The organism is Hansschlegelia sp., assembly GCF_035538955.1.
Lineage (GTDB): Bacteria > Pseudomonadota > Alphaproteobacteria > Rhizobiales > Methylopilaceae > Methylopila.
Genome location: NZ_DATLJK010000015.1, coordinates 1 through 224520, shown reverse-complemented (window position 1 = coordinate 224520; position 224520 = coordinate 1). Strand labels below are relative to the sequence as shown.

Annotated in this window: 200 protein-coding genes, 3 tRNA genes and 1 riboswitch (1 of these 204 only partly in view); of the genes, 90 read left to right on the top strand and 113 right to left on the bottom strand. The window is 69.4% G+C overall.

Annotation, left to right across the window (positions count from 1 at the left end):
- From VM780_RS12995 to fsa, 3 genes are all read right to left on the bottom strand, one after another.
- A protein-coding gene (locus tag VM780_RS12995) for a tyrosine recombinase XerC (protein WP_325447976.1) crosses the window boundary here: on the bottom strand, nucleotides 1-679 show its 5' portion. It extends 287 nt beyond the left edge of the window; only the first 679 of its 966 coding nucleotides appear in the window; it begins with the start codon at nucleotides 677-679; the stop codon falls past the left edge of the window.
- A 105-nt stretch (nucleotides 680-784) separates the two neighbouring features.
- A complete protein-coding gene (locus tag VM780_RS12990) occupies nucleotides 785-1168 on the bottom strand; it encodes a DUF1236 domain-containing protein (RefSeq protein WP_325447974.1) in 384 nt (127 codons plus the stop codon).
- A 151-nt stretch (nucleotides 1169-1319) separates the two neighbouring features.
- Nucleotides 1320-1976: a fructose-6-phosphate aldolase gene (gene fsa, locus VM780_RS12985; RefSeq protein WP_325447972.1), complete on the bottom strand. Its 657-nt coding sequence runs from the start codon at nucleotides 1974-1976 to the stop codon at nucleotides 1320-1322.
- 197 nt (nucleotides 1977-2173) lie between these two features.
- Between fsa and VM780_RS12980 the strand changes: the two genes are divergently transcribed.
- The 6 genes from VM780_RS12980 to VM780_RS12955 all read left to right on the top strand — a co-directional run bounded on the left by VM780_RS12980 (nucleotide 2174) and on the right by VM780_RS12955 (nucleotide 9538).
- The gene (locus tag VM780_RS12980; protein ID WP_325447970.1) at nucleotides 2174-4348 is read left to right on the top strand and encodes a primosomal protein N'; all 2175 of its coding nucleotides are present in this window, start codon (nucleotides 2174-2176) and stop codon (nucleotides 4346-4348) included.
- 248 nt (nucleotides 4349-4596) lie between these two features.
- Nucleotides 4597-5157, top strand: coding sequence for a F0F1 ATP synthase subunit delta (locus VM780_RS12975; protein WP_414652821.1), 561 nt, complete (start codon nucleotides 4597-4599; stop codon nucleotides 5155-5157).
- The gene (gene atpA, locus VM780_RS12970; protein WP_325447968.1) at nucleotides 5157-6689 is read left to right on the top strand and encodes a F0F1 ATP synthase subunit alpha; all 1533 of its coding nucleotides are present in this window, start codon (nucleotides 5157-5159) and stop codon (nucleotides 6687-6689) included. The genes VM780_RS12975 and atpA overlap by 1 nt, the downstream gene beginning before the upstream one ends.
- Nucleotides 6690-6723: 34 nt before the next feature.
- Nucleotides 6724-7605: a F0F1 ATP synthase subunit gamma gene (locus VM780_RS12965; protein ID WP_325447966.1), complete on the top strand. Its 882-nt coding sequence runs from the start codon at nucleotides 6724-6726 to the stop codon at nucleotides 7603-7605.
- A gap of 26 nt (nucleotides 7606-7631) precedes the next feature.
- A complete protein-coding gene (gene atpD / locus VM780_RS12960) occupies nucleotides 7632-9047 on the top strand; it encodes a F0F1 ATP synthase subunit beta (RefSeq protein WP_325447964.1) in 1416 nt (471 codons plus the stop codon).
- An 89-nt stretch (nucleotides 9048-9136) separates the two neighbouring features.
- The gene (locus VM780_RS12955) at nucleotides 9137-9538 is read left to right on the top strand and encodes a F0F1 ATP synthase subunit epsilon (protein WP_325447962.1); all 402 of its coding nucleotides are present in this window, start codon (nucleotides 9137-9139) and stop codon (nucleotides 9536-9538) included.
- A gap of 23 nt (nucleotides 9539-9561) precedes the next feature.
- Here VM780_RS12955 and VM780_RS12950 read toward each other — a convergent pair whose 3' ends face one another.
- Complete coding sequence (locus VM780_RS12950) at nucleotides 9562-11037, bottom strand: pyridoxal phosphate-dependent decarboxylase family protein (RefSeq protein ID WP_325447960.1); 1476 nt, start codon at nucleotides 11035-11037, stop codon at nucleotides 9562-9564.
- Between the two features lie 21 nt (nucleotides 11038-11058).
- On the bottom strand, nucleotides 11059-12396 hold the full coding sequence (locus VM780_RS12945) for a hemolysin family protein (RefSeq protein ID WP_325447958.1): 1338 nt from the start codon (nucleotides 12394-12396) through the stop codon (nucleotides 11059-11061).
- 242 nt (nucleotides 12397-12638) lie between these two features.
- On the opposite strand from VM780_RS12945, the gene hisE reads away from it, so the two are divergent.
- Nucleotides 12639-13040 carry a phosphoribosyl-ATP diphosphatase gene (hisE, locus tag VM780_RS12940; RefSeq protein ID WP_325448786.1) on the top strand — a complete coding sequence of 134 codons (402 nt, stop codon included), beginning with the start codon at nucleotides 12639-12641 and terminating at the stop codon, nucleotides 13038-13040.
- Here hisE and VM780_RS12935 read toward each other — a convergent pair.
- The 4 genes from VM780_RS12935 to VM780_RS12920 are packed head-to-tail and all read right to left on the bottom strand — an operon-like array spanning nucleotide 13021 to nucleotide 15779.
- Entirely contained in the window at nucleotides 13021-13947 is a 927-nt protein-coding gene (locus tag VM780_RS12935; RefSeq protein ID WP_325447956.1) for a hypothetical protein, read from the bottom strand. The two genes, hisE and VM780_RS12935, sit on opposite strands and share 20 nt — an antisense overlap.
- Nucleotides 13934-14371 (bottom strand): TonB system transport protein ExbD, encoded by a 438-nt coding sequence (gene exbD / locus VM780_RS12930; protein ID WP_325447954.1) that lies wholly within the window; start codon nucleotides 14369-14371, stop codon nucleotides 13934-13936. The genes VM780_RS12935 and exbD overlap by 14 nt, the downstream gene beginning before the upstream one ends.
- 5 nt (nucleotides 14372-14376) lie before the next feature.
- A complete protein-coding gene (exbB, locus tag VM780_RS12925) occupies nucleotides 14377-15354 on the bottom strand; it encodes a tonB-system energizer ExbB (protein WP_325447952.1) in 978 nt (325 codons plus the stop codon).
- A complete protein-coding gene (locus tag VM780_RS12920) occupies nucleotides 15351-15779 on the bottom strand; it encodes a hypothetical protein (protein WP_325447950.1) in 429 nt (142 codons plus the stop codon). The genes exbB and VM780_RS12920 overlap by 4 nt, the downstream gene beginning before the upstream one ends.
- A 451-nt stretch (nucleotides 15780-16230) precedes the next feature.
- Between VM780_RS12920 and VM780_RS12915 the strand changes: the two genes are divergently transcribed.
- Both VM780_RS12915 and VM780_RS12910 read left to right on the top strand, forming a co-directional pair.
- Nucleotides 16231-17430, top strand: a complete 1200-nt coding sequence (locus tag VM780_RS12915) for an HlyD family secretion protein (protein WP_325447948.1) — start codon at nucleotides 16231-16233, stop codon at nucleotides 17428-17430.
- Nucleotides 17431-17457: 27 nt separating this feature from the next.
- Complete coding sequence (locus VM780_RS12910) at nucleotides 17458-19113, top strand: DHA2 family efflux MFS transporter permease subunit (RefSeq protein WP_325447946.1); 1656 nt, start codon at nucleotides 17458-17460, stop codon at nucleotides 19111-19113.
- 9 nt (nucleotides 19114-19122) lie between these two features.
- Here the strand turns inward: VM780_RS12910 and VM780_RS12905 are convergent, their stop codons facing one another.
- Both VM780_RS12905 and VM780_RS12900 read right to left on the bottom strand, forming a co-directional pair.
- On the bottom strand, nucleotides 19123-20400 hold the full coding sequence (locus VM780_RS12905; protein ID WP_325447944.1) for an FAD-binding oxidoreductase: 1278 nt from the start codon (nucleotides 20398-20400) through the stop codon (nucleotides 19123-19125).
- A 14-nt stretch (nucleotides 20401-20414) separates the two neighbouring features.
- On the bottom strand, nucleotides 20415-21818 hold the full coding sequence (locus VM780_RS12900; RefSeq protein WP_325447942.1) for a glutamine synthetase family protein: 1404 nt from the start codon (nucleotides 21816-21818) through the stop codon (nucleotides 20415-20417).
- Nucleotides 21819-22174: 356 nt separating this feature from the next.
- Here VM780_RS12900 and VM780_RS12895 point away from each other — a divergent pair, with 356 nt between their 5' ends.
- From VM780_RS12895 to VM780_RS12880, 4 genes are all read left to right on the top strand, one after another.
- Nucleotides 22175-23281 carry a polyamine ABC transporter substrate-binding protein gene (locus VM780_RS12895; RefSeq protein ID WP_325447940.1) on the top strand — a complete coding sequence of 369 codons (1107 nt, stop codon included), beginning with the start codon at nucleotides 22175-22177 and terminating at the stop codon, nucleotides 23279-23281.
- 179 nt (nucleotides 23282-23460) lie between these two features.
- Nucleotides 23461-24627, top strand: a complete 1167-nt coding sequence (locus VM780_RS12890) for an ABC transporter ATP-binding protein (protein WP_325447938.1) — start codon at nucleotides 23461-23463, stop codon at nucleotides 24625-24627.
- Nucleotides 24628-24670: 43 nt separating this feature from the next.
- Nucleotides 24671-25654 carry an ABC transporter permease gene (locus tag VM780_RS12885; RefSeq protein ID WP_325447936.1) on the top strand — a complete coding sequence of 328 codons (984 nt, stop codon included), beginning with the start codon at nucleotides 24671-24673 and terminating at the stop codon, nucleotides 25652-25654.
- The gene (locus tag VM780_RS12880) at nucleotides 25651-26472 is read left to right on the top strand and encodes an ABC transporter permease subunit (protein ID WP_325447934.1); all 822 of its coding nucleotides are present in this window, start codon (nucleotides 25651-25653) and stop codon (nucleotides 26470-26472) included. The genes VM780_RS12885 and VM780_RS12880 overlap by 4 nt, the downstream gene beginning before the upstream one ends.
- Before the next feature lie 3 nt (nucleotides 26473-26475).
- On the opposite strand, the gene VM780_RS12875 is transcribed toward VM780_RS12880, so the two are convergent.
- Nucleotides 26476-28179 (bottom strand): AsmA family protein, encoded by a 1704-nt coding sequence (locus tag VM780_RS12875; protein ID WP_325447932.1) that lies wholly within the window; start codon nucleotides 28177-28179, stop codon nucleotides 26476-26478.
- A 141-nt stretch (nucleotides 28180-28320) separates the two neighbouring features.
- Here VM780_RS12875 and VM780_RS12870 point away from each other — a divergent pair, with 141 nt between their 5' ends.
- Nucleotides 28321-30285: an acetoacetate--CoA ligase gene (locus VM780_RS12870; RefSeq protein ID WP_325447930.1), complete on the top strand. Its 1965-nt coding sequence runs from the start codon at nucleotides 28321-28323 to the stop codon at nucleotides 30283-30285.
- 164 nt (nucleotides 30286-30449) lie between these two features.
- Here VM780_RS12870 and VM780_RS12865 read toward each other — a convergent pair whose 3' ends face one another.
- The 4 genes from VM780_RS12865 to fabA form a co-directional block, all read right to left on the bottom strand.
- Nucleotides 30450-31715, bottom strand: a complete 1266-nt coding sequence (locus VM780_RS12865) for a hypothetical protein (RefSeq protein WP_325447928.1) — start codon at nucleotides 31713-31715, stop codon at nucleotides 30450-30452.
- A gap of 53 nt (nucleotides 31716-31768) precedes the next feature.
- Nucleotides 31769-32596, bottom strand: a complete 828-nt coding sequence (fabI, locus tag VM780_RS12860; RefSeq protein ID WP_325447926.1) for an enoyl-ACP reductase FabI — start codon at nucleotides 32594-32596, stop codon at nucleotides 31769-31771.
- Nucleotides 32597-32749: 153 nt separating this feature from the next.
- On the bottom strand, nucleotides 32750-33961 hold the full coding sequence (fabB, locus tag VM780_RS12855) for a beta-ketoacyl-ACP synthase I (protein WP_325447925.1): 1212 nt from the start codon (nucleotides 33959-33961) through the stop codon (nucleotides 32750-32752).
- 61 nt (nucleotides 33962-34022) lie between these two features.
- The gene (fabA, locus tag VM780_RS12850) at nucleotides 34023-34544 is read right to left on the bottom strand and encodes a 3-hydroxyacyl-[acyl-carrier-protein] dehydratase FabA (RefSeq protein WP_325447923.1); all 522 of its coding nucleotides are present in this window, start codon (nucleotides 34542-34544) and stop codon (nucleotides 34023-34025) included.
- 244 nt (nucleotides 34545-34788) lie between these two features.
- Between fabA and irrA the strand changes: the two genes are divergently transcribed.
- The gene (gene irrA, locus VM780_RS12845; protein WP_325447921.1) at nucleotides 34789-35283 is read left to right on the top strand and encodes an iron response transcriptional regulator IrrA; all 495 of its coding nucleotides are present in this window, start codon (nucleotides 34789-34791) and stop codon (nucleotides 35281-35283) included.
- A 68-nt stretch (nucleotides 35284-35351) separates the two neighbouring features.
- On the opposite strand, the gene VM780_RS12840 is transcribed toward irrA, so the two are convergent.
- Nucleotides 35352-35915, bottom strand: a complete 564-nt coding sequence (locus VM780_RS12840) for an SH3 domain-containing protein (RefSeq protein ID WP_414652830.1) — start codon at nucleotides 35913-35915, stop codon at nucleotides 35352-35354.
- A 166-nt stretch (nucleotides 35916-36081) separates the two neighbouring features.
- On the opposite strand from VM780_RS12840, the gene VM780_RS12835 reads away from it, so the two are divergent.
- Both VM780_RS12835 and VM780_RS12830 read left to right on the top strand, forming a co-directional pair.
- Nucleotides 36082-37077, top strand: a complete 996-nt coding sequence (locus VM780_RS12835; RefSeq protein WP_325447917.1) for a D-glycerate dehydrogenase — start codon at nucleotides 36082-36084, stop codon at nucleotides 37075-37077.
- Between the two features lie 71 nt (nucleotides 37078-37148).
- Nucleotides 37149-37502 (top strand): hypothetical protein, encoded by a 354-nt coding sequence (locus tag VM780_RS12830; RefSeq protein WP_325447916.1) that lies wholly within the window; start codon nucleotides 37149-37151, stop codon nucleotides 37500-37502.
- Here VM780_RS12830 and VM780_RS12825 read toward each other — a convergent pair.
- A complete protein-coding gene (locus VM780_RS12825) occupies nucleotides 37486-38319 on the bottom strand; it encodes a molybdopterin-synthase adenylyltransferase MoeB (protein ID WP_325447914.1) in 834 nt (277 codons plus the stop codon). The two genes, VM780_RS12830 and VM780_RS12825, sit on opposite strands and share 17 nt — an antisense overlap.
- A gap of 122 nt (nucleotides 38320-38441) precedes the next feature.
- On the opposite strand from VM780_RS12825, the gene VM780_RS12820 reads away from it, so the two are divergent.
- Nucleotides 38442-39434, top strand: coding sequence for a TraB/GumN family protein (locus VM780_RS12820; protein ID WP_325447912.1), 993 nt, complete (start codon nucleotides 38442-38444; stop codon nucleotides 39432-39434).
- A gap of 9 nt (nucleotides 39435-39443) precedes the next feature.
- Here the strand turns inward: VM780_RS12820 and VM780_RS12815 are convergent, their stop codons facing one another.
- Complete coding sequence (locus VM780_RS12815; protein WP_325447910.1) at nucleotides 39444-40169, bottom strand: type 1 glutamine amidotransferase; 726 nt, start codon at nucleotides 40167-40169, stop codon at nucleotides 39444-39446.
- Between the two features lie 101 nt (nucleotides 40170-40270).
- On the opposite strand from VM780_RS12815, the gene VM780_RS12810 reads away from it, so the two are divergent.
- Entirely contained in the window at nucleotides 40271-40606 is a 336-nt protein-coding gene (locus VM780_RS12810; protein WP_325447908.1) for a DUF167 domain-containing protein, read from the top strand.
- Here VM780_RS12810 and VM780_RS12805 read toward each other — a convergent pair.
- From VM780_RS12805 to VM780_RS12775, 7 genes are all read right to left on the bottom strand, one after another.
- Entirely contained in the window at nucleotides 40597-41370 is a 774-nt protein-coding gene (locus tag VM780_RS12805; protein WP_325447906.1) for a SprT family zinc-dependent metalloprotease, read from the bottom strand. The two genes, VM780_RS12810 and VM780_RS12805, sit on opposite strands and share 10 nt — an antisense overlap.
- Before the next feature lie 78 nt (nucleotides 41371-41448).
- Nucleotides 41449-42216 carry an alpha/beta hydrolase gene (locus VM780_RS12800; RefSeq protein ID WP_325447904.1) on the bottom strand — a complete coding sequence of 256 codons (768 nt, stop codon included), beginning with the start codon at nucleotides 42214-42216 and terminating at the stop codon, nucleotides 41449-41451.
- A gap of 136 nt (nucleotides 42217-42352) precedes the next feature.
- Nucleotides 42353-44560, bottom strand: coding sequence for a xanthine dehydrogenase family protein molybdopterin-binding subunit (locus VM780_RS12795; RefSeq protein ID WP_325447902.1), 2208 nt, complete (start codon nucleotides 44558-44560; stop codon nucleotides 42353-42355).
- A 3-nt stretch (nucleotides 44561-44563) separates the two neighbouring features.
- Entirely contained in the window at nucleotides 44564-45034 is a 471-nt protein-coding gene (locus VM780_RS12790; RefSeq protein WP_325447900.1) for a (2Fe-2S)-binding protein, read from the bottom strand.
- A 179-nt stretch (nucleotides 45035-45213) separates the two neighbouring features.
- Nucleotides 45214-48345: an efflux RND transporter permease subunit gene (locus tag VM780_RS12785; protein ID WP_325447899.1), complete on the bottom strand. Its 3132-nt coding sequence runs from the start codon at nucleotides 48343-48345 to the stop codon at nucleotides 45214-45216.
- Between the two features lie 3 nt (nucleotides 48346-48348).
- Nucleotides 48349-49620: an efflux RND transporter periplasmic adaptor subunit gene (locus VM780_RS12780; RefSeq protein WP_325447897.1), complete on the bottom strand. Its 1272-nt coding sequence runs from the start codon at nucleotides 49618-49620 to the stop codon at nucleotides 48349-48351.
- Nucleotides 49617-50243 carry a TetR/AcrR family transcriptional regulator gene (locus VM780_RS12775; RefSeq protein ID WP_325447895.1) on the bottom strand — a complete coding sequence of 209 codons (627 nt, stop codon included), beginning with the start codon at nucleotides 50241-50243 and terminating at the stop codon, nucleotides 49617-49619. Before VM780_RS12775 ends, VM780_RS12780 begins: the two co-directional genes overlap by 4 nt.
- Nucleotides 50244-50467: 224 nt before the next feature.
- On the opposite strand from VM780_RS12775, the gene VM780_RS12770 reads away from it, so the two are divergent.
- Nucleotides 50468-50542: transfer RNA gene (locus VM780_RS12770), tRNA-Thr, on the top strand.
- 109 nt (nucleotides 50543-50651) lie between these two features.
- Here the strand turns inward: VM780_RS12770 and gcvA are convergent.
- A complete protein-coding gene (gene gcvA, locus VM780_RS12765; RefSeq protein WP_325447894.1) occupies nucleotides 50652-51536 on the bottom strand; it encodes a transcriptional regulator GcvA in 885 nt (294 codons plus the stop codon).
- A gap of 97 nt (nucleotides 51537-51633) precedes the next feature.
- On the opposite strand from gcvA, the gene VM780_RS12760 reads away from it, so the two are divergent.
- Together VM780_RS12760 and VM780_RS12755 are read left to right on the top strand one after the other, a co-directional pair.
- Nucleotides 51634-52806, top strand: coding sequence for an MFS transporter (locus tag VM780_RS12760; RefSeq protein ID WP_325447892.1), 1173 nt, complete (start codon nucleotides 51634-51636; stop codon nucleotides 52804-52806).
- A gap of 75 nt (nucleotides 52807-52881) precedes the next feature.
- Nucleotides 52882-53643, top strand: coding sequence for a glucose 1-dehydrogenase (locus VM780_RS12755; RefSeq protein ID WP_325447891.1), 762 nt, complete (start codon nucleotides 52882-52884; stop codon nucleotides 53641-53643).
- Between the two features lie 56 nt (nucleotides 53644-53699).
- Here VM780_RS12755 and VM780_RS12750 read toward each other — a convergent pair whose 3' ends face one another.
- Nucleotides 53700-54182 carry a cupin domain-containing protein gene (locus VM780_RS12750; RefSeq protein WP_325447889.1) on the bottom strand — a complete coding sequence of 161 codons (483 nt, stop codon included), beginning with the start codon at nucleotides 54180-54182 and terminating at the stop codon, nucleotides 53700-53702.
- Nucleotides 54183-54361: 179 nt separating this feature from the next.
- Between VM780_RS12750 and VM780_RS12745 the strand changes: the two genes are divergently transcribed.
- Nucleotides 54362-55570, top strand: coding sequence for a multidrug effflux MFS transporter (locus VM780_RS12745; RefSeq protein WP_325447887.1), 1209 nt, complete (start codon nucleotides 54362-54364; stop codon nucleotides 55568-55570).
- Nucleotides 55571-55580: 10 nt separating this feature from the next.
- Here VM780_RS12745 and trmB read toward each other — a convergent pair whose 3' ends face one another.
- From trmB to miaB, 8 genes are all read right to left on the bottom strand, one after another.
- The gene (gene trmB / locus VM780_RS12740; RefSeq protein WP_414652820.1) at nucleotides 55581-56285 is read right to left on the bottom strand and encodes a tRNA (guanine(46)-N(7))-methyltransferase TrmB; all 705 of its coding nucleotides are present in this window, start codon (nucleotides 56283-56285) and stop codon (nucleotides 55581-55583) included.
- Nucleotides 56286-56319: 34 nt separating this feature from the next.
- Nucleotides 56320-57492, bottom strand: coding sequence for a methionine adenosyltransferase (gene metK / locus VM780_RS12735; RefSeq protein ID WP_325447885.1), 1173 nt, complete (start codon nucleotides 57490-57492; stop codon nucleotides 56320-56322).
- A 130-nt stretch (nucleotides 57493-57622) separates the two neighbouring features.
- Nucleotides 57623-58036, bottom strand: coding sequence for a helix-turn-helix transcriptional regulator (locus VM780_RS12730; protein ID WP_325447883.1), 414 nt, complete (start codon nucleotides 58034-58036; stop codon nucleotides 57623-57625).
- A gap of 139 nt (nucleotides 58037-58175) precedes the next feature.
- Entirely contained in the window at nucleotides 58176-59774 is a 1599-nt protein-coding gene (gene lnt / locus VM780_RS12725; protein WP_325447881.1) for an apolipoprotein N-acyltransferase, read from the bottom strand.
- Between the two features lie 24 nt (nucleotides 59775-59798).
- The gene (locus VM780_RS12720; RefSeq protein WP_325447879.1) at nucleotides 59799-60785 is read right to left on the bottom strand and encodes a hemolysin family protein; all 987 of its coding nucleotides are present in this window, start codon (nucleotides 60783-60785) and stop codon (nucleotides 59799-59801) included.
- A gap of 14 nt (nucleotides 60786-60799) precedes the next feature.
- On the bottom strand, nucleotides 60800-61318 hold the full coding sequence (ybeY, locus tag VM780_RS12715) for an rRNA maturation RNase YbeY (protein ID WP_325447877.1): 519 nt from the start codon (nucleotides 61316-61318) through the stop codon (nucleotides 60800-60802).
- A gap of 10 nt (nucleotides 61319-61328) precedes the next feature.
- Entirely contained in the window at nucleotides 61329-62387 is a 1059-nt protein-coding gene (locus VM780_RS12710; protein ID WP_414652819.1) for a PhoH family protein, read from the bottom strand.
- A complete protein-coding gene (miaB, locus tag VM780_RS12705) occupies nucleotides 62384-63769 on the bottom strand; it encodes a tRNA (N6-isopentenyl adenosine(37)-C2)-methylthiotransferase MiaB (RefSeq protein ID WP_325447875.1) in 1386 nt (461 codons plus the stop codon). The genes VM780_RS12710 and miaB overlap by 4 nt, the downstream gene beginning before the upstream one ends.
- Nucleotides 63770-63957: 188 nt before the next feature.
- On the opposite strand from miaB, the gene VM780_RS12700 reads away from it, so the two are divergent.
- Nucleotides 63958-65010 carry an FUSC family protein gene (locus VM780_RS12700; RefSeq protein ID WP_325447873.1) on the top strand — a complete coding sequence of 351 codons (1053 nt, stop codon included), beginning with the start codon at nucleotides 63958-63960 and terminating at the stop codon, nucleotides 65008-65010.
- Here the strand turns inward: VM780_RS12700 and VM780_RS12695 are convergent.
- Both VM780_RS12695 and VM780_RS12690 read right to left on the bottom strand, forming a co-directional pair.
- Nucleotides 65007-65417 carry a diacylglycerol kinase gene (locus VM780_RS12695; RefSeq protein ID WP_325447871.1) on the bottom strand — a complete coding sequence of 137 codons (411 nt, stop codon included), beginning with the start codon at nucleotides 65415-65417 and terminating at the stop codon, nucleotides 65007-65009. The genes VM780_RS12700 and VM780_RS12695 overlap by 4 nt on opposite strands.
- A gap of 72 nt (nucleotides 65418-65489) precedes the next feature.
- Nucleotides 65490-67031: a putative bifunctional diguanylate cyclase/phosphodiesterase gene (locus tag VM780_RS12690; RefSeq protein ID WP_325447869.1), complete on the bottom strand. Its 1542-nt coding sequence runs from the start codon at nucleotides 67029-67031 to the stop codon at nucleotides 65490-65492.
- 238 nt (nucleotides 67032-67269) lie between these two features.
- Between VM780_RS12690 and rimP the strand changes: the two genes are divergently transcribed.
- The 5 genes from rimP (at nucleotide 67270) to rbfA (ending at nucleotide 73572) form a co-directional block, all read left to right on the top strand.
- Entirely contained in the window at nucleotides 67270-67935 is a 666-nt protein-coding gene (rimP, locus tag VM780_RS12685) for a ribosome maturation factor RimP (RefSeq protein ID WP_325447867.1), read from the top strand.
- Nucleotides 67936-67941: 6 nt separating this feature from the next.
- A complete protein-coding gene (gene nusA, locus VM780_RS12680; RefSeq protein ID WP_325447865.1) occupies nucleotides 67942-69555 on the top strand; it encodes a transcription termination factor NusA in 1614 nt (537 codons plus the stop codon).
- Complete coding sequence (locus tag VM780_RS12675; protein WP_325447863.1) at nucleotides 69524-70255, top strand: RNA-binding protein; 732 nt, start codon at nucleotides 69524-69526, stop codon at nucleotides 70253-70255. Before nusA ends, VM780_RS12675 begins: the two co-directional genes overlap by 32 nt.
- Entirely contained in the window at nucleotides 70252-72951 is a 2700-nt protein-coding gene (infB, locus tag VM780_RS12670; RefSeq protein ID WP_325447861.1) for a translation initiation factor IF-2, read from the top strand. Before VM780_RS12675 ends, infB begins: the two co-directional genes overlap by 4 nt.
- A 210-nt stretch (nucleotides 72952-73161) precedes the next feature.
- A complete protein-coding gene (gene rbfA, locus VM780_RS12665; RefSeq protein ID WP_325447860.1) occupies nucleotides 73162-73572 on the top strand; it encodes a 30S ribosome-binding factor RbfA in 411 nt (136 codons plus the stop codon).
- 80 nt (nucleotides 73573-73652) lie between these two features.
- Here rbfA and VM780_RS12660 read toward each other — a convergent pair whose 3' ends face one another.
- On the bottom strand, nucleotides 73653-73997 hold the full coding sequence (locus VM780_RS12660) for an endonuclease domain-containing protein (protein WP_325447858.1): 345 nt from the start codon (nucleotides 73995-73997) through the stop codon (nucleotides 73653-73655).
- A gap of 97 nt (nucleotides 73998-74094) precedes the next feature.
- Between VM780_RS12660 and truB the strand changes: the two genes are divergently transcribed.
- The 4 genes from truB to VM780_RS12640 all read left to right on the top strand — a co-directional run bounded on the left by truB (nucleotide 74095) and on the right by VM780_RS12640 (nucleotide 78518).
- Nucleotides 74095-75024: a tRNA pseudouridine(55) synthase TruB gene (gene truB, locus VM780_RS12655; RefSeq protein ID WP_325447856.1), complete on the top strand. Its 930-nt coding sequence runs from the start codon at nucleotides 74095-74097 to the stop codon at nucleotides 75022-75024.
- Nucleotides 75025-75063: 39 nt separating this feature from the next.
- Nucleotides 75064-75333: a 30S ribosomal protein S15 gene (gene rpsO, locus VM780_RS12650; protein ID WP_325447854.1), complete on the top strand. Its 270-nt coding sequence runs from the start codon at nucleotides 75064-75066 to the stop codon at nucleotides 75331-75333.
- Between the two features lie 343 nt (nucleotides 75334-75676).
- Nucleotides 75677-77908, top strand: coding sequence for a polyribonucleotide nucleotidyltransferase (gene pnp / locus VM780_RS12645; RefSeq protein WP_325447851.1), 2232 nt, complete (start codon nucleotides 75677-75679; stop codon nucleotides 77906-77908).
- A 175-nt stretch (nucleotides 77909-78083) separates the two neighbouring features.
- The gene (locus tag VM780_RS12640) at nucleotides 78084-78518 is read left to right on the top strand and encodes a YciI family protein (protein WP_325447849.1); all 435 of its coding nucleotides are present in this window, start codon (nucleotides 78084-78086) and stop codon (nucleotides 78516-78518) included.
- 10 nt (nucleotides 78519-78528) lie between these two features.
- On the opposite strand, the gene VM780_RS12635 is transcribed toward VM780_RS12640, so the two are convergent.
- Entirely contained in the window at nucleotides 78529-79950 is a 1422-nt protein-coding gene (locus tag VM780_RS12635; protein ID WP_325447847.1) for a sensor histidine kinase, read from the bottom strand.
- Nucleotides 79947-80621: a response regulator transcription factor gene (locus VM780_RS12630; RefSeq protein WP_325447845.1), complete on the bottom strand. Its 675-nt coding sequence runs from the start codon at nucleotides 80619-80621 to the stop codon at nucleotides 79947-79949. Before VM780_RS12630 ends, VM780_RS12635 begins: the two co-directional genes overlap by 4 nt.
- Nucleotides 80622-80938: 317 nt before the next feature.
- On the opposite strand from VM780_RS12630, the gene VM780_RS12625 reads away from it, so the two are divergent.
- The 3 genes from VM780_RS12625 to VM780_RS12615 all read left to right on the top strand — a co-directional run bounded on the left by VM780_RS12625 (nucleotide 80939) and on the right by VM780_RS12615 (nucleotide 83821).
- Nucleotides 80939-81121 (top strand): hypothetical protein, encoded by a 183-nt coding sequence (locus VM780_RS12625; protein ID WP_325447843.1) that lies wholly within the window; start codon nucleotides 80939-80941, stop codon nucleotides 81119-81121.
- Nucleotides 81039-82022, top strand: a complete 984-nt coding sequence (locus VM780_RS12620; RefSeq protein ID WP_325447841.1) for a 2OG-Fe(II) oxygenase family protein — start codon at nucleotides 81039-81041, stop codon at nucleotides 82020-82022. Before VM780_RS12625 ends, VM780_RS12620 begins: the two co-directional genes overlap by 83 nt.
- Before the next feature lie 80 nt (nucleotides 82023-82102).
- Nucleotides 82103-83821: a sugar-transfer associated ATP-grasp domain-containing protein gene (locus VM780_RS12615; protein ID WP_325447839.1), complete on the top strand. Its 1719-nt coding sequence runs from the start codon at nucleotides 82103-82105 to the stop codon at nucleotides 83819-83821.
- Nucleotides 83822-83948: 127 nt separating this feature from the next.
- On the opposite strand, the gene VM780_RS12610 is transcribed toward VM780_RS12615, so the two are convergent.
- Nucleotides 83949-84024, bottom strand: a tRNA-Ala gene (locus VM780_RS12610).
- A 133-nt stretch (nucleotides 84025-84157) separates the two neighbouring features.
- Here VM780_RS12610 and VM780_RS12605 point away from each other — a divergent pair.
- The gene (locus VM780_RS12605) at nucleotides 84158-84448 is read left to right on the top strand and encodes a YggT family protein (protein ID WP_325447837.1); all 291 of its coding nucleotides are present in this window, start codon (nucleotides 84158-84160) and stop codon (nucleotides 84446-84448) included.
- A 13-nt stretch (nucleotides 84449-84461) separates the two neighbouring features.
- On the opposite strand, the gene VM780_RS12600 is transcribed toward VM780_RS12605, so the two are convergent.
- From VM780_RS12600 to dnaK, 6 genes are all read right to left on the bottom strand, one after another.
- A complete protein-coding gene (locus VM780_RS12600; protein ID WP_325447835.1) occupies nucleotides 84462-85091 on the bottom strand; it encodes a response regulator transcription factor in 630 nt (209 codons plus the stop codon).
- Nucleotides 85092-85230: 139 nt separating this feature from the next.
- Nucleotides 85231-85971, bottom strand: coding sequence for an orotidine-5'-phosphate decarboxylase (gene pyrF / locus VM780_RS12595; protein WP_325447833.1), 741 nt, complete (start codon nucleotides 85969-85971; stop codon nucleotides 85231-85233).
- Nucleotides 85968-86549, bottom strand: a complete 582-nt coding sequence (locus VM780_RS12590; RefSeq protein ID WP_325447831.1) for an NAD(P)H-dependent oxidoreductase — start codon at nucleotides 86547-86549, stop codon at nucleotides 85968-85970. The genes pyrF and VM780_RS12590 overlap by 4 nt, the downstream gene beginning before the upstream one ends.
- Before the next feature lie 91 nt (nucleotides 86550-86640).
- Entirely contained in the window at nucleotides 86641-87264 is a 624-nt protein-coding gene (locus VM780_RS12585) for a class I SAM-dependent methyltransferase (protein WP_325447829.1), read from the bottom strand.
- Between the two features lie 98 nt (nucleotides 87265-87362).
- On the bottom strand, nucleotides 87363-88487 hold the full coding sequence (gene dnaJ, locus VM780_RS12580; RefSeq protein WP_325447827.1) for a molecular chaperone DnaJ: 1125 nt from the start codon (nucleotides 88485-88487) through the stop codon (nucleotides 87363-87365).
- Nucleotides 88488-88601: 114 nt separating this feature from the next.
- Entirely contained in the window at nucleotides 88602-90509 is a 1908-nt protein-coding gene (dnaK, locus tag VM780_RS12575; protein WP_325447825.1) for a molecular chaperone DnaK, read from the bottom strand.
- Nucleotides 90510-90644: 135 nt separating this feature from the next.
- Between dnaK and VM780_RS12570 the strand changes: the two genes are divergently transcribed.
- Complete coding sequence (locus tag VM780_RS12570) at nucleotides 90645-91301, top strand: alpha-ketoglutarate-dependent dioxygenase AlkB (protein ID WP_325447823.1); 657 nt, start codon at nucleotides 90645-90647, stop codon at nucleotides 91299-91301.
- Here the strand turns inward: VM780_RS12570 and VM780_RS12565 are convergent, their stop codons facing one another.
- Complete coding sequence (locus VM780_RS12565; RefSeq protein WP_325447821.1) at nucleotides 91302-92336, bottom strand: YihY/virulence factor BrkB family protein; 1035 nt, start codon at nucleotides 92334-92336, stop codon at nucleotides 91302-91304.
- 117 nt (nucleotides 92337-92453) lie between these two features.
- Complete coding sequence (locus VM780_RS12560) at nucleotides 92454-93818, bottom strand: cytochrome P450 (protein WP_325447819.1); 1365 nt, start codon at nucleotides 93816-93818, stop codon at nucleotides 92454-92456.
- 242 nt (nucleotides 93819-94060) lie between these two features.
- On the opposite strand from VM780_RS12560, the gene VM780_RS12555 reads away from it, so the two are divergent.
- From VM780_RS12555 to VM780_RS12545, 3 genes are all read left to right on the top strand, one after another.
- A complete protein-coding gene (locus VM780_RS12555; RefSeq protein WP_325447817.1) occupies nucleotides 94061-94405 on the top strand; it encodes a hypothetical protein in 345 nt (114 codons plus the stop codon).
- 110 nt (nucleotides 94406-94515) lie between these two features.
- Nucleotides 94516-95634, top strand: coding sequence for a carboxylate-amine ligase (locus VM780_RS12550; protein ID WP_325447815.1), 1119 nt, complete (start codon nucleotides 94516-94518; stop codon nucleotides 95632-95634).
- 206 nt (nucleotides 95635-95840) lie between these two features.
- A complete protein-coding gene (locus tag VM780_RS12545) occupies nucleotides 95841-96797 on the top strand; it encodes a manganese catalase family protein (RefSeq protein ID WP_325447813.1) in 957 nt (318 codons plus the stop codon).
- 115 nt (nucleotides 96798-96912) lie between these two features.
- On the opposite strand, the gene VM780_RS12540 is transcribed toward VM780_RS12545, so the two are convergent.
- The 8 genes from VM780_RS12540 to VM780_RS12505 all read right to left on the bottom strand — a co-directional run bounded on the left by VM780_RS12540 (nucleotide 96913) and on the right by VM780_RS12505 (nucleotide 101088).
- A tRNA-Phe gene (locus tag VM780_RS12540) sits at nucleotides 96913-96988 on the bottom strand.
- Between the two features lie 132 nt (nucleotides 96989-97120).
- Nucleotides 97121-97315 carry a DNA gyrase inhibitor YacG gene (gene yacG / locus VM780_RS12535; protein ID WP_325447811.1) on the bottom strand — a complete coding sequence of 65 codons (195 nt, stop codon included), beginning with the start codon at nucleotides 97313-97315 and terminating at the stop codon, nucleotides 97121-97123.
- A gap of 6 nt (nucleotides 97316-97321) precedes the next feature.
- Nucleotides 97322-97945, bottom strand: a complete 624-nt coding sequence (locus tag VM780_RS12530) for a Maf family nucleotide pyrophosphatase (protein WP_325447809.1) — start codon at nucleotides 97943-97945, stop codon at nucleotides 97322-97324.
- 49 nt (nucleotides 97946-97994) lie between these two features.
- Nucleotides 97995-98213, bottom strand: coding sequence for a translation initiation factor IF-1 (gene infA / locus VM780_RS12525; protein ID WP_131003039.1), 219 nt, complete (start codon nucleotides 98211-98213; stop codon nucleotides 97995-97997).
- Between the two features lie 147 nt (nucleotides 98214-98360).
- The gene (locus VM780_RS12520; RefSeq protein ID WP_325447804.1) at nucleotides 98361-98825 is read right to left on the bottom strand and encodes a low molecular weight phosphatase family protein; all 465 of its coding nucleotides are present in this window, start codon (nucleotides 98823-98825) and stop codon (nucleotides 98361-98363) included.
- Between the two features lie 6 nt (nucleotides 98826-98831).
- The gene (locus VM780_RS12515) at nucleotides 98832-99323 is read right to left on the bottom strand and encodes a UPF0262 family protein (protein WP_325447802.1); all 492 of its coding nucleotides are present in this window, start codon (nucleotides 99321-99323) and stop codon (nucleotides 98832-98834) included.
- Nucleotides 99324-99339: 16 nt separating this feature from the next.
- Nucleotides 99340-100638, bottom strand: a complete 1299-nt coding sequence (hisD, locus tag VM780_RS12510; RefSeq protein WP_325447800.1) for a histidinol dehydrogenase — start codon at nucleotides 100636-100638, stop codon at nucleotides 99340-99342.
- Nucleotides 100639-100644: 6 nt separating this feature from the next.
- Nucleotides 100645-101088 (bottom strand): DUF2948 family protein, encoded by a 444-nt coding sequence (locus VM780_RS12505; protein ID WP_325447798.1) that lies wholly within the window; start codon nucleotides 101086-101088, stop codon nucleotides 100645-100647.
- A 197-nt stretch (nucleotides 101089-101285) separates the two neighbouring features.
- Between VM780_RS12505 and VM780_RS12500 the strand changes: the two genes are divergently transcribed.
- Complete coding sequence (locus VM780_RS12500) at nucleotides 101286-102587, top strand: MFS transporter (RefSeq protein WP_325447796.1); 1302 nt, start codon at nucleotides 101286-101288, stop codon at nucleotides 102585-102587.
- 21 nt (nucleotides 102588-102608) lie between these two features.
- On the opposite strand, the gene nth is transcribed toward VM780_RS12500, so the two are convergent.
- A complete protein-coding gene (gene nth, locus VM780_RS12495) occupies nucleotides 102609-103352 on the bottom strand; it encodes an endonuclease III (protein ID WP_325447794.1) in 744 nt (247 codons plus the stop codon).
- A 20-nt stretch (nucleotides 103353-103372) separates the two neighbouring features.
- On the opposite strand from nth, the gene VM780_RS12490 reads away from it, so the two are divergent.
- Both VM780_RS12490 and VM780_RS12485 read left to right on the top strand, forming a co-directional pair.
- Entirely contained in the window at nucleotides 103373-103882 is a 510-nt protein-coding gene (locus tag VM780_RS12490; protein ID WP_325447792.1) for a DUF2244 domain-containing protein, read from the top strand.
- Nucleotides 103883-104010: 128 nt separating this feature from the next.
- Nucleotides 104011-104175, top strand: coding sequence for a Thivi_2564 family membrane protein (locus tag VM780_RS12485; RefSeq protein ID WP_183395084.1), 165 nt, complete (start codon nucleotides 104011-104013; stop codon nucleotides 104173-104175).
- 23 nt (nucleotides 104176-104198) lie between these two features.
- Here VM780_RS12485 and galE read toward each other — a convergent pair whose 3' ends face one another.
- Entirely contained in the window at nucleotides 104199-105215 is a 1017-nt protein-coding gene (galE, locus tag VM780_RS12480; protein ID WP_325447789.1) for a UDP-glucose 4-epimerase GalE, read from the bottom strand.
- A gap of 195 nt (nucleotides 105216-105410) precedes the next feature.
- Here galE and VM780_RS12475 point away from each other — a divergent pair, with 195 nt between their 5' ends.
- The 4 genes from VM780_RS12475 (at nucleotide 105411) to VM780_RS12460 (ending at nucleotide 109724) form a co-directional block, all read left to right on the top strand.
- Nucleotides 105411-107546 (top strand): GGDEF domain-containing phosphodiesterase, encoded by a 2136-nt coding sequence (locus VM780_RS12475; protein ID WP_325447788.1) that lies wholly within the window; start codon nucleotides 105411-105413, stop codon nucleotides 107544-107546.
- A gap of 76 nt (nucleotides 107547-107622) precedes the next feature.
- Nucleotides 107623-108519 (top strand): acetylglutamate kinase, encoded by an 897-nt coding sequence (gene argB, locus VM780_RS12470; protein WP_325447787.1) that lies wholly within the window; start codon nucleotides 107623-107625, stop codon nucleotides 108517-108519.
- 8 nt (nucleotides 108520-108527) lie between these two features.
- The gene (locus VM780_RS12465; RefSeq protein ID WP_325447785.1) at nucleotides 108528-108848 is read left to right on the top strand and encodes a hypothetical protein; all 321 of its coding nucleotides are present in this window, start codon (nucleotides 108528-108530) and stop codon (nucleotides 108846-108848) included.
- Between the two features lie 114 nt (nucleotides 108849-108962).
- Complete coding sequence (locus VM780_RS12460) at nucleotides 108963-109724, top strand: pyrimidine 5'-nucleotidase (protein ID WP_325447784.1); 762 nt, start codon at nucleotides 108963-108965, stop codon at nucleotides 109722-109724.
- 3 nt (nucleotides 109725-109727) lie between these two features.
- On the opposite strand, the gene VM780_RS12455 is transcribed toward VM780_RS12460, so the two are convergent.
- From VM780_RS12455 to VM780_RS12445, 3 genes are read right to left on the bottom strand one after another with little or no spacing between them, the layout of a single operon-like run.
- Nucleotides 109728-111398, bottom strand: coding sequence for a thiamine pyrophosphate-binding protein (locus VM780_RS12455; protein ID WP_325447782.1), 1671 nt, complete (start codon nucleotides 111396-111398; stop codon nucleotides 109728-109730).
- Nucleotides 111399-111402: 4 nt separating this feature from the next.
- Nucleotides 111403-112194, bottom strand: a complete 792-nt coding sequence (locus VM780_RS12450; protein WP_325447781.1) for an SDR family NAD(P)-dependent oxidoreductase — start codon at nucleotides 112192-112194, stop codon at nucleotides 111403-111405.
- Nucleotides 112191-113501, bottom strand: a complete 1311-nt coding sequence (locus tag VM780_RS12445) for a capsular biosynthesis protein (protein ID WP_325447780.1) — start codon at nucleotides 113499-113501, stop codon at nucleotides 112191-112193. The genes VM780_RS12450 and VM780_RS12445 overlap by 4 nt, the downstream gene beginning before the upstream one ends.
- A gap of 306 nt (nucleotides 113502-113807) precedes the next feature.
- Between VM780_RS12445 and VM780_RS12440 the strand changes: the two genes are divergently transcribed.
- The 4 genes from VM780_RS12440 (at nucleotide 113808) to VM780_RS12425 (ending at nucleotide 119213) form a co-directional block, all read left to right on the top strand.
- Complete coding sequence (locus VM780_RS12440; protein ID WP_325447778.1) at nucleotides 113808-115274, top strand: beta-3-deoxy-D-manno-oct-2-ulosonic acid transferase; 1467 nt, start codon at nucleotides 113808-113810, stop codon at nucleotides 115272-115274.
- Nucleotides 115271-116734 (top strand): LTA synthase family protein, encoded by a 1464-nt coding sequence (locus VM780_RS12435; protein ID WP_325447776.1) that lies wholly within the window; start codon nucleotides 115271-115273, stop codon nucleotides 116732-116734. The genes VM780_RS12440 and VM780_RS12435 overlap by 4 nt, the downstream gene beginning before the upstream one ends.
- Before the next feature lie 161 nt (nucleotides 116735-116895).
- Nucleotides 116896-118041, top strand: coding sequence for a polysaccharide biosynthesis/export family protein (locus tag VM780_RS12430; protein WP_325447774.1), 1146 nt, complete (start codon nucleotides 116896-116898; stop codon nucleotides 118039-118041).
- Nucleotides 118038-119213 (top strand): M20 aminoacylase family protein, encoded by a 1176-nt coding sequence (locus VM780_RS12425; protein ID WP_325448780.1) that lies wholly within the window; start codon nucleotides 118038-118040, stop codon nucleotides 119211-119213. The genes VM780_RS12430 and VM780_RS12425 overlap by 4 nt, the downstream gene beginning before the upstream one ends.
- Here the strand turns inward: VM780_RS12425 and VM780_RS12420 are convergent.
- From VM780_RS12420 to VM780_RS12390, 7 genes are all read right to left on the bottom strand, one after another.
- Nucleotides 119210-120193: a beta-ketoacyl-ACP synthase III gene (locus tag VM780_RS12420; protein ID WP_325447772.1), complete on the bottom strand. Its 984-nt coding sequence runs from the start codon at nucleotides 120191-120193 to the stop codon at nucleotides 119210-119212. The two genes, VM780_RS12425 and VM780_RS12420, sit on opposite strands and share 4 nt — an antisense overlap.
- Nucleotides 120190-121455: an adenosylmethionine--8-amino-7-oxononanoate transaminase gene (locus VM780_RS12415; RefSeq protein WP_325447770.1), complete on the bottom strand. Its 1266-nt coding sequence runs from the start codon at nucleotides 121453-121455 to the stop codon at nucleotides 120190-120192. The genes VM780_RS12420 and VM780_RS12415 overlap by 4 nt, the downstream gene beginning before the upstream one ends.
- Before the next feature lie 100 nt (nucleotides 121456-121555).
- Nucleotides 121556-122185 (bottom strand): dethiobiotin synthase, encoded by a 630-nt coding sequence (gene bioD, locus VM780_RS12410; RefSeq protein WP_325447768.1) that lies wholly within the window; start codon nucleotides 122183-122185, stop codon nucleotides 121556-121558.
- A complete protein-coding gene (locus VM780_RS12405) occupies nucleotides 122182-123318 on the bottom strand; it encodes an 8-amino-7-oxononanoate synthase (RefSeq protein WP_325447765.1) in 1137 nt (378 codons plus the stop codon). The genes bioD and VM780_RS12405 overlap by 4 nt, the downstream gene beginning before the upstream one ends.
- Entirely contained in the window at nucleotides 123315-124313 is a 999-nt protein-coding gene (gene bioB, locus VM780_RS12400) for a biotin synthase BioB (RefSeq protein ID WP_325447763.1), read from the bottom strand. The genes VM780_RS12405 and bioB overlap by 4 nt, the downstream gene beginning before the upstream one ends.
- Before the next feature lie 107 nt (nucleotides 124314-124420).
- On the bottom strand, nucleotides 124421-125353 hold the full coding sequence (locus tag VM780_RS12395) for a pirin family protein (protein WP_325447761.1): 933 nt from the start codon (nucleotides 125351-125353) through the stop codon (nucleotides 124421-124423).
- Between the two features lie 46 nt (nucleotides 125354-125399).
- The gene (locus VM780_RS12390; RefSeq protein WP_325447759.1) at nucleotides 125400-125948 is read right to left on the bottom strand and encodes a DUF3016 domain-containing protein; all 549 of its coding nucleotides are present in this window, start codon (nucleotides 125946-125948) and stop codon (nucleotides 125400-125402) included.
- Nucleotides 125949-126366: 418 nt separating this feature from the next.
- Here VM780_RS12390 and VM780_RS12385 point away from each other — a divergent pair, with 418 nt between their 5' ends.
- Both VM780_RS12385 and VM780_RS12380 read left to right on the top strand, forming a co-directional pair.
- Nucleotides 126367-128532: a TonB-dependent siderophore receptor gene (locus VM780_RS12385; RefSeq protein WP_325447757.1), complete on the top strand. Its 2166-nt coding sequence runs from the start codon at nucleotides 126367-126369 to the stop codon at nucleotides 128530-128532.
- Entirely contained in the window at nucleotides 128526-129800 is a 1275-nt protein-coding gene (locus tag VM780_RS12380; protein ID WP_325447755.1) for an MFS transporter, read from the top strand. The genes VM780_RS12385 and VM780_RS12380 overlap by 7 nt, the downstream gene beginning before the upstream one ends.
- Here VM780_RS12380 and ftsY read toward each other — a convergent pair.
- Both ftsY and mtaB read right to left on the bottom strand, forming a co-directional pair.
- Entirely contained in the window at nucleotides 129765-130709 is a 945-nt protein-coding gene (gene ftsY / locus VM780_RS12375; RefSeq protein WP_325447753.1) for a signal recognition particle-docking protein FtsY, read from the bottom strand. The genes VM780_RS12380 and ftsY overlap by 36 nt on opposite strands.
- A gap of 37 nt (nucleotides 130710-130746) precedes the next feature.
- Nucleotides 130747-131985 (bottom strand): tRNA (N(6)-L-threonylcarbamoyladenosine(37)-C(2))-methylthiotransferase MtaB, encoded by a 1239-nt coding sequence (mtaB, locus tag VM780_RS12370; protein ID WP_325447750.1) that lies wholly within the window; start codon nucleotides 131983-131985, stop codon nucleotides 130747-130749.
- Between the two features lie 101 nt (nucleotides 131986-132086).
- On the opposite strand from mtaB, the gene VM780_RS12365 reads away from it, so the two are divergent.
- On the top strand, nucleotides 132087-133346 hold the full coding sequence (locus VM780_RS12365) for an MFS transporter (RefSeq protein WP_325447748.1): 1260 nt from the start codon (nucleotides 132087-132089) through the stop codon (nucleotides 133344-133346).
- Between the two features lies 1 nt (nucleotide 133347).
- Here the strand turns inward: VM780_RS12365 and dapF are convergent, their stop codons facing one another.
- Together dapF and VM780_RS12355 are read right to left on the bottom strand one after the other, a co-directional pair.
- Nucleotides 133348-134241: a diaminopimelate epimerase gene (gene dapF, locus VM780_RS12360; RefSeq protein WP_325447746.1), complete on the bottom strand. Its 894-nt coding sequence runs from the start codon at nucleotides 134239-134241 to the stop codon at nucleotides 133348-133350.
- 40 nt (nucleotides 134242-134281) lie between these two features.
- Nucleotides 134282-134455, bottom strand: coding sequence for a hypothetical protein (locus tag VM780_RS12355; protein WP_325447744.1), 174 nt, complete (start codon nucleotides 134453-134455; stop codon nucleotides 134282-134284).
- A 386-nt stretch (nucleotides 134456-134841) separates the two neighbouring features.
- Here VM780_RS12355 and ffh point away from each other — a divergent pair, with 386 nt between their 5' ends.
- The 3 genes from ffh to rimM all read left to right on the top strand — a co-directional run bounded on the left by ffh (nucleotide 134842) and on the right by rimM (nucleotide 137610).
- On the top strand, nucleotides 134842-136386 hold the full coding sequence (ffh, locus tag VM780_RS12350) for a signal recognition particle protein (RefSeq protein ID WP_325447742.1): 1545 nt from the start codon (nucleotides 134842-134844) through the stop codon (nucleotides 136384-136386).
- 142 nt (nucleotides 136387-136528) lie between these two features.
- Nucleotides 136529-136888 (top strand): 30S ribosomal protein S16, encoded by a 360-nt coding sequence (gene rpsP, locus VM780_RS12345; protein ID WP_325447740.1) that lies wholly within the window; start codon nucleotides 136529-136531, stop codon nucleotides 136886-136888.
- A gap of 185 nt (nucleotides 136889-137073) precedes the next feature.
- Complete coding sequence (gene rimM / locus VM780_RS12340; protein WP_325447738.1) at nucleotides 137074-137610, top strand: ribosome maturation factor RimM; 537 nt, start codon at nucleotides 137074-137076, stop codon at nucleotides 137608-137610.
- Between the two features lie 4 nt (nucleotides 137611-137614).
- Here rimM and VM780_RS12335 read toward each other — a convergent pair whose 3' ends face one another.
- From VM780_RS12335 to VM780_RS12320, 4 genes are all read right to left on the bottom strand, one after another.
- A complete protein-coding gene (locus tag VM780_RS12335; RefSeq protein ID WP_325447736.1) occupies nucleotides 137615-138760 on the bottom strand; it encodes a hypothetical protein in 1146 nt (381 codons plus the stop codon).
- 14 nt (nucleotides 138761-138774) lie between these two features.
- Nucleotides 138775-140163, bottom strand: a complete 1389-nt coding sequence (locus VM780_RS12330; protein WP_325447734.1) for an aminotransferase class I/II-fold pyridoxal phosphate-dependent enzyme — start codon at nucleotides 140161-140163, stop codon at nucleotides 138775-138777.
- Entirely contained in the window at nucleotides 140160-147773 is a 7614-nt protein-coding gene (locus tag VM780_RS12325) for an SDR family NAD(P)-dependent oxidoreductase (protein WP_325447732.1), read from the bottom strand. Before VM780_RS12325 ends, VM780_RS12330 begins: the two co-directional genes overlap by 4 nt.
- Before the next feature lie 336 nt (nucleotides 147774-148109).
- The gene (locus VM780_RS12320) at nucleotides 148110-148463 is read right to left on the bottom strand and encodes a hypothetical protein (RefSeq protein ID WP_325447730.1); all 354 of its coding nucleotides are present in this window, start codon (nucleotides 148461-148463) and stop codon (nucleotides 148110-148112) included.
- A 202-nt stretch (nucleotides 148464-148665) separates the two neighbouring features.
- On the opposite strand from VM780_RS12320, the gene VM780_RS12315 reads away from it, so the two are divergent.
- Nucleotides 148666-149598, top strand: a complete 933-nt coding sequence (locus VM780_RS12315) for a DMT family transporter (protein WP_325447728.1) — start codon at nucleotides 148666-148668, stop codon at nucleotides 149596-149598.
- Nucleotides 149599-149628: 30 nt separating this feature from the next.
- On the opposite strand, the gene VM780_RS12310 is transcribed toward VM780_RS12315, so the two are convergent.
- Nucleotides 149629-151302, bottom strand: coding sequence for a formate--tetrahydrofolate ligase (locus VM780_RS12310; protein WP_325447726.1), 1674 nt, complete (start codon nucleotides 151300-151302; stop codon nucleotides 149629-149631).
- Nucleotides 151303-151479: 177 nt separating this feature from the next.
- Complete coding sequence (locus VM780_RS12305; protein ID WP_325447724.1) at nucleotides 151480-151644, bottom strand: hypothetical protein; 165 nt, start codon at nucleotides 151642-151644, stop codon at nucleotides 151480-151482.
- 360 nt (nucleotides 151645-152004) lie between these two features.
- Between VM780_RS12305 and VM780_RS12300 the strand changes: the two genes are divergently transcribed.
- The gene (locus VM780_RS12300) at nucleotides 152005-152166 is read left to right on the top strand and encodes a Flp family type IVb pilin (protein WP_325447723.1); all 162 of its coding nucleotides are present in this window, start codon (nucleotides 152005-152007) and stop codon (nucleotides 152164-152166) included.
- Nucleotides 152167-152243: 77 nt separating this feature from the next.
- Here the strand turns inward: VM780_RS12300 and VM780_RS12295 are convergent, their stop codons facing one another.
- Entirely contained in the window at nucleotides 152244-152720 is a 477-nt protein-coding gene (locus tag VM780_RS12295; RefSeq protein ID WP_325447722.1) for a pilus assembly protein N-terminal domain-containing protein, read from the bottom strand.
- 387 nt (nucleotides 152721-153107) lie between these two features.
- Here VM780_RS12295 and VM780_RS12290 point away from each other — a divergent pair, with 387 nt between their 5' ends.
- From VM780_RS12290 to VM780_RS12250, 9 genes are all read left to right on the top strand, one after another.
- Entirely contained in the window at nucleotides 153108-153269 is a 162-nt protein-coding gene (locus VM780_RS12290) for a Flp family type IVb pilin (protein ID WP_183395122.1), read from the top strand.
- Between the two features lie 185 nt (nucleotides 153270-153454).
- Nucleotides 153455-153955 (top strand): A24 family peptidase, encoded by a 501-nt coding sequence (locus tag VM780_RS12285; protein WP_325447718.1) that lies wholly within the window; start codon nucleotides 153455-153457, stop codon nucleotides 153953-153955.
- Between the two features lie 166 nt (nucleotides 153956-154121).
- Nucleotides 154122-154904: a Flp pilus assembly protein CpaB gene (gene cpaB, locus VM780_RS12280; RefSeq protein ID WP_325447716.1), complete on the top strand. Its 783-nt coding sequence runs from the start codon at nucleotides 154122-154124 to the stop codon at nucleotides 154902-154904.
- Between the two features lie 68 nt (nucleotides 154905-154972).
- Nucleotides 154973-156448 carry a type II and III secretion system protein family protein gene (locus VM780_RS12275; protein ID WP_325447714.1) on the top strand — a complete coding sequence of 492 codons (1476 nt, stop codon included), beginning with the start codon at nucleotides 154973-154975 and terminating at the stop codon, nucleotides 156446-156448.
- A gap of 26 nt (nucleotides 156449-156474) precedes the next feature.
- The gene (locus VM780_RS12270; RefSeq protein WP_325447712.1) at nucleotides 156475-157212 is read left to right on the top strand and encodes a CpaD family pilus assembly protein; all 738 of its coding nucleotides are present in this window, start codon (nucleotides 156475-156477) and stop codon (nucleotides 157210-157212) included.
- 12 nt (nucleotides 157213-157224) lie between these two features.
- Nucleotides 157225-158514 carry a CpaE family protein gene (locus VM780_RS12265; protein ID WP_325448778.1) on the top strand — a complete coding sequence of 430 codons (1290 nt, stop codon included), beginning with the start codon at nucleotides 157225-157227 and terminating at the stop codon, nucleotides 158512-158514.
- A gap of 23 nt (nucleotides 158515-158537) precedes the next feature.
- The gene (locus VM780_RS12260; protein ID WP_325447710.1) at nucleotides 158538-160016 is read left to right on the top strand and encodes a CpaF family protein; all 1479 of its coding nucleotides are present in this window, start codon (nucleotides 158538-158540) and stop codon (nucleotides 160014-160016) included.
- Between the two features lie 25 nt (nucleotides 160017-160041).
- Complete coding sequence (locus VM780_RS12255; protein WP_325448776.1) at nucleotides 160042-161019, top strand: type II secretion system F family protein; 978 nt, start codon at nucleotides 160042-160044, stop codon at nucleotides 161017-161019.
- 46 nt (nucleotides 161020-161065) lie between these two features.
- Complete coding sequence (locus VM780_RS12250) at nucleotides 161066-162040, top strand: type II secretion system F family protein (RefSeq protein WP_325447708.1); 975 nt, start codon at nucleotides 161066-161068, stop codon at nucleotides 162038-162040.
- A gap of 9 nt (nucleotides 162041-162049) precedes the next feature.
- Here the strand turns inward: VM780_RS12250 and VM780_RS12245 are convergent, their stop codons facing one another.
- From VM780_RS12245 to VM780_RS12225, 5 genes are all read right to left on the bottom strand, one after another.
- The gene (locus VM780_RS12245; protein WP_325447706.1) at nucleotides 162050-163210 is read right to left on the bottom strand and encodes an osmoprotectant NAGGN system M42 family peptidase; all 1161 of its coding nucleotides are present in this window, start codon (nucleotides 163208-163210) and stop codon (nucleotides 162050-162052) included.
- A 154-nt stretch (nucleotides 163211-163364) separates the two neighbouring features.
- Nucleotides 163365-165101 (bottom strand): N-acetylglutaminylglutamine synthetase, encoded by a 1737-nt coding sequence (ngg, locus tag VM780_RS12240; RefSeq protein WP_325447705.1) that lies wholly within the window; start codon nucleotides 165099-165101, stop codon nucleotides 163365-163367.
- Nucleotides 165102-165136: 35 nt separating this feature from the next.
- Entirely contained in the window at nucleotides 165137-166909 is a 1773-nt protein-coding gene (locus VM780_RS12235; RefSeq protein ID WP_325447704.1) for an N-acetylglutaminylglutamine amidotransferase, read from the bottom strand.
- A 104-nt stretch (nucleotides 166910-167013) separates the two neighbouring features.
- Nucleotides 167014-167352 (bottom strand): hypothetical protein, encoded by a 339-nt coding sequence (locus VM780_RS12230; protein ID WP_325447703.1) that lies wholly within the window; start codon nucleotides 167350-167352, stop codon nucleotides 167014-167016.
- A gap of 54 nt (nucleotides 167353-167406) precedes the next feature.
- Nucleotides 167407-168414: an NAD(P)H-quinone oxidoreductase gene (locus VM780_RS12225; protein WP_325447701.1), complete on the bottom strand. Its 1008-nt coding sequence runs from the start codon at nucleotides 168412-168414 to the stop codon at nucleotides 167407-167409.
- Between the two features lie 153 nt (nucleotides 168415-168567).
- On the opposite strand from VM780_RS12225, the gene VM780_RS12220 reads away from it, so the two are divergent.
- Both VM780_RS12220 and VM780_RS12215 read left to right on the top strand, forming a co-directional pair.
- On the top strand, nucleotides 168568-169932 hold the full coding sequence (locus tag VM780_RS12220) for a leucyl aminopeptidase family protein (RefSeq protein ID WP_325447699.1): 1365 nt from the start codon (nucleotides 168568-168570) through the stop codon (nucleotides 169930-169932).
- 34 nt (nucleotides 169933-169966) lie between these two features.
- A complete protein-coding gene (locus tag VM780_RS12215; RefSeq protein ID WP_325447697.1) occupies nucleotides 169967-170809 on the top strand; it encodes a C40 family peptidase in 843 nt (280 codons plus the stop codon).
- Between the two features lie 9 nt (nucleotides 170810-170818).
- On the opposite strand, the gene grpE is transcribed toward VM780_RS12215, so the two are convergent.
- From grpE to VM780_RS12200, 3 genes are all read right to left on the bottom strand, one after another.
- The gene (gene grpE / locus VM780_RS12210; RefSeq protein WP_414652829.1) at nucleotides 170819-171499 is read right to left on the bottom strand and encodes a nucleotide exchange factor GrpE; all 681 of its coding nucleotides are present in this window, start codon (nucleotides 171497-171499) and stop codon (nucleotides 170819-170821) included.
- 100 nt (nucleotides 171500-171599) lie between these two features.
- Nucleotides 171600-173654, bottom strand: coding sequence for a penicillin-binding protein 1C (pbpC, locus tag VM780_RS12205; RefSeq protein WP_414652818.1), 2055 nt, complete (start codon nucleotides 173652-173654; stop codon nucleotides 171600-171602).
- Nucleotides 173651-178849: an alpha-2-macroglobulin gene (locus tag VM780_RS12200; RefSeq protein WP_325447693.1), complete on the bottom strand. Its 5199-nt coding sequence runs from the start codon at nucleotides 178847-178849 to the stop codon at nucleotides 173651-173653. Before VM780_RS12200 ends, pbpC begins: the two co-directional genes overlap by 4 nt.
- Before the next feature lie 132 nt (nucleotides 178850-178981).
- Here VM780_RS12200 and VM780_RS12195 point away from each other — a divergent pair, with 132 nt between their 5' ends.
- The 3 genes from VM780_RS12195 (at nucleotide 178982) to murA (ending at nucleotide 182415) form a co-directional block, all read left to right on the top strand.
- Nucleotides 178982-180796, top strand: a complete 1815-nt coding sequence (locus VM780_RS12195) for a hypothetical protein (RefSeq protein WP_325447691.1) — start codon at nucleotides 178982-178984, stop codon at nucleotides 180794-180796.
- Nucleotides 180797-180819: 23 nt separating this feature from the next.
- Entirely contained in the window at nucleotides 180820-181002 is a 183-nt protein-coding gene (locus VM780_RS12190) for a hypothetical protein (RefSeq protein WP_325447689.1), read from the top strand.
- A 123-nt stretch (nucleotides 181003-181125) separates the two neighbouring features.
- On the top strand, nucleotides 181126-182415 hold the full coding sequence (murA, locus tag VM780_RS12185) for a UDP-N-acetylglucosamine 1-carboxyvinyltransferase (RefSeq protein WP_325447687.1): 1290 nt from the start codon (nucleotides 181126-181128) through the stop codon (nucleotides 182413-182415).
- Between the two features lie 13 nt (nucleotides 182416-182428).
- Here the strand turns inward: murA and VM780_RS12180 are convergent, their stop codons facing one another.
- Entirely contained in the window at nucleotides 182429-183118 is a 690-nt protein-coding gene (locus VM780_RS12180; protein ID WP_325447685.1) for a fumarylacetoacetate hydrolase family protein, read from the bottom strand.
- A gap of 138 nt (nucleotides 183119-183256) precedes the next feature.
- On the opposite strand from VM780_RS12180, the gene VM780_RS12175 reads away from it, so the two are divergent.
- Nucleotides 183257-184033 carry a carbon monoxide dehydrogenase subunit G gene (locus tag VM780_RS12175; protein WP_325447683.1) on the top strand — a complete coding sequence of 259 codons (777 nt, stop codon included), beginning with the start codon at nucleotides 183257-183259 and terminating at the stop codon, nucleotides 184031-184033.
- Nucleotides 184034-184039: 6 nt separating this feature from the next.
- Here the strand turns inward: VM780_RS12175 and VM780_RS12170 are convergent, their stop codons facing one another.
- Nucleotides 184040-184921, bottom strand: coding sequence for a MurR/RpiR family transcriptional regulator (locus VM780_RS12170; protein WP_325447681.1), 882 nt, complete (start codon nucleotides 184919-184921; stop codon nucleotides 184040-184042).
- 181 nt (nucleotides 184922-185102) lie between these two features.
- Here VM780_RS12170 and VM780_RS12165 point away from each other — a divergent pair, with 181 nt between their 5' ends.
- The 5 genes from VM780_RS12165 to VM780_RS12145 all read left to right on the top strand — a co-directional run bounded on the left by VM780_RS12165 (nucleotide 185103) and on the right by VM780_RS12145 (nucleotide 191709).
- A complete protein-coding gene (locus tag VM780_RS12165) occupies nucleotides 185103-186605 on the top strand; it encodes an amino acid permease (RefSeq protein ID WP_325447679.1) in 1503 nt (500 codons plus the stop codon).
- A gap of 68 nt (nucleotides 186606-186673) precedes the next feature.
- Complete coding sequence (locus tag VM780_RS12160; protein WP_325447678.1) at nucleotides 186674-188038, top strand: glutamine synthetase; 1365 nt, start codon at nucleotides 186674-186676, stop codon at nucleotides 188036-188038.
- A gap of 68 nt (nucleotides 188039-188106) precedes the next feature.
- Complete coding sequence (locus tag VM780_RS12155) at nucleotides 188107-189492, top strand: aldehyde dehydrogenase family protein (protein WP_325447676.1); 1386 nt, start codon at nucleotides 188107-188109, stop codon at nucleotides 189490-189492.
- 162 nt (nucleotides 189493-189654) lie between these two features.
- Nucleotides 189655-190830, top strand: coding sequence for an iron-containing alcohol dehydrogenase (locus VM780_RS12150; RefSeq protein WP_325447674.1), 1176 nt, complete (start codon nucleotides 189655-189657; stop codon nucleotides 190828-190830).
- 3 nt (nucleotides 190831-190833) lie between these two features.
- On the top strand, nucleotides 190834-191709 hold the full coding sequence (locus VM780_RS12145) for a type 1 glutamine amidotransferase (RefSeq protein WP_325447672.1): 876 nt from the start codon (nucleotides 190834-190836) through the stop codon (nucleotides 191707-191709).
- Between the two features lie 6 nt (nucleotides 191710-191715).
- On the opposite strand, the gene VM780_RS12140 is transcribed toward VM780_RS12145, so the two are convergent.
- On the bottom strand, nucleotides 191716-191907 hold the full coding sequence (locus VM780_RS12140; protein WP_325447670.1) for a hypothetical protein: 192 nt from the start codon (nucleotides 191905-191907) through the stop codon (nucleotides 191716-191718).
- Nucleotides 191908-192014: 107 nt separating this feature from the next.
- Nucleotides 192015-193214 (bottom strand): O-succinylhomoserine sulfhydrylase, encoded by a 1200-nt coding sequence (locus VM780_RS12135; RefSeq protein WP_325447668.1) that lies wholly within the window; start codon nucleotides 193212-193214, stop codon nucleotides 192015-192017.
- 45 nt (nucleotides 193215-193259) lie between these two features.
- Nucleotides 193260-193339: riboswitch (SAM riboswitch) on the bottom strand.
- A gap of 75 nt (nucleotides 193340-193414) precedes the next feature.
- Between VM780_RS12135 and VM780_RS12130 the strand changes: the two genes are divergently transcribed.
- Both VM780_RS12130 and VM780_RS12125 read left to right on the top strand, forming a co-directional pair.
- The gene (locus VM780_RS12130; RefSeq protein WP_325447666.1) at nucleotides 193415-194518 is read left to right on the top strand and encodes a 2'-deoxycytidine 5'-triphosphate deaminase; all 1104 of its coding nucleotides are present in this window, start codon (nucleotides 193415-193417) and stop codon (nucleotides 194516-194518) included.
- Nucleotides 194519-194548: 30 nt separating this feature from the next.
- Nucleotides 194549-195028 carry an NUDIX domain-containing protein gene (locus tag VM780_RS12125; protein ID WP_325447664.1) on the top strand — a complete coding sequence of 160 codons (480 nt, stop codon included), beginning with the start codon at nucleotides 194549-194551 and terminating at the stop codon, nucleotides 195026-195028.
- Nucleotides 195029-195041: 13 nt separating this feature from the next.
- Here the strand turns inward: VM780_RS12125 and VM780_RS12120 are convergent, their stop codons facing one another.
- Together VM780_RS12120 and VM780_RS12115 are read right to left on the bottom strand one after the other, a co-directional pair.
- Nucleotides 195042-195488: an MEKHLA domain-containing protein gene (locus VM780_RS12120; protein ID WP_325447662.1), complete on the bottom strand. Its 447-nt coding sequence runs from the start codon at nucleotides 195486-195488 to the stop codon at nucleotides 195042-195044.
- Complete coding sequence (locus tag VM780_RS12115) at nucleotides 195485-196171, bottom strand: hypothetical protein (RefSeq protein WP_325447660.1); 687 nt, start codon at nucleotides 196169-196171, stop codon at nucleotides 195485-195487. Before VM780_RS12115 ends, VM780_RS12120 begins: the two co-directional genes overlap by 4 nt.
- 165 nt (nucleotides 196172-196336) lie before the next feature.
- On the opposite strand from VM780_RS12115, the gene VM780_RS12110 reads away from it, so the two are divergent.
- Nucleotides 196337-197812, top strand: a complete 1476-nt coding sequence (locus tag VM780_RS12110; protein WP_325447658.1) for a protein adenylyltransferase SelO — start codon at nucleotides 196337-196339, stop codon at nucleotides 197810-197812.
- Between the two features lie 49 nt (nucleotides 197813-197861).
- On the opposite strand, the gene VM780_RS12105 is transcribed toward VM780_RS12110, so the two are convergent.
- Nucleotides 197862-198083: a dodecin gene (locus tag VM780_RS12105; RefSeq protein ID WP_325447656.1), complete on the bottom strand. Its 222-nt coding sequence runs from the start codon at nucleotides 198081-198083 to the stop codon at nucleotides 197862-197864.
- A gap of 235 nt (nucleotides 198084-198318) precedes the next feature.
- Here VM780_RS12105 and VM780_RS12100 point away from each other — a divergent pair, with 235 nt between their 5' ends.
- Complete coding sequence (locus VM780_RS12100; protein ID WP_325447654.1) at nucleotides 198319-199425, top strand: NADH:flavin oxidoreductase/NADH oxidase; 1107 nt, start codon at nucleotides 198319-198321, stop codon at nucleotides 199423-199425.
- A gap of 40 nt (nucleotides 199426-199465) precedes the next feature.
- Here the strand turns inward: VM780_RS12100 and cydX are convergent, their stop codons facing one another.
- Genes cydX through VM780_RS12080 form a run of 4 tightly spaced genes read right to left on the bottom strand, consistent with a single transcriptional unit; the run spans nucleotide 199466 to nucleotide 202545 of the window.
- Nucleotides 199466-199606: a cytochrome bd-I oxidase subunit CydX gene (gene cydX, locus VM780_RS12095; RefSeq protein WP_325447652.1), complete on the bottom strand. Its 141-nt coding sequence runs from the start codon at nucleotides 199604-199606 to the stop codon at nucleotides 199466-199468.
- A gap of 11 nt (nucleotides 199607-199617) precedes the next feature.
- On the bottom strand, nucleotides 199618-200757 hold the full coding sequence (cydB, locus tag VM780_RS12090; protein WP_325447650.1) for a cytochrome d ubiquinol oxidase subunit II: 1140 nt from the start codon (nucleotides 200755-200757) through the stop codon (nucleotides 199618-199620).
- 22 nt (nucleotides 200758-200779) lie between these two features.
- The gene (locus tag VM780_RS12085; RefSeq protein ID WP_325447648.1) at nucleotides 200780-202369 is read right to left on the bottom strand and encodes a cytochrome ubiquinol oxidase subunit I; all 1590 of its coding nucleotides are present in this window, start codon (nucleotides 202367-202369) and stop codon (nucleotides 200780-200782) included.
- Nucleotides 202366-202545, bottom strand: a complete 180-nt coding sequence (locus VM780_RS12080) for a hypothetical protein (RefSeq protein ID WP_325447646.1) — start codon at nucleotides 202543-202545, stop codon at nucleotides 202366-202368. The genes VM780_RS12085 and VM780_RS12080 overlap by 4 nt, the downstream gene beginning before the upstream one ends.
- A gap of 155 nt (nucleotides 202546-202700) precedes the next feature.
- Here VM780_RS12080 and VM780_RS12075 point away from each other — a divergent pair, with 155 nt between their 5' ends.
- From VM780_RS12075 to VM780_RS12060, 4 genes are all read left to right on the top strand, one after another.
- Nucleotides 202701-204245 (top strand): PAS domain S-box protein, encoded by a 1545-nt coding sequence (locus tag VM780_RS12075; protein ID WP_325447644.1) that lies wholly within the window; start codon nucleotides 202701-202703, stop codon nucleotides 204243-204245.
- Nucleotides 204238-204852: a response regulator FixJ gene (fixJ, locus tag VM780_RS12070; protein WP_325447642.1), complete on the top strand. Its 615-nt coding sequence runs from the start codon at nucleotides 204238-204240 to the stop codon at nucleotides 204850-204852. Before VM780_RS12075 ends, fixJ begins: the two co-directional genes overlap by 8 nt.
- Before the next feature lie 95 nt (nucleotides 204853-204947).
- Nucleotides 204948-205334: a response regulator transcription factor gene (locus VM780_RS12065; RefSeq protein WP_325447640.1), complete on the top strand. Its 387-nt coding sequence runs from the start codon at nucleotides 204948-204950 to the stop codon at nucleotides 205332-205334.
- Nucleotides 205335-205484: 150 nt separating this feature from the next.
- On the top strand, nucleotides 205485-206696 hold the full coding sequence (locus VM780_RS12060) for an acetate/propionate family kinase (protein ID WP_325447638.1): 1212 nt from the start codon (nucleotides 205485-205487) through the stop codon (nucleotides 206694-206696).
- Here the strand turns inward: VM780_RS12060 and VM780_RS12055 are convergent.
- Entirely contained in the window at nucleotides 206684-209101 is a 2418-nt protein-coding gene (locus VM780_RS12055) for a phosphoketolase family protein (protein ID WP_325447636.1), read from the bottom strand. The genes VM780_RS12060 and VM780_RS12055 overlap by 13 nt on opposite strands.
- A gap of 147 nt (nucleotides 209102-209248) precedes the next feature.
- Nucleotides 209249-210091 carry a universal stress protein gene (locus VM780_RS12050; protein WP_325447634.1) on the bottom strand — a complete coding sequence of 281 codons (843 nt, stop codon included), beginning with the start codon at nucleotides 210089-210091 and terminating at the stop codon, nucleotides 209249-209251.
- 166 nt (nucleotides 210092-210257) lie between these two features.
- Between VM780_RS12050 and VM780_RS12045 the strand changes: the two genes are divergently transcribed.
- The gene (locus tag VM780_RS12045; RefSeq protein ID WP_325447632.1) at nucleotides 210258-210506 is read left to right on the top strand and encodes a hypothetical protein; all 249 of its coding nucleotides are present in this window, start codon (nucleotides 210258-210260) and stop codon (nucleotides 210504-210506) included.
- A gap of 21 nt (nucleotides 210507-210527) precedes the next feature.
- Here the strand turns inward: VM780_RS12045 and gyrB are convergent, their stop codons facing one another.
- The 3 genes from gyrB to dnaN form a co-directional block, all read right to left on the bottom strand.
- A complete protein-coding gene (gyrB, locus tag VM780_RS12040) occupies nucleotides 210528-212957 on the bottom strand; it encodes a DNA topoisomerase (ATP-hydrolyzing) subunit B (protein WP_325447630.1) in 2430 nt (809 codons plus the stop codon).
- A gap of 245 nt (nucleotides 212958-213202) precedes the next feature.
- On the bottom strand, nucleotides 213203-214381 hold the full coding sequence (recF, locus tag VM780_RS12035; RefSeq protein WP_325447628.1) for a DNA replication/repair protein RecF: 1179 nt from the start codon (nucleotides 214379-214381) through the stop codon (nucleotides 213203-213205).
- Nucleotides 214378-215496 carry a DNA polymerase III subunit beta gene (gene dnaN / locus VM780_RS12030; RefSeq protein ID WP_325447626.1) on the bottom strand — a complete coding sequence of 373 codons (1119 nt, stop codon included), beginning with the start codon at nucleotides 215494-215496 and terminating at the stop codon, nucleotides 214378-214380. The genes recF and dnaN overlap by 4 nt, the downstream gene beginning before the upstream one ends.
- Before the next feature lie 259 nt (nucleotides 215497-215755).
- On the opposite strand from dnaN, the gene VM780_RS12025 reads away from it, so the two are divergent.
- Nucleotides 215756-216544, top strand: coding sequence for a mechanosensitive ion channel family protein (locus tag VM780_RS12025; RefSeq protein WP_325447624.1), 789 nt, complete (start codon nucleotides 215756-215758; stop codon nucleotides 216542-216544).
- 12 nt (nucleotides 216545-216556) lie between these two features.
- On the opposite strand, the gene dnaA is transcribed toward VM780_RS12025, so the two are convergent.
- The 8 genes from dnaA to VM780_RS11985 form a co-directional block, all read right to left on the bottom strand.
- Entirely contained in the window at nucleotides 216557-218026 is a 1470-nt protein-coding gene (gene dnaA, locus VM780_RS12020) for a chromosomal replication initiator protein DnaA (RefSeq protein WP_325447622.1), read from the bottom strand.
- Nucleotides 218027-218086: 60 nt separating this feature from the next.
- Nucleotides 218087-218530: a rhodanese-like domain-containing protein gene (locus VM780_RS12015; protein ID WP_325447620.1), complete on the bottom strand. Its 444-nt coding sequence runs from the start codon at nucleotides 218528-218530 to the stop codon at nucleotides 218087-218089.
- 685 nt (nucleotides 218531-219215) lie between these two features.
- Nucleotides 219216-219479, bottom strand: coding sequence for a 30S ribosomal protein S20 (gene rpsT / locus VM780_RS12010; protein WP_325447618.1), 264 nt, complete (start codon nucleotides 219477-219479; stop codon nucleotides 219216-219218).
- 119 nt (nucleotides 219480-219598) lie between these two features.
- On the bottom strand, nucleotides 219599-220951 hold the full coding sequence (locus tag VM780_RS12005; protein ID WP_325447616.1) for an ActS/PrrB/RegB family redox-sensitive histidine kinase: 1353 nt from the start codon (nucleotides 220949-220951) through the stop codon (nucleotides 219599-219601).
- Nucleotides 220952-221014: 63 nt separating this feature from the next.
- On the bottom strand, nucleotides 221015-221761 hold the full coding sequence (locus tag VM780_RS12000; protein ID WP_325447614.1) for a metallophosphoesterase: 747 nt from the start codon (nucleotides 221759-221761) through the stop codon (nucleotides 221015-221017).
- 52 nt (nucleotides 221762-221813) lie between these two features.
- Entirely contained in the window at nucleotides 221814-222215 is a 402-nt protein-coding gene (locus tag VM780_RS11995) for a hypothetical protein (protein WP_325447612.1), read from the bottom strand.
- A gap of 186 nt (nucleotides 222216-222401) precedes the next feature.
- On the bottom strand, nucleotides 222402-223961 hold the full coding sequence (gene phaZ, locus VM780_RS11990) for a polyhydroxyalkanoate depolymerase (protein WP_325448772.1): 1560 nt from the start codon (nucleotides 223959-223961) through the stop codon (nucleotides 222402-222404).
- A gap of 252 nt (nucleotides 223962-224213) precedes the next feature.
- The coding region (locus VM780_RS11985) for a glycine cleavage T C-terminal barrel domain-containing protein (RefSeq protein ID WP_325443845.1) at nucleotides 224214-224520 on the bottom strand (307 nt) is incomplete at its 5' end.

Genomic DNA, 224520 nt, shown 5'->3' with positions numbered 1-224520 from the left:
GCGGCGGCAGCGGCCAGGGGCAGCGCGCGACATAGTCCGCCACGGCGGCCTGCACCGCTGCAATCACCGGGAGCTGGCGCCGCTTGCCGCCCTTGCCCAGCACCTCAATGCGGTCGACGCCTGGCAGCGGGGCCTCGCGTCGGCTGAGCGAGAGCGCCTCCGAAATGCGCAGGCCGCAGCCATAGAGCAGCGACAGAACTGCGGCGTCGCGCGCGAGCACCCAGTCGTCGCGCTCCTCGCCCGCCCGGGTATCGACGTCGATCAGCTTGCGCGCGGCCGGCGCCGCGATCGGTTTGGGCAGGCTGCGGGCGATTTTGGGCGAGCGCACCGCGGCGAGCGCCGAAATCTGCGCCTTGCCGGTGCGGGTCAGCCGACGCGCAAAGGAACGCGCGGCCGCGAGCCCGCGCATCAGCGAGCGGCTGCTGAGCCCGTCTGCGCGGCGCGCCGAAAGGAAAGCGCGCACGTCGCGCGGGGCGAGCGCTTCGAGATCGGCGAGCGTGGGCGGCCCGCCGAGATGGCGCTGCAGGAATGAAAGGAAGATCCGCACGTCGCGGCCATAGGCCTCGACCGTGTGCGGCGAGAGCCGCCGCTCGGCCGCCAATCCCACGAGCCAGTCCGCATAGGCGGCGCGAACGTCTTCGGACGCGGGAAACAGCGTGGATTCGTGCTCTGCCGACATGCGGTCGAGACTAGCCCGCCGGGCTTAACCGGCGGTGACGAAGGCCCCCGCCAAAAACAAAGAGCCCCGCCTGAGGCGGGGCTCCTGATCACATAAGAAGCGGGATCACTCGACGACTTCAACGACCTTACGCTTCGGACCGACGATGTAGCGGCGGTCGTTGACGACGGTGTAGCTGTAGTCGCTGTCCGGAACCTGATAGACCTCGACGTCTTCAGGAAGGGTGCTGCCGACCTTCACCGTGCCGGTGTAACGCACAGAAGGCCGGGACTCGCGGACGACATATTCACGGACTTCCCGCGGGGGAGCGACCGCGGTGCCGATGGCCGCGCCGGCGACGCCGCCGACAACAGCGCCCACGGGACCACCCACGACCGCGCCGGTCACTGCGCCGCCTGCAGCGCCTGATACGGTGCCTTCCTGGGCGACAGCGGCGACGGGGGCGGCGGCCCCAAGGGCGACGGCAAGTGCAAGGGCGCTGATGCGCATCGTTTTTCTCTCTCGCTGTTGAAGCTGCGAGAAGAACGCCGAGCTGCTCGACTGGTTCCTTATTATAATGCGCACGCTTTGTTTCAGATGGTTAGCAAACCACCCTAGCGGTATCCAAGTATAGGCGACCTGCTCCAGGGCGGCCTCCCGGTCAATCGATCCGCTGGCCGGTCTTGGCCCAGTCGGCGAGGAATTGGTCGAGCCCCTTGTCGGTCAGCGGGTGCTTGACCAGCGACTTCAGCGTCGCGGGCGGGATGGTGGCGACGTCGGCTCCGGCCTTGGCGGCGTCCTTGACGTGGTTCACCGAACGGATCGAAGCCGCAAGGATCTCGGTCGAGAAGTCCGGATAGTTGTCGAAGATCGTGCGGATGTCCTGGATCAGCTCCATGCCGTCGACCCCGGCGTCGTCGAGCCGGCCGACGAAGGGCGAGATGAAGGTCGCGCCCGCCTTGGCGGCCAGCAGCGCCTGCGGAGCGCTGAAGCACAGCGTCACGTTCACCATCGTGCCCTCGTCGACGAAGGTGCGGCAGGCCTTCAGCCCGTCGAGCGTGAGCGGCACCTTGACGGCGACGTTCTCTGCGATCTTGGCGAGAATCCGCCCCTCGCGGAGGATTTCGTCATACTCGATCGCGCCGACCTCCGCCGAGACGGGGCCGTCGACGATGTCGCAGATCTCGGCGATGAGCTCCTTCATCGGGCGGTTCGCCTTGAGGATCAGCGACGGATTGGTGGTCACGCCGTCGATCAGTCCGGCTGCGGCGAGTTCGCGGATCTCGTTGACGTCGGCTGTGTCGACGAAGAATTTCATCGCAAGAGCTTCCTTGAAGAAAAGGGGGGTGCGGCCGCGTGGCCTCTCTGGTTTCAAGTGGCCCGCCGCATCGGCGTGCGCAAGCCAAAACCGATTGAAGCGCCACTGATGGCGCCGCAAGACGACGGCTTCTTGACGGCCGCCGGCCTGAGCGCCGAAGAGGCGTGATGCGGCCGCCGCCCGAGCGACTCCCCTCCATGCCCCAGCCCGCCATCGTCGAAGTCCTGCTGCCGGTCGCGCTCGACCGGACGCTGAGCTATGCGGTTCCGGACGGGCTCGAGGTGGCGCCGGGAGACGTGGTGGTCGCGCCGCTCGGCGCCCGCGCGACCGCGGGCGTGGTGTGGGACGGCGACGGCGCGGCGGTCGAAAGCGCCCGGCTGAAGCCGCTCGCCGGCAAGATGACGACGGCCGCGCTCCCGGAAAACATGCGGCGGCTTGTCGACTGGGTCGCGAACTACACCCTCGCTCCAAAAGGACAGGTGCTGCGGATGGCGCTGCGCGGCCTCTCGGAGGAGGCCGCCGCCCCCGCGCCCAGGATGGGGCTGCGGGCGACCGGCGCGCAGCCGTCGCGCAGGACGCCGGCGCGGGACCGCGCGCTGGCCGCCGCGGCGGACGGCGCGCCGAGGTCCAAGAAAAGCCTCGCGGAGGCGGCGGGGGTCTCGGCTTCGGTGCTCGACGGCCTCGTCGCCGAGGGCGCGCTCGCGCTGGTCGAGCTGCCGCCGCCGCCGCCTCCGCCGCGCCCCGACCCGGCTCTTCCGGGGCCTGAGCTCAGCCGCGAGCAGGCCGCAGCCGCCGCGCGGCTGCGCGAGATGGTGGCGGCGCGGCGTTTTGCGGTCGCGCTGCTCGACGGCGTCACCGGCTCGGGCAAGACAGAGGTGTATTGTGAAGCGGTCGCCGAAGCGCTGCGCGAGGGCCGGCAGGCGCTCGTCATGGCCCCCGAGATCGCCCTCACGGTGCCGTTTCTCGACCGCTTCGCGCGGCGCTTCGGCGCGCGGCCGGCGGTGTGGCACGCAAGCGTCGGCGAAAAAGGCCGCGCGGCGGTCCGGCGCGGCGTCGCGGACGGCTCCATCCAGGCGGTGGTTGCGGCGCGCTCCGGTCTGTTCCTGCCGTTCCGCGATCTCGGCCTGATCGTGGTCGATGAGGAGCACGACGCCGCCTACAAGCAGGAGGACGGCGTCGCCTACAACGCCCGCGACATGGCGGTGGTGCGCGGCCGGCTCGAGAGCGCGGCCGTGGTGCTGGCCTCCGCCACGCCCTCGCTGGAAAGCCGGGTCAACGCCGAACGCGGCCGCTACGAACGGCTCGAGCTTCCGGCGCGCTACGGCGCGAGCGTCCTGCCCGAGATCAAGGCGATCGACATGCGCCGCGCGGGGCCGGTCCGCGGCGAGTGGCTGGCGCCTGCGCTGGTGGGGGCGATCGCCAAGACGATCGCCTCGGGCGAGCAGGCGCTGCTGTTCCTCAACCGGCGGGGCTATGCGCCGCTGACGCTCTGCCGCCGCTGCGGACACAGGATGAAGTGCCCGAACTGCTCGGCCTGGCTGGTCGAACACAGGTTCCGCGCGAGCCTCGTCTGCCACCAGTGCGGCCACTCGGCGTCCTCGCCGACCGCCTGCCCGGCCTGCGCGGCGGAGAATTCGCTGGTGGCCTGCGGTCCCGGCGTGGAGCGGATTCGCGACGAGGCGGTCGCCCGCTTCCCGGAAGCGCGCGTGACCGTGCTGTCGAGCGATCTGATCGGCGCCGGCGAGCGCCTGAGCGCGGAGCTCGACGCGATCGAGCGCGGCGCGGTCGACATCGTGGTCGGCACCCAGATGGTCACCAAGGGCCATCATTTCCCGAAGCTCACGCTGGTGGGCGCGATCGACGCCGACTTCGCGCTCGGCGCCGCCGATCCGCGCGCCGCGGAGCGCACCTTCCAGATGCTCCAGCAGGTCACCGGCCGGGCCGGCCGCGCCGAGCTCCCCGGCCGCGCGCTGATCCAGACGCATGATCCCGATCATCCGGTGATCCGCGCGCTGGTCGCCGGCGACCGCGAAGGGTTCTACCGGCACCAGGCCGAGGCCCGCGCCGCTGCCGGCATGCCCCCCTTCGGCCGGCTCGCGGCGATCGTGGTCTCCGCGCCGGCCCGCGAGGCCGCCGAGGCGCACGGCCGGGCGCTCGCCCGCGTGGCGCCCAAGGCCGACCATGTGCGGGTGCTGGGGCCGGCCGAGGCGCCGCTCGCGATGCTGCGTGGCCGGCACAGGATGCGGCTCCTGGTCCACGCCGGCCGGGAGGTCGACGTTCCGGGCTATCTGCGCGCCTGGCTCGCCGCGGCGCCGCCCGCGCGGGGCGGCGTGCGGGTCGCGGTGGACGTCGACCCACAAAGCTTCTTGTGATGATCGCCGGCAGGTTGCACGACCCCTCGGAAGCTGGCTAAACGGTTGAGCCGAGTGAGCTTTCGAGGGCGCCGCCACAAGTGCGCCACGATGTTGCGCGGCGTCGCGCGGCGTGTTAGTCACCGCCCGTCTTCGGGACCCCGCCCGAAGTTTGGGTCCTTTCAGGTCCCAGGATCCACCAGTTCCGGGAGGTTCGGAGCGCCCGCTCCGGTTTCAGCCCTTGGCTCCAACCAGCGAGAGACGCTCGGGTGGCAGGTAAAGACACCATCGTGTCCGGAATGGCGGGACGCTACGCGTCCGCCTTGTTTGATCTCGCGAAAGAGCAGGGCGCGGTCGACGCCGTCTCGGCCGATCTCGAGACTCTCGCGCGGCTTCTTGACGAGAGCGAAGACCTGCGGCGCCTGACGCGCAGCCCGGTGTTTTCGGCCGAGGACCAGGAGCGCGCGGTCGCCGCCGTGCTGGCCAAGGCCGGCCTCGGCGCGACGACCACCAATTTCGTCCGCCTCGTGGCCCGCAATCGTCGCCTGTTCGCGATCGAGCCGATGATCCGGGGCTTCCGCGCGCTTGCCGCCGCCGACAGGGGCGCGATGACCGCGGAGGTCACCGTCGCCGAGCCTCTGACCGACGCCCGCCGCTCGGCGCTGACGGCGGCGCTCCGGGACGTCACGGGCAAGACGGTCGAGTTCGACGTCAAGGTCGATCCCAAGATTCTCGGCGGCCTCGTCGTGCGGCTCGGCAGCCGCATGATCGACGCCTCGCTGAAGACCAAGCTCAACTCAATCAAGCTAGCGATGAAAGAGGTCGGCTGATGGACATCCGCGCCGCCGAAATCACCTCGATCCTCAAGGATCAGATCCAGAATTTCGGCCAGGAAGCCGAGGTCTCCGAAGTCGGCCAGGTGCTGTCGATCGGCGACGGCATCGCCCGCGTCTACGGCCTGGACAATGTCCAGTACGGCGAGATGGTCGAGTTCCAGGACGGCATCCGCGGCATGGCGCTGAACCTCGAGACCGACAATGTCGGCGTCGTGGTGTTCGGCGCTGACCGCGGCATCAATGAGGGCGACACGGTCAAGCGCACCGGGTCGATCGTCGACGTGCCGGTCGGCAAGGGCCTGCTCGGCCGCGTCGTCGACGCGCTCGGCAACCCGATCGACGGCAAAGGCCCGATCGAGGCGACCGAGCGCCGCCGCGTCGACGTCAAGGCGCCCGGCATCATCCCGCGCAAGTCGGTCCATGAGCCGATGCAGACCGGCATCAAGTCGATCGACGCGCTGATCCCGATCGGCCGCGGACAGCGCGAACTGATCATCGGCGACCGTCAGACCGGCAAGACCGCCGTCGCGCTCGACACGATCCTGAACCAGAAGTCGATCAACGAGTCCGGCGACGAGAGCCAGAAGCTCTACTGCGTCTACGTCGCGATCGGCCAGAAGCGCTCCACCGTCGCGCAGTTCGTGAAGGTGCTCGAGGAGCAGGGCGCGCTCGAATATTCGATCATCATCGCCGCCACCGCCTCCGACCCGGCGCCGATGCAGTTCCTGGCGCCGTTCGCCGGCTGCGCGATGGGCGAGTACTTCCGCGACAACGGCATGCACGCGCTGATCGTGTATGACGACCTGTCCAAGCAGGCCGTCGCCTACCGCCAGATGTCGCTGCTGCTGCGCCGCCCGCCCGGCCGCGAAGCCTATCCGGGCGACGTGTTCTACCTGCACTCGCGCCTGCTCGAGCGTGCCGCCAAGCTGAATGACGAGCGCGGCGCCGGCTCGCTGACGGCCCTGCCGGTCATCGAGACCCAGGCGAACGACGTCTCGGCCTACATCCCGACCAACGTGATCTCGATCACCGACGGCCAGATCTTCCTCGAGTCCGACCTGTTCTACCAGGGCGTACGTCCGGCGGTGAACGTCGGCATCTCGGTGTCGCGCGTCGGCTCGGCCGCGCAGATCAAGGCGATGAAGCAGGTCGCCGGCAAGATCAAAGGCGAGCTCGCGCAGTACCGCGAGATGGCGGCCTTCGCGCAGTTCGGCTCCGACCTCGACGCCTCGACCCAGCGCCTGCTGAACCGCGGCGCGCGTCTGACCGAGCTCCTCAAGCAGCCGCAGTTCTCGCCGCTGCGCGTCGAGGAGCAGGTGGTGGTGATCTACGCCGGCACCAACGGCTACCTCGACAAGCTTCCGATCGACAAGGTGCGGCCGTTCGAGGCCCAGCTGCTCGAGCGGATGAACACGAGCGAGAGGGGCCTGCTCGACACGATCCGCGTGGACAAGCAGCTCAAGGACGAGACGATCGAGAGGCTGAAGCGCGTTCTCGACGATTTCTCCAAGGCGTTCTCGGCCTGAGCGGCGGCTTGAAAAGCGGAGTTTCGGGCGCCCCATGGCGAGCCTAAAGGACCTCAGGAACCGCATCGCCTCGGTTAAGGCGACGCAGAAGATCACCAAGGCCATGCAGATGGTCGCGGCGGCGAAGCTGCGTCGCGCCGAGATGGCGGCTGCGGCCGCGCGGCCCTATGCGGAGCGCATGGAGCGGGTTCTGGCGAACCTCGCCTCCAGCATGCGCGACGCCCCCGGCGCGCCCCGGCTTCTCGCCGGGACCGGCGAGGACAGGCGGCATCTGCTGGTCGTGATGACCGCGGACCGCGGCCTCGCGGGCGGCTTCAACGCCTCGATCGCGCGGCTCGCCCGCGAAGAGGCGCGGCGGCTGATCGCCGAGGGCAAGGAAGTGCGCTTCCTGTGCGTCGGGCGCAAAGGCGCGGACATCCTGCGCCGGCAGTTCCCGGGCAAGATCGACGACGTGATCTCGCTGCGCGAGGTGAAGACGCTCGGCTACGCCAACGCGGCGGAGATCGGCGAGCGCATTATCAAGGAGTTCCATGACGGCGGGTTCGACGTCGCCACCCTGTTCTTCTCGAAGTTCAGGTCGGTGGTGAGCCAGATCCCGACCGCGCAGCAGATCATCCCGGCGGAGATTCCCGAGGCCGCGGGCGAGGATCAGCTCAACGGCGCCGTCTACGAGTATGAGCCTTCCGAGGAGGAAATCCTCGAGGTCCTGCTGCCGAAGAACGTGTCGATCCAGATCTTCAAGGGCCTGCTTGAAAACGCTGCGTCGGAGCAGGGCGCGCGGATGTCCGCCATGGACAACGCGACCCGCAACGCCGGCGAGATGATCAAGAAGCTGTCTCTCCAGTACAACCGCACGCGCCAGGCGCAGATCACCAAGGAGCTGATCGAGATCATCTCCGGCGCCGAAGCGCTCTGACGATTATCCGACGAGGACCATTTCCAATGACCGCACATGTCGGCCGCATCACCCAGGTCATCGGCCCCGTCGTCGACGTGCAGTTCGACGGGCACCTGCCCGAGATCCTGAACGCGCTCGAGACCAGGAACAACGACGTCCGTCTCGTCCTCGAGGTCGCCCAGCAGATCGGCGAGTCGACCGTTCGCGCCATCGCGATGGACTCAACCGAGGGCCTGACCCGCGGCCAGGACGTCACCGACACCGGCGAGCCGATCGCGGTTCCGGTCGGGGCCGGCACGCTCGGCCGCATCATGAACGTGGTCGGCGAGCCGATCGACGAAGGCGGCCCGATCCCGAACGAGGGTCTGCGCCCGATCCATGCGCCGGCGCCCTCCTACGCCGAGCAGGCGACGGAGACCGAAATCCTCGTCACCGGCATCAAGGTCGTCGATCTGCTCGCGCCTTACGCCAAGGGCGGCAAGGTCGGCCTGTTCGGCGGCGCGGGCGTCGGCAAGACGGTGCTGATCCAGGAGCTGATCAACAACGTCGCGAAGGCGCACGGCGGCTATTCGGTGTTCGCCGGCGTCGGCGAGCGCACCCGCGAGGGCAACGACCTCTACCACGAGTTCATCGAGTCCGGCGTGAACAAGCAGGGCGGCGGCGAGGGCTCCAAGTGCGCCCTGGTCTACGGCCAGATGAACGAGCCGCCCGGCGCCCGCGCCCGCGTCGCGCTCTCCGGCCTCACCGTCGCGGAGCATTTCCGCGACCAGGGCCAGGACGTGCTGTTCTTCGTCGACAACATCTTCCGCTTCACGCAGGCCGGCTCGGAAGTGTCGGCGCTGCTTGGCCGCATCCCCTCGGCGGTCGGCTACCAGCCGACGCTCGCGACCGACATGGGCGCGCTGCAGGAGCGCATCACCACGACCACCAAGGGCTCGATCACCTCGGTGCAGGCGATCTACGTGCCCGCCGACGACCTGACCGACCCGGCGCCGGCCGCGTCCTTCGCGCATCTTGACGCGACGACGGTTCTGAACCGCTCGATCGCCGAAAAGGGCATCTATCCGGCGGTCGATCCGCTCGACTCGACGTCGCGCATCCTGTCGGCCGCGATCATTGGCGAGGAGCACTACGCCACCGCCCGTCGCGTTCAGGAGACGCTGCAGCGCTACAAGTCGCTGCAGGACATCATCGCGATCCTGGGCATGGACGAGCTCTCGGAAGAGGACAAGCTGACCGTCTCGCGCGCCCGCAAGATCGAGCGCTTCCTGAGCCAGCCCTTCCACGTCGCCGAGGTGTTCACCGGCTCGCCCGGCGTGTTCGTCGATCTCGCCGACACCATCAAGGGCTTCAAGGAGCTGGTCGACGGCAAGCACGACAACCTCCCGGAGGCGGCCTTCTACATGGTCGGCACCATCGAGCAGGCGATCGAGAAGGCCAAGAAGCTCGCCGAGGGCTGAGGCCCGCGGACAGACGCGCCGAACGCTCCCTTTCCGGCGACCCGGAAAGGGAGAGCGCCCGCGGCCCGGCGGCCACTGAAGGACTGACGATGGACACCTTCCCTTTCGAGCTGGTCTCCCCTGAGAAGCTGCTCATCTCCGACGACGTCGAACATGTCGTGGTCCCCGGCATGGAGGGCGAATTCGGCGTTCTGGCGCACCACGCGCCGCTGATGTCGACGCTGAAGCCGGGCGTGGTGAAGGTCTACAAGACCGACGGCGGGGAGCCGCGCCGGCTGTTCGTGCGCGGCGGCTTCGCCGACGTGAACCCCAGGGGCCTGACGATCCTGGCCGACGAAGCCGTGCCGATGGAGGAGTTCGACGTCGCCAAGCTCGACGTCGCCATCCGGGACGCCGAAGAGGATCTGGCAGACGCCACGAGCGAGGCCGGCAGGGTCAAGGCGCAGGCGCAGCTCGACCAGCTCCGCGAACTCCGCAGCGCGCTGTTCTGAGCGAAGCTGAACGCCGCTAGCCCCTAGAGGGGCGTCTCTTCCAGCGCGGCTCGCGCCCCGGCGTCGAGCCGGCGGATGGTCTCCCGCATGTCGCGCTCGGTCGCGTCGGGGTGAAGCGCGCAGATCCGCAGCGCCACCCGGCCCTCGACGCGGGTGCCGCCGACGAGCGCGAAGCCCTCGCGCTCGACACGCCGGGCCGCCTCAAGGTTCAGTGCATCCGTCTGTTCCGGAGAGAGCCGCGAGGGTTCGAAGCGGAAGGTGACGATCGCCATCGAGGCGGCGGTGACGACCCGCCAGCCGGGCGTGCGCCTGAGCTCGTCCTCGGCCCAGGCAGCGAGGCGGAAGCCATGCGCGACGGCCGCGCCGACCGCTGCGGTCCCCATCGTCTGCAGCGTCAGCCACAGTTTTAGGGCGCGCGCCGGTCGGCTGGTCTCGAGCCCCAGATCCCAGAAATTCGGAGCGCTTCCCGGCAGGTCGCCGTCGCGGAGGTAATCCGCGCCCAGGCTGAAGGCCTGTTCGAGTCGCGCCTGGTCGCGGACGATCAGCGCGCCGCAGCCATAGGTCTGGAACAGCCATTTGTGGGCGTCCCAGGCGAGGCTGTCCGCGCGCCCGATTCCCGCGAGTAGCGGCCGGTGCGCGGGCGAAAGCAGCGCCGAAGCCCCGAAGGCGCCGTCGACGTGGAGCCACAGGTCGTTGCGCTCGCAGACCGCAGCGCTCTGGTCCAGCGGGTCCACCGCGCCGGTATTGGTCGTGCCGGCCGTCGCCACGACCAGGAAGGGCCGCAGCCCGGCCGCGACGTCCGCCTGGACGAGCCGCGCAAGGTCTGACGCGTCCATCCGGAAGGCCGCGTCAAGCGCGACGCGCCGGATCTGTCCGGGCAGGAAGCCCGCCACCGCCAGCGCCCGGAGCACGGAGCCGTGGGTCTCGGCTGAGAGATATGCGACGCCCTCGGCCCGCTTCTCCGGCTGCAGCTTCGCGTCCCGCGCGGCCGCCACGGCGGTGAGGTTCGCGGCGGAGCCGCCGCCCATGAGCAGCCCGCCGGCGGTCTCGGGAAAACCCGCCGCATCCGCCATCCAGCGGATCACCGCAGCCTCGACGGCCGCCGGCCCTTCCGCCTGGCGCCACGCGCCCGCCTGCGGATTGACGGCGGCCGTCAGCGCCTCGCCGAGCCGCGAGGCGGCGCCCGCCGGCGACGGGATGAAGGCGAAGAAGCGCGGATGGTCGGAACGTGCGGCGCGCGGGAGAACTTCGCGCACGAGCTCAGCGGCCGCGTCGGCGAGCGGGCGGCCTCGCTCCGGAATATCAAGCGAGCGCGGCGCGCCGAGCGCGGCCGGGGCCGGAGAGGCGGGCAGGCTCGCCAGCGCCTCCAGGGCCTGCGTCAGAGCCGCGATGGGCGCGACGGCGCGCGCCGGCTCCGGGGCGCGATCGGCTGGCGAGTCGATCGCCTGCGGGATGGCCGGCTCGTCGACGGCGCCGGTCGCGGCGCGGGGCTGGTCCATGGCGGCGGCCGTTCGCGCGGGTCAGATGCCGGCGCCGGCCGGCGTGGCTCCGGCCTCGGCCGGCGCGCCGCGCGCGCGGAACAGCAGCTTGTCCACGCGCGGACCGTCCATGTCGATGACCTCGACGGTCCAGTTCGACACGTCGATCGTGTCGCCCTCGCTCGGGATGCGGCCGAGCTCCGCGATCACGAGCCCTGCGGCAGTGTGGAAGTCGCCCTGCGAATGAGCCGGCACCGTCACCCCGAAGGTCTCGGTCACGGCGTCCAGCGAGGCGCGGCCGTCGACCAGATAGGTGCCGTCCTCGCGGCGGCGGATCTCCTGCGCCTCGCCGATCTCGTGCTCCTCCGGCAACGCGCCGGCGATCGCGCCGAGCACGTCGTGCGAGGTCACGATGCCTTCGAAGCCGCCGAACTCGTCGACCACGAAGGCGGTCGAGGACGGCTGCGACTTGAACAGCTCGAGCAGGCTCAGCGCGGAAGCGCCCTCCGGCACGAACAGCGGGTCGCGCACATAGGAGGCCACGTCGAACTTCTTGCCCTGGATGAGCGCTGCCAGCACGTCCTTCTTGTGCAGGATCCCGACAGGGTCGTCGACCGAGCCTTCCTTGCCGACCACGATGCGGGAGAACGGGCTTTCGGCGAGCTCGGTCTGGATGGTGCCGAGGTCGTCGCTGATGTCGACCCAGAACACTTCGCGGCGCGGCGTCATGATCGAGCGCACGGGCCTGTCGGCGAGCCCCAGCACGCCTTCGATCATGCGTCTCTCGACCGGCTCGATCGAGCCCGCCGCGACGCCCTCCGCGATCACGCTGCGAACCTCCTCCTCGGTGACGTTGCTGCCGTCCTGCTCGCGGACCCGCAGGATCTTGAGGATGAGGCTCGAGGTCGCGCTGAGCAGGACCACCACCGGCCGGCCGAGGGCGGCGAGCAGCGTGAGCGGACCGGCGACGTAGGCCGCGATCGGTTCCGGATTTGCGAGCGCGATCCGCTTCGGGACCAGTTCGCCGAGGATCAACGAGAGGCTTCCGATCGCGATGACGACGACGGCGCTTGCGACCGGCCGCGCATAGGCGTCGAGCGCGGTGTGGTCCGCCAGCAGGGTCGCCAGGGGATCCGAAAACGCCGCCTCGCCGACCACGCCGCTCAGGATCGCGATCAGCGTGATGCCGATCTGGACGGAGGACAGGAAGCTGCTCGGGTCTTCAGCGAGCCGCAGCGCGCGGGCCGCGCCGCGATCGCCGGCCTCGGCGAGCATCTTGAGCCGCGGCTTCCGGGCCGACACGATCGCGAGCTCCGACAACGCGAAGAAGCCGTTCAAGAGCACGAGGCCCAAGAGAACGGCGGTGTTGAGGAGCGGCATGAAGGGTCCGGAGGTGAAGCAGGCGCGAGGCCTGCAGACGGCGCCGACTATAGGGCCTTTGAAGCGCTCCGTCATGCGCGGCGGCCGCAGCCTGGAACGTTCGGAACCTCTGCGCCCTTTGGCGGCTAGCGGCGTTGGAACAGAAGCTTATCTGATGTCGGACAGGAGCCGACGCCGCTATGTTAACGATTCGTGAACTGCTGGGTCGTCTCCTCGAGAGGTTCGCCGGAAAGCCCCGCCTGATGCCCGATTCGATCGACCGTCTGTTCACAGCTGTCTGCGAGGCCAGCGAAGCCGATCCGGCGTCCTCCCGCACGGCCAAGCTGCGGCAGGAGGGCGTGCCCAAGATGGCCAAGAAGGTGGCCGAGGAGGCCGCCGAGGTCGCGATCGAGGCCGTCAGCGGGCAGCGCGAGGCTCTGATACGCGAAAGCGCCGACCTGATCTACAATCTGGTCGTGCTGTGGTCGGCCGCTGGGCTCACGCCGCAGGACGTCTATGACGAGATGGACCGGCGCGAGCGGCTTTACGGCATCGCGCAGAAGCTGCCGAAGTCGGACGCCCTCAAGTTCAAGCCGGCGCCGAACGCGGCGGCCGCCAAGGCCAGCCAGGGCTTCTGGTCCCCGCTCAGCGGGCGGAGAAGTTGATCGGCAGCGAATAGGTCTTCGAGGCGTCAGGCATCTCTGAGGGCATCGGCGGGAACGAGCCTGCCGCGCGCCGCAGCATCGCCTGGGCCTCCGCCGCCGCCGGACCCGGGCCGGAGGCCGACACGCCGGAGATCCGCCCCGCCCGGTTGACGGTGAACGTCAGCATCGCCCGCCCGGTGAAGGTCGTGCCCGCGCGCTTCTGCGCCGCGACGGCCGCCCTGATCTTCGATCCATAGGCGGCCGCCGCCGCACGGCTCGCCCCGGCGTCCGCGGAGGCGCCGCGCTGGCCCCCGGCCTGCGTGGGAATAGAGGCCGGCTTCGGCTTCTCGGCCGTGCGCTCCGCCGGTTTTTCGCGCGGCTTTCGCTCGACCGGCTTCGGCGTCTCGCGCTTGGTGACCGGCTTGGCCACGGGCTTCGGAGGTTCGGGCGTCTCCTCCTGCGCCACCACGGTGCGCTCCGGCGGCAGCGCGACCGCGGCTTCGACATCGTCCGGCGTCTTCACGTCGTCGGCCGCGACGATTTCGGTTTCGACCGGCTGCGCCTCCTGGATGTCCTCGACCGGCGCGGCCTCGGCGGTGACCGGCTGCTCCTCCGGCGGAGGCGTGTCCTCCACTTCGTCGAGCTGCTCGACCTCCTGCGGCTTCGCCTCGTCGGCTTCTTGGGGCGTGAGCGGCTGGGTCTGCTCCGCGCCGCTTTCCGGCATCTGCGCGGCGCCGGCCGAGGGCGGCGGCGCGAGGTCCATCTCTATGGCGGTTTCGGCCGCGCCGTTCGTCGGCGGCGGCGCCTCGCTCAGCAGGGCGATGGCGCCGAGATGGGCCGCCAGCACGGCGGCGCCGGCGATCGTCCAGCGCTTCCAGTCCGGCCCGCCCGTTCCGGCGTCCAGGCTCAGCGCGTCAACGGCCGCCATCGGAACCGGCGCTCTCCAGCGCGACCAGGGCGACCTTGAGGTAGCCGGCGCGGCGCAGCTCGTTCATGACGTTGGTGAGCTCGCCATAAGGCACCGTCTTGTCCGCGCGCAGAAAGATGCGCTGCTCGCGGTCGCCGCCGGTCATGTTCTGCAGCATGGGCGCGAGCTGCGCCTGATCGATCATCTGCGAGCCGAGCGCGAGCTTCATGTCCGACCGGATGGTCAGATAGACCGGCTTGTCCGGCCGCGGCTGGCGCGGCGCGTTCGAGGAGGGCAGGTCGACGCCGACGTCGACCGTCGCCAGCGGCGCCGCCACCATGAAGATGATGAGCAGCACGAGGATGACGTCGATGAACGGCGTGACGTTGATTTCATGCGTCTCGGCGAGGTCGTCGCCGCCGGCGTGGTCGAGCCGCACAGCCATGGCGTCTACTCCGCCGCGGCCGAGAGCCGGGGGGCGCTGATCCGGTCGAGGTCACGGCTCACGAGCCGCAGCACGGCCGCGGAGGCGTCGGCCAGGATGGCGCGGTGGCCGCCGATCGCGCGGGCGAACACGTTGTAGATCACGACCGCGGGGATCGCGGCCACGAGGCCGATCGCGGTGGCGAGCAGCGCCTCGGCGATGCCGGGCGCGACCACGGCGAGGTTCGTCGTCTGCGCGTTCGAGATGCCGATGAAGGAGTTCATGATGCCCCACACCGTGCCGAACAGGCCGACGAAGGGGGCGGTGGAGCCGATCGTCGCCAGAAGGCCGGTGCCGATCGTGAGCCGTCGGCCCGCCTGGGCCTCCAGCCGCGACAGATGCGAGGCCACGCGCTCCTTCACGCCCTCGGGCGAAAGGCTGTCCTGCGAATAGACGATCTCGGCGTCCGCCGCCTCGACAAAGGCCGGCACCGGGCCCCTGACGCCCTCAAGCGCCTCGCGGGCCTCTTCAAGGGTGCGCGACGCGCCGAGCGCCGCCAGCGCCGCCTTGGCGCGGCGGTTGGCCGCCATCAGCTCCAACGACTTCGCCAGCCAGACGGTCCAGGTGACCAGCGACGCAAAGGCGAGGCCGAGCATCACCGCCTTCACGATCCAGTCCGCGGCCAGGAACATGCCGAGCGGCGACAGGTTGCGCGGAAGGTGGGAGGCCTCGACCGACGGCAGGTTCGGCGCGCCGGCCGCAGCGCCCGGAGCCGGCGCGGCGAGCGTCTGGCCGTCCTGCGGCGCAGCCGGCGCGGGCGCCGGCGCGGCCTTGGCCGGCGGCTGACCAGGCTCGGTCGCCTGCACTTCCTCGGCCGGCGGCAGGGTCTGAGCCGCGGCGGGGCGCGCGCTCTCGGGCGCGCCTTGCGCCCAGACGGCTGGGCTCACAGCCGACAGCGCCGCCGCCGCGGCCAGCGCCGCCGCGAGCTTGCGTCCGCCGGTCATTTGCCGAACTCCACGCCCTTCACCCGGGAGGTCGTGGTCACTAGGCCGAGACAGTCCTGCTCTCCGCCACAGCTCGTGACGTCGTTCAGCAGCACGCGGCTGACGCTGCCGCAATCGGTGTCGCTGGCGTCGAACAGCTTGACGCTCGTCTTGGAGGCGCGCAGCGGCCCCGCTTCGACCGCAAGGCGGCGCGAGATCACCCCCTCCTTGTCGAAGAAGACGAGGTCGAGCTTCAGGCTGTCGATCGACTTGTCGCCCGGATTGGCGACCACCAGGGAGACCCGGCAGGCGCCATCACGCGGCTCGAGCCGGTTCAGCTCGATCGAGACGGTCGAAGCCGCCGCTGCGGGCGCGGCGGCGAGAAGGGCGAGCAGAAGGCCGCCGGAAACGCCTGCCGCTAGGCGCGTGGCATCGGATCGCGACAACGGGCTACTCCCTAACCGCCAGAAAACCGCTCCGCAGCCGAATAAGCGTACAAGAGGCCTACTTCAAGGCGACTCTGACAAATCAGAACCCTTCAAATTCCAAGGTCCAACGCGCTCGTCTTACGATCTTCTTAGTATTGGCGGACCGGCCGAGGTCTCGCGCGCGATCGGTCAGGCGCCCGCTGCGCTGCGCAAGCCGGCAAAGAAACTTGCCGAAAGGGCGCGGTTTTCGGGTTTGCGGTGACGACTGCGCAACCTATCGCCCGGCACAGTCCCCGGCCACAGGGCGCCGAGGGCGCGCAGTGAGAAATAATGACCGAACCGTTCGGTCAATCTTGCCGCGGCCGCATCGGTGCGCTAGATTCTCGTTGACCGAACGGTTCGGTCAGAACGTCCGCGCGCTCCATGTCTTCGGGCAGTCGCCCGCCGCGAGCCAACTGGGACAGCTTTCATGCAGAGGCCTCGCCTTGTGACGGCTGCGCCTGCCGAGCGAGCCGACCCCATCGACCGCCGCGAGCTTCAGCCGGAGGCGCCCGCGGCGCCGGCCGACGCGGCTCCAGCGCCCCAGAAGGCGCGGCGGGCTCCGGGCGCGCGCAAGATGCTGCTCGGCGCGGCTGTCGTCGCCGCGCTCGCAGGCGGCGGCTGGTATGGCTACGAGTGGTGGACCGAGGGCCGCTTCCTGGTCGAGACCGACGACGCCTATGTGGGCGCCGACATGGCGGTGGTCGCGCCCAAGATCTCAGGCTATGTGGAATCGGTCGCCGTCGCGGACAACGCGCCGGTCAAGGCCGGCGAGCCGCTCTTGAACGTCGATCCGGCGGACTTCAGGCTCGCGCTGCAGGCCGCCGAGGGCAAGATCGCGACCCAGCAGGCGTCGATCGACCGGTTCGACAGCCAGATCGCGGCGGCGGAGGCGCAGACCGCGCAGGCCAAGGCGCAGGTCGACTCCGCAAGCGCCGACCGAGACCGCGCCGCGGCCGACTACGAGCGCGCCCAGCAGCTCGTGAAATCGACCTATGGCAGCAAACAGGCGCTCGACCAGGCGAAGGCGGACCGCGACCGGACCGTCGCCGCGGTCGAGGCGGCGCGCGCCGGCGTCGCGGCCGCGGAGGCGAACCGCGCCGTGCTCGCCGCGCAGAAGGGCGAGGCGCAGCGCACGCTGCAGGAGTTCGAGACCGCGCGCGCGCAGCGCCAGCGGGACCTCGACGCGACCCTCATCCGAGCGCCGTTCGACGGCGTCATCGGCAACAAGGCCGTGCAGGTCGGCGACTACGTGACGCCCGGCAAGCGGCTGATGGCGGTCGTGCCGCTCGACCGCGTCTATGTCGATGCGAACTTCAAGGAGACCCAACTGGCCGAAGTTAAGCCGGGCGCAAAGGTGCGGCTCTCGGTCGACGCCTATCCGGAACATGACGTGACGGGCGTCGTCGACAGTCTCGCGCCGGCCTCGGGGGCGCAGTTCAGCCTGTTGCCGCCCGAGAACGCCACCGGCAACTTCACCAAGATCGTGCAGCGCGTGCCGGTCCGGATCCGGGTCGATCCGCAGGACGTCGCGAAAGGCAGGCTGCGGCCGGGCCTGTCGGTGATCGCGTCCGTCGACACGCGCACTGCGCCAAAGCTTACGTCCGACGCCGCAGACCTGCGGCGTTGACGTAGTCCCCGCGTCCGAGGCCTCGTCATGAGCGACGACGCTGCTCCTCCAAGCAGTCGTAAGGCTGTCGAACCGACCCGCGTCCCCACGGGGTTGGCGGCTGGCTCGACGAGCGCCTCGGGCGCGGGGAATCCTCCTTTCGAACCGAAGGTGACGCCGCGCCGGCTCGTCGCGTTCCTCGCGCTCGTCTTCGGCATGTTCATGGCGATTCTGGACATCCAGATCGTCTCGTCGTCTCTCGCCGAGATCCAGGCCGGCCTGTCGGCGAGCCCGGACGAGATCTCCTGGGTTCAGACCAGCTATCTGATCGCCGAAGTGATCATGATCCCGCTGTCGGGCTATCTGGGCCGGGCGCTGTCCACGCGGGTGCTGTTCACCATCTCGGCCGCGGGCTTCACGCTCGCGAGCGCGCTCTGCGCCACCGCCACGACGCTGCCGGAGATGATCGTCTACCGGGCGATTCAGGGCTTCATCGGCGGCGGCATGATCCCGACCGCCTTCGCGGCCGCCTACACGATCTTCCCCAAGCGCCACCAGGCGGCCATCATGGCGCTGGTCGGGCTGACGGTGACGCTGGCGCCGACCATCGGGCCGACCATCGGCGGCTATCTGACCGAGCTGCTCTCCTGGCACTGGCTGTTCCTGATCAATGTCGTGCCCGGCGCCGCCGCCACGCTGCTCGCTTGGACGCTGGTCGACTTCGACGAGCCCGAGTTCGATCTGCTGCGGCGGCTCGACTACTTCGCGCTGGCGGCGCTGGGCGTGTTCCTCGGCAGCCTCGAATATGTGCTGGAGGAGGGCGCGCGCGACGACTGGTTCCAGGACGCGACCATCCGCAACCTCAGCGTCGCGGGCGTCGTGGGCGGCGTGCTGTTCTTCTGGCGCTGCTTCGCGGCCAAGACGCCGCTGGTCGACCTCACCGCCTATCGGGACCGCAACTTCGCCGTCGGTTCGCTGCTCACCTTCATCATGGGCATCGGCCTCTACGGCATGACCTATCTCTATCCGGTCTTCCTCGGCCGGGTGCGCGGCTATGACTCGCTGCAGATCGGCGAGACCGTGTTCGTCTCGGGCCTGTTCATGTTCCTGACCGCGCCTGTGGTGGGCGTGCTCTCCCGCAAGGTCGATCCGCGCTACCTGATCGCGGCCGGCTTCTTGGGCTTCGGTCTGTCCTGCATCGACCTCACCTACATCACCAGCGACTGGGCGTTCGGCGAGCTGTTCATGCCGCAGATGCTGCGCGGCGTGTCGCTGATGATGTGCATGGTGCCGATCAATGTCGTGTCGCTCGCCACCCTGCCGCCGCCGAAGCTTAAGAACGCCAGCGCGCTGTTCAACCTGATGCGGAATCTCGGAGGCGCCTTCGGGCTCGCCTTCATCAACACCTTCCTGAACGACCGTCAGGACCTGCACATGCTGCGGCTGCGCGAGCACGTGGTGTGGGGCCGCCAGGTCGCCGAGGAGCAGCTCGCCGGCATGGCGGCGAGCCTCGCGCCGCGGCTCGGCTCCGACGCGGACCTCGCGGCGGTCCGCCAGCTCTCCAACATGGTCGGCCAGCAGGGCCTGGTGCTCGCCTTCGGCGATCTGTTCTGGGCGATGACGATCCTGTTCGGCGGCATCGTGCTGCTGGTGCCGCTCGTCAGGCGCCCGAACCCCGGCGCGGCCGCCGCGCCGGCGCACTGAGGCCGCGCGTCACAGCCTGTCGCGCAGCGCGTAATAGCTCATCGCCGCGACCAGCAGCGGCTTGCGCAGCCATCGTCCGCCCGGGAAGGCGGGCGCCGGCAGCCGCGACAGCAGGTCGAAGCGCTCAAGCCGTCCGCCGACCGCTTCGGCCAGGATCTTGCCGAACATCGGCCCGAGCAGCACTCCCTGACCGGAGTAGCCGGCGGCGACCAGAACGTTCGGCCGAATGGCGCGCACGAAGGGCTGGCGGGTCGGCGTGATGCCGAGCACGCCGCCCCAGGCGTGCTCGATCGGGACGTCGCGGAGCTGCGGGAAAACCTTGAGCATGTGATGGCGCACGATCGGCGCGATCTCGGCGGGCAGCGTCGTCGAATAGGTTTCGCCGCCGCCGAACAGCAGCCGGCCATCCGGGGTCGGACGGTAGTAGTAGACCACGAACCGGCTGTCCGAGACGGCCGCGCGGCTGGTCAGCGCCTCCCGAAGCCGCTCACCGAGCGGCGCGGTGACGGCGATGTGGTTGGCGATCGGCGCGACATGCGCCTGGACCGTGGCGTCGACGCCCTCGAGCAGCCCGTCGGTGCAGATCAGCACGGTGTCGGCGGTGACGGTCCCGCCGTCGGTCTCAAGAACCGGCCGCGCGCCGTGGCGAATACGGCGCACGCGCGCGCTCTCGTGGATGCGGGCCCCGGCGGCTTCGGCCGCGCGCGCGAGCCCGAAGACCAGCGCCAGCGGATCGAGATGGCCGCCGCCATGGTCGATCGAGCCGCCGTGATAGTTATCGCTCTTCACCAGCGCTCGGAGCTGGTCGCGGTCCAGCGGCTCGATCCGGTCGTAGCCGTAGTCTTGCGCCAGCTTGCGGGCGTAGGCGTGCGTCTCGGCGACGTAAGACGGCTTGTGGTCGGCGTGGATCAGCCCGGCTTCGTAGCGGCAGTCGATCCCGCGCCGGTCGATGAAGTCGCGGAGCAAGCCCTTGGCCTCTTCGGCCATGTCCCAGAGCTTGCGGGCGTCGTCGCGGCCGGCGATCCGTTCGAGCTCGTCCTGCTCGCGGCGCTGGCCGGTGTGGACCTGACCGCCATTGCGGCCCGACGCGCCCCAGCCGACCCGCGCCTGCTCCAGCACGACGACCGATACGCCGCGCTCCGCGAGATGAAGCGCGGCCGACAAGCCGGTGAAGCCTGCGCCGACGATCGCCACGTCCGCCCGCACGTCGCCCGCAAGCGCCGGGCGCGCAAAGGGCGGCGGATTGGCGGCGGCGTAATACGAGGCGGCGGGCGGAAAGGCTGTCACAGCGCGTCCCGCCGCTAGACGTTCAGCAGCAGGTATTCCCGCTCCCAAGGGCTGATCACGCGCATGAAGGTCTCGAACTCGGCGCGCTTGATGGCCGCGAAGGTCTGCACGAAAGTCCTGCCGAAGACCGACTGCAGCGGCCCGCAATCCTCGAAGGCCGAGACCGCCTCCAGCAGGCCGCGCGGCAGGTCGTAGTCGAGGCCGTAGGCGGAGCCGTCGATCGGCTCGGACGGCGTCAGCCCCTCGACCATGCCTAGGTAGCCGCAGGCGAGGGTGGCGGCGATCGCCAGATAGGGATTCGCGTCCGAGGACGGCACGCGGTTCTCGACGCGGCGGGCCTCCGGTCCCGAGGGCGGCACCCGGATGCCGGTGGTGCGGTTGTCGTAGCCCCACTGGACGTTGATCGGCGCCGAGGAATGGCGGGTCAGCCGCCGGTAGGAGTTCACGTAAGGCGCGAGCAGCGTCATCACGGTCGGCATGTATTTCTGCGTGCCGGCCAGGAACGAGAAGAACTCCGACGACGGCTTGCCCTGTTCGTCCGAGAAGATGTTGCGCCCGGTCTTCATGTCGCGCACCGACTGGTGGATGTGCATGGCCGAGCCCGGCTGGTTGGCGATCGGCTTCGCCATGAAGGTCGCGTACATCGAGTGCTTGAGCGCGGCCTCGCGGATGGTGCGCTTGAACAGGAACACCTGGTCGGCAAGTGCGAGCGGCGCGCCGTGACGCAGATTGATCTCCATCTGCGCCGCGCCCTCCTCGTGGATCAGCGTGTCGATCTCGAGCCCCTGGGCTTCCGAGAAATCGTAGATGTCCTCGAACAGCTCGTCGAACTCGTTGACCGCCGATATCGAGTAGGACTGCCGCCCGGTCTCAGGTCGGCCCGAGCGGCCGATCGGCGGCTCCAGCGGATAGTCCGGGTCGGTGTTCGGCTTGACGAGGTAGAACTCGATCTCCGGCGCCACCACGGGCGCCCAGCCCTTGTTCTCGAACAGATCGACGACCCGCCGCAGCAGCGCGCGCGGGGAGACCTCGACCGGGCGGCCGTCGCGGTGAAACGCGTCGTGGATAATCTGCGCCGTCGGATCGGACGCCCAGGGCACCACCGAGAGCGTCGAGAAGTCCGGCTCGAGCACCAGGTCGCTGTCCGCCGGGTCGCCGCCGCCGGGCGCGTCCTCGTCGGCGTAGCCGCCCGCGATGGTCTGGTGGAAGATCGACGACGGCATGTTCATCGTCGGCGACTGGAAGAACTTCTGCGCGGGCATGATCTTGCCGCGCGCCACTCCGGCCTGGTCCGGCACCAGGCATTCGAGCTCCTCGATGCCGCGCTCGGCGACCCATTCGCGCGCCGCCTCGGTGTCGGCGGCTCCGCGGCGATCGGCGATGGCCTCTCGCAGCTCGGCGCGCTTTTTCTTGCTCATCTCATGACTCTCGAATGTCAACCGGCCCGGCCCGCCCGGAGGGCGAGGCCGGCGGCGACCCGAGCCGGGCAGCGGCGAGGCCGGCGGCGGAAGCCGCGGCCGTGCTGCGTCGAGGGCGGCTCCCGGATCGGGTCGGGAAGGAAGGCTGAGCCGCCCCTGCGGCGGTCGAGCCGCCGGACGCCGGCGAACCGGCGCAGCCCGGAGCCTGCCCGACCGCTCGCGCCAAATCAATCCGCCGGCCCTCAGCCGCTGGCGCGGAATTAGGCTCGCAAATCGGTTGTGCGCCCTGACGCGCGAGGCTAGCCTTTCGGCGTCGTTCCCTCGCGAGGGGTCGAGGGCGCCAGGGGATCTCGCGTATGACGATCAGAGGATTGGTGGCCGCCTGTCTGGCCGCTTTCGGGCTCGCGGCCGGCGCCGCCGGGGGCGCGCTGGCGGCGGACAAGGAAGTCAGGATCTACAACTGGTCGGACTATATCGACCCGCAGATCCTGAAGGATTTCGAGGCCGAGACCGGCATCAAGGTCGTCTACGACGTCTTCGACTCCAACGAGATCCTCGAGACCAAGCTGCTGACCGGCAAGACCGGCTACGATCTCGTGGTTCCGAGCGCCACCTTTCTGTCGCGGCAGATCAAGGCGGGCGTCTTCCAGAAGCTCGACAAGTCGAAGCTTCCGAACCTCGTCAACGCGTGGCCGGAAATCTACCAGCGGGTCGCCCAGTACGACCCCGACAACGCCTATTCGATCAACTATATGTGGGGCACCACCGGCATCGGCTATAACGTCGACAAGGTGAAGAAGATCTTTCCAAACGCGCCACTCGACAGCTGGAGCCTGATCTACGATCCGGAAAACCTGAAAAAGCTCTCGAAGTGCGGCGTCATGCTGCTCGACAGCCCGGAAGATCTGCTGCCGTCGGTGCTGACCTATCTCGGGCTGCCGCCGGACTGGTCTGACGTGAAGAACGTGCAGAAGGCGGCGGAGCATCTGGCGAAGCTCAAGCCCTACATCACCAAGTTCCACTCGTCCGAATACATCAACGCCCTCGCGAACGGGAACATCTGCGTCGCCGTCGGCTATTCGGGCGACATCTTCCAGGCCAAGAGCCGCGCCGCCGAGGCCGGCAAGGGCGTGAACGTGGAATACTCGCTGCCCAAGGAAGGCGCGCAGCTCTGGTTCGACCAGATGGCCATGCCGGCCGACGCGCCGCATCCGGACGAGGCGCACGCCTTCATGAACTACATGCTGAAGCCGGAGGTCGCCGCCAAGGCGTCCAATTTCGTGCAATACGCCAACGGCAATCTGAAGTCGCAGGAGTTCCTGGACGCCGAGGTCAAGGACAACCCCTCGATCTATCCCACCAAGGAGGTGTTCGCGCGGCTCTACACCGTGCCGACCATCGAGGATCCCAAGATCCAGCGCGCGCTGACCCGGGCCTGGACCAAGGCCAAGAGCGGAAGGTGAGGCGGAAAGGCGTCATCCCGGACGCGGCGTAGGCCGACGATCCGGGATCGTGATCCGGACGAGGCGCAGTTTCGAGCCGCCACGTTCTGAGGACGATCCCGGCTCTCCGCTTCGCTCCGGCCGGGATGACGAGTTTTGTCAATCGCGCCCTTGCTTCCACCTCCTCTCCGGATCACCCAATGGCGCTGAAGCCCGCCCAGAAAGCCCTCGGCCCGATCCGGCGCTCCTTCGCGCCATGGCTCGACCCCAGCGCCGTTCCGCTGATCCGGTTCGAGAACGTCGTGAAGCGCTTCGGCGACTTCACCGCGGTCGACGACGTCTCGCTCGACATCCACCAGCGTGAGTTCTTCGCGCTGCTGGGGCCGTCGGGCTGCGGCAAGACCACCCTGATGCGGATGCTGGCGGGCTTCGAGGCGCCGACGTCCGGCCGCATCACGCTCGCCGGCAAGGACCTCGCGGGCGTGCCGCCCTACCGGCGGCCCGTGAACATGATGTTCCAGTCCTATGCGCTGTTCCCGCACATGACGGTGGCGCAGAACATCGCCTTCGGCCTGAAGCAGGACGGCATGCCGAAGCCCGAGATGGAGGCGCGCGTCGCCGAGATGCTTCGGCTCGTGAAGCTCGAGCCGTTCGCCGGCCGCAAGCCGCACCAGCTGTCCGGCGGCCAGCGCCAGCGCGTCGCGCTCGCCCGGTCGCTCGCCAAGAAGCCGAAGGTGCTGCTGCTCGACGAGCCGCTCGGCGCGCTCGACAAGAAGCTGCGCGAGGAGACCCAGTTCGAGCTGATGGACCTGCAGCAGGAGCTCGGGCTGACCTTCCTGATCGTCACGCATGACCAGGAGGAGGCGATGACGGTCGCCGACCGGATCGCCGTGATGAACCATGGCAAACTCGTGCAGGTCGCCACGCCGGGTGAGATCTACGAGCAGCCGAACTGCCGCTACGTCGCGGACTTCATCGGCGACATCAATCTGTTCGAAGGCTCGGTGGAGAGCGCGCAAGGCGGCGTCGTCCGGCTGAAGTCGGCCGAAGCCGGCGCGGAGTTCACCGCCGCCAGCGACGCCGAGCTTCAGGCCGGCGCGGAAGTGGCGCTCGCCATCCGGCCGGAAAAGATGCGGGTTTCGCTGGAGCCGCCGCCGCCCGAGGCGACGAACCGGCTGGCTGGGGAGGTGTGGGACATCGCCTATCTGGGCGACTGGACCATCCTGCTGATCAAGCTCGACGGCACGGACAAGATCGTGCGGGTCAGCCGCGCCAACGTCACGCGCAGCGAGGCGAGGCCGATCGGCTGGGACGACAGGGTGTTCCTGTGGTTCGCGCCGGACGCCGGCGTGCTGCTGAGATCCTGAGGCGCCGCCGTGCGAGCCGAACGGGCGGGAGGCTGATCGCCCCATGACCGACGTTCTCACGCCCGACCCCGAGGCGCCGCGGGCGATCGCCGCGGCCTCGCCCGAGACCGCCGCCGGGCCGGCCGACGCGGGGCGCTGGAAGCGCTGGCTGCTGATCGCCGTGCCGTATCTCTGGCTGCTGGCGCTGTTCCTCGCGCCGTTCGCGATCGTCCTGAAGATCTCGCTGTCGCAGACCACCATCGCGCAGCCGCCTTACGAGCCGCTGCTTGATCTCTCGGCCGGCTGGCAGGGGCTGGTCGACTTCGTGTCGCAGCTCGATCTGGAGAACTACTCGATCCTGTTCGAGGACGAGCTCTACGTCGCCTCCTATCTGTCGAGCCTGAAGATCGCTACAATCTCGACGCTGCTGACGCTCGCGATCGCCTACCCGATGGCCTACGGCATGGCGCGGGCGCCGAAGAACATCCGGCCGACGCTGCTGATGGCCGTGATCCTGCCGTTCTGGACGTCGCTGCTGATCCGCGTCTACGCCTGGATCGGCATCCTCAATCCGGACGGGCTGCTCAACGCCTTCCTGATGTGGGCCGGCGTGATCCGCGAGCCGCTCTACATCATGAACACCGAGACGGCGGTCTATATCGGCATCGTCTATTCCTACCTGCCGTTCATGGTGCTGCCGCTCTATTCGAGCCTCGAGAAGCTCGACGACACGCTGCTCGAAGCCGCCGCGGATCTCGGCTCGCCGCCCTGGAAGGCGTTCTGGCAGATCACCTTTCCGCTCTCGCTGCCGGGCGTCGTCGCCGGCTGCTTCCTGGTGTTCATCCCCGCGGTCGGCGAATTCGTGATCCCCGATCTGCTCGGCGGCTCCGAGACGCTGATGATCGGCAAGACGCTCTACAACGAGTTCTTCCTGAACCGCGACTGGCCGGTGTCGTCCGCGATCGCCGTGCTTCTGCTGCTCGTGCTCGTCGTCCCGATCGCGATCTACAACAACCTTCAGGCCAAGGAACTCGAGGGCAAGGCATGAGAAAGGGCCTCTCCTCGGTCAACCTGGTCGCCCTGACCTTCGGCTTCGCGTTCCTCTACCTGCCGATTGTCCTGTTGGTGGTCTATTCGTTCAACGCCTCGCAGCTCGTCACGGTGTGGGGCGGGTTCTCGACCCGATGGTACGTCTCGCTGTTCCACAACGAGCAGCTTCTGGAGGCCGCCTGGGTCACGGTCCGGGTCGGGCTGATCTCGGCGACGCTCGCGACCGTGCTCGGCACGCTTGCGGCGATCACGCTCGTCCGCATGGGCCGCTTCGCCGGCCGTACGCTATTTTCCGGCATGGTCTATGCGCCGCTCGTGATGCCGGAGGTGATCACCGGGCTCTCGATGCTGCTGCTGTTCGTCGCCGTCGGCCTCGACCGCGGCTTCTTCACCCTCATGCTCGCGCACGTCACGTTCTCGATGTGCTTCGTCGCAGTGGTGGTGCAGTCGCGCCTGGTGTCGTTCGACCGCAGCCTCGAGGAGGCTGCGCTCGATCTCGGCTGCCCGCCGGCGAAGACGTTTTTCGTCATCACCCTGCCGATCATCCTGCCGGCGATCGTTTCGGGCTGGATGCTCGCCTTCACGCTCTCGATCGACGATCTGGTGATCTCGCAATTCACCACTGGGCCGGGCGCGACCACGCTGCCGATGCGGATCTATTCGTCGGTGCGGCTCGGGGTGAAGCCCGAGATCAACGCGGTCTGCACCATCCTGATCGCGATTGTGACCACCGGCGTGATCATCGCCTCGATCGCCACCAAACGCGCGGAGAACGAGCGCGTGAAGGCGGAGCGCGCCGCCGCCGCCGGCCGCTGAAGTCTATTTGCCGGAGGCGCGCGCCTCGCCGGCCGACAGCGCCGGCCTGAGCTTCGGCGAGGCGAAGGCGCCTTCCAGCCGCACCGGCAGGACCCACCGGCCGTTCGGCGGCCGGACCGTGCCCTCGAGCTTCAGGTCGCGTTCGACGAGCCGGGCGTCGCCTGCAAGCGCGAGCGTGGCGTCCTCTCCGACGATCGACAGATCCCTCGTGGAGGCGACGCCGCGTTCGACCGAGATCGTCGCCTGGGCGGCGCTCACGGCCATGGCGCCGCGCAGGCCGGCGAGCGTAAGGGCGCGGCCCTTCCCGCCGGCGTTGAACTTGCCGCCCGTAAGATGGGCCTCGGCGCGGCCTTGCAGGCTTGCGACGATGGCGGCCATCGAGGCGCCTGCGCCTTCGACGGCGAGCTCGCCGGAGAGCGTTCCGGTCAGCACGGGCGGGTCGACGAACCGCCGCAGCGCCTCGTGAAGGTCGATCCCCGACAGCGCGCCCTCGACGCGGACTCGTGCGCCCTGTCGATCGCGGCCAAGCGAGATTCGCCCGCCGACGCTTCCCTCGTAAGCCGCGGCCTCGCCGATCGCGACGTCGAGACTGTCGCCGGCGACCGAGATCGTCGCGGCCGTCTCGCCGAGCCGAAGGTCGCCGAGGCGGACCTGATCGGCCGAAAGCCGCAGGTCGAGATCGTAGCCCGTCACCGGCTTCAGATCGATCGGCTTGGGGTTCCAACCGCCGCCGTCATCGCGCAGCGCGGGCGCGATGCCGTTGACGTAAGGATCGAGATTGAGCCGGTCGGTGTCGAGCGTCGCCTCGATGCTCGGCCTGCCGTTTTCGAGCGTCAGCCGGCCGACGCCGAAGAAGGCGCCGCCCTCCAGGTTCAGTTCGGCGTTCGAGATCGCGAAGCCTTCGTGATCGGCGGTCGCGCGGCCGGTGAGCGAGAAGCCGGTGAGCGGCGAACTGCGTCGCGGCGCCGGCGCGCCGAGCCAGCGCAGCGTTTCGCGCAGCGACGTCGCGCGCGCGCTGAGATCGCCGGAGAGCCGCGGCCCCTGCGCGAGACTGGCGTCGCCGTCGAACACCAGCAGGGCGCCGCCGCCTTCAATCCGCGCGCGGAACGGCGAGGCTTCTCCGCGCGACAGCGCAGATGGGTCGGTGAGCGCCAGAGCCGCCTGCATCCGGCGATCGCCCAGAAGGCCAAAGCCCGAGGCGGACAGGGCGCGTCCCGCGCTCGGCCACACCAGTCCGGCGTCGACCTTCTCGAGGCTGCGGCCGCCCCAGTCGAGGCGGGCGTCCACCAGTCGGATCGACGGATAGGCGCCGGGGCGCGCGCCGGCGGCGAGCGCCGCCGAGGTGAAGTCGCCAAGCGGCACGCGGTCGAGCGCGATCTCGGCCCCGATCAGCGTGATCTCGCGGGCCTCGATCCTTCCGGCGAGCAGCGCGAAGATGCGCGGCGAGGCGGTCAGCCGTCGTGCGGAGGCGAACGCCGGCTCGCCGCCTCTTGAGATGCGGACGCCGTCAAGCGTCACGCGGGGCGTCGGGAACAGGGTGACGGTGGGCCGGCCTTCGGCCTCGATCGTGAGGCCGGACGCATCGCGCAGCGCGGCCAGCATGGCTGCGTCCGCGCCCGCGAAAGGCGCTCTCGCAATCCCAAGACAGACGGCCGCGACAAGGGCGGCCGCAGCCGCCGCGAGGCCGATGGCGGCGACGCGACGCATCGAATTGCAGTCCTTCCGATAATTGAGCCGGTTTAACGCCTCGCGCTTATACCGCTGCACGAATTAGGCTCAAACTGGCTTGGCGGCCCGCCGCCTCTCGCAAGCATGCACGCGGCCGGCCGGGCCGCCTGGGAGCTCCGCATGACGACTGACGCCGAAGCGCCGCTCTGGATCCCGCCTCTCTCCCGCGTCGCGGCGAGCGCGATGACGGATTTCGCAGACCGCGCCGCGGCGCGGGCGCGCCGGCCGCTCAGGACGTTTCGCGACCTGCACGCCTGGTCGATCGAGGATCGCGAGGGCTTCTGGGACCTGGTCTGGGATTTCTGCCGCATCGTCGGCCACAAGGGCGACCGCGTTCTGGAGAACGGCGACGCCATGCCGGGCGCGCGGTTCTTTCCCGACGCGCGGCTGAACTTCGCCGAAAACCTGCTGCGCAAGTCAGGCGCCGGCGACGCGATCGTGTTCCGCGGCGAGGACAAGGCCGAGGCGCGGCTGAGCTGGGACGAGCTCCGAGCGCAGGTCTCCCGCATCCAGCAGGCTCTCGCGGCCGCGGGCGTCGGCGAGGGCGACCGGGTCGCGGCCATGATGCCGAACCGGCCGGAGACCATCGCCTTCATGCTCGCGGCGGCCTCCCTCGGCGCGATCTGGTCGTCCTGCTCGCCTGATTTCGGGGAACGCGGCGTGCTCGACCGCTTCGGCCAGATCGAGCCGAAGGTGTTCGTGACGGTCGACGGCTACTGGTACGCCGGCAAGCGGATCGAGATCGCCGCCAAGCTGAAGCCGATCGTAGACGCGCTGACGACTGTCGAGCGCACCGTCGTCGTCCCCTATCTGGGCGAGGCCGAGGAGGTCGCCGCCGGCCTGCGCGGCGCCGTTTCCCTCGAGCGCTTCCTCGACGGCTTCGAGCCGGGCGCTCCGACGTTCAGGCGACTGCCCTTCGATCATCCGCTGTTCATCCTGTTCTCCTCCGGCACGACCGGCGTGCCGAAATGCATCGTGCACTGCGCGGGCGGCGCGCTGCTGCAGCTCGTCAAGGAGCACAAGCTGCATTGCGACAACCGGCCGGGCGACCGCGTGTTCTACTTCACGACCTGCGGCTGGATGATGTGGAACTGGCTCGTCGCCGGGCTCGCGGCGGAGGCGACGCTGCTGCTCTATGACGGCTCGCCCTTCCATCCGACGCCTGCGGTTCTGTTCGATTTCGCGCAAGCGGAGCGGATGACGTTCTTCGGCACGTCGGCGAAGTGGATCGACGGCGTGAAGAAGCACGGCCTGAGGCCGCGCGACACGCACGACCTGTCGAGCGTGCGCGCGATGGCGTCGACCGGCTCGCCGCTCGCCGCCGCGAGCTTCGACTGGGTCTATGACGCCGTGAAACGCGACGTCCAGCTCGCCTCGATCTCCGGCGGCACCGACATCGTTTCCTGCTTCGTGCTCGGCAATCCGCTCGAGCCGGTGTGGCGCGGCGAAATCCAGGGACCGGGGCTCGGGCTCGCGATGGCGACGCTCGACGATGACGGGCGGCCGCTGGCCTCCGGAAAGGGCGAGCTCGCCTGCCTGAAGCCGTTCCCCACCATGCCGATCGGCTTCTGGAACGATCCTGATGGGGCCAAGTACCACGCCGCCTACTTTGACCGCTTCCCCAACGTCTGGGTGCATGGCGACTTCGCCGAGTGGACGCCGCATGGCGGGATGATCATCCACGGCCGTTCCGACGCCACGCTGAACCCCGGCGGCGTGCGGATCGGCACGGCGGAGATCTACGCCCAGGTCGAGAAGATGGAGGAGGTCGTCGAGGCGATCTGCATCGGCCAGGATTACGACGGCGACGTCCGGATCGTGCTGTTCGTCAGGCTGAAGGAAGGGTTCGCGCTCGACGAAGACCTCGCCAAGCGCATCCGGACGCGGATCCGCGAAGGCGCGTCGCCGCGCCATGTGCCGGCGAAGATCGTGGCGGTCACGGACATCCCGCGCACCAAGTCCGGCAAGATCGTCGAGCTCGCGGTCCGCGAGGTCGTGCACGGACGGCCGGTGAAGAACAAGGAGGCGCTGGCGAACCCCGAGGCGCTCGCGCTGTTCGAGAAGCTCGAGGCGCTGCAGGACTGACGAAAACGCGCCGCCTGGCGGCGGGTCGGGGCGTCCTCAGGTCAGGCCGTCATGGTCCGGCTTGACCGGACCATCCATCTCGAAGCCCGCGCTCGACGTCGAACATGGGTCCTCCGGTCGGGGCGGAGGACCATGGCGGCGGTTCGGGCGCCTGCCGACGCGCCTCACGCCAGCTTCAAGAACTCGCGCCCGGCCTTCACCAGATCGAACGCCTTCCAGCCGCCGCTTCCGTCCGGCAGCTCGTAACGGACGATGTCGGCGGTGGCGTAGGTGCGGCTGAGGCGCGACGGCAGGAAGGAGCCGGTGCCGACCACGTCGATCGGGACCGACAGATTGCCGAAGACGCGACACTTCAGCGTGTCGAAGCCGGACGAGACCACGATCTGCGCTTCGTCGAATCCCGCCGCGTCCAGCGCCTTGCGAAAGTGGACAGCCGCGGCGGCGGTGACGCCGGTGCCGAACAGGAGCTTGTCGCGCACCTCGTCGGCCGACATGCCGCCGACTTCTTCGAGTTCGGAGCCGGCGAGCGCGCGTCGGGCGATCTCCCCCGGCGTCTTGCAGTCTGTCCATGAGAGAAGCGTCCGGACGCTCTCCTCCCAGTCGAGCCCTTCGAGATACCGGCCGCCATGGGTGTCGAGCCGGAAGGCGAGCCGCTTTCCCGCGCGAGCGGGGCCGTCCGGGCCATAAAACCAGCGGCACACGGCGAGCGCGTCCGAGACTTCGCGGCCGTCATAGTCGTTGAGAACCGTGTAGCTCTCCTCGTCCGGGAACTGCGCGGCGTAGAGCTTCGCCGCCTCCAGCGTCGCGCTCTCCGCCTCGGGATCGCGGCCTTGTGCAAGCATCCGGGCCTTGGCGTAGCCGATCAGCGAATGCGGCATGGTGCCGAGCCCGCGCGGGGTTCCGAACAGAGACGCGGCGATGTCGGTCGAGGTCCCGACGAAGCCCTTGGCGCCCGCCAGCTGCGCTGCGCGCGACCCGACCGCAGCGCCATAGGAGCAGGCGAGATGCATGTCGTCGCCGGTCGTGTGGCGCGCCTCCATGGCGATGAACGCGGCGTTCGGCAGCGCGACGCACATCGAGAACGCGTTGTGCGCGGCCACGCAGGGAAAGCCGATGCGCTGCAGCAGCAGCGTCTCGATCGGCGACAGCGCGGCGAGCGATCCCGTGACGTAGAGCATCGGCAGCCCGGCCGTCAGCGTCGCGCCCTCAGGCGCGACCCGCGTGACCTCGAGCGGAATCCGGGCGTCCGCCGGATAGACTTTTCGCAGGAACTCGACCGCCCGGTCGGCCGCCACGACCACGTCGGCGCGCAGGAAGACCGCATAGGTCGCCCGCGCGTCGCCATGGGCCGCGACGATCTCGGCGGTCTTGGCGAAGTACTTGTCGGTCCGCGCGGCGACGAAGTCTGGACCCGGAACGCCGTCCGTCATTGTCGGGGAACCTCCGCGCAGGCCCGGCGCCGGGACATGATCGCGGTGCGACGTCAGTCCTCGGCTTTCGTCTCCGCAGCGTCGATGGTCTTCAGCGCCGCAGGGTTGGGCATCGAGATGATGTTGTAGCCGGCGTCGACGAAATGAATCTCGCCGGTGACGCCGGCCGAGAGCGGGGAGAGCAGATAAAGCGCCGCGCCGCCGACGTCCTCGATCGTGATCGGACGGCGCAGCGGCGAATGGCGGCGCTGGAAGTCGTACATCAGCCGCGCGTCGGCGATGCCCGCGCCCGCGAGCGTCCGGACCGGCCCGGCGGAGATCGCGTTCACCCGGATGCCCTGCGGCCCGTAATCCGCAGCCAGGTAGCGCACGCTCGCCTCGAGCGCGGCCTTGGCGACGCCCATCACGTTGTAGTTCGGCATCACGCGCGTCGCGCCGCCATAGGTCAGCGTCAGCATCGAGCCGCCGGCCGGCATGATCTCGGCGGCGCGCTTGGCGAGTTCTGTGAAGGAGAAGGCGGAGATCACCATGGTGCGCGAGAAGTTCTCGCGCGTCGTGTCGGCGTAGCGGCCCTTGAGCTCGTTCTTGTTCGAAAAGCCGATCGCGTGGACCAGGATGTCGATCCCGCCCCAGCGTTCCTTGAGAGCGGCGAACACGGCGTCGACAGAGTCCAGATCCTCGACGTCGCAGGGCAGCACGAGGTCGGAGCCGAGGCTCGCGGCGAGCGGCCGGACGCGCTTGCCCAGCGCCTCGCCCTGATAGGTGAAGGCGATCTCGGCGCCCGCCTGGCTCAGCGCCTTGGCGACGCCCCAGGCGATCGAGTGGTCGTTCGCGACGCCCATGACGAGCGCGCGCTTGTCTGAAAGAAGTCCGGCGACCATGGGGTCCCCCGTGGTTTCGCCGGAGACAACCCGCGTCATCCCGGCCGAAGCGAAGCGGAGAGCCGGGATCGTTCTCCGGATCCGGCGGCTCATCTGAAGACGATCCCGGGTCGGCCTAGAGCCGCCCGGGATGACGTTCTGCGAACGGGCCCGTCACACCCGCTCGAACACCAGCGTCGCGTTGGTGCCGCCGAAGCCGAAGGAGTTCGACATCACGGCGTCGAGCCGCACGTCGTCGCGGCGCTCGCGCAGGATCGGCATGTCGGCGAAGGCCGGGTCGAGCTCCTCGATGTTCGCGCTCTCGGCCATGAAGCCGTTCTGCATCATCAGCAGCGAATAGATCGCCTCCTGCACGCCCGCGGCGCCGAGCGAGTGGCCGGTGAGCGACTTCGTCGCCGAGATCGGCGGGCACTTGTCCCCGAACACGGCGCGCAGCGCCTCGATCTCCTTGAGGTCCCCGACCGGGGTCGAGGTCGCGTGCGGGTTGACGTAGTCGATCGGGTTCCTGGCGGTCGACAGCGCCATCTTCATGCAACGCACCGCGCCTTCGCCGGACGGCGCGACCATGTCGTAGCCGTCCGAGGTCGCGCCATAGCCCGTGAGCTCGGCGTAGATCTTGGCGCCGCGCGCCTTGGCGTGCTCCAGCTCCTCGAGCACCAGCACGCCGGCCCCGCCCGCGATGACGAAGCCGTCGCGGTCCTTGTCATAGGCGCGGCTTGCGACCGCCGGGCGATCGTTGAAGCGGCTCGACATCGCGCCCATCGCGTCGAACAGCACGGACAGCGTCCAGTGCAGCTCTTCGCAGCCGCCGGCGAACATCACGTCCTGCTTGCCGAGCTGGATGATCTCCGCGGCGTTGCCGATGCAGTGCGCCGAGGTCGAGCAGGCCGACGAGATCGAGTAGTTCACGCCCTTGATCTTGAACCAGGTGGCGAGCGTCGCGGAGGCGGTCGACGACATCGCCTTCGGCACCGCGAACGGTCCGATGCGCTTCGGGCCCTTTTCGCGCGCGATGTCGGCGGCTTCCACCACGGTCTTGGTCGACGGACCGCCGGAGCCCATGACGATGCCGGTGCGCTCGTTGGAGATGTCGCTCTCCTCGAGCCCCGAATCGCGGATCGCCTGATCCATCGCGACGTGGTTCCAGGCCGTGCCGCCCGCGTGGAAGCGCATGGCGCGCCGGTCGACCACCTGGCTGGCGTCGAGCGTCGGCGCGCCCTCGACCTGGCAGCGGAAGCCGAGCCGGGCGTATTCCTCGGCGAAGGAGACGCCGGACTTCGCCTCCCGCAGCGACGCCAGAACCTCCTGGGTCGAGTTTCCGATCGAGGACACGATCCCCATGCCGGTGACGACGACGCGCTTCACGTGAAGCCTCCTTTGGGCCGGCCTTCGCGCATGGCGAGCCGGTTAGTACATGTTGTCGGCCTCAGCCGGGCGCGGCGCCGGCCTTGAACAGGCCGACCTTCAGGTCCTTGGCCTGATAGATGGTCTCGCCGTCGGCCTGCAGCCAGCCGTCGGCGATGCCGAGCACCAGCCGGCCGCGCACGACGCGTTTGAAGTCCACGCCGTAGACGACCTTCTTCACGCTCGGCAACACCTGGCCGGTGAACTTGATCTCGCCGGTCCCGAGCGCGCGGCCGCGACCCTCGCCGCCGATCCAGCCGAGGAAGAACCCGGTCATCTGCCACAGCGCGTCGAGCCCGAGGCAGCCCGGCATGACCGGATCGCCCTTGAAGTGGCATTCGAAGAACCAGAGGTCCGGCTTCACGTCGAGCTCGGCGCGGACGAAACCCTTGTCGGCGGGGCCGCCGGTCTCGGAAATCTCGGAGATGCGATCGAACATCAGCATCGGCGGCAGGGGCAGCTGCGCATTGCCCTGCCCGAACAACTCGCCGCGCCCGCAGGCGAGCAAGTCCTCGTAATCGTAGCTTGTCCGCCGCTCTTTCATGTAGCCTTTCAATCTCCTTGCGGCGACCGTCGCCATCCTCCCGGCGCGGGTCTCCGCCCGTCGCGCGCCCTCCTAGCACACATGCCGGAGAGGCGTGAAGCGTTCCGGCGAGACAGGCGGTTGCCCCGGCCGTCGTGAAATTGTATCTTTCTCCACAGGTTCAGGCGGTTCCTGGCCCACTTCTTCGCGTCCGGCGCTCAAGGCGTTCGGGCTTCAGTTTGCAAGGTACGACGTGAGACCGACGATGGCCGAGCTGCCGACCACCGCCGCCGCATCCTCCGCGCCCGCCGCCGACCGACCGGTCGATTGCGGCCTGCGGCCCGCTTTGTGCGTCGCCCGCGATGTCGGCGGGCTGCTGCGCGATTCCGGGCTGCGGCCGACGCGCCAGCGCATCGCGCTCGGACGGCTGCTCTACGCCAAGGGCGACCGGCACGTGACGGCTGAAATCCTGCACGAGGAGGCGATGCGCGCCCGCGTCCCGGTCTCGCTCGCCACCGTTTACAACACGCTGCACCAGTTCACCGAAGTCGGCCTGCTGCGCGAGCTCGCGGTCGACGGTTCAAAGACCTGGTTCGACACCAATGTCAGCGACCATCACCACTTCCTGGTCGAGGACGACAACCGCCTGATGGACATTCCGGGCTCGAGCGTTTCGGTCGACCGGATGCCGGAGATCCCCGAGGGCATGGAGATCGCGCGCGTCGACGTGGTCGTGCGGCTGCGTCGCAAATCCGCCTGACCCAGGCTCTTCTGAGCCGAACAGTTTTCGAACGGCCGCCGCGGTCTCGCGGCGGCCGTTCGCGTTTGTCAGTCGAATCGCTCGCCCGGATACACGCCCCAGAGCCGCTCCTGCTCGATCCAGCCGTCGAAACCGTCGCCCTCGACGCGACACCAGGAGCCGTCGCAGCGGCGCACCTCGACCAGAACCTTCGGCTCCAGCCGGGCGCTGGTGCGCGAATCTCCGCCGGCGCTGACATGGATCGGAAGCGCGGCGTCCTTCGACCAGGGCGCGACCAGCGCCGTCCGCCGTCCCGACAGCAGGCTGTGCCAGACCCAGCCCTCGGCGCCCTCCGAATCCCGGATGCGCCGCCAGTTGTCATATTCGGCGGTGATTTCGACCGGTTCGCCCGCGCGGCGGTAGATATAGGCCACCGGGTGATCCTTGGTCGGCCCGCGGCGGACGTAGGCCTTGCTGGCCTTCAGGCTGACGAAGCGCGGCACCGGCAGGCCCGACACCGGTCCGATCATGACGCCGGCCGCGCCCTCATGCGCCGCTTGAGCCATGGCCGGAACGCGGGCGGCGGACAGCATTGCGAGGGTCGAGATCGCGGCTGCGAGCAGTCCGGCGGCGGGCCGGAAAACAGATTTCATCATCAACCGCAGCGCTCCGCCTTTCGTCGCCATATTGCGTTCCGGGCCTCGTCTGCTAGAGACGGCCCTTCCGGCCGCATGCGGCCATCGCTCTGAGCGAGCATCCTTCGTCAGCATTGATGAGGGATTAACCGTAAGCCCGAGCCGCCAGAAAGGTCCGCCGGCTATGAAGAAGCGCCCGCTCGTCGTCGTGACGCGCCGTCTGCCGGACGTGATCGAGACGCGGATGCGCGAACTGTTCGACGCCCGGCTCAATCACGACGACCGCCCCTTCACGTCTGAAGATCTCGTTCAGGCGGTCCGCGAGGCCGACGTGCTGGTGCCGACCGTGACCGACCGGATCGATGCCGCGCTGCTCGCCCACGCGGGCGAGAACCTCCGGCTGATCGCGAACTTCGGCAACGGCGTCGACAACATCGACGTCCAGACCGCGAACAATCGCGGCATCACAGTCACCAACACGCCCGGCGTCCTCACCGAGGACACCGCCGACATGACGATGGGCCTCATCCTCGCCGGTCCGCGTCGGATCGCGGAGGGCGCCCGCGTGGTGCCGGACGAACATGAATGGACCGGCTGGTCGCCGATGTGGATGCTCGGCCGCCGCATCTGGGGCAAGCGCCTCGGCATCGTCGGCATGGGCCGGATCGGTCAGGCGGTCGCCCGCAGGGCCCGCGCTTTCGGCCTCTCGATCCACTACCACAACCGGCGCAGGCTGCCCGCCACCGTCGAGGACCAGCTTGAGGCGACCTACTGGGAAAGCCTCGATCAGATGCTGGCCCGCATGGACATCATCTCGATCAACTGTCCGCACACCCCGGCGACCTACCATCTGCTGTCCGCGCGCCGGTTGAAGCTGCTGAAGCGCGACGCCTATGTGGTCAACACCGCGCGCGGCGAGGTGGTGGACGAGACGGCGCTCGCCCGGATGCTCGAGTCTGGCGAGATCGCCGGCGCGGCGCTCGACGTGTTCGAGAACGAGCCCGCCGTGAACCCGAAGCTCGTCAAGCTCGCGCGGCAGAACAAGGTGGTGCTGCTCCCGCATCTCGGCTCCGCCACGATCGAGGGCCGTATCGACATGGGCGAGAAGGTCATCGTGAACATCAAGACCTTCATGGACGGTCACCGCCCGCCGGACCGGGTGCTGCCCTCGATGCTCTGAGCGGCGGCCGATTGACTCGGCCCCGGAGTCCTGTTCTGTTCTGAGGAACAATGCAGGAACAGGTGGCTTCGATGCGCAGTCAGCTTGTCGGTCTCGTGCTTCTTCTCGCCGCTGGCCCCGTCACGGCCGCGGAGCTTGTTTCGCCCAAGGACCTGCAAGCCTCCTGGTTCGACGGCAAGACGATCTCGACGACCGGGCCGCGCGGCGGCAAGGCCGAGATGACGTTCTCGCCCGACGGCAAGATCACCCGCACCGGAGGCCGCGCGGGCGCCGCGCGGCAGGGAACGTGGCGGCTCGACGACGACGGCTTCTGCATGCGGCTCGGCGAGGCGAAGCGGGACTCCTGCTACCTCGCGCTGAAGAACGCCGATGGATCGCTGCGCGTGGTGCGGCGCTCAGGCGGCGCCTTCACCTGGACGCGCTGAGCGGCTCGGCCGCGACGGCGTGGATCGACAGATCGGTGATCGTCGGGCTCCGGCCGGTCACCGGGTTCTCGGGATCCCACTCGTAGCTCAGCGTCTCGAGCCGCATCGACAGCGCGTCGACGACCAGCAGGCGGCCCACCAGGCCTTCGCCGAAGCCGACGATCTCCCGGACGACCTCGATCGCCATCATGGAGCCCATCAGGCCCGCGAGAGCGCCGAGCACGCCGGCCTCGGCGCAGGCCGGTACGGTCCCGGGCGGCGGCGCCTCGGGGAACAGGCAGCGCCAGGTCGGGTTCGGCGCTCCGTCCGGCCGCGTCTCATGGGCTCGGATGGTGGTGAGCGCGCCATCGAAGGTCCCGAGCGACGCGGTCACGAGGGGCCGCTTCGCCAGCGCGCAGGCGTCGGCCACGAGATAGCGCGTCGCGAAGGAGTCGGAGCCGTCTGCGACAAGGTCGTAGGATGAGATCAGCTCGAGCGCGTTTGCGGCGTCGAGCCGGAAGGAATGCGCCTCGACCGCCACATGCGGGTTGATCCGCTCCACGGCCTGCGCGGCGGACTGCGTCTTCGGCCGCCCGACGTCCGACGTCGCATGCATCACCTGCCGCTGAAGGTTGGAGAGCGACACCTCATCGTCATCGACCACGCCGATCGTCCCGACGCCCGCGGCTGCGAGGTAAAGGATCAGAGGAGATCCGAGGCCCCCGGCGCCGACCACGAGCACGCGCGCGGCCTTCAGCTTCTGCTGGCCCGGCCCGCCGACCTCCCGCAGCACGATGTGGCGGGCGTAGCGTTCGACTTCTTCAGGGGAAAGCGGCATGGCCGCACCATAGGAGGCCGGGCGCCGCGCGCAAGCCGTTCCGACCTCGCTTTCCGCGGTCCGATTAACCGGACCGGCGCCTCTTTGTGCTTTGCTCGGCCGCCTTCCTCGGACACCGAACAATGATCGCGCGCCGTCTCCTGCCAGCCCTCGCGCTGTTTCTGGTTCCCTTCGCGGCCGTCGCCCAGACGAATTGCGGCGGCGTCGATCTCGTGGCCAAGGCGAAGGCCGAACATCCCGAGAAATACGCCGCGTTCGAGCAGGTCGCGCGCGCCGTGCCGAACGGCGAAGGGTTGCTGTGGCGCATCGAGGCCAAGGGCGTTCCGCCCTCCTACCTGTTCGGCACGATGCACACGACCGAGGCGGACCTGGTTGCGCTCAGCGAGCCGGTCAAGGCGGCGCTCGCGGAGGCCAGCACGGTGGCGGTCGAACTCGCCGACGCCAATGGCGGGGCGGCGCAGGCCCAGATGGTGGCCTATGTCACGCAGAACGGCGTGGACCTCTCGGGCGGCGGGCTGGCGGGCCTCACGCCCGATCAAGCCGAGCTCGTTAAGAAACGGCTCGGCGAAGCCGGCATGCCGGCCTCCGTCGCGACGATGCTGAAGCCCTGGTTCCTCGCGATCACGCTCGACATTTCGAGCTGCGAGCTGAAGAAGATGGGCGACGGGATGCCGACCATCGACGCCACGGTGGAGAAGACGGCGCGCGACGCCGGCAAACAGGTGGTGGGCCTCGAGACCGTCACCGAACAGCTCGACGCGGTATCAAAGATCTCCGATGACACCGCGCGGCGGATGATCCGCGATTCCGTCGCGAAGCCGACCTCGAGCGACGACATTCAGGCCACGACGCTCGCGCTCTACCGCGCCCGCCGCGTCGGCTGGTACTACGCGATGAAGGAGGACCTGTTCGGCGAGGGCGTCGAGCTGTCGTCCTATGCGGATTTCGTCGACGAGGTCGTCGACCGCCGCAACCGGTTGATGGCGGAGCGCTCCAGGCCGCTGATCGACAAGGGCGGCGTGCTGATCGCCGTGGGCGCCCTGCATCTGCCCGGCCCCAAGGGGCTGGTGGAGCTGCTCCGCCAGCAGGGCTATGAGGTCACTCTTGTCTGGTGACGGCGGCCGTCACGCGGCAGCTTCGACCAGCGCGGCGGAGAGATTGTCGTCGAGGCGCTGCGCCGTCTCCCGAAAGGCCGGCAGCCTGGGCATGACGGCGCCCGCGAGCCTCTCGGCGCCGTCGGGACCGAGCGTCTTCACCAGGCTCGCCCAGTATTCCGGAATGCGCTTCCAGTCGGCGATCGTTTCCTCGACGATTTCCGGATGGAACTGGAAGCCGTAGGCGCAGCGGCCCCAGCGCATCGCCTGAACGGCCGAGGCGTCGCTGCGCGCGAGCGAGACTGCGCCCTCGGGAAGCTCGGCCACCTCGCAGCCATGCCACTGGAACACGTCCAGCTCAGGTCCGAAGCCCGCAAACAGCGGGTCGGCGCGCCCGGCGGCGGTCAATGCGACGCGGGACAGCCCGACCTCCGGCGCGGCCATCCGGGCGACGCGGCCGCCGAGCGCCTCGGCGAGCAACTGATGGCCGAGGCAAATGCCGAGATAGGGCCTGCCGAGCTCGCGCACCCAGCGCCGGATCGCCGCCTTCTCGGCCTTGAGCCAAGGATGGTCGTCCTCCTCCCAGACATCCATCGGGCCGCCCATCACGGCCAGCATGTCGAACGCTTCGAGCTCCGGAATCGGCTCGCCCGCATCAAGCTCGACCGCCACGCGCTCATGGCCCTTTTCGTCCCAGATCTCCCGGAAGGAGCCAGGATGCTCGACGTCGAGATGCTGCAGGACAAGAATGCGCATGGTCTTCTCCGGGATGCCGCCGGCCGAGTTAGCCCGGCTCCGCTGCGAAAAAGAAGGCGCCGCTCCGCGATGAGCCGCTTCGCCGCATCCATGATCGCCCCGTGAGCGACGCCGGGCTCCGTCCCTTCGTCGAGCGCGACGCCCGCATCCGACTGCGCGTCAGGGTCACGCCGCGAGCGAGTCGGGAAGCGGCCGGCGCCGTCGCGATCGACGCCGACGGCCGCGCCTTCGTTCCTGTGCGACTGACGGCGCCGCCGGTCGAATGCGCTGCGAACGCCGCTCTCACGGCGTTCCTTGCGCGCGCGCTCGGGTTGCGGAAATCGGATGTGGCGATCGCCTCGGGCGAGAGCTCCCGGCTGAAAACCGTGGAGTTCGCCGCCCATGCCGAGACGGTCGAGCGGCTGCGCCGCTGGCTCAACGAACTTGCTCAACCATAGCGATGCAGCGCGGCGCCATGCGCCTTGAGCCAGCTCTCCGAGCGGTCGTAGTCGGGCGCGAGCCGGGCGACATGCGCCCAATAGCGCGGGCTGTGGTTCATCTCGCGGCGATGGGCGACTTCATGCGCGGCCAGATAGTCGAGCACATGCGTGGGCGCGAGGATGAGCCGCCACGAGAAGGCGAGGTCGCCGGCGACCGAGCATGAGCCCCAGCGGCTGGTCGTATCGCGGATCGCGATGCGGCCGACCGTGACGCCGAGGGTCGCGGCATGGCGCGCGACGGCGGCGGCGAGGTCGTCGCGCGCCTCGCGCTTCAGAAAATCGGCGATGCGGCGCGGCGCATGCTCGGGCGCGCCGTGCACGACCAGGATCGGGCCTTCGCCCCGCAGCCCCGGCTCGACCCGCACGACGCCGCGAAACCCTTCGCGCAGCACGATGCGGTGGCCGACGCCGCGCAACGGGATGGTCTCGCCGGGTTCGAACGGAATTCGCTCCGGCAGGCGCGCCAGCCGGTGCTCGATCCAGGTTACGTGCCGTTCGATGAAGTCGCGCGCGCCCGCGAAGGATGCGCCGGGCGGCAGCGTCAGCGTCACGTCACGCGTCGCGGCGCGCACCCGCAGCGTCATGCGGCGCGCCTGGCTGCTGCGGCGCACCGTGATCGGCACATGGCCGAGCCCCGTGCTGACGAACAGCGCGTCTTCTCGAAGCCGCGCGTCGGGGCGTGTCTTGAATGGCAGGCCCCTGAGGGCGCGGAACAGCGACATCCAGCGGCGGCTCGCAGACGAAGGGCCGAATCGGCACGCGCCGACTTTACCCGCGCCGATTCTTCGCTGGCGAGCCCCTCAGGCCCGCGGCGCGACGCCGTCCACGGCTTCCAGCAGGCGAATGATATCTTCGTCTCGTGACAGTCTGTGATCGCCGCCCTTCACCAGGGTTACGACGACGTCGTCCTCCGCAAGCCGCTCCACCAGCCGCATGGCGTGCGCCCAGGGCACGTCCTTGTCCTCCATGCCCTGCAGGATGTGGACCGGAGCGCCGGTTCGGATGGGGCCGCCCAGCATCAAGTGGCGGCGGCCCTCCTCGACCAGTTCGCGTGTGATCGGATAGGGCTCGGGCGCATAGTCGGTCTCGCGCATCCACCGGCCTTCGCGCAGGATCTGCCCCCGCACCTCTTCGGGGAACGTGGCCCACATCAGGTCTTCGGTGAAGTCGACGGCCGGCGCGATCAGCACGAGCCCCGAGGGCGGCGCGGCCATGCGGCGGGCGGCCAGCAGCGCGATCCAGCCGCCCATCGAGGAGCCGACCAGCACCGGCGCCGGGCCCGCATAACGCTCGATGACGGCGAGCGCCTCCTCAAGCCATCGGCCGATCGTGCCGTCCTCGAACCGGCCGCCGGAGGCGCCGTGGCCGGAATAGTCGAAGCGCAGCACCGCCCGGCCTTCGCGCTCGCCCCATTGGTCGAGCGCGACCGCCTTGGAGCCGCTCACGTCCGAGCGGAAGCCGCCGAGCCAGACGACGCAGGGGCCGTCGCCCGCGCGACGCAGGACGGCGATCTCGCGCGCCTCGTCGTCCGCGCCGACCGTGAGGCGTTCGGCGATCGGGTCGGTCATGGGCTCTCCTTCGTGTCGATGGCCGAGACCCATAGCCAGCGCGACCGTCCGGATAAAGGCGCCAGGGCCCGCGCCTTGTCTCTGAACGAAAAGGGCCGGCGCTTTCGCGCCGGCCCTTTTGTGGAAGCCCGAAGCGTCAGGCGGTGGTGAACTTCTGATCGCCGAGCGGCAGATCGCGGACGCGCTTGCCGGTGGCGGAGAAGATCGCGTTGGCGAGCGCCGGCGCGAGCGGCGGCACGCCGGGCTCGCCGATGCCGGTGGGCTTGGCGTCGCTCGGCACCGCGTAGACCTCGACCTTCGGCATGTCGGACATCCGCAGCGGCTCGTAGGTGTCGAAGTTCGCCTGCTGCACCACGCCGTCCTCGAGCGTGATCGCGTCGCGCAGCGCAGCCCCGAGGCCGAAGCCGACGCCGCCCTCGACCTGCGCGCGGACCACGTCGGGGTTGATCACCGTCCCGCAGTCCACGCCCGCCACCACGCGGTCGACCTTCACGCCGCCGTTCTTGGTGATGGTGACGTCCACCACCTGCGCGACCACGGTGTTGAAGCTCTCATGCACCGCGACGCCGCGGCCCTTGCCCTTTTCGGGCTTGGCGCCAGGGGTCCAGCCGGCCTTCTCGGCCGCGAGCTTCAGCGCAGCCGTGTGGCGCGGCTTGTCCTTCAGCAATGCGAGCCGGTACTCGACCGGGTCCTTGCCGGCGGCGTGAGCGAGCTCGTCGATGACGCTCTCGACCACATGCGCGGTGTGCGTATGGCCGACCGAGCGCCACCAGAGGACCGGCACGCCGACTTTGAGAGTGGTGAGTTCCACCTTCAGGTTCGGCACCGCATAGGCGAGGTTGGAGGCGCCCTCGACCGAGGTCTCGTCGACGCCGTCCTTCACCGCCATCGCTTCAAGCGCCGTGCCGGCGAAGATCGACTGCCCCGCGATGTGGTGCTCCCAGGCGACGGGCATCCCGTCGGCGCCGATCGCCGCGCGCACCTTGTGGGCGTAGAACGGGCGGTAGTAGCCGCCCTTCGTGTCGTCCTCGCGGGTCCAGACCAGCTTGACCGGATTGGCGCCGTTGATCGCCTTGGCGATCGAGGCCGCCTCGGCCACGTAGTCGGCCGTCGGCACCGCGCGGCGGCCGAAGCTGCCGCCCGCCCAGACCGTCTCGATCTTCACCTGCTCGGGCTTGAGGCCCGTGATGGCGGCGACCGTCGGCTGGTCGATCGACTGGAACTGCGACCCGTAGATCAGCCGCGCGCCGTCCGGCTTGAGGTCGATCACGCAGTTCAGCGGCTCCATCGGCGCGTGCGCCAGATAGGGGAAGGTGAAGTCCGCCTCGATCACCTTGGCCGCGCCCTTCAGCGCGCCGTCGACGTCGCCGCGCGTCGCCGCGACCGCGCCGCCGGGCTTGGAGACCGCCTCCTTCGCGAGCCTCAGAAGCTCCTCCGATCCGCGGCCCTCCGCGCCCGACAGGTCCCACTCGACCTTGAGCGCGTCGCGGCCCTTGAAGGCGGCCCAGGTGTTCTTCGCCAGCACCGCGACGCCCTGCGGGATCTGGACGATCTTCTCGACGCCCTTGACTTTCTTGGCCTCGGAATCGTCGAAGCTCTTCACCTTGCCGCCGAACCGCGGGGGATGGGCGACCGCGGCCACCAGCATGCCGGGCAGCTTCACGTCCTGCGTGTAGATTGCAGTGCCGTCGGTCTTCGGATCGTTGTCGATCCGGTGCAGGCCTTCCTTGCCGATCAGCTTGAACTTGGCGGCGTCCTTGAAGGGGGTCTCCTGCGGCGCGCCGACCGGCGCGGGCAGCTTCGCCGCGGCCTCGGCGAACTCGCCATAGGTCCCGCGCTTGCCCGACGGGTGCGACAGCACGCCCTTGTCGACGACGATTTCGCCCTGCGCGACCTGCCACTTGTCGGCGGCGGCCTTCACCAGCGCGGCCCGCGCGGCGGCGCCCGCCGTGCGGTACTGCTCCCAGGAATTGGCCATGGCGGTCGAGCCGCCGGTGCCCTGCGCCTTGAAGGCGAGATTGGCGTAGAGGGTCGCGTCGGCGGGCGCGAACTCCGTCCGCATCTGGCTCCAGTCTGCGTCCATCTCCTCGGCGATGAGGGTCGCAAGGCCGGTCGTCGGGCCCTGGCCCATGTCGAGATGCTTGACCACGACCGTGATCGCGCCGTCGGGCGCGACCTTCACGAAGGGGTTGAACTGGACGAGCCCGCCGGCCGCTTCCGCCTCGGCGGGGAGCGGCTTGAGGCCCACCATCAGACCGACGCCGGCGCCGCCCGCGATCGCAAGGAAGCCGCGGCGGCTCATGTCGAGCGGCGCGCCGCCCCCGATCCTGTCCTGGATGCTCATGGCTCAGGCCTCCAGCCTGCGGGCGGCGTCATGCACCGCGGCGCGGATCCGCTGATAGGTCGCGCAGCGGCAGACATTGCCGTTCAGCGCGGCGTTGATGTCTTCGTCGGTCGGCTTCTTGTTCTCGGTCAGCAGGGCGGCCGCCGACATCATCTGGCCGGACTGGCAGTAGCCGCACTGCACGACGTCGAGCGCCCGCCAGGCGGCCTGCACGGCCTTGCCCTCGGGCGTGGCGTTCGCGCCGACCAGGCCCTCGATGGTGACGATCTGGGCGTCGCCGACATCGCCAGCCATGGTCTGGCAGGAGCGCACCGGCTGGCCGTCCATATGGACCGTGCAGGCGCCGCACAGCGCCTGGCCGCAGCCGAATTTGGTGCCGGTCAGCCCGATCTCATCGCGGATGACCCAGAGCAGGGGGGTGTCGGCGTCGACGTCGACGGACCGCTCCTCGCCGTTGATGTTAAGCTTGATCATGATGTCTCCCGAACGGCCCCAACGGGCCGCGCATGCGCCGCCGCGCTCCGGCGACGGCTTTGGATGCTGCGCATGCTAACGGCGAGATTTGACAGGTTCCAGACAAGGAACCGTGCGCGAGCGCAATACCCGGGCTGCGGAAGCTCTCATGGCGTTGCGCCCAAGGGTCGCAGGCGCGGCTATTCCGCCGCTCGGAGCGCGTGACCAGCGGGCCGTTCTGCGGGCGCCGCGACCTCCTCGTCGCGCGGGCCGACGAAGCGGCCGAAGATCCGGGCGAACAGCCGCCGCAGGTCGTCCATGATCGTGAACACCGCCGGCACGAACAGCAGGCTCAGCACCGTCGATGCGATCAGTCCGCCGATCACCGCGATCGCCATCGGCGCCCTGAACGAGCCGCCTTCGCCGAGCGCCAGCGCCGACGGGACCATGCCGGCCACCATGGCGACGGTGGTCATCACGATCGGGCGCGCGCGCTTGCGGCCGGCGTCGATCAGCGCCTCGGTGCGCGGCACGCCGCGGGCTACCTCCTCGATCGCGAAGTCGACCAGCAGAATCGCGTTCTTGGTGACGATGCCCATCAGCATCAGGAAGCTGATCACCACCGGCAGGCTGATCGAATTGTTGGTCACGAGCAGCGCCACCAGCGCGCCGCCGATCGACAGCGGCAGCGACACCAGGATGGTGACGGGCTGCGCCACGTCGGCGAACAGCAGCACCAGCACGGCGAACACCAGCAGCACGCCCGCGCCCATCGCGGTCGCAAAGCCCGTGAACACCTCCTGCATGATCTCGACGTCGCCGAACTCCTTCAGGGTGACGCCGTCCGGCAGGCTCTTGGCCGCCGGCAGCGCCTTGACGGCGGCGAGCGCTTCGCCGAGCGCCACGCCGGGCGCGAGGTCGCCCTCGATCGCGACGCGGCGGTCGCGGTCATAGCGGTCGAGGCTGGTCGGGCCCTGCCCGAAACCGACATCCGCCACCGCGGTCAGCGGCACGCTGCCGCCGGCGTCGCGGCGCACGCGGAGCGCTTCGAAGGTCGAGAGCTCCGCCCGCGCGGCCTCGTCGAGCTGCACCCGGATCGGCACCTGGCGGTCGCCGGCCGAGAACTTGGCGAGGTTCTGGCTGATGTCGCCGATCGTGGCGATCCGCACCGTCTCGGCGATCTGGGCGACCGAGACCCCGAGCTCCGCCGCCTCGTCGAGCTTCGGCGTGATGCGGATCTCCGGCCGGTCGATGGCCGCAGTCGAGATCACGTTGAGAAGCTGCGGGACCCGGTCGCGCACCTCCTTTTCGAGCTCCACCGCGGCGCGTTCGACCGCGGCGCCGTCCGCGCCGGAGACGATCAGCGTGAACTCCCGCTGACCGTTGTCATTGCCGAAATTGCTGCGCAGGTCGGGGATCGCCGCCAGCTCCTGGCGGAACTCCCCTTCGAACTGCTTCTGCGTCAGCGCGCGCCGGGACCGCGGCTTCAGATTGATGATCAGAACGCCCTTGCGCACCTCGCCGGCCGCGACCGCCGCGCCTCCCTGGGCCGCCGAGCCGACGGTGGCGTAGACGGAAGCCACCTCCGGCCGCCGCTTGAGCATCGTCGTGATGCGGCGCGCCACCGCGTCCGACTGCGCCAGCGTCGAGCCCGGCGGCAGCTCGATCTTCAGGATCGCGCGCGAGGTGTCGTTCTCCGGCAGGAAGCCGGAGGGCAGCAGACCGGCGAGCATGATCGAGCCGACGAACAGCGCGATCCCGGCGGCGACCGTCAGGAACCGCCAGCGCACGGAGACCGCCAGCGCGCGCGCATAGGCGCGCATGATCCAGCCGTCCTCCTGCTCGCGCGCCCCATGATCGCGCAGGAAGAAGGCGGCGAGCAGCGGCGTGATCAGGCGCGCGACGAGCAGCGAGAACGCCACCGCGATCGCGACCGTGATGCCGAACTGCTTGAAGTACTGCCCCGCGATGCCGCCCATGAAGCTGACCGGCATGAAGACCGCGATGATGGTCGCGGTCGTCGCCACGACCGCGAGCCCGATCTCGTCCGCCGCCTCGATCGCCGCGCGATAGGGCGACTTTCCCATGCGCATGTGCCGGACGATGTTCTCGATCTCGACGATCGCGTCGTCGACCAGAATGCCGGTGACGAGCGTGATCGCGAGCAGGCTCACCGCGTTGAGCGAGAAGCCGAGCATCTCCATCGCCCAGAAGGTCGGCAGCACCGAGAGCGGGATCGCGAGCGTCGAGATCACCGTGGCGCGGAAATCGCGCAGGAACAGGAACACCACGATGACCGCCAGCACCGCGCCTTCGATCAGCGTGTGCATCGCTGAGCGGTAATCAGCCTCGGTGTAGCGCACGGTGGTGTCGATCGGGGTGATGCTCACCGCGGGATTGCTGGCGGCGAGCTGCTCGAGCTTCTTGCGTGCGGCCTCCGCCACCGTCACGTCCGAAAAGCCCTTCGAGCGGTAGATCCCGAAGGCGACGATCGGCTTGCCGTCGAGCCTGGCCGAGACGCGCGGCTCCGCCGAGCCGTCGGTCACGCTGCCGAGTTCGGACAGCCGCGTCTCGCGACCGCCCGGCAGGATGATGCGGGTTGCGCCGAGCCGCTCGACGGTCAGCGCGCCGCCGAGCGTGCGGATCGACTGCTCCTGCGTTCCGACCTCCCCGCGCCCGCCCGCGAGATCGACATTGGTCGCCCTGAGCTGCGCGTTGACGTCGGCCGCGGTGACGCCGAGCGCCTCGAGCCGCGCCGGATCGAGCGAGACGCGGATCTCGCGGTCGACGCCGCCTTCGCGCTTGACCTGGGCGACGCCGCGCACCGCCTGCAGCGCGCGCACGATGCGGTCGTCGACATACCAGGAGAGTTCTTCAGGCGTCATCGAGGGCGCCGAGGCCGCATAGGTCGCGATCGCCATGCCCTCGATGTCGATGCGCTGGATCAGCGGCTCCTCGATCGACTGCGGCAGCTCGGTGCGAATCTTGGTGACCGCGTCGCGCACGTCGTTCACGGCGCGGTCCACCTGGGTCTCGAGCTGGAACTCGATCGTGGTGAGCGAGACGCCATCGCTGATCGAGGAGGTGATGTGCTTCACCCCCGCGATGCCGGCGACCGCCGTCTCCACCCGCTTCGTCACCTGCAGCTCGAGCTCGCTCGGCGCCGCGCCGGACTGGTTGATCGTGACCGACACCAGCGGCAGGTCGATGTTCGGCATTCGCGTCACGGGCAGGGACGCGAAGGAGAACAGCCCGACCGCGAGCAGCACCGCGAACAGCACGAGCGGCGGAATCGGCTTGCGGATCGCGCCCGCCGAGATGTTGAGGGCCATCGTTCAGCGCTCCGCCACGGCCGGCGCGGCGTCGGCGCTGACCTCCGGCGCGGCGACGGCCGTGACCCGGTCGCCCTCGCGCAGGAAACCGCCGGCGCGCGCCACCACGCTCTCACCCTCGGACACGCCGCGCACGATCTCGACGCCGGCGGCGTCCTGCAGCCCGGTCTCGACGCTGCGTTCCGCGACCACGCCGTCCGTGACGATCTGCACGCGGGGTCCCGACGCGCCGAACAGCACCGCAGACTGCGGCACGACGACGCCGTCGCGGCGCGCGACCTCCACCGCCCCGCGGGCGAATAGGCCGGGACGCAGATCGGGGTCCGCCGGCAGCGCGATCTTGATCTTGCCGAGCCGGGTGGCGGCGTCGACGGTGGGAGCGACCAGCCGAACCTTGGCCTCGACCGGATCGGGGAATCCCGCGACCTGGATGCGCGCGGTCTGCCCGGCCGCCACGGCGTGAAGCCGCGTTTCGGTGACCTCCGCCTCGAGCTCGACCTCGCCGTCCCGCACCAGCCGGAACAGCGGCTCTCCCGCCATGCCGACCGTCTGACCGACCCGCGCGGCGCGGTCCGACACGACGCCTGCCGCCGGCGCGCGCACCTCGGTGCGGGCGAGGCGGAGCTCGATCTCGCGACCCTGCGCCTCGGCGAGCGCCTTTTCCGACTCCGCGACCCTGAGATTCTCGTTCTGCGCCCGCAGCCTTGCCTCCGCGACGCGCATCGCGGTCTGGCGGGTCTGCAGCAGTTCCTCGGTCACGTTTCCGGTGCGCTTCAGCGTTTCGGCCCGCGTCAGCGCGGCTTCGGCGTCGACGCGGGAGGCCTCGGCCTCGGCGATGGCGGCGCGCACCTGGGCGATCGCGGCCTCGGCGCGCGCGCGCTGCGAGGCGTTCTGCGCCAGCTGCGTCGTCAGCATGTCGCGGTCGAGCCGCGCCAGCACCTGGCCGCGCTCGACGCGGTCGCCGATGTCGACAAGGTAGGAGACGAGCCTGAGGCCGTCGATCTGTGCGCCAACCATGATCTCGTCGCGCGCCACCAATGTTCCGGTGACGGTGATGGTCTGCGCGATCTCGCGCCGCACGGCGGTCGCGACCGTGATCGCGGGCGGCGCCGGCGCGGCGCTCTCCGCGGTCGCGGCGCTGTGCGCAGTCGCGGCTCGGTTCGCATGAATCCGCTGCGCGATCTCGTCGCGATACGCGTAGGCGGCCGCTCCGGCGCCGAGGAGCGCCAGCGCGAGCAGCCAGGGCCATCGCCGCTTTCTGGACGGCGCGCTCATCGGACCGGCTCCCCAGCCGCCAGGAAGCGGCGGATCGAGCGCTCGAACATCGGCATCAGCCCGTCGATCTCCGCGCCCGGCTCGTAGAGAATCCGCAGCAGCACGCCGTCGGCGAGCGCCATCAGCAGCCGCGCCCCGTGGCCGGCGTCGAGCGCCGGGTCGATCTGGCCGAGCGTCTTGCCGCGCTCCAGCACGCGAACGAGGATGCCGTGGACCTCCGCGTCGCAGCGCGACGCGATCGCCTTCACGGCCGGGTTTCGGATCGCCTCGGCGTAGAGCTCGGGGAAGATCGGCATGCCGTCCGCCTTGAGATTGCCGGCCACGAACTGGCGCGCCGCCTCGACGATCGCCTCCACCACGTCCTCCGCCTCCAGAAGCGGACCCAGCATCGCCGGGATCGCGGCGCGATCGCGCTCGACGATCGCCTCGATGATGGCTTCCTTGGAGCGGAAGTAGCGGTACAGCCCGCCGGGGCTCATGCCGGCTTCGGCGCAAACCGCCTGCATGCCGGTCGCGTGGAATCCGCCCCGCGCGAAACAGGCGATCGCGGCGTCAAGAATCCGCCGGCGCTGTTCGGCCTGCCGGCTGGCGCGCGCGTCCTGAGTGGGGGAAAGCTGGTTCAAGGCGGAGCCACATACACGAGAGCGAACGTTCGTTCGCAAAATAGCGACGGCTTGCGAACTCCACAAGCGTCCGGTTCGACTGCAGGCTCTCCGGCTTTCGCGCGCGTCTGCCGGCCGCCGCTATCTTCGGCGCCGCAGCGCTTGCGCGGCCGGGGGGCTTGTGGCAGTTTCCGCGCGCCTTCAGGCCCCGCATCGCACCGGCGGCCAAACGAACGGCCCCCGGCGCTGCGGTAGCTCAGTGGTAGAGCACTCCCTTGGTAAGGGAGAGGTCGAGAGTTCAATCCTCTCTCGCAGCACCAGTTTTTCGCCCGTGACTTTTCAGACTCCCGAAGCTCCGCTGACGGGGATGGCCGCGTTCAACCAGCGCGGGCTGGGCGGATGTCTGAGCCGTCGGGCCTCTTCGCCGTCCTAGGTCCGCGCGATGCGGCGGAGCCAGCGGCAGAAGGCGCGGACGGCGGGCTCGTCGACGCAACGCTCGGGCACATAGGCGAAATAGCTTCGCGCCGGCAGCGTCGGCGCTGCGAAGGGCATGGCGAGACGCCCGGCGCTGACGTCGTCGGCGATCAGCGCGGTGGGCCCCATGGCGACCCCGACGCCGTCCAGCGCCGCCTGCAGCGTCAGATAGAAGTGCTCGAGCGTGATCGAGCCCGCCGGCTTCAGATCCGGGACCCGCGCCGCCACAAGCCATTGCGGCCAGACATCCGGCAGGGTCGCGGCGTGCAGCAGCGTGTGACGGGCGAGATCGCCCGGATGCGACAGCGGCCGCTGTTCCAGCAATTTGGGGCTGCAGACGGGGATGCGGGCTTCCGAGAGGAACGCCTCGGCGACATGGCCGGGAATCCGGTCCGGACCGCCGCGGATCGCGACGTCGTAAGGCTCCCTCAGGTCCTGCAGCGGAGCGTTGGACGTGGTCAGCCGCACCTCGATCCCCGGATGGGCGAGCTGGAATGAGGAGAGGCGCGGAATCAGCCACCGCAGGGTGAAGGTCGCCACGGCGTTCACCTGCAGCAGGCGGCCGGCGTCGCGCTCGAACTGACGCGCGGTCGCGGCCGCGACGCGGTCGAACGCGGCGCCGATCTCCGCGAGATAGGCCGCGCCGCTCTCCGTCAGGGCGATGCGGCGATTGCCGCGCTCGAAGAGCGGCTGGCCCAGCCAGTCCTCCAGCAGGCGGACCTGCCGGCTGACCGCGCCATGCGTGACGTGCAGCTCCTTCGCGGCGAGCGTGAAGCTCAGCCGGCGGCCGACGGCTTCAAATGCCCTGAGGGCGTTCATCGGTGGCAGCCGCCGACTCATACGCGTCAGTTTTCCTCACGCGAGAGGTCAGCAAAAATCGATTGTCGCCCGGCGAAGTCAAGCGCAACGTGCCGCTGCCTCACCGATGCAAAGTCACATGTCTTCAAGCAGATCCGCGGAGGCGCCGGCGGCTCCGAACCGCACGCTGGCGGTCGCCGGCGTCGTGCACGCGCTCCACGACGGGTACACCGACCTCATCTACGTGCTCCTGCCGATCTGGCAGGCCGAGTTCGGGCTGAGCTACAGCCTGCTCGCTCTGTTGCGCGGCGTTTACGCCGGCGCCATGGCGGCGCTGCAGGTTCCGTCCGGCCGGCTCGCGGAACGGATCGACGGGCGCGTGATTCTCGCGGCGGGGACGATCCTCGCCGCGATCGGCTACGTCGTGGCCGGCTCGTCCGGCGGGGTCGCAGGGCTGTGCCTCGGTCTTGCTATGTCGGGCGCGGGATCCAGCACCCAGCACCCGATCGCATCGGCCGCCGTGTCGCGCGCCTTCGGCGCCGCCGCGCGCGGGCCGATCGGCACGTATAATTTCACCGGCGATCTCGGCAAGGCGGCGCTCCCGGCGCTGACGTCGCTGCTGGTGACGCTGATGCCCTGGCGACATGCGCTGTGGCTCGTGGCGCTGCTCGGCCTGCTGGCGGCGGCCGCCTTGGCGTGCATGCCGCCGATCCGCGTGTCGCACGCCGGCGCCTCCGTTCGCGACGGGCGGTCGTCGGGCGACCGGCGCGGCTTCGCCCTGCTGTGCGGGATCGGAGGCCTCGACACCGCGGCGCGCATGGGTTTCCTCACCTTTCTGCCCTTCGTGCTGCTGGCGAAGGGCGCCGCGCTCCCCACGATCGGAACGGCGTTCGCAGCCGTGTTCATCGGGGGAGCGCTCGGAAAGTTCGCCTGCGGCTGGCTGGGCGCGAAGCTCGGCGTTCTGCGGACGGTGCTGTTGACCGAAGGCGCGACCGCCCTGCTGATCGTCGCCACGACCGTGCTGCCTTTGACGCCCGCGCTGCTGCTCCTTCCCTTCGTCGGGCTGGCGTTGAACGGCACGTCTTCGGTCCTCTATGGGACCGTTCCCGAGCTCGCGCCATCCGGACGCGTCGAGCATGGTTTCGCGGTCTTCTACACCGGGGTCACCGGCTCAGGAGCGCTTGCGCCGGTGCTTTTTGGAGCCGTCGGCGACGCTGTCGGCGGAAGCTGGGGCATATCCTGCGCCGCCGCGACCGCGCTGCTGACGCTGCCGCTCGCCGTGCTGCTCGCGCCGCGCCTGACGTTGCGCTGACATGCCGCTTCTCAAGCTGAGCAAGTCGCCGTCGCTCTGGCTGATCATCTGCGACCACACCGCAAAGGACCCACAATGACAGAGGTCTCGCAGGCCCCGCTGATCCTGATTACCGGCGGAGGCCGCGGCGTCGGCGCGGCGACGGCCCGGCTCGCCGCCGCACAAGGCTACGACGTGGCGATCAGCTTTGTGTCCGACGAGGCCTCCGCCGCTGCGGTGGCGGCGGATGTGGAAGCCGCCGGGCGCCGGGCTTTGGCCGTGCGGGCGGACAGCGCGGATCCCGAGCAGGTGGAGCGGCTGTTCGGCGCGATCGACCAAAAGTTCGGCCGGATCGACGTGCTGGTGAACAACGCCGCGGTGCTGGCGCGGCAGTCGCGGCTCGAGGAGCTCGGCTTCGATCGCATGCGGCGCATCTTCGCGGTCAACGCGATCGGGCCGATCCTGTGCGCGCAGCAGGCGGCCAGGCGCATGTCCTATCGGCACGACGGGCGGGGCGGCGTGGTGATCAACATCTCATCGGCGGCCGCCCGACTGGGAAGTCCCGGCGAGTATATCGACTACGCCGCGTCGAAGGGCGCGCTTGAGACCTTCACGACCGGTTTCGCCAAGGAGGTCGCGCGCGACGGAATACGCGTCAACTGCGTTCGCCCGGGGCACATCTACACCGACATGCATGCAAGCGGCGGAGAGCCCGGACGGGTGGATCGCGTCAAGGACACGATCCCATTGGGGAGAGGCGGCCAGCCGGAGGAGGTCGCGCGCGCGATCCTCTGGCTGGCGAGCCCCGAAGCCTCCTTCGTCACGGGGGCGTTCCTCGACGTCACTGGCGGCAAGTGAGCCGGAGGGCTCAGCGCATCTCGAAGCGCCGCCCCGCATGAGCTGACGAACGCCGTCTAGGGCTGCTTGTGGATGGGATCGACCCAGTAAACCTCTTCGGGCGCCTCCACCGGGTCGACGTCGGTGATGTTCACGACGACCGCCTCGTTGTCGGAGCGCACCAGCACGCATTCCAGCGGATGGTCCGGATCGGCGTTGATCTCCTGGTGCGGCACGTAAGGCGGCACGAAGATGAAGTCGCCCGGGCCGGCCTCCGCCACGAACTGGAGCCGTTCCCCCCAGCGCATCCGCGCCTTGCCGCGGACCACGAAGATCACGCTTTCGAGCGCCCCGTGATGATGCACCCCGGTCTTGGCGTTGGGCTCGATCGAGACCGTTCCGGCCCAGATCTTCTGCGCGCCGACCCGGGCGTGGTTGATCGCCGCCTGCCGGAACATGCCGGGCGTCTGCGCGGTGTTGGGGTCGAGACGGTCGCCCTTGATGACGCGCACGCCGTCATGCTTCCAGCGCTCATGATCGTGGCCGGTGTTTTCGGTCATCCGTCGCAATCCTCCTGCCTGTCCGGGCTTGGGCGCCATTCTCGGGGGGAAGCGGCCGCGATCCAAGCTTGTTGCGCCGGCGCCTTGCGGCTTTGCGCTTCAAGCCTGCGCCCGGCGCCCTAAAACGGCTCGGTCGGCCGGTCCGGCGCGACCCACCCTGTGCATGTCTGCGAAATCCAATGCGCCTGCGGCCCGACACGCTCGCCCTCACCGCCGTGCTGGCCCTGCTGACGGCGGTCGGTCCGCTTGCGATCGACATGTATCTGCCGTCGCTCCCGACGCTCACCGCCGCGCTCGAGGCGACGCCGGCGGAGGGGCAGCTCACGCTCTCGGCTTTTCTGGTCGGCTTCGCGGCCGGGCAGGTGATTTACGGGCCGCTGTCGGATTCCCGCGGCCGCAAGCCGGTGCTGCTCGCGAGCCTTGCTCTGTTCACCTTCGGCAGCGCGCTCTGCGCGCTCGCGCCGACGATCGAGACCCTGATCGTCGCGCGCTTTCTGCAGGCGCTCGGCGGCGCCGGGCCGGTGGTGCTGGCGCGCTCGATCGTGCGCGATCTCTATTCGGGCGCCCGCGCCGCCCGGGAGCTGTCCAACATGGCGACGATCCTCGGGCTGATCCCGGCGATCGCGCCGCTGATCGGCGGCGTGCTGGAGAACGCCTTCAACTGGCGCGCGACCTTCGTGCTGCTCACGCTGGTGCTGGGAGGCGAGATGATCATCGTCGCGCTCGCGCTTCCGGAGACGATCCGCCAGCGGGCGCCGGGCGGGTTCAGCCCCGGGACCGTGCTGAGGAGCTATGGGGTGCTGCTCAGGCATCGCGGCTTCGTCAGTTATCTCGGGCTCACCGCGATCGCGTTCGGCGGGCTGTTCGCCTACATCTCGACCTCGTCCTTCATCCTCCAGTCGATCTATGGCCTGAGCGAGATCGCCTATGGAGCGGCGTTCGCGATCGGCGTCATCGGCTATATCGGCGGCACGCTTGCGGCCGGGCCGCTGGTGCGCAAGCGCGGGCTCGACGGCGCGATCGGGGTGGGCGCCGTGGCGGTCGCCTGCGGCGGGCTGCTGATGCTCGGTCTCGTGCTGTTCGGCCCGCGCACGCCCGCCTCCGTCGTCGTGCCGATGATGTTCTATATGTTCGGCGTCGGGCTGGTGATGCCGCAGAGCATGGCGTCCGCGCTGCAGCCCTTCCCGGAGCGCGCCGGCGCGGCCTCCTCGCTGGTCGGCTTCGCGCAGATGACCTTCGGGGCGATCGTCGGCGTCGCGCTCGGCAAGACGCTGGCGCTCGGGCAGGCGGGGCTGCTGGCGCTCCCGGTCGCGGTCTCGTTCTTCGGAGTCGCGACGCTGGCGCTGTTCGTGGGCAGCGCGAGGGCCCGCGCCGGAGGCGGCCGCTAGAAGCGCGGTCTCAGCGGCGGCGGAACGTCAGATAGGTTCCGCGCCGGCCCTCGCGGATGGCCTTCGCCTCATACCGCGTGCCCGGCCAGCCCGCCCAAGGCGTGCGCCAGTCGTTCGCCGTCTCCGCCGTCCACTCGAAGTCCGGCGAGCGACGCACATGGGCGAGCGTCCACCCGACATAGGTGTCGATGTCGGAGGCGAAGCGGAACAGGGCGCCGGACTTCATCACGCGGCCTAAGCGGCGCAGGTTCTCGTCCGAGACGAAGCGGCGCTTCCAGTGGCGCGTTTTGGGCCAAGGGTCCGGGTAGAGGAGGTCGATCCCGGCGAGGCAGGCGTCCGGCAGTCTGTCGAGCAGCTTGGTGGCGTCGTCCTCATAGAGGCGAACGTTGCTCAGCCCGAGGCGCTCGAGGCCGGCGACGCCTTTGGCCAGGCCGTCCACGAAAGGCTCGACCCCGATGAAGCCGACGTCCGGGCTTTCCTGCGCGCGGTGCAGCAGATGCTCGGCGCCGCCGAACCCGATCTCGAGCCGGATCTCCCGGACCGGATCCGGGAACAGGAGCGCCAGATCGTCGGGCAGCGCGTCCGGGTCGACGCGCAGCCGTGGCAAGGCCTCCGCGACGGTCGCGGCGCGACCGGCCCGCAGGGCTTTGCCACGGCGTCTTCCGTAGAAGGAGCCGCCGCGGCGCGCGTCGTCGGACATGAGCTCAAGCGTCATTGGGAGGAAGCGGCGGCCGCGCGGCCGCCGCCGATCAGGACAGCGCCGACTTCAGCGCGTCGACGAGATCGGTCTTCTCCCACGAGAAGCCGCCATCGGCGTCGGGCTCGCGCCCGAAATGCCCGTAGGCGGCGGTGCGGGCGTAGATCGGACGGTTGAGGTTCAGCTTGGTGCGGATGCCGCGCGGGCTGAGGCTCATGACCTCGCCGAGCACCTTCTCGAGCTGCGCCTCGTCGACCTGGCCGGTGCCGTGCAGGTCGACATAGATCGACAGCGGCTCGGAGACGCCGATCGCATAGGAGAGCTGGATCGTCGCGCGGTCGGCAAGCCCGGCCGCCACCACGTTCTTGGCGAGATAGCGCGCCGCATAGGCGGCCGAACGGTCGACCTTGGTGGGATCCTTGCCCGAGAAGGCGCCGCCGCCATGCGGGGCCGCGCCGCCATAAGTGTCGACGATGATCTTGCGGCCGGTGAGGCCGCAGTCGCCGTCAGGACCGCCGATCACGAAGGAGCCGGTCGGGTTCACGTGCCAGATCGTCTCGTCGGAGATCCAGCCCTCGGGCAGCGTCTCGCGGATGTAGGGCTCCACGATCGCGCGGATGTCCTGCGAGGTCTGGTTCTCGTCGGTGTGTTGGGTGGAGAGTACGATCGACGTGACGCCCACCGGCTTGCCGCCGGCGTAGCGCACGGTCACCTGGCTCTTGGCGTCCGGCGCCAGCGTCGGCTCCTGGCCGGAATGCCGCACCTGCGCGAGGCGCTCGAGAATCTTGTGCGCGTAGTAGAGCGGCGCCGGCATCAGCGACGGGGTCTCGCGGCAGGCGTAACCGAACATGATGCCCTGGTCGCCAGCGCCCTCGTCCTTGTTGCCCCCGGCGTCGACGCCCTGGGCGATATGGGCGGACTGCGCGTGCAGGTGGACGGCGACGTCGGCGTTCTTCCAGTGGAAGCCTTCCTGCTCGTAGCCGATGTCCTTGATCGCCGCGCGCGCCGCTTCGACGATCTGATCCGTGGTGATGCTCTCTGGCCCGCGGACCTCGCCGGCGATCACCACGCGGTTGGTGGTGCACAGCGTCTCGCAGGCGACGCGCGCTTCCGGCTCCGCTCCGAGATAGATGTCCACCACCTCGTCGGAGATGCGGTCGCTCACCTTGTCAGGGTGGCCCTCGGATACCGATTCGCTCGTAAACAGGTAATCAGCGCGTGCCAAAGGCGTCTCCCCCGGACCGGTTGAACGACGAGAGCGTTCGGTTTGACGAACGCTCCCGTGATTTCGCAGATGCGGCGAAAACGGTCAAGCCGATGAACAGGGCGCGGACCTATGGCGCGCGGCCCTGCTCTCAGGCGGACTTCAGATCCTGGTCCGCCAGGGCGGCCACGAGGTCCACGATCTTCCGGCGGACCTTGGCGTCCTGAATGCGCACGAAGGACTTGTTCAGTTGAAGCCCCTCGGTCGTGGTCAGGAAGTCTACGACGTAATCGGAGCCCTGGCTTTCGCCGAAGCCTTCAGGTCGGGCTTCGGAGCCGGGAGCGTCGTCGAAGAAGTACGAGACTGGCACGGACATGACAGTGGCGATCTGCTGCATCCGGCTTGCGCCAATGCGGTTGGTGCCCTTCTCGTATTTCTGGATCTGCTGGAAGGTGATGCCAAGCGCTTCCCCGAGCTTTTCTTGGCTCATGCCGATCAAGACGCGCCGCATTCTCACCCGGCTGCCGACGTGCTTGTCGACCGGGTTGGGCGTCTTCTTAATCATTTCAGTTCTCCTAGCAACCGATCGTGCGGCGTCGCCCCCGCCGTACAACTCCTGTTTCGCGCGCACGAATGCCACGAGCGCCCTGCAGAGCGCCGCCGAAGCGGCTGAGGCCGTAGATGGTCATCTCGCCTAGGGCTTGTCAAACCCGCTTACGAGACGTGAATACGAGAACGGCAAAAATGATGGGAAAGCAGAGGTAAAGAAGACCGGAGGTTGTGACGAACATCGTCGGGGCGATCGGAAGAGGCAACGGCGCGTCCAAAACGTCGCGGACGCCGAGCGGAAGAGCCGCCACCGTGCGCCCATACGCATCCACGACGGAGGAGATTCCGCCATTGGCGGAGCGGACCATCGGCAGCCCCTGCTCCACCGTCCGCACCCGCGCCTGAGCCGCATGCTGATAGGGGCCCGGCGTGCGTCCGAACCAGGCGTCGTTGGTGATGTTGAGCAGGAAGTCCGGGCGGTCGTCGGACGAGGCGATCTCTTCCGGGAAAATCGCTTCGTAGCAGATCAGCGGCCGGAAGCGCGGCCCCTGCGGCAGCGCGATGATCGACCGCCGGTCGCCGGTCGCGAAGCCGCCGCGCTGCCGGGTGAGCTGTTCGAGACCGATGGACTCGAGCAGCGACTGGAACGGCAGGAACTCCCCGAACGGCACGAGGTGGATCTTGTCGTAGGTGGCGAGAATCGATCCGTCGTCGCCCACCATGTGAAGCGAGTTCCAGAAATCGGCTCCGGAGCCGTCAGGCCGCCGCTCGCCCCGCACCGAGCCGGTGACCAGCACGGAGCCGGGCGCCAGGCTGCGGCCGATCCGCGCGAGAGCGTCGGGCGTCCGCGACAGCAGGAACGGGAAGGCTGACTCCGGCCAGACCAGCAGGCCCACATCCGCAAAGCCGCTATGGCCCGGGCCGCGCGGCTCGTCCGAGAGCGCCACATAGGCGTCCATGATGGTGTCGCGCTCGGACTCCTGCGACTTCATGTCCTGCGGGATTTCCGGCTGGAGCACGCGCACCTGCAACCGCGGGTCGACGCCCGCTTCGGCCGTCGCGAGCCGCAGCGCTCCGAAGCCCGCGAGCGCGAGGAGCCCGAGGATGGCGGCGCCGACCAGTCTCGGGCCGCCGCGTCCGGCGTCGGCCAGCGCCGCGGGCGCGGCGAAGATCGCGAGCGCCGCGAAGGTCAGGCCCTCGACGCCGACCACAGAGGCGAACTGTCCGAGCCAGAGCTGGTCGGCCAGCGCGTAGCCGAAGGAATTCCAGGGGAAGCCTGTGAAGAGATGGCCGCGGGCGAGTTCAGCGAGGCCGAGCGCCGTCGCAAACGTCAGCACGCGCGTCCAGCCCGGCGTCCAGAACAAGCGCGCGAGTCCGAAGCCTGCGGCCGTGAAACCGCCCAGCAGGGCAGGGAGGCCGGCGACGGCGAACGGCATCAGCCAGCCGAACACGTCGGCGTCGACCAAGAAGGCGGAGCCGATCCACCACAGGCCGGCGAGGAAATAGCCGAGGCCGAAGCACCAGCCGATCCAGGCGGCGATCAGCGCCGCGCGAAGCCGCGAAGGGGCGGCGGCGCCGTCGATCAGCCACACCATGAAGGGCAGCGTCAGCGCCAGCGCGGGCCAGAGGTTGAACGGCGGCATCGCCAGCGCGGACGCTGCTCCCGCCACGAGAGCGACGGCCGCGCGCCGCCAGCCATGCGCGAGGGTGGCCCAGCTTGCGAGGGCGAAAAGACCCGGTGGACGGCGCGTCATGCGGCGAGCTTCGCGGCTGAGAGGTCAGGCCGCGTCGGCGGCGTCTCCGGGCCTACCCGATTCGCTGAGGCCGCGCTCGGGCGCCGGTCCGCCGATGCGCACCTCGATGACCCTCCGTGGGTCTGCGTCGCGGACCTCGAGACGATGCCCGCCGGGCCCCTCCACCACGTCGCCCTGCGCGGGCACGCGGCCGGCCAGCGTGACGATAAGGCCGCCGATGGTGTCGACCTCGTCGCGGAACGGCGCGACGTCGAAGCTCGGCCCGACCGCTTCGGCGACCTCCTCGAGCGGCGCGCGGGCGTCGGCGATGAAGCCGCCTTCGCCGTCCGGCCGGACGCTCGCGACGACGGACTCGTCATGCTCGTCCTCGATCTCCCCGACGATCGTCTCGACCAGGTCTTCGATCGTGACCAGGCCGTCGACGCCGCCATATTCGTCGATCACCAGCGCCAGATGGATGTGCAGGGACTGCATCCGCGCCAGCAGGTCCGAAGCCGGCATCGAGGGCGGCGCAAAGATCACGGGGCGGACGAGGTCGAGATCGGCGATGCGGGCGCCGAGATCGACCCCGCCGGGATCGAGCACCGACCCGCCGCCCTGCACCTTGTGGGCGAACAGCGCGAGCGCGTCCTTCACGTGAACCATGCCCTTCGGCTCGTCGAGCGAACCCTGGTGGATCGGCAGGCGCGAGTGGCCTCCTTCGGCGAAGGTCAGCAGCAACTGCCCGAAGGTGACGTCTTCCGGGACTGCGACGATGTCGGCGCGGTGCACCATGACGTCGTCGACCCGCGTCTCCCGCAGGGCGAGCACGTTGCGCAGCAGCGTGCGCTCCTGGGCGTTGACCGAAAGGTCGTCCGGCGCCTCCTCGAGCGCCTCCGCGATGTCCTCGCGGATGGTCGGATGCGCGCCGAAGCCGACGAAGGCGCGCAGCCTCTCCAGCCAATTGTCGCGCGCCTCGCCGCTTGCGAGCACGGCGGCGCCAGGGCGGGCATGGCGTTCTGAAGGGGGCATCGGAGGACGGGGGCTCAGCTGTTCGTCAGTGGGGGGTCGGCGAGCGCCGCATAGGGGTTGGCGACGCCGATGCGCGCGAGCGCCCGGATCTCCACCGCCTCCATGGCGTCGGCCTCGGCGTCGTCGAGATGGTCGTAGCCGAAGAGATGCAGAACGCCGTGGACCACGAGGTGCGCGACATGGTCGGCGAGGGTCTTGCCCTCGTCACGCGCCTCGCGGGCGACCGTCTCGAACGCGAGGATCACGTCGCCGAGCATCGGCGCGTCGGCGGTCTCGTCCGGCTCCACGGCCGGGAAGGTCAGGACGTTGGTCGGCTGGTCCTTGGCGCGCCACTCGGCGTTCAGCGAGCGCACCCGTGCGTCGTCGGCGAGCGTCACGGCGAGCTCGGCGTCCGGACGGGCGATCAGCCGGGCTTCCGCGAACGCCGCCGACACGGCCTTCGCAACGATGGCCTCGGCCTCCGGCAGCGCGCTCCAGAGGTCGCTGTCGCGCTCGATCTCGAGCGCGACGGGGGTAGGTCGATCCGGGCTCATGGCTTGAGGATCATGGGTTCTGGCTCGGATGAGCGCCCTCATAGGCGCGCACGATGCGCGCCACGAGCTCGTGGCGGACGACGTCGGCGGCGGTGAAGCGCGTGACGCCGACGCCCTCGACGTCCTCCAGCAGGCCGATCGCCTCGGCGAGCCCCGACACCTGACCGGGCGGGAGATCGATCTGGGTGGGATCGCCGGTGACGATCATGCGGCTGTTCTCGCCGAGCCGGGTCAAAAACATCTTCATCTGCATCGACGAGGTGTTCTGCGCCTCGTCGAGCAGCACGATCGCGTTGGCCAGCGTCCGGCCGCGCATGAAGGCGAGCGGCGCGATCTCGATCATGCCGGAGGCCATGCCGCGCTCAACCTTCTCGGGCGGCATCACGTCATACAGCGCGTCATAGAGCGGGCGGAGATAGGGATCGACCTTCTCCTTCATGTCGCCGGGCAGGAAGCCCAGCCGCTCGCCCGCCTCGACGGCCGGCCGTGACAGCACGATGCGGTCGGCTTCGCCTCGTTCGATCAGCGCCGCCGCCCAGGCGACGGCGATGTAGGTCTTGCCGGTGCCGGCGGGGCCGGTGGCGAACACCAGCTCGTGCCGGGCGAGCGCGCGCATATAGGCGTCCTGCGCGCCGGTGCGGGCGACGATCGTCTTCTTGCGGGTTGAGACCTGGGTGAAGCCCGGCCGCGGGCCGTCTCCGTCCGCCGGGAAAAGCTGGCCCTGGGCGGTCGTCATCCGGATCGCGCCGTCGACGTCGCCGAGCGCCACCGTCTCGCCGCGGCGGACGCGGTCGTAGAGATTCTCGAGCACTTTGCGGGCCTGCTGGCAGGCCTCGACCGGCCCGCGCAGCGCGACGTGATTGCCCCGCACCGTGGCCTCGATGCCAAGCCGGCGCTCCAGGAACGCGAGGTTCTGGTCATGCGACCCGAACAGGCTCGAGGCGTGACGGTTGTCCTCGAAGGCGAGAATCACTTCTCCGGGCGCCGCGCCGCCGGGCACGCCCGGCGCTTGCCGGGAGGCGGGGCTGCGCAGCGGGTCGAAGCCGCGCACGATGGTCTCAGCGCTCAAATAGCGGTCTCCGCGAGCAGGGCGGTCGATCCGCGCGCGTCGCCCGCAGGCGCGGCGAACAGGCTGTTCGGGCCGACGTCGGTGATGACGGCCTCTATCACGTCCCCCACCTCCGCGCCCGGCGCGACGAGCTGGACGGGCTGAAGATAAGGCGAGCGCCCGGCGATCTGCCCGGCGTGGCGGCCAGGCCGGTCGAGCAGCACCTCCATGCGGCGCCCGACGAGTGAACGCGCGAAGGACGCCTGTTGTTCGCTGATGAGCGCCTGCAGGCGGAGAAGGCGTTCGGTCTTCACGCCCTCGTCCACTTGCGCGGCGCGATCCGCCGCCGGGGTGCCGGGCCGCGGGCTGTATTTGAACGTGAACGCGCTGGCGTAGCCGGCCTCCCGCGCGATCGCGAGCGTCGCATCGAAATCCGCGTCGGTCTCGCCCGGAAAACCGACGATGAAATCGCCGGACAGCGCCAGGTCGGGGCGGGCCGCGCGGATGCGGTCGACGAGCCGGAGATAGTCCGCCGCCGTATGCCGGCGGTTCATCGCCGCCAGGATTCGATCCGAACCGGACTGCACCGGCAGGTGCAAATACGGCATCAGCTTGCCAAGGTCGCGATGCGCGGCGATCAGGTCGTTCGCCATGTCGCGGGGGTGGCTGGTCGTATACCGCAGCCGGGCGAGCCCCGGTATCTCTGCGAGCTCGTAGAGCAGCCGCGCCAGCGACCAGTCGCGGCCGTCCGGGCCTTCGCCGTGATAGGCGTCGACGTTCTGCCCGAGCAGCGTGACCTCGCGGACGCCGGCGGCGACCAGGCGCTCGGTCTCCGCCACGATCTGCGCGACCGGCCGGGAGGCCTCTGCACCGCGCGTATAGGGAACGACGCAGAAGGTGCAGAACTTGTCGCAGCCTTCCTGCACGGTGACGAAGGCCGTCACGCCCCGGCCGCGGATCGCCTTCGGGGTCGGGGCCGCGAGCCGCTCGAACTTGTCCTCGACGGCGAATTCGGTGTCGACCGGCCGCGCGCCGGCTTTCGCCTGGCGCAGCAGCTCGGGCAGGCGCTGGTAGCTCTGCGGCCCGACCACCAGGTCGACCACGGGGGCCCGGCGCAGGATCTCGGCGCCTTCCGCCTGCGCGACGCAGCCGGCGACCGCCACCACGGGCGCGCGGCCGGTTTCGGCCTTCATCTTCCGGATCCGGCCGAGCTCGGAATAGACCTTCTCGGAGGCCTTCTCGCGGATGTGGCAGGTGTTGAGGACGATGACGTCGGCGTCTTCGGCGCTGTCCGCCGCAACATAGCCGTCCGGCGCGAGCGCGTCCGCCATGCGGTCCGCGTCGTAGACGTTCATCTGACAGCCGTAGGACTTGACGAACAGTTTTGGGCGGCTGGCTGTCATTACGGCCGGTTCTGGCGACTCCCATCGTCGGCGCGCAGCCGACCCTGATGGTCAAGCCTTAACGCGAAACCGGGCACAAGAGAATACTGCGGGCGCATCTTCCCACCGGCCCGGCAGGCCGCACGGCGCAGGGCTGGCCAAATCGCGCGCGACGCGACAGGTATCGCGCTCCTCGAGACACAGCCGCCATGCAGATCCGCCTCCCAGACAGGCACGCCGCCGATCTGCGCATCGCCATCAAGGTCGCGACGGCCTCGGTGGCGGCGTTTGTGATCGCGACGCTCCTGCAACTGCCGCAGGGCTATTGGAGCGTGATCTCGGCGCTGATCGTGGTGCAGGCGAGCCTCGGCGGCACGGTCGCGGCCGCGCAGGAACGGGCGGTCGGCACGGTGGTCGGATCGCTGGTCGGCGGCGCCGCGGCGTTCCTGCACCCGCATTCGCTGCTCGGCACATCGGTCACGCTCACCGTCACGGTCGCGGCGCTGGCCTTCGCGGCGGCGGGCCGGCCGATGCTGCGGATCGCGCCGATCACGGCGGCGATCCTGCTGGTCGCGACCGCCAACCAGGCGAACACGTTCGAGACGGCGCTGGAACGGATAATCGAGGTGCTGATCGGCTGCGCGATCGGCGTGGTGACGACCCTTCTGGTGTTCCCGGCCCGCGTCGACCGGGACCTCGCGCGCGAGGCCCGCGCGATCGCCGGCGATCTCGCCGCCCTGCTGAGGGGCGCGCCGGCGCGACGCCGCGATCCGGACGCCGCTCACGTCCTGCTCGGCGCGCAGGACGCCATCCGGCGCAAGCTCGCGGCGCTCGAGAAGACGGTCGCGGACGCAAGGCGGGCGCCCGGCGCCCGGGCTGCGGCGGAGGCGCGGGCCGCGCTCGCGCGCACGCTCTGGCGCGTTCGCAACGACGCGGTCGCAGTCGAGCGGGCGCTTGCGGCCTCGGACGCGGCGCGCGGCCTGCTGGGGCCCGCCGCGGACGCCATGATCCTCGCCGCGGCCGACATGCTGGCGGAGATCGCCGTCGGACGCTCCGTCGAGGAGACCCGCTCGCAGATGCAGGCCCGGCGCGCCGATCTCGACGACGCCGTCGCGCATCTGAGGGACGGCGCCGAAGAGGTGGATGTCGGGGCCGCGGTGCCGACCATGGGCCTCGTCTTCGCGCTCCGAAACCTCGCGGGCAATCTCGGCGACCTCGCGGACCGCCTGGGCGAAGCGCGGGCTGCGGCGGTCGATGGCTAGTCGACGGTGGCGCCGCCCGCGACGAGCCATTCCGGCTTGAACCAGCGGTCCGCCTCGCCGTCATAGGGCAGGCGGTTGATGTCCCAGTGCCGGATGAACGGGGCGTAGACGTCCCAGGCCCTCGGACCGCCGCCCATGTAGACGACGCGGCCGCGGAACTGCCTCAGGACGTCGCGCGGGTCCATGTGCGAGCGGATGACGAAGGTCGTCATCTGCTTCTTGGCCCAGTCTGGCACTGCGCCGATGGTGGTCGGCCCCGCGATCAGCACGTGGCCGCGCGTGATGTCGAAGAAGCGCGCGACATCGGCGGTGAACTCCGGCCGCTGATCGCCTTCCCAAGGCAGGTGGCCGTTGAGGCCAAGCTGGCCGCGAAGGCCGATCGCGCAGATTGCGCGGACGTCAGGCATGGGGCTTCCTCCGAGAACCGGATCTAGGGCGCAGCCGCAGAACCGCCGCGTCGCTTATAGAAATAAACAAGGTCAGCCGGCGTAGCTTTCGCTGCGCAGGGCCATCTTCCGGGCCTCTTCGGCCGACACCGGCGCGCCGATCAGCGCGCCCTGCGCCTGGTCGCAGCCATGGCGGGCGAGCGCCTCCGTCTGCGCCTCGGTCGCCACGCCGTCCGCCGTCACTGCGAGGTCGAGGCCCTGGCCGATGCCGATAAGGGCGCGAACCATCACGGCGGCCTGCCGGTCGTGCTCCATGGCGGCGACGAAGCTGCGGTCGATCTTCACGCCGTCGAGCTTCAACCGGTGCAGGTTCTTGAGGTCCGAATAGCCGGTGCCGAAATTGTCGGCCACGATGGCGACGCCGGCCGCCCGCAGCGGCGTGATCAGCGTCTCCGCGGCTTCGGCCTCGCGGATGAGCGCGCCCTCGTCGATCTCCAGCCTCAGCCGCCGGGGCGGCAGCCCGGCCTCGCGCAGCGCCGACAGGATCCGGCCGGCGAAGCTCGTGTCCCGCAGCAGCGCGCCGGGCAGGTCGAATGACAGCCGCACGTCTTCCGGCCACGCCGCGGCGGCGGCGCAACTGCGGCGGAGCAGCCGCTCCGTGAGGCGCGGCAGGAGTCCCGCGCCCTCCGCGATCGGGGCCAGCCGGTCCGCCGCGATCTCGCCGAGCGTCGGATGCGCCCACAGGGGCGACGCCTCGAAGGCCGCGATCCCGCCGCCGATCCGCGCCACCGGCTGGTACCGGAGCGCGATGTCGTCGGCGTCGACGGCGACGCGGATGGCGCTCTCGAGTTCGTCGCGCTGCCGCAGCCGAATGTCCATCGCCGGCTCGAAAAAGCGGATCGAGGAGGCCGGCTCGGCCTTGGCCCGATAGAGCGCCACGTCGGCTTTGCGGACGAGCTCATCTTCGGCGACGGCGTCTTGCGGCGCCAGCGCGATCCCGAGACCCGCGCCCACCGCATGAACGCCGCTCGCCGTCACGACGGGATCATCGAGGCTTTCCAGAACCCGGCGGGCGATGTTGGCCGCCCCTTCGGCGCCCTCGACGTTGCGCGCCAGGATCACGAATTCGTCGCCTCCAAGCCGCGCCACCAGGTCCTGGTCACGCACCGCCCGGAGCAAGCGCGCACCGATATGGACTAGCACCTGGTCGCCCGCCGGGTGGCCATAGATGTCGTTGATCTTCTTGAAGCCGTTCATGTCGATCATCAGCAGCGCGTGGGCCTCGGGCGCGGCCGGCGTCGCCTGCATGGCGGCCCTCAGGGCGTCTTCGAAGCGGCGCCGGTTCGGCAGGCCGGTCAGCGGGTCCTGCAGCGCGAGCTTCATCACCTCCTGTTCGGCCGCGACCCTCAGCTCGTTCTCGCGCTTGTGCTCGCGGGCGCGCCGCCAGAGGAAGCCCAGGACGCCCAGCATCGTCAGGGTGGTCAACGCCATGAGCTCGTCGAGCTCGACCGTCTGCTGCGCCAGCGTCTCCTGTCCTTCGTGCCGGAAGACATTGACCTCGAAGGCGAACAGCGCGGCCGCGGCAAGCAGCGCGAGCAGCAGCCCGCCGTCGAGAATCTTGACCTTGTGTCTCACGAACAGGGCTTTTCCTTTGGTCAAGGCTCGGCGGACGGAGAGCATGAGCTGAATCCGGTGAAGCGGGCGAGCTTCTGACCGCGGGATTAACGCTGCGTTGCGTCCGCGGTCCAGGCGCGGGCCTTGCGATCCCCGGGCGCCGGGCGTATATCAGGCGCATTCAAGACATCGTCGACTGGCTCGTAAGGGTCCTTCGAGGGTGGGTCCACCGGGGCCCGCTCCAAAACCACTTAGGCTTATGGCAGACGGTTTTCCGCTCGATATCGAAAGCCCCCTCGACGAGCCCCGGCTCGTGACCGAGTCAGGCGTGGACGCGCGCGTCGCCGCGATCGTCGCCCCGACGCTGCTCGATCTCGGCTACCGGCTGGTCCGGGTGAAGAGCTCGGGGCGCGAGGGCTACACGCTGCAGATCATGGCCGAGCGCGCCGACGGCACGTTCACGGTCGATGACTGCGAGGTGGCGTCCAAGGCGATCTCGCCGGTGCTCGACATCGAGGACCCGATCGATCGGGCCTACAATCTCGAGCTTTCCTCTCCGGGAATCGACCGGCCGCTGGTCAGGGTCTCCGACTTCGCCCGCTGGGCCGGCCACCTCGCAAAGGTGGAGATGGAGGTTCCGGTCGACGGCCGGAAGCGCTTCAAGGGCGTCCTCGAGGGCGCGGAGGGCGCGAACGCCATCCTGCGCCGCGACGACGCCAAGAAGGACGAGCCTGCGCGCGTGGCGCTGCCCATCGCCGACATCGCGGAGGCGCGGCTCGTGCTGACGGACGATCTCATCCGCGAGGCGCTGCGCCGCGCGAAAGCGGCCGGCCGCGCGCCGGACGACGCTGCCGACGTTCCGGAAGCGGACGACGGACACAACGACGGGGACGGCCAGAAGTCCGCCTCGAAAGGACGGAGGTGACGTGACATGGCGGTGAGCGCCAACAGGCTTGAGCTTCTGCAGATCGCCGAAGCCGTCGCCCGCGAGAAGGTCATCGACAAGGCCATCGTGCTTGAGGCGATGGAGGACGCGATCCAGAAGGCGGCGCGGTCCCGCTACGGTCAGGAGACCGAGATTCGCGCCGAGATCAACCCGAAGACCGGCGACATCCGCCTGTCGCGGCTGATGCTCGTCGTCGACCAGGTCGAGAACGACAACATCGAGATCTCGGCCGAGGACGCTCGGCGGAAAAACCCCGCCGCGCAGCCCGGCGACTACATCGCCGAGACGCTGCCGCCCTTCGACTTCGGCCGCATCGCCGCGCAGTCCGCCAAGCAGGTCATCGTCCAGAAGGTCCGCGACGCCGAGCGCGACCGGCAGTACCAGGAATACAAGGACCGCATCGGCGACATCGTGAATGGCCTCGTGAAACGGGTCGAGTACGGCAACGTCGTCGTCGATCTCGGCCGTGGCGAAGCGATCGTGCGCCGCGACGAACTGTTGCCGCGCGAGCTGTTCCGGGTCGGCGACCGCGTCCGCGCCTATGTCTACGACGTGCGGCGCGAGCCGCGGGGTCCGCAGATCTTCCTGTCGCGCACCCATCCGCAGTTCATGGCGAAGCTGTTCGCCCAGGAAGTGCCGGAGATCTATGACGGCGTCATCGAGGTGAAGGCGGTCGCGCGCGACCCCGGCTCGCGCGCCAAGATCGCGGTGATCTCGCGCGACTCCTCCATCGATCCGGTCGGCGCCTGCGTCGGCATGCGCGGCTCGCGCGTCCAGGCGGTCGTGCAGGAGCTGCAGGGCGAGAAGATCGACATCATTCCGTGGTCGCCCGACGCCGCGACCTTCATCGTCAATGCGCTGCAGCCGGCGCAGGTCGTGAAGGTCGTGCTCGACGAGGACAGCGAGAAGATCGAGGTCGTCGTTCCCGATGATCAGCTTTCGCTTGCGATCGGCCGTCGCGGACAGAATGTGCGCCTCGCCTCGCAGCTCACCGGCTGGGACATCGACATCCTGACCGAGGCCGAGGAGAGCGAGCGCCGGCAGAAGGAGTTTCTTGCCCGCACGCAGACCTTCATGGAGGCGCTCGACGTCGACGAGACGCTCGGTCAGCTGCTCGCCGCGGAGGGCTTCACCTCGGTGGAGGAGGTCGCCTATGTGGAGCTTGGCGAGCTGGCCTCGATCGAGGGCTTCGACGAGGACATGGCCGCCGAAATCCAGAACCGGGCGACCGATTATCTCGCCCGCATCGAGGCCGAACACGACGACCGTCGTCGGGAGCTCGGCGTTGCGGATGACCTCAAGGACGTTCCTGGCGTCACGACCGCGATGCTGGTCGCTTTCGGCGAGCACGACATCAAGACCGTCGAGGATCTCGCCGGCTGCGCGACCGACGATCTGGTCGGCTGGATCGACCGCTCCGGGCCGGAGCCGCGCCGCGAGGCCGGCGCGCTCGACGGCTTCGAGATTTCGCGCGACGAGGCCGAGAACATCATCATGCAGGCGCGCGTGAAGGCGGGCTGGATCGACGAGGCCGATTTGGCGCAGCCCGAGGAGGAGGCGCCGGCCGATGAAGGAGCGGCAGAGCCTGCCGGCGCCTGAGGAAAGCGCCCCGGACGCGGCGCGCGAGGACGATCGTTCGGCGTCCGAGCGGACCTGCGTCGCGACCCGGACCGCGCGCCCGACGGAGGAGCTGATCCGGTTCGTGCGCGCGCCCGACGGCAGCGTCGTCGCCGACCTGAAGCGCGCCCTTCCGGGGCGCGGGGTCTGGGTGACGGCGAGCGCCGAGGCGGTGCGTCTCGCCGTGAAGCGCAAAGCTTTCGCGCGCGGCTTCCGGGAGCCTGTGCGGGTCGATCCGGAGCTGCCGGAGCAGGTCGATGAGTTGATCGAGCGCCAGGCGCTCGCCATGTTGGGCTTCGCCAACAAAGCGGGCCGCGTGACGTGCGGCTTCGCAAAGGTCGAGGCGGCCCTCGCAAAGGAGCCCGTCGTGGCGCTGATCGAGGCCGCCGATGCGGGCGCCGACGGCGTGCGCAAGCTGGGGCAGGCGCTGACCCGGCTTGGCATGGCGTCGCGGGTTCGCCCGGTGCGGTTGTTCCGCTCCGGGCAATTGGACTTGGCGTTAGGGCGGTCGAATGTGGTACATGCAGCGCTACTCGCAGGCCCGGTCAGCGCCGCTTTTCTCGCGCGATGCGATGCGCTCGCGCGGTACAGGGACGTGAGCGAAGGGTCAGACCCGGCGGATGCCGCCCGGTCGACGGATGCAGGGTCGGGCGACGAGCCCGCAGGAACGGACAGGGCATGACGGATACGAAGAATACGGGCGACAAGACTTTGACGGCCTCGCCGAAGACGCTGACGCTGAAGCGTCCGGCGGAATCCGGCGTGGTGCGGCAGAGCTTCAGCCACGGCCGCACCAACGCGGTGGTGGTTGAGAAGGTGAAGCGGCGCGTCCTCACGCCCGGCGAGGCGAAGGCCCAGAGCGCGCCGTCCGCGCCTGCCGCCCCTGCAGCGCCGCGTCCAGCCGCGCCGACGCCGCCGCCCGCGCGACAGGAAGCTACGCCGGCGCAGAGCCAGCAGCGTCCGGCTCCGTCGCGACCGGCCGGCGGCAGCCGCCCGGGCGCCGGCATGGTGCTGCGCACGCTGACGAATGACGAAATGGGCGCCCGCGCCCAGGCGCTTGCGGGCGCACGCGTTCGTGAGGCTGAGGACCGCAAGCGCGCCGAAGAGGAGGCGCGCGCCCGGATCATCCGCGAGGCGAATGAAGAGCGCGAGCGGCTCGCCGCCGAAGCGCGCAAGCGCGAGGAAGACGCGCGCCGTCAGCAGGAAGAAGAGGTGAGGCGCCGCGCCGAGGTCGAGGCCGCCAAGCGGCTCGGCGAGGAGGCGCCGCCGCCTGCGCCCGCCCCGGTTTCGACGTCCGCTCCCGCCCCGCGCGCGCCGTCGCCGGCCGCGCCGCGTCCCCGCAGTTTCGAAGGGCCGAGCCCGGCCGCCGGCCGCCGGCCGATGCCGGAGTCGGAAGAGCCCGCCCGCGCCGCGCCGCGCCGCATGGGGCCCGGGCCCGTTCGCCCGGTCACGCCGCCGAAGCCTGAGCGCACCCGCGCCGCCCCGACCAAGGAGCGCGGCCGCCTGACGATCGCGACCGCGACCGGCGGCGAGGAGCGCTCGCGCTCGGTCGCGTCCTACCGTCGCCGCGTGCAGCGGCTGACCGGCAAGGGCGCGCAGGAGCCGAAGGAGAAGCTCGCCCGCGAGGTGACGGTTCCGGAGACGATCACCGTCCAGGAACTCGCCAACCGCATGTCGGAGCGCGCGATCGACGTGGTGCGTCTGCTGATGAAGCAGGGCGTCATGAAGAAAAGCACCGACCTGATCGACGCCGACACCGCGCAGCTGATCGCGGAGGAGCTCGGCCACACGGTTCGCCGCGTGGCGGAATCCGACGTCGAGGAAGGCCTGTTCGACGCCCCGGACGCGCCCGACGCGCTGCAGCCGCGGCCGCCGGTCGTCACGATCATGGGCCATGTCGACCACGGCAAGACGTCGCTGCTCGACGCCATCCGCCACACCAGCGTCCAGCGCGGCGAAGCGGGCGGCATCACGCAGCATATCGGCGCTTATCAGGTGACGTCGCCGCTCGGCGGCAAGATCACCTTCATCGACACGCCCGGCCACGCCGCCTTCACGGCGATGCGCGCCCGCGGCGCGAAATCGACCGACATCGTGGTGCTGGTGGTCGCGGCCGATGACGGCGTGATGCCGCAGACCGCGGAGGCGATCAACCACGCCCGCGCGGCCGGCGTGCCGATCATCGTGGCGATCAACAAGATCGACAAGCCGGACGCCAACCCCGGCAAGGTGCGCGGCGAACTGCTGCAGTACGAGATCCAGGTCGAGAGCCTCGGCGGCGAGACCCTCGAGGTCGAAGTCTCGGCCAAGGAGGGCACCAACCTCGACCGTCTGCTCGAGCTGATCGACCTGCAGGCCGAGCTTCTCGACCTCAAGGCCAATCCGGATCGTCCGGCGGAAGGCACCGTGATCGAGGCCAAGCTCGACCGCGGCCGTGGTCCGGTCGCGACCGTCCTTGTTCAGCGCGGCACGCTGCGTCAGGGCGACATCGTCGTCGCCGGCTCCGAATGGGGCCGGGTGCGCGCGCTCGTCAACGACAAGGGCGACTCCGTGCAGGAGGCCGGGCCCTCGGCTCCGGTCGAGATCCTCGGCTTCAACGGCGCGCCTGAGGCGGGCGACCGCCTCGCGGTCGTCGAGAACGAGGCCCGCGCCCGCGAGATCGCGGATTACCGCCAGCGCCAGAAGCGCGAGAAGGCGGCTGCCCGGGCGACGGTTCGCGTCAGCGGCCTCGAAGAGATGATGTCGCAGATCAAGACGGCGGGTAAGAAGGAGTTCCCGCTCGTCATCAAGGGCGACGTCCAGGGCTCCGTCGAGGCGATCGTGCAGGCGCTCGAGAAGGTCGGCAACGACGAGGTCGGCGTGCGCATCCTGCTGTCCGGCGTCGGCGGCGTGACCGAGAGCGACGTGATCCTGGCCTCGGCCTCGAACGCGGTCGTGCTCGGCTTCAACGTCCGGGCGCTCAAGGAAGCGCGCGACGCGGCGGAGCGCACCGGCACCGAGATCCGGTACTACAACATCATCTATGACCTCGTGGACGACATTAAGTCCGCGATGTCCGGGATGCTGTCGCCGGAGCGGCGCGAGGACTTCCTCGGCAACGCCAACATTCTCGAGATCTTCGCGGTCTCGAAGGTCGGCAAGATCGCGGGCTGCCTCGTCACCGAGGGCGTCGTGCAGAAGGGCGCGAGCGTGCGCCTCATCCGCGACAACGTCGTCATCCACGAGGGCAAGCTCGCGACGCTCAAGCGCTTCAAGGACGACGTGCAGGAGGTTCGCGCCGGCACCGAATGCGGCATGTCCTTCGAGAACTACCAGGACATGCGCGCCGGCGACGTCATCGAGTGCTACCGCGTCACCGAGGTGAAGCGGTCGCTCTGATCGCGAACGCATGAACGTGTCGTTCCGGCCGAAGCGGCGAAGCCGTTTCGAGCCGGACCGCCCGTCCGAAGAGCGTCAGTCCTGAGGACGGCCGGCTCGCGCGGTCGCTTGGCCGCGACGCTTACAGATCGAACATCCCGCTCATGGCCGGTCCGATCCCGGTCCTGACGGCTCGCCGCCAGGCGGCCGCTCGGCGCAGAGGAAGAAATCATGTCACGCCAATCCGGGCCGAAGGGTCCCTCCCAGCGCATGCTTCGCGTGGGCGAACTCGTGCGCCACGCGCTCGCCGACGTGCTTCAGCGCGGCGAGGTGATGGACCCGGTGCTCGAGAAGCACGTCATTACGGTGCCAGAGGTCCGGATGACGCCCGACCTCAAGCTCGCGACCGCCTTCGTGATGCCGCTCGGCGGCAAGGACGAGGAAAAGGTGCTGAAGGCGCTCGACGCCAACCGCAAGCAGCTTCGCATGATAGTCGTGAAGCGGCTGGCGCTGAAATCCGCGCCTGATCTGCGCTTCCGCATCGACGACAGCTTCGACCGCGGCTCGCAGATCGACGCGCTGCTGCGCTCTCCGGAAGTCGCCCGCGACCTGCGGGTCGACGAGCCGGAGGACGAGCGGTGAGCATCCTTTCAGGATCAGGCGTGGGCCTTCACCTCTCCCCAGCGGGGAGAGGTCGGCCCAGAGGGCCGGGTGAGGGGGCTCTACCGGCCCGAAAGCTGAGCGTCGATGGCTTGGAGAACGCCGTCGAGGTTCTCGTACACGTCGACATTTGTGACACGCATGACGAGGAAGCCGAGACGTTCCAGCCGGGCGGTCCGCGCCTGATCGCGCTCGACTTCCCCCGGTTCGCTATGCGTCGCACCGTCGATCTCGACGATCACCTTGCCAGCGACCGTCACGAAGTCGACGATGAAGCCACCGATCGCGTGCTGGCGGCGGAACTTCCAGTCCTCAAGTCTGCGGCCTCTCAGAGCCTGCCAAAGGCGCGCCTCCGCGCCGGTCTGGTTCGCCCTCAGCGCTTTCGCGCGCGTTCTGAAGCGTTCCATCCCCCTCACCCGCTCGCTGCGCTCGCGACCTCTCCCCCGTGGGGAGAGGTGAAGGCCCGCGCCTTCCTCGCAAACCTTAGACCGAAGGAGCCTTCCGATGTCGCGGCGTAAGAAGGGCCTCGACATCTCCGGCTGGCTGGTGCTCGACAAGCCGGTCGGCGTCACCTCGACCCACGCGGTCTCGAAGGCGCGCTGGCTCTACCAGGCCAAGAAGGCGGGCCACGCCGGAACGCTCGATCCGCTCGCCTCCGGAATCCTGCCGATCGCCTTCGGCGAGGCGACCAAGACCGTGCCGTTCGTGATGGACGGCCGCAAGGTCTACCGCTTCGAGGTTCTGTGGGGCGTCGAGACCAACACCGACGACGCCGAGGGCGAGCCGGTCGCGACCTCCGAGCGCCGCCCGACGCGTGAGGCGATCCTCGACGTGCTGCCCGCGTTCCGCGGCCAGGTCTCGCAGATCCCGCCGAAATTCTCGGCGCTCAAGATCGACGGCGAGCGCGCCTATGACCTCGCGCGGGAGGGCGAGGACGTGATCCTCGAGCCCCGCATCGTCGAGGTGCACCGGCTCGAGCTCGTCGACATGCCGGCGCCGGACCGCGCCGTCTTCGAGACGGAATGCGGCAAGGGCACCTATGTGCGGGCGATCGCGCGCGACATGGGGCGGGCGCTCGGCACGCGCGCTCACATCGTTTCGCTGAGGCGCACCGTCGTGGGCGGCTTCAGCGAAGAGGACGCGATTTCGCTGGACGAACTGGAGCGATTGCGACAGGGTGCCGGCGGCGAGCAAGGTCTCGCTGACGCTCTCCTTCCTGTCGAGACGGCGCTGGACGACATCCCGGCGCTCGCCGTCAACAGGGCGGAGGCGGCCCGACTGCTCAATGGGCAGCCGGTGCTGCTGCGTGGACGGGATGCCCCGACCTTCCAGGGTACGGTGTCCGTGACGGCCGACGGCGCGTTGATCGCGCTCGCCGAGATCGAGCGCGGCGAACTTCATCCCCGGCGCATCTTCAACCTCGACCGGCCGTAAGCCGGCCGGGACCTACAACCGATCGAACGAGAGATCCCGATGTCGATCACCGCTGAACGCAAGAATGAAGTGGTCGCCCAGTACGCGACCAAGGAAGGCGACACCGGTTCGCCGGAAGTGCAGGTCGCCGTGCTGACCGAGCGCATCGCCAATCTGACCCAGCACTTTAAGACCCACGCGAAGGACAACCATTCCCGCCGCGGTCTGCTGAAGATGGTCAGCCAGCGCCGCTCGCTGCTCGACTACGTGAAGCGCAAGGATCCCGCGCGCTATCAGACCCTGATCGAGCGTCTCGGCATCCGCCGCTGACGTTTGTTCGTTGCGCCCCGCCATAGGCCGGGCATCCACGGTCTGACCGTGGGACGCGACGCCGACAAGGTCGCCGACGCCGGCATGGCGGGCGCGGCGGCCTGAAATCCAATGCGGCCGGAGCCGATCTTCGGCCGTTGCTTCCAGTACGACGCCGGCGCATGGGGCGCTGGCGACGAATGACAGACGAAAGGGACCCGGGACGCCATCGGGCCCGAACGTCATGGGGCAGGATCGCCGGGCGCTTCTCCGCTGAGGAGGAAGCGCCGCGCCGTCTTGCCCGTGGCGTAAAGACAGAGCCCGACGGCTTCCTTGGGGTCCCAGACCGCAAGGACAAAGACGCATGTTCGAAATTCATCGCGAAAAGATCGAGTGGGCCGGCCGGACCCTCACCCTCGAGACGGGCCATGTCGCCCGCCAGGCCGACGGCGCCGTGCTCGTCACCTATGGCGAGACCACGGTGCTCGCGACCGCCGTGTCCGCCAAGTCGCCGAAGCCCGGCATCGACTTCTTCCCGCTCACCGTGAACTACACCGAGAAGTATTACGCCGCCGGGCGCATTCCGGGCGGCTACTTCAAGCGTGAGCGCGGCCCGACCGAGAAGGACACGCTGACGTCGCGCCTGATCGACCGGCCGATCCGTCCGCTGTTCGCCGACGGCTACAAGAACGAGACCCAGGTCGTCATCACGGTCCTGTCCTATGACCTTGAGAACGACCCGGACATCGTCGGCATGATCGGCGCCTCGGCCGCGCTGACGCTGTCGGGCGTGCCCTTCATGGGTCCGATCGGCGGCGCGCGCGTCGGCTATATCGACGGCGAATACGTGCTGAACCCGGTGGCCGACCGTATGGCCACCTCCGACCTCGACCTCGTCGTGGCCGGCACGCAGGACGCGGTGCTGATGGTGGAGTCGGAGGCCAAGGAGCTCTCCGAGGACGTCATGCTGGGCGCCGTCATGTTCGGCCACAAGGGCTTCCAGCCCGTGATCGACGCGATCATCCGGCTGGCCGAGAAGGCCGCCAAGGAGCCGCGCGAGCACACTGTCGAGGACATCTCCGAGCTCGAGAACAAGCTTCGCGAGCTGGTCGAGGCGGACCTGCGCGACGCCTACAAGATCAAGCGCAAGCAAGACCGTCAGGAAGCCGTCTCCGCCGCCAAGAAGAAGGCGCTCGCCGCCCTCTCCGGCGAAGGCGTCGAGAACCCGGTCGATCCGCTGAAGCTCGGCGCGGTGTTCAAGGAGCTCGAGGCCAAGATCGTCCGCTGGGGCATTCTGGACGAAAAGATCCGCATCGACGGCCGCGACCTGACGACGGTTCGGCCGATCCTGTCGGAAGTCGGCGTCCTGCCGCGCACCCACGGCTCGGCGATCTTCACCCGCGGCGAGACGCAGGCGCTGGTCGTCGCGACTCTCGGAACGGGCGAAGACGAGCAGTTCATCGACGCGCTCGGCGGCACCTACAAGGAGCGCTTCCTGCTCCATTACAACTTCCCGCCCTATTCGGTGGGCGAGACGGGCCGCATGGGCGCGCCCGGCCGCCGCGAGGTCGGCCACGGCAAGCTCGCCTGGCGCGCCGTTCACCCGATGCTGCCGAAGGCCGATGAGTTCCCGTACACGCTGCGCATCGTCTCGGAGATCACCGAGTCGAACGGCTCGTCCTCAATGGCGTCGGTCTGCGGCGCCTCGCTCGCCGCGATGGATGCGGGCGTGCCGCTGAAGCGGCCGGTCGCCGGCATCGCGATGGGCCTGATCCTCGAAGGCGAGAAGTTCGCGGTGCTGTCCGACATCCTCGGCGACGAGGATCACCTCGGCGACATGGACTTCAAGGTGGCCGGCACCGAGCAGGGCGTCACCGCGCTGCAGATGGACATCAAGATCGCCGGCATCACCGAGGAGATCATGAAGGTCGCCCTCGGCCAGGCGAAGGATGGCCGCATGAGCATTCTCGGCGAGATGGCGAAGGCCATCGCGACGGGGCGCTCGGAGCTCGGCGAATACGCGCCGCGCATCGAGGTCATCAAGATCCCGACCGACAAGATCCGCGAAGTGATCGGCACCGGCGGCAAGGTGATCCGCGAGATCGTGGAGAAGACCGGCGCTAAGGTGAACATCGAGGACGACGGCACGGTCAAGATCGCCTCCAGCGACGGCAAGGCCATCAAGGCCGCGATCAACTGGATCAAGTCGATCGCCTCGGATCCGGAAGTCGGTCAGATCTATGACGGCACGGTCGTGAAGGTGGTCGAGTTCGGGGCCTTCGTGAACTTCTTCGGCGCCAAGGACGGTCTCGTCCATGTCAGCCAGATCAGCCAGGAACGCGTCGCCAAGGTCTCGGACGTCCTCAAGGAGGGCGACAAGGTCAAGGTGAAGCTGATGGGCTTCGACGATCGCGGCAAGACCCGCCTGTCGATGAAGGTCGTCGACCAGCAGACCGGCGAGGACCTCGAGGCCAAGGGCGGCTCCGCCCCGGCGGGCGAGGCTCCGGCGGACGCGGCGTCCGAGGGCGGCGACGAGCAGCGCGCCGGCGGCGGCCGCCGCCGCCGCGGCCCGCGCCGCGAAGAAGCCGCCGAGTGAGCTGACGCTAAAGCGAAGAGTTGAAAAGGCGGCCCCCGGGCCGCCTTTTTATTTTCCGGGGCAGGCGGGATCTGACCGCCGGAAAAAGCCCCGCCGCCGATGTCGGCGCGCGCCGCCGTCGGGCGTCCTAGGTCCCGAAGGCGGCTGTCTCGCCGCCAGAGCCTGGAGGAATGCGATGCGCTTCATGATCATCCGCAAGGCCGACGCCGACACCGAAGCGGGCAAGATGCCCTCCGAGGCGCTCCTGCAGGCGATGGGCGATTACAACAAGCAGATGCTGGAGGCCGGCGTGATGATCACCGGCGAAGGGCTGAAGCCGACATCCGCCGGCGCGCGCGTCAGGATCTCCCGCGACGGGACCGCTCCGGTCGTGACCGACGGGCCCTTCGCGGAGTCCAAGGAGCTGATCGCCGGCTTCACCATCATCGAAGTCGCCTCGCGGGAGCAAGCGCTTGACTGGGTCAGACGCTGGCCGCGCGAGGACGCGCCCGTCGAACTCGAGCTCCGGCAGGTCTATGAGCTCTCGGACTTCGCCGTGGACCCGGCCGAGAAGCCGGATGGCTGGCGCGCCATGGAGCAGGCGTTCAGGGATCGCGAAGGCGGCCGCTGAGGCGGTGGGCTTATCCGAACGGGCTGCCAGCCGGCTCCAAAGGCGCGACGCTCCGGTGCGGCCGCCGCCCGGGCTCCGCGGCGTCCTCGGCCGGAACGAAGACCGCGGGAAACCGCATCGTCGCGATCGCGCCGCCGTCCGGCAGGTTGGCGAGCTCCAGCGATCCGCCATGCGCCGCCATCGTGCGCTCGACGATGGAGAGTCCAATGCCTAGGCCCTCACGCCGGTCGCTCCGGCCGCGCGCGGCCAGCCGCGCGACCGGATCGAGCTTGTCGGGCGGAAATCCTGCGCCTTCATCCAGCACCGCGACGCTGCCGTCGCTCGCCGTGCGGATCACGACTGTCGACCCCGGCGGCGCGTGGTTGAGCGCATTGTCCACCAGGTTTCGCAGCGCGCGGAAAATGTAGTCTCCGGCGCCGTCGACGAGGATCGGGCCGGGCGGTCCATCGACCGCGATCAGCCGACCGCGCGCCACGGCGAGCGGCGCGCAGAACCGCCCCACATCCGTCGCGACCGCGGTCAGATCCACCTTGTCGTGCGGCTCGAACTGGATGCGTCCGAGCCGGACGTGGTCGAGCAGCTGCTCGACGAGGCGTTCCATGGGCGCCAGATCCTGGGCGATCTCGCGCGCGAGCGGCTCGTCCGCCATGGCGACCCGCGCCTTGACGATCGCGAGCGGCGTGCGCAGCTCGTGGGCGACGTCGCTCACGAAGGTCTCGAGATTCTCGTAGCCGTACTGCATCCGGTCCAGCGCGCTGTTCACGGCGCGCACCAGCACGAGCACGTCGTCGGGAAGGCCGTCCTCGCGCAGTCGACGCCCGACGCTTTTCGGGCCGATCTCCCCGGCGTCCTCCGCAGCGCGGCTGAGCGGCTTCAGCGCGATCCGAGCGACGACCACGAAGGTCGCCAGCACCGCGCCCACGAAGGGCAGCCACAGCCAGCCGATGTCGAGCACGAACTCTTCCAGGATCGAGTCGTAGATCACGTCGCTGATCGGGAAGGCGACCTGGACAAAGAACGGCGTGGGCCGCTCATATCGTGCGCTGAGCCCATATTGCGGCGCGCCGGCCGTCCCGCCTGCGAGCTCGAAATAGGACTCTTGGGCGTTCCCGAGCGGAATGAGGGGCTCCGTCTGCCCCTCCGAGGCCGCGAGGATCCTGCCGTCTTCAGCCACCACCGCGAAACGTCCGCCCGCGCCGCGGAGCGCCCTAAGGGTGGAGTGGCGGAGATCGACGCCGAACGCCGCCCCTTCGCCGTGCGCCCCTTTGACGAGCGTCGACGCGAAGTTCCGGAGCGTGCCCTCGCGGAACCGGTCATTGATCGCGCCATAACGGAGATACAGGAAGGTCGCCGCCGCCGCGACGGCGACGACGCTGACCAGAGCGATGCCCATCACCAGCCGCCGGAACAGCGTGGAGCCGAGATGCGTCACCGCGACGTCTCCGTGAGCAGATAGCCGATGCCCCGGAGATTGTGGATGTCGACGCCGGCCCCCGCGCCTTCGAGCTTTTTGCGGAGCCGGTGAATGAGCACTTCTATGGCGTTGTCGCTGACCTCGTCGTCGAAGCCGTAGAGCGCCTCCTCGATCGTCGACTTCGCGATCACCTGTCCGTTCCGGCGCACCAACAGTTCCAGCGCGCCGACCTCCTTGCGCGTGAGCCGCAGCTCGGCGCCGGAGACCTTCACGGCGCGCGTCGCCGAATTCACCTCGACATTCGCCTGCCGAAGCACGACGTCGAGCGCGGTCCCGGGGCGCCGCAGCAGGGCGCGCAGCCGGGCCACGAGTTCTTCCACTCTGAAGGGCTTGAGGAGGTAATCGTCGGCGCCGGCGTTCAGCCCGTCGACGATCGCGTTGCAGCCGTCACGCGCCGTGAGGATCAGGACCGGGCAGGCGTACCGGCGGCGGATGTCCCTCAAGAGCTCCATGCCGTCCCGGTCGGGGAGTCCGAGGTCGAGCACGACCGCCTCGAAGCGGGACGCCGCGAGCGCGTCCTCGGCCTGGCCGGCGTCGGCGACGCGATCGACCGTAAAGCCGCCGGCCCGCAGCGCGTCGGCCGTCACCGCGGCGAGCCGGTCATTGTCCTCGACGAGCAGAATACGCATCGGCCGTGACTCGAGCGGCTCAGGTCGGAAGCGGAAGACTAGCCTCTGATTATGGTTGCGGTGCGACCAGAACAGGGAGCCCGCAGTCACCAGCAGGCGAATACACGCCTCCCCCAGTAACGCAAAACCTCGGTTTGGTCACGGGAATGTAAGCCAGGCGTAAGCCTCGCGGCCAAATCTCCGGCCCGTCCCGAGCAGCGCCTCCCGCGTCAGCTCGCTTTCCAAGACGGCGCGGCGGAATGCGGAATCACGGCCGGAGCAGCGGATTGAACGCGCCGGGAAGCCGTCGCGCCGCGAAGCCGAGCGGACGACTCTCCATGCTGAAGGTCTGCGGCTTCGCGCTCGCCGCGTTCGGCGCGGCGGCCGCTTTCGGCGCCGGGATCGGCGGCCTTCTGGCGGGAACGCGCGGCCTCGGCCATGGCGCTCACGTCCAGAACCCATGGAACGGCGACGGCCTCATCGCGCCGGGTCAGTCCGACATTGACCGAACCATCCACTGACGGCGCGCCGCAAGCGGGCCTCGGGCTATCCCACCTCCTGCGCAAAGGCGCTGAAGACATGAAGACCTGCTCGAACAAAACCAGCAGCGCGGCCAGTACGCTGCTTCATTCAGGCTACGCGATCGTTCGAATGGAGCCTGCCTTCGCCAGAAAACTGGACGACGTGTTTCGGTCCGCGGAGATCTTCTTTGGGCTGCCGGCGGCCGAGAAGGCCGAATTCGCCCGACCGGACATCCTTGAAGGCTACCGCACGCTGGGAGCGGAGTTCTCCCGGACGGCCGAGCGGCCCGACCTCAACGAGACCTTCGCGATGGTGCTGCGCAACCAGACGCGGCCGGATCTCGCGGGCTGGTCGGCCGCCAACCCGCTGCATCGGGCGCTGCGGGCGGCGGCGCATGACTATGTCGAGCTCGTCGACGGCGTTCTGGAGAATCTGAGGCGAGCGATCAATCCCGAGGGCGACGCGGTCGCATCGGCCGAGTTCTCCTATTTCCAGCTGAACCATTACCGGCCGCAGCGGGAGCGTCGCGACCTGCTTCAGGACGCGCACGAGGACGGACATCTGCTGACTGTGGTGACTGCCCGCCAGCCGGGCCTCGAGATCGAGGTCGACGGCGAGTTCGAGGCGGTCTCGCTCGCTCCCGACGAACTGCTGCTCATGCCCGGCGGAATTCTGACGCTGATGACCGGGGGCGCGGTCCAGCCGCTGCTGCACCGGGTCCGCAACGTTCCCGGCGTGGCGGAGCGCTCGTCTTTGATGTTCTTCGTGAACCCGAGTCTGAGGAATCCGCCCCGGGCCTGGGCGCCGGCCAGCGACGGATCCTATCCCGACATCGCGCAGGCGACGATCGAGAGCTCGCAGATGTTCGGGCTCGCCTCGATCGCGGTCGTCGCGGAATGATCGGCTCTCGCGCCCTCCGCCGCCAAAGCAGGCCGGCGCTCGTTCCACAGTTGCTGCTGAGCTTTGCGCTGGCGCTTCCCTTGGCGGCGCTTTCGATCCGCGTCGCGCCCACGTCCGGCTTCACCTCCGTCGCGGCCGCGGTGGAGTTCATTGCGATGGGCGGCGGCCTCTGGGCGGCCTTCCAGGCCTGGCGCCGGCGCGCCGCGCCGGAGCTGAGGCGCGCCTGGATCCAGGCGGCGGTGGGCGCTCTGCTGATCGCCGCGGCGCGCCAGATCGAGGCCCGGCCGTTCGGCCTCGAAGCCCTGGCGCCCGTTGCGGCTCTGGCGCCCGCGGCGCTGTGGATCTGTGCGGGCTACCTGATCTTCGCCTGCGGCCGGCGTTATGCGATGCGCCGGCACGTCGTCGCCATCATGCAGGCGGCAGTCGCGGTCGAAATCCTGGCGCTGGCGCTGAGCGGTGTTTTGGCCGGCGCCGATCCCGGCGTCGCGCGGCTGCAGGAGGCCTGCGAACTGCTGAGCGTCTTGCTGTTCGTCTCAGGCCTCGTGGTCGCCCAGTTCGCATCGATCAAATCCTATCGCTTCCCGCCCGAGGAGGTCGGTAAGCGCGCGCGCCGGCTGCTTTACGATTTCGGGATCGAGGCGCCCCCGCGCTATCCTGCGCCATACCCAATCCTCTTCGAGCCTGGGGCTCGCCACCTCTTCATAATCGCGATGATCGCCTTGTTCGCGCCGCAGGCGGCGCGCGCCGCCAGTCGGGCGAGCGGGCGCGGGGTCGGCAAACAGCTGTTCGACATGCTGCGGCTCGGCTTCGTCGAGCGCATCGACGCCAAGAGCTATTATGTCCACGATCTCTACCGCGCGCCGGCGCGCGCCAGCGAGACCCTGACGCGCGTCGAGACGAAGAACGGGATCAACAGGGCGCTCCAGCAGCTGAGGGCGAACTGGCCCGGCCCGCGTGACATGAACGACAAGCTCGCCTTCTGGCGCGCCTGCGAAGAAAACGGCGTCGCTTCCGCGCCGATCCTCGCCTGCGTCGAAGGCGGCCGCGTCGAACGGCTGGCGGATCTCTCGCGTTTCGACGGCGACCTCTTCGTGAAGGAGCGCAGCGGTCGCGGCGGACGTTTCACGCTGAACTTCGAGCGCGTCGGGCCTTTGCGCTACCGGGACGACGGCGGCTCGGAGATCGACTTCGAGGATCTGATCGCGCGCCTTCAGAAAATGTCGGAGGCGCGTCGCCTGATGGTCCAGCCGAAGCTGCGGAATCATCCGGCGATCAGCGCTCTGGCCGACCAGTCCTTGATCGTGTTTCGGGTGATGACCTGCATGGACTCTTATGGCGCGCCGCGCGTCACCCACGGCGTTATGCGGCTGCTGCGGCGCTTCGAGCCGCACTGGCCGAAGACGCAGGATTCCGACTGGGGCTGCGCGGTCGATGTCGACACCGGCGCGTTCGGCCCGATGACCGGCGACGCGCCGGCCACCGCAACGATCTGGTTCGAGCGCCATCCGGTGACGGGCGAGCAGGTGGCGGGCCGCGTGCTGCAGGAGTGGGGAGCGATCGCGGAGCTCGCGTTGCGCGCGCATCGCGTGTTCGCGTCGCGCGTGCTCGTCGGTTGGGACATTGCGCTCACGCCGGACGGCGCGGTCATCCTCGAGGGCAACAGCAATCCGGACTTCTCCTACATCCAGCGCGTCACCAGGACCCCGGTCGGCCGCTCGCAGCTTGGCGCGCTGCTGAACGTCCATTTCGACGCGCTGACGGCGCAGCTCCTCGAAAGGACCGCCGCGCGCGATCGCTGACAGCCGCGTCGAGGCGCAGCCGGAAGACGAATCGGCCAGGGTGGGTGACGACGCGTCCCGCCGCGCGGCAGCGTGTGGCGGAAGTCCTGTCGCTCGGATCAGGCGAGGAGAAAGCGTCCGGGGAGGCTGGTGGAGCCGAGGGGATTCGAACCCCTGACCTCTGCAGTGCGATTGCAGCGCTCTCCCAACTGAGCTACGGCCCCGCATCCCCGAAGGCGCGCCATTTAGGTTGCCGCCCTGCGGACTGTCAAGCGCCGGCCTCCGCGGCTTGCCGGGCGACCCCGCGGCCGTTAATGGTCGCGCCACAGTTTCGTCGCCAAGAGGCCTCCCCGACGCATGCGCGCGATTCTCGACGTCGTCCTGCTCGCCCTGCAGCTTTATGTCTGGCTGCTGATCGCCTCCGCGATTCTCTCCTGGCTGGTCGCCTTCAACGTGGTCAATCCGCGCAACGGCGTCGTCGCAGGCATCTACGACTTCCTGTACCGCATCACGGAGCCTCTGCTGCGGCCGATCCGGAACATGCTGCCCTTCCTCGGCGGCATCGACATATCGCCGGTCATCCTGCTGCTCATCATCTTCCTGATCCAGCGGGTGATCGTTCTCTATCTCTACCCGGCCGTTTTCTGATCCGACGCCGCCCTCACCGCCCTTCCGTGGCGGACATCACGATCCGCACGAGGTCGGCGGCGTTCTTCGCGCCGAGCTTCTCCATGATGCGGGCGCGATGGACCTCGATGGTGCGCGGGCTGATGCCGAGCCGGCGGCCGGCCTCCTTGTTGGATTGGCCCCCCGCGACCAGGATCAGCACCTCCCGCTCGCGCGGAGTCAGCGCGTCCGCGCCGGGAATCTCGCCCGCGCGGCCGCTTCGCAACGTTGCGTCGGCCCGCGCCTCGCTCGCGGCGAGGGCGTTGCGCACGCGCTGAAGCACGTCGAGCGGATCGAACGGCTTCTCGATGAAGTCGAGGGCCCCGTGGCGGATGGCGTCCACCGCCGTCGGGATATCGGCCGAGCCGGAGATCATGATCACGGGGACGACGGAGCCGCGGGCGTTGAGCTCCCGCAGGACGTCGAGCCCGGATCTGCCGGGCATCAAGACGTCCAGCAGCACGCAGGCCGGCGGTTCATGGGAGTCGCGCGCAAGGAAGAGCTCGCCGTCGCCGAAGCTCTCAACTCTGAAGCCGTCGGCGTCGAACGCTGCGGACAACACGTCTCGGATGGTCTCGTCGTCATCGACGACGCAGACCGTTCCACTCCACGCCACTGAGGGCATCCGCGTCCCCACGCGTTCGACGCCTATACGTGAATTTGCGCATGCAACGTTCAACTAGAGCGCGATCATGATCGCCTGCGCAAGATCATCGTTATTCGATCGTTAATTTCCGCATGAGGCAGAGGCGCGGACGAAGCGATCAGCGCTCGGAAAGCGCCTGTCCGATCTCGGCCAGGATGTTCTCGGCGGCCGCCCGCGGATCGGCGGCCGCGATCACCGGCCGCGCCACGACCAGAAAATCGGCGCCGGCGCGGATCGCCTCCGCCGGAGCGGCGACGCGCTTCTGGTCGCCGAGCGCCGCGCCGGCCGGCCGCACCCCCGGCGTGACCGCCAGGAACGGACGCGGCGCGATCCGCCTCACTGCGGCAAGATCCGTGGGCGCGCAGATCACGCCATTCGCGCCGGCCGCCAGGGTCTGTCCGACGCGGCGGGCGACGAGCTCATCGGGCGTGTCGGAGAACCCGGCCTCGCGCACGTCGGCCGCGTCCCAGGACGTCAGCACGGTCACGCCGAGAATCTTCAGGCTGCTGTCGCCCCGCCCTTCGACCGCGGCGCGAAGCGTCTGCGGATAGGCGTGGACCGTAAGAAAGGCGGCGCCGAGCCGCGCCACCTGGCGCGTGGCCTTCTCCACGGTGGCGCCGATGTCGTGGAGCTTCATGTCCACGAACACCTTCTTGTCCGACCGGGCGAGCCGTTCCGCGAGCACGAGCCCGCCCGCCATCATCAGCTCGAAGCCGATCTTGTAGATGGCGACGGCGTCGCCGAGGCGGGCGACGATCGACTCGGCCTCCGGCACGGTGGCCACATCGAGGCCGACGATCAGCCGGTCCTTCGGATCAGCGGCCGCGGGCGGCTCCGCGGCGGGGCGCGACGCGCTCACGCGAGGCGCGCCGCATGGTCGACGAGCTTCCGGACGACCTCGTCCAGGAAGGCCGCGGTGCGCGGCGCCTTCAGCCCGCCGTCGTCGGAGAACGCTTCCGAGGCATTGCCGACGGCCACCATGTCGGGCAGCACCAGCGCCCCGAGCCCAAGCTCCATCATGGCGCGCAGCTGTGTCAGCCCACGGTAGCCGCCGAGCGCGCCGTTCGAGACGGCGCCAAGGGCGAAGACGCGCTGCTTGAAGGCGGGCAGCGGCGGCCGCCCCTCGATATTGATCCGCGACATCCAGTCGAACGTGTTCTTCAGCAGCGGCGTGAAGCTCGCATTGTATTCCGGGCTTGCGACGAACGCGCCCTGATGATCGAGAAACAGGTCCACGAGGCGCCGGGCGGGCGCGGGAACGCCGTCGCGGGCCTGAAGGTCGGCGTCGTAGAGCGGAAGCGGGTAGTCCCGCAGCGAGATGCGCGTGACCTCGGCGCCGGCGGCCGCAAGCGACTGCGCCGCGGCGACCGCAAGCTTCTCGTTGATGGAGCCGGTCCGGACCGAACCGGCGAACACGACGATCTTGGGTGCTGCCATTTGTAGGCTCCGTGGCGAGCGGAAGGCGCCCCGTCCTGCGTCGCGGCCTTCGGATCAGGCTGTCAGGGCGCGGCGGGCGCGAAGAAACCGATCAGGCCGGTCGACTGTAGATCCACACGCGGGCCGGCGGGAGATTGAGCCAGACGCGGGGTGAGCCGACCGCGCTGGTCAGGCCGATGGCCTCGCGCGGGATGGGGGGCGTTAGCCCGTAGGTGAACTGCACGAAGGGCGCGCCGGGGCGCGACATCTCGAAACATTGTTCGAGAAGCGCAGCCCTCTGGCGCACGGGCTTGGTCAGAAGAGGCAGGCTCGAGACGGTCGCGGTGAGCGGCTGATCGATCCGCCCGGCCAGGGTCTCCCGAACCGTGTAGGCGTCGCCCTGGACGATCGTGACGCCCGGGAAGCGGCGCTCGAGCAGCGGCACGAATTCGCGGTTGTACTCGATCAGGACGAGGCGCTCGGGGGCCACGCCCCGTTCGATCAGCGCCTCCGTCACCGGTCCTGTTCCGGGGCCGATCTCCAGAACGAGGCCAGGCTGCGATGGATCGACGTAGCGAGCCATCATCCGGGCCAGCGCCTTACCGGAGGGGCTGACGGCGCCGGTGACGAGCGGCTTGTCCAGCCAGGATTTCAGGAAGCGCGCCTCGTCGGCGAAATCGATGCCTTTGCCGCGGTTGCCCGACCGGCGTGGAGTCCGTCTCGCGATCTCGAGCATGGACGCAGGGAACTCCGATGAAGGAGGCGGCGGGCGCCGGAGCGATTCCGGCATGTGAGGATGATAGTCGGCACGGCGGCTCGGCAAGCGCCAGAAGGTCACGCGCCGCCAAAAAACTCCTTAACCCGACTGAAGAAGCCGGTCGACTCAGGATGGTTCGAATCCGACGCTTCCGCCGCGAACTCTTCGAGCAGATCCCGCTGCCGCCGCGTCAGCCGCTGCGGAATCTCGACATTCGCCTGAATGTACATGTCGCCGAAATCCTTGGTGCGCAGCACCGGCATGCCCTTGCCCTTCAGGCGGAACTGCATGCCGGACTGGGTGCCCTCCGGGATCTTCACCCGCGTGCGCCCGCCGTCGATCGTCGGCACCTCGAAGGAGCCGCCGAGCGCGGCCGTGGTCATCGCGATGGGCACCCGGCAGTAGAGATCCGCCCCGTCGCGCTGGAACAGCGGATGGCTCTCAAGCGACAGGAAGATATAGAGGTCGCCGGCCGGGCCGCCACGAAGGCCCGCCTCGCCTTCGCCGGAGAGGCGGATGCGGGTCCCGTCCTCGACTCCGGCCGGGATCGCGACCTCGAGCATGCGCTCCTTGGTGATCCGGCCGGCTCCGGCGCATTCCTCGCAGGGATCGTCGATCGTCTCGCCCCGGCCATGGCAGGTCGGGCAGGTGCGCTCCATCAGGAAGAAGCCCTGGCTCGAGCGGATCTTGCCGGCGCCGCCGCAGGTCGGGCACTGCTTCGGACGGGAGCCGGGCTTCGCGCCGGTGCCGGAGCAGGCCTCGCAGGCGACGCTCGTCGGGATCCGGATCTGCGCGGTCTTGCCCGAATAGGCGTCCTCGAGCGTGATCTCCATGTTGTAGCGGAGGTCGGCGCCACGCTCGCGGCCGCCAGACGAGCGGCCGCCTCGGGACCGGCCCTCTCCGAAGAAGGACTCGAAGATGTCCGACATGAAGTCGGACATGTCGGCCCCGCGCCCGGGACCGCCCATCCCGCCCTGCTCGAAGGCCGCGTGACCGAAGCGGTCGTAGGCGGCGCGCTTCTGCGGATCCTTCAGGCAGTCATAAGCGGCGTTCAGCTCCTTGAAGCGCGCCTCCGCCTGGGCGTCTCCCGGATTGCGGTCGGGGTGCCAGCGCATCGCAGCCTTGCGGTAAGCGGCCTTCAGCTCGCCGTCGCTCGCCGTGCGCTCGACTTCGAGAACCTCATAAAAATCGCGTCTGGACATGGGCGTCTTCGTCAGGCGCTCGCTGGCGTTCCGGTGCAGGGATCGAGTGGAACGAGAGCGACCCCCGACGCTTCCCTGAAGAAAGCGGCGAGGGTCGCGATCGTGTCGTCAGCCTCAGGCCGACTTCTTCTTGTCGTCGACTTCCTCGAAGTCCGCGTCGACGACGTCGTCCTTGGCATCTCCCGCCGAAGCCGAAGCGTCAGCGCCAGACTCGCCGGCCTGACCCTGGGCGTACATGGCCTCGCCAAGCTTCATCGAGGCCTGGGCCAGCGCGTTAGTCTTGGCCTGGATGGCCTCGACGTCGTCGCCAGCGACCGCCGTCCGCAGCTCCGCCACGGCGGCCTCGATCGCGGGCTTCTCGCCCGCAGCCTTGTCGCCGAGCTCGCCGAGCGTCTTCTCGGTCGAGTGGATCAGCGCCTCGGCCTGGTTGCGAGCCTCGACAAGCGCGCGACGCTTCTTGTCCTCGGCCGCGTTGGCTTCAGCCTCCTTCACCATCTTCTCGATGTCGGCGTCCGAAAGGCCGCCGCTCGCCTGGATCCGGATCTGCTGCTCCTTGTTCGTCGCCTTGTCCTTGGCCGAGACGTTGACGATGCCGTTAGCATCGATGTCGAACGTCACCTCGATCTGCGGCACGCCGCGCGGCGCCGGCGGGATGCCGACGAGGTCGAACTGGCCGAGGATCTTGTTGTCCGCAGCCATCTCGCGCTCGCCCTGGAAGACGCGGATCGTCACGGCGTTCTGGCCGTCTTCGGCGGTCGAGAAGGTCTGGCTCTTCTTCGTCGGGATCGTCGTGTTGCGGTCGATCAGGCGCGTGAACACGCCGCCGAGCGTCTCGATGCCGAGCGACAGCGGGGTGACGTCGAGCAGCAGCACGTCCTTCACGTCGCCCTGCAGCACGCCCGCCTGGATCGCGGCGCCGATGGCGACGACCTCGTCCGGGTTGACGCCCTTGTGGGGCTCCTTGCCGAAGAACTGCTTCACGACCTCATGCACCTTCGGCATGCGGGTCATGCCGCCGACCAGAACCACCTCGTCGATCTGACCGGCGGAGACGCCGGCGTCCTTGAGCGCCGCCTTGCAGGGCTCGATCGTGCGCTGGATCAGGTCGTCCACGAGGCTCTCGAACTTCGCGCGGGTGAGCTTGAGCGCGAGGTGCTTCGGACCGGACGCGTCGGCCGTGATGTAAGGCAGGTTGATATCGGTCTGGCTCGCGGAGGAGAGCTCGATCTTGGCCTTCTCGGCGGCTTCCTTCAGGCGCTGGAGAGCGAGCTTGTCGTTCCTGAGATCGATGCCCTGCTCGCGCTTGAACTCGTCGGCCAGATAGCCGACCAGCCGCATGTCGAAGTCCTCGCCGCCGAGGAAGGTGTCGCCGTTGGTCGACTTCACCTCGAACACGCCGTCGCCGATCTCGAGCACCGACACGTCGAACGTGCCGCCGCCGAGGTCATAGACCGCGATCGTGCCGGAGGACTTCTTGTCGAGGCCATAGGCCAGCGCGGCCGCGGTCGGCTCATTGATGATGCGCAGCACCTCGAGGCCGGCGATCCGGCCGGCGTCCTTGGTCGCCTGACGCTGGCTGTCGTTGAAGTAGGCCGGGACGGTGATCACCGCCTGGTCGACCTTCTGGCCGAGATGCGCCTCGGCGGTCTCCTTCATCTTCTGCAGCGTGAAGGCGGAAATCTGTGACGGCGAATAGGGCTTGCCGTCCGCCTCGACCCAGGCGTCGCCATTGTCGCCCTTGATGATCTTGTACGGGACGAGCTTCTTGTCCTTCTCGACCGTCGGGTCGTCGAAGCGGCGGCCGATCAGCCGCTTGACCGCGAAGAAGGTCCGATCCGGGTTCGTCACCGCCTGGCGCTTCGCCGGCTGACCTACGAGGCGCTCGCCGCTGTCGGTGAATGCGACGATCGACGGCGTCGTGCGCGCGCCTTCCGAATTCTCGATGACCTTCGGCTGGGCCCCGTCCATGACGGCGACGCAGGAGTTCGTCGTTCCGAGATCGATCCCGATGACCTTGCCCATGACTCTCACTTCCTCATCTTCTTAAGCGGACCGGAACGGCCCCGAAGCGGCCTTGCGGAGGCGGCGGGATCGGCCTCCACAACCCTTCGGTCCCTTGGAAATCCGCGGGTTTCGCGGGTCGGCGGGTATATAAGGATGGCGGTTTCTGGTCGCAAGGCGGGCGATGACGCGGCTGTGAGCGGCGCGCTCGCGGGGCTGCGTCTGCGGCCCGGCTACCTCTCATCGGAGGCGCAGCGCGATCTGCTCGCGAGGCTGCGGGCGGCGCTCGCCGAGGCGCCGCTGTTCACCCCCGTCATGCCGCGCACCGGCAAGCCGTTCTCGGTGCGGATGAGCAATCTCGGCCCGCTCGGATGGGTCTCGGATGCGGAAGGCGGCTATCGCTATCAGGCGACCCATCCGGTCACCGGAAGGCCTTGGCCGGCGATCCCGGACATATTGCTGCAGGCGTGGCGCGAGATCGGCGGCTATCCGGCGCCGCCGGAGGCCTGCCTGGTGAACTGGTACGCGTCGGGCGCCCGGATGGGTCTGCATCAGGACCGCGACGAACAGGATTTTGACGCGCCAGTGGTTTCTCTCTCGCTCGGCGACACGGCGCTGTTCCGGATCGGCGGCTTGAGGCGATCCGACCCGACGCGTTCGTTCCGGCTCGCCTCGGGGGACGCGATGGCGCTTGCCGGAGATAGCCGGCTTGCTTTCCACGGCGTTGACCGGATTTATCCCGGCAGTTCGGCGCTGCTCCCGCAGGGCGGCCGCATCAACCTGACGCTGCGTCGCGTCTCGCCGCCCGGTTGATCAGGGCGCGACCGTGTCGGCCATCTGGGCGCCCCTCAGTCCCATCGGACGCGGGGCGCCGGTCGTGGTGTCCTCCGCCGTCTGGTGCTCCATCTCGGCGTTCAGTTCGCCGCCGAGCAGCACCACGATGACCGAGATCCAGATCCAGGTCATGAAGCCGATCACCGCGCCGAGCGAACCGTAGGTCTCGTTGTAGGTCGCCATGTTGGCCGCATACCAGGAGAAGCCCGCGGACGCGGCGATCCATATGATCGCCGCGACGAGCGAGCCTGGGGCGGCCCAACGCCACTGCGGCCGGGCGCGGCTCGGGCCGAAGCGGTAGAGCAGGGTCAGCCCGAGCAGCACCGCGCAGAGCAGCAGCGGCCAGCGCCCGAGCGACAGCAGCGTCTCCGCGCGGTCGCCGAGACCGACAAAATCGAGCGCGATCGGCAGCACGACGACGGCGTTGAAGGCGAACAGCAGGAACAGGATCGCGCCGGCGGTGAAGGTCAGCGAGATGAGGTTCAGGCGGACGAAGCTGCGCTTCTCCTGCTCGTCGTAGACGACATTGAGCGCGTCGAAGAGCGCCTTCACCCCCGCATTCGCGCTCCACAGCGCGGCCCCGAGGCCGAACACGAAGGCGAAGCCGAGCGACCCGTCGCCCTTGGTGACGATGCGCGTGACCTGATCCCGGATGATGTCCAGCGCTCCTCCGGGGACGACGCCTGCGAAAGAGGAGAGGTGGTCGTTGAGCGTCGAGAGATCCGCCGTGAGGCCGTAGAGCGAAACCAGCGCGACGATCGCCGGGAAGATCGCCAGCAGAGCATAGAAGGTGACGCCGGCCGCGACCGCCAGGATGCGGTCGTCCGAGATCTCGGCGTAAACCCGCATCAGGACTTCCTTCCAGCCGCGGGCGGGGATCTCCGTCGGCGTGCGAGCGTCCTTGCCGCGGGCGTGGAGGCGGCGCGCCTGCGCCTCCGCCGCGTCTGGCTCCGGCGGGCCAGAAGAAAAGGCCGCCGCCGCGACCACTCCCGCGGCCGCGATCCCGCTCGCCATCAGGAGGACATTGTCGATGATCGCCTCAAGGCGCCGATCCGGTTGAACTGGTTCTGATTTTCGCACGCGCCGCACCCTGTTAGCGGGGTTCAACGCAGAACTTGCCTTGTCGTTGCCTCAATCTCGCCGCGGCGCGATCCGCATCGGCATCCCGCGGCCCGGCCGCAGCGTGACGCGCAGCCGCAGCTCCGGCTCGAAACCGGCCCGGAGCGAAGGCCGCGTTGCGCGCAGCAGCGTCGCCAGGATGAGGAGGCCTTCGATCATCGCGAAGCTCATGCCGATGCAGATGCGCGGCCCGGCGCCGAACGGCAGATAGGCGTAGCGGTGACGCGCCTTGACGGCCTCCGGAGCGAACCTCTCCGGATCGAAGACATCGGGCGCCTCCCACAGCAGTTCGTGCCGATGCACTGCATAGATGGGGATGTAGACCTGAGCGCCGGCGGGAAGCTCCTCGGCGCCGATCCGCACCGGGCGGACCGCCTCGCGCACCACCACGGCGGCGGGCGGATAGAGCCGCATCGCCTCCTGCAGCACCTGCCGCGTATAGGCGAGCCCCGCCACATGCTCGGCCGAGAGCGCGCCGCCGCCCGTCACCTGTTCGATCTCCGCCCTGATCCGCTCCGCCGCCTCGGGGCGCCGGTCCAGGAGGTAGAACGTCCAGGTGAGCGCGAGCGCGGTCGTCTCGTGGCCGGCCGTGATGAAGGTCAGGATGTTGTCCGCAAGATCGCGGTCGCTCATGGCGTGGCCCGTCTCAGGGTCGCGCGCGGCGAGCAGCAGCGCCAGAAGGTCGTCCCGCGCCTCGGGCGCGCCGCGCCGCTTTGCGATCATCCCGACGATCTCGCGGCGCAGGAACCGCCTGGCGCGGTCGCTCCGCAGGCGGCCCGGGTGGGGCAGCCAGCGCGGCAATCGGGCGATCGACATGGCGATCACCCAGCCGAGCGGATCCAGATAGTCGTTGACCGCATGTTCGACCCGCTCGGCGTCAATCCCGTCGTGGCCAAGCATCGTTCGCACGATCACGTCGTAGGTGGTCAGCATCATCTCGCGTGCGACGTCGAGCTCCGCGCCGCCGGCCGCCAGCCAGCGCTCGCGGGTCGTCTCCGCGGCGGCGACCATCTGAGGCGCGAAGGCCAGGATGCGCTCATGCCGGAAGATCGGGGAGGCGGCGCGACGCTGCCAGCGCCAGTCGGCGCCCTCGGCGGTGAGCAGCGCGTCGCCGAGGGCGGGACGCAGCGCGCGGCGCATCGTATCCGCCTTCTGGAACGCGTCGGCGCGGTCGACGAGGGTCTCGCGGATCAGATCCGGATCGCAGAAGAACGCGACGTCCCGGCCGGCGAAGCGCCGCCGATACACCCTCTCTCGGTAGACCGCGCGCGGCCAGATCTCGATCGGGTTGCGGACCGCCGTCCGCAGCAGGCGGAAGGCGTCGAGCGGCTCGGAAGGCGGATCTACGCGGGCGAGGGCAGGGCTCAGCGTCGTCATGCGGTCAGCCACTCCCGGCGGCGCGTCGGCGCGCCGCCGCTGTTTCCGAGTTCGGACATATGGTCCGCCCCGCGCCCCGGCCATCGGCGACGGAGCCGCGCCGAATCGAGGGCCGCTGGTCAACGATTAACGCTTTGCGGCCTCGTTCTATCGGACGCCCGCCGCGGAGCTGGCCGCCAAGGATCGCCGCGGTAGCTAATCGGCGTCGATCTTCTTCAACGAAGCATCATGGGAGGCTTGTTTTGAAAACGTCTTCTGTCCTGAGCGTCGCGGCCGCGCTGCTGGTCGCTGGTCTGGCGTACGGACCCGCCGGCGCGGCCGAGCCGACGCGGGCCGCCGCCGCGAGCGCCGGCAGTTCCGGCCAGCCCGTCTCCAGCGCCTCTTCTGAGCGCCTGTCGGGGCCTCTGCAGCTCGTCGACTATCGCCGCGATCGGCGCGTCGAGAGGCACCGGCGCGTCCATAGGCATCAGCGCGCCTCGCGCTACAGCCTCCGCTACATGCACCGCAAGGGCCGCTGGTGCGGCAAGTGGTACGGCCGCCGCTGCTATTACACGCCGGGTCCGCTCCGGCCGCTGCGCCAGCGCTGACGCCGTCGCTGAAGTTCCGGCCGCCTGCGCGCTGAACGCGGCCGCGGCGGCCGGACCGGCGCACCTTCGATATTCCCGGCGCCGCGATCGGCGCGTTGGAGCCCCACTGCATGGCTGACGAGTTCCAGTTCGGAATCGAGGAGGAGTATTTCCTCGCGGACGCCGTCACCGGCAGAAGTCCGGACGGGGCCACCGCCGACAGATTCCATGAGGCCGCGAGCCGGTTCGTCAAACCGGCTTCGCATGAACTGCTCAAGGGTCAGGTCGAGGTGCAGACGGAGCCCGGCGTAAGCTTCGACGAGGCCTGCGCGGCGCTCCGAGGCATGCGGCGCGAGCTGGCCGCCATCGCGCAGGACTGCGGCCTTCTGCTGCTCGCCTCCGGAACGCACCCGCTGGCTCAGGCGCGGGAGCAGGAGACCACGGAGAAGGAGCGCTACAAGCGGCTCGAATCCGAGTTCGGCATCATCGCGCAGCGGGCGATGATCTGCGCCATGCACATCCATGTGGAAGCGCCCGACCCGGGCCGCCGCATCGATCTGATGAACCGGCTCGTTCCGTTCATTCCGCTCCTGCTCGCGCTGTCGGTGTCGTCGCCCTTCTGGCAGGGGCGGGAAACCGGCATCAAAGCGTTCCGACTGACCGCGTTCGCGCAATGGCCGCGGATGGGCGTGCCGGAGATCTTCCGGAGCCAGGAGGAATACCAGCGTTACATCGACATCCTGGTCGGCGCCGGGATCGTCGAGGACGCCAGCTTCGTCTGGTGGCACATCAGGCCCTCGACGCATTACCCGACGATTGAGCTGCGGGTCTGCGACAGCTGCCCGCGCGTCGAGGATGCGGTCGCGATCGCGGCGCTCTACCAGGCGCTGATGCGCTGCGTCGCCCGTCGGCCGGAAATCAACGCCGACGTGGGCCCTGTCGAACGGGGAATCTGCGGGCAGAACATCTGGCTCGCCCAGCAGCACGGCGTGGAGGCCCGCCTGATCGACGCCGAGGGTCGCGCTAGGCCCGTCGCCGAGCAACTCGACGCGATCATCGACATGACCAGCGAGGACGCGGCAGCGCTCGGCTCCGCCGGTTGGATCGCCCGTTTGCCGGAGATCGCGCGGCGCGGCGCGGCGGCCGACCGACAGCTCGCGATCCATGAGGACGCGCGCGCCAGGGGCGAAGGACGGGAGGAGGCCCTCAAGCGCGTCGTGCGGGCGATTGCGGAAGAGACGGGAAGCTAGCCCGCAGCCGGGCCGAGGCGGCCCTCAAGAATTCCGGTCGCGTCGAGGACGCCGCGTCGCTCCGAGCGGGGCGCGCTTGCATCGTGCGAGCTGTCCAGTCGGGCCAGGCTCGCGTCCGCCGGCGGTTTCCGCGAGCTGATCCGGCGAAGGCCCGGAACAAGTTACCCCGCAGCCTGTTTAGGGAGCCCGACTCTGGAGCTCTCTCAATGTTCATGCACAACAAGCGACTGCAATACACCGTCCGGGTCTCGGAGCCGAATCCGCAGCTCGCCTGCATGATCATGGAGCAGTTCGGCGGCGCGGATGGCGAGCTCGCCGCCGCGATGCGCTATTTCACCCAGGGGCTGGGCGAGGATGATCCCGGCCGCCGCGACATGCTGCTGGACATCGCGACCGAGGAGCTGAGCCACCTCGAGGTGGTGGGTTCGATCATCACCATGCTCAACAAGGGCCTCAAGGCGCAGCTCGCCGAAGGGCAGATGAAAGAGGCCGAGCTCTATCGGATGATCGGCGCGAGCGGCACGTCGGTGAAGGAGTCGATCCTGTTCGGCGGCGCGCCGGCGCTGTGCGATTCGGCCGGGGTGCCGTGGACGGCCGCCTATGTCGATTCGCGCGGCGAGCCGACCGTGGATCTGCGGTCCAACATCGCCGCCGAGGCGCGCGCCAAGATCGTCTACGAGCGGCTCATCAACATCACTGACGACCCTGGCATCAAGGACGCGCTCGGCTTCCTGATGACCCGCGAGGTCGCGCACCAGAAGTCGTTCGAGAAGGCGCTCTACGCGATCGAGAACAACTTCCCGTCCGGCAAGCTTCCCGGCATCGAGAAGTACGCCAGCATGTACGTGAACACGTCCCAGGGCGAAGGCGACGTGAACGGTCCGTGGAATTCGGGAGAGGAATGGGACCGGGTCGACGATCTGGAGCAGGTCATGCCGGCCGACGACGGCGACGGTCTGGCGACCGTCAAGCTCGACGCCAAGGACAAGAAGGTCGCGGCCAAGATGGTCGAGCGCACGATGTCCGATCCCGCCTCGGACCCGACCACGGGCGCCGATCTTGGCGCGGGACCGGGAGCCGGGCGCACCAAGAATGGCGACATGGGCGGCGCCGCCAACATCCAGGAAGCCCCGGCTCTCGCGGAAGCCGCCTCGCGCAAGTAGGGCGCGGCGGTCCGGCCGAAACAGCATGATGCAGAGGCCCGCTGGTCACCCGGCGGGCCTTTTTTATTCCGTCATTCAGCGGCGTCGAGGCCCGCCTCAGGGGCGGGGCGTAGGATGGTGCCCGGGGGCGGATTCGAACCACCGACACGCGGATTTTCAGTCCGCTGCTCTACCAACTGAGCTACCCGGGCCAAGGCGGAATGCGCCAGCTGCGCGACCGTCTCGAAGCGGCGTCGCCGCCGGACGGCGAGGCCGCCGCGGCTTATAGGGGGTCGGCCGGAGGGTGTCCAGCGGCTAGCGTGGATCCACGGCCGGCCGCGGCGTCAGTGCGCGGTGTCGTCGCCCGGCTCAGGCTCATCGGGCTCCTGCTCTTCGGCCGGCACGGCGTAGACGCCGCCAAGCCAGCGCGACAGATCGACGTCGGCGCAGCGCTTGGAGCAGAAGGGATGAAACGCCGCGACCGACATCTTCCGGCATATCGGGCAAGGCCGAGGCGCGTAAGCGCGTTGTTCGCTCATTTCGATTCAGGTCTTCGACGACCAGCCGTCGTGAAGGGGAAAGCCCTCGCCCGCGAGCAGGGCCGCGGTCTCGTAGAGCGGTAGTCCGACCACGGCGCCGTAGGAGCCGGCGAGCTTCGAGACGAAGCAGCCGGCCAGCCCCTGTATGGCGTAGCCGCCGGCCTTGCCGGTCCATTCGCCGGAGCCCAGATAGCTCTCGATCTCCCGCTCCGAGAGCCGCTTGAATCTCAAACGCGTCTCGACCAGGCGGCTCTTGAGCGCGCCCCTGCGGGTGGCGAGGCAGATCGCGGTGGACACGCGGTGCGCCCGGCCGGACAGCAGCCGCAGACAGTCCGCAGCCTCCTCGGGCGTCTCGGCCTTGGGCAGGATGCGGCGCCCGACGGCGACGACGGTGTCGGCCGCCAGGATCAGCGCGCCCGCGAGCGCGGCGTCCTGCGCGGCCAAGCGCGCGCCTTCGCGCGCCTTCTCCTCCGCCAGGCGAAGGGCCAGGCTGCGCGGACGTTCGTTGCGGCGCGGAGTCTCGTCGAGCGAGGCGGGCAGCAGCGCGTCCGGACGGACGCCGATCTGCTCCAGCAGAGCGAGCCTGCGGGGGCTTGCCGAGGCGAGGACGAGTTTGGGACGGTCCTTCATGAGGCGGGCGGTCGGACCGGCGTCTGGACGAAGGCCGAAGCTCTGGCCGTCACTTGAAACGGTAAGTGATGCGGCCCTTGGTCAGATCATAGGGCGTCATCTCGACCAGGATCTTGTCGCCCGCCAGCACGCGGATCCGGTTCTTGCGCATCCGGCCGGCCGTATGGGCGATGATCTCGTGGTCGTTCTCGAGCTTCACCCGGAAGGTTGCGTTCGGCAGAAGCTCGACGACGGTGCCCGGGAACTCGAGCAGCTCTTCTTTCGACATTTGGTCTCGATGGTGAGCGACGCCGAGGGCCCGGCGCCCGGGCGGCCGACGTCAGACATGCATTAGGATACGGCGTGATACCGGAAACGATGTGGTTTCACAACCGAGCCGCCGCAAGGCGGCGACCGGACGACCGAAAGTCAGCCGTCACACCCGAGCCTTCTGGGGCGCCCGGAACCGGTCGCGGATCCGGTTGGAGAGCGAGTCCCGCATGGCGCGGTAGGCGTCGAGCACCTGCTCCCGGCTGCCGCCCGCCGCAAGCGTCGGATCGAGCGTCGGCCAGTACTCGACCTCGACCGGCAGCCTGCGGGTGAGCTCGAGCGCCGCGTGATGGGCCTCGGGCGCGAGCGTGACGATCAGATCGAAGTTGAGGTCTTCCAGGTCCTCAAGCGTGTGCGGCTTGTGCTTGCCGAGCGTGAGCCCGACCTCCTCGAGCGCGGCGTTCACGAACGGGTCTGGCTCGCCGGGCCGGACGCCGGCCGACGCCACATAAAGCGAACGGCCGAAATAGTGCCGCGCCAGCGCCTCCGCGACGGGCGAGCGGATGACGTTCTGCCCGCACATGAAGAGCACCGACTGAGGGCGCCTGCCCTGATCGCCGCCCTCGTCCATGCGAGGTCAGCCCTTCCAGCTCAGGGCGCAGATCAGCGTGAACAGACGGCGCGCAGTGTCGTGGTCGCAGGCGATCTTGCCCTTGAGCCGCTCGCCCAGAACCTGCGCGCCCTCGTCGTGCAGGCCGCGGCGGCCCATGTCGATCGCCTCGATCTGCGACGGGCTCGCGGTCTTGATGGCTGTGCGATAGCTCTCGCAGATCAGGAAGTAGTCCTTGAGGATCTTGAGGAACGGCGTGAGCGAGAGCAGGTGCGTGACGATCTCCTCGCCGGTCTGGCGCCGGATCTGCAGCGCGAGCTTGCGGTCGAGCAGCCCGATATGGAGCGCGAACGGTCCCTCGGCCTCGATCCCCTTGGGCGCGAACTGGTTGTCCTCGACAAGATCGTAGATCGCGACCGCCCGCTCGTGCTCGACGTCCGGCGAGGCGCGGCCGATCGATTTTTCGTCGAGCGTGACCGCGACCAGCCTGTGCCTCGGATCGGGTCCCGTCTCCGACATCGCGCGATTCCCCTGCTCAGCCGCCGGGATTCATGCGGATCGCCACCGATCGCGCATGCGCCTCGAGGCCCTCGGCGCGGCCCAGCGCCACCGCCGCCGGCCCGATCGCGCGCAGCTGCTCCGGGCCGCAGCGCAGGATCGAAGTGCGCTTCAGAAAATCCAGCACGCCGAGGCCGGAGGCGAAGCGCGCGGTGCGCGCCGTCGGCAGCACGTGATTCGAGCCGCCGACATAGTCGCCGATCGCCTCGGGCGTGTGGCCCCCGAGGAAGATCGCGCCGGCGTGCCGGATCGAAGCCGCAAGCGCATCGCCGTTCTCGGCGATGATCTCGAGGTGCTCGGCGGCGATGCGGTTCGCGAGCGGCGCCGCGGCGGCGATGTCCTCGACCACGATGATCGCGCCGAACTCCCGCCAGCTCGCTCCCGCGATGTCCTTGCGCGGCAGGGTCGTGAGCTGGCGTTCGACGGCGGCCTCGACCGCGTCGGCGAGGTCCGGGTCGTCGGTGATGAGGATCGACTGCGCGGAGGCGTCGTGCTCGGCCTGCGCCAGAAGGTCGGCCGCGATCCAGTCAGGATTGCCGGTGTGGTCGGCGACGATCAGCACCTCGGAGGGCCCGGCGATCATGTCGATGCCGACGGTCCCGAACACGCGGCGCTTGGCGGCCGCCACATAGGCGTTGCCGGGCCCTACGATCTTGGCGACCGGCTGCACCGTCTCGGTGCCGTAGGCTAGGGCGCCGATCGCCTGCGCGCCGCCGATCCGGAACACCTCGTCGACGCCGGCGATCTCGGCGGCAGCCAGCACAAGCGGCGACAGCGCTCCGCCCGGCGCCGGCACCACCATGGCGAGCCGCTCGACGCCTGCGACCTTGGCCGGAACGGCGTTCATGAGCACCGAGGACGGGTAGGCGGCGGTGCCGCCCGGCACATAGAGACCGACCGAGTCGACGGGCGTCCAGCGATGCCCGAGCTCGACGCCGATCGGGTCCACATAGCTCTCGTTCGTCGGCATCTGCCGGCGGTGATGGGCCTCGATCCGGTCACGCGCCAGCGTAAGCGCGTCGAGCGCCTCGGCGTCGCAGGCGGCGCGGGCGGCGGCGATCTCCTCCGGCCCGACCCGGATGCCGAGGACCGAAAGGTCGACCCGGTCCAACCGGTGCGACAGGTCGATCAGCGCAGTGTCGCCGCGCGTCTTCACGTCGGCGAGGATCGCCGCGACGGTCTGGTCTACATCCTCCGAAATCTCACGCTTCGTCGAAAGCAGGGCGTCAAAGCACGCCGCGAAATCTTCGGCGGCGGCGGTCAGGCGGAGCGCCATTTCGGATCAGGCCTCGTCGGCTTCGTGGAGAGGAGGGGCTTTGGCGGCCCAGACTGGGCCCAGATCGGCGACCTGCGCCTCGATGCACTCGACCTCCAGGCGCAGGCATGCCCCGCCGGAAAACAGCAGATCGATCGCCCCCGAGGGTGCGTCGCCCGGGTCGAACGCGATCGTCAGCAGGTTCAACACGGCCTCTGGATTGGAGCGATCGACGCCTTTGGCCCGAACGCGCGTGACCCTGTCGAAATGCGCTGCGGTGCGCCGGCGGCGGACTTCGCCCGCGGCGCGGCGGTCGGCGCGGTTGCCGACCATCGCGAGCCGCTGCTCGGCGGGCAGATAGACCAGATCGCCGATCTTCAGCACGAAGTCCTGCAGGTGCGCCGCCAGCACCTCAAGATCCTCGGAGTCGAGTGCGACAAGCTTGAGGGGCGCGTCGGCGGGATCGGACATCGGCTCGCACGGGCTGGCTCGACCGGGGCGGCCGAATTCGGAGAGTTAGCGGGGCCGGGGGGGCCGGGCAAGCCGCGCTCGGCCGACGGCGGATCGAGACGCCGGCCGGGTCATCGCCTTCCGGACGATTGTGCCTTGCGCGGGATGGCGCTAAGCCCGTGCGCGTCTTCCGGAAATCTGTCGAAAGTCGATCGCCCGTGTCCGCGCACGCCACCGCCGCCCCGGCGAACTCTCCCGGTCGCGTCCTGTTCGCGAGCCTCGTCGGCACGACGATCGAGTTCTTCGACTTCTACATCTACGCCACCGCGGCCGTTTTGGTGTTTCCGAAGCTGTTCTTCCCCGGCAGCGATCCGACCTCGGCCGTCCTGCAGTCTTTCGCGACCTTCGCGATCGCCTTTCTGGCGCGCCCGGTCGGGGCGGTGCTGTTCGGGCATTTCGGCGATCGGGTCGGGCGCAAGGCGACGCTCGTGGCGGCGCTGATGACGATGGGGCTCTCGACCGTCGCGATCGGCCTGCTGCCGACCTACGCGTCGATCGGCGTCGCCGCGCCGCTGCTGCTCGCCTTGTTCCGGCTTGGCCAGGGCCTCGGGCTCGGCGGCGAATGGGGCGGAGCGGTGCTGCTCGCGACCGAGAACGCGCCTCCGGGCAAGGAGGCCTGGTATGGCATGTTCCCGCAGTTGGGCGCCCCGATCGGCTTCATCTGCTCCGCGGGCAGCTTTCTTATCCTGGGCGAGCTGCTGTCGGATGAGCAGTTCTTCTCCTATGGCTGGCGGATCCCGTTCGTCGCCAGCGCGCTGCTGGTGATGGTCGGGCTCTACGTCCGGCTCAAGATCACCGAGACGCCGGCGTTCCGGAAGGCGCTCGAGCGGCACGAGCGGGTCCGGGTCCCGATGCTGACGGTCGTCACGGAGCACACCTCGGCGCTCGTGCTCGGCACAGTCGCCGCGATCGCGACCTTCGTGATCTTCTACTTGATGACGGTTTTTGCGCTGAGCTGGGGCACCAGCGTGCTGGGCTACGCCAAGAACCAGTTCCTGCCGCTGCAGATGATCGGCGTGGTGTTCTTCGGCCTCACCATCCCGGTCGCCGCCAGGATCGCAGACCGGGTCGGCACGGAACGGGCGCTGATCGGCGCGAGCCTCGCGATCTTCGCGTTCGGGTTCCTGTTCCAGCCGCTGTTCGGCTCGGGCGGGGCGGCCGGGGTGCTGCTCTTTCTGTCGATCGGCCTTGGCCTGATGGGCTTCACTTACGGGCCGCTCAGCGCCGCGCTGTCGGAGCTGTTTCCGACGGCGGTGCGCTACACCGGCGCGTCCCTCGCCTTCACGCTCGCCGGCATTCTGGGCGCTTCGCCGGCGCCCTATGTGGCGACCTATCTGGCGAGCGCCCACGGACTGGCGGCTGTCGGCTACTACATGTCCGTGATGGCCGCGCTGAGCGCGTTCGCCTTCTGGCTCATCGGCCGTCGACGGACGTTCCAACTGGCCGCCGGAAGAGTCTGAGCGCCGAGAGGCCTCGGCCGTCTAGTCGGCGAGCTGGCCGGCGCGGGCGGGCGGCGCCGGCGGCGTCTTCGGCTCGAAGGGGCATAGGTCGTTGATCAGGCACGCCGGGCAATCGGGCCTCCGCGCCTTGCAGACGTAGCGGCCGTGCAGGATCAGCCAGTGATGCGCATGGCGCCGGTAGCGCGCCGGCACCGTCTTCTCCAGCCCGAGCTCGACCTCGAGGGGCGTCTTGCCGGGCGCGAGGCGGGTGCGGTTGCCGACCCGGAACAGATGCGTGTCGACCGCGATCGTCGGCTCTCCGAACGCCGTGTTGAGCACCACGTTTGCGGTCTTGCGCCCTACCCCTGGCAGCATCTCCAGGGCCGCGCGAGAGGGCGGCACCGCGCCGCCATGCTCGGCGATCAGCTTCTCCGACAGCGCGACGACGTTCTTCGCCTTGTTGCGGTAGAGGCCGATCGTCCGGATCAGCTCGCGCACCCGCTCCTCGCCGAGCGCGACCATCTTCTCCGGCGTCCGAGCCTCCGCGAACAGTCTCCGCGTGGCCTTGTTGACGCCGGCGTCGGTCGCCTGCGCGGACAGGACCACCGCAACCAGCAGGGTGTAGGGATCGACATGCTCGAGCTCGCCCTTGGGCTCGGGATCCCGCGCTTCGAACCGGCGGAAGATCTCCTCGACTGTCGCAGGCGGCAGACGCCTGGGACGCCCGGCCTTCTTCCCTCCGCCGGCCGTCGGCTTTTTGCGCGGAGAGGACTGACGCTCTGGCATCGCAGACCTATACTCGGCCCATGAGCCGGGACGCCAGTCGCCCAGACCCCGAAAGCGAGGTCTTCGCCGCGGTGATCACCCCGCACCGCTCGCTGGGGCGGCGCGGCTTCGTCATCGTGATGGCGGCGTTCGCGCTGGTCTCGACCGCCGTCAGCGTGCCGTTCTACCTGATGGGCGCGTGGCCGGTCGTCGGCTTCTTCGGCCTCGACGTGCTGGCGCTGTGGATCGCGTTCCGGCTGAACTTCGCCGCGGCGCGGGCCTGCGAGCAGGTGGCGCTGAGCTACGTCGAACTGCTGATCCGCCGCGTCCCGCACCGCGGCCGGCCGGCCGAGTGGCGCTTCAACCCGCTCTGGGTCCGGCTCGAAACCGAGACCGACGAGGATTTCGGGATGACGCGGCTTGCGGTGGCGCAACGCGGCGACCGGCTCGACATCGCGGGGGCGCTCTCGCCGCGCGAGCGGGCCGAATTTGCGGAGGCGTTCGGGCGCGCCCTTGCGAACGCAAAGGCGGGACCGCGGACGGACGCCTGAAGCGAGGAAGAGATTCCGGAACGGATCGCCGCCCCGCGCGTTTTTACGTCGCGACGGCGCGTAATCGGGAGCGAGCCGACGTTTCCCACCCAACCCCGAATAGTTCTCGCCGCAAAGGATGACGAGAAATGGAAGGGCCCCTCATCGGCATTCTGATCACCATTCTGGTGATCTTCTTGGTTCTCTACCTCATCGGAATGCTGCCGATCGACGGCCGGGCGAAGCAGATCATCCGGATCATCGTCATCATCATCGGCATCATCTCCCTGCTCAAGTATCTCGCGGTGTTCTGATCGCGAGCCGCTCGGCGGCAGAGTCAGGCGCGCCCCCTCGCAAGCCGAGGGCGGCGCGCTTCGTTTGTCCACCAGAACTCCTCCCAGCGCAGCGCGTCGCCGACGATCAGGTCGAGGTCGGCGCGTTTTGGGCGCCATCCCAGCGTCTCCCGGATCAGGCTGGCGTCCGCGACTGAAACGTAAGGGTCCCCGGCCCGCCGCGGCTTCTCGGCGACCGGAAAGTTTCTCTCGGAGACCCGACGGACCGCCTCGACGACCTCGCGCACGGAATAGCCCCAGCCATAGCCGCAATTGAGCGTCTGGCTGTCCCCGCCGGCGCGCAGATGCCGCAGCGCCGCGACATGTGCTTCGGCGAGATCCGACACATGGATGTAGTCGCGCACGCCGGTGCCGTCAGGGGTCGGCAGATCGGTCCCGAAGATCGACAGGCCCTCGTTCAGACCGAGCGCCGCCCGCGTGGCGAGCGTGATCAGGTTCGACGCGCCCGGCGAGCGCTGTCCGGCCCGCAGCCGGTGATCCGCGCCCGCGACGTTGAAGTACCGCAGCACGACATAGGCGAGGTCATGCGCCGCCGCGCCATCGCGCAGAATACGCTCGGACATCAGCTTCGAGGCGCCGTAGGGCGATGCGGGGTCGGTCGGCGCGGTTTCTGACGTCGGGGTCGGCGGCGCAAGGCCGTAGACCGCGGCGGTCGACGAGAAGATCACGCGCCGCACGCCCGCCGCCGTGAGCGCTTCGAGCAGGGCCGACGTCTTGGCGGTGTTGGCGGCGTAGTAGCCGAACGGGTCCCGCACCGACTCCGGCGCGGAAATGCGGGCGGCGAAATGCACGACCGCCTCCACATTGTGGGCGGCCACGGTTTTCATCACGAGCGCCCGGTCGGCGACGTCGCCGACCACCAGCGGCACGTCGGCCGGCACGGCTTCGCGGAAGCCCGTCGAGAGATCGTCCAGCACCACGATGGGTTCGCCGGCGTCGCGCAGCGCCAGGACCATGTGCGAGCCGATATAGCCGGCGCCGCCGGTGATGAGCACCGTCATGTCGTCACCCCCGCGGGCCGAGCCGCCATTCCGCCGACCGTACGGGGGAGCGCCTTTCCATTTGCTTGCGGTGATCGAGGAATCTCATGGGCTTTGAACGTTTTGACGACGATATGACCGCCGCCGCTAACGATTGATTCAGGATGCCCGCGCTAGCGTCCCGTGAGGTTCGTGACGCCGAGGAGCGCAGGGCGGATGCCACACGCCAACTGGCCCGGCGCCGGCGGGTCTGACGATCGCTGGTGGCGCGGCCTGGCGGCCAGGTCGACGCTTGCACTGGGGGCGGCGCTGGCGGCGCTCGCGGCGGTGGTCATCATCACAGGCGGACTCTATGTCCGCAGCGCGGCGATCGCCTCGACCGAGCGCGACCTCGCCGCCGCGGCCCAGCGCCTTGCGGCCGCCATCGGACAGGATGTGACGCCCGCGCGGTTCGATCAGCTCAGCGAAGCCGCAGCGCTCGATTATGCCTATGTGCTCGGCCCTGCCGGCGAGGTTCTTGTAGGCGCCCGCCCGTCCTCGGCGCCGGCGCCATCTCCGGACCTACGCTCCGACGCCGGGCGCGATGGCGCGGCGGCGCTGACAGTGGAGCGTGGGTTCGCCGGCGCGGCGGTGCGCGCCGCGCTTTCCGACGGCGCCGCCGTCACGGTGCATGTCGGGCGCTCGCTCCGCGACGCCGACGCCGCCATGCGCGGCATGATCGCCCGCGCCTCGCTTGCGGCGCTCGCGCTGCTCGCCCTCATCCTCCCGCTTGCGGCCTGGTTGATTGATCGGGCCGCGGCGCCGCTGCGCGCGCTGACTCGGGCCGTTACGCGTCCCGGCGCGGCCGAGGACGAGGTGCGGCGCGCCGGCGGCCGCCGCGATGAGATCGGGGCGCTCGCGCGGGCCCATCTGTCGATCGCCCGCAACCTCGCCGAGAGCGCTGATGCGCTGCACCGGCTGACCTTCGACGATCCGCTGACGCGCCTGCCGAACCGCGGCAGCCTGACGAGCCGCCTCACGGCGGCTCTGCAGGTCGGCCGCAAGCTCGCCCTGCTGCGGGTGGAGGTCGTCGGTCTCGCCCGTGTGGCCGCGGGCCTTGGCCAGCAGCATGGCGACGACGCGATCCTCGGGGCCGCGGACCGGCTCAGGATGGCGTCCGCCGAGTGGACCCGCGCGGCGCTCGCGCCGTCCGGGGCGGACTCCTCGGTTTTCCTCGCTCGCATCTCTGATTCCGGCTTCGCGATGCTCGCGCTCGGCGCAGACGGCGAGGCCGCCGAGGAGCTTGCGCGGCGCGCCGTCGCCGCCTTCGAGACGCCCATGCCGGTCGGCGATCATTTCGTCACGCTGAGCCTCGCGATCGGGGTCGCGATCGGTCCCGACGACGGCGACGAGGCCGACGGCCTGCTCCGCAGCGCCTCCGCCGCGCTGTCGGCGGCGCGCTCGGCCGGGCCGCAAAGCGTGCGCACGGCGGACGCCGGGCTCAATCAGCTCGCCTATGGCCGGCTTCGGCTGGAGGAGGACCTGCGCCGCGCGCTCGACAACAACGAACTCGAGGTTCATTTCCAGCCTCAGATCGCGCTGAAGCCGGGGGTGGTCTCCGGGGCGGAAGCGCTGGTTCGATGGCGGCACCCGATCAGGGGGCTCGTGCCCCCGATGGAGTTCGTCACGCTCGCCGAGGAATGCGGGCTGGTCGAACAGCTCGGGCGCTTCGTGCTCGCCGAGGCGAGCCGGGTCTGCGCCGGCTGGACCGCCCGCGGCATGGCGCTTCGGGTCGCCGTCAACGTTTCGACCCTGCAGTTTCGCAACCCGCGCTTCGGCGAGACCGCCCTCGAGATCATCCGCGCCGCCGGGGCCGATCCCTCCCGCGTCGAGCTCGAGATCACCGAGAGCGCCGCGATGGGCGACCCGGAGCACGCCGCGCGCGAGCTGGCGCCGCTCAAGGCCGCCGGCGTCAGAATCGCGATCGACGATTTCGGAACCGGCTATTCGAACCTCGCGACCCTGACCCAGCTGCCCTTCGACGTCCTGAAGATCGATCGCGCCTTCGTGCTCGACGCGCTGAACGCGCCCGCGGCCCGCGTCGTGGTCGGCACCGTCATCGGCATGGCGGACAATCTGGGAGTCGACACCGTCGCCGAAGGCGTCGAGACCGAGGAGCAGCTCGACTTCGTCATCAGCCATGGCTGCACCTACGCCCAAGGCTATCTGTTCGGGCGCCCGATGGCGGCGGACGCCTTCGAGGCCTGGTACGCGAACCGCCTCGTGTCGGAGCTTCGGGCGCTCGCGGAGCGCGCCGCGCCCGATCTGTCCGGCTCTCCGAGCTGGGCCGTCAGCGCCTTGATGGCGAGCTGAAGCGCCGCTCCTCATTGAGGCGTCGCGCCGAAGCGTCTAGAACGCCGCCGGCCACATTGCCGTCGAGCGAAGCCCCATGACCGTCAGCGCCCCAGATCCGCACGACACCGCGCGCATCCTCGTCGAAGCGCTGCCCTATATGCAGCGTTACGACGCCGCGACCGTGGTCGTGAAATATGGCGGCAACGCCATGGGGGACGCCAACGCAGCGCGCTGGTTCGCGCAGGACGTCGCGATCCTCAAAGAGGTCGGCATCAACCCCGTCGTAGTCCATGGCGGCGGGCCGCAGATCGGCGGCATGCTCGACCGGCTCGGCATCAAGAGCGAGTTCAAGGCCGGCCTGCGGGTGACCGACAAGGCCACGGTCGAGATCGTCGAGATGATCCTGGCCGGCTCGATCAACAAGCAGATCGTGGCGTCGATCAACGCGGAAGGCGGCCGCGCCATCGGTCTCTCCGGCAAGGATGGCGGCATGGTCGCGGCGCGCAAGGTGAGCCGCACGATCATCGATCCTGAGACCCGGGTCGAGGAGGTGGTGGATCTCGGCTTCGTGGGCGAGCCGGAACGGGTCGACCGCGCCGTGCTGGACTGGGTGATCGCATCCGACTTCATCCCAGTCGTCGCGCCGGTCGCGACCGCCATCGACGGCCCGCAGACCTACAACGTCAACGCCGACACCTTCGCGGGCGCGATCGCAGGCGCGGTGAAGGCGAAGCGCCTGTTGATGCTGACGGACGTGCCGGGCGTGCTCGACCGCGACAAGAAGCTGATCCAGGAGCTTTCGGTGGAGGAGGCGCGGAGGCTGATCGCCGACGGCACCATCTCCGGCGGCATGATCCCCAAGGTCGAGACCTGCATCTACGCCGTGGAGCGCGGCGTGGAGGGCGTCGTCATCCTGGACGGCAAGACGCCGCACGCCGTTCTGATCGAGCTGCTGACGCCGGGCGGCGCCGGCACGCTCGTCACCCGCTGACCGCGGCCGTGGCGGTCGTCCCGTTCAAGCGGCCGGAGACGGCGAGCGCGAAGCCCCGGCGTCGCTCGCTCGGCGAATTTGCGACCGCAATGGCGGGCGTCGGGCTCACGCTCTTCCTGCTGCCCTCGCTCTGGTCGGGCGTGCCCCAGAACCTGCTCGCCGTCGTGCATCTGCTGGTCGCGGTGGTCTATTTCCAGCAGGGGCCGAGGATCGTCGCGGGCGTCTGGATCGCAGCCTCGCTGGTCCTGCTGGCGCTCACCGGAGCTCCGTCGCCGGTGAGCTACGCGCTCGCGGTCGCCGTGGGATATGCGGATCTGGCGCTCCGCTGAGCCGCCCGGGCCGGTCCGGCGGCCCTAGAAAAGCCGCGGCGTCGCGACAACATGTTCGTCATACAGCGCGCTCAGACTGTAGGGACGGACATCGCCGAAAGACGCCACCCATTCATGAACCGCATTCCCGATCCGCAGTCCTTCGCCGCTCTTAAGGAGCACGCGCTCCAGGCCGAGGCGAAGGGTTTCGACCATGTCGACACCTGGGTGTTCGATCTCGACAACACCCTCTATCCCGCCTCGTCGCGGCTGTTCGACCAGATCGACGCGAAGATCACCGCCTATATCGCGCATCGCTACGACATCGACGGCCTCTCGGCCCGCGCGCTGCAGAAGCACTATTACCGCAAGCACGGCACCACGCTGCGCGGCCTGATGGCCGAGGAGGGGCTGGACCCGGCCGACTTCCTCGCCTTCGTGCATGACATCGACCATTCGGTGCTGGTCCCCGCGCCGGACCTTGCGGCCGGCATCGCGCGGCTGCCGGGCCGGCGCTTCGTCCTGACCAACGGCTCGCGCCGCCACGCCGAGAACGTCGTCGCACGGCTGGGCGTGGCGGACCTCTTCGAAGACGTGTTCGACATCGCGGCCGCAGGCTTCGTGCCGAAGCCCGAGCAGGCGGCCTATGACGCCTTCCTGAAGCTCCACGGCGTCGCGCCCGAAAGGGCTGCGATGTTCGAGGACCTGTCGAAGAACCTCGTGGTGCCGCACACGCTGGGAATGCGCACCGTGCTGGTCACCCCGAAGGGCGGCGAACCCGAGGGGCTGGAGCGGCTGACCTCATTCGACGACGCGCTGCCGGCGCCCCATGTCGACCATATGACCGACGACCTTCCGGGGTTCCTCGCCGCCCTCGCGATCGTCGCCGCGAATTGAGCCTCAACAGCCGGCGGTCTCCGCCGCGCTCCGCACGCTAGCGAGCGTGGCGGTCGGAGAGGTCGCCTCCGGATCCAGCCGGACATGCACCAGCGCCGGACCCCCGCAGGCGCGCGCCGACGCGAAGGCCTTGGCGAAAGCGCCGCCCGTCGTGACCGTGAACCCCTCCGCTCCGTGAGCCCGCGCCAGCGCCGCGAAGTCGGGGTTGCGGAGCGCGGTTCCGAACGGCCGGCCGGGGAATTCCCGCTCCTGATGCATCCGGATGGTGCCGTACTGGCCATTGTCGATCACCACGACGGTGAGCGCGAGCTCATGCTGCACGGCCGTCGCAAGCTCCTGGCCGGTCATCATGAAGCAGCCGTCGCCTGCGACCGCCACGACCTCGCGCGCGGGAAACAGACGTTTGGCGGCGATCGCGGCCGGCAGGCCGTAGCCCATGGAGCCGGACGCCGGCGCGGCCTGCGTCCCGTAGCGCGTGAAGCGCCGGAAGCGGTGAATCCAGCCCGCATAGTTGCCGGCCCCATTCGCGACGATCGCGTCCGGGGGCAACGCGTTCAGCGCCGCCATGACCTCCGCCATCTGAACCGCGCCTGGATGGGGCGGAACACGGCCGGACCATTCGAGATAATCCGCGTGAGCCGTCGAAGCCCTGTCGGCCCAGCGGATCGTCTGCGGCGGTTGCACGCCTTCGAGCGCGGCCGCGAAGGCGATCGGCGAGGCGTTTATGGCGAGCGCCGGCTGATAGACCCGACCGAGCTCTTCCGGATCGGGATGGACGTGGACCAGTGTCTGCCGGGGGGAGGGCGCGTCCAGAAGTTCGTAGGACTGGCTCGGAGCTTCACCGAGCCGGCCCCCGATCAGCAAAACAAGGTCCGCCTCACGCACCCGCGCCAGGAGCTTCGGATTGGGCGCGATGCCGAGATCGCCCGCAAAGCAGGGGTGGTCGGCCGGAAACAGCATCTGCCGCCGGAAGGTCACGGCCGTCGGCAGGCGGAAGCGCTCGGCGAAGCGGGCGAGGCCCGCCACCGCAGCCGCCGACCATCGCGAGCCTCCAACCAGCGCGATCGGCCGCTCCGCCGCCCAGAGCATCTTCTGCAGCCGCGCCATGTCGGCAAGTCCGGGCCCGGTCTCGGCGGGCTCGACCGGGGGCGCGTCGGCGACCGCCGCGGCCTCCGCCAGCATGTCCTCGGGCAAGCCGAGCGCGACGGGTCCCGGACGTCCCTGGCAGGCCGTGCGGATCGCGCGCGCGAGAAATTCCGGGATGCGCGCCGGATCATCGATCTCGACGGCCCATTTCGTCATGGAGCCGAAGACGGCGCGGACGTCGAGCTCCTGGAACGCCTCCCGGTGCCGGAAGCGGCGCGCGACCTGCCCGACGAACAGGATGAGCGGCGTGGAGTCCTGGCTCGCGACATGGACGCCGCTGACGGCGTTCGCCGCGCCCGGCCCGCGGGTGACGAAGCACAGACCCGGGCGGCCCGTCAGCCGTCCCGCCGCGTCGGCCATCATGGCCGCGCCGCCCTCCTGCCGGCAGACCACGAAGTCGAAGCTCCGCGCCCGCATCGCTTCCAGCACCGCGAGATAGCTCTCGCCCGGCACGCCGAAGCCGGTCGTCAGGCCGTTCGCCATGAGGCCGTCGACCAGGATCTCGGCGCCGGTGCGAGTCCCCGCCATGACCTCAGCCGTATTTGTCGGCCGCGATCGTCACTGGGACGCGTCCGAGGATGAACCTCAGCAGCCTGCGCGGCAGAAGCCGACCGACCCGGATCGCCGCCACCATCTGCCACGGGAAGGCGATCAGCTCATGGCCGCGCGCGAGCCGCCGGCGGATCAGCGCCGCCGCGGCGTCCGCCGACATCTCGAAAGGTTTTGGGCCGAGATATCGCGCGCTCATGTCGCTCGTGACGAAGCCGGGGCACACCACGCTCACGCCCACGCCGTCCCGCGCCAGAAATTCAGCGAGCGCCTCCCCCCAAACCAGGATGCCGGCCTTGGAGGCCGAATAGGCGGCGGTGTCGCCGATCGGCTGCAGCGCCGCGAGCGAGCTCATTAGCACGATTCGGCCGCGCCTCCGCGCCCGCATCGGTTCGATCAGCGGGGTCGCCGTCGCGACCGCGCCTTCGAGGTTTATGCGGATCTGGCGCCGCGCGCTCTCGAAGGTCTCCATGCGCCGGCCGTCCTGCAGCCCGCCGGAGACGCCCGCGTTGGCGATCAGCAGGTCGACGGGGTGGAGGGCGTCGAACGCCAGCACGGCCCGAGCGAGCGCGTCGGAGTCGACCACGTCGACCGCTGCGGTCTCGACCACAGCGCCTCGGGCGCGGCATTCCGCAGCAGTTCCGGCGAGGCGCTCGGCGTCGCGGCCGATCAGCAACAGGGTGACGCCCGGCGCGGCGTAGACGCGCGCCAGCGCCGCCCCGATCCCGCGGCCGCCTCCCGTGACGACGACCGATTGCGGCGCGGCTTCCGTCACTCGCCCGGAACCGGCGATCCAGCTTCGTGGAAGGCGCTTTCCCGCCTCCAGCCGAGCGCCACCGGCTGCGCGGCGGCGGGGCCGACGAGCCGCGCCACGGCGTTGGCGACAGCGATCTCTATCGCCTCCTGCGAGTAGAACCCGCCATTGATCTGTGTGCGCGCGGTGACGACCTTGCGGAACGCCTCCGTGAACTCCGGGTCGGGTGGAGTGGGCTCGCGCCAGAAGCTCTCCAGCGTGCCCTGATGGGTGAGGCCGGGGAGGTCGTAGATCGCCTGTCCGAGCGCGATCGTCGGCCGCCCGCGCTCGATGGCGAGCGTTCCCATCGTGCTGTTCACCACGACCACGCCCGCGGCGCCGTCGATCAGCCGCGGATTGTGGCCGCCGTCCATATAGACGAGGCGCTCGCCGAGCCCGGTGCGCTGCGCCGTGATGTGCGTCGCGCGTCGGCGGTTGACGAGGCCATTGTCGAGCGGGTGAAGCTTGACGACCAGATGTGCGTCCGGAGTGGCATGCGCAGCGAAAGACCGGGCGACGAAGTCGACGACCTCGGTCATCGCGCTGAACGGCGAGTGCAGGCGGATCTGGTAGTCGCTGTCGAGTTGCAGGGGCAGAACAAAATAGCGGCGTCGCCTGGCGGCGAGCGCGCCCTGCACGGCGGCGGCGCGCCGCGCTTCGGCCTTGCGCCGGACCAGCCGCCCGATCCAGCCGGCATATTCCACCAGGGGGTGGTTCGGCCGGTAGCGCCGGTAGCCGGGATACAGATAGGGAAAGCCCATATTGGCGCTGTTGTAGACGACGTCCCAGAGCGAGCGCGTCGGCATGCTGCCCTGGATCGGTCGCGGCCTTGGCGCCTCGGGAAGTTCGGCGGCCAGTCGGCGGATCGTCTCGGGATCACGCGGCAGGCTCGAGAAGCCGTTCACGCCCCCGGACTCCATGGTGATCCAGTGGGGGCGAAAATAGCCTTCCTCGAAGACATGGACGTCGACGCCGCGCAGCTGGGCGGTCGCGATCGCGACGCGATGATAGGGGCGCCCATCTCCGAACAGTACGAGATCGGTGACGCCCCGCGCGTCCATGAAACCGGACAGGAAGCCGCGCCAGCCCTCGAACCGGCCGCGATAGTCGACCGACCCGGGCATTCCCCAGAACAGCCTGTCGCCGAGATTGAGATTGATCCGTTCGACCCCATAGCCCTGACGCTTCAGGGCCTTGCCGAGACGTTTGAAGAACGGGGAAGCCAGCCCCTGCAGGAACAGGAACGTGCGCTGGGGCCGCGTCCGAACGTCGTTCCCGCCGTCGATCATCGGTCGCCTGCCCGGAGCGTTCGCGAAGAAACGCCGCGCCCCGTCCTTATCTTACCCCACGTCCGGCGATCTCTCTCGCAGTTGCGAAGGCGCCGCTCGTGATTCGGCGGCGGGTGAACCTCGCATTGTCCGTTGCAACGCCGGCGGCGGACCGTTAGCGCTGAACGAACAATAGAAGCCAGAGAGACGTCGGACTCGCATTTGAACCACACGACGGGCAGAGTGGCAATCATCTCCAAGCGCTTGTGGGAGCGGCCACAAGACGTCGAGGCCGTCGCAGGGCTGCGGGCATGTCGTCCCGGCCCCATGCGCCAGGGGGTCTCCGCCGTCGCGACCGCAGGGGAAGATCCGCTGTTCGACCGCGCCACGGCCTTCGCAGGCGCAAAAAAACTCTCCCTGCTAACAATATGGCCCGCGCCAATCCGCCTGTCGGCGCTTGATCGCGCGGGCCGCCCGCTGGGCTATGCGGTGGACGGGCTCGCGCCCGCCCCGCGCCAGCCGGAGGATCGGGTCCTCGTTGACGCCGCGGTCGCCGGCCTCATCGCCGCTGCGCCGCCGGGCGAGTTCCGCCTCGCCGCCGACTTCGACCCGAACGATCCGCGCCTGGTGTGGCTCGATCCGTATGATCGCAGGCGCATTTCGCTCGCACGCGCGCTCGACATCGCGGGCGACATTCTCCGCCACCGTGCGAAAACCGCGCGGCGATCCTTCGTGGTCGGCGTGACGCGATGGAAGCGCCCTGCCGTCCGCGCTTTTCTCGACGGCCCGAATGGGCCTCCGGTCTTTCTCCGCGACCCCGACAAGGCCGCGTCGCGGGCCCGCGCGGGCCGTGGCCGGATGGTGACGTGGGCGTCGCGTGACGCCGCCGCGGCCGAACGCGCCGCGCAGCGCGCCGGCGCGCCGCTGGCGCGGCTCGAGGATGGGTTCTTGCGCTCCGTCGGCCTCGGGGCGGCGTTCATCGAGGCGCTCTCGCTCGTGCTGGATGACACCGGCATCTATTACGACCCCTCGGCTCCGAGCGACCTCGAGACGCTGTTGCGCGATGCCGAAATCTCGCCGGAGCTTGCGGCGCGCGCCGCCGCTCTGCGCCGCCGGCTCGTGGCGGAGAACGTCACGAAATACAATGTCGGCGTCGACGCCGCGCGCGTCGTGCCGGAAGGCCGCACGGGCGTGCTCGTGCCCGGACAGGTGGAGGACGACGCCTCGATCCTCCGCGGGGCCGGCACCGTGCGCACCAATCGGGATCTGCTCGCCGCGGTTCGCCGCCGCCGCCCGGACGCCTTCATCGTCTACAAGCCCCATCCCGACGTCGTCGCCGGCTATCGCCGCGGCGCGGCGCCGCCGCAGGACCTCGGGCTCGCGGACGCGGTGGTGGTGGAGGGCTCGATCGCCGCCCTCTATCCGCAATGCTCGGCGCTCGAGACCATGACCTCACTGTCGGGTTTCGAGGCTCTGCTGCGCGGGCTTTCGGTCACCACCCACGGCGCGCCTTTCTACGCGGGCTGGGGCCTGACGGAGGATCTTGCGCCCCATCCGCGGCGCGGCGTGTCGCGCACGCTCGACGAATTGGTCGCCGCGACGCTGGTCCTCTATCCGCTTTATCGCGACCCCGTATCCGGCCTGCCCTGCGGGCCCGAAACGGCGCTCGACAGGCTGCTGGCCGCCCGCGCCCGCGCGATGACCTGGCGGGGCGCAGCGGCCGCCCGGCTGCGCCACGCCTACGCGCTGACGCGCCACCGCATGCTCGGCCCGATCGCGCGACGGCTTCCGTGACGGGGTTCCTGTTCGCTTTCGCGGCGTCGTTCTTCATGTCGCTCGCGGTCGAGAGCTGGCCGCCGAGCCTCGCCTCGTTTCGGGCGCCGCCGCGCGCCTTGATGTTCCGTCTGGCGCTCCATGCGGGGCTGTTTCTTGGGGCCTTTTCCCTGTCGTGGCGGCCGTGGCACGCGGCTTTCGTGACGGTGACCGTGTGCGGCCTGTTCGGCGGCGGCTCCGCGATCAAGCGTCGTATCCTCGGCGAGCCGCTGATCTTCTCGGACTTCGCCCTCGTCCGGAACGCCGTTCGCCATCCCCGGCTCTATTACGCCGAGCGGCTCGCGGAGCCCCGCGCGCTCGCCGGTTTCGCAGCGCTGATCGCGGCGACGGCCGCGTGGTTCGCGATCGAGCCCTCAATCCTTCCCAGCGGCGGCGTGTTCCTCATCGCGGGGCCGGCGCTCGTGACGGTTTTGATCGTGGTCGCGCTGTTGAGCGAGCCGGCGGCCCGTGCGGCCGGGCTGCTTGTGCCGGACACACCTGATCCCGCCACGGAGGAGGCGCGGCTCGGCCTCGCCGCCAGCATGCTGGCGCACTGGCTCGTGTGGCGAAGGAAGGAGCGGCCGTCGCAGGAAGCGCGCGCCGCGATCGCCGCTCTGCCGGCGCTGCGGGCCGCCCGCGAGGGGCCGCCGCTCATCGTCGCGATCCAGTGCGAGAGTTTCGTCGACGTGGCGGCGCGGGGGCTGCCGGGGCCGGAGCTGCCGTGCTACCGCCGGCTTGCGGGTGAGAGCCTCGCCTGGGGCCGCTGCGAAGTGCCGGCCGAAGGCGCCTACACGATGCGGAGCGAGTTCGCGTTCCTCACCGGTCTGCCGCGCGCGGCGCTCGGGCTCGACGCCTATGATCCCTATCTCACGGCGGCCGCCTACGCCGGCGCCTCGCTCGCCCGCCGTTACGTCGCGAGCGGACGCCGCGCCGTGTTCATGCATCCCTATGACCGCCGCTTCTTCGACCGGGACGCGCTGATGCCGGCGCTCGGCTTCGAGCGATTCATCGACAGTGCGGCTTTCGCGCGGGCGGAGCGCTTCGGACCCTATGTGGCGGACGCCGCCGTCGCGGAGGCCATCGCGGCGGAGATCAAGGCCGCGCGGCAGCCCACCTTCCTGTTCGTCGTCACCATGGAGAACCACGGCCCGTGGGGCCCGGGCCGAATCGCCGGCTTGCCTGATCCGGCGCAGCAATACGCCCGTCACCTCGAGAACGCCGATCGCATGATCGGCCGGGTGGCTAAGGCGCTGGCCGATCGACCTGGAGGCGGCGTGCTCTGCGTCTACGGCGACCACGCCCCGGCCCGGACTCTTCATCCAGACATGCCCGACAGACGCGCCTCTGATTATCTGCTCTGGGATTCGCGCGCCGCCTCGAATCGCGGCGCGCCGCGACAGGACTTGAGCATCGACGCCCTTAGCCGGCTGATGCTTGCCTAAAGTTCAGGCGGGGCTGCCGCGCCTGTTGCCAAAACATCTCACGAGGCCCGACAAGCTGCGTCATCATTGTGGCGCGAGGCCCGGAGCGCTGCGCGTTAGTTGGCAGGCAACTTCTTCAATGCTAACCCGAGGCTTGGGGTTGCATCGAATTGTGAGGACTAATGCGGTCCAGGCTCGTCTCCGGCTTGGCGGCCATCGCCTCAGCCGGCCTACTCGCGGGGTGCTCCACGCTGCCCGCCGCTGGCCCGACCGCGCAGCAGATCGATCCGCCGAGCGTCAACAAGAACGCTGTGAAGGACTACGTGCTGGTCGATCTGAGCCAGCAGGTCGTCGACATCCTGTCGCAATATCGGGTGGCGCCGTTCTCGAAGCGCTTCGCTGCGCCGCGCCCGGCGCCGGGGCAGGTCGTCGGACTCGGCGACCAACTGTCGATCACGCTGTTCGAGGCCGGGCAGGGCGGCCTGTTCGCGAGCGACTACGGCGCGCGCGTGACCCTCAACCAGCGCGTCGACAGCGACGGCTCCATCACGGTCCCCTACGGGGGCAAGATCCAGGCGGCCGGCGTGTCGCCGCAGGTGGTCGAAAAGCGCATCGTTGCGGCGCTTGAAGGCCGTGCGATCCAGCCGCAGGCGCTGGTGCAGATCACCGAGACCGTCAGCCGCAGCTTCGTGGTCAATGGCGAGGTCGGCAAATCCGGCCGCTATCCCATCACGGGCGCGGGCGACAAGGTGCTCGACGCGCTCGCGCTTGCGGGCGGTCCGCGGCAGGAAGCGTTCGAGACGCGCGTCACCCTGCAGCGCGGCTCCGCGCAGGGCTCGGCGATCATGAAGGATCTGATCGAGAATCCGGCCGACAACGTCTATGTGCAGCCGAACGACCGCATCTATGTGACGAAGGATCCGGAGATCTTCCTGGCCTTCGGCGCCGTGCCGAATCCGGGGCCGATCCCGTTCGGGCTCGACAAGATCTCGCTGCTTGAGGCCGTCGGCAAGGCGGGCGGGTTGATCGACCAGCGGTCGGATCCTGCGGCGTTCTTCCTGTTCCGCTACGAGCCGGCCTCCGCAGTTCGCTCGATGCGTCCGGATTATGACGGCCATCTGGGCGACAAGGTGCCGGTCGTGTACCGAGTGAACCTGCGCGATCCGCGGGCCTATTTCTTCGCCAAGGCGTTCGTGATGCGCGATCGCGACGTGCTTTACGTGGCCAACGCTCAGCTCACGGAACTGCAGAAGTTCCTCGAGATCCTCGCGAGCGCCCGCAACGTCGCCTCGACCGCCTACACCGTGCAGCGGATCGGCGCGCTCTGAGGACGGGCGTCGCCGACCCGCGCGCCTCAGCCGTCGCCCAACAGGCCACGGCGTGGCGGCGCGACCTGCATGCCCATCCGGAGCTGATGTACGAGCTGCCGCGCACGGCGCGCTTCGTCGCTGAGCGGCTCGCCGAGATCGGCTGCGACCGCGTCGAGACGGGAATCGGCCGCACCGGCGTCGTCGGTCTCATTTCGGGCCGACGCGGCGCCAGCGATCATGTTCTGGGCCTGCGGTCGGACATGGACGCGCTGCCGATCGAGGAAGCGACCGGCGCGCCCTATGCGTCGCGGACGCCCGGGCAGATGCACGCATGCGGGCATGACGGCCACATGGCGATGCTGCTCGCCGCCGCGAAGTGCCTCGCCGAGACGCGGGACTTCGCCGGCACCGTCGCGCTGGTTTTCCAACCGGCCGAGGAGGGCGGCGCAGGCGCCAGGGCGATGCTCGACGACGGCCTCGTCGCGCGCTTCGGCGTCCGGGAAATCTACGGGATGCACAATCTGCCGGGACTGGCGCTCGGCGAGTTCGGCATCCGCTCCGGGCCCATCATGGCCGCGGCCGACCGGGTCGACATCCGGATCGAGGGGCGCGGCGGCCATGCAGGCCGGCCGGCGCTCGTGATCGACCCCGTGGTGGCCGCCTCGCACGTCGTGCTGGCGCTGCAGACGATTGTGTCGCGCAATGTCGATCCGCTGGAATCCGGGGTGCTCTCGATCACCCAGATCCGCGCCGGCGCGGCGGACAACATCGTGGACGACGCGGCCGTGCTCTCCGGAACCGTGCGCACGCTGACCCCGCAGGTCCGCGACCTCATCGAGCGCCGCATCGGCGAGATCGCGGCGGGGGTCGCGGGCGGCCTCGGAGCGCGCGCGGCCACGACCTATCGCCGCGGCTATCCGGTGACCGTAAATGCGCCGGAGGCGGCGGGCTTCGCCGCCCAGGCCGCCGCGACAGTGGTCGGCGCCGGGGCGGTCGCCACGAACCACCCGCCGCTTATGGTGGCGGAGGACTTCGCCTATTTCCTCGAAGAATTGCCCGGTGCCTTCATCTTCATGGGCAATGGCGACAGCGGTGGCCTGCACAGCCCCGGCTACGATTTCGATGACCGCGCGATCCCGAACGGCGTCTCCTACTGGCTGCGACTCGTTGAGAGCCGCCTCGCGGCCTAGGTCCGGAAAACCGCCGCGCCGCCGGTGAGGCCCGCGCCCGCCGCCGCCATCAGCAGGATCTCTCCGGCGCCGAGCGGCATCGCCTCGTGCGACAGGCTGAGCGAGAGCGGCACCGTGGCGGCCGAGGAGTTGCCGTATTCCGCCACCGTGCTGACGGTGACGGATTCCGGGAGGCCGACCCGCCGCCCCACCGCGGAGAAGATCCGGGAATTGGCCTGGTGGGGCACGAAGCGGGTCACCTGGTCGGGGCTGAGGCCCGCTTCGCCGAGCGCCTCGAGCGAACAATCCGCCATCATGCCGACCGCGCCGGAAAACAGGCCGCGCCCGTCCGCGATCGTCATCAGCGTATCCTGCTCGTCGATGTCCGCTGCGAATGGCTTCGTGCTGCCGCCCGCCGGGATGCCGATGAGGCCGTATCCGGCGCCGTCGGAGGCGAGCGACTGGCCGAGCAGCCCCCGGCCCTGTTCCGCCGGCCCGAGCAGGACCGCGCCTGCGGCGTCGGCGAACAGGACCGAGCTCGCGCGCTCGGCAGGATTGATCCGGCGGCTCAGGAGGTTGGCGGCGATCACCAGCGCCGGCCGGCCATGGGCGCGCACCTGCGCGTCGGCGAGCGCAAGCGCATAGAGGAAGCCGGCGCATGCGCCCGCGAGGTCGAGCGCGCCGGCGCGAGAGAGGCCGAGGCGGTGGGCGACGAGCGGGCCTGTCGGCGGCAGCAGCTGGTCCGGCGTCGAGGTCGCAAGCAGCAGCAGCCCGACCTCGCCCCGGTCGACGCCGGCCGCCGCCAACGCCCGCTCTCCCGCCGCCGTGGCGAGCGCCGAAAGAGTCTCGTCCGGCCGCGCCCATCGCCGCTCGCGAACGCCGGTGCGGCGCTCGATCCAGCCCGGCTCCAGCCCAAGCCGCTTCTCGATCTCGGCGTTCAGCACCCGACGGTCGGGAACGGCGTGGCCCAGTCCGAGGATGCGGGTTCCCTCGGCCTTCATCGCACGAGCCCCAGCGCGTCCGGCGCCTCTGCGATCGCGTCGTAGAGCGAGTCGAGTTCGGCTTCGGTGACGCAATAGGGCGGCATCAGATAGATGATCTCGCCGAGCGGCCGGACGAGCAGACCGCGCGCGAGGAAGAAGGCGCGCAGTTTTGGGCCGATCTCAGCGAGGTAGCCTGCGTCCGGGACCCGAAGATCGAGCGCCGCGATCGTGCCGCACGACCGGACATTGGCGAAACGGGCGTCCGCTTCGAAGCGCGCCAGCCGGCAGGCCTGGGCTGCGGCAAGCGCCGCCACCCGCGCGCGGACCGGTTCGTCGCGCCAGACGCCGACATTGGCGAGGGCGGCCGCGCAGGCGATCGGGTTCGCGGTGAAGGACGAGGAGTGGAAGAACGTCTTCGACCGGTCCTCGGACCAGTGCGCTTCGAAGATCTCCGCGGTGGCGAGCGTCGCCGCGAGCGGGATCGCGCCGCCGGTCAGCCCCTTCGAGGTGCAGAGGATGTCTGGCGAAAGTCGCGCCTGTTCGCAGGCGAACAGCGTTCCCGTCCGGCCCCAGCCGGTCATGACCTCGTCGGCGATGAACAGCGCGCCGGCGGCGCGCGCCGCGCGGGCGAGTTCGCCCAGCACGGCGGGCGGATAGGTCAGCATGCCCCCTGCGCCGAGCACCAGCGGTTCCACCAGCAGAGCCGCGAGCTCGCCGTTCCGGCCCGCGGCCTCGACGGCGTCGATCGCCGCCTGCTCGCGGCCGGGAGCGGGGAACGGGATGCGCTCGACCTCGAACAGCAGCGGCTCGTAGGCGGCGTTGAACACGCCGCGCGCGCCGACGCTCATCGCGCCGATCGTGTCGCCGTGATAGGCGCCTTCCATCACGGCGATCTTCGCGCGCGGCTCGCCTCGGTTGCGGAAGAAGCCTAACGCCATCTTGAGCGCGACCTCCACCGAGGTTGAGCCGGAATCGGAGAAGAAGACGTGCTCGAGCCCCGGCGGCGTGAGCTCGACAAGCGCGCGCGCCAGCGCCTCGGCGGGCTCATGCGTCAGGCCGGCGAAGATGATCTGGTCGAGGCTTTCGGTCGTCTCCCGGATCGCTGTCATGATCGCCGGGTGGCGGTGACCATGCGTCGTCACCCACCAGGAGGAGATCGCGTCCAGAATCCGCCGCCCGTCGTCGGTCTCCAGCCATGCGCCCTCAGCCCGCACGATCTTGGGCGGCTGCGGCTCGACGGCGTGCTGGGTGAACGGACGCCAAAGGGGAGATGCGGGCATGCCGGGCAAGGACGTTCCAATGCGCCGGAGAGGGCCGCGCCTTCGCGTTCCGGCTTCGAGCGGGGAGCCATAGCCCCTTCCGCGCGGGAACGGAACGCGCTTACCGCTTGAGGCTGGAGAGATCGAAGCTCGCCGCGAAGGCGTCAGCGAGCCGCTGTGGCGTCAGCTCATGCAGGACCGGCAGCCGTCCGAGGACGGCCGCACCCGAAAATTCGGCGATCACGAGGGGGTTGTCCGGATGCGCCTCGCCGACGAAGGCCACGCCTGCGATCGGAATGCGCCGGGCTCTGAGAGCTTCGATCGACAGCAGCGTGTGGTTGATCGTGCCGAGGCCCGTGCGAGCGACCAGCACGACCGGCAGGCCCCAGCGCGCAAAGACGTCGATGGTGAGGACGCTTCGCGTGAGCGGCACGAGCAGTCCGCCTGCGCCCTCGATCACGAGCGGACCGGCGACGTCCGGCGGATTGAGCGCGTCAGGGTCGATCGTCACCCCATCGAGCTCGGCGGCGAGGTGCGGCGAAGCCGGCGTCTTGAGGCGCCAGGCTTCAGGGATCACGCGCTCGGCCGGCAGCAGCGCGAGCCGCGCCACGGTCTCACTGTCGGTCTCCTCCTCAAGGCCGGACTGCACCGGCTTCCAATAGGAGGCGCCGAGCGCAGCCGTCAGGCCGGCGGCGAACACCGTCTTGCCGATGCCGGTGTCCGTGCCGGTGACGACCAGGCGGAGGCTCACGCCGCAGCCTCCATCAGCCCCTCGGCGATGGCGTCGAGCAGCGCCGACACTGCGCTTTCGTCGACATTCAGGGTGAGCGAGATCCTCAGCCGGGCCGTTCCTTCCGGCACCGTCGGCGGGCGGATGGCGCGGCAGTCGAAGCCCGCGGCCTGAAGCCGGGCGGCCGTCGCTGTCGCCCGCGCATTCTGCCCGAGGATCACAGGCTGGATCTGGGAGCCCGAAGCCGGCAGTCCGAGCCGCGCCAGGCGCTCGCCGGCGAAGCCCACCAGAGCATGGAGCCGGGCGCGCCGCTCCGGCTCGTCCGCCACGATCCGCAGCGCTTCGCGCACCGCCGCCGCCATCAGCGGCGACGGCGCGGTCGCGTAGACGAAGGGTTTCGCGCGATTGACCAGCGTGTCCACGATGGCGGCGGGCCCCGTCACCAGCGCGCCCGAGACCCCGAGCGCCTTGCCGCAGGTGTGGACCGCGATCAGCGCCTGCGACCCCTCGAGCGCCTCGCCGAGGCCGCGGCCCCCGGCGCCGAAGACGCCGGTGGCGTGGGCCTCGTCGAGGATCAGGAAGCCGTCATGGGTTTCGGCGAGGCCGAGCAGGTCGGCCGCCGGCGCGCGATCGCCATCCATGGAGTAGAGGCTTTCGGCGACGATGAAGGGCTGGCCGCGGCCGCCCCGGCCCCGCCAGGCCGCGATCGCGTCGGCGATCGCCTGGGCGTCGTTGTGCGGAGTGAACGCCACCTCGGCCTTGGCGTCCCTGAGGCCGTCATGCACGCTGGCGTGCACCAGCGCGTCACAGACGACGAGGTCGCCGCGCTGCGGCAGCGTCGAAACCAGCGCGACGTTCGCCGCGTAGCCGGCCCCGAGATAAAGCGCGCGCTCGGCGTGGAAGAAGCCGGGCGCTTCCGCCTCCAGCGCCTCGTGCTCGGGATGATTGCCGCGCAGCAAGCGCGAGCCTGCGGCGCCCACCGGAACGCCGCGGCCGAGCGCGTCCGAGATCGCCGCCTTGAGCCGGGGCGACTCCGCGAGCCCCAGATAGTCGTTCGAGGCGAAGTCCTTGCCCTGGCGCGGCGCGAGCCGCCGGCGGCGGCTCCTGCGTTCCAGGCCCTGAAGCGCGGCCTCGAAGCGCGCGAGGCGGCTCATGCGAGCGGGTCCAACTCCTCCGGCTCGATGCCCAGCCGCCGGAACAGTTTCGTGTCGTGATCCTCGCCCGGATTGTCTGCGGTGAGCAGCGTCTCGCCGCAGAATATCGAGTTCGCGCCGGCGAGGAAGCACAGCGCCTGGGTCTCGTCCGACATCTCGGTGCGGCCGGCCGAAAGCCGCACATGGCTCTCCGGCATCATGATGCGGGCGAGCGCGATGGTGCGGATGAAGTCGAGCGCGTCGATCGTCTCGGCGTTCTCGAGCTTGGTCCCGGGGATCGGGATCAGCATGTTGATCGGCACGCTCTCCGGCGCCTCATCCATGTTGGCGAGCGTGACCAGCATGTCGATGCGGTCGTCGACCGTCTCACCCATCCCAAGAATGCCGCCGGCGCAGACCTTCATGCCGGCGGAGCGGACGTTGTCGAGCGTCTCCAGCCGGTCCGCGAAGGTGCGGGTGGTGATGATCTCGGAGTAGTAGCGCTCGGATGTGTCAAGGTTGTGGTTGTAGTAGTCGAGCCCGGCCTCCTTAAGCTGCAGCGCCTGCTGGGGCGTCAGCATGCCGAGCGTCATGCAGGTCTCCATGCCGAGGCCTTTCACGCCCTCCACCATGGCGACCACCATGTCCATGTCGCGATCCTTCGGCGAACGCCACGCCGCGCCCATGCAGTAGCGGGTGGCGCCGCCCTCCTTGGCCTTCTGGGCCTCGGCGATCACCCGCTCGACCTCCATCAGCTTGGAGGCCTTGAGCTTCTCGCCGGGCATGCGGGCGGACTGGCTGCAGTAGCCGCAATCCTCCGGACAGCCGCCTGTCTTGATCGACAGCAGCTTCGACATCTGCACGCGGTTGGGATCGAAGTTGCGGCGGTGGACCGTCTGCGCCTCGAACATCAGGTCCGCGAACGGCAGATCGTAGATCCGCCGCGCCTCCTCGCGGGTCCAGAGGGTCCGGGCGGGCGTGCGTCCCGCCGCCTGAGCCAGATCGATAAGCGCCATCCGCCGCCCGCTTCAGAGGTTTCTGCAGGCGGCCATCGCTTACACAGATCGCGCTGCGCTGCAAACCCGCGGAAGGTCGAGCCTGTCCGCGTCAGCGGCGGAGCGGCTTACGGCAGCGGGATGAATTCGCCGCGATCGTCAGGCGGCAGATCGAACAGGCCCTGGCCCCAGGCGCCGCGCCGCCACTCCTCCTTGGCCGCCTCGATCCGGTCCCGGCTCGAAGACACGAAGTTCCACCAGATGTAGCGCTGCTCGCCGAGCGTCGCGCCGCCGAGCGCCATCAGCCGGGCGCCGGCCTCGCCCGCCGCGACCGTGATCCGGTCGCCGGGGCGGAACACCATCATCTGGCCGGCGCCGAACTCCTGGCCGGCGATCGACACCGAGCCCTCGACCACGTAGAGGCCGCGATCCTCGTGGTCGTCCGGCAGCGGGAAACGCGCGCCCGGCTCAAGCCCCACATCGGCATAGAAGGTCTCGGAGAACATGCTGGCCGGAGCGGCTTCGCCATAGGCCCGGCCGAGGATCAGCCGGACGCTGACGCCCTCGGCCTCGATCATCGGCAGCGCTTCCTTGGCGTGATGTTCGAAGCTCGGCGCGACCTCTTCGCGGTCTGCGGGCAGCGCCACCCAGGTCTGGATGCCATAGAGGCTATGCGGCGCCTTGCGGGTCTCGAGGCTGGTGCGCTCCGAATGGGTCACGCCGCGCCCGGCCACCATCCAGTTCACGGCGCCTGGCAGGATCGTCTGGTTGGAGCCCAGGCTGTCGCGGTGCTGGAACTCGCCCCGGTAGAGATAGGTGACGGTGGCGAGCCCGATATGCGGGTGCGGGCGCACGTCGACGCCCTTGCCGGTCAGGAATTCGGCCGGCCCGGCCTGATCGAAGAAGATGAAGGGGCCGACCATCTGACGCTTCGGCGCGGGGAGAGCCCGCCGCACCTCAAAGCCGCCGAGATCGTGCGCGCGGGGGATGATCAGCGTCTCGATCGAGTCGAGATGCGCGGCGTCCGGGCAACCGGGCTCGAGTGCGGGATTCCAGCTCATGGGCGTCTCCTAAGCCGGGGCACATTACGAGCCAAATCCGGCCGCGTCAGCGGCGCTGCGGCTCCAGCCGGACAAGCCGCCTCAGGAGCCAGTCGCGCAGCATCTCCTTCTCATAAGCAAGGCCGTCGCTCGAAGCCCGGGCCGAGAGGTTGGACAGGTAGTTCATGTCGGTCACGGTCTCCTCGCCTCGCGCGGTCGTGCGGCCGCGCTCGGTGACCGCATAGCGGAGCCTCACGCGCGGCGGGGTGGTGTCGCGGAGGATGCGGATGTCGTCGCCAGGCGGGGCGCGCCATGGCTCGAAGCGGCCCGCGGGCTGGACCTCCAGAAGTTCGATCGATGCGCTGCGGCCGGGCGGGAGCAGACGGCCGCCGATCCGCTCCAGATAGCGCGCAAGCTCTCGGAACATGCCGTCGCGCTCCTGTGCGCTGCGGAACGTCCAGCTCGAGACGCTCGTTGCGGGCGCGTAACGCACCGCGACCTCGGCCCGAACGCCGGACGCCATCTCGATCGCCAGAAGAATGGCGAGCCCGTACAACAGCCGGGACCGGTTCCCGCGGGACAGACGCCAGGCCGCCATCATCCTGATCTTGTTCAACGCCGCTCCTCCTGATCCTGGCCTAAACGGCGCCGTGTGACCTTGGCGCCACATGGCTTTCATCGACCGGCGACCCGTCCGCCACCTTCGCTCTCCCGCCATCGAGCCAGACGGGGCTCCGTCCGCCAAATCCCCGAGCACGAAGGCGCCGTTCTTCCTTTGAAATCGTACTCCGTCGATGCAGGTTTTCCAGCATCGAAATCCAGAACGGGCGCCGCTAAAATCAATCTGCCGCACGCAATAAGCGAATTCTAAAAGAATATATGCGGGCAGCCGGCGACGAATGCTGTGATATTTGAAATATTATAGATAAATATTGGAATTATTCCATTTCATAAAAGCGTCCGGCGCATTGCGAGCTGGGAGTATCGCGCGGTAGCGAGCAAAGAACTTAGTGCTTCCGCGGAGATCTCGTTCCATGTCCAGGCTGTCCTTCGCCCTCTCAGCGGCCGTGTCCTGCGCCGCGCTGGCGGCGGCCCAGCCTGCGGCGGCGCAGGACGCGACGCCGCTTCAGGAGATCACGGTTCAGGGCGCGGCTGGCGTCGGAAGCGACGGCGCGCCGGGCGTCGCCACCAATGACGGCTATGTGGCGAAGACCACCCGCACGGCGACCAAGACCGACACGCCGGTTCACGAGACGCCGGCGACCATCAACACGGTCACTCAGAAGCAGCTGGAGGAACGCCGCCCGCAGACGCTGGAGGAGGCGCTCGCCTATACGCCGGGCGTTCGCATGGGCGCCTACGGCTTCAACCCTCGCTTCGACAGCTTCTTCATCCGCGGCGTCGACGTCACCTATACGGGGATCTTCCGCGACGGCCTGCGCCAGTTCAGCAGCCCGAGCGGCCTGTTCCGTCTTGAGCCCTATGGGCTGGAATCGATCTCGATCCTGAAGGGCGGCGCCTCGGCGATCTACGGCGCGAGCGCGTCGGTCGGCATCGTCGACGTCGTCTCCAAGCGGCCGACCGACTACAAATTCGGCGAGGTCGAGGTGCAGGGCGGCTCTTGGGACCGCAAGCAGGTGAACTTCGACATCGGCGGCCCCGTCAACGAGGAGGGCGCCGTGCTCTACCGCGTCACGGGCCTCGCCCGCGACGCGAACACGGAGATGCGCGGCGTCCCGGACGATCGGGTGTTCATCGCGCCGTCGGTCACCTTCAAGCCGAGCGACGACACCAAGCTGACGCTGCTGTCCGAGTACATGGACTCCAAGACCGGCGGCTCGATGTTCCGCACGAACACCTACATTCCGCTAACCGACAAGCATGGCAACCCGATCCCCGACCAGTACGGCAGCGCTGGGGCCGACAAGGGCCTCGAATACGATCCCCACTTCAACGGCTTCACGCAGAAGCAGGGGCGGATCGGCTACGAGTTCGAGCACGATTTCAGCGACGCCGTCTCGATCCACCAGAACGTCCGCTGGTCCGGCATCTCGACCAACGAGAAGTTCGGCGACTCAGCCAGGACCTATCGCGGCCAGGTCAAGGAGACGTTCGGCTCTTTCGCGGCCGATACCTATCTGAAGACCAGGCTGCGCACCGGCGCGGTGGACCACACGCTCCTGACCGGCGTCGACTTCGGCCGCCTGAAGTACGACTCGCGCATCGGCTACGCGTTCCCGGGCGAAGGCGAGAACGCCGTGACCGGCATGCCGGTCCTGCCGGAGCGCACCAAGCAGCGCCAGACCCTGTGGGGCGTCTACGCGCAGGACGAGATGAAGCTCGGCGGCTGGCGGCTGCTTCTCTCCGGCCGCCACGACTGGCTGGACAGCGACTATTTCAATCCGAACTACTACGACGCCGTTCGCAACGAGACCCGCCCGGCGACATTCAAGCAGAACAAGGGCGCCTGGACCGGTCGCGCGGGCCTGAGCTACGTCACCCCGTTCGGCCTCACGCCCTATGTGAGCTACGGCACCTCGTTCAACGCCAATTCCGGCACGGTGGTGAACGCCTTCGTGGCCAAGCCCACCAAGGGCGAGCAGGCCGAGGCCGGCGTGAAATACGCCGTGCCGGGCTACAACGCCTCGATCAACGCCTCGGTGTTCTGGCTGAAGCAGACGGACGGCATCGTTTACGCGGTCAACTCCACCGGCCAGAACGAGCAGAAGCAGCTCGACTTCCGCTCCCGCGGCTTCGAGATCGAGGGCGTCGCCTCGCTCGAGAACGGCGTCTCGATCCAGGCGTCCTACAGCTATGTGGACACCAAGATCCTGAAGCTTTCGGACGTCACGGAAGGAAACCAGGTCAACAGCGTGCCGCGGCACTCCTTCGCGATCTGGGGCAATTACGACTTCCAGACCGCCGCCCTGCGCGGCCTCGGCGTCGGCGCCGGCGTGCGCTACACCGGCTCGAGCTTCGGCGACGACCTGAACCGCCCGGTCATCAAGAACAGCCCGCGCGCCTTCGTCGACGCCAAGGTGAGCTATGATTTCGAGAACCTGAACCCGAAGCTCAAGGGCGTCAGCGCGCAGCTCAACGCGACGAACCTGCTCGACAAGGTCGAACAGGTCTGCAGCGGCGGCTATTGCTACTTCAACGAAGGCCGCAAGGTCATCGCGAGCCTGCGCTACCGGTGGTGAGCGCCGGAACGCTGGCCGCGGAGATGGACGGGCAGGACCTGCCGGCGCCCGCTGCGGTCGTCATCGGCGTCGGCGGGCTCTACGTCGCGCAGAGCGTCATCGGCGGCGTGTTCTTCACCGGCCTCCCCGCCGTGATGCGCGAGAGCGGCGCGTCGCTCAACGAGATCGCCTTCATCCTCATCACCGTCCTGCCCTGGTCGTTCAAGTTCCTATGGTCGCCGCTGGTCGAGCGTCTGCGCGCGCCGCATGGGCGTCCGAGGCGCTCGCGCGCCGTCGTCTCCGCGATCGGCGCATTTGGGGTGGGGGCGCTTGCGGCCTGCGCCTTCATCGGCCCGACCGCGCTCGCGCCGCTGGCGGTCGCCATGATGGTCGCCTCCTTCGCCTCCGCCACGGCGGACATCGCCACCGACGGTTACGCCGTGGAGAATCTCGCCGCGAAGAATCGCGGCTGGGGCAACGCCGCGCAGGTCGGCGGCGCTTATCTGGGCAACGCCGTCGGCGGCGGGGTCTTCCTGATCCTTGTCGACCATTTCGGCTGGACCCCCGCGACGCTCGTCATGGCGTTCGTGCTCGTCGCGCTCGCCGTCCCGTTCCTCACCGTCCGCGAGACCGCGCCGGCGCGGAGCGCCGACGCGCCGCCGCAATCCCTCAGGGCCGCGCTGAGACGTCCCGAGGTGCGCTATGGCCTGCTGCTGGTGGCGGTGTATGTCGTCGGCCAGAAATGGGCGGCGCTGCTCCTCGGGCCATTCCTGACCGACGCCGGCGTGAGCCTTTCGACGCTCGGCGTCGTCAACGGACTCGGAATCACGGCAAGCGGCCTGATCGGGGCGTTCAGCGGCGGCTATCTGCTGCGCCGCTTCGGCGCCTATCCGATCATGCAGGCGACGCTCGCGGCGCATGTGGTCGCCCTGCTGGGCTTCGCGGTCTGCGCCTATCTGGAAGCGCGGTCGCAAGGGGCGATCGCCGCGCTGATCGCGGCGCAGCTCGTCGGCGGGGCGACCTTCGCGCTCGGCGTCACGGCGCTCTATTCAGAATTGATGGGCCGGGTTTCGCTGGCGCAGGCGGGCGTCGACTTCACGCTGTTCCAGAGCGCGGACGCCATCGTCAGCGTCATCGGCTGGCAGATCACCGGCTCGTTCGGCGACAGACTCGGCTACGCTTTCTGCTTCGCGACGGCCGCGGCACTCGGGGTCGCCGCCCTCCTCACGCTGCCGTTCCTCTCGCGCCGCGGCTCAGCGCTCCCGCGGGAGGCCCACCAGGGCGCGTGAGAATTCCTGCGGGTCGAAGGGTTCGAGGTCGTCCACCCCCTCGCCGACGCCGATGAAGTGCACCGGCAGTTTGTACTTCTCGGCGACCGCCACCAGGATGCCGCCGCGCGCCGTGCCGTCGAGCTTGGTCATCACCAGTCCGGTGACGCCCGCAACCTTGCCGAAGGCGTCGACCTGCCCGAGCGCGTTCTGGCCGGTCGTGGCGTCGAGCACCAGCAGGCTGTCATGCGGCGCCGCCGGATCGAGCTTTCTCAGGACCCGGACGATCTTCTCGAGCTCCGCCATCAGCCCGGCCTTGTTCTGCAGCCGGCCGGCGGTGTCGATGATCAGCAGGTCGGCGTCCTCGGCCTTGGCCTTCTGCCAGGCCTCGTAGACCAGCGCGGCGGCGTCGGCGCCGGTCTCTTTGGAGACGAAGATCGCGTCCGCGCGCTTGGCCCAGACGGCGAGCTGCTCCACCGCGGCGGCCCGGAAGGTGTCGCCGGCCGCGAGCACGACCTTGAGCCCGGCGGTGCGGTAGCTCTCGGCGATCTTGCCGATGGTGGTGGTCTTGCCGGAGCCGTTGACGCCGACCACGAGGATCACGGCGGGGCGCGCGCTCTCCGGCGGATCGAGCGGCTTCGCCACCGGCTCCAGCACGCGCGCCACTTCCGCCGCCACGATGGCCCGGACGCTCTCGCCGTCGAGCGCCCGCGCGTGGCGGGCGCGGCCGACCGCCTCGGTGATGCGCTCGGCCGTCGCGACGCCGAGGTCGGAGCGGATCAGCAGGTCCTCGAGCTCGTCGAGCGTCGCGGCGTCGAGCTTCTCCTTGGTGAAGATGTCGGCGATGCCGCGGGTGAGCGAGGAAGAGGTCTTGGACAGCCCCTGGCGCAGCCGCGAGAACCAGCCTGAGGATTGGGAGGCGTCGGTCATGGCTCGATCTTCTCGGCGGAGAGAGACGGTCTCAGGGTCATGCGGCGATCAGCGCACGGCCGTCATGGCCGGAGACAAGCGCGTCAAGAAATGCGCCCCTTGCGGTCTCGGCCGGCAGCCGGACCGTGGAGAAATCCGCGGCGCGCGCGATGAGGCCGCCCTCGGCGAGCACGCGCAGCCGCGCCCCGACATGACGATCGAGATGGCGCGCCAGCCGCCCCGCGGCGGCGGACCGCAGGCGCGCCGCGCGCTCCTTCACCAAGGCGGACGGCAGCTGCGGCATGCGCGCCGCCGGGGTCCCCGGGCGGGCCGAATAGGGAAAGACATGCGCGTAGGCGACGTCGCAGGCGTCGAGGATCGAAAGCGAGTTTTCGAACATCGCGTCGGTCTCGGTCGGAAAGCCGGCGATCAGGTCGGCCCCGAAGGCGACGTCCGGCCGGACGCGGCGCAGCCGCTCGCAGAGCCGTTCGGCGTCCGCGCGGCCATGGCGGCGCTTCATGCGCTTCAGGATCATGTCGTCGCCAGACTGCAGCGAGAGGTGCAGGTGTGGCGCGAGGCGCTCCTCCTCAGCGAAAGCGCGGACGAGTTCGTCGTCGATCTCGACGGCGTCGAGCGAGGACAGGCGGAGCCTTCGAAGCTCCGGAACTTCTCGCAGGATACGCCTGACCAGCGCGCCCAAGCTTGGCCGGTCCGGCAGGTCCGCGCCCCAGGCGGTGACGTCGACGCCAGTCAGCACCGCCTCCTGCGCGCCGAGCGAGACCACGCGGCGGACCTCGGCGACGACGATCTCGGGCGGCGTGGAGCGGGAGGCGCCGCGGCCGAAAGGAATGACGCAGAAGGTGCAGCGGTGGTCGCAGCCGGTCTGGACCTGGACGAAGGCCCGCGGCCGCAGGATGTCGGCGTCGCGCGGCGGCGGCGAGACGTCGCGCGCTTCAAGCGCGTCCTCAACCTCCACGCGCGGAGCGTTCGGCCGGCGCGCCCAGGTCTCGGGCCGCGTGCGGGCCGCAAGGCCGACGACGCGCGAGACCTCCCGCATCGCCGCGAAGCGTTCCGGCTCGATCTGCGCGCCGCAGCCGGTGACGACGATCTCGGCCTCGGGCCGTTCCCGCGCCGCCCGCCGCACGGCCTGCCGCGCCTGGCGGCCTGCCTCCGCGGTGACGGCGCAGGCGTTCACGACCACCAGGTTTTCGGCGCCGCCCGCGCGCGCATGAGCGCGGATGGTCTCGCCATCCACGGCGTTGAGACGGCAGCCGAAGGTCAGGACGTCTACGGACATGCGGCGGGGTATGCCCGAGGCCGCGCCAAAACGCCATGCCCGGCGCTCGACAGGCGAGGCCGCGCCCCGTAAGCGGATGCTCTCCCTTCCAAGGTTTGCGCATGACATCGATCGGGTCCGAAGCCCCGAGCCCCGCGAGCGGCGTCCCGGTCTCGCCGATTGCGTTCCGGCACCGCAACTTCATTCTGTTCTGGCTCTGCCGCCTGTCCGGCACCTTCGCGATCCAGATCGTGTCGGTCGCTGTCGGCTGGCAGGTCTATGACCTGACGCGGGACCCGTTCGACCTCGGTCTCGTCGGCCTATTCCAGTTCATGCCGGCCTTCGCGCTGGTGCTGGTCACCGGGCCCGCCGCCGACCGGTTCCCGCGCCGCGTGATCATGGCGCTGTGCTGCGCCGCGGAGGCGGCCGGGGCGGCCGCGTTGGTCTGGCTCACGCTCGCCGGCGACGTCTCGACCACGCCGATCTTTGCAGTGCTGCTCGTGTTCGGCGTCGCGCGCGCCTTCTTCGGCGCGGCGAGCTCGGCCACGATTCCAAGCACGGTTCCGCGCGAGGCGCTGTCCAACGCCATCACCTGGGCTTCTTCGGCCTGGCAGTTCGCCTCGATCGTCGGCCCGGTTGCGGGTGGCCTGCTCTACGGCCTCGGACCGGAAGTCGCCTACGGCGCGGCGTTCGCGCTGCTGATCTTCGCGACCGGCGCGGCCCTGCTGCTGAAAGTCGTTCAGCGCCGCCGCGCCCTGGAGGCCGGCTGGACCGGCGTGGTCGCAGGCTTCGCCTACGTGTTTCGCGAAAAGATCGTGCTCGGCGCAATCACGCTCGACCTGTTCGCGGTGCTGCTCGGCGGCGCCGTCGGGCTGATGCCGGCCATTGCCCGCGACGTGCTCGACGTCGGCCCCATCGGCCTCGGCATGCTGCGCGCCGCCCCGGGGGTCGGGGCGATCGCGGTCGCGGTGATGCTGTCGCTCGTGCCGATCCGCGATCACGCCGGCCGCATCATGTTCGCCTGCGTCGCTCTGTTCGGCCTCGCCGGCGCGGTGTTCGGACTGTCGCACACGCTGTGGCTGTCGATCGCCGCCCTCGCCGTGATGGGCGGCGCCGACATGGTGAGCGTCACGATCCGCGAGACGCTGATGCAGCTCTGGACGCCGGACGAGGTGCGCGGCCGGGTCAACGCCGTGAACATGATGTTCGTCGGCGCCTCCAACGAACTCGGCGAGTTCCGCGCCGGCATGACGGCGGCCGTGATCGGCGTGATGCCGGCGATCGTCACCGGCGGGATCGGCGCGATGGTCGTGGCTGGATTGTGGGCCTACTGGTTTCCCGGCCTGCGCGAGGCCCGGTCGCTGGAGCGGCGGGAAGCGTAAGCTACGCCGCCTGCGGGAACATCTCAGCCGTCAGCCGGCCTTCGTGCTCGAACGTGGCCGGACCTGTCATCAGGATGTGGTCGTCGTCGCGCCACGCGATCCTGAGCGGCCCGCCCGGCAGCGTCACGGTCACGTCGCGCCCGGTCCGCCGCGTCCGGGCCGCGGACACGGCCGCCGCGCAGGCCGCGGTGCCGCAGGCGAGGGTGAGGCCGGCGCCGCGCTCCCAGACCTTAAGGGTCAGCGCATCGCGCGACGTGACCCGGGCGAGCGAGATGTTGGCGCGCTCCGGGAACATGGGATGGTTCTCGAGCATCGGCCCTGCGCGCGAAAGGTCGACCACGTCGAGATCATCGACCCAGAAGATCGCATGTGGGTTGCCGACATTTGCGACCGACGGCGAATGGATCAGCGGCGCGTCGATCGGGCCGAGCTGCAACTCGATCGCCCGTGTGTCGGCGAACTCTTCGGACAGCGGAATCTCGGCCCAGCCGAAACGCGGCGCGCCCATGTCGACCGTCACCCCGTCCTGCTCGACGCGGCAGCTGAGCAGGCCGGCGGCGGTCTCGAGCGCGAGCTCGCGGGCGCCGCCGTCAAGGGCGAGCAGCGCCGCGACGCAGCGCGTGCCGTTGCCGCAGGCGGAGACCTCGGAGCCATCGGCGTTGAGGATGCGCATGAAGGCCGCCGTGCCCGGCGTGCGCGGATCGTGCAGCGCCATGAGCTGGTCGAAGCGCGTCTCGGGGCGGCGGGCGAGCGCCCGCGCGTCCTCGGCCGAAACGCACGCCGCCGAGCCGCGCAGATCCACGACCAGGATCTCGTTGCCAAGCCCGTTCATCTTCACGTAGCGATGGTCGATCAGGGCGTTCATGGCGGGCCGCTCAAGGGTTGCGACCCACATATGCCCCTTCGCGGCGCGGGATGCGAGCGCCGGTCGCCCGTTAGCGCTCTGCGAGCTCGATCGGCGCGGCTGCGAACGCCTCGGTCGCCGAGATGGCGAAGATCTCGGCCCCCCAGCTCAGCGTCAGCGCGAGCAGCGCCAGCGCCCCGATCCGGGACGGCCAACAGAAGAATGCGCGGCCGAGGCCGGCGCGGATGGTGGATGTGGACGTCATGAGCTCCCTCCGCAGGTCGCAGCCCTGGACCGCGTGACGATGACCTTGGAGCTCCGCCGGATGAGGGCTTCGGCTTTGCGCCGAAGCGAGATGGCGGGGTCGAACCGTTCGCGTACATCCAGGCGATGACGGGCCGAGATATACTGCGGCCGCCGCCGTCGCGGCGAGCGGAAGCGCCGCCGCGCGACGCTCGGTCGCAACCGCGGGGCAGCCATGATTGACGCGGAGGCCGTGCTTCTGTAGGTCACAGCCTATCTGACGAGGTCAGAAGTCCAATCAAGCCGCCCGTCCCAGCGAGTTCGGGGGGTCAACGTCCGCCGACGCGTCGCGTCCGCGGGCGCGATTTGCGTTGGGCTCGGCCTCGGAACGGAAGGGACTGACGTCGCATGTTCGACGCGCTTACAGACCGCCTGAGCGGCATTCTTGACCGGCTCACCCGTCGCGGCGCCCTCACCGAGGCCGACGTCGCGGAGGCGATGCGCGAGGTCCGCCGCGCGCTGCTCGAGGCGGACGTCGCGCTCGAGGTCGCCCGCTCGTTCATCGACCGGGTCAAGGAGCGCGCGGTCGGCGTCGACGTCGTCAAGTCGGTCACGCCCGGCCAGATGGTCGTCAAGATCGTCCATGACGAGCTCGTGGCGATGCTGGGCGCGGACGCGCAGACGATCAGCCTGGCGGCCGCAGCCCCGGTGCCGATCCTGATGGTCGGCCTGCAGGGCTCGGGCAAGACCACCTCGACCGCCAAGATCGCCTACCGGTTCACGAACCGCGACCGGCGCAAGGTCCTGATGGCCTCGCTCGACACGCGCCGTCCGGCCGCGATGGAGCAGCTCGCCACGCTCGGGACCCAGACCGGCGTCGCCACGCTGCCGATCGTGGCGGGGCAGTCGGCCGTGCAGATCGCGCGCCGCGCCATGGAGGCCGGCCGGCTCGGCGGCTACGACGTCGTGCTGCTCGACACCGCCGGACGCACCACGCTGGACGAGGCCCTGATGGCCGAGGCCGCGGAGGTCAAGCGCGCCGTCAACCCGCACGAGGTGCTGCTGGTCGCCGACGCGCTGACCGGCCAGGACGCAGTCGTCACCGCGCGCGCCTTCGACGAGGCGCTCGGCGTCACCGGCATCGTGCTCACCCGTCTGGACGGCGACGGGCGCGGGGGCGCCGCTCTTTCGATGCGCGCCGTCACCGGCAAGCCGATCAAGCTCGTCGGCGTCGGCGAGAAGTTCGACGCGCTCGACGAGTTCGACCCGCAGCGCATCGCCAACCGCATCCTCGGCATGGGCGACGTGGTCGCGCTGGTCGAGAAAGCGGCGGCCTCGATCGACGCCGAGCAGGCCCAGAAGGCCGCCGAGCGCATGCGCAAGGGTCAGTTCGATCTGAACGACCTGAAGGAGCAGCTCGGCCAGATGCAGAAGCTCGGCGGCATGTCGGGCGTGATGTCGCTGATGCCGGGCGTCGCGAACCTCAAGAAGCAGCTCGCCGGCGCCAATCTCGACGAGGGCATGTTCAAGCGCCAGGCGGCGATCATCGAGTCGATGACCAAGGCCGAGCGGCGCAATCCGGACATCCTCAAAGCCTCCCGCAAGAAGCGCATCGCGGCCGGTTCCGGCACCAAGGTCGAGGACGTCAACAAGCTGCTCAAGATGCACCGCCAGATGGCGGACATGATGAAGCTGATGGGCAAGGGCGCGAAGTCCGGCCGCGGTCCGCTGGCCGGGCTCGGCGCGGCGCTCGGCTTCGGCGGCGGGGCTGCGCCGCAGATCCCGCCGGAGGCGCTCGAGGACCTGAAGAAAGGAAAGATGCCGCAAGGCCTGCCGCCCGGTTTTCCCGGCGGCCCCGGCGGCGGGCTGCCGCCCGGCTTCCCGGGGATGGGCGGCGGACTGCCGAAGCTGCCCGGCCTCGGCGGCTTCCCCGGCCTGGGGAAGAAGAAGTGAGTTTCGAGGCGTCGTCCCGGACGGCGCGGGCGTGCGCCCTCCGGATGACCATCGATTAAGACGCAGATCCTGAGAACGATCCGGGTTCTATGCGGCTGCGCCGCTTCGACCAGGATGACGAATTGAAGAAGGAAGCAGAGAAATGTCCCTGAAAATCCGTCTGGCGCGCGGCGGCGCCAAGAAGCGTCCGTTCTACCGCATCGTGATCGCGGACTCGCGCTATCCGCGCGACGGCCGCTTCATCGAGCGCATCGGCTCGTTCGATCCGCTGCTCGCCAAGGACCACGCTGACCGCGTCAAGCTCGACCTCGACAAGGCCAAAGAGTGGCTCGCCAAGGGCGCGACCCCGACCGACCGCGTGCACCGCTTCCTTGACGCCGCCGGCCTGATGAAGCGCGAGGCGCGCAACAATCCGAAGAAGGGCGAGCCCGGCAAGAAGGCCCAGGAGCGCGCCGAAGCCGCCAAGGCGGCGGCGGGCGGCGGCGACGAAGCCGCGGCCTGATCAGGAACTGACGTCATCCCGGCCGAGGCGAAGCCGAAAGCCGGGATCGTCGCCTGGCCGCGCGTCCGTCATGGTCCGGATTGATCGGACCGTCATCTCGGACCTGCGGCTGACGGTCGAGATGGGTCCTCCGGTCAAGCCGGAGGACGACGCTTTCAACGCGGCCGCTTTCTGGCGTGACATCCATGTCCTCCCGCCTCGTCCAGATCGGCGTCTTCGGCGCGCCCCACGGGGTGCGGGGGGAACTGCGCGTCAAATCGTTCACGGCTGATCCGCAGGCGCTCGCCGGCTACCGGCCGCTGACCGACGAGGTGGGCGGGCGCCGCTTCGAGGTGGCGGCGGCCCGGCTGCTGAAGGACGACATGCTGGTCGTCCGCCTGAAGGACGTGACGACCCGCGACGCGGCCGCCGCGCTGACGGGCGTCGGACTGTTCGTGCCGCGCGATGCGCTGCCGGCGGCCGATGACGAAGACGAGTTCTATTACGCCGACCTCGTTGGCCTGCGCGCCGAGACGACGGACGGCGCCCGGCTCGGAGAGGTGATCGCGGTCACCAATTTCGGGGCCGACGACCTTCTGGAAATCCGCCTCGGCCGCAGCCGGCGCACGGTCTATCTGCCCTTCACAAAGGCGGTCGTGCCGCTGGTCGACATGGCCGGCGGGCGCGTCGTGGTCGATCCGCCCGAAGGCGCGCTCGACGAGCCGAAGCCGGAGGGGCGCTAGCGCCTCAGATCTCTTTCTCGAAAATCCGCCAGACCTTGGTCTTCTGGGCCGGCATGCTGCGGACGAGGTTGAGGATCGACCGGTTGTCCTCGAGCATCCAGCTGACTTCGAGCCGCTCCGCTCCCGCCTTTCTGGCCTTCTCCACGGCGTCGGCGAGCAGCGCTGCGGCCGCCATGGCGCCGACCCGCGTGCCGCGCCAGGCCCGGCGGACGCCGATGATCGGCACGCGGACGCGTGAGACGCCCGAAACCTTGAGCCGCCAGATCAGCTTCGCCCAGCCGAACGGCATGAGCCTGCCGCCGAGGTCGCGGATCGCCTCGTTGAGGTCGGGGGCCATGCACAGCACGCCGATCGGCTCGCCGCGCCAGTCCGCCAGCATCGTCCAATCCGGCGGCACGATCTGCTGCGCGAGTTCGGCCAGGAACTTCGCCTCGTCGTACGAGACCGGGGCTGAGCCCCAGTTCACCGACCAGGCGTCGTTGTAGACCTCGTTCAGCTCACGTGCGGCGTTCGGCCCCTGGGCGCGGCGGAGAGTCAGGTCAGCGGCGCCGTGCCACTTCGCCTTGATCGCCGCCACCCTGCTCGGAAGCCGGCTCTCCGCGAGCGAACCTTCATAGCCGACGATGTCCTTGATCGGCTGGAAGCCAAGGCGGGCGAGCTGCCGGGCGTAATAGGGCGGCGCATAGTTGGTGTGTGTGGTGGAGGGCGTCTCGTAGCCTTCGACCAGAAGCCCGCACTCGTGGTTCACCGAGGCGCTGAATGGCCCGGTGACGCGCGTCAGCCCATGGGAGCGCAGGAAATCGGCCGCGGTGGCGAACAGCGCGTCCCACACCGCGTCGTCGTCGATCGCCTCCAGGAAGCCGAAATGGCCGGTGGCGTCGTGGTATTTGGCGAGGTGGGCGTTGTGCTTGACGGCGTAGATGCGGCCGACCGGCTCGCCGCTGCGGAACGCCACCCAGGCCTGGCCCTCATTCTCGCGCGCGAACGGCGTCGCTCGCGGGGTCAGGACGTCATAGGTCTCCTTGAGCAGCGGCGGCGCATAATTCGGCTCGGCGCCCTGCGCCTTCAGCGCGGCCCGCCAGAACGCCTTGACGTCCGCCCTCACGGCGACGGGCCGGATCTCGACCGCGCCACCTGTGGCTATGGTCACGGGGGCCAACCGGGTCAGCTCGGCCGGGTCGCTTTGGCCAGGGCAGCGGCCATCTTGATGCCGAACCCCGCCTTCGCCAGTTTCGCGTGCTCGTCGGCGGTGATCGCGACCGCCTCGTCGATCTGCTCCGGCGTGTGCTCGCTGGTGATGAAAAAGCGCAAACGTGCGGACCGCTCCGGCACCGCGGGATGGATGATCGGAAGCGCGTTCACGCCGCGCTCCAGCAGCCGGTTCGACAGATGCACGGCGCGCAGCGAGTCGCCGACCATCACGGGCACGATCGCAAGCCCGGTGCTTGAGCCGACGTCGAGCCCGGCCTCCTTGGCCTTCTCGACGAAGCGCAGGCCGTTCGCCCGCAGCTGCGCCACGCGCTCGGGCTCCCGCTCCAGCAGGTCGAAGCAGGCGATCGCGGCGGCTGCGACCGCGGGCGGCATGCCAACCGAATAGACGAAGCCGGGCGCGGTGAACTTCAGATATTCGACGAGCGCCGCCGAGCCGGCGATGAAGCCGCCGCAGCCGGACAGCGTCTTCGACAGCGTGCCCATCCAGATGTCGACGTCGCGCGGATCGACGCCGCACTCTTCCGCCACGCCGTGGCCGGTCTTGCCCAGCACGCCGAGCGAATGCGCCTCGTCGACCATCAGCCAGAAGCCGTAGCGGTCGCGCAGCGAAACCAGCCGGGCGAGATCCGGGAAATCGCCGTCCATGCTGTAAAGGCCTTCGACCGCGACCAGCACGCGCTCATGCGCATGGGACTGCTGAGCGAGGATCTCCTCCAGCGCATCGATGTCGTTATGCGGGAACAGCCTGCGCGTGGCGCCCGACAGAGTGGCGCCGACCACGATCGAGTTGTGGGCGAGCGAGTCGTAGACGATCAGGTCCTTCGGCCGCATCAGATGGCCGATTGCGGCGACATTGGTGGCGTGGCCGCTGACGAACGCGACCGCAGCTTCGACTTCATAGAAGTCCGCGATGCGGCGCTCGAGTTCGCGGTGGATCGGCCGCTCGCCCGCGACGAGGCGGCTCGCCGAGACCGAGACGCCGTAATGGTCGATCGCAGCTTTCGCGGCCGCCGCGACCTCCGGATGGCCGTTCAGCCCGAGATAGTTGTACGAGGCGAAGTTGATGTCGGTGCGGCCGTCGATGTGCGTGGTCGCGCCCGCCACGCCGTCATGCAGACGGAAGAACGGGTTCGTCACGCCGAGCAGATCTGTGACCGCCTGCTGGGTCTTGATGTCCTTCAGTTCCTGAAGGTCAGCGAACCGGTCGTTGCGCTTGCGGGCCGGCCGTGCGGCCTGGGCGGCTTCGCCGCGCGCCTCCGGCTTCGGCGTGGTGCGCAGGGCGCCCAGGATGCCGTCCTTCGCCGAGCGCGACAGCGCGCCGATGCCGCGCCGCCCGGTCATCGTGTGACGTGTCCGAGCGTGGCGCGGCGCGCCTCGACCGCTTCACTGAACTCGGCGAGTTCGGCGTGCGCCACGTCATCGCCGATGTGGCGGTTGACGAGATCGGCGTTGACCGAGCCCGACTCCGCGCCGGCGTCCGGCTCGTGGATGCGGCTGACGATCGACTGGGCGATCGTGGTCAGGGTCGTGGAGTCGCCGATCGCCACCAACGGCAGCTCGATGTCGAAGCGGCGTTCGACGCTCATCCGCAGCTCAAGGCCCATCAGCGAATCCATGCCGAGTTCGGCGAGCGGCCGCTGCGGAGAAATCTCCTTCGACGGCAGCTTCAGGATACGCCCGACCTCGCCGGCGAGGATCTCGGCCACGATGTCGCGCGCTTCGCGGGCGTCCTTGCCGCGCACAAGCGCTGCGAGGTCAATGGTCTCCACGGAGTCCTGCGGCCCCATCTCGGCGCCGGCCACCACCTGCGCGAACATCGGCGACGCGAGGAATGCGAGGTCGCGGCGCGCCGCGCCCCAGTCGAGCGGCGCGATGGCGATCACCGCGGTCTCGAGCCTGAGATCGTCATGCGCGAGCACGCGGCCGAGGCCCTCGAGCGCCTCCGCTCCCGACAGCGTCTGGTAGCCGAGCCGCTTCTGGATCTTTTCCTTCACCTCGCCGGTGCGGGCCAGATAGCCCACGTCGCCGAGCGCGCCCCATGCGATGGCGAGGCCGGCGAGCCCCTCCCGCCGACGCACGCGCATCAGCGACTCGAGCCACATATTGGCCGCGACATAGTTCGACTGGCCCGGATTGCCGATCAGGGTCGTGGCCGAGGAATAGACCACGAACTGCTTCACCGGATCCTGGCGCGTCAGCCGGTCCAAGGCATGCGCGCCGTCGATCTTGGGCTTCAGCACCGCCTCGAACCGCGCCTCGTCGAGATTGGCGAGCAGCGCGTCGTCGAGCACCATGGCGACATGCCAGGCGCCGCCGATCGGGCCGAGATCGCGGCGGGTCTCGTCGAGCGCCTTCTCCAGCGCCGCCGCATCGGCCGCGTCGCAGGCGAACACCTTGACCTTGGCGCCGGCCGCCTCGATGCGGGCCACGCCGTCCCGGGCCGCCTGGGTCGAGGCGCCGGACCGGCCGATCAGTGCGATCTTTTCGGCGCCATTCGCGACCAGCCATTCGGCGGTCGCGAGCCCGAAGCCGCCGAGGCCGCCAATCAGCACGTGCGCGCCCTCAGCCGCTCGGAATGCCGGCGGCTTGGTCTCGCCGAGCTTGGACGGATCGAGCGGCCGGACCACGATCTTGCCGACATGGCCGGACTGCTGCATCAGCCGGAAGGCGTCGCGGATCTCGTTCGGCTCATAGGCCCGGTAGGGCAGGGGCGCGAACACGCCCTTGCCGAACAGCTTCATGCACTCGCCGAACAGGCGCTGCCCGAGATCGCCGCGGTGGATCAGCAACTGGTCGGCGTCGATGCCGAAATAGCTGATGTTGCGGCGGAACGGCCGGAGCCCGAGGCGGCTGTTGGCGTAATAGTCGCGCTTGCCGAGCTCGAGGAAGCGGCCGAACGGACGCAGCACGCTCAAGGAGCGCTCCATCGCCTCCCCGAACAGCGAGTTCAGCACCACGTCGACGCCTTCGCCGCCAGTGAGCTTCTTCACCTCGTCGACGAATTCCAGGCTGCGGCTCGACAGCACATGCGTCGCCCCGAGCGCGCGCAGCAGGTCGCGCTTCTCGTCGGAGCCCGCCGTCGCGATGACCTTCGCGCCCTTCCAGAGCGCGATCTGCAGAGCCGCGAGACCCACGCCGCCGGCGCCGCCATGGATCAGCACCCACTCGCCGCGCCGAAGCTGGGCGAGATGCTGAAGCGCGTAATAGGCCGTCAGGAAGCAGACGGGGATCGTCGCGCCTTCCTCGAAATTGATCGAGTCCGGCAGCGGGGCCACGGCGGTTTCAGACGTCACAACGCGGGAGGCGAAGGCGCCGGACGCGAACGCAACGACGCGATCGCCCACCCGGTAGCGCTTCACGCCTGGGCCCACGGCCGTGACGACGCCCGCGCATTCGATGCCGAGGCCGGGGCCGGCGAAGCCGTCCTCGAGCGCCTCTTCGGGCAGCAGCCCGAGCGCCCACATCACGTCGCGGAAATTGAGGCCCACGGCGGAGACGTCGATCGCGACCTCGCCCTGCGCCGGATCGAGCGCGGGAGCCGCAACCCAGGACAGATCGTCGAGGCCGCCGTCGCGGCCGGATTCGAGCGCCGCAACCCGTGGCGCCTCGACTTCGGACGCCGGCGTCGGGAATTCCGGAAGGCCGGGCCGCAGACGCGGCGCCAGCACGCCGTCCGCGGTGATGGCGAGTTCGACATCGTCCTTCGGGGCGGCGAGTTCCGCCGCCACGGCGCGCGCCGCCTCTTCCGGGTTCAGATCGGAAGACACGTCGAGCAGCCGGATGTCGACGCCCCGCAGCTCGTTCCGGACGACGCGCAGGAAGCCTGCCAGCGCCGCCTGTTCCGGACGATCCTCGCCAGCGCCGACGCCGCCGGCCAGCGAGCCGGGCGCGACCACCCACAGGCGGGCCGAGACGTCATGCACCGTGCGGGCGAGCGACAGCAGCCGGCCGGCCCGGTTCGCGGTCGCGGTCGAAAGCGCGCCTGCCGCTGAATCGAACACCGCGACCACGTCGGCGGACGCGCCGGTCGCGCCCTTCGCGGGAGCGCGCAGACCGAGCTCGGCCGCAGGCGCCCAGCCCTGCTCGCCATGAGCATGGCCGTTGGTCTTGCCGTTCGGCCGGCTGACGCCAGACGCGGGAGCCTGATGCACCGTGACGGGGCGTCCCAGACCTTCAATCGCGCGCGCGATCGCCAGCGACAGCCCTTCCGGCGCGCCGGCGGCCTCGGCCGTGAGGACCACAGGGGCGACATGCGCGGCGGGCTCGGAGTCCGCGATCGGACGCCGACGCTTGGCGGCGAGCACCAGCGAAGTCGGGGAACGGGCGCCCGAAACCGGCGCGATCGCCTGATCCGCGAGGCGGGCGTCGCCCAGATCAGCAGTCCAGTCGACCGAAGACCGCGCGCCACCGATCGGGAATTCAGGTGACGCCGAGCGTCCGAACCAGTCGGTCTGGACGCCGAACACGACGTCCAGGAACGGCGTGGGCGCGAGCGCCGCCAGCACAAGGCAGCCGCCATCCGCGATCCGGGCGCCAAGCCGGCGCATCGCGTCGGCCGCAGCGACGGCGGAGCCCCAGGCAAGCGAGCCCACCGCCAGGTCGAACCGGCCGACGTCGACGCCGTCCGAGGCGAGGTCGAACTGCTCGACCGCGACGTTCGGCTCGCCCGCAAAGGCGAAGCGCAGCCGCTCGGCGGCGGTCGCGTCGGGGTCCGTCACGAGGAGCGTCACGCGCGGATCGCCCGCGAGCGGCGCGAGCCGCCGCGTGAGCGCGCCGGAACCAGCGCCGATCTCCAGGATGCGGATCGGCCGCCCGGCAGGGCTCTGCGCGACCAGATCGGCCGCCATCTCGGCGACGGCGGCAGCGCCGGCGGCCACCAGCGGCGCGGCGCTGCCGGCATGCGCCAGCGTCGAAGCGCCATAGGGCGAAGCGAGCGGACCTTCCGTCAGCGCCTTCGGCAGCAGCACCGCGGCGCGGGTCGCGAGCACGCATTCAGCCCCGCGGTCCGGATAATCCGCGAGGATGGCGCGGATGATCTCCGCCGACGGCGGCAGCCCGGTCTTGGCGGCGAGCGTCCACACGTCGCCGTCGAGCGAGGCGTGGCCCTGATGTTCGAGCAGGCCAAGGAGGCTGTAGGCCAGCGGCGCCGAGGCGGCGGCGAGGCGGCCGCGCTTGATCAGATCGGCGACCGCGCCCTGCCGTTTCCGGCCGAGGATCGCCGACAGGCTCTCATGCGCGGCCGCGACCGCGAAGGCTTCCAGCAGCAGATCGTCTTCGGGGCGCTCGGCCTCTCCGGCCGCAGCCAGCCCGAGAGCCGCCGCGCGGGCGGCGAGCTCTTCGCCGGTCGGCGCAGGCGCGGAGGCGTGTTCCGACGCGCCGACGAGCGCCGGCGCGTAATGGTAGGACAGCCGCTCCAGCGGCGTCCGACGCGACAGCGTCACGGCGCGGAAGCGCGCATCCGCCAGCACCGCCACGATCTCGCCCTCAGGGCCGAGGATCGTGAAAGTGGCGTCGATCGAGCGCGGGCTGAGGCGCCGCACCACGATCTCCGCTCCTGCGATCGTCGCTCCCGGCCTGAGCAGCCGCAGAGAGCCGAACCGCATCGGCAGATAGGTGACATCCGGACGGTCGCCGTGGACGCCGAACAGCGTCAGCAGGGCGTGGAAGCACGAGTCGAAATCGGCAGGGTGCAGGCCGTAGCGTTCGTCGCGCTCGCCCTTGCGGTCTTCCACAGGGCGAAGGCGGACCGACAGCCGGTTCGGTCCGTAGCGCGTCACATGGTCGACGACCTGGAAGGCGGGGCCGAAGCCGAGGCCGTGGGCCTCCGCCCGCCCGTAGAGATCGGCGGCGCGGAAGATCTCGCCCTCATGCGCGGGCGTGGCCGGCGTCTCGGCGACGATCGTCGGCGGCGCGGAGACGCGGCCGATCGCATGCACGACCCAACCGTCGTCGCGCAGCCGCGGACGGCTGAGGATCTCGACCGTCCGGCTCTCGGGAGAGACGCGGGTGCGGACCTCCGACATGGCGTCGGGATCGAGCGTCAGCGCGTGCGGAATCTCGAAATCCGACAACTCGACGATGTCGGCCTTCAGCCAGCCTCGGCCGGCCGCGAGCGCCATCTCGGCGAGCGCCGCGCCGGGGACGATGACCCGGCCGGACACCTTGTGGTCCGCGAGCAGCGGCGCGACGGCCGGATCGAGATGCGAGGTCCACTCGTCCGAATCCGCGCGCAGACGCGAACCGATCAGCGGATGCGGGTCGAAGCCGCGATAGAAGGACTGCGCCTCCGCGGTCGCGCCGACGGCGAAATCGGTGTTCTGCCACGGATAGGTCGGCAGGCGGACGGCCGAGCCGTCGAGCTTGCCGAAGGCGAGATCGCGCTCGACGCGGCCGCCCTTGGCGATGACCCGGGCGAGCGTGCGGCGGAGCGGATCGTGCTCGCCAGCGCCGTGATCGTCGCAGGACAGCACGCCGCCCGTGACCTCGGCGGCGGCGAGGCAGTCGGAGAGATAGGTCTGCAGCACCGGCCGCGGCCCGATCTCCACGAACACCCGCGCGCCCTCCTCGACAGCGGCCGCGACTGCGTCGGCGAAGCGCACCGGGCGACGCACGTTCTCCCACCAGTAGTCGGCGCCGAGCTCGGCCCCGTCGATCACGCCGCCGGTGACGCTCGACACGAAGGTGCGCTGCGTCGCGCCCGGCTGCAGGCCCGCGAGGTCGGCGAGCAGCGGCTCCTTCACGGCGTCGATCAGGCCGGTGTGGAACGGATAGTCGATGTCGAGCACGCGAACCGGCACGCGCCGCGTGCGGGCGAAGCGGCTGAGCTCCTTGATCTCGCTCTCCGGGCCGGAGATCGTGATCGAGCGCTCGCTGTTGATGGCGGCGATCTCGACATTCGCGAAGCCGCCGTCGCGCAGCAGCGCAGTAACCTCTTCGGCCGGCAGCAGAACGGCCGCCATCGTCCCGTTCTTCCAGGCGATTTCCTGGTGAACGCTGCGCGAATGCACGACCGACACCGCCTGATCGAGCGTCAGCGCTCCGGAAGCGGCCGCAGCCGCGACCTCGCCGACCGAATGGCCCAGCACCATGTCGGGCGTCACGCCTTCGGCCGCGAGCGCAGCGGTCGTTGCGACCTGGACCGCGAACATCAGGGGCTGCGCGGTCTCGGCGCGGCGCAGCCGGTCCGGCAGGTCGTCGGCGAACAGCGCGTCGGCGATCGACCATTTGGCGAGCGCGCCGAAGCGGGCGTCGATCTCCGAGATCTTCTGCCGGAAGGCGGCGTTGCGGGCGTGCAGCTTGCGGCCCATGCCGGCCCACTGGGAGCCGTTGCCCGAAAATGCGAACGCGACCGGCGCGTCGCGGCCGACGGCGCCGTCGATCGCGGCGTCCTTCGCCTCGCCGCCCTCGGCGACCGCGGCGAGCGTCGCCGCCCAGGTCGAGGGATCGTCGCTCTCGAGCACCAGCCGCCGGGGCAGCAGGTCACGCGTCGCCGCGACGCTCTTGGCGATGTGGCGCGCGGCTGCAGGTTCGCGGCCCTCGAGCAGCTTGGCGTAGGTCCCGGCGAGCGCCGAGAGCGCTTCGCGGGTGCGGGCCGAGAGCGCCAGCACCGGGGTGTGGCCCTCCGCCTCGACGACGCGCGGCGCGGAGCGGCCGGAGCGGTCCTCGGGCGTCGGATCGCAGACGATGACATGCGCGTTGGTGCCGCCGAAGCCGAAGGAGTTCACGCCGGCGTAACGCGGCGCAGACCCACGCGGCAGCGGAACCGCGCTCGTCGCGACATGCAGCTTCAGCGCGTCGAACGGAATGTCCGGATTGAGTTCCGTGACATGCAGGCTCGCCGGGAGCAGATCGTGCTCGAGCGCGAGATCGGTCTTGAGCAGGCCGACGAGACCGGAGGCGGGCTCAAGATGGCCGACATTGGTCTTGACCGAGCCGATCGGCAGCGGGCCGACCGTGCGCCGCTTGACCGCGGCGCCGATGGCGTTTGCTTCGGCCGGATCGCCAACCCGCGTGCCCGTGCCGTGCGCCTCGATGAAGGCGATGCTGTCAGGATCGACGCCGGCGTCCTGGTAGACGCGCTCGAGCAGGCTGAGCTGCGCCTCGGAGGACGGCAGCGACATGCCGACGGTGCGGCCGTCCGAGTTCACGGCCGATGCGGCGATCATCAGGCGCATCGGCCGTTTGGCCGCGCGCGCGAGGTCGGCGCGCTCCAGAACGATCGCGACGCCGCCCTCGGAGCGGACATAGCCGTCGCCGCTCGCGTCGAACGCATGGCAGCGGCCACGCGGCGAGAGCATCGTCGCCTGGGCGAAGGTGATGAACGGGAAGGGGCTGGCAAGGATCGAGACGCCGACCACGATCGCGCGCTCGATGCGTCCGGCCTTCAGCGCTGCGACCGCTTCGTTCAGCGCCACCAGCGAGGATGAGCACGCGGTGTCGACGGTGAAGCTCGGCCCGTGCAGATCGTAAATGTACGAAATACGATTTGATACGATGGAGAGCGTATTGCCGGTCGCGAAATAGGCGTCCGCGGACGCCGGATCGAAGATGATGCGGTTTCCGTAGTCCAGCGAAGACGTGCCGACATAGACGCCGGTCTCGGAGCCTGCGATCGAGGAGGGCGGGATGCCGGCGTCCTCCAGCGCCTCCCAGACGAGTTGCAGCGACAGGCGCTGCTGCGGGTCCATCTGCTCGGCCTCGCGCGGCGAGATGCCGAAGGCGGCCGGATCAAAGCCCCAGATGTCGTCCAGAACCCCGGCCGCGAAAGTGTAGGTCTTGCCTGGCTCGCCCTTGCGCGGGTGCAGGTAGCGCGCGTGATTCCAGCGGTCCTCGCCGACCGAGGTGACGGCGCAACGCCCTTCGGACAGCAGCGACCAGAACGACTCAACGTCATTGGCGCCGGGCAGCCGGCACGAGCGGCCGACGATGGCGAGCGAAGGCGTCTTCTTCATGAGCGGCCACGCAGCCCCGCGTGGCGCGGCAGGCGCGGCTTTATGAAGAGACCACTCTCGGCCGGCGCGAAAACAGACATGAACCCGGGCTCCGGGGCACAGCCCGGCAGGCCGGGCAGGACGAGGGTCGTTGGGGGCTTCGGCCGTCTATCGGGGCTTTACGAAAATGTGTCAAGCGCGCCCCCGGAGGCTTTCGCCGATGCTCCGGGGCGTGGAATGATCGCCGCCGAGAGGTTTTTTAATACCCCACAAGGCGCCAATCGCGGTGAAGTCGTGTGAAGGAGCCGCCGGCTCTGGGCTGCTATTGGGCGGCTGTCCGAATCGCCACGACCGGCTTCACCGCCGCTTCGAGAGGCGCCGCGCGTTCGCCCGCACCGTGCGATGAACCGGGGCCAGCGCGGCCTCGCCCGCCGCGACCATCAGGCCGGCCGCCGCGACGGGTCCGACGGCGGTCGCCAGCCCGCCGAGGATCTGACCTGCGGCCACTGTGCCCTCGAAGGTGGCCGCGAGCTTCTCCGTGACCATGCGATAGTTCTCACGCGCGCCGCGCGAGGTTGGTCTGCCGCCTTCAGCGACCATGCTGCCGAGGCGGCTGGCGACCACGAAGCCCGCGAACGGCGCCATGGCCGCATAGCCGGTCGCAAGAGCCGCCTGCCGTCGCCAAAGCTCGAGAAGCTCAAAGGGGTCCATAAGTGTCCCGCTCGTCTGACGCCAGGCGATGATCGCTGCGTCGCAGCAATCTAACACCCGGCGGGCCACTTCCGTTCAGCGTCGTCGTCGCACGCCAGACCTGCGCGGCCGGAGCGGGTCCGCTTTGCGCCCCCGCGCGTTGACCGGAGCCGGCGGAAGCTGCCATAGGGCGCGCCCCGTCCGCACGCACGCGCGAAGCCCGATGATCGCCATCTTGGAACGCATCGGATCGAACCTGTTCCAGCGGCCTTACCTGCTGCTGTCGCTGACGTCGCTGTTCTGGGCCGGCAACCTTGTGCTTGGGCGGTTCGTCGCCGGGCACGTGCCGCCAGTGACGCTCGCCTTCGCGCGCTGGGCCGGCGCGTTCACTCTGCTCATCGGTTTCGCGCTGCCTCATCTGCGGCGCGACTGGCCCGCGATCCGCGGCAGTCTCGGCCGGCTGTCGCTGATGGCCCTCACCGGGATCGGCGCCTACAACACGCTCGCCTACTGGGGCCTGCAGAGCACCGAGGCCCTGAACGCGCTGCTGATCCAGTCGACCGGCCCGCTGCTGATCGGCGTCTGGACCGCGCTGCTGTTCCGCGACCTGATGAGCCGCGCCCAACTGCTCGGCGTTCTGGCCTCGCTTGTGGGCGTGGCGGTGATCGTCAGCCGGGGCGATCTGGCTTCGCTGGCGCGCATTCATCTCAACGCGGGCGACCTCGCCATCCTGATCGCCATGGTGATCTATGGGCTATATTCGGCGCTGCTGAGACTGAAGCCGCCGATGCACTGGCTGTCGTTCCTGACGGCCACGATCGGTCTCGGGGCTCTGTTCCTGGTCCCGCTTCTGGTCGCGGAACTCAGCTCCGGGCGCACCATCATGCTCGACGCCACCACCGCAGGCGCGATCGCCTATGTGGCGATCTTCCCCTCCACGCTGGCCTATCTGTTCTTCATCCGCGGCGTAGAGCTGATCGGCGCAAACCGCGCCGGGCCGTTCTTCCACCTGATGCCGCTGTTCGGCGCGATCATGGCGATCGCCTTCCTGGGCGAGCGCCCGCAGCCGTTCCACGCGGTCGGCTTCGCGCTGATCCTCGCCGGCGTCGCAATAGCGGCGCGACGCCGGACGTCGAAAATGGCGCAAGAGGTCTGACGCGGCGGTCGGGCCGGCCGCGGTTCAGACTTACGCGATGCCGTCGATCGTGCCGTCCGGCAGCAGCTTGATGTTCGCCGAGGCGGGGACTTTCGGAAGTCCCGGCATGGTCATGAGGTCGCCGCAGATGACCACCACGAAGCCCGCGCCCGCCGACAGGCGAACCTCGCGGATCGGCAGCGTGTGGCCGGTCGGCGCGCCAAAGGCGGTCGGGTCCGCGGAGAAGGAGTTCTGGGTCTTGGCGATGCAGACCGGGAACTTGCCGTAGCCGGCGTCCTCCCACTCCTTGAGCTGCTTCTTGATCGCCGCGGAGGCCTGCACCTTGTCGGCGCGGTAGATCTCCTTGGCGATGGTCTCGACCTTCTGCAGCAGCGGCATGTCGTCGGGGTAGAGCGGCTTGAAATCGGCCGTCTGCTCGCTTGCGACCCGGACGACCTCGCGCGCCAGCGCCTCGGCCCCCTTGCCGCCGTCCGCCCAATGCCGGCAGACCACGGCCTCGACGCCGAAGTCGCGCCGCACGGCGGTCTGGAGCGCCTCGATCTCCGCGTCCGTGTCGGCCACGAAGTGGTTGATCGCCACCACGACCGGCACGCCGAACTTCTTCACGTTCTCGATGTGCCGCCCGAGATTGGCGAGACCGGCCTTGAGCGCCTCGACATTCTCCGTCTTGAGGTCGTTCTTGGCCATGCCGCCATGCATCTTGAGCGCACGGACGGTCGCGACGATGACCACCACGTCCGGCGAGAGCCCGGAGAAGCGGCACTTGATGTCCATGAACTTCTCGGCGCCGAGATCCGCGCCGAAGCCGGCCTCCGTCACCGTCCAGTCCGCGAGCTTCATCGCCGTCGAGGTGGCGATCACCGAGTTGCAGCCATGGGCGATGTTGGCGAACGGGCCGCCATGGATGAACACCGGCGAGCCGTCGATCGACTGCACCATGTTCGGCCGCAGCGCGTCGCGCAGCAGCACGCCGAGCGAGCCCTGCGCGTCGACGTCCTTCGCGGTGATTGGCTTCCGGTCGGGCGTGTAGGCGACCACGATGCGGCTGATGCGCTCCTCGAGGTCGTGCAGGTCCTTCGCCAGGCAGAAGATCGCCATGATCTCGGACGCGACCGTGATGTCGAAGCCGGCCTCGCGGGTGTAGCCGTTGGTCGGCGCGCCCACGCCGGAGATGATCTGGCGCAGCGTGCGGTCATTCATGTCCAGCACGCGGCGAAACACGATCCGGCGCGGGTCGATGTTGAGCGGATTGCCCCAGTAGAGCGAGTTGTCGACCAGCGCGGCGAGCAGGTTGTTGGCGCTGGTGATGGCGTGGAAATCGCCGGTGAAGTGCAGGTTGATCTGCTCCATCGGCACGACCTGCGCCTTGCCGCCGCCGGCCGCGCCGCCCTTGACGCCGAACACCGGACCGAGCGACGGCTCGCGCAGGCACATGATGGCCTTCTCGCCGATCAGGTTCAGCGCGTCGCCCAGCCCCACCGTCGTGGTGGTCTTGCCTTCGCCGGCGGGCGTCGGGCTGATCGCCGTCACCAGCACGAGCTTGGCGTTTGGCTTCTCCGGAAGTTCGGCGATGAAACGGTCGTCGACCTTCGCGATGTGCTTGCCGTAATTGTGGAGCGCGTCCTCGGGAACGCCGACCTTGGCTGCGATCTCGACGATCGGCTTCAGTTCGGCCGCACGGGCGATCTCAATGTCGGTCGGCATTCAGCAACGGCTCCAGCGGAAGAAAAGTCGGCCCGACCACGCCGGGCGGGCCGCTGTTTTGGCCCGCCGTCGCGGGCGCCGCAAGCCGGTGGTTCGCTGCATCGCAATGCGCGCGACGAAGGTATGACCCGAGACAGCGCAAGATGCGCCAAGATGTTTCTCAGGAAGAAAAAAATTCTACTGGATCAGGCCCATCGCCCGGAGCGCCTGACTCGCCAAGGTCAGAAAGGCGGCGTCCAGAACCGCGAAGCCGAGCGCTAGGACAGGCAGCGTCGTTGCGCTGCTCCGCGTTTGTCGCCGGCTCCGGGTCGGCAGATTGGCGTCACGAGACTGATCGCTCATGCGGCTCTCCTCGCTTGGCTCCCGCCCGGAAGGTTCTGGGCAGAACCTGAAGCCTGCGCGCGCAATAGTTGACGAAAAATGACCGACGACTAAATGCGCCCGAGGGTGACGCTCATTGCGCCCGCGAGTCGGCAAGATTTCTGAAGACTGGCCGCCGAGAGGAAGCTTCAGCGGGAGGTACTGATCCGCCAATTCGCGGGTGATATAGATTTTTGGTTTAAATGCGAGTTTCGCTGACGGGATTTACGTAATCTCAATGTCGGGTCGGTAGCGTTCAATTGTTCCCCGCGAGCCGACGACATCCAGAGGACGCGCGACGGGGGGAACTGTCGTCATCTCCGCGGATCAGGAGTGTTTCGCATGAGCATCATCAAGCGTTTCGCCAAGGACCAGTCCGGCGCCACCGCGATCGAATACGGCCTGATCGCGGTCGGCATCGCGATCACCATCATCGCCGTCGTCAGAGGCGTCGGCGGCTCCCTGAACAGCGCCTTCACCAACGTCAACACCGGTCTGAAGTAAGCGCCGCAGCAGGCGATCATCTTCGTAGGTCACCTCGGCCGTCCGGAACGCTCCGGGCGGCCGAATTATTTTGCGAGCTACTCGGAGCGGCTGCCGCTCGACATGCCGTTGCGCTGGGTGATCTGCGTAGCGGTCGCCGAGAAGGCCTCGGCGTTGTCGCCGATCGACAGAACGGGCTCGCAGCGCGGGTTGCAGGCGAAGCTCTCGCGCTTCCCGCCCTTCTGAACCACCAACGTTCCGTCCGCCGGGCGGCCGACATTGACGATGGTCTCGCTGAGCACCGCCCCGCCGCCGTCGAGCAGCATGATGTTGGTCGAGCCGAAGCTCTTGCCGGTGACGACCAGGACGCCATTGCGCTGCGTGGTGGCGTCGGCGATCAGCGGATTGCCGATGATGACGGTGGCGGTTCCTTCGGGAGCGCGCATGATGCTGGCGCGGTCCACGGCCACGCTGAGCGTGTCCTGGGCCGCGAGGGCCGGCTGGCTAAGTACTCCTACGGACAAGGCGCCGAACAGGCCGCCAATGCGCAGCATAACCGCAAGAGAGGAGGTCATGAGGTCGTTCCCCAAAATTCGTGCGCCCATTGAAGCGAAATTGGGTGAACGAAACCCTAAGACCGTTCGCCTTCTTCGCCACGGACCCCATCTGCAGGCGCCTTCAAGGCCGCGCGGCGACCCGGGTCGCTTTCAACTATCATGACAAGTTCGGTTCAGCTTTGACTAAACCTTATGTATTTACCTCCCAAGTATATATCAATCTCAGCGATCTTCTAAACCATGCCTTAACCGTATTTCGTCGTGTTTTGAATCACATAATAATCGCTTTTCAGATTAACCCAATTGCAACTGCGGCGCGCTATTCCTTGAAGCGTTCCCGGCGCCCAGTGCATGGATGAACGGGACAGGAGCAGTCGCAACCTCCGGCAACCAGGGATTTCGGTTATGAGCATCATCAAGCGCTTCGCTAAGGACCAGTCCGGCGCCACCGCGATCGAGTACGGCCTGATCGCCGTCGGCATCGCCATCACGATCATCGCGGTCGTCCGCGGCGTCGGCGGCTCCCTGAACACCGCCTTCACCAACGTCAACAGCAACCTTCAGTAATCGCCGGCCGTCGGGGGTTCTGCTCGACGCTCCTCGGCCGGGACCGCGCCAGCGCGGTCCCGGTCCGTCGTCGAAGAGAACTCCCCGACCGGCGCGGGCCGCAAACCGCCCGACCCGTAAGCCTCATTCGTCCCTTGTTAGCGATTTCGCCGTATCAACGGCCTGGTTCCGCGCGGGGCGACGCCATGCTTGAAACATTCGTCGTCGTGGTTCTGCCGGCGCTCGTTGTGGTGGCGGCGGTCTCCGACCTGATGACCATGACGATCCCGAACGCGCTGGTTCTGGTGGTCATCGCCGCGTTTGCGGCGACCGCCCCGCTCGCCGGCCTCGACCTCGCGGCGATCGGCGGCCATATCGCCGCGGCCGCGCTCGTGCTTTTCCTCGGGCTGCTTCTGTTCATTCCGGGCTGGATCGGCGGCGGCGACGCGAAGCTCGCCGCGGCCCTGGCCCTGTGGCTCGGCTTCGACCCGCTGCTGACGTGGTTCGTGCTGTTCGCGCTGTTCGGCGGCGCGCTGACGCTCGCCACGCTTTACTATCGCTCGGCGCCGCTGCCGCGGCGGCTCAGCCGGGTCGAGTGGCTCGAGCGGCTGCATCATCCAAAGTCGGGCGTGCCCTATGGCGTCGCGCTCGCCGCCGGCACCCTTGTGCTCTGGCCCGATACGAGTTGGTTCGCCGGACTTGGCTGATCGGCGCCTCGACAGAGGTTTAGTGCGCCGCCGGCAAAGACTAATGAGCGCTCTATAATGGCGTCAATCGGCGACCTCCTGTTAACCATGAATTGACGTTTGGCTGTTTAGCTCGATCCAAGAAATCAGGCGCTCCGCCGGGAGCCTCGATGTTCGGGGGACGATCATGACAGCCGCACGTCTCGTGGTCCTCGCGATAGCGCTGATCGCCGCCGCGGGAGCCGCGATGCTGGCGGGCGGCTCAGGCAATGACGGGCCGACCCAGGCGCAGGCGCCAATGGAGACCGTCGACATCCTGGTCGCGGCCAGCGACATCGGAATGGGCGGAGCGGTCCGGGCCGAGGATGTGCGCTGGCAGGCCTGGCCGAAGGACGCCGCCAACGCCGCCTTCGTGCAGAAGTCCTCGTCCCCGAACGCCATTCAGGACACGGCCGGTTCCATCGCGCGGGCGCCGTTCGTCGCCGGCGAGCCGATCCGCCCCGACAAGCTGATCAAGGGCAGCGGCTCCGGCTACATGGCGGCGATCTTGCCCTCAGGCATGCGCGCCATCTCGATCGAGATCTCTCCGGAAACCGGCGCCGGCGGCTTCATCCTGCCGAATGACCGCGTCGACGTGATACTCACCCGCAAGCTCTCCGGGCCGAACGGCCGTGACGAGTCCTATTCAGAGACGCTGTGCCGGAACGTCCGGGTGCTGGCGATCGACCAGACCGTCGAGGACAAGGACGGCCAGAAGGTGGTGGTCGGCAAGACCGCCACGCTCGAGCTGACGCCGATGCAGACCGAGCAGCTCGCGCTCAGCCGGCAGCAGGGCGCGATCGCGCTTGCGCTGCGCTCGCTGGTCGACTCCGGCGAGCAGGTCGACGCCTCGGGCGAGCCGGCGGGCGACCGCGGCGGCAAGGTCACTGTGGTCCGCTACGGCGTGGCCAACGGCGGGGGCGGCCGCTGACCATGGACCTCAATCCTGCATCCGCCCCTCCCAGCCGCTCAGCCCTGCCCGAAGCGAAGAGCCTCGCGATGCCTACTGAGAACCGCATCCGCATGACCGGCCTCGTGACGCGCGCCCTGCGAGCCCTGCTCGTGGCGACCAGCACGCTGGCGCTCGCGACTCCGCACGCCGCCTTCGCGGCGGATCCGGCCTATCTCGATGGCGGCGGCTACGGCGCAGCGGGCGACAGCCGCATCGATCTCGGCATCGGCAAGTCCTACGTGGTCACGCTGCCGCGGGATGCGAAAGAGGTCTTCGTCGCCGATCCGACCGTCGCCAACGCCGTCGTGCGCTCCGCCCGCAAGGCCTATCTGATCGGCGCCGGCCCGGGCCAGACCGACGTCAAGTTCCTGGACAATGATGGGCGCGAGATCGCGTCCTACGAGGTCTCGGTGTCCCGCGACGTGGGCTCGATCCGGTCCTCGATCAGCCGCTCGATCGACGGCGCGAATATCCGCGTCGAGGGCGTCGGCGATGGGGTGGTGGTGACCGGGTCCGTCAAGTCGGCGCAGGAGGCGCAGACCGCGATCGACATCGCCGGCGGTTACATGGCCGATCCCAAGAAGGTCGTGAACGCGCTGCGCATCGAGAACCAGGACCAGGTCATGCTGAAGGTCAAGGTTGTCGAGATGCAGCGCGAGGTGCTGAAGCAACTCGGCATCGACTACGCGGCCAACGGCCTCGACATCTTCGGCGCGAAGGTCGTCGGCGCGACGCTGTTCCCGTTCAGCGCGACCGGGACCGTGCCGAGCAACCTGTTCAACCCGCTGCTGAATGGCGGAAAGGGCACGATCACCAATCCCGCCGTCGGCTTCTTCAATAAGAAGAACACCTTCGGCAGCCAGCTGCAGGCGCTGGAGCGCAACGGCGTGTCCCGGACGCTCGCGGAGCCGACCCTGACGGCGATCTCCGGCGAGAGCGCGAAATTCCTGGTGGGCGGCGAGTTTCCGATCATCACCGGCATCGACGCCGACACCCGGACCGCGACCGTCACCTTCAAGGAATTCGGCGTGGGGCTGAACTTCACGCCCGTCGTCCTCTCGGGCGGCAGGATCAGCCTCAAGGTGGCGACCGAAGTCAGCGAGATCGACAACAGCACCTCGGTGACGATGTCGGGCACCACGATCCCGGGCCTGAAAACCCGTCGCGCCGACTCCACGATGGAGATCCCGTCCGGCGGCTCGCTCGTGATGGCCGGACTCATCCAGCAACAGACCAAGCGCGCCGTGAACGGCCTGCCGGGACTGATGAAGCTGCCGGTGCTGGGCCAGCTGTTCCGCTCCAATGACTACCAGCGGAACGAGACCGAACTCGCGATCTTCGTCACGCCCTACATCGCCAAAGCGGCGGCGCCGCAGAAGCTCGCCAGCCCGGACGACGGCTTCGCGGAGCCGACGGATCAATCGAACATTCTGCTCGGGCGCCTGAACCGGCTCTACGGCATCCCCGGAGAGATCGACCCGAACACCGTGAGCCACCGCCACGGCGGCTTCATTCTCGACTGAGCTCGCTCCGAGCGGAGTATCCCAAGATGACCCTGCAGCGTCAGTCTCAGTTCAAGAAATCGCTCGCCGCCGGCGCGCTCCTCGCCTCAACCTTTGCGCTTGCGGGCTGCCACGGCGACCGCATCGTGGCCGACGCCTATCCGCAGACATATGAGCAGCGGCATCCGATCGTTCTCGCCGAGGGGGCGGCCCGGCTGGACCTCCCAGTCGGCGGCGGCCGGCGAGGGCTGACGGAGCGCCAGCGGGACGACATAAGGGCGTTCGCGGCGGACTGGCGCAAGAACGGGCGCGGGCCGGTCGGCATGCTGGTCCCGGCTGGCGGAGCGAGCGCAGGGGCGGCCGATTACGCCATTCCGGCGATCCGCACCACGCTTGCGGCGGCCGGCGTTCCCGCCACCGCGATCATCAGCCAGCGCTATCCGGCCGACGCTCCGGGCGTCGCCCCGGTGAAGCTCGGCTTCGTCAAGCTGAAGGCCGAAGTGCCGCATCCCTGCGGCCTGTGGCCCGAGGATCTCGGCCATGGCGCCGGCGATCTCTACGGCGAGACGCAGAACCGGGAGTACTGGAACTTCGGCTGCGCCACGCAACAGAATCTGGCCGCCCAAGTGGCTGATCCGGAAGATCTTGCGAGGCCGCGCACCGAGACCGCCATCTATGCGGCCCGCCGCCAGACGGTCATGGAGAAGTACAAGGCAGGTACCGACACGACGACCGACTACCGTCAGTCAGACGTCCAGGTCAGCACCATCGGCGGCGGAAACTAAGCGGGACGCATGATGATTAAGCACGTCCAAGAGCAAGTCGGCGGTTTCGGAAGCCAGGCGGAGGGGCCCGGCGCCGCGGCCGCCCAGGTGATCGCCCCGCTTCCCCGCGTCTCGATCCAGGCCTTCTGCGAGACCCCGGAGATCGCGCGGCTGATCGAGCAGTCGACCTCCGACCGCCGCATGGAGAAGGCGCACGTCAAGGTCCAGATGGGCGGCGGTCTCGCCGCCTCCGAGGCCTACAAGAACGCGCCGACGCCGAACGTCATCGTCGTCGAGGGCGACGCGCACCGTGAGCGTCTGCTGGAGACGCTCGATCGGCTTTCCGACGTCTGCGACAACGACACCAAGGTCGTCGTCATCGGACAGGTCAACGACGTCCTGCTCTACCGCGAACTGATGCGGCTCGGCGTCAGCGACTATCTGGTGCCGCCTTTCGGGGTGGTCGACCTGGTGCGTTCGCTTTCTGAGATCTTCCGCGCCCCGGGAGCCGATCCGGTGGGGCGGACCGTCGCCTTTGTGGGCGCCAAGGGCGGCGTCGGCGCTTCGACGATCGCCCACAATGTATCGTGGGCGATCGCCCGCCAGCTGAAGCTCGACTGCGTCGTCATCGACCTCGATCTCGCCTTCGGGACCGCCGGCCTGGATTTCAACCAGGATCCGCCGCAGGGCGTGGCCGAGGTGGTGTTCGCGCCCGACCGGCTCGACGCGGCGCTGGTCGACCGCCTGCTCTCGAAGTGCACCGAACAGTTGAGCCTGCTCGCCGCGCCCGCGACGCTCGATCGCGTCTATGACTTCCACGAGGACGTGTTCGACCCGCTGCTCGAGATCCTGCGGTCGAACGTCCCCTGCGCGGTGCTCGACATTCCGCATGTCTGGACCGCCTGGTCCAAGCGCGCGCTGATCGCAGCCGATGAAGTCGTGCTGGTGGCGAGCCCCGACCTCGCCAATCTCCGCAACGCGAAGAACATGATCGACCTGCTGCGGGCCGCGCGGCCGAACGACGCCGCGCCGCGTCTGGTGCTCAACCAGGTGAACGTGCCGAAGCGGGCCGAGATCAAGCCGGGCGACTTCGCAAAGGCTCTCGATCTGCAGCCTTCGGCGATCGTCGCCTTCGATCCGCAACTGTTCGGAACGGCCGCCAACAACGGTCAGATGATCGCCGAGACCTCGCCGTCCAACAAGGTCAACGAGGCCTTCCTGGATCTGGCGAAGAAGCTGACCGGCAAGAGCGAGGCGCGCCGCGTCAAGAAGACGATGCTCGACCCGATCATGGCGCGCATCAACTGGAAGAAGGCCGGCTGAGCCGGCCGCGAGCGGAGCGAACGATGTTCGGAAAGCGTGGGTCCACGGTCACGCCTCCCACGGGCGGCTTCGGCCGGACGTCGGGCAATGGCGAGTTCGGCGCGCCGCTGATCCCCGTCGCCCCGATCGCGCCGGCGCCGGCGGCGGCGCAGACGGAGACGCGGTCGACGACGCCGTCGCCTCCCACGCCCTCCGAGGCGAGGCGCACGGACGATTATTTCCAGACCAAGAGCCGGATCTTCGGCGCGCTGATCGAAGCGATCGACCTCGCCCAGCTCGCGCGCCTCGACACGGAGAGCGCGCGCGAGGAAATCCGCGACATCGTCAACGAGATCATCGCGATCCGAAACGTCGTGATGTCGATCGCCGAGCAGGAGGAGCTGCTCGAGGACATCTGCAACGACGTGCTCGGCTATGGGCCGCTCGAGCCGCTGCTGGCGCGCGACGACATCGCCGACATCATGGTGAACGGCGCCGAGCGGACCTACATCGAAGTCCAGGGCAAGGTGCAGAACACCCATGTCCGCTTCCGCGACAACGCCCAGCTGCTGAACATCTGCCAGCGCATCGTCAGCCAGGTTGGCCGGCGCGTCGATGAGAGCTCGCCGATCTGCGACGCGCGCCTCCCGGACGGCTCCCGCGTCAACGTCATTGTGGGACCGCTGGCGCTCGACGGCCCGACGCTCACGATCCGCAAATTCAAGAAGGACAAGCTGACGCTCGATCAGCTCGTCCGATTCGGCTCGATCAGCCCGGAAGGCGCGGAGATCCTCAAGATCATCGGCCGGGTCCGCTGCAACGTGCTGATCTCCGGCGGCACGGGCTCCGGCAAGACCACGCTGCTCAACTGCCTGACGCGCTACATCGACGAGGACGAGCGCATCATCACCTGCGAGGACGCAGCCGAGCTTCAACTGCAGCAGCCCCACGTCGTCCGCCTCGAGACCCGGCCGCCGAACCTCGAAGGCGAGGGCCAGGTCACGATGCGCGACCTCGTGAAGAACTGCCTGCGCATGCGCCCTGAGCGCATCATCGTCGGCGAGGTGCGCGGACCGGAATCCTTCGACCTGCTGCAGGCGATGAACACCGGCCATGACGGCTCGATGGGCACGCTGCACGCCAACTCGCCGCGCGAAGCGCTGTCGCGCCTCGAGAGCATGATCACGATGGGCGGCTATTCTCTGCCCTCGAGGACGATCCGCGAAATGATCACCACCTCGGTCGACGTGGTGATCCAGGCCTCGCGCCTGCGCGACGGCTCGCGCCGCATCACCCACGTCACGGAGGTGATGGGGATGGAGGGCGACGTCATCATCACCCAGGACATCCTCGTCTACGACATCCTCGGCGAGGACGCGAACAAGCGCCTGATCGGGCGCCACAGGTCGACCGGAATCGGCCGCCCGCGCTTCTGGGAGCGCGCCCGCTATTTCGGCGAGGAGAACAGGCTGGCGGCTGCGATCGACGCGATGGACGTCGACGCCGGCTCCCGCGTGGCATGAGGACGCCGAAGAAGGCTGCGCGATGATGATCTCCGCCAACCTCGCCTTCATCCTGCTCGCCGGCATCGCGGCCGCTGGCGCGGCTTACGCTCTGCTCTACCCCTACCTGACCGGGGCGGCCCGTCTGGAGAAGCGCCAGAAGATGGTCGGGCTCGACCGTCGGCGGAGCGTCTCGCCGGCGATCGTGGCCGACAGCCTGCGGCGCGGCCAGGTGGCGGACAGCCTGAAGGCGCTCGACGAGCGCCAGAAGCGGATCAACCGGCCGACCCTCGACATGCGCATCGCGCAGGCGGGGCTGACCTGGTCCAAGGAGAAATTCTACGTCATCAGCGCCGGGATCGGGGCGGCGCTCGCCTTCGGGGCGTTCATGGCGACCGGCGACTGGCGCATCGCTGCGGCCCTCGGCTTCGTCGGCGGGCTGGGCGCGCCGCGCTGGGTGCTCTCGTTCCTCAAGAAGCGGCGCATCAACCGCTTTCTCACTGAGCTCCCCAACGGCGTCGAGGTTATTCTGCGCGGCCTGAAGTCGGGCCTTCCGCTCGGCGACTGCATCCGCATCGTCGCCAACGAGGCTCAGGAGCCCGTGAAGTCGGAATTCCGCAAGATCGTCGAGGAGCAGACCGTCGGCATTCCACTCGCTGAGGCGGCGGGCAAGCTCTACGAGCGCATGCCGGTCTCGGAAGCGAACTTCTTCGGCATCGTGATCGCGATCCAGTCCAAGGCGGGCGGCAGCCTGTCGGACGCGCTCGGCAACCTCTCGAAGGTGCTGCGCGACCGCAAGAAGATGAAGCAGAAGATCCAGGCGCTCAGCATGGAGGCGAAGGCGTCGGCGTCGATCATCGGCGCGCTGCCGCTGATCACCATCGGCGCGATCTCCTACACCAGCCCGAGCTACATGGAGCTGATGTGGAGCACCGGAATCGGCCGCGCGATGCTGGTGCTGTCGGCGGCCTGGATGCTGACCGGCATCCTGGTCATGCGGAAGATGATCAACTTCGACTTCTGAGCCCGCCTCTGGCGGAAATGGCGCGGCGCGCAACGGGGACCGGCAGATGGTCGAGCAGATCTTCAGGACCATTAACGATCCGCACGCGATGGCCGCGCTTCTCGCCGGGATCGCGGCCATCGCGACGGTGCTGACCTTCGCGATGCCGTTGCTCGCCGGCAACCCGCTCGACAAGCGCATGAAGGCGGTGGCGACGGAGCGCTCCAAGATACGCGCGCGCGAGCGGGAACGGCTCGCCCGCGGCGAGCGCCGCGGCCTGAAGCGCGAGCCCAAGGCCTACATGCAGAACATCGTCAGCCAGTTCAATCTGACGAAACATCTGGGCACGGACGACGCCAAGGAACGGCTGCAGATGGCCGGCTACCGTGGACAGAGCGCGATGGTGGCCTTCCTATTCTTCCGGTTGGTGGCGCCGCTCGTCTTCCTCGCCTTCGCGCTGTTCTACCTCTTCGTCATCAACGATTTCGGCTTGTCGCCGCTGATCCGGGTCGGGGGCGCGGTGTTCGCGGCATATCTCGGCGTGAAAGCTCCGGAGCTGTTCCTCAAGAACCAGACCCAGAAGCGCCAGTCCTCGATCAAGAAGGCGTTCCCCGACGCGCTCGATCTGATGCTGATCTGCGTCGAGTCCGGCATGTCGATCGAGGCGGCGTTCCGCAAGGTCGCCGACGAGATCGGTTCCCAGTCGGTGCCGCTCGCCGAGGAGCTGACGCTCGCCATGGCCGAGATGGCCTACCTGCAGGACCGCCGGCTGGCTTACGAGAACCTCGGCCTGCGCACCGGCCTCGACAACGTCAAGGCGGTCGGAACGGCGCTGATCCAGGCCGACAAATACGGCACGCCGATTGGGCAGGCGCTGCGCGTCCTCGCCCAGGACAGCCGCGACACCCGCATGGCGGACGCCGAGAAGAAGGCGGCCGGGCTGCCGCCCAAGCTCACCGTGCCGATGATCGTGTTCTTCCTGCCCGTGATCTTCATCGTGATCCTCGGGCCGGCCTACATCCAGGTCATGGCGGTCAAGTAGAGGCGCCGGCTACTCGCGCGGCGGGAGTTCTTCGGCCGGTTCGATGTCCGGCTCCGCCGGCGCGGTCGGCTGATGCGGGAAGCCCTCGATCGAGCCGAGCGGCTTAGCGTCGCGCTTGATCTCGATCGGACTCGTCACCCAGGCGGTCATCAGCTCCGCGAGCGAGCGCAGGGCATGCATGTGAATGCGCTCATAGCCGTGGCTCGCGTCCACCCCGAAGGTCGCCAGCGCCGTGCGCACGTCGGCGCCGGCCTCGATCGCCGACGCGCTGTCTGAACGGTAGTAGCGGAACACGTCGCGCTGGTGCCGGATGTCGTTCTCGCGCGCGAGCCGGATCAGGTCGTGCGTCAGGTGGTAGTCGAACGGGCCGGTCTGGTCCGCCATCGCGATCGTGACGCCGAACTCGTCGCTGGCCTGGCCGGGAGCGGTCGTGCCGTTGTCGATCGTCACCATCGCGGCGACGTCGTGCGGCAGCACGGCGGAGGCGCCGACTCCGACCTCCTCGGCGATCGACAGCACCCACCAGGTGTCGACCGGCGGCTTCACATCGGACTCCACCACGGCCTTCAGCGTGGCGAGCAGGATCGCCACGCCGGCCTTGTCGTCGAGATGGCGCGAGACGATGAAGCCGTTGTCGAGGAACTCGGCCTGCGCGTCGATCGCCACCACGTCGCCCACGTGGAAGCCGAGACGCTGCAGATCGGCGACGTCGCGCACCAGCGCGTCGACCCGGATCTCCACATAAGGCCAGCCGGTCGGCTGCGTGTCGACCTCATCCGCAAAGGTGTGGCCGGAGGCCTTGAGCGGCAGGATCGAACCCCGATAGGCGCCCTGTTCGGTGAAGATCGTGCAGCGGGCGCCTTCGGCGAAGCGGGCCGACCAGTTGCCGATCGGCACGACCTCCAGCCGGCCGTTCGGCTTGAGCAGCTTCACCTGAGCGCCGAGCGTATCGAGATGCGCGATCAGCGCCCGGGATGGATCCTTGGCCTTGCCCTTGAGCTTCGCCCGGATGGCTCCGCGTCGCGTCACCTCGGGCTCGACGCCGAGCCGGACCAGTTCGTCCACCACGGCGTGCGTGATGCTGTCGGTGAAGCCGCTGGGGCTCGGGATCTTGAGCAGCCCGCGGAGCTGTTCGGCGAGATAATCGATGTCGACGTCAAGACGCGGCATGGGAGCTCGGGACCTGCTGGGTCTCATGCGGACCGAATCGGGAGGCGTCGTCTTACCACGGAGCGCGGCGGCGCTTGCAGGGCGGCGGACCTGGCGACTGCTCGACGCCCAGTCTAACGCCCCGGCGGTCCGAGATGTTCGGCGTCAGCCCAGATCAGCTCCGCCCGATGCGCCGAACGGCGGCCGGCATGGAGAGCGGGAACAGCAGGTCCACAAAGCGCTCCGCCGTCGGCTGCGGCTCATGGTTGGCGAGGCCCGGCCGCTCATTGGCTTCGATGAAGGCGTATTCGGGCTCCCGCGGCGAGCGCACGATGAAGTCGACGCCGACGACCGGGATGTCGATGGCGCGCGCCACCGTCACGGCCGCCTCCACCAGCCGGGCGTGAACCATGCCGGTGACGTCGTGGATGGTGCCGCCGGTGTGCAGATTGGCGGTCTTGCGGACAGTGATCGCCCTGCCGTCCGGCGCCACGTCGTCGAGCGCGAAGCCGGCGGCCTGAACCGCGCGTTCGGTCTCCTCGTCCATAGGGATCGAGCTTTCGCCGCCTGTCGCGGCGGCGCGGCGGCGGCTCTGGGCGGCGATCAGCTCGCGGATCGTGGTCCGGCCGTCGCCGATGACCTCCGCCGGCCTCCGGATCGCGGCCGCGACCAGCTTGAAGTCGATCACGATGAGCCGGAGGTCGTCGCCTTCCGCCTTGCTCTCCACGATCACGCGGTCGCAATAGGCGCGGGCGCGCTCGACCGCGCGCTCGACCTCCGCGATGGTCTCTAGGCCGACCGAGATGCCGCGCCCCTGCTCGCCACGCGCGGGCTTCACCACCACCGAACCGTGCCGGGCGAGGAACTCCGCGAGCTGCTCTCGATCGTTGGCCTCGATCTGCTCCGGCACGGCCACGCCGGCCCGCGCGACGGTGCGGCGCGTCACGGCCTTGTCGTCGCAGATCGACATGGCGACGCCGTTGGTGAGCTCGCTCAGCGACTCCCGGCAGAGGATCGAGCGGCCGCCATGGGTCAGCCGGAAGAAACCGCCTTCGGCGTCCACGACCTCGACTCCGATGCCGCGCCGTCGCGCCTCGTCGACGATGATCTTGGCGTAGGGGTTCAGGCCCTCGACGCCGGGGTCGCCGACGAACAGCCGCTCGTTGATGTAGTTCCGCCGCTTCACCGAGAACGTCATGATGCGGGAGAAGCCCAGCTTCTCGTAGAGCCCGATGGCCAGTTCGTTGTCGTGCATCACCGACAGGTCCATCGTGCCCCTGCCGCGCTTCTGGAAGAACTCCGCAAGCCGCCGAACGAGCGTCTCGCCGATCCCGGGATGGCGAGCCTGGGGGTCGACGGCGAGGCACCAGAGCGACGACCCGCCGTCCGGGTCCCCGAAGGCGGCCGCGTGGTCGACGCCCATCACGGTCCCGATGACTTCGTTCGAGCGGGCGTCGACGGCGATCAGGTGGACCAGCTCCTCGCGGTCCTGCGAGCGCTCGTAAAAATCCGGCGGAGCGCAGACCATCTGGCGGGCGGCGTAGATCCGGTTCACGGTTTCGACGTCGCGGGCGCTTTCGATCGGCCGCACCGTGAAGGCGCGCTGGCCGCGCTTCGACGGCCGGTAGAGGGACAGGTCCAGCCGGAACATGTGGGACGGATCCAGGAACAGCTCGAGCGGCGCCTGGGCGAGCAGCACGTGCGGATCGTCGACATAGACCGCGATGTCGCGCCGGTCCGGGCCTTCCTCGCGCAGTTCCTCGGCCAACGCCGCGGGGTCCCCGAAGGTCTGCGCGAACAGCAGGCGGCCCCAGCCGCAGTCGACGATCGCATTGGCCTGGGGGCTCGCGGGCGGCGCGATCCGCTCGCCTGCTGCCGGCTGGCTGTTCGCGGCCGATAGCGTCATGAGCATGAGTCCTCGTTCCTCGATCTTGCGGATCGGCGCAGTCAGACGCCGTGCGTCTGCAGCCAGACCTCGAGCAGGGCGCACTGCCAGAGCTCGGAGCCCTTCAGCGGCGTGATGTGGGCCGTCGGATCGGCGAACAGCGTGTCGAGATATTCCGGGCGGAACAGGCCGCGCGACCGGGCGGCCTCGCTGCCGAGCGCGTCGCGGACCATCTCGAGCGTCTTGCCTTCGAGATATTTCAGGCCCGGAACCGGGAAATAGCCCTTCGGCCGGTCCACCACCTCTTTCGGCACGACATGCCGCGCGAGGTCCTTGAGCACGCCCTTGCCGCCGTCAGCGAGCTTGTGCTCGCCCGGGATGCGGGCGGCGAGCTCGACGAGTTCATGATCGAGAAACGGCACCCGCGCCTCAAGCGAGTGCGCCATCGTCATGTTGTCGACCCGCTTCACCGGGTCGTCGACCAGCATCACGGTGCTGTCGAGCCGCAGCGCCTTGTCGACGGCGTCGGGCGCGCCCGGCATGTCGAAATGTTCTTCCACGAAGGCGCGGGCATGGTCGGCGCCGGCGTATTCCTCGGTGACGTGCGCGAGGAAGCGTGCGTGATCGCGGTCGAAGAACGCCTTGGCGTAGGCGGCGGCCGGGTCGTTCGCCGCGGCGACCTTCGGATACCAGTGGTAGCCGGCGAAGATCTCGTCCGCGCCCTGGCCGCTCTGCACGACGGTGACGTGCTTCCGGACCTCCTCGGAGAGCAGGTAGAAGGCCACGCAGTCGTGGCTCACCATCGGCTCCGACATCGCCTCGATCGCGCCGGGCAGCGCGTCCAGCATCCGGCTCTCCTCGATGGAGATCTTGTGATGCGTCGTGCTGAAGCGCTCGGCGATCAGGTCGGAATATTTGAACTCGTCGCCTTCCTCTCCGCCGCGCGCCTCGAAGCCGATCGAGAAGGTCTCGATATGGTTGTGGCCGAGCTCCGCCAGCAAGGCGACCACGAGGCTGGAATCGACCCCACCTGAGAGCAGCACGCCGACCGGCACGTCAGCCACCATGCGGCGGGCGACCGCGGTTCTGAGCGAGCCGTGGATCTCCTCGCGCCACTCGTCGAAGGAGCGGGCGACGTCGGCGGCGGACCGCGCGTAGAAGACGGTCCAGTAGACCTCTTCCTTGGTGCGGCCGTCGGGCTCGTAGATGCGCAGGGTCGCGGGCGGCAGCTTGCGCACGCCGGCCAGAATGGTGCGGGGCGCCGGGACGACCGAATGGAAGGTCATGTAGGCGTTGAGCCCTACCGGATCGATCGAGGTGTCGACGCCGCCCGCCCTCAGCAGCGCCGGCAGCGAGGATGCGAAGCGCAGCCGTCCCGCGCCTTCGGAGAGATAGAGCGGCTTGATGCCGAGCCGGTCGCGCATCAGGATCACGCGACCGGTGTCGCGCTCGTGGATCGCGATTGCGAACATGCCGAAGAGCTTCTTCGGCAGCTCGGTTCCCCAGGCGCGCCAGCCTTTGCTGATCACCTCGGTGTCGCCGTCGGAGAAGAACGCGTAGCCCTTGGCCTCGAGCTCGGCCCTGAGCTCCTTGTGATTGTAGATGCAGCCGTTGAACACGATGGTGAGCCCGAGAGCGGGGTCCACCATCGGTTGCTCGGCCTTCTCGCTGAGATCTATGATCTTCAGCCGGCGATGCCCGAAAGCGACCCGGCCGCGGGCCACCACGCCGTCGCCGTCCGGCCCGCGCGCCGTCATGCAGCCGGTCATGGCCGTGACGGCCTCGACCGACGCCGGCTGGCCGAGGAAGGTCACCTCACCGCAGATTCCGCACATTTCCCGCCGCGTTCCTCTTCCTTGAGTGCACTGCACCTAAGGCGGAAGTCGCGAAAAGCGAGTCTGCGCAGTTCCCTCGGCAGGCCCAAAAGCTGGGCGCGCGCTCAGCCCCCGGGACGAGACGGCGCGAGCGGGTCCCGATAGGCTGGCTGCCGAAACGCCCTCGGCCACAGCTGTTCCTCGGAGCAGTTGCGCTGGACAAACAGCCGGGCGTCGTCCCAGCTCATCTGCCCCGGTCGCTGCCGCGCTTTGGGCGCAGCGTAGTAGGCGAGCAGGCCCCTGGCCTGGGCGCACTTCGCCCTAAGCGGCCCCAACGCGGCTTGCTCGCGCGCGATAGCCTCGGCGCGCGCGAGCCGCGCGTAATACGCGTACGCGCTCAGCCCGACATAGCCGATGACCGTCAGGCAGGTGACGGCGAGGAGCGTCTTGAGGAAGCGGTTCAATTCCGGGGCCGCGGGTGACGGAGCCGGCATCCTGCTTGAGAAGGCCTATGTGGCTCAAGCCTTCGTGGTCGTGAGGACGATCTTGCCCATATGCGAGCTCTCCTCCATCAGGCGGTGTGCATCGGCGGCCTTCTCGAGCGGGAAGGTGGCGTGCACGATCGGCTTCGCCTTGCCGGCCGCGACCAGCGGCAACGCCTCGCGCTTCAGCGCCTCGGCGATCTTCGCCTTCTGCGCGGTCGGCCGGGCGCGCAGGGTGGAGCCGGTGACGGTCAGGCGCTTCAGCATGATTGGCGTCAGATCGATCTGAACCTTCGGGCCCTGCATGAAGGCGATCTGCACCAGCACCCCGTCGGGCGCGAGCGACTTGATGTTCTTGTTGGTGTATTCGCCGCCGACCATGTCGAGGATGACGTTGACGCCCTTGCCGCCGGTCTCCTCCTTCAGCACGGCCTGAAAGTCTTCGCTGCGGTAGTCGATGCCGCGCTTGGCGCCGAGCGTCTCGCAGAACGCCGCCTTCTCCGGGCCGCCGGCCGTCGCATAGGCGGTCGCGCCGCGGGCGACGGCGAGCTGGATCGCCGTGGTGCCGATGCCCGAGGTCCCGCCATGAACCAGAAAGCTTTGGCCTTCCTTGAGGCCGGCGCGCTCGAACACATTGGTCCAGACGGTGAAGAAGGTCTCCGGCAGCGCGGCGGCCTCCGTCAGTGATAGCCCCTCGGGGACCGGGAGGCATACGGCCGCGGGCGCGACGGCGTATTCCGCGTAGCCGCCGCCGGTCAGCAGCGCGCAGACCTGGTCGCCGACCTTGAGATCGGTCACGCCCGCGCCGAGCGCCGCGACGCGGCCCGCAACCTCGAGGCCAAGCGTCTCGGGCGCGCCGGGAGGGGGCGGATACATGCCCTTGCGCTGCATCACGTCCGGCCGGTTCACGCCGGCGGCTGCGACCTCGATCAGCACCTCTCCTTCGCCGGGCGCGGGGACCGGGCCGCGCGCCGGGACCAGCACCTCGGGGCCGCCGTCGCCTTCGGCGCGCACATAGGTCATCTCGGTCGGCAGGTCGGTCATCGCTGCGGCCTCTCGGGCTTCGTGTTCCGGAATCCGGCACAGGGTGTGGCGCGACAGGCGCCACAGAGCAAGGCCGGCCGCGACCGCGATGACGCGCGGCGCCGAAATATGCGATGACGGCCGCCGGTTCGCGTTTCGCCCGAGGACATGCCGATGCCGCCGATCTTCGCCGCCCCGTCCGAGCCCACGACGCCGGTCTGGTTCGTCGCTGCAGGCGAGGAGCTTCCGGAGGCGGCGCGCGGCTGGGCGGCGGCCACCGGCTTCGAGGCGAGCCCCGGCGGCTGCCTGCTCGTGCCGGACAGCGCCGGCGGCCTCAAGGGCGTCGTCTTCGGGACCGAGGGCGCGAAGGCGCGCAGCCGAAATCCCTTCCTTGCCGGCAAGCTCGCCGGCGCGCTGCCGGCGGGCGCATACCGGCTGGAAGGCGCGATCGCAGATCCGCGGCTCGCCACGCTCGCCATCGCGCTCGGGTCCTATCGCTTCGCCCGCTACCGCAAGGCGGAGCCGAAGGAGATCCGCATCGCGCTTCCTGACGGCGTGGACGCCGCGGAGGTCGAGCGGGCGGTGGCGGCGACCTTCCTCGGCCGCGACCTCGTGAACACGCCGGCGAACGATCTCGGCCCCGAGGAGCTCGAAACCGCCATCCGCGAACTCGCCGTCCGGCACGGCGCCGAAGTCTCATCGATCGTCGGGGACGCGCTGCTCGACGAGAACTTCCCGCTGGTTCACGCGGTCGGCCGCGCGTCGCCGCGCGCGCCGCGGATCGTCGATCTGCGCTGGGGGCGGGCGGACCATCCGAGGGTGACGCTGGTCGGCAAGGGCGTGTGCTTCGACACCGGCGGGCTCGACATCAAGCCGGGCTCCGGCATGCTGCTGATGAAGAAGGACATGGGCGGCGCGGCGGCGATGATTGCGCTCGCCGAGATGGTGATGGGCGCGAAGCTCCCTGTGCGGCTGCGGCTGATCGTCGGCGCCGTCGAGAACTCGATCTCCGGGAACGCCTTCCGGCCGGGCGACGTCTATCCGAGCCGCAAGGGCCTCAGCGTCGAGATCGGCAACACCGACGCCGAGGGGCGGCTGGTGCTCGCCGACGCGCTCGCGCTCGGCGACGAAGAGGCGCCGGAAATCATGGTCGACGCTGCGACCCTGACCGGCGCGGCCCGGGTCGCGCTCGGGCCGGACCTGCCGCCGCTCTACACCGACGACGACGTTTTCGCCGAAGACCTGCTGCGGCACGCCGCGGCCGAGCATGACCCGCTGTGGCGGCTGCCGCTCTGGAACGCTTACGACGATCTGCTGTCGTCCAAGATCGCGGACGTGAACCATATCTCGGGCGGCGCATTCGCAGGCTCCGTCACCGCAGCGCTGTTCCTGCGGCGCTTCGTCGACAAGGCCGCGACCTGGGCCCATCTCGACATCTTCGCCTGGAACCCCTCGGCGAAACCCGGGCGGCCGGAGGGCGGCGAGGTGCAGGCCGCGCGCGCGCTCGCGGCGCTGCTCGAGGAAAGGTACCGCCGGTGACGCGGTCCGGCGCGCTGCGCGGGCGCGATCGCTGATGCGTCCGCTCGATCCCCGCACCACCCCGGCCCGGCCGGACGTCGCCGCCGCTCACCTCAAGGGCAAGGTCGAGGCGCTCCGCTTCGTCGCGGGCGACCGGCGGCGGGTGGCCGTCGGCCATGTCGGCCTCCGGCGCGCGCCGAATCCTGACGCGCCGCTCGAGACCGAGGCGCTGTTCGGCGAGGAGGTCACCGTCTATGACGAGCTCGAAGGCTGGTCCTGGCTGCAGCTCGCGGGCGACGGCTATGTCGGCTACGCGCCCTCGGCGGCGCTGAGCGGGGAGCTCGGTCCGGGCCCCACGCACCGCGTCTCAGCGCTTCGGACGCTGCTGTTTCCGATCGCCTCCATCAAGGCTCCGCCGGTCGACGCGCTGTCGATGAACGCGCGGGTCTCGGTCGTGGACGAAGACGGCCGTTTCGCCGTGCTCGACACCGGGGCCTATGCGATCGCCGCGCATTTGGCGCCGCTAGACGCCTTCGAGGCGGACCCGGTCGCGGTCGCCGAGCGCTTCATCGGCGCGCCCTATCTGTGGGGCGGCCGCACGAGCCTCGGCCTCGACTGCTCCGCGCTCGTCCAGCTCTCGCTCGCCGCCTGCGGCACAAAGGCGCCGCGCGACACCGACATGCAGGAGGCGGCGCTGGGAGAGGCCATCCCGCTCGACACGGCGCGCCGCGGAGATCTCGTGTTCTGGAAGGGGCACGTCGCGCTTCTGCGTGACGCCCGCTCCATCGTCCACGCCAACGCCCACGCGATGGCGGTCGCAGTCGAGCCGCTCGGCGCCGCCATCGCTCGCATCCAGGCGGCCGGCGACGAGGTCAGCAGCGTTCGTCGGCTCGACTGAGGCGCCAGCTCAGGCGCGGCGATCGACGCCCGTCGTCTCCGGGGCGGCGGCCTTCGGACCGCCGCGCGCGACGCCCACCATCGCGGGGCGCAGTATGCGGTCGCCGATCACGTAGCCGTCCTGCATGACCTGCACGACGGTGCCAGACGGAACGCTTGGATCGGGCGCCTCGAACACCGCCTCATGATGATGCGGATCGAACGGCTTGCCGCGCGGGTCGAGCTTCTTCACGCCGTTCTTCTCGAGCGCCTTGAGCAGTTCGCGTTCGGTGAGCTCGACGCCTTCGACGAGCGCCGTGAAGACCGGGTCCGCGATCTCCTCGGCGGCGTCTCCGCCGGAGGTTCCCGGGCCGGCCGCCGCGTCCAGCGCGCGTCGCAGATTGTCCGCGACGCCCAGCAGGTCGCGCGCGAAGGAGGACACCGCGTAGCGCTTGGCGTCCTGTACCTCGCGCTCGGTCCGCCGGCGCAAGTTTTCCATCTCCGCGTGCGAGCGCAGCAGCCGGTCGCGCAGGTCGGCGACGGCGGCTTCGAGTTCGGCCGCGCGATCGGAATCAGCGGCCGCCGGGGCGTCCGTCACTTCCGCTTCGACGGTCGCGTCGGCGCGCTGCTCATCGGTTTGCGCCGCGTCGGCGGCTCCGGCGGCCTTCAGATCGTCTGGCGTGGGGTTTCCGGGCGAAGTCGGGTCCGGCATCGCGCGCCCTTCCATTGCGTTCACATCCTGGAGAGGCGTCGGATATCAGTCTGCGAATGACAAAAATCAAGCCGGGAGCGCAGCTCGCCGCGCTGGGGGCTCAGTTCACCCGCACCTGCGCCGAGGCGGTGGCGCCGGTGGCGTCCATCACGGTGACGCGCGAAAAACCGGCGCCGGCGACCGGCCACAGCGTCTCCCGGCGCCGCTCCGGAGCGAGCGGCCGGCCGTCGACGAGCCAGCGGAACGGCGGCGTTCCGCCAGCGGCCTTGAGCGCGAGGCCGGCGCCGGCTTCGACCTCCACCCGCGCGCCATCCGGCGGGAACGCGACCGCAAGCGGCGCGGGCTCGCGCGCGCCGAGCACGGGAGGCGGCGCTCCGGCGGGCCGGAACCGTTGCAGCGGCGCCGGGAGTTCCGCGAGCGTCAGCGCGGCGGGCGGCGCCGGGAGCGGCGCGATCGCTTCCCCGGTGCGGGCGAAGGCGTCGAACAGTATCGGGGCTGCGGCCTCGCGGCCGACGAGGCCGGAGCTTGAGGCGCCGTCGGGGCGCCCGGCCCAGACGGCGATGACGCGGCGGCCGTCGAAGCCGATCGCCCAGGCGTCGCGGTAGCCGTAGGAGGTGCCGGTCTTGAAGGCGAGCCGTCCGCCGAGCGCCGCTTCCGGCGGCGGGCTTTTGAGCAGCGCCTGCGCGACCTGCGCGGCCGCGACCGGGTCGACCAGCCGGCGGCCCGGCGTCGCCGCGTCCGCAGTCTCGCTCGGGTCGCAGGTGAGCGCCACGGTGACGCCGTTCCGCGCGAGCCCGGCGTAAAGCGTCGCGAGGTCGACCAGGCGGACTCCGACGCCGCCGAGCGCCACCGCGAGCCCCGGGGTCTCGCCCGCCGGCAGCGCGACGGCCGCGCCGGCGGCGCGCAACCGGGCCACGAAGCGCGCCGGCCCGACTGCGTCGAGCAGCGCCACCGCGGGGATGTTGAGCGACAGCGCCAGCGCCTCCGCCGCGCTGACTGTCCCGTGGAAGCCTTGGTCGAAGTTGCGCGGCGCGTAGTCGCCGAAGCGCGCCGGCCGGTCCTCGATCAGCGTGGCGGGCGCGGCGACGCCGTTCTCGAACGCCAGCGCATAGATGAAGGGCTTGAGCGCCGAGCCGGGCGAGCGGACCGCGCGCGTCTGATCGAGCGCGCCTGCGCGGGCGGCGTCGAAATAGTCCGCCGAGCCCACAGAGGCTTCGATCGCGCCGGTCGCGACATCGGCCGCCACGATCGCGACGGAAAGTCCGGGGCCGAGCGCCCGGGCGCGATCACGCGCAAGTTCCTCGAGCGAGCGCTGCAGGTCTCGCCTGATGGTGAGCCGAACCACGGCGCCCGCGCCTGCCCGCGCCGCCGCGGCCTCGGCCACATGGGGGGCGAGGTTCGGGAATGCGCGGCGGCCGTCCGGGACGGGCTCGGCAGTGGCGTAAGCCGCCTCGGCGGCCGAGATGACGCCGGCGGCGGCCAAACGCCCCAGCACGCGGTCGCGCGCGGCCTTTGCGGCGGCGCGATCCCGGTCAGGTCGCCGCGCCTCGGGCGCCTGAGGGATCGCCACGAGCAGCGCCGCCTCGGCGGTGGAGAGCCGAGCCGGCTCCTTGCCGAAGAAGGCGAGGCTCGCGGCCCGCACGCCCTCGAGGTTGCCGCCATAGGGCGCCAGCCGCAGATAGAGGTCGAGCACGCCGGGCTTTCCGACCCGGCGCTCGAGCGCGAGCGCCGCTCCGGCCTCGCGCCATTTGCGGGCGAGGGTCCGGGAGCGATCGGGCGTCACAAGCCGCACCACCTGCATCGTGAGCGTCGAGCCGCCCGACACGATCCCGCCCGACCGCGCCGCCTGCCAAGCCGCCCTGAGCGCCGCCAGCGGGTCCACGCCCGGATGCGCGAAGAACCGCTTGTCCTCATAGGCGAGCAGCATCTTCAGAAAGCGCGGGTCCACCTCGGATTGGTCGACCGGCAGCCGCCATGCCCCGTCGGCCGCCGCAAAGGGCCGCAGAAGCCGTCCGTCCCGGTCGAGCACGAGCGTCGAGAGCAGCGCAGCGCGGCCGGGCTCCGGGGGAGGCACGGAGCCCAGGCTGATTCCGGCCGCGCCCGCTCCGGCGAAAGCGAGGAGCGCCGCCGCCGCCGCGAGCCTGCGCAGCTTCACTTCGTGGTCACCTCCACGAACCCGGCGCCGGTGCGGGCGAAGCGCTCGGCGCGGTACATGTCCTCGACCGTCGCGGCCGGCTGCGCATAGCGCCCGGGGGCGACGGCGCGCACCACATAGGCCGCCGTATAGACCGCCGGCCCGTCCGCCTCGCGATCGAACGCAGCGACGAAGCGGTCGTCACGGAACTCGGAATGCGCAGGCTGCGGAGCGTCGCCGAGGAAGGAGAACGCGTCCGAACTCGCGCTGGTGACGAGCGCCGGATTGTCGATCTCGAACCCGGCCGGCAAGCGATCCACGAGCAGCACGCGGCCCGGCCGGGGCTCCGGCTCGGTGACGGTGAGCACCGCGATCAGCCGGGTGTTCTGCGCCACCTTGGAGGGATCCGCCTCGGCCCCTGCCGACGTGTAGAAGCGGCGCTCGAGATGGAAGCCGTTCTCCGCCGGGGGCTCCGGCGTGGCCGGCGCGCCCTTCACGGTCACCACCGCCTCGAGCGGCGTGCGCCCCGCATTGGTGACGGTCGACGCCGCAGCGGCGAGCCGCTCCGGCGGGAAGGTCAGCTCGAGCGCGCCCTTGTGGGGCGCTCCGTCCACCGTGAGCGTCAGGTCGGCGCTCTGGGCCTTGAGCGCGCGCGCGGCGATGAGCAGCCAGGCGTTCTCCTGCGTCGTCAGAATGTCCCGGCCACGCCGCGCGGTAGCGATCCGGCGCAGCGCGGCGGGCGAGGCGAGGGCGTCGATGCGGTTCTCCGCCGCGAGCGCCACGATCCCAGCGCGATCCCTGAGCACCGACCCGAAGTCGTCGCGGGCGGAATCGTCTGGCGGGTTGATCTCGGCCGCCGCGAACGCCTTCTTGGCGCGCGCGAAGTCGCCGGCCTGCGCGAGCGCGGCCCCGATATGCGCGCGGGCGAGGGGACTGGCGAACTCCTCGATCTTCACGTCGGCGAGGTAGCGCAGGTCGCCCAGCAGCGGCCTGCCCTGCTTGGCCAGCACGTAATAGGCGTAGGCGACGTCGCTTTCAGTTGAATCCTGCCGCACGCCGATTGCGTTGCGGAGGTTATCGAGCGCCTGGCTGAAGGCGCGGTCCGGGACCGGCAAGCCCGCGGCCCGCGCGCGGCCGAGCGCGTCCGTGACATAGGCGTCGAGCCAGAGATCGCCGCCCTCCGCCGACCACAGGCCGAACGACCCGTTCGAGTCCTGCCGAGACAGGATTCGGTCGATCATCTCCGCCGCACGCGCCTTCGCGTCTTCGGGCTTGACGCCAGAGAGGCCGAGCTCGTCCCCATAGGCGAGCGCCAGCAACCGGCTCGAGAGCTGCTCCGAGCAGGCGTAAGGATAGCCGTCGAGCGCCAGCTTGAAGGTCGCGGCGTCCAGCATGCCGGGCTTGTTGACGGTCAGCGCCACCGAGCCGGTTCCCGGAACGATGTCCGCCAGCGTGTCGCGCGAGACCGTGACGCTCGCGCCCTCGGCGAGCGCGATGACGTTGCGCCGCGTCACCGGCGCGGCGGCCGGCTTCACATCGAGCGCCAACGCCTGGACGAGCGCGCGGCCGTCCGGCCCCTTCAGCGTCACGTCGATCCGCGCAGGCCCGACGCCGCGCGCCGCGAGCGGGAATTCGAGCGCCCCGCGGGCCTTGGCGGCCAGCGTGAGCTTCTTCGAGGCCGCGGCGGCGGAGAGCGGGCCAGAGACCGCGACGTCGAGCCGATACTCGCCGGCCGGACCCGAGACGTTGTCGAGGTCGAGCCTGAGCCGCGAGGAATCGCCATCGGCCAGGAAGCGCGGCAGAGCGGTCGTGACGACCACCGGATCGGCGACCACCATGTCCTTCGCGGCATGGCCGAGCTTGCCGGCCGACCAGGCGACGGCCATCAGGCGCACCGTGCCGTTGAACGCAGGCAGCTCGATCGGGATCACCGCCTCGCCGCCCGGTCCGACGGAGACGAGCCCGGAGAACAGCGCCAGCGGCGCCTGGGTCGGCGTGTCCTGCAGGCCGCCTGCGCCCGTGTCGTCGCCGCCTGAGCGGATCTTCCCGGCCTTTGCGCCCATGCCGTCGATCAGCTGGCCGTAGAGGTCCCGGATCTCCGCGGCGAGCTTGCGCTGGCCGTAAACCGCTTCGTCCGGCGCCGGCGCCTTGTAGCCGGTCAGGTTGAGGATGCCGACGTCGACGGCCGCGAGCGTGACATAGGCCTTCTCGCCGCCCGTGAGGTTCGTCAGCCTCACAGGCACGTCCAGCGAGCGCCGCGGCTCCGCCTTTTCGGGCGCTTCGATCGCGACCGCGATGGTTCGGTCGGCGGCGTCGATCTGCGCGTGCGCGACGCCGATGGCGCGGCCCGGCATGCGGCTCGCCTTGGCGTCGAGCGGCCGGTGCACGAAGGCCACCACGTAAGCGCCGGGACGCCACGCCTCGGTGACCGGGAAACGCGCCGTCGCGCCCTTTTCCGAGACATCCAGCGTCGTTTGGTCGATCACGCCGGCGGCCACCACCATCACCGTCGCGCGGCCGGCCAAGCGCGAGGCGAGGGTGACGGTCGCAGTCTCCCCCGGCCGGTAGCTCGGCTTGTCGAGCGCCACGTCCATCATGTCGGGCGTGTCGGCCGAGGCGGCGGCGAAGAAGCCGGCGTCGAAGGCCACACTGGTCGCCGGCCCCTGCGGATCGGGGCTCGTCACCTCAAGGCGATAGCGCCCATAGGCGACCTTGGACTCCACCCGCGCCGCCCCGTCGGCCGCGACGTCGAGCTTGCCGTCGGCGATGCGGCGGACGCGGTTCACGGTCTCGAAATTCCAGCGCCCGTTCGTCGCGTACCACTGGTAGCTGGTCTCGATGCGAACGAGCTGCCAGGTCAGGCCCTGAGCCGCCGCGCCCTTGCCGTCCGCCCCGACGACGCGGACGTCGAAGCGCGCAGTCTCGCCGTCGCCCACCCGCTCGTCGAACAGCGGCTTGATTCCGATGCGCGGGCCGGAGGCTGCGACCGGCAGCGTCAGCTTGCGTTCGAGCGTCCGCCCGGAAGGCTCGGCGAGCCGCAGCGCGACCTCGGCCTCCAGCGGGCGGGTCGCCTCCGGCAGGGGCGGCTCGGCCACACGGACCGTCGCGCGGCCCTGGGCGTCGGTGCGGCCGAGGCCGTCGATCGGCGTGCGTTGCGGCGCGACGACCTCGTCGGAGAGCCCGAAGCGGTAGCCCTCGAAACCCGGCAGCCCGCCGTCGCGGACACGCAGCGTGACGTCGCCTTCGAGCGCGAGATCGGCCGCCGGCGCGCCATAGAGCCAGCGGCCGTCGACCGTCACGGTCGCCCCTGCCGCGCCGAGCTCGGGCGACTTCGACTCGAGCCTGAGATCAAGCCGCTCCGGCACATAGTCGGCGACCAGGAAGCTGGTCGCCCCGATCGGCTCGCCCTTGGTCTCGGCCAGCGCCTCGACCCGCCACGTCCCTTCCATCGCCTGATCGACCAGCGGCACGTCGAGCGTGCGCCCGCCCGCGCCCGCGTCGGAGGTCACGACGCGGCGATCCTCGACGCCGTCGGGGCGCTTGACGACGAGCGTCAGCGGAAGGCCATCGACGCCGGCGCCCTTGTCGTCGCGCAGAAGGGCCGTGAGATGCACGGTCTCCTTCGGGCGGTAGACGCCGCGCTCGGCGAAGAGCTGAGCGTCGAGCGGGCCGGGGGCCTCGCGGCCGCCGACGCCGCGGTCCGAAAGGTCGAAGCCGGCGCGGGTCAGGTCGAGGAAGCCGTAATCGTCCTTGGCCGAGGCGACCAGCACCGCCGGCGCCTCCCCGCCGGTTCCGCGCGTGAGGCCGGGCTCGAACGTCGCGAAGCCGTCGGCGTCGGTCGTCCGGGTCGCCAGCACCTCGTTGTCGCGGGCGACAAGCTTGAGCTCGACGCCTTGGAGCGGCGCGGCGCTCGCCAGCGAGCGGGCGAAAGCCTTGACGCCGTCTGAGCCCGAGACGGCCGTGAGGCCGAGATCGGAGACCACGAACCACTGCGTCGCCTGCGCGTCCCAGGGCTCCGGCTCGACCGCATTTTCGGGTCGGGCGGCCATCACATAGACGCCCGGCGAAAGCTTCGGCGCAGCTTCGGAGATGGGGAAGGCGGTGACGACGTCGAGGTTCTGCTGGCGCTCGACCAGGAGCTCGCCGCTGTACACCGAGGCGGCGGCGTCCTCCCTCAGCCTGTCGAGATCGGAGGCGTTGAGCTGCTTCTGGAACTCGCCGGACACCACCGACTGGGCGAGGCTTCGGTCGCCGATGCGGAAAATCTCGACCCGCACGGCGTCGACATTGGTCGACGCCACCGGAATGCCCTGCTGGCCGGTCGAGGGCAGCACGTAATTGCGCCCGGTGAACCGCACCGACGGGGCGCGGTCGCGAACATAGATGTGGAAGTCCTTCGCCGCGGCGAGCGGCTCGTCGACATCCGACGGCAGGCCGGCCCGGACCGTCAGGTCATAGGTCTCGCCGTGCTTCAGGCCGTCGACGCAGAGCTGCTGGCCCTCGGCCGTGACCGCGGGGGCGTCGACGCCCTTGACCGCGACGTAGGGCGCGAAATCCACCCGGCCTTTGGCGAGATCCTCGGAAAACTGCACGCAGGCGCGCGGCGCAGCGGCGTCGGAATCGACCGAATAGTCGACGACCCGGAAGCCGTGCTCGGCCCTCATCGCCTCATAGGCGTTGCGCGCGTCCGCGCTGTCGGCGAGCGCGAGGCTCGCCTTGTAGGCGTCGAGCGCCGGCCGCCAGTCCTCTCGCGCCGCGAAGGCGTTGGCCAGCACCGCGAGCGCGCGGGCGCGGCTCTTCGGATCGCCGGCGAGCTGGTAAGCCCGCCAGCCGGCCCCGACCGCCTGCTCGCGCAGGCTCTCCTTCTCGGAATAATCGTCAGTTTCGACCCGCGTGAGCGCGACCGAGAGATTGCGCCACGCCTGCTCGTTGTTCACGTCCTTGCCGGCCGCGAGCGCCATCGTCACCGCGGCCTCGCGCCAGCTGCCGGCGCGGATCTGGGCCACGCCCTGCTTGATCAGCTCCGCGACGGGCCGGGCGTCGGACTGCGCCTCGCGCTTGAGGCGCGCCTCGAGCTTCAGAGCGCTCTGGTTGGCGCCTCCGTTCTGGAAGGGCTTGGCGGGCTCGGCCCCGGACGGTCCGCAGGAGAGCGCCAGCGCCAGCGTTGCGGAAGCGGCGGCTTTGGCGATCCAGCCAACGAGAGCGCGCGCGGTCATCTCGATCCCCCGACCTCTGTTGAGCTACGATAGACCTGCGGCGGTCGCCGCGAAATGACGTTCCGCGATTCACCGGTTCCTAAGGCGCGCCATGCGATCACGCTTGATCGGGGTCACCCTGGGGCGACTGGAATGGCGATGACGCACGCGGCTGCGGGTTCGGCGATCCTTGCGCCTGCGCAGTCCCGGCCCCTGTTCGAGGGCGCCGGCGTCCGGCTCATCGTCTTCATCTGGGCGATGTTTTCGATCGCGACCGCCCTGAACGCCTATCCGACCGTCATTGACCAGCTGTCGACCGACGACGCGATGCGGCTCGCGGAGGTCAGGGACCTGCTCGCCGGCCAAGGCTGGTTCGACCTCGCGCAGCATCGGCTGAACCCGCCGGACGGCGTGATCATGCACTGGTCGCGCGTCATCGACCTGCCGATCGCGCTGATCCTCGCGGCGTTCGAGCGCCTGTTCGCGCCCGATCTCGCGCTCAAGGCGACGCTGATCGTCTGGCCGCTCCTTCTCCTGCTGCCGGCTCTGCTCGCCGTGGCGTCCGCCGCGCGCAGCCTCGGCGGCCCGCAGGCCGCGGCGCTCGGCGCGTTCATGATCGTGATGTCGCCGGGGGTGACGGTTCGCTTCGCGCCCGCCGCTCTCGACCACCATGGCGCGCAGCTTGCTCTGGCGCTCGGCCTGCTCGCCTGCGCCCTGAAGATCGACCGCTCTGCGCGCGCCGCAGCCGGGGCTGGGCTCTGCGCGGCCGTGATGATGGCGATCGGCATGGAGACGGCGCCGCATGTCGCCGCCTGCGCGGCGCTGATCGCGCTCCGCTGGGCGATCACCGGCAAGGAGGACGTGGCGCGCGGAGCGCGGGTGTTCGGGCTCGTCTTTGCGGCCGGAGTCGTCGCCATCGCGCTCGCGACGCTTTCGCCGGCAAGCTGGAGCGCGCCGGTTTGCGACACGCTCGGGCGCGGGCATCTTGCAGTCGCGCTCGCCGGTGGGCTTGGGCTCGCTTTCGCCGCCTCTTTCGTGCGCGGAGGCGTGGCGCAGCGGCTCGCAGCCCTGGGGGCGCTCGGCGTCGCGGCGTTCGGCGCCCTGATGGCGGCTGCGCCGAACTGCCTCGCCTCTCCCTATGGCGCGCTGCCGGAGAAGCTGAAGACGGACTGGCTCGCCAATGTCCAGGAGGCGCAGAACATCGTCTCGGCCGCGATCCTCGGTCCGACCTCCATGCTCGCTGTCGGCCCGGCGCTGGTGGCGCTGATCCTGATCATGGGCTGGGCCGTCTGGTCGGCGCGATCGGCCCCGAGCGACGCGCGCTGGCGGGTCTGGACCGTCGCCGCGATGTTCGGCGCCGCGCTTGCCGTGACGGTCTGGCAGATCCGCGGCGCGAGCCTCGCCTTCGCGCTCGGCGCTCCGCTGCTGCCGCTGCCGGTGCTGGCGGCCGCCCGCAGCGGCGGCCGCGCGCGCGCCATCCTCGCCCTCATCGTCTTCGCGCCCGTGACGTCGACCATCATCGGTCTGCAGGTCGCCGGAGCGGTCGGCCTGCCGTCGATCGAGAACCAGCGGATGTCCTTCACGGGCTGCCCGATGGCGGATTATCGCGCGCTTCGGCGACTGCCGGCCGGTCTGGCGTTGAACACGATCGACACGGGCCCGTTCATCCTCGCCTTTTCGCCGCTCGCGGTCGTGGGCGCGCCCTACCACCGCAATGTCGACGGGCTGATGGCCGAGCTCGAGGCCTTCCAGGGCAGCGACGAGACGGCGCGCGCGGTGGCGCTGTCCCGCCGGGCGGAGTATGTCGTCGTGTGCTCGGTCGACGGCGGCGCCCGCTCGAACGCCAAGGCGCATCCGGACGGTTTTTCGGCGATGCTGTTGTCCGGCCAGCCGCCGGCCTGGCTGCAGCCGGTCGATCTCGGGCCGGACGCCAAGCTGCGGGCCTTCAAGGTCATGGCCGGGCGCTGAACGCGCGAAGATTGAGACGTCGCATGCCGGATTCCGATTCGCCCTCCGCCAAGACACGTCCCGGCCGCGGGGCCGATGCGGCGGCCCGCGAGGCGGAGCGGCGCGAGCGACTGGCTGCGGCGCTGCGTCAGAACCTCAAGAAACGCAAGGCTTCCGACCGGGCGAAGCGCGAGGATCCGGACCCGCAGGGCGGCTCCGCGGCCTGAGCGGACCGCGCTGCGTTGTGCCTCCGGCGCGCATAAGCTAGACCGCGGGGTCCGCAGCCGCTCGTCGGCCGCAGGAAACCGGCCGCGTCTGACTGGTCGTCGCGCCGCCCCCGAGGAGGCTCCATGGACCGCATCCGCATCGTCGGCGGCGCGCCGCTGTTCGGCCGCATCCCGATCTCAGGCGCGAAGAACGCGGCTCTGCCGTTGATGATCGCGAGCCTGCTGACGCCCGAGACATTGACGCTCGAGAACGTGCCGCGGCTCGCTGACGTCGCGCTCCTCAAGCGGATCCTCGGCAATCACGGCGTCGAGGTCACGGTCGAGGGCAAGCGCCCGGCGCAGGACGAGTTCACCGGCGATACGGTGCGCCTCACGGCGCGCGAGATCGTCGACACCACCGCGCCCTATGACCTCGTCTCCCGTATGCGCGCGAGCTTCTGGGTGCTCGGCCCGCTGCTGGCGCGCATGGGCGAGGCCAAGGTCTCGCTGCCGGGCGGCTGCGCGATCGGCACCCGGCCGGTCGACTTCTTCCTGTCCGGCCTCCGGTCGCTCGGCGCCGAGATCGAGATCGACCGCGGCTATGTAATCGCGAAAGCCCCCAAGGGCCTCATCGGCGGCCGCGTCGAGTTCCCCAAGGTTTCGGTGGGCGCGACCCACGTCGTGCTGATGGCCGCGGCGCTGGCGCGCGGCGAGACCGTCATCGAGAACGCGGCGCGCGAGCCCGAGATCGTCGACCTGGCAGACTGCCTGATCAAGATGGGCGCGAGGATCGAAGGCGCCGGCGGCTCGGTCATCCGCATCGAGGGCGTCACGTCGCTGGGCGCGGCGCGCCACCGTGTGCTGCCCGACCGGATCGAGACGGGCACCTATGCGATCGCCGTCGCGATGGCCGGCGGCGACGTCGTGCTGGAGGGGGCGCGGCACGATCTGCTGGAGTCGGCCTTCGACGTGCTGGTCGAGGCCGGAGCGGAGATCTCGACCACCAATGACGGCGTGCGGGTCGCCCGCAACGGCCACGGCGTCGCTCCGGTGCGGGTGACGACCGCGCCGTTCCCTGGGTTTCCGACGGACCTGCAGGCGCAGCTGATGGCGCTCACCGCCCGCGCCAAGGGCTCCTCCTCGATCACCGAGACGATCTTCGAGAACCGGTTCATGCACGTGCAGGAGCTCGTCAGGCTCGGCGCCAAGATTCACCTCGACGGCGACACCGCCGTCATTGAGGGCGTCGAGAAGCTGACCGGCGCGCCCGTGATGGCGACCGACCTGAGAGCCTCGGTCTCGCTGGTGATCGCGGGTCTTGCCGCCGAGGGCGAGACGATCGTCAACCGCGTCTACCATCTCGACCGCGGCTTCGAGCGGCTCGAGGCGAAGCTTTCGCGCTGCGGCGCGACGATCGAGCGGCTGTCGAGCTAGCCGCGCCCTCTTCTCAGACGACCGTCACGCGCAACTCGCCCACGCCCTCGACCGCGCCGTGGAGCGCGTCGCCGCGCGCGACCGGGCCGACGCCCGCCGGCGTGCCGGTGAAGATCAGGTCGCCGGGCGCGAGTTCGAACAGGCGCGACAGATAGGCGATCATCTCCGGGACGGTCCAGATCAGCTGGTCGAGATCGCCCGTCTGGCGGCGCGCGCCGTTGACGTCGAGCGTCACCGCCCCCTTCGTCGGGTGGCCGATCTCGGCCGCGCGGGCGAGCGATCCGCAAGGCGCCGCATGGTCGAACGCCTTCCCGACCTCCCATGGGCGCGCAAGCTTCTTGGCCTCGGCCTGCAGGTCGCGCCGGGTGAAGTCGATCCCGACGCCGTAGCCGAAGACGAGATCGAGCGCCGCGGCCTCAGGGACGTCTCGGCCGCCTTTCTCCAGCGCCACCACCATCTCGACCTCGTGGTGCACGTCCGAGGTCGCGGTCGGGTAGGGGAAGGTCCCGCCGTCCGGCAACAGCGCGTCCGGCGTCTTCATGAAGAAGAACGGCGGCCCGCGGTTCGGGTCGTGGCCCATCTCGATCGCATGCGCGGCGTAGTTCCGGCCGACGCAATAGACCCGCCGCGCCGGAAACAGCATGGACGTCCCGCGCACCGCGACGGCGGGCTGTTGGGGCGGCGGAAATGCGTAGGACGGCATGATCTGGGCTCCCGAATCCGGCCGCACAATGCGGCGGCCGCGGCGGGCCGCAAAGCCATGATCTTCGTCCGCCCACTGGACCAGCCTCGGGGGCGCGCCCTAGAACAGGCGCTTCCGCGGCCCAGGCACGACGGTCTCATGGACATTTCAGGCTCTCACCGCATTCCGGCGCCGCGCGCCACCGTCTGGGCGGCGCTCAGCGACCCGGCGATTCTGAAGGACTGCCTGCCGGGATGCGAGCGGCTGGAGAAGACGCCCGACGATCGGTTCCAAGGGGCGGTGTCGGCCAAGATCGGCCCAATCAAGGGCGGTTTCGCGGGCGCGGTCACTCGCAGCGCGGCGTCCGCGCCTGAGCGCTTCACGCTCGAAGGCGAGGGCGACGGCGGTCCGGCGGGCTCCGCCAAGGGCCGCGCCGAGGTCACGTTGCGGGAGGAGGCCGGCGAGACGGTCGTCAGCTACGCCGCCAAAGCCGACCTTGCGGGCAAGATCTCCCAGCTCGGCGCGCGGCTGGTGACGGGCTTCGCCCGCAAGACCGCAGAAACGTTCTTCGAGCGGCTGGCGGAGCGGCTGGCGAGCTCCTCCGCGGCGGCGCCGGCGCCGAGCGTCGAGGCGCCGCTGGCGGACGCTCCGCCCCTGGTGCACGAGGAGCCCGCGGAAGCGCCCGCAGTGGTCGACGCCCCGCCGCTCGCCTATGGCTCCGCAGCGCTGACCGGCGCCGGTCTGCCGGCGGACCCGACGGCCGCGAATGTGATCCCGGACGCTCCGTCGCCGGAGACGATCGGCGCAGACGAGGACGTCACCCCGCCCGGCGCGACGAATTCGGGCGCGATCACGCGCATCATGCTGGTGGCCGCGATCGTGGTGATCGCCGCCTGCGCCATCTATTACTTCGTGTGGCAGGCGCCGCCGGTCTAAGCCAGCTCACTCGGCGCCCAGGACTCGCGCGCGGATCTGCTCCAGCCGGCCGAGCCGCTCCACGGTCTCCGGCCCGGAAAGTTCGGTGGCGCGCGCGACCAGCGCCTCGGTCACGGCGAGCAGGCTCGCGAAGGAATCCCACGTCCCGGCGCTCTCCGTGGCGCCGACGAGCGTCGCGTTCGCGTGCGCTGCGGCGGGCGCGTCGGCAGAGTCGGTCAGCAGCACCACCCAGGCTCCCCGCTCGGCCGCGAAGGCGCAGAGCCGGATCACGTCGCGCTGATAGCGGCGCACGTCATAGGCGACGATGACGGTCCGGCGGCCGACGTCGATCAGCCGGTCTGGCCAGGTGGCGGAGAGCGAGCCGATCTCCTCCACGCCGCCGCGGATGATCTCGAGGTGCCGGACCAGCAGGCGCGCGAGCGCCTGGCTGAAGCGGCCGCCGACCACCAGCACGTGGCGCTTCGGATCGGCCAGTCGCCGCGCCGTCGCCTCGAACTCGGCGCGATCGAGGTCGCGGAACGCCGCGGCGACGTTTTCCGCAAGCTTCGCCCCGAAAGCCGCGAGGCGGTCGCCGTCGAGCAACTCTGCCGCCGCATGGGCCGTCCAGCGCCCGAGAGGCGACGCGCGTTCGGCCGCCAGTTCGGCGCGCAGCCGCTCCTGCAGGCCGCGCCAGCTCTTGAAGCCGAGCTTGGCCAGCAGGCGCAGCACGGTCTGCGAACTCGCCCCCGCGCTGCGGGCGAAACGCGCCATCGGCGCGAGGCCGGCGACCGGATAATGCGCAGCGAGATGCTCCGCCGCGCGGCGCTCGCGCGGCGTGAGCTCGGACATGATCTCCGACAGGGTCTGCGCGACCGTTCGAGAGGAAGCCGCCGCTCCGTTCAGCGCCATCGCACTCTCACGCCCCGCACTCATGGTCACGTTCATTCCATATTGACAGAAACATCGGCTCTCTGGAACGATCGTTCCAACGAGGGGCGGCGTCGACCCCGCCTCCGGCGGCCGGGGGAACGCGCCGCCTCGCCCGGGGATTCACGCCGGGCGTCCCGTCGACGTCAACGGGGCTCATCTCATGGCGCAGGACCTACGCGGCGTGACCTACCAGACGGTAGACGCCGGCTACTTCGAAAAGCGTGGATTGATGCGTTACGCGGGCGTCGCGAGCCTCTGGGCTCTGGGCGTCGGCGCCGTGATCTCCGGCCACTTCTCCGGCTGGAACTTCGGTTTCGCGACCGGCGGCTGGGGCGGCATGCTGGTCGCGGGGATCATCATCGCGATCATGTATCTCGGCCTCACCTTCTCGATCGCCGAGATGTCCGCCGCGCTGCCGCACACCGGCGCGGCCTACTCCTTCGCCCGCACCGCCATGGGGCCATGGGGAGGCTTCCTCACCGGCCTCTGCGAGAACGTGGAATACGTCATCACGCCGGCGGTGGTGGTGACCTTCATCACCTCCTACGTGAACTCGATCTTCGGGCTTGATCCAGCGTACTCGCCGCTGATCTGGATCGGCTTCTACGTCGTGTTCGTCGCGCTCAACGTGTTCGGCCTGGAGCTGTCGTTCCGGGTAACCATGGTGGTGACGCTGATCTCGCTCGCGGTGCTGGTGTTCTTCTGGCTCAGCGCGATCCCCAACATGGATTTCTCCCGCTGGGCGCTGAACATCGGCGTCGGGCCGGACGGCGCCGCCGTGGAGCTGCCCGAAGGCGGCGGCGAGCTGTTCCCGTTCGGCGTCTCGGGCGTGCTGGCGACGCTGCCCTTCGCGGTCTGGCTGTTCCTGGCGATCGAGCAGCTGCCGCTCGCAGCCGAGGAGTCGATCGACCCGAAGCGCGACATGCCGAAGGGCATCATCCTCGGCATGGTCACGCTGATGGTCTCGGCTTTCATGATCGTGCTGCTCAATCCGTCGGTCGCAGGGGTCGGCTCCTTCAAGCTGAGCTCCTCTCTGGAGCCGCTGCTTGACGGCTTCCGGGCGATCTATGGCGACGGAGGCGTGGTGGTGCTGGGGCTGGTGGCCCTGACGGGTCTGATCGCGAGCTTCCACACCATCCTCTACGCGCAGGGCCGGCAGATCTACTCGCTGTCGCGCGCCGGCTATTTTCCGCGCGGCCTGTCGGTGACGCACTCGACCTACCGCACGCCGCATCTTGCGATGTTCGTCGGCTCGATCGTGGGCCTCGCGGTGATGCTCGCGATCTGGTTCGCCCTCGGCGCCGAGCAGGCGGGCGCCTCGATCGGCAGCGTGCTGCTCAACATGGCGGTGTCCGGAGCGATGTTCTCGTACATCGCGCAGGCGGTGTCCTTCATCCTGCTGCGCAAGAACAGCCCGCACATCGAGCGGCCGTTCCGCAGCCCGCTGGGCATTCCCGGAGCGGTGCTGACGATCGTGATCGCGGTGGTCACGCTTGGCTACCAGGTGCAGGACCCGAACTTCACCAAGGGCGTGTTGTGGGTGCTGGTGTGGTTCGCCGTCGCGACCGCCTACTTCGCGGTGATCGGACGCCACAAGCTTGTGCTGTCGCCGGAGGAGGAGTTCGCCCAGTCGGGCGGACGCTCCGAGTATCGCGCGCACTGAACCTCACGGTTCGCGCGGGCGGCGGGCGATCCCCGTCGCCCGCCTCCTCGTAGCCACGTTGGGAGCCGATGAGCAAAGCACATCCGACCGCCAAGGACGTTCTGGCGCTGGTCGACAAGCGTGGGCTGTCGCACGTCAAGCTCGGCGTCACCGACGCCGACGGCATTCTGCGCGGCAAATATATGAGCCGCGACAAGTTCGCTTCCGCGCTCAAGAACGGCTTCGGCTTCTGCGACGTCGTGCTTGGCTGGGATTCGAACGATCAGCTCTACGACAATGTGGCCTTCACGGGCTGGCACACCGCCTATCCGGACGCCGCGGTCCGGGTGCTGCCCGGCACAGCGCGCGACCTGCCGCTCGAAGGCGACATGATCTTCGTGCTCGGCGAATTCGCAGGGGCGGCCGAGGAGGTCTGTCCGCGCGGAACGCTGCGGCGCGTGCTCGACCGTGCGGCCGGCATGGGGCTCAGCGTCAGCTCAGCGGTCGAGTTCGAATTCTTCCTGTTCGACGAGACGCCGCATTCTGTCCGCGACAAGGGCTATGCGAACCTGACCCCGATGACGCCCGGCTTCTTCGGCTACTCGGTGCTGCGTTCGGGCGTGCACGCCGAATTCTACGCCGAGCTGCTGAAGCTGTGCGCCGACATGCGCATGCCGATCGAGGGCTTGCACACCGAAACCGGGCCTGGCGTGCTGGAGGCCGCGATCGAGGTCTCGGACGCGCTCGAGGCGGCGGACCGCGCAGTGCTGTTCAAGACCTTCACCAAGATCCTCGCGCAGCGCCGTGGGCTGATGGCGACCTTCATGGCCAAATGGTCGAAGGACTGGCCAGGCCAGTCCGGCCACATCCACGTCTCGCTTCAGCGCGAGGACGGCGGCTCCGTCTTCCACGAGGAAGGCCGGCCGCACGCGATGTCGGACGCGATGCGCTGGTTCGTCGGCGGTCAGCAGCGGCTGATGCCGGAACTGCTCGCGATGGTGTCGCCGACGGTGAACTCCTATACGCGCCTGATCCCCGGCTTCTGGGCGCCGACCGACGCCACCTGGGGCGTCGAGAACCGCACCTGCGCGCTCCGCGTGATCCCGGGGTCGCCGAAGAGCCAGCGCGTCGAGTACCGGGTGGCGGCCGCCGACATCAATCCCTACGTGGCGCTCGCGGCCGCGATCGGCTCCGGCCTCTGGGGGATCGAGAACCGGATCGAGCCCGATCCCGCCGTCGAGGGCAACGCCTATGCGATCCAGCACGCGGCGGAGCGGGCCCTGCCGCGCTCGCTCGGCGAGGCCGCCGGCCGTCTCGCGGCGTCCGCGCCGGCGCGGGAGCTGTTCGGCGACGCCTTTGTGGACCATTGGGCCGCGACCCGGGACTGGGAGCAGCGCGAGTTCAATAAGGCCATCACGGACTGGGAGCTGGCGCGGTATTTCGAGATCATCTGAGCCGCCAGCCTCCGCCATCCTCTGAACCGATTCCGCCCCGACAAGGGCAGGGATCACGAGTGAGCCTCATGACTGACCAGATCTGCATCTCTCCCGTCGACGGCCGCGAACTCGCACGGCGGCCCACCCTGTCCGAGGCCGCCATGAAGGCCGTTCTGGCCGATGCGCGCAGGGCCCAGCGGGAATGGGCCGAGGTCCCGATCGCCGAGCGTGGACAAAAGATGCTGGCGTTCCTCGACGCGCTGCTGGGACTCAATCAGCAGATCATCCCGGAGCTCGCGCTGCAGATGGGCCGCCCGGTGCGGTTCGGCGGCGAGATGCGCGGCGTGGAAGAGCGGGTGAAGCACTGCGTCGCGACCGCCGAGGCGTCGCTCGCGCCGATCGTTCCGGAGCCGAAGCCCGGCTTCCGCCGCATGATCAAGCGGACGCCGCTTGGGCTGGTGTTCGTGATCGCGCCCTGGAACTACCCGTTCCTGACCGCAGTCAACACGATCGTGCCGGCGCTGATCGCCGGCAACGCCGTGCTGCTGAAGCACGCGGCCCAGACGATCCTCGTCGGCGAGCGCTTCCAGGAGGCGATGGACAAGGTCGACCTGCCGAAGGGGCTGTTCCGCAACGTCGTGCTCGATCACGAGCAGGCCGACGCGCTGATCGCAGCCGGCGCCTTCGACCACGTCAACTTCACCGGTTCGGTCGCCGGCGGACGCGCCGTCGAGCGGGCGGCCGCCGGAACCTTCACGAGCCTCGGCCTGGAGCTGGGAGGCAAGGACCCGGCTTACGTGCGGGCTGACGCCGACCTCGCCTTCGCCATTGAGAACATCGTCGACGGCGCATTCTACAATTCAGGGCAGTGCTGCTGCGGCGTCGAGCGCGTCTATGTGCATGAAAGCCTCTACGATCGCTTCGTTGAGGGGGCGGTGGATCTCACCTCGAAATACGTGCTGGGCAACCCGCTCGACGACGCCACCACGCTGGGGCCGATGTCCGCGACCCGTTTCGCCGAGACGGTGAGGTCGCAGGTCCGAGAGGCGTTGGAGAAGGGAGCCAGAGCTCATCTCGATCCGAAGAGCTTCCCGGCCGACAAGGAAGGCACGCCCTATCTCGCGCCGCAGATCCTGACCGATGTCGACCATTCCATGCGCGTGATGGTGGAGGAGAGTTTCGGACCGGTCGTCGGGATCATGAAGGTCCGGGACGACGACGAGGCCGTCCGCCTGATGAACGACAGCCCGTATGGGCTGACCGCCTCGATCTGGACGCGCGACATCGATGTCGCCGAGGCGCTCGGCGACCGGATCGAGACCGGCACGGTCTACATGAACCGGTGCGACTATCTCGATCCGGCGCTCGCCTGGACGGGCGTCAAGGACACTGGCCGCGGCGCCTCGCTGTCGGAGATCGGCTTTCAGCTGCTCACGCGGCCGAAGAGCTACCATCTGCGCGAGGCCGGATGATCCGGCGCGGCTTCGAATAAGGCTCGTCGTCCTCCGGCTTGTCCGGAGGACCCATCGACGGCGTAGCGCTCGACGCCGGGCATGGATCCTCCGGACAAGCCGGAGGATGACGGGGGAGTCTCCCGAGCGACGCCTGCAGCAGACCGCCAAGAGATCCTACCGATGACAGCGTTCACAGGTGCCTGGAACTACCCGACCCGCGTCCTCGTCGGGCCGGGTCGCATCGCCGATCTGCCCGCCGCCTGCGACCAGGCCGGGATCCGGCGTCCGCTGCTCGTCACCGATCCGGGGCTGAAGGACAGCGCGATCCTGGCGAGAGCGCTGGACTTCTTGAAATCCGCAGGGCGCGAGGTCGCCGTGTTCGCGGACGTGAAGGGCAATCCTACGAACGCCAATGTCGAGGCGGGCGTCGCCGCCTATCGCGCCGCGGGCGCGGACGGAGTCATCGCCTTCGGCGGCGGCTCCGGGCTCGACGTCGGCAAGCTGGTCGCGCTGATGGTCGGCCAGAGCCGTCCGATCTGGGATTTCGAGGATGTCGGCGACTGGTGGACGCGCGCGGACGCCGACAAGATCGCGCCGATAGTCGCCGTGCCGACGACGGCCGGCACTGGCTCGGAGGTCGGCCGCGCCGCGGTCGTCACCAATGAGGAGACGCACGAGAAGAAGATCATCTTCCACCCGAAGCTGCTGCCGGCGGTGGTGATCTCCGACCCGGAGCTCACTGTCGGCCTGCCGCCGAAACTCACCGCCTGGACCGGCTTCGACGCGCTGGCGCATTGCCTCGAGGCGTTCTCCGCGCCGGGCTTCCACCCGATGGCGGACGGCATCGCCGTCAACGGCGCGCGGCTGGTGAAAATCTATCTGCCGCGCGCGGTCGCCGACGGAACGGACATCGAGGCGCGCGCGAACATGCTGGCCGCCGCCTCCATGGGCGCGGCCGCCTTCCAGAAGGGGCTTGGCGCGATCCACTCGATGTCGCACCCGATCGGCGCGCTCTACGACACCCATCACGGACTGACCAACGGCGTGGTGATGCCTTACGTCTTCGTGGCCAACCGTCCGGCGATCGAGGAGCGGTTCGGCCATCTTGCGCGCTCGTTCGAGATCGCGGGCGGCTTTGACGGCTTCATCGACTGGGTGCTGCGCTTCCGCCGGGAGCTCCATGTGCCGCATTCGCTGGGCGAACTCGGCGTCGGCGAGGACCGGATCGACGAACTGGCCGAGAAGGCCGAGCGGGACCCTTCGACCGGCGGCAATCCGCTGCCGTTCAAGGCGGCGGATTTCGCGCGGCTGTTCCGCGCCGCCATCCGTGGCGATCTCGACGCTGCGCGGAGCTGAGCGATGCGTCCTGTCCGGCTGCTCGTCGCAGAGGGCAACCCGCCCGCCATGCGCGAGCGGCACGCGGCCGTCTCGGGGCAGACGCCGAGCGAATTCTACGCCGACGTGCTGACCATGCTGGCCGACGATCTCGGCCTCGCTGCCGAGATCGACATCTGCTTCCCGGCGGACGAGGGCGCGAACCTGCCGGGCGGCGACCTCGCCGGCTATGACGGCGTCGCGATCACCGGGTCGGGCCTGAATCTCTGGAAGGCGGAGCCGGAATCGCTGGCGCAGGTGGAATTCGCCCGCGCCGTCTATGCGTCCGGCCTGCCGTTCTTCGGCTCGTGCTGGGGGCTCCAGGTCGCAGCGGCTGCGGCCGGCGGCGAGGTCAAACTCAATCCGCAGGGCCGCGAGATCGGCGTAGCGCGGTCGATCCGGATCACGGACGCCGGCCGCGGCCATCCGCTACATGCAAATCGCACCGAGGTGTTCGACGCCCCGGCGATCCATTCCGACGAAGTGGCGGTGCTGCCGCCGAACGCCACGGTCACGGCGACAAACGAGCTCTGCGCAGTGCAGGCGGCCGAGATCCGGCATGGCGGAGGCGTCTTCTGGGGCGTCCAGTTCCACCCCGAATACACATTCGCCGAGCTTGGCGGCATCCTGACCCGCTACACCCCGATCATGCTCAAGGAAGGCTTCTTCCGCGAGCCCGAGGAGGCCGCGCAATACGTGTCCGACCTTGTGGCGCTCGATGAGGAGCCGGGCCGGAAGGATCTCGCCTGGCGGCTCGGGATCGCGCCTTCCGTGCTCGACCCCAAGGTCCGTCGGACGGAGCTCACCAACTGGCTGAAGGCGCAGGTCCTGCCGACGGCGAGCGCCCGCGGCCGCGCCTGACGCGACTCAGAGGCCGTTGATCACCAGCACGGCGAGCGCGCCGGCGCCCAGCGCCAGCGCGGCCGCGCCAGCCGCCTGGATCTGCCGGATCTTCTGGCTCTTGCGGGCCTTGAGCCGTTCCTCGCGTCTTCCAAACGTGCGCGGCTGCTCCTCGTCGGGGTCGGTCTCCCGGGTTGGAAACACCCGATAGGCTTTCATCGATCAACTCTCTCCTTGAGGGCGAGGCTCGGTATGTGTGGCGCCGGGACCGGTCTGTGCAGGGGGTGATCGCCCGACAAACGGGTGACGCGGCGCCCGCCGGAGCGTCACACCGCCTTCAGCGCCGTCTCCACGTCCTCGAGCAGGTCGTCGCGATCCTCGAGCCCGACCGACAGCCGCAGCATCGCGTCGGTGATGCCGAGCTCCGCGCGCGCTTCGGGCGCCAGCCGCTGATGCGTCGTGGTCGCCGGATGGGTGAGGATCGACTTGGCGTCTCCGAGATTGTTCGAGATCTTCACGATCCGCAGCGCGTTGCCGAGGCGGAACGCCTCCGCCTTGCCGCCGTCCAGCGTGAAAGCGACCAGCGTGCCGCCGCCCGCCATCTGCTTCTTCACGAGCGCCGCCTGCGGGTGATCGTCGCGCCCGCAATAGACCAGCCGCTTCACCTTCGGGTGCCCGGCCAGAAGGTCTGCGACCACGGACGCGTTCGCCTGCATCTTCTCGACCCGCAGCGCCAGCGTCTCCAAGCCCTTGGCCAGCACCCAGGCGTTGAACGGCGACAGCGACGGCCCGGTCTGCCGCAGGAAGGTGTGCAGATGGTCCATCACGAATTTTTCCGAGCCGAGCACGACGCCCCCAAGCGTCCGACCCTGCCCGTCTATATGTTTGGTGGCTGAATAGACCACCACGTCGGCGCCGAGCTTCAGCGGCTGCTGCAGCACGGGGGTCGCGAACACGTTGTCGACCACGAGCCGGGCGCCGGCGTCATGCGCGATCCCCGCGATCGCCTCGATGTCATAGACCTCGAGCGTCGGATTGGTCGGGCTCTCGAGGAAGAACGCCTTGGTCTCCGGCCGCACGGCCGCGCGCCACTGGTCGAGGTCCGCGCCGTCGACCAGCGTCGAGGCGACGCCGAAGCGCGGCAGCAGTTCCTCCACCACATAGCGGCAGGAGCCGAACAGCGCCTTCGCCGCCACCACATGGTCGCCGGCCCTGACCTGGCACAGCATCGCGGCCGTGACAGCCGCCATGCCGCTCGCGGTCGCGCGCGCCGCCTCGGCGCCTTCGAGGGCCATCATCCGGCGCTCAAAGGTCGAGACCGTGGGGTTCGAGAAGCGTGAGTAGATGTAGCCGGGATCGCTCCCGTCGAAGCGGGCTTCGGCCGCCTCCATCGTATCGTAAGCGTAGCCCGAGGTGAGGTAGAGCGCTTCCGACATCTCGCCGAAGGTCGAGCGGCTCTCGCCCTCGTGGATCAGGCGGGTGGCGGCGCGCAGGGGACGGTCTGTGGGGAGTCTTTCGCGGCTCATGATGCGACCTCGGACGGCGCCGGGCCGCACGGGACGCCCGATGCGGCTTCCGCGCGTCCGGCCTTTTAGCTGGTTGTTTTAACGTGGCTGCAAGCCGGCCGGCCCAAGGAACCACGGTTCGCCTGCGTAGGCCTGCCGGCGCTTGGCGTCAACGCCTCGTTCGCGTACAGGAACCCGACGACGCCTCGGGGGACTGCGGTTTGCTGAACGGAGACGGCGCGCCGCAGGGCGGCATCCTGCCGAGCCAGGCGATCGAGCGGCTGATCGCGGACGGCGCCATCGCGCTCGATCGACCGGCCGCCCCCGACCAGATCCAGCCAGCGAGCCTCGACCTGCGGCTCGGCGCGGTGGTGCACCGTGTCCGCGCGAGCTTCCTGCCGGGCGCCGGGCGCACGGTCTCGGAGCGGCTCGACGACCTCCGCCTGCACACCATTGATCTGACGAGCGGCGCGGTGCTGGAGACCGGCTGCGTTTACATCGCGCCGCTGATGGAGAGCCTGGCGCTCCCTGCGGAGATCGCCGCCGCCACCAATCCAAAAAGCTCCACAGGGCGGCTCGACGTGTTCACCCGCGTCATCACGGACGGCGCGCGCGCCTTCGACCAGGTGCCGCCGGGCTACCGGGGGCCGCTGTTCGCCGAAATCTCTCCGCGCACCTTTCCGGTCCTGGTCCGCGCCGGCTCCCGGCTGAGCCAGCTCCGGTTGCGGCGCGGAGAGGCGCGGCTCTCGGACGCCGATCTCGTCGCGCTGCAGGACCGCGAGCGCCTCGTCGACGATGATGAGGCGGACGTGCAGGGCGGCGTGGCCGTCACGGTCGACCTCAGGGGCGACGGAGAAGGTCTCGTCGGCTGGCGGGGCAAGCGCCACACCGGCGTCGTGGACGTCGACGCGCCGGGCGCACATGCGGTCGAGGATTTCTGGGAGCCGATCCGAGCCGGCCGCTCCGGCCTCGTGCTCGATCCCGGCCAGTTCTACATCCTCGCGTCGCGTGAGGCCGTGCAGGTGCCGCCCGACCACGCCGCCGAGATGACGCCGTTCGATCCGCTGGTCGGAGAGTTCCGGGTGCATTACGCCGGCTTTTTCGATCCCGGCTTCGGCCATGCCGAGGCGCGGGGCGCAGGCGCGCGCGCGGTGCTCGAGGTGCGCAGCCACGAGGTGCCGTTCATCCTGGAGCATGGCCAGACCGTGGGGCGGCTCGTCTATGAGCGCATGCTGGAGCGTCCCCGCGCGCTCTATGGCGAGCTAGGCGCTTCCAACTATCAGGGCCAGAAGCTCAAGCTCTCGAAGCATTTCCGCCTGCCCTGAGGCGTGGCTGACGATGCGGAGCAACAGCTGATGGCCGCAGAGAGCGCTGGCCTGCTGCTGTTCAGGCGCGAGGCCGGGAGGCTTCTGGTCCTGCTTGCGCATCCGGGCGGCCCGTACTGGCGGCGCAAGGACCTTGGCGCCTGGTCGATCCCCAAAGGCGAGCTTGCCGCGGGCGAGGACCCGGAAGCGGCGGCGCGGCGGGAGTTCGCCGAGGAGCTTGGCGCTTCGCCAGCCGGACCGCTCATCCCGCTCGGCGCCATCGTTCAGCGCGGCGGCAAGCGTGTGCACGGCTTCGCGGCCGAAGGCGCGTTCGACGTCGCGGAATTGCGGAGCAACGCCTTCGAGATGGAATGGCCGCCGCGCAGCGGGCGGATTCAGAGCTTCCCGGAAGTGGACCGGGCGGAATGGTTCGAGCCCGCAGAAGCACGCGAGAAGCTGCTGCCGGCGCAGACCGAGCTAATCGACCGGCTGGAGCGGTTGCTTCGTGGTCCGGACGGGGAGGCCGTCTGATCAGCGCGCGATATCAGGCGTCCCGCCAGGCCGAGAAGGTCGCCGCCTGACCCGCGGACGAGCCGTCCGGAGCGACGAGCCGCCACACCACCCCCTCTTCGATCCAGAAGCGCCGTCCGGACTTGGTGATCCTCACGCCGCGATAACCTTCGGCGAAGCCATTCTGCGCGACGGAGTCCAGCAGCGCCTGCCGCGCCGCCCGCTCCGGCGCTTCGGCCGAAAGCCGCGAGGGCAGGCCGACAAACTCCTCCCAGGAATAGCCGAAGCAGCGCTGCGCGGTCCTGTTGGCGTAGATGAAGCGTGGGTCGGCGCTGGCGTCATGCGCCAGAACGGCGAATGGCGCATCCTCATAGAGCCAGGCTGCGTCCGCGCCCTCGGGCGCAAGCCGGCGGCCGACGAAACGGGCGTGGCTTTCGCAGAGGACTTCGAAGAAGGCGCGATCGGAGCGGAGATCGGTCACTGGGCGCCGTTGGAGCGGTCTGGTTCGGGGAAGGCGAGAACTTCGGCCGTGTAGTTCTCGATCAGCGCGCTGAACGGGACGCCGTTCGGAAGAGTCAGCACCGCGCGATGCTCGATCACGGTGCGCGGCGGCCGCAGCGGCTCCTCGGCGGGCATGGCGGCGCCCATCTCCCACCCGTCCGGCAGCGGCGACCATGCGAGCTTCGCAGACAGCGTGCGGCGGCGGAACCCGAGCGCCTGAACCGCACGCCCGAAGGCGACGTCGCTCGCTGCGAGCGCGGCGTTCATCTCGGGCGTGAGGCGCGACGGCACATACCAGTTCTCGGCTTCCGAGAGGATGCGTTCGCCGCATCTCAGCCGGACATGCCGATAGGCGACCGGCTCGTCCGGGCCGACCTGCAGCAGGCTGCGCTGCTCGTCGGTCGGCGGCTTGGCCTCGGCGCGATCCAGTTCCGCCACCATCTTGGCCGGCGCCGCGAGCCGGTGAGAGGCGCACCAGCGGTCGAGGGTGAGGGTCGCGCTGTCATGGCTCAGCAGATCCGCGTTGAGCTGCTGCAGCAGCGCCAGCGCCTCAAGTCTCCCGACATAATCGCCGCGCCAGGCAGGCCCATCGGCGAAGGCGGGCGCCGCGAACAGGGCGAGGGCCAGAACGGCGCCGGCGCGCATCTGAGTGAGACGGGTCATGGCTGCCTCTCAGCATCTCGACGTTCGGCGATAGCAGCGGGTCATGCGACAAGGCCGCAGCCCGACCGGAGCCCTGGCCGCAGGGTGCGGGCTTTTGCCGGCGGCCACTTCCGCCACGCGCTTTGAGAACCACCTAAAGCGTCCCGCATCTTGCTGAAAGCGCCGATGACCGCCGCAATCTCGTTCGACAACAGCTACGCTCGGCTGCCGCCCTCGTTCTATGCGAGAGTCCTTCCCGCTCCCGCGCCTGAGCCGCGGCTCGTGAAGCTGAACCGCGCCTTGGCGGAGGAGCTACGGATCGACCCCGAGGCGCTCGCCGGTCCCGCTGGTCTCCAGTTTCTCGCAGGGAACGCGGTGCCGGAGGGCGCCGAGCCGATCGCGACCGCTTATGCGGGCCACCAGTTCGGCTATTTCGTGCCGCGGCTCGGCGACGGGCGCGCGATCCTGCTCGGCGAGATCATCGGCCGCGACGGCGTGCGCCGCGACCTGCAGCTGAAGGGCTCCGGCCGCACGCCGTTCTCGCGCAATGGCGACGGCCGCGCGGCGCTTGGACCGGTGCTGCGCGAATATCTCGTCAGCGAGGCGATGGCGGCTCTTGGAATTCCCACGACCCGAGCCCTCGCCGCGGTCACGACCGGCGAAACCGTTGCGCGTGAGCGGACCTTGCCGGGGGCGGTGCTCTCCCGTGTCGCGACGAGCCACATTCGGGTGGGAACGTTCCAGTTCTTCGCCGCGCGGGGCGACGTCGAAAGCCTGCGGGCGCTCGCCGACCATGTGATCGCGCGGCATTACGCCGAGGCGGCGAACGCCGCGGAGCCCTACCGCGCCTTGCTGGACGAGGTGATCCGGCGGCAGGGTCGCCTGGTCGCGCAATGGCTGCTGGTCGGCTTCATCCACGGCGTCATGAACACCGACAACATGTCGGTCGCGGGCGAGACGATCGATTACGGGCCCTGTGCCTTTATGGACGCCTATGACCCGGCGACGGTGTTCAGCTCGATCGATGAGCACGGCCGCTACGCTTACGGCAACCAGCCCACGATCGCGCACTGGAACCTCACCCGGCTCGCGGAGTCTTTGCTGCCGCTCCTCGCCGAAGATCAGGAGCAGGCGGTCGCGACCGCGCGCGAGGCGCTCGCCCGGTTCCCCGAAGCCTTCAACGAGGCCTACCTCGCCGGCCTGAGAGCCAAGCTCGGCCTCAGCGAGGCCCGGGAGGGCGACCTCGCGCTCGCGCAGGACCTGCTCGACCGGATGGCGGCGAATCGCGCCGATTTCACGCTGACGTTCCGCCGCCTCTGCGCCGCCGCGCGCGATCCTGCCGCCGACGCGGAGCTCCGCGCGCTGTTCGAGGACCCGTCCGCCTATGACGGCTGGGCCGCGCGCTGGCGCGACCGTCTGGCGGAGGAGGGCGGCGACGGGGCGGCCCGCGAGGCTGCGATGCGGCGCGTCAACCCGGCGCTCATTCCCCGCAACCATCTGGTCGAAGGGGCGATCGAGGCGGCGGTCGAGCGACAGGATTTCGCGTTGTTCGAGCAGCTCCTCGACGCGCTGATGACGCCGTTCGAGGAGCGGGCCGTCCATGCGGGCTTTTACGATCTCCCGCCTCAGGCGCAGGGATACCGGACCTTCTGCGGAACCTGACCGGAACGGTTGAGGCAGGGCCTAGTCTGCGGCCGCGCGGCTCGGAGTCTCAGCTCCGCGCCGCGTCGTCGATCGTGAAGCCGATCTTCAGGGTAACCTGAAAGTGCGCGACCGCGCCGTTCTCGACATGGCCGCGCGTCTCCACGACCTCGAACCAGCCGATGTGGCGGATGGTCTTGGAGGCGTCCGCGATGGCGCTGCGGATGGCGTCGTCGATGGAAGACGGCGACGAACCGACGAGCTCGATGACCTTGTAGGTGTGCTTCGACATTGCGCTTGCTCCAGGTGGCGGGGTGGCTGAAAGGCCGCTTGGCCGCAGCCTGCTAACACCTGACCGGCCGGAGGGTTCAACGCGCCAAGGCTGCGTCGCGCCCGTCCCGTGGAACAGATCGGGCTGAGCTGTGCTTCATCCAGCGCGGGTGAAGACCCGGCATGCGTTCGCGCGGATTGCGCGGCCGCGGCCTCGGCGGCAGGTTCGCTCAGCCGAAACAACACAGAGATCGTTAGTGCCCCAGCCTGTCCTCTTCACCCCGACCCGCGTCGGCGGCCTGGAACTCGCGAACCGGATCGTGATCGCGCCGATGTGCCAGTATTCCGCCGAAGACGGGCGCATGACCGACTGGCACCTGATCCATCTTGGCCAGCTCGCGCTGTCGGGCGCGGCGCTGTTGACCATCGAGGCGACCGCGGTGCTGCCCGAGGGGCGGATCACCTACGCGGATGTGGGGCTCTGGGACGACGACACCGAAGCCGCGATGCGGCGGACGCTGGAGGGCGTGCGGCGGTGGTCGGACATCCCGGTCGCGATCCAGCTCGGCCATGCCGGCCGCAAAGCCTCGACCGAGGTTCCTTGGAAGGGCGGCGCGCAGATCGCCGCTTCCGACCCCCACGGCTGGCAGACCGTGGCTCCCTCCGCCGTGCCGTTCGCCCACGGCGAGGCCGCGCCGTTGGCGCTGGATCGGGACGGTCTCGCGCGGATCCGGGACGCGTTCGTGGACGCCGCGAGGCGGGCCGGGCGGCTCGGGCTTGACGCCGTCCAGGTCCACGGCGCGCATGGCTACCTGATCCACCAGTTTCTCTCGCCGCTCTCCAATCGGCGCGAGGACGAATATGGCGGCTCACTGGAGAACCGGATGCGGTTTCCGCTCGAGCTGTTCGATGCGGTGCGCGACGCCTTCCCGGCCGATCGCCCGGTGACGATGCGGCTGTCCGGGACGGACTGGGTCGAAGGCGGCTGGGACGTCGACCAGAGCGTGACGTTCGCAAAGCTTCTCGAACAGCGCGGCTGCGCGGGCATCCACGTCTCGAGCGGCGGCCTACATCCCGCGCAACGCATCCCTGTCGGGCCGAGCTATCAGGTTCCGCTTGCCCGTGCGGTGAAGGCCGCGGTGTCGATCCCGGTGATCGCGGTCGGGCTGATCACCTGCTTCGAACAGGCCGAGGCGATCGTCGGCACGGGCGACGCCGATCTGATCGCGCTGGCCCGCACCGTGCTTTACGATCCGCGTTGGCCTTGGCACGCGGCCGCCGCGCTTGGCGGCCAGGTTCGCGCGCCAAACCAGTATCTGCGGTGCCAGCCGCCGCAGTTCAGGGACCTGTTCGTCCAAGGCTGAGGCGCCGCCGACCTGCGGCTGCCCGAATCGGCAGCCCGGATCAGTTCCGCAGCGCGTTCTGATGAGCGAAGGCGCTGCGGACATCCGTCTCGGGCCGCTCGCGCAGCTCGAGCCACATGGCGTTGAGCACCGAGAAGCTCGCCGCCAGCCCAAGACCCAGAACCCAGGCGAAGTACCACATGGCGTTTCCTTTCAGTACGAGCTGACGTCGGCGTTCACGGCCGCGATCGTGATCCGGCCGCGCAGAACGCTGTAGACCCAGGCGGTGTAGGCGAGCACGAGCGGCAGGAAGATCGCGGTCGCGACCAGCATGATCTTGAGCGTGAGCTCGCTGGAGGACGCGTCCCAGACCGTCAGGCTGTGGTCCGGCGCGATCGATGACGGCAGCAGGAAGGGGAACAGGCCGACGCCGGCGGTGGCCACGACGCCAGCGACGGCGAGGCCGCTCGCCACGAAGGCTAAGCCCGGCCGCCTGCGGCTCAGCAGCAGGCCCGCGGCTGGCGCGCTGACCAGCGCGAGCAGCGGCGCGACGATCATCCAGAGGTGGGCGCCATAGACGCGCAGTCCGCCGCCGGCGACGACCTCGACATGTTTGAGCGTCGGGTTGGATGGGCCCATCGGATCGATCTCGCCGACGAGGCGGTAGCTGTCGACGCCGAGTTGGATGCAGACGCCGCCGATCAGGAAGGCGACGACCAGCAGCATGGCGGCCTGGCGCCCGATGAGCGCCGCGCGGCTCGCGACCGGCTCGTCCGCTTTGAGAGCCAGGAAGGCGCCGCCGTGCAGCGTCAGCATCAGCACGCTGACGACGCCGCAGAACAGCGCGAACGGATTGAGGAGGCCGAGCAGGCTGCCCTCATAGATCATCCTGAGGTCGTCATCGAAGCGGAAGGGGACGCCCTGGAGGGCGTTTCCGACCGCCACCCCGAAGATCAGCGCAGGCACGAAGCCGCCCGTGAAAAGCGCCCAGTCCCAGAACCGGCGCCAGCGCGGATCGTGGATCTTGGAGCGGAACTTGAACCCCACCGGCCGGATGATCAGCGCGCAGAGCACCAAGAACATCGCGAGATAGAAGCCAGAGAAGGCGACGGCGTAGAGCATCGGCCACGCGGCGAAGATCGCGCCGCCGCCGAGGATCAGCCAGACCTGGTTTCCCTCCCAGACCGGGCCGACGCTGTTGATCACCACCCGCCGCTCCGCGTCCGTCCTGCCCACAAAGGGCAGCAGGATCGCGGCGCCCAGATCGAAGCCGTCCATCACCGCAAAGCCGATCAGCAGCGCGCCGAGCAGGAGCCACCAGATCAGGCGAAGAGTCTCGTAATCGAGGGTCATGGCTTTTCGTCCTGATGAAGCTTCACTCGGCCGCGACGGCCGCAGCGGAGAGTCCAGGTTCTGGGTGGAGCGGGGCTGGCCGACCCAGCAGACCGTCCGGCCCCATGCGGATCGCCTTGACCATCAGCACGAGGTCGACGATCGCGAGAGCGGAGTAGAAGGCGACGAAGCCCAGGAGCGTCGTCAGCACGTTGCCCGCGGAGACGCTGGAGACCGCGAGGAAGGTCGGCATGACGCCCTCGATGACCCAGGGCTGGCGGCCGACCTCGGCCACGTACCAGCCGAGTTCCGCCGCGATCCACGGCGCGGGCAGGCTCAGGAGCGCGACCCAGAGGAACCTGCGCGAGCGCGCCAGACGACCGGTGCTGGCGAGGAAGAAGGCGGTGGCGAACAGAGCGATGAAGAAGAAGCCGAGCCCCACCATCACGCGGAAGCTCCAGAACAGGGGAGAGACCGGAGGAACCGTGCTCCAGGCCGCCTGCTTGATCTCGTCCTCGGTCGCGTTGAGGACGTCGGGGCGGATCTTCTTCAGAAGCAGCGCGTAACCGAGCTCACCCGACGTCACGTCCAGCGTGGCGCGCGCCTCGGCGTTCGTGCGGTCCGCCCGAAGCTTTTCCAGAGCGTCATAGGCCATGAGGCCGAAGCGGATGCGGAGCTCGACGTCCTTCACGAGGTCTTCGATGCCGGGCACTTCCTTGCTGATCGAGCGCGTCGCGATCAGGCCGAGCATCCACGGAACCTTCACCTCGTAGCGTGTCTCGCGGGCCTGCGCGTCGGGCAGGCCGAAGAGCGTGAACGAAGCCGGCGCCGGCTCGGTCTTCCACATCGCCTCGATCGCGGCGAGCTTCATCTTCTGGTTCTCGCCGGTCGTGTAGCCGCTCTCGTCGCCGAGCACGACGACCGACAGCGCGGCCGCAAGCCCGAAGCTCGCCGCGACCGTGGCGGATCTTGCGGCGAGCTCGCGGTGACGCCGGCGCAGCAGGTAGAACGCGCTGATCGCGAGCACGAACACCGAGCCTGTGACGTAGCCGGCGCTGACCGTGTGGACGAACTTGGCCTGGGCGACGGGATTGAAGATCAGCGCGGAGAAGTCAGAGACCTCCATCCGCATGGTCTCGGGATTGAAGGTCGCGCCGACCGGATTTTGCATCCAGCCGTTGGCGATCAGGATCCACAGCGCCGACAGGTTCGTGCCGAGCGCGAGCAGCCAGGTCACCGTCAGGTGGCCGATCTTCGACAGCCGGTCCCAGCCGAAGAAGAACAGCCCAACGAAGGTCGCTTCGAGGAAGAAGGCCATCAGGCCTTCGATCGCGAGCGGGGCTCCGAAGACGTCGCCGACATAGTGGCTGTAGTAGGCCCAGTTCATCCCGAACTGGAACTCCATGGTGACGCCGGTCGCGACCCCCATGGCGAAGTTGATGCCGAACAGGACGCCCCAGAAGCGGGTGATCCGCCGCCAGATTTCGAGGCCGGTCATCACATAGACCGTCTCCATAATGGCGAGCAGCACCGCCAGCCCGAGGGTCAGCGGGACGAAGAGGAAGTGATACATCGCCGTCAGCCCGAACTGCAGGCGCGACAGGGTGACCACGTCGAGATCGGCGAACGTCATGGGCGAGCACCTGAGGTTGAGGCTGGTGGAGCGTCGGAGAGCAACCGGGCCTCGGCGCCCGCGGCGTCGATCCGCTGACGCAGCGGCTGGACGACGAGCCACGCCGCGCCGAAGACGACGATGAGCTTCACGATGACGGCGATGAGCGCCGGGCGGGCGATCGGATGGGACCACATGGCGCTCTTGTGGCTCCGCCCCCGCCAGACCGCCGTGATCTATGTCAAGCGCCGCGCCCGGCGGATGCTCGGGCCGCCTGCGACGGGGGCCGGGCGATCGTTGACATCCGCCCTGAGCCGCATTTGGCTCACCTCGCCGGCGGAGACGCGCCGGGATGTCGTGGGCCGCATTCATGGATCAGTCGATCGCAGCGCCGCCGGAGAGCCGAACCGCGGCCGAGCTCCTGCTCGATTCCGTCACCGACATCGCCCTGCTGGCGCTCGATCGGGACGGGCTGATCATCAGCTGGAACCGGGGCGCCGAGCATGTGAACGGCTGGACGGTCGACGAGATCATCGGGCGGCACTTCTCGACCCTCTACGCCGAGGAAGACATCGCGGCCGGCAAGCCGGAGGCGCAGATCGCCGCCGTGGTTGCGGAGGGCAGGCACGAGGAGACGGGCCGCCGCCGGCGCAAGGACGGCTCGCGTTACGTCGCCTCCGTGGTGATGACGCCGGTGCTCGATCAGGACGGCCGGATCCAGGGCTACGCCAAGGCGATGCGAGACGTCTCCGCGCGATCCGCCTCGGAGGAGGCCCTCAGGGCGAGCGAAGCGCATCTGCGCTCGATCCTCGAGACCGTTCCGGACGCCATGATCGTCATCGACGAGGACGCGCTGATTCAGTCGTTCAGCGCCGCAGCCGAGCGACAGTTCGGCTACGCCCCCCCCGAGGTCGTGGGCCGCAACATCAGCATGCTGATGCCGCAGCCCTATCGCGAGCAGCACGACGGCTACATGGCGCGCTACCGCGCGACCGGAGAGCGGCGCATCATCGGGATCGGCCGGGTGGTGGTCGGCCAGCGCAAGGACGGCTCGACCTTTCCGATGGAGCTCTCCGTCGGCGAGATGCGGTCGGGCGGCAAGCGCTACTTCACGGGCTTCATCCGCGACCTGACGGAGCGGCAGGAGGCCGAGACGCGGCTCCAGGAGTTGCAGAGCGAGGTCGCGCACATGTCGCGCTTCACCGCGCTCGGCGAAATGGCTTCAACGCTCGCGCATGAGATCAACCAGCCGCTGACCGCGATCGCCAACTATCTCAAGGGCTGTCGCCGCATCCTCGACCGGCTCCCGGAGACCCCGGAACTGACGCTGCTTCAGGAGGCGGTCGAACAGGCGGCGGGGCAGGCGCTCAGGGCCGGCGACGTCATCCGAAGGCTCCGCGAGTTCGTCGCGCGCGGAGAGACCGAGCGAGGCGTCGAAAGCATCGCTCGGTTGATCGAGGAGGCGAGCGCGCTGGCGCTGGTCGGCGCGCGTGAGCGTGGCGTACATGTCAGCTTCGTCTTCGATCCCTCCGCGCCGAGCGTGGTCGCGGACCGAATCCAGATCCAGCAGGTCGTGCTGAACCTGATCCGGAACGCCGTCGAAGCGATGCAGGAGAGCGCGCGCCGGGAGCTCGCGGTCACGACGCGGCGGCGCGACGAGGACATGGTGGAGATCTGCGTGTCGGATACGGGTTCGGGGCTTGCGCCCGAGGTGGCCGGGCGCCTGTTCCAGCCTTTCGTCACGACCAAGTCCGCCGGGATGGGCGTCGGCCTGTCGATCTGCCGGACGATCGTGGAGTCCCATGGCGGCCGCATCTGGGCGGAGCCCGCCCCCGGCGGCGGCAGCCGCTTCATTTTCACCCTGCGGAGTTTCGAAGCGGAGGCCCCAGATGTCTGACGACGTGATCGTGCACGTCATAGACGACGACCTCGCAGTCAGGCAGTCGCTGGCCTTTCTGCTGTCGTCCGACGGCTTCGCAGTGCGGCTGCACGAGGGCGCGGGCAGTTTTCTCGACGGCGTGCGGGAGCCTGAGGGCGGTTGCGTGCTCACCGACGTGCGCATGCCCGAGATCGACGGGCTCGAGTTCCTGTCTCGCCTGCGCGAGCGCGGGGCGACCATCCCGGTGATCGTGATGACCGGCCATGCGGACGTGCCGCTCGCCGTCGAAGCCATGAAACGGGGAGCGGCCGACTTCATCGAGAAGCCTTTCGACGACGCTGTTCTGCTGGGCGCGATCCGGGCGGTTCTGGCGCGTCAGGAGCGGAGCGGGCAGGTCGACTCCCGGGCGGCGGAAATCCAGGACAGGATCGCGAAGCTGTCGGAGCGCGAGCGGCAGGTTCTGGATGGCCTGATCGCTGGCAAGCCAAACAAGATCATCGCCTTCGACCTGGAGATCAGCCCACGCACCGTCGAAATCTATCGCGCCAACGTGATGACCAAGATGCAGGCTGGAAGCCTGTCGGAGCTCGTCCGGCTCGCCCTGCGCGCTGGGCGAAATCCCTAAGGGGTATCCCTGAATAGCCGCCCGGCCGCTGGCGCCTCATACCAATCATGAGCGCGAAGGCGCGGGATGCGCTGAGGCGAGGATCGGAAACCGCGATGACGACGGCCCAGGGTTCTGCGTGCGCTCTCGTTCTCGTCGTCGATGACGACGCCGCCGTCAGGCTGTCCCTCAAGTTCATGCTCGAGCTCGAGGGGTTGAAGGTTCAGCTGTTCGAGAGCGGCGAAGCTCTTCTGTCCCAGAAGACGTTGCCCGAGCGCGGCTGTCTGGTCTTGGACCAGAAGATGCCGAGGCTCAGCGGCGTCGATCTCTTGCGGCGGCTGAAGGAGCGATGCGTGGAGCTTCCGGCGATCCTCATCACCGGTCGCCTGACGCAGGACCTGATCACAGTCGCGATGGCCGCGGGGTTCGCCGCCGTCATGGAAAAGCCGCTCGAAGGCGGCGGGCTGATCGAGGCCGTGCGCCTGGCGCTGGCCCGGTCATGAGGCGGAAAAGGGGCGGCCTAGGATCAGGCTGCCTGGAGGGTTCGTGCGGGGCCTGTTAGCTTGCCTGACGGCGGACAGCCTGCGCGCCGGAACCGCGGCGCCTCATGCTCGCGAACCGGATCGTCTCCGACCGAAGAGACAAGATCTTCGATGACCGACGCGATCCTCACGCTCAACGCCGGTTCGTCCAGCGTCAAATTCGCCGTCTTCGAAGCCAGGGAGGCGAGGCTCGCGGAGGTCCTCGCCCGCGGCCGCATCGAGCGCGTGGGATCGCGGCCGCGCCTCGTCGTGCGTGACGCGGCGAACGCCGTGCTGCACGATCGGACCTGGCCGGAAGGCGAACGTCCACGCTTCGACGAGCTTATCGACGCCGCCCTTGCGTGGTGCGAGACGCGGCTCGGCGGCCGAAGCCCTGCGGCGCTCGGCCACCGGGTGGTTCATGGCGGTCCAAACCGACGCGAGCCCGCGATCGTGACGCCGGAGCTCCTGCGAGAGCTGGAAGCGCTTCGACCGCTCGCGCCGCTGCATGAGCCGCACAATCTGGATCCGATTCACGCGATCTCGGCGTCGCGTCCGGAGCTGCGGCAGGTCGCCTGTTTCGACACCGCGTTCCATCACACAATGCCCGCGACCGCGACGCGCCTCGCGATCCCGCGCGCCTATGAGGCGAAGGGCGTGCGCCGCTACGGCTTCCATGGGCTGTCCTACGAGTATCTCGCCGGAGCGCTGCGAACGATCGATCCCGTGCTCGCGGAGGGCAGGGTGATCGCTGCGCATCTCGGCTCCGGCGCGAGCCTCTGCGCGCTCCGCGCGGGGTTAAGCGTCGAGACCACGATGGGCTTCACGGCGCTCGACGGCCTCGTGATGGGCACGCGCTGCGGGACGCTCGACCCGGGAGTCGTTCTCTACCTGCTGCAGCAGGAGGGCCTCTCGGCGCAGGAGGTCCAGGAACTTCTCTACAAAAGATCCGGCCTGCTCGGGGTTTCGGGCGGACTGTCGAGCGACATGCGCGACCTTCTGGAGAGTCCCCATCCGGGCGCCCGGGAGGCGGTCGAGACATTCGTCTACCGGTTTGTCCGCGAGGCGGGGGCGCTAGTGAGCTGCCTCGGCGGCCTGGACGGGCTCGTCTTTACCGCCGGCGTCGGCGAGAACGCTCCTGCGATCCGCCGCATGACCTGCGCAGGGCTCGCCTGGCTCGGCGTCGAGATAGACTACGCCGCCAACAAGGAGGGACGGGACCTCATCAGCACCCCAGGCAGCAAGGTGAAGGTCAGGATTATCCCGACGGACGAAGAGCGCATGATCGCCCGCCACACGCTCGCACTTCTCGCAGCGCCAGGAGACGTCGGTCAGTCCGACTGAGAGGCCGCTCCGGCCGCCGCGGCGCCACGGTGCCAGCGCCAGTCCCGGATTTCGGGCATGTCCTCGCCATGCTCGCGGACGTAGCGGCGGTGCTCCGTCAGCTTGTTCTTGAGGCGTTGCTTCAGTGCGCCGGCGGTTGCCGACAGGCCGGGCACCCTTTCGATGGCCTCGAGCGCCAGATGGAAGCGGTCGAGCTCGTTGAGCACCACCATGTCGAACGGCGAGGTCGTCGTGCCCTCTTCCTGAAAGCCGCGGACATGGAAGCCGGCGTGGTTCGCGCGCTTGTAGGTCAGCTTGTGGATGAGCTGCGGGTAGCCGTGATAGGCGAAGATCACGGGCCGCTCGCGCGTGAACAGGCTGTCGAAGGCCTGATCTTCCAGGCCGTGGGGGTGCTGGTCCGGGGCCTGCAGGCTCATCAGGTCGACGACGTTCACCACGCGGATGCGCAGCTCGGGCAGCCCCTCCCGGAGCAGGGCGACCGCCGCAAGCGTCTCGAGCGTCGGCACGTCGCCCGCGCATGCCATGACGACGTCCGGTTCGAGCCCCGGCGCCTCCGTGCCCGCCCAGGCCCATATGCCGGCGCCGGCCTCGCAGTGCAGAATGGCCTGCTGCATGTCGAGCCACTGCGGAGCCGGTTGCTTGCCCGCCACGATGACGTTGATGCGGTCATAGGTCCTGAGGCAGTGATCGGTGACCCACAACAGGCAGTTGGCGTCCGGAGGGAAATAGATGCGGACGATGTCGGCCTTCTTGTTGGCGACGTGGTCGACGAAGCCAGGGTCCTGATGGCTGAAGCCGTTATGGTCCTGGCGCCAGACGTGGGAGGTCAACAGGTAGTTGAACGATGACACCGGGCGCCGCCATGGCAGGTCGCGCGAGACCTTGAGCCACTTGGCGTGCTGGTTGAACATCGAGTCGATGATGTGGACGAAGGCCTCGTAGCAGGAGAACAGGCCGTGCCGTCCTGTCAGAAGATAGCCTTCGAGCCAGCCCTGGCAGAGATGCTCGCTCAACACCTCCATCACGCGGCCGTCATGTGAGAGATGCTCGTCATAGGGCTCGACGCGCTCCATCCAGGCGCGGTCGGTGACTTCGAACACGGCGTCCAGGCGGTTGGACGCGGTCTCGTCCGGGCCGAACACCCGGAAGTTGCGGGCGTCGGCGTTGAGAGCCGCCACCGCGCTCAGGAAGGCGCCCATCACGCGCGTCGCCTCTGCGACCGCTCCCCCCGGACTGGGAACAGTCACCGCCAGATCCCTGTAGTCCGGCAGCTTGAGCTCGCGTCTCAGCAGGCCGCCATTGGCGTGCTGGTTGGCGCCCATGCGTTTCTGGCCGGAGGGAGCGAGCGCCTGAAGCTCAGGCCGTAGCCTACCGTCGGCGTCGAATAGCGTGTGCGGCTGATAGCTGCGCAGCCAGGCTTCCAGCAGCTTGCGATGCGCCTCGTTCTCGCGCGCCGCGGCGATCGGAACCTGGTGCGAACGCCAGAACCCCTCGACTTTCTTGCCGTCGACTTCCTTCGGGCCCGTCCAGCCTTTCGGGCTGCGCAGCACGATCATCGGCCAACGCGGCCGCTGCATAACGCTCTGCGCGCGCCGGGCTTCGTCCTGGATGGCGCCGATCCGGCCGAGCGCGTGGTCAAGCGCGGCCGCCATGAGCTGGTGCATCGCCGCCGGCTCGTCGCCCTCCACGAAGAGAGGCTCGTACCCGTAGCCGACGAACAGGCTTCGGACCTCATCGTCGGCCATCCGGCCAAGCACCGTCGGGCTGGCGATCTTGTAGCCGTTGAGATGCAGGATCGGCAGCACGGCCCCGTCATGGACAGGGCTCAGGAATTTATTGGAGTGCCAGGAAGCCGCGAGCGGCCCCGTCTCAGCCTCGCCGTCGCCGACCACGCAGGCGGCGATCAGGTCGGGATTGTCGAAAACCGCGCCGAAGGCGTGGACCAGCGCATAGCCGAGCTCCCCGCCTTCATGGATCGATCCCGGCGTCTCCGGCGCCGCATGGCTCGGGATGCCGCCCGGGAACGAGAACTGCCGGAACAGCTTGCGGAGACCGTCATAGTCTTGCGAGACGTCCGGGTAGATCTCCGAATAGGAGCCCTCGAGATAGGTGTTAGCCACCATGCCGGGCCCGCCATGGCCGGGGCCGCAGACATAGATCATGTCGAGGTCGCGGGCGCGGATGACCCGGTTCAGATGCGCATAGATGAAGTTGAGGCCGGGGGTGGTCCCCCAATGGCCGAGCAGGCGCGGCTTGACGTGCTCCTCCCGGAGCGGCTCGCGCAGCAGCGGGTTGTCCATCAAGTAGATCTGGCCGACCGACAGGTAATTGGCGGCTCGCCAGTACCGGTCGATCAGTTCCAACTCACCAGGCTCGAGCGGCCTGTCGGATAGCGCCCGATCCATCTCATCCCTTTCGACGTCCGGCCGCGCGGCCGCGCGAGGAGCCACTTGAGCCGGCAAGTTAGCGCGCGATCAGGCGCGCGCTATGGGCGTGAACTCCCGCCCGGCGCGAGCCGGGGCGCGCGGAGCGTCTTCTGAAAGAGGCGGTTGTCAGCGCGCCATCAGAACCGGCGTCGGACTTGCCCGCAGGATCGCCTGGGTCACGCCGCCGAAGAGCCACTCGTGAAAGGGCGAATGCACGAAGGCGCCCATCACGATCAGATCGGCGTGATAGAGGCCCGCTTGCTCGCACAGGCGCTCGGCCACGTCGCGGCCGGCGGGAAGCTCCTTGGCGGCGACGTTCACGCCATGACGCACCAGGGCGACAGCGAGGTCGGCGCCGGCGGCGCTGCGCGACAGATCCTTCTCGCCGACATAGCAGACGATCTCGACCTCCGACGCAGCCTTCAGGAACGGCATGGCGGAGGCGACGGCGCGCGAGGCGGCGGCGCTGCCGTCCCAGGCGATGATCACACGTTCGCAGCGGAACTCGTCATGGCCTCGTGGGACCACGATCGTCGGGCGTCCGCTGTCGAACAGCACCGCCCGGAGAAGACCGCCGTCGATCGTCACCACGCTCGGGTCGGCGTCGACGACCGAGAGGTCTGAGACGCGCGCCTGGGCGATCGCCCGCGCCTTGAGATCCGCATAGCTGAGCTGGGAGGCGTCGGTGTCGCAGATGACGCCCGCCATCGCCGAGTCCGCGCGGGACTGCTCGGCGACGCGCTCGGCCAGCTCCCGCAGGCGACGGTTCTCGGCCGCCACCATGCCGGCCACCACCGCCGAGCCGTGAGCGCTCGGCAGGTCGAGTCTCACCGTGCCGGCCTGGACGGTCACATGGGCGCCCGCGGCTCGGGCGAGCGACAGGCCATAGCTCAAGGCGAAGGAGCGGCCGCCGTCTCCCTCCTCGTGAGTGACGACGAGGACGTTCTTGACGTCGAGTTGATGCGGCATGGCTGATCCCTCCTGCGGTGGAGGGCACTCTCATCGTCCGCGGCCAAGACCTCATTGACCTTGATCAATCCAGCCGACGAGCGCCTGCGTCCGCGCTTCTGACCCAGATCAAGGCGGACAGCGGGCGGAGACCTGCATGCTTCCTGTCCGAAGCAGGGGGGTTCCTATGACACATTACGCAGGCGCAGGAACGCAGATCGCCAACCGCTCGCGCGACGACATCGCAGCGGCTGAACTCGCCCTTGCGGCGATTCCCATCTACGACAACGCCTGCGGCGATTGCCTCGTCCGCCTGCGCGGCTACGTGCTGCCTCGCTCGGTCGGCGCTCCTTCGCTCGACATGCCTGCGCCGTCCGTCAGCTGGCGCGATGCGGCGCGGCCGAGGGCGATGTCGCGCGTCGCCGCCGCAGCCTGACAGGCGTGGCGAGCGTTCCGTTCAGACGTCCAGATTGGCGACCGTCAGCGCGTTCTGCTGGATGAACTCGCGGCGCGGCTCCACGATGTCGCCCATCAGCTTGGTGAAGATGTCGTCGGCCTCGTCGACCTCCTTGACCTTCACCTGCAGCAGCGTGCGGGCGTTGACGTCGAGCGTCGTCTCCCACAGCTGGTCTGGGTTCATCTCGCCCAGCCCCTTGTAGCGCTGCAGCTGCGAGATGCCCTTCCGGCCCGCGGCGAGCACGCCGTCGACCAGCCCGGTGGGGCCGTGGACAGGCGAGACGTCGTCCTTGCGCAGCAGATGCGGCGTCCGGCCGTAGATTTCCTGGAGATGCGCTGCGCGCTCGTCGAGCTTGCGGGCGTCGGCGCTGGCGATGAAGGCGGCGTCGATGGTCGCCGCCTCACGGACGCCGCGCACCGTGCGGGTGAAGGTGAAGCCTTCTTCGCTCGCCGTCCCCTCCCAGCCGCGCTCGGTTTCCTCGGAAAGCAGGTCCAGGCGGCGGGCGATATACTCCGCCGCGGCCTTCGCCTTTTCCTCGTCGCGCAGCACGTCGGCCGTCAGCGCCCCGGCGATTGCGGCCTGCTCGACGACGGAGCGGCGGTAACGGGAATGCAGGCCGCCCAGGATGGAGCGCACCTGACGGGCGGTCTCGACCACCGACCGGAGATCCAGCCCCGAGCGCGCCTCGCCGCTGGCGAGCTTCAGGGTGACGCCGTCGAGGCCTTGATCGATCAGGTAATCCTCGAGCGCGCGCTCGTCCTTTAGGTACTGCTCCGACTTGCCGCGCACGACTTTGTAGAGCGGCGGCTGCGCGATGTAGACGTGCCCGCGCTCCAGCAGGTCCGGCATCTGGCGGTAGAAGAACGTCAGCAGCAGCGTGCGGATGTGGCTGCCGTCGACGTCGGCGTCCGTCATGATGATGATCTTGTGGTAGCGCAGCTTGTCGGGATTGAACTCGTCGCGCCCGATGCCGGTGCCGAGCGCGGTGATCAGCGTGCCGATCTCCTGGCTGCCGAGCATGCGGTCGAAGCGGGCGCGCTCGACGTTGAGGATCTTGCCGCGCAGCGGCAGCACCGCCTGGAATTCGCGCGCGCGGCCCTGCTTGGCGGAGCCGCCGGCCGAGTCGCCCTCGACGATGAAAAGCTCGGCCTTCGCGGGATCGCGCTCCTGGCAGTCGGCGAGTTTGCCGGGCAACGAGGCGATGTCGAGCGCCCCCTTGCGGCGGGTGAGCTCGCGCGCCTTGCGGGCCGCTTCACGCGCCGCCGCCGCTTCCACGACCTTCTGGACCACCGTCTTGGCGTCGGCGGGGTGCTCCTCGAGCCACCGGTTCAGCGCCTCGTTGACGAGGTTTTCTACCGCCGGGCGAACTTCCGAGGAGACCAGCTTGTCCTTGGTCTGAGACGAGAACTTCGGGTCCGGGACTTTGACCGAGAGCACGCAGGTCAGGCCTTCGCGCGCGTCGTCGCCGGTCAGCGAGACCTTCTCCTTCTTGGCGACGCCGGAGCTGTCCGCATAACCGTTGATCTGCCGCGTCAGCGCCGCGCGGAAGCCGGCGAGATGGGTGCCGCCATCGCGCTGGGGGATGTTGTTGGTGAAGGCCAGCACGTTCTCGTGGTAGCTGTCGTTCCACCACATCGCGACCTCGACGCCGATGCCGTCCTTCTCGGCGCGCAGCACGATGGGCGCGGAGATCAAGGGCTGCTTGGCGCGATCGAGATAGCGGACGAACGCCTCGACGCCGCCCTCATAGAACAGCTCTTCGCGCTTGGGCTCGACGCCGCGGGCGTCGGTCAGGACGATCCGGACCCCGGAGTTCAGGAAGGCGAGCTCGCGCAGCCGGTGCTCGAGCGTGGCGTAGTCGAAATCGGTCACGCCCGTGAAGGTCTCGAAGCTGGGCGAGAACGTCACCTCGGTGCCGCGCTTGCCGTTCGCCGGGCCGGTGACCTGCAGCGGGCCATCGGCGACGCCGTGCGTGAACGACATTTCGTGCGCCTTGTCGTTGCGCCAGACGCGCAGCGTCAGCTTGGTCGACAGCGCGTTCACGACGGACACGCCGACGCCGTGGAGGCCGCCCGAGACCTTGTAGGAGTTCTGGTCGAATTTCCCGCCGGCGTGCAGCTGGGTCATGATGACCTCGGCGGCCGAAACGCCTTCTTCGGAATGGATGTCGACCGGAATGCCGCGTCCGTTGTCGGTGACGGTGCAGGAGCCGTCCGGATTGAGCGTGACGGTGACCTCGGTGGCCCAGCCGGCGAGGGCCTCGTCGATGGCGTTGTCGACGACCTCATAGACCATGTGGTGCAGGCCCGACCCGTCGTCGGTGTCGCCGATATACATGCCCGGGCGCTTGCGGACGGCGTCGAGACCCTTCAGCACGCGGATCGAGTCCGCGCCGTAGTCCTCGGCGCCGTTCGGGGTCATGTCGGTCATTAAAAGCTCTCGATCAGCGAGGCTCGCGACTGCAGTCGTCGGCGATTGGGAACGACCGTGCGAGCGGGGAGGAATCAAGGGATTCCGAAGGCCCCATTGGTAGCCTGAAACACCGCGGAAAGCGAGTTTCGGAGGATGCCGAAGGAGGTCCGGATCGCGCCGCGGGGCCGGAATCCAAGTTACTGAGATATAGTGCGTTTTCGCGTAAACGCCATGGCCCCGATTGGCGCTTCGCAAAAAGCCGATCAGCCTCGCGGCGTCTCGACCGCGACGCCGTCCGAAACCGTGAACAGTCGGGCGCGACCGCCGAGCTCGGCGAAGGCCGCCGGATCGGCGGCGGTGATCCACGCCTGCGCCCCGAGGGCGTCGAGCGCGCCATAGAGCGCCTCGCGCCGCAGCGGGTCGAGATGGGCGGCCACCTCGTCGAGCAGCGTTACGGGAGGAGACCCGTCGAGCCGCGCGATCAGCCGCGCGTGCGCGAGCACCAGCCCGATCAGCAGCGCCTTCTGCTCGCCGGTGGAGCACAGCGCCGCCGGCATGTCCTTGGCGGCGTGCCGCACCAGAAGATCGCTCAGATGGGGGCCTTCCAGCGTGCGACCGGCCGCCCGGTCGCGACGTCGCGTGCTCGCGAGCCGCGCCCGATAGGCGTCTTCGACAGCGGTCGCCGAGGCGTAGGAAAGCTCGGCCTCAAGGGAGCCTTCGATGGCGATCAGGGCCGCAGGAAAAGGCGAGGCCGGATCGGCGGTCTCGGCGATCAGCGCGCCGAGCCGGCGCGCCGTGTCCGCGCGGGCGGCCGCGACCGCAACGGCGAGCTCCGCGAGTTCGCGCTCCACCGCGTCGAGCCAGCGCGGGTCGGCGCGCTCATCCTCAAGGAGCCGGTTGCGCGAGCGGAGCGCCTTCTCAAGTCCCGACGCCCGCGCCGCATGCTCGGGGTCGGCGGCCACAACGAGCCGGTCGAGGAACCGGCGGCGATCTCCGGCCGCCCCCCTGAACAGCCCGTCCATGTCCGGCGTCAGCCAGACGAGACGAAGGTGCTGGGCGAACGCGCCCGCCGACGCCACAGGGGCGCCGTCGATTCGGCAGCGCCGGCCGGTCTCCTGTCCGGGGTCCATGCCCGCGCCCAGCCGCGCTTCGCCGGCGAGGCCGATCAGATCCGCGACGATCGTCCAGGAGCCGTCGCCGGGCGTCCGGGCCAGCTCCGCGTAAGGCGCGCGCCGCAGGCCGCGCCCCGGCGCGAGCAGCGAGATGGCCTCCAGAATGTTGGTCTTGCCCGCGCCGTTCGGGCCGACGAGCGCGACCGAGCGCTCGCCGCAGGCGAGGTCGAGCGCCGCATAGGAGCGGAAATTCGTCAGCCGCAGGCGCGTGACCGCGACGCGGGACGCCTCGCCTCGGGGCGGCCGGCGGCCGCCTCCGCCCGCAGTCACACCCTCATCGGCATCAGGACGTAGAGCGCGGGCGCGTCGTCGCGGTCCTGAACAAGCGTAGGCGAGCCCGGGTCCGCGAGCCGGATCAGCGCGGTGTCGCCCTCGAGCTGACCGGCGATGTCGAGCAGATAGCGGGAATTGAAGCCGATATCGAGCGGGTCGGAATCGTAGTCGACCTCGATCTCCTCGGTGGCGTTGCCCGAATCCGGATTCGTGACCGTGAGCACCAGCCGCCCGTCGGCGAGCGACAGCTTCACGGCGCGGCCGCGCTCGGACGAGATCGTCGAGACGCGGTCGACCGCGCTCGAGAACTCGGCCCTGTCGACCGTGAGGCGCTTGTCGTTGCCGGTCGGGATCACCCGGTTGTAGTCCGGGAAGGTGCCGTCGATCAGCTTCGAGGTCAGCACCACATTGCCGAGCGAGACGCGGATCTTGGTCGCGGAAAGCTCCACCGTCGCCTCGCCCTCAGGGTCTTCCAGCAGACGCTGGACCTCGGCGACCGTCTTTCGCGGCACGATGACGCCCGGCATTCCCTTGGCGCCCGCCGGCGCCGGCATCTCGACGCGGGCGAGCCGGTGCCCGTCGGTCGCGACGGCGCGCAGCAGGCTGACGCCGCCCTGCTCGACGACATGCAGATAGATGCCGTTCAGGTAGTACCGCGTCTCTTCGTTCGAGATCGCGAATTGGGTCTTGTCGATCAGGCGGCGCAGATCGGCCGAGGCGATCTGGAAGCGCACCGGCAGCTCGCCAGCGGCGAGATCGGGGAAGTCGCTGTCCGGCAGCGTCTGCAGCGTGAACCGGGAGCGGCCGGCGCGGATCACCAGCGTGCCGCGCTCTCCGCCCATCTCGAGCGAGACCTGCGAGCCGTCCGGCAGCTTGCGGACGATGTCATAGAAGGTGTGCGCCGGCACCGTCGTGGCCCCGGCTTGCGTGACCTCCGCCGGCGTCGTCTCGACGATCTCGAGATCGAGATCGGTCGCCTGCAGCTTCAGTCCGCCGTCGCCCGCGCGCAGCAGGACGTTGGCGAGAATCGGAATCGTGTTGCGCCGTTCGACGACGCGGTGGACGTGGGCGAGAGCCTTCAGGAGGGCCGCTCGCTCGAGGGTCGCTCGCATTTTCGTCCCGCTCTCCGTAGGAGCATCGAAGGTCGGCCGCCCGCCGCACGATCCGGCCGTCCCGCGGACAGAGGCTCCGCGGGGGGCGCGACATTGCATGAGGCGGCCGCACTCGACAAGCCGTTCCGCCGACCGGCGAAAGCCTTCAGTGGGCGGTCTGCCCGTCAGCGGTTCCGGGATACCCCGTGACTTTCGGCGAACCCTCTCGATCGTTCTGCGTTGGGGGCGAGGGACGCCATGAGCCACAAGGAGAGCCACCATGCCTGAGATCCCGTTCGATCTCGCGGTGATGACCAGCCTGGCCATCCGCTACGGAACGAACATCCTCGGCGCCGTTCTGCTGGCCATTGTCGGGATTTGGCTCGCCGGCGCGGCTGAGCGCGCCGCCCATCGGCTGCTGCTCGCGACCAGGCATATGGACGTGACCGTCGCAGGCTTCCTGTCGAGCCTGGTGCGCTACGCCGTTCTGGCGGTGGCGCTGGTCGCCATCCTGCAGGTCGTCGGCATCCAGGCCACGAGCCTGATCGCCGTGCTGGGCGCGGCGTCTCTGGCGATCGGCCTCGCCCTGCAGGGCACGCTGTCGAACATGGCGGCCGGGGTGATGCTGCTGCTGTTCCGGCCGCTCCGGGTGGGCGACCACATCGAAGTGGCGGGCAAGAACGGCGAGGTGCGCGACCTCACCCTGTTCTTCACCGAGATCGCCACGGCGGACAACGTGCAGGTGCTGATCCCCAACGGCTCGGTCTGGGGCAACGCGATGACGAATTTCTCCAAATATCCGAACCGCTTCGTCGAGACCAAGGTGACTGCGCGCAATGGCGACGCCGACGCGACGGTCCGCGACGTGCAGGCCTTCCTGACGGAGAACCCGCACGCCCTCAACAACCCGCCCCCGGAGGTCAAGAAGGTCGGCTATGGCGACCCGATCGAGCTCAGCGTCAAGGTCTGGACGAAAGCAGCCGACACGACGGTGCTTCGGTATGAGCTCGGCAGGTTCGTGACGGAGCGCGCCAAGGCTCACGAGCAGCCGGCCCAGGCGGCGGAGTAATCCGCCGCAGCCCTATTCGAGCAGCATCCGCTTCAGCAGCTCGACCTCGTCGGACAGCGCCGAGTTGTTCTTCACCAGATCGTCGATCTTGCGCACCGCGTGAAGCACGGTGGTGTGATCGCGGCCTCCAAACCGGCGCCCGATTTCGGGCAGCGAGCGCAACGTCAGCTGCTTGGCCAGATACATCGCAACCTGACGGGGCCGCACCACGGTCTGGGTCCGCCGCGACGACAGAATGTCGGCGCGGCTCACCTGATAGTGGCGGGCCACGATGCGCTGGATTTCCTCGATCTTGACCCGCTTGGGCTCGACCTGACGCACCAGGTCGCGCAGCGCGGTTTCGGCCATTTCCACGGTGATCGGCGCGCCCGTCAGGGTGTTGTGCGCCAGCAGGCGGTTCACCGCCCCGTCGAGGTCGCGGCCGTTCGCGGTGACCACCCGCGCCACATAGGCGATGACCTCGTCTGGCGCGTCGAACCGGGGGTGGGCGGCCTTGGCGGCCGCAACGCGGGTCTTGAGGATCTTGGCGCGAAGCTCCTCGTCGAGAGCTCCCATTTCGAGCGTCAGTCCGCCCGCGAGCCGTGACCGCAGCCGCTCGTCGACGCCCTCCAGTTCGGACGGCGCCCGGTCGGCCGCCACGATCACCTGCTGGCGTCCGTCGAGCAGGGAGTTCAGCGTGTGGCCGAACTCCTGCTGGACCGTCTTGCCTTGCAGGAACTGCAGGTCGTCGATGATGAGCAGGTCGATCGCGCGGAGCCGTTCCTTGAAGGCGAGCGCAGTCTGCGCGCGGAGCGACGCCACGAAGTCGAACATGAACTTCTCGGCCGTCAGATAGGTCACGCGCCGGCCGGTCGCCTCGGCGGCATGGGCGGTCGCCTGCAGCAGATGCGTCTTCCCGAGGCCCACGGCGGCATGGATGACCAGCGGGTTGAACGTCACCGGATCTCCCGGTCGGGCGTCGGCGATCTGGCGCGCCGCCGCATAGGCCATGGCGTTGGAGCGGCCAGTCAGGAACGTGTCGAAGGTCAATCGCCGATCGAGCGGCGAACCGCCGATCCGCGCGGCGGCGTCCGGGCGCGGAAGCTGCGAGACCAGAGAGGCGGGACGGATGTCGACCGGCTCCGGAACGGGCGCCACGACCACGTCGCGCGCGCCGGCCGCAAGCTTGGGCGCCGCGACCCTGACGCCGATCGAGACGCGGCGCACGTCGGAATGCTCCTCGGCGAACACGGCCGCGATCCGCTCCGAATAGTGGGACTGGATCCACGACTTCAGAAAGCGGGTTGGAACGGTCAGGTGAGCGACTTCGCCGTCGATCCGATCAAGCACGAGGCGCACGAACCAGCTCGTGTAGACATCCTCGCCATATTCCGCGCGCAGCCGGCGGCTTACGGCCGACCACAGGGCGTCATGCTCCGATCCATCGTCGAGCTCGTGCGCGGCCAGGCTTCTCGATTGGGCTGCGAGCTGCGAGCTGGGCATCAAAAAATCCCTCCGAGACGTGCGACGTTTGAAGGCGAGATTGGTGGCTTGAACGCGGCGTCAGGACTGGACCCAGGGCAGACCGTCGGCCTTCCAGCCGGCGGTCGCGCCCCTGTGTCGGCTGCCGTCGAGCGGTCCTTCGAAACCTCCGACGACGTTGAAGCACTGCGTCCAGCCTCTCGCCGCCAGAGCGGCCGCGGCGGCCTGACTGCGGGCTCCGCTGCGACAGAGGAAGAAGACAGGCGTATCCGGCCCGGCGCCCGCCTGGCTGAGCGCTGCAGCGACGTCGTCGGCGAAGCCGCCGTCGACATGCATCGAGGGGTAGCTCTGCCACTCGCGCAGCAGCGGCCGTTTCGCCAGAGGCGAGAGGTCCGGCAGCCCGACGAAGGACCATTCGGCGCTCGTGCGCACGTCGACCAGGGCGGCGGCGGGCTCGCTCGCGAGCGTCTCCCAAGCCTCCTTCGGCGCGACGTCCCCGGCATACGGCGTCTGATGATCTGGCATAGAAATTCCATCGCCGGATGCAGATCCGGCGCCCCACATTCGTGACTAGCCCACTGGAGAACGAACGCGCGCGCCGAAGCGCATCTCTACGCCAACGTAATCCGCTCAGCGCGCGACGCGATGAACCATGCCCCGCCCCAAGAGGCGAGGTCAAAACTTGTGGAACTCGGGATCTTTAACGAGAACGACTGCAGAATATCGCTTTATTATCAACGATCATCTCGTCGGCCCCCATTGACCCGGAAGATACCCGAGAGGCTGATCGGGATGCAATGGGGCATCGTAAACGAATCGCGTCGGGAGGCGGATTCGCGGCGTTCCAATCCGGGAACGCGATGTGGGCCGGCGGTGCAAAACCCTGCATAGCCAGCGAATTTGCGTGGGCCCCAAACGCCGCTCCAAGAACCGGCCCGCCAGGAAGAATCTTCGGCCCCGAAGTCGGGCTCCATGGCCCCCTGTCCGGATTCCCGGTCCGTCTCCGCGTCTACGCGCTAAGCCTCTGAGATAGATGATTTTTTTCTGTCCGCAAAAGTGACGCAGACTCGTCATGACGGCGATTCCGAGCTTTTTTGGAGTCAAGCCGGATTCTGCGGCCGGATCGCGTTCCAGCGCCTGCGTGTCGTGCATGCCAGAACGCAAAAAGCCCGGCCGAGGCCGGGCTTCTGACTGCAAACGGCAGCGGCGATCAGGCGAGCGCGCGCACTCGCGCCGACAGGCGAGACACCTTCCGGGACGCCGTGTTCTTGTGGAACACGCCCTTCTGGGCCGCGCGCATCAACTCCGGCTCTGCGACCGCCAGCGCCGCCTTGGCGTCTTCCGCCCGACCGGCGGCGATCGCCTCCTCGACCTTGCGAAGGAAAGTGCGGACGCGGCTCTTGCGCGCGCCGTTGATCGCCGTGCGTGCGGCGATCTTGCGGACGGCCTTCTTGGCCGACGGCGTGTTGGCCATAAATCGGAAATCCTTGTGAGGCGGCGTTGGCGGGCCGCGCCGGGCAACAGAAGAGCAGCCGCCTTCCGGGCGGCCGCGGGAGCGCGTCACCTAGCAAGAGCGGCCTGTCGCGTCAACGCTCAGGTTGCGGCGGCGCGGAGAGAGAATAGGGGCGCCTGGGCGGCGCCTTCGGGCGGCGGAGCCGCGAAGCGGGCGCGCGGCCAGGTGATGCGGATCCGCGCGCCGGTCAGCGGCGGCGGCGCGTTCCTGAGCTTCAGCTGGGCGCCCGAGCGCTCGAGAAGCGTCTTGGCGATGAAGAAGCCGAGCCCGAGACCGCCGGCTTCCACCGGAGCGCCCCGACCGGCGGCCCGGCTCGAGACGTAAGGCTCGCCCAGTCGGTCGATGATCTCCGGCGCGAAGCCCGGGCCGTCGTCGGCGACCTCGACCTCCACCCGCTCCGCGTCCCACCGGGCCGTGACGGTGACGCGGGAGCGGGCGAAATCGACGGCGTTCTCGACGATATTGCCAATGCCGTAGAGGACGCTCGGATTGCGCAGCCAAGACGGCTCCGCCGCGGGATCGCCAAGCGCGGCGACCTCGAGCACGACGCCGAAATTGCGATGCGGCGCGACGATCTCCTCGAGCATGTGCCGCATCGCCATCCGCTCGTACGGCGCGTCGCCTTCGTCGAGCGAGGTCAGCGTCTTGAGGATTTCGCGGCAGCGGGCGACCTGCTCGCGCAGCAGCTTCATGTCGTCGTCATGCGGCCCCGGCGTCAGGGCGCGCTCCAGCTCCTTCGCGACGAGCGCGATCGTGGCGAGCGGCGTGCCAAGCTCGTGGGCGGCGGCCGCCGCCAGGCCATCGAGGGCGGAGAGGTGCTGCTCGCGGGCGAGGACGAGCTCGGTCGCCGCAAGCGCCTGACTGAGCTCGCGCGCCTCCTCGGCGACCCGCCATGCGTAGACGCCGATGAACACCAGCGCCAGCATGAGCGCGACCCACTGCCCGAGCAAATAGAGGAACGGCAGCTCGACCGCGTGCGGCGACGGCCAGGGCAGGGGCAGGTGCACGAAGGCGAGCAGGCTCGCGAGCCCCACGACCAGCGCGCCGAGGGCCGCTGTCGTTCGGGGAGTGAGCGCGGTGGCGGAGATCATCACGGGCGCGAGGAACAGAACGCAGAACGGGTTCTCGAGTCCGCCCGTCAGGAACAGCAGCGCGGCGAGCTGCAGCAGGTCATAAGCCAGCAGAAGGCCCGCCGCCGGGCCTTCCAGCCGGTAGGTGATCGGGTAACGCAGCCGCAGGGCGACGTTCAGCCCGCCCGAACACGCGATCACGGCAAGGCAGGCGGCGAGCGGCAGCGGAAAACCGAGCGCCATGTGGACCGCGAACACCGCGCAGCTCTGGCCCGCGACGGCGAGCCAACGCAGACGGATCAGCGTGTCGAGCCGGAGGTGATGTTCCGTGATGAGGTTTTCCGGGGGACGATCGAAGTCCAAGAGATCCGCCTTCCGAGCTTGAAGACGGCCGTCATGGCCGGCTTTGCCTGGCGCGACAAGCGCCTATGGCCGTATCGCCTGGACGACGCGCATGCGGTCCCCGACGATCAGAAGCGCCGACAGCACGCCGCTGTGGAAGGCGCCGGTGTCGAGATTGATGCGGTGCGGGTGCGACAGGTCGACGTTCGGCTGCGGCGTGTGGCCGTGGATCACCGCCACACCATCGTCATAGGGGCCGCGGCTCTCAAGCCAGGGCCGCCGCGTCCACATCAGGGTGCGGGGGGACTGCTGCGAGAGCGGAACAGCTGGGTCGAGCCCGGCATGGACGAACGCCAGATTTCCGATCCGGTGCAGTTGCGGGAGCTGCGTCAGCCAGTCGATGGCGTCGCGCCCGAGCGCGCCGGCAAAAGCCTGCCGCCAGTCGGGCCGGTCGTCTGCGACGCCGACCTCCGCTAGCGTCTCGCCGCCCCCGAACTCGAGCCACATCGCCTTCTCGTGGAGATCCTCGGTGAGGATGGCGCTCAGCATCCGATCCTCATGGTTCCCCATGAGCGTCACGCATGTGACGCCGGGAACGCCCGCCTTGGCTCGCCGCAGCGCGGCGACCGAGCCGGGGCCACGATCGACCAGATCGCCCAGTTGGATGAGGCTCGCGTCCTGCGCCGCCTGGAGGTCCGGCAGCAGGGCGTCGAGCAGGGCCGCGAACAGATCGTCCTGGCCGTGGACGTCGCCGATCGCCGCCACGGCCTGGCGATCGGCGAGCGATCGGATCGCCGCGGTCCAGTCGCCGCGGCGGATCAGCGCGGTCACGCAGCGAGGGTCCGCGCCGAGGCGCGGACCGGGATGAGCGACCTGCGCCGGATCACTTCATGATCATGAGGATGACCCGCTGGCCAGCCTTGGAGTCGAGCTCTGCGGCCGTCAGCTTGCCGTCCTTGTCGGCGTCGGCCCGCTTGAAGTGCACGCGCAGGATCTTCAGCCATTCGTCCATCTCGAGGGTCTGATCGCCGTCGGCGTTGAACCGCGCCCATTCCTTTTCGGTGATGCGCCCCTTGGTCTCGCCGCTTTCGAGCGTCGTGTCGCCGTCGGGATTGATGGCCTGGAACGTCTTGACGCCCGCATCGATCACCTCGGCGATCTCGAGGGTGTCGTCGCTGTCCTTGTTGATGCTCTTGAGCGCATCCGCTCCCGAGGTGGCCGCGGCGGCGGGCGCGGCGGCGAACATGACGGCGGCGGCGAACGCGGCGGCGATGCGGTAGCTCATGGAGATCTCCTTTAATAATAAGAACGTTGCGCCCTGAATTACTTCGCGGCGCGGCGGCAATATGGAGACAAGCCGCGCTCTTAGAAAGGGCTTAGAAACAACGTTCTTCGCTTATGAGCCCACTTAGTGCGCTCAGTCGTGCGGTCGACCTCCTTGCGAGCGCCAGGACCTCTCCTGGAACGGGTCTCAAGGACGTGACAGCCTCTCCGCCTGCTCGATCCACTTGTCGCGCGTGATCCGGCCGCGCGGCGTGATCCGCTGCTCCAACTCGGCGATCTCGTCCGGGGACAGCCGCGAGAGCTGCCAGAAGTGAAAGATGCCGGCCTCGTTGAGCAGTTCCTGGATGCGCGGCCCCACCCCGACGATCTGCGTGAGGTCGTCAGAGGGCCGCCGCGACTGCGCCGTCGCGCGGGCGTCGCGCGTGCGCACCAGAGGCTCCACCGCCGGAAGCTCGTCGACTGAGGAGACGGCGGCCTGCCCGGCAGGACGGGCCGCGGGCGCGGGCCGCTGCGTCCTCGGCTCGTGCGAACTGATGAAGTCGCGGATGCGCGGCGCGATCTCGGCCCGGAAGCGCGAGCCGTTGAACACGCCATAGTGACCGACGCGATCCTGCAGGTAATGGGCGCGCTTGTCGTCCGACAGGCGGGTGCAGAGCTTGTGCGCCGCCTTGGTCTGCCCGACTCCGGAGATGTCGTCGCGCTCGCCCTCGACCGTCATGAGCGCGCAGCGTGTGATCTTCGAGCAGTCGACCGGCTTGCCCCGATGGGTCATGGCGCCCTTCGGCAGCGCCTGGCGCACGAACACCGTGTCCACCGTCTGCAGGTAGAACTCGGCCGCCAGGTCCATCACGGCCAGATATTCGTCGTAGAATTCACGGTGCTTCTCCGCGGAATCGCCGTCGCCGTCGATCAGGTGCTTGAAGAACTCGTGATGCGCGGACACGTGCCTGTCGAGATTCATGCTGACGAAGCCGGTGAGCTGCAGGAAGCCTGGATAGACCTGCCGCATCGCGCCGGGGTGCGGCCACGGCACCATGGTGACGACGTTGCGCTGGAACCACTCGGTGCCGCGCTCGATGGCGACCTCGTTGACGGCCGTGGGGTTCTCGCGCGTGTCGATCGGACCGCCCATCAGCACCATCGATCGCGGCGTGAAGGGATCCTCCTCGGCTTCCATGCGGGCGACGGCGGCCAGCACCGGCACCGCCGGCTGGCAGACCGCCATGACGTGGGCCTCGCCGTTCAGGAAGTGGAAGATCGAGATCAGGTAGTCGATGTAGTCGTCGAGATCGAACGGGCCGTCGCTGAGCGGCACGAGGCGGGCGTCGGTCCAGTCGGTGATGTAGACGTCGTGGTCCGGCAGCATCGCCTCGACCGTGCCGCGCAGCAGCGTCGCGTAGTGGCCGGACATCGGCGCCACGATCAGCAGCTTGGGCTGCTTGCGCCGCCCTTCGGGCAGGCCGCGCTGGAAATGGACGAGGTTGCAGAAAGGCCGGCTCCAGACGATCTCCTCGGTGACCGGCACGCGCTCGCCGTGAACCAGCGTGGAGGCGACCCCGAATTCAGGCTTGCCGTAGCGCCGCGTGGCGCGCTCGAAGACTTCGCACATCGCCCCGACCTTGCGGCCCCAGTCGGTGTGCGAGAGCGGGTTGACCGGGTTCTTGAAGTAGAGCTTGCCGGCGTCGGCGAGGGCGCGCGCCGGTCCGAGCGAGGCCTGGGCGGCCTCGAACAGCCAGTAGAGCGGCATCGTGGTCGCGGAGCCGCCCCAGTCGGACGTCGCTGGCGCGCCGCCGAACTCGCCGATCCCGGTCATTTTCCTGTCTCGAGGCATCGACGGGTCCTTTCGATGCTGCGCCGCAATAGAGCCGAACGATTCTCCCTTCGGGGCCTGACGTCAATGCCGCCTTGGTCGTCATCCTTCTTGCGCAGACCGTTGGCGCGCGCATGAAAAAAGGGCGCGCCTTGCGACGCGCCCTTCGAGCCGATTGAGCGCGCGTTTTCAGGCGCGTTCTTCGAGGGGGTGGGTTCTGAGGCGGTGTGGGTCGTAGAACGGGGTTCGGACGACGGCGGCGGCGACGGGGCCGTCGGGGGTCTCGACCTCGAGGGCGGTGCCGATCGCGGCGAATTGCGGGGGCACGCTGCCGAGGCCGATCGACTTCATCAGATAGCGGCTGTAGGTGGTCGAGTTGACCGTGCCGATCTCTTGGCCGTCCTTGACGATCTTGGCGCCCGGCGCGATCGCCTCATGGGCGTCGAATTCGAGCCCGACATTGGCGGCGCGGATCTCGTTCCTGCGGCGCTCGAGC

What these genes read in the sequence shown, in the direction of transcription:
- irrA (WP_325447921.1), top strand. Translation starts at nt 34,789, where the DNA reads ATGGCCGAGCTGCCGACCACCGCCGCCGCATCCTCCGCGCCCGCCGCC.
- VM780_RS12815 (WP_325447910.1), bottom strand. Translation starts at nt 40,169, where the DNA reads ATGCGCATTCTTGTCCTGCAGCATCTCGACGTCGAGCATCCTGGCTCC.
- atpD (WP_325447964.1), top strand. Translation starts at nt 7,632, where the DNA reads ATGACCGCACATGTCGGCCGCATCACCCAGGTCATCGGCCCCGTCGTC.
- phaZ (WP_325448772.1), bottom strand. Translation starts at nt 223,961, where the DNA reads ATGCCGCTCTACTGGCTGTTCGAGGCCGCCCAGGCCTCGCTCGGACCG.
- yacG (WP_325447811.1), bottom strand. Translation starts at nt 97,315, where the DNA reads ATGAGCGAACAACGCGCTTACGCGCCTCGGCCTTGCCCGATATGCCGG.
- ftsY (WP_325447753.1), bottom strand. Translation starts at nt 130,709, where the DNA reads ATGACCGACGCCTCCCAATCCTCAGGCTGGTTCTCGCGGCTGCGCCAG.
- VM780_RS12440 (WP_325447778.1), top strand. Translation starts at nt 113,808, where the DNA reads ATGCGCCAGGGGGTCTCCGCCGTCGCGACCGCAGGGGAAGATCCGCTG.
- VM780_RS12840 (WP_414652830.1), bottom strand. Translation starts at nt 35,915, where the DNA reads ATGAAATCTGTTTTCCGGCCCGCCGCCGGACTGCTCGCAGCCGCGATC.
- VM780_RS12605 (WP_325447837.1), top strand. Translation starts at nt 84,158, where the DNA reads ATGCGCGCGATTCTCGACGTCGTCCTGCTCGCCCTGCAGCTTTATGTC.
- VM780_RS12640 (WP_325447849.1), top strand. Translation starts at nt 78,084, where the DNA reads ATGCGCTTCATGATCATCCGCAAGGCCGACGCCGACACCGAAGCGGGC.
- VM780_RS11995 (WP_325447612.1), bottom strand. Translation starts at nt 222,215, where the DNA reads ATGAGCTACCGCATCGCCGCCGCGTTCGCCGCCGCCGTCATGTTCGCC.
- VM780_RS12490 (WP_325447792.1), top strand. Translation starts at nt 103,373, where the DNA reads ATGAGCCGGGACGCCAGTCGCCCAGACCCCGAAAGCGAGGTCTTCGCC.
- VM780_RS12675 (WP_325447863.1), top strand. Translation starts at nt 69,524, where the DNA reads ATGAAGGAGCGGCAGAGCCTGCCGGCGCCTGAGGAAAGCGCCCCGGAC.
- VM780_RS12455 (WP_325447782.1), bottom strand. Translation starts at nt 111,398, where the DNA reads ATGGCGGGGACTCGCACCGGCGCCGAGATCCTGGTCGACGGCCTCATG.
- VM780_RS12875 (WP_325447932.1), bottom strand. Translation starts at nt 28,179, where the DNA reads ATGCGTCGCGTCGCCGCCATCGGCCTCGCGGCGGCTGCGGCCGCCCTT.
- VM780_RS12060 (WP_325447638.1), top strand. Translation starts at nt 205,485, where the DNA reads ATGACCGACGCGATCCTCACGCTCAACGCCGGTTCGTCCAGCGTCAAA.
- murA (WP_325447687.1), top strand. Translation starts at nt 181,126, where the DNA reads ATGGACCGCATCCGCATCGTCGGCGGCGCGCCGCTGTTCGGCCGCATC.
- dnaJ (WP_325447827.1), bottom strand. Translation starts at nt 88,487, where the DNA reads ATGTCCAGACGCGATTTTTATGAGGTTCTCGAAGTCGAGCGCACGGCG.
- VM780_RS12420 (WP_325447772.1), bottom strand. Translation starts at nt 120,193, where the DNA reads ATGAAGGCCGAGGGAACCCGCATCCTCGGACTGGGCCACGCCGTTCCC.
- VM780_RS12105 (WP_325447656.1), bottom strand. Translation starts at nt 198,083, where the DNA reads ATGTCGAAGCACACCTACAAGGTCATCGAGCTCGTCGGTTCGTCGCCG.
- VM780_RS12585 (WP_325447829.1), bottom strand. Translation starts at nt 87,264, where the DNA reads ATGCTCGAGATCGCGAGACGGACTCCACGCCGGTCGGGCAACCGCGGC.
- VM780_RS12015 (WP_325447620.1), bottom strand. Translation starts at nt 218,530, where the DNA reads ATGCCAGATCATCAGACGCCGTATGCCGGGGACGTCGCGCCGAAGGAG.
- VM780_RS12550 (WP_325447815.1), top strand. Translation starts at nt 94,516, where the DNA reads ATGGCTGACGAGTTCCAGTTCGGAATCGAGGAGGAGTATTTCCTCGCG.
- VM780_RS12695 (WP_325447871.1), bottom strand. Translation starts at nt 65,417, where the DNA reads ATGCCTGACGTCCGCGCAATCTGCGCGATCGGCCTTCGCGGCCAGCTT.
- VM780_RS12600 (WP_325447835.1), bottom strand. Translation starts at nt 85,091, where the DNA reads ATGCCCTCAGTGGCGTGGAGTGGAACGGTCTGCGTCGTCGATGACGAC.
- VM780_RS12160 (WP_325447678.1), top strand. Translation starts at nt 186,674, where the DNA reads ATGAGCAAAGCACATCCGACCGCCAAGGACGTTCTGGCGCTGGTCGAC.
- VM780_RS12235 (WP_325447704.1), bottom strand. Translation starts at nt 166,909, where the DNA reads ATGTGCGGAATCTGCGGTGAGGTGACCTTCCTCGGCCAGCCGGCGTCG.
- VM780_RS12790 (WP_325447900.1), bottom strand. Translation starts at nt 45,034, where the DNA reads ATGATCAAGCTTAACATCAACGGCGAGGAGCGGTCCGTCGACGTCGAC.
- fixJ (WP_325447642.1), top strand. Translation starts at nt 204,238, where the DNA reads ATGTCTGACGACGTGATCGTGCACGTCATAGACGACGACCTCGCAGTC.
- dnaA (WP_325447622.1), bottom strand. Translation starts at nt 218,026, where the DNA reads ATGCCCAGCTCGCAGCTCGCAGCCCAATCGAGAAGCCTGGCCGCGCAC.
- rpsP (WP_325447740.1), top strand. Translation starts at nt 136,529, where the DNA reads ATGTCCCTGAAAATCCGTCTGGCGCGCGGCGGCGCCAAGAAGCGTCCG.
- VM780_RS12025 (WP_325447624.1), top strand. Translation starts at nt 215,756, where the DNA reads ATGCCTGAGATCCCGTTCGATCTCGCGGTGATGACCAGCCTGGCCATC.
- hisD (WP_325447800.1), bottom strand. Translation starts at nt 100,638, where the DNA reads ATGGCGCTCCGCCTGACCGCCGCCGCCGAAGATTTCGCGGCGTGCTTT.
- dnaK (WP_325447825.1), bottom strand. Translation starts at nt 90,509, where the DNA reads ATGGGCAAGGTCATCGGGATCGATCTCGGAACGACGAACTCCTGCGTC.
- VM780_RS12950 (WP_325447960.1), bottom strand. Translation starts at nt 11,037, where the DNA reads ATGGACCAGCCCCGCGCCGCGACCGGCGCCGTCGACGAGCCGGCCATC.
- VM780_RS12750 (WP_325447889.1), bottom strand. Translation starts at nt 54,182, where the DNA reads ATGACCGAAAACACCGGCCACGATCATGAGCGCTGGAAGCATGACGGC.
- rpsT (WP_325447618.1), bottom strand. Translation starts at nt 219,479, where the DNA reads ATGGCCAACACGCCGTCGGCCAAGAAGGCCGTCCGCAAGATCGCCGCA.
- VM780_RS12200 (WP_325447693.1), bottom strand. Translation starts at nt 178,849, where the DNA reads ATGACCGCGCGCGCTCTCGTTGGCTGGATCGCCAAAGCCGCCGCTTCC.
- VM780_RS12320 (WP_325447730.1), bottom strand. Translation starts at nt 148,463, where the DNA reads ATGGACCCCTTTGAGCTTCTCGAGCTTTGGCGACGGCAGGCGGCTCTT.
- rpsO (WP_325447854.1), top strand. Translation starts at nt 75,064, where the DNA reads ATGTCGATCACCGCTGAACGCAAGAATGAAGTGGTCGCCCAGTACGCG.
- cydB (WP_325447650.1), bottom strand. Translation starts at nt 200,757, where the DNA reads ATGACCCTCGATTACGAGACTCTTCGCCTGATCTGGTGGCTCCTGCTC.
- VM780_RS12885 (WP_325447936.1), top strand. Translation starts at nt 24,671, where the DNA reads ATGACCGACGTTCTCACGCCCGACCCCGAGGCGCCGCGGGCGATCGCC.
- VM780_RS12355 (WP_325447744.1), bottom strand. Translation starts at nt 134,455, where the DNA reads ATGACGTCCACATCCACCATCCGCGCCGGCCTCGGCCGCGCATTCTTC.
- VM780_RS12520 (WP_325447804.1), bottom strand. Translation starts at nt 98,825, where the DNA reads ATGGACGAGGGCGGCGATCAGGGCAGGCGCCCTCAGTCGGTGCTCTTC.
- VM780_RS12760 (WP_325447892.1), top strand. Translation starts at nt 51,634, where the DNA reads ATGTCTTCAAGCAGATCCGCGGAGGCGCCGGCGGCTCCGAACCGCACG.
- VM780_RS12150 (WP_325447674.1), top strand. Translation starts at nt 189,655, where the DNA reads ATGACAGCGTTCACAGGTGCCTGGAACTACCCGACCCGCGTCCTCGTC.
- nusA (WP_325447865.1), top strand. Translation starts at nt 67,942, where the DNA reads ATGGCGGTGAGCGCCAACAGGCTTGAGCTTCTGCAGATCGCCGAAGCC.
- VM780_RS12140 (WP_325447670.1), bottom strand. Translation starts at nt 191,907, where the DNA reads ATGAAAGCCTATCGGGTGTTTCCAACCCGGGAGACCGACCCCGACGAG.
- VM780_RS12820 (WP_325447912.1), top strand. Translation starts at nt 38,442, where the DNA reads ATGATCGCGCGCCGTCTCCTGCCAGCCCTCGCGCTGTTTCTGGTTCCC.
- VM780_RS12115 (WP_325447660.1), bottom strand. Translation starts at nt 196,171, where the DNA reads ATGACCCGTCTCACTCAGATGCGCGCCGGCGCCGTTCTGGCCCTCGCC.
- fsa (WP_325447972.1), bottom strand. Translation starts at nt 1,976, where the DNA reads ATGAAATTCTTCGTCGACACAGCCGACGTCAACGAGATCCGCGAACTC.
- VM780_RS12590 (WP_325447831.1), bottom strand. Translation starts at nt 86,549, where the DNA reads ATGGCAGCACCCAAGATCGTCGTGTTCGCCGGTTCGGTCCGGACCGGC.
- VM780_RS12800 (WP_325447904.1), bottom strand. Translation starts at nt 42,216, where the DNA reads ATGACCGACCCGATCGCCGAACGCCTCACGGTCGGCGCGGACGACGAG.
- VM780_RS12220 (WP_325447699.1), top strand. Translation starts at nt 168,568, where the DNA reads ATGCCGCCGATCTTCGCCGCCCCGTCCGAGCCCACGACGCCGGTCTGG.
- VM780_RS12835 (WP_325447917.1), top strand. Translation starts at nt 36,082, where the DNA reads ATGAAGAAGCGCCCGCTCGTCGTCGTGACGCGCCGTCTGCCGGACGTG.
- VM780_RS12700 (WP_325447873.1), top strand. Translation starts at nt 63,958, where the DNA reads ATGCAGATCCGCCTCCCAGACAGGCACGCCGCCGATCTGCGCATCGCC.
- VM780_RS12215 (WP_325447697.1), top strand. Translation starts at nt 169,967, where the DNA reads ATGCGTCCGCTCGATCCCCGCACCACCCCGGCCCGGCCGGACGTCGCC.
- pnp (WP_325447851.1), top strand. Translation starts at nt 75,677, where the DNA reads ATGTTCGAAATTCATCGCGAAAAGATCGAGTGGGCCGGCCGGACCCTC.
- VM780_RS12825 (WP_325447914.1), bottom strand. Translation starts at nt 38,319, where the DNA reads ATGCCGCTTTCCCCTGAAGAAGTCGAACGCTACGCCCGCCACATCGTG.
- VM780_RS12730 (WP_325447883.1), bottom strand. Translation starts at nt 58,036, where the DNA reads ATGATTAAGAAGACGCCCAACCCGGTCGACAAGCACGTCGGCAGCCGG.
- VM780_RS12630 (WP_325447845.1), bottom strand. Translation starts at nt 80,621, where the DNA reads ATGCGTATTCTGCTCGTCGAGGACAATGACCGGCTCGCCGCGGTGACG.
- rbfA (WP_325447860.1), top strand. Translation starts at nt 73,162, where the DNA reads ATGTCACGCCAATCCGGGCCGAAGGGTCCCTCCCAGCGCATGCTTCGC.
- VM780_RS12305 (WP_325447724.1), bottom strand. Translation starts at nt 151,644, where the DNA reads ATGAGCGATCAGTCTCGTGACGCCAATCTGCCGACCCGGAGCCGGCGA.
- VM780_RS12080 (WP_325447646.1), bottom strand. Translation starts at nt 202,545, where the DNA reads ATGTGGTCCCATCCGATCGCCCGCCCGGCGCTCATCGCCGTCATCGTG.
- VM780_RS12910 (WP_325447946.1), top strand. Translation starts at nt 17,458, where the DNA reads ATGAGCGACGACGCTGCTCCTCCAAGCAGTCGTAAGGCTGTCGAACCG.
- rimM (WP_325447738.1), top strand. Translation starts at nt 137,074, where the DNA reads ATGTCCTCCCGCCTCGTCCAGATCGGCGTCTTCGGCGCGCCCCACGGG.
- VM780_RS12300 (WP_325447723.1), top strand. Translation starts at nt 152,005, where the DNA reads ATGAGCATCATCAAGCGTTTCGCCAAGGACCAGTCCGGCGCCACCGCG.
- VM780_RS12570 (WP_325447823.1), top strand. Translation starts at nt 90,645, where the DNA reads ATGGCGGTTTCTGGTCGCAAGGCGGGCGATGACGCGGCTGTGAGCGGC.
- VM780_RS12285 (WP_325447718.1), top strand. Translation starts at nt 153,455, where the DNA reads ATGCTTGAAACATTCGTCGTCGTGGTTCTGCCGGCGCTCGTTGTGGTG.
- VM780_RS12430 (WP_325447774.1), top strand. Translation starts at nt 116,896, where the DNA reads ATGCGGTCCAGGCTCGTCTCCGGCTTGGCGGCCATCGCCTCAGCCGGC.
- VM780_RS12620 (WP_325447841.1), top strand. Translation starts at nt 81,039, where the DNA reads ATGGCGCTCACGTCCAGAACCCATGGAACGGCGACGGCCTCATCGCGC.
- VM780_RS12125 (WP_325447664.1), top strand. Translation starts at nt 194,549, where the DNA reads ATGGCCGCAGAGAGCGCTGGCCTGCTGCTGTTCAGGCGCGAGGCCGGG.
- VM780_RS12330 (WP_325447734.1), bottom strand. Translation starts at nt 140,163, where the DNA reads ATGACCGGGCGGCGCGGCATCGGCGCGCTGTCGCGCTCGGCGAAGGAC.
- VM780_RS12955 (WP_325447962.1), top strand. Translation starts at nt 9,137, where the DNA reads ATGGACACCTTCCCTTTCGAGCTGGTCTCCCCTGAGAAGCTGCTCATC.
- VM780_RS12625 (WP_325447843.1), top strand. Translation starts at nt 80,939, where the DNA reads ATGCTGAAGGTCTGCGGCTTCGCGCTCGCCGCGTTCGGCGCGGCGGCC.
- VM780_RS12415 (WP_325447770.1), bottom strand. Translation starts at nt 121,455, where the DNA reads ATGCCCGCATCTCCCCTTTGGCGTCCGTTCACCCAGCACGCCGTCGAG.
- VM780_RS12145 (WP_325447672.1), top strand. Translation starts at nt 190,834, where the DNA reads ATGCGTCCTGTCCGGCTGCTCGTCGCAGAGGGCAACCCGCCCGCCATG.
- VM780_RS12270 (WP_325447712.1), top strand. Translation starts at nt 156,475, where the DNA reads ATGACCCTGCAGCGTCAGTCTCAGTTCAAGAAATCGCTCGCCGCCGGC.
- ngg (WP_325447705.1), bottom strand. Translation starts at nt 165,101, where the DNA reads ATGCTCATGACGCTATCGGCCGCGAACAGCCAGCCGGCAGCAGGCGAG.
- VM780_RS12315 (WP_325447728.1), top strand. Translation starts at nt 148,666, where the DNA reads ATGATCGCCATCTTGGAACGCATCGGATCGAACCTGTTCCAGCGGCCT.
- VM780_RS12745 (WP_325447887.1), top strand. Translation starts at nt 54,362, where the DNA reads ATGCGCCTGCGGCCCGACACGCTCGCCCTCACCGCCGTGCTGGCCCTG.
- VM780_RS12365 (WP_325447748.1), top strand. Translation starts at nt 132,087, where the DNA reads ATGACATCGATCGGGTCCGAAGCCCCGAGCCCCGCGAGCGGCGTCCCG.
- VM780_RS12195 (WP_325447691.1), top strand. Translation starts at nt 178,982, where the DNA reads ATGGCGATGACGCACGCGGCTGCGGGTTCGGCGATCCTTGCGCCTGCG.
- VM780_RS12990 (WP_325447974.1), bottom strand. Translation starts at nt 1,168, where the DNA reads ATGCGCATCAGCGCCCTTGCACTTGCCGTCGCCCTTGGGGCCGCCGCC.
- VM780_RS12515 (WP_325447802.1), bottom strand. Translation starts at nt 99,323, where the DNA reads ATGTCGGAGACGGGACCCGATCCGAGGCACAGGCTGGTCGCGGTCACG.
- VM780_RS12180 (WP_325447685.1), bottom strand. Translation starts at nt 183,118, where the DNA reads ATGCCGTCCTACGCATTTCCGCCGCCCCAACAGCCCGCCGTCGCGGTG.
- VM780_RS12785 (WP_325447899.1), bottom strand. Translation starts at nt 48,345, where the DNA reads ATGGCCCTCAACATCTCGGCGGGCGCGATCCGCAAGCCGATTCCGCCG.
- VM780_RS12720 (WP_325447879.1), bottom strand. Translation starts at nt 60,785, where the DNA reads ATGCCCCCTTCAGAACGCCATGCCCGCCCTGGCGCCGCCGTGCTCGCA.
- VM780_RS12780 (WP_325447897.1), bottom strand. Translation starts at nt 49,620, where the DNA reads ATGAGCGCGCCGTCCAGAAAGCGGCGATGGCCCTGGCTGCTCGCGCTG.
- VM780_RS12085 (WP_325447648.1), bottom strand. Translation starts at nt 202,369, where the DNA reads ATGACGTTCGCCGATCTCGACGTGGTCACCCTGTCGCGCCTGCAGTTC.
- VM780_RS12805 (WP_325447906.1), bottom strand. Translation starts at nt 41,370, where the DNA reads ATGTCGCTGTTCCGCGCCCTCAGGGGCCTGCCATTCAAGACACGCCCC.
- VM780_RS12175 (WP_325447683.1), top strand. Translation starts at nt 183,257, where the DNA reads ATGGACATTTCAGGCTCTCACCGCATTCCGGCGCCGCGCGCCACCGTC.
- galE (WP_325447789.1), bottom strand. Translation starts at nt 105,215, where the DNA reads ATGACGGTGCTCATCACCGGCGGCGCCGGCTATATCGGCTCGCACATG.
- exbD (WP_325447954.1), bottom strand. Translation starts at nt 14,371, where the DNA reads ATGGCTGTGCGGCTCGACCACGCCGGCGGCGACGACCTCGCCGAGACG.
- bioB (WP_325447763.1), bottom strand. Translation starts at nt 124,313, where the DNA reads ATGGCGCTTATCGATCTGGCTCAGGCGGCGGGACGCACGCCCGCCCGG.
- ybeY (WP_325447877.1), bottom strand. Translation starts at nt 61,318, where the DNA reads ATGAGCCCGGATCGACCTACCCCCGTCGCGCTCGAGATCGAGCGCGAC.
- gyrB (WP_325447630.1), bottom strand. Translation starts at nt 212,957, where the DNA reads ATGACCGACATGACCCCGAACGGCGCCGAGGACTACGGCGCGGACTCG.
- dapF (WP_325447746.1), bottom strand. Translation starts at nt 134,241, where the DNA reads ATGTGGGTCGCAACCCTTGAGCGGCCCGCCATGAACGCCCTGATCGAC.
- VM780_RS12560 (WP_325447819.1), bottom strand. Translation starts at nt 93,818, where the DNA reads ATGACGACGCTGAGCCCTGCCCTCGCCCGCGTAGATCCGCCTTCCGAG.
- VM780_RS12890 (WP_325447938.1), top strand. Translation starts at nt 23,461, where the DNA reads ATGGCGCTGAAGCCCGCCCAGAAAGCCCTCGGCCCGATCCGGCGCTCC.
- VM780_RS12865 (WP_325447928.1), bottom strand. Translation starts at nt 31,715, where the DNA reads ATGACGGACGGCGTTCCGGGTCCAGACTTCGTCGCCGCGCGGACCGAC.
- VM780_RS12225 (WP_325447701.1), bottom strand. Translation starts at nt 168,414, where the DNA reads ATGACCGACCTGCCGACCGAGATGACCTATGTGCGCGCCGAAGGCGAC.
- VM780_RS12170 (WP_325447681.1), bottom strand. Translation starts at nt 184,921, where the DNA reads ATGGCGCTGAACGGAGCGGCGGCTTCCTCTCGAACGGTCGCGCAGACC.
- truB (WP_325447856.1), top strand. Translation starts at nt 74,095, where the DNA reads ATGTCGCGGCGTAAGAAGGGCCTCGACATCTCCGGCTGGCTGGTGCTC.
- VM780_RS12190 (WP_325447689.1), top strand. Translation starts at nt 180,820, where the DNA reads ATGCCGGATTCCGATTCGCCCTCCGCCAAGACACGTCCCGGCCGCGGG.
- grpE (WP_414652829.1), bottom strand. Translation starts at nt 171,499, where the DNA reads ATGCCGGACCCGACTTCGCCCGGAAACCCCACGCCAGACGATCTGAAG.
- VM780_RS12265 (WP_325448778.1), top strand. Translation starts at nt 157,225, where the DNA reads ATGATTAAGCACGTCCAAGAGCAAGTCGGCGGTTTCGGAAGCCAGGCG.
- VM780_RS12900 (WP_325447942.1), bottom strand. Translation starts at nt 21,818, where the DNA reads ATGAGCAAGAAAAAGCGCGCCGAGCTGCGAGAGGCCATCGCCGATCGC.
- VM780_RS12405 (WP_325447765.1), bottom strand. Translation starts at nt 123,318, where the DNA reads ATGAGCCGCCTCGCGCGCTTCGAGGCCGCGCTTCAGGGCCTGGAACGC.
- infB (WP_325447861.1), top strand. Translation starts at nt 70,252, where the DNA reads ATGACGGATACGAAGAATACGGGCGACAAGACTTTGACGGCCTCGCCG.
- VM780_RS12505 (WP_325447798.1), bottom strand. Translation starts at nt 101,088, where the DNA reads ATGTCCGATCCCGCCGACGCGCCCCTCAAGCTTGTCGCACTCGACTCC.
- VM780_RS12660 (WP_325447858.1), bottom strand. Translation starts at nt 73,997, where the DNA reads ATGGAACGCTTCAGAACGCGCGCGAAAGCGCTGAGGGCGAACCAGACC.
- VM780_RS12395 (WP_325447761.1), bottom strand. Translation starts at nt 125,353, where the DNA reads ATGAGCTGGAATCCCGCACTCGAGCCCGGTTGCCCGGACGCCGCGCAT.
- VM780_RS12290 (WP_183395122.1), top strand. Translation starts at nt 153,108, where the DNA reads ATGAGCATCATCAAGCGCTTCGCTAAGGACCAGTCCGGCGCCACCGCG.
- hisE (WP_325448786.1), top strand. Translation starts at nt 12,639, where the DNA reads ATGCCCGATTCGATCGACCGTCTGTTCACAGCTGTCTGCGAGGCCAGC.
- VM780_RS12980 (WP_325447970.1), top strand. Translation starts at nt 2,174, where the DNA reads ATGCCCCAGCCCGCCATCGTCGAAGTCCTGCTGCCGGTCGCGCTCGAC.
- VM780_RS12050 (WP_325447634.1), bottom strand. Translation starts at nt 210,091, where the DNA reads ATGCCGCATCAACTCGACGTCAAGAACGTCCTCGTCGTCACTCACGAG.
- VM780_RS12260 (WP_325447710.1), top strand. Translation starts at nt 158,538, where the DNA reads ATGTTCGGAAAGCGTGGGTCCACGGTCACGCCTCCCACGGGCGGCTTC.
- infA (WP_131003039.1), bottom strand. Translation starts at nt 98,213, where the DNA reads ATGTCGAAAGAAGAGCTGCTCGAGTTCCCGGGCACCGTCGTCGAGCTT.
- VM780_RS12530 (WP_325447809.1), bottom strand. Translation starts at nt 97,945, where the DNA reads ATGAAGGACCGTCCCAAACTCGTCCTCGCCTCGGCAAGCCCCCGCAGG.
- VM780_RS12870 (WP_325447930.1), top strand. Translation starts at nt 28,321, where the DNA reads ATGACGACTGACGCCGAAGCGCCGCTCTGGATCCCGCCTCTCTCCCGC.
- miaB (WP_325447875.1), bottom strand. Translation starts at nt 63,769, where the DNA reads ATGACAGCCAGCCGCCCAAAACTGTTCGTCAAGTCCTACGGCTGTCAG.
- cpaB (WP_325447716.1), top strand. Translation starts at nt 154,122, where the DNA reads ATGACAGCCGCACGTCTCGTGGTCCTCGCGATAGCGCTGATCGCCGCC.
- VM780_RS12895 (WP_325447940.1), top strand. Translation starts at nt 22,175, where the DNA reads ATGACGATCAGAGGATTGGTGGCCGCCTGTCTGGCCGCTTTCGGGCTC.
- VM780_RS12135 (WP_325447668.1), bottom strand. Translation starts at nt 193,214, where the DNA reads ATGAGCCGCGAAAGACTCCCCACAGACCGTCCCCTGCGCGCCGCCACC.
- VM780_RS12310 (WP_325447726.1), bottom strand. Translation starts at nt 151,302, where the DNA reads ATGCCGACCGACATTGAGATCGCCCGTGCGGCCGAACTGAAGCCGATC.
- VM780_RS12935 (WP_325447956.1), bottom strand. Translation starts at nt 13,947, where the DNA reads ATGGCGGCCGTTGACGCGCTGAGCCTGGACGCCGGAACGGGCGGGCCG.
- VM780_RS12165 (WP_325447679.1), top strand. Translation starts at nt 185,103, where the DNA reads ATGGCGCAGGACCTACGCGGCGTGACCTACCAGACGGTAGACGCCGGC.
- VM780_RS12755 (WP_325447891.1), top strand. Translation starts at nt 52,882, where the DNA reads ATGACAGAGGTCTCGCAGGCCCCGCTGATCCTGATTACCGGCGGAGGC.
- VM780_RS12295 (WP_325447722.1), bottom strand. Translation starts at nt 152,720, where the DNA reads ATGACCTCCTCTCTTGCGGTTATGCTGCGCATTGGCGGCCTGTTCGGC.
- VM780_RS12155 (WP_325447676.1), top strand. Translation starts at nt 188,107, where the DNA reads ATGACTGACCAGATCTGCATCTCTCCCGTCGACGGCCGCGAACTCGCA.
- VM780_RS12075 (WP_325447644.1), top strand. Translation starts at nt 202,701, where the DNA reads ATGTCGTGGGCCGCATTCATGGATCAGTCGATCGCAGCGCCGCCGGAG.
- argB (WP_325447787.1), top strand. Translation starts at nt 107,623, where the DNA reads ATGACCGTCAGCGCCCCAGATCCGCACGACACCGCGCGCATCCTCGTC.
- VM780_RS12460 (WP_325447784.1), top strand. Translation starts at nt 108,963, where the DNA reads ATGAACCGCATTCCCGATCCGCAGTCCTTCGCCGCTCTTAAGGAGCAC.
- VM780_RS12250 (WP_325447708.1), top strand. Translation starts at nt 161,066, where the DNA reads ATGGTCGAGCAGATCTTCAGGACCATTAACGATCCGCACGCGATGGCC.
- ffh (WP_325447742.1), top strand. Translation starts at nt 134,842, where the DNA reads ATGTTCGACGCGCTTACAGACCGCCTGAGCGGCATTCTTGACCGGCTC.
- VM780_RS12110 (WP_325447658.1), top strand. Translation starts at nt 196,337, where the DNA reads ATGACCGCCGCAATCTCGTTCGACAACAGCTACGCTCGGCTGCCGCCC.
- VM780_RS12065 (WP_325447640.1), top strand. Translation starts at nt 204,948, where the DNA reads ATGACGACGGCCCAGGGTTCTGCGTGCGCTCTCGTTCTCGTCGTCGAT.
- lnt (WP_325447881.1), bottom strand. Translation starts at nt 59,774, where the DNA reads ATGACGCGCCGTCCACCGGGTCTTTTCGCCCTCGCAAGCTGGGCCACC.
- fabA (WP_325447923.1), bottom strand. Translation starts at nt 34,544, where the DNA reads ATGAAAGAGCGGCGGACAAGCTACGATTACGAGGACTTGCTCGCCTGC.
- trmB (WP_414652820.1), bottom strand. Translation starts at nt 56,285, where the DNA reads ATGACGCTTGAGCTCATGTCCGACGACGCGCGCCGCGGCGGCTCCTTC.
- VM780_RS12830 (WP_325447916.1), top strand. Translation starts at nt 37,149, where the DNA reads ATGCGCAGTCAGCTTGTCGGTCTCGTGCTTCTTCTCGCCGCTGGCCCC.
- rimP (WP_325447867.1), top strand. Translation starts at nt 67,270, where the DNA reads ATGGCAGACGGTTTTCCGCTCGATATCGAAAGCCCCCTCGACGAGCCC.
- VM780_RS12965 (WP_325447966.1), top strand. Translation starts at nt 6,724, where the DNA reads ATGGCGAGCCTAAAGGACCTCAGGAACCGCATCGCCTCGGTTAAGGCG.
- dnaN (WP_325447626.1), bottom strand. Translation starts at nt 215,496, where the DNA reads ATGCGAGCGACCCTCGAGCGAGCGGCCCTCCTGAAGGCTCTCGCCCAC.
- VM780_RS12245 (WP_325447706.1), bottom strand. Translation starts at nt 163,210, where the DNA reads ATGCCGCGTCTTGACGTCGACATCGATTATCTCGCCGAACAGCTCCGC.
- VM780_RS12445 (WP_325447780.1), bottom strand. Translation starts at nt 113,501, where the DNA reads ATGATCGACGGCGGGAACGACGTTCGGACGCGGCCCCAGCGCACGTTC.
- VM780_RS12255 (WP_325448776.1), top strand. Translation starts at nt 160,042, where the DNA reads ATGATCTCCGCCAACCTCGCCTTCATCCTGCTCGCCGGCATCGCGGCC.
- VM780_RS12795 (WP_325447902.1), bottom strand. Translation starts at nt 44,560, where the DNA reads ATGAGCATCCAGGACAGGATCGGGGGCGGCGCGCCGCTCGACATGAGC.
- VM780_RS12915 (WP_325447948.1), top strand. Translation starts at nt 16,231, where the DNA reads ATGCAGAGGCCTCGCCTTGTGACGGCTGCGCCTGCCGAGCGAGCCGAC.
- VM780_RS12045 (WP_325447632.1), top strand. Translation starts at nt 210,258, where the DNA reads ATGACACATTACGCAGGCGCAGGAACGCAGATCGCCAACCGCTCGCGC.
- VM780_RS12275 (WP_325447714.1), top strand. Translation starts at nt 154,973, where the DNA reads ATGCCTACTGAGAACCGCATCCGCATGACCGGCCTCGTGACGCGCGCC.
- nth (WP_325447794.1), bottom strand. Translation starts at nt 103,352, where the DNA reads ATGCCAGAGCGTCAGTCCTCTCCGCGCAAAAAGCCGACGGCCGGCGGA.
- VM780_RS12055 (WP_325447636.1), bottom strand. Translation starts at nt 209,101, where the DNA reads ATGGATCGGGCGCTATCCGACAGGCCGCTCGAGCCTGGTGAGTTGGAA.
- fabI (WP_325447926.1), bottom strand. Translation starts at nt 32,596, where the DNA reads ATGGTCGCCGGACTTCTTTCAGACAAGCGCGCGCTCGTCATGGGCGTC.
- cydX (WP_325447652.1), bottom strand. Translation starts at nt 199,606, where the DNA reads ATGTGGTACTTCGCCTGGGTTCTGGGTCTTGGGCTGGCGGCGAGCTTC.
- VM780_RS12485 (WP_183395084.1), top strand. Translation starts at nt 104,011, where the DNA reads ATGGAAGGGCCCCTCATCGGCATTCTGATCACCATTCTGGTGATCTTC.
- VM780_RS12545 (WP_325447813.1), top strand. Translation starts at nt 95,841, where the DNA reads ATGTTCATGCACAACAAGCGACTGCAATACACCGTCCGGGTCTCGGAG.
- VM780_RS12945 (WP_325447958.1), bottom strand. Translation starts at nt 12,396, where the DNA reads ATGCCGCTCCTCAACACCGCCGTTCTCTTGGGCCTCGTGCTCTTGAAC.
- VM780_RS12385 (WP_325447757.1), top strand. Translation starts at nt 126,367, where the DNA reads ATGTCCAGGCTGTCCTTCGCCCTCTCAGCGGCCGTGTCCTGCGCCGCG.
- gcvA (WP_325447894.1), bottom strand. Translation starts at nt 51,536, where the DNA reads ATGAGTCGGCGGCTGCCACCGATGAACGCCCTCAGGGCATTTGAAGCC.
- VM780_RS12565 (WP_325447821.1), bottom strand. Translation starts at nt 92,336, where the DNA reads ATGGCGAGCGGGATCGCGGCCGCGGGAGTGGTCGCGGCGGCGGCCTTT.
- mtaB (WP_325447750.1), bottom strand. Translation starts at nt 131,985, where the DNA reads ATGTCCGTAGACGTCCTGACCTTCGGCTGCCGTCTCAACGCCGTGGAT.
- exbB (WP_325447952.1), bottom strand. Translation starts at nt 15,354, where the DNA reads ATGACCGGCGGACGCAAGCTCGCGGCGGCGCTGGCCGCGGCGGCGGCG.
- VM780_RS12475 (WP_325447788.1), top strand. Translation starts at nt 105,411, where the DNA reads ATGCCACACGCCAACTGGCCCGGCGCCGGCGGGTCTGACGATCGCTGG.
- VM780_RS12325 (WP_325447732.1), bottom strand. Translation starts at nt 147,773, where the DNA reads ATGAAGAAGACGCCTTCGCTCGCCATCGTCGGCCGCTCGTGCCGGCTG.
- VM780_RS12880 (WP_325447934.1), top strand. Translation starts at nt 25,651, where the DNA reads ATGAGAAAGGGCCTCTCCTCGGTCAACCTGGTCGCCCTGACCTTCGGC.
- atpA (WP_325447968.1), top strand. Translation starts at nt 5,157, where the DNA reads ATGGACATCCGCGCCGCCGAAATCACCTCGATCCTCAAGGATCAGATC.